A 224,825-nucleotide genomic window follows, 5' to 3' on the forward strand; every position below is an offset into this window, starting at 1 on the left:
TCGCCGGGAACGTCAGCAGCATCGCGGCCACCGCGACCACGCCGACGACGGCCGCCACCACCCGTGTGATGAGCGTCACCTGCGTCCGCACGCGCCGGACCCGGGCCGCATCGCGGTGGACGCGGGCGTAACGGGTGTAGGTCGTCTCGACGATCGCCGCCGCGATCCGGATCACCAGCCACGCCGCCGAACCGATCAGCACCAGCGTCAGCACCTGGCCGATCCCGACCCGGTACTCCTGAAGCACGCGCGCCGAGTCCCAGGACCCTCTCAACAGCGCCGCGCACAGCAGCAGCTGGTAGGGGATGCGACCTCGGCGCAGCAGCCCCCACAGGGGCGTCTCGGGGTGCCGTTGGTCGGCCTTGCACAGCAGCCGGTCGGTGGCCCACCCGATGAGCAGGGTGAGCAGGACCGAGCCGCCGATGACGATCAGTGGGCGGAGTACGTTCTCCATGCCTTCGAACGTAACCGGATCGCCGGGGTGCTGAACATGCGGACCGGTGAGACGCCGCACACGGCACTGTCGTACCCGGCTGGCACCATGGCCTCATGAACATCATGCTCTTTCACTCGACGTTCGGTCCGCGCCCCGCGGTGGGCCGGGCCGCGGACCGGCTGCGCGAGGCCGGGCACGAGGTGTGGACGCCGGACCTCTTCGGGGGCCGTACGTTCGACGCGGTCGAGGAGGCCATGGCGTTCCAGGACGAGATCGGCAAGGACGAACTGCTCAAGCGGGCCGTGCTGGCGGCCGCCCCCTATTCGGAACGGGGCCTGGTCTACGCCGGGTTCTCGCTCGGCGCCTCCATCGCGCAGACCCTCGCCCTCGGCGACGACAAGGCGCGCGGCCTGCTGCTCCTGCACGGCACCTCCGACATCGCGGCGAACGCCTCGGCGGACGACCTGCCGGTGCAGCTGCATGTCGCCGAGCCGGACCCGTTCGAGACCGACGACTGGCTGAGCGCCTGGTACCTCCAGATGGGCAGAGCCGGCGCCGACGTGGAGATCTACCGGTACGCCGGGGCCGGTCACCTCTACACCGACCCCGGCCTGCCGGACTACGACGCCGAGGCCGCCGAGGCCACCTGGCGGGTGGCGCTCGGCTTCCTCGAGGGCCTTCAGCAGGCTCAGCCGGCCGCCCGGTAAGCCGCCCAGTTCTGCTGCATGCGCGTCACCTGGCCCGAGGTGAACTGGTACATGCAGGCGTCGTAGGTGTAGTCCATGAAGTTGTGGACCGGGTCCACGCCCGCCTTGCGGGTGCAGGTGTCCCGGCCGTCGGGGCACTCGTAGGCGGCGCTCTTCTCGGCGGCGGTGTCCTCGACGTAGTCGCCGTTGCCGTTACAGCCGCCCTGGAAGGTGTGGTACAGCCCCATCCAGTGGCCGACCTCGTGGGTGGCCGTGTCGCCCTCGTTGTAGTGGGCGGCCGAGCCGCCGGGCAGTGAGGCGTCCAGGAGGACCACACCGTCCATCGAGGGGCTGGAGTTGTAGGAGCTGGGGAAGGTGGCCCAGCCGAGCAGTCCGTCGCCGAGGTTGGCGGTGTAGACGTTGAGCGCGTTCGCGCCGCCCTCGCGCAGGGCGGACTTCATCGCCTTCTCCTCCGCCGAGCCGTAACCGACGTTGTACCAGGCGGCGTTGTCGGTGTAGTCGGTGCCGGCCAGGGTGAACTGGTAGCCGGAGTCGGTGTTCCCGGTGCCCTGGCCGGCGAACGCGGAGTTGAGCACGTTCATCTGGGCGGTGATGTCGGCGGAGCCGAGCTTGCCGGTGGTGCCGTCGTGGATGACGTGGAAGTACACCGGGATCGTGGTCGAAGCGGCGGCGGCCAGGCTGCGGTGGCCCGAGGCGGGCAGCTTGTCCAGCTTCTTGCGCAGATCCGCGTCCATCGCCTGGGCCTTGGCGGCGCTGATCTCGTTGGGCTCGGCGACGCCTTCGCCGGCGTGCCCGGGGTGGGCCTCGCGGGCCGCGGAGTGGCCGGCCTCCTCCTCGGCGCACTCGGCGGCCGGAGCCTGGGCCGCCGCGACACCCGTGGGCGCGGAGAGAGGGGAGAACATCAGGGTTCCGGCCACTACGGCGGTGCCGATGAGGCGTCTGCGCGTCGAGGGGGCTGTCCGGGCGAGTGCACGCATGCTGACTCCTGGCTGATGCGTCGGGGAGGACGGCACAGGGATCTTCCTGGCCGCCGCCCGGACATTACGTGTACATGCCTAGGTCAGCAGAGAAACGTTTCAGCCAATCGAATCTTGAACAAACAGGATGAACGGCCGTCTCCGGCGAGTGGCATGCCCGGAACTGAAGCACGGATCACACCACCCGCCGTTGGCCGAAAGTGATCGGTGAAACAGGGGTTTTACACGGGGTCGTACGTCCGCTCGACCTTCTGCGTGCCGCTGCGGGTGCGATACGAGCGGGCCCAGGACGCCGTCGCGTCGGCCTTGGTGCGGTCGGACAGGACGTAGTAATCCATCTGCGCGCGGGCGGCCGTGATGTCCAGGACGCCGAAGCCGTGGCGGTCGGTGTCGACCCAGTGGACATGGCGGTTGGCCGCCCGGATGAGCGGCGAGGCGAGTGCGGAGACCGTGCCCTCGGGGACCTTCACGATGTCGTCGAGGTTGTCGGAGGTCACCGAGGTGACCACGAACTCCGTGGCGGCCGAGGCGGACAGCGGGTACGTACCGGCGTTCACCGGCACGTCGTTGGCCCACGCCATGTGGATGTCACCGGTGAGGAACACCGTGTTGCGGATGCTGTGGGAACGCAGATGGGCGAGGAGTTCGCGGCGGTCGTCCGTGTAGCCGTCCCACTGGTCGGTGTTGAGGGCGAGGCCCTCCTTCGGCAGCCCGAGCAGCTCGGCGAGCGGCTTGAGCAGCTCAGCGGAGAGCGAGCCGATGGCGAACGGGGCGACCATCACCGAGTTGCCGACCAGGCGCCAGGTGGTGTCGGAGGACTTCAGGCCCGCCTTCAGCCAGTCGAGCTGGGCGCGTCCGGTGAGGGTGCGCTCCGGGTCGTCGACCGAGCCGTTGCCGAGGGCGGCCTGCTGCGAGCGGAAGGAGCGCAGGTCCAGCAGGGAGAGGTCGGCGAGCTTGCCGAAGCGCAGGCGGCGGTAGGTGGTGCCGGCGACGGCCGGACGGACCGGCATCCACTCGAAGTAGGCCTGCTTGGCGGCCTCCCGGCGCGCGGCATAGGGGCCCTCGGCGCCCTCGGTGTGGTTCTCGGCGCCGCCGGACCAGGCGTCGTTGGCGATCTCGTGGTCGTCCCAGATCGCCACGCACGGCGCGGTCGCGTGCAGGGCCTGCAGGTCGGGGTCGGTCTTGTAACGGCCGTGCCGGGTGCGGTAGTCGGCGAGCGTGAGGATCTCGTGCGCCGGCGCGTGCGGCCGTACGACGGTGTCGCGGGTGCCGTACTCGCCGGTGCCGTACTCGTAGATGTAGTCGCCGAGGTGCAGCCAGGCGTCCAGGTCGCCGCGGGCCGCGAGATGGCGGTACGCCGAGAAGTGGCCGGCCTCCCAGTTGGCGCAGGAGACCACGCCGAAGCGGAGGTTCGCCACGGCCGCCTCCGCCGCCGGCGCGGTGCGGGTGCGCGCCGCCGGGGAGTCGGTGCCGCCCGCGGAGAAGCGGAACCAGTAGTCGGTGGCGGGCGCGAGGCCGCGGATGTCCGCCTTGACCGTGTGGTCGGAGGCCGCCGTGGCGGTGGTGGACCCCTTGGCGACGATCTGCGTGAACGCCTTGTCCGTGGCGACGGTCCAGCTGACCTCGGTGTCCGGGCCGAGCCCGGAACCGGGTATCGCCTCGGGGACGGGGGTCACGCGGGTCCACAGCAGGACACCGTCGGGCAGCGGGTCGCCGGAGGCCACGCCGTGCAGGAAGGCGGGGGCCTCCGTGGCGGCGCGGGCCGGTATCGCGGCGGCCAGCGGGCCGGCCAGGACAGCAGTGGCCGCCGCGGCCTTGACGACCGTACGGCGGCGCGGGGCAAGGGTGTTGAGCGACTCGGGTGATCTGTATCGACTGGTCACGAGCGATCAGGTTACTGACCGGTATGCGCGAGAGCGGGCGAACTCGTAAAAGTTCGCCCGCTCTTCGTCTCGTGGTAGGCAGGTTCAGGCCGAGGGGTTCAGGCCTTGAGCGCCGCGTCCACCAGCGTGGTGAACTCCTCCACCGTCATCGGGGGGTTGCCCTGCTCCGTGGTGAGGCTCTTGCCGTCCATCACGAGGCTCGGGGTGCCGGTGACGTCGTCCTTGTTGGTGTCGAAGGTCTTCGACATGGCGAGCGCCCAGGCGTCGTAGGTGCCGTTCTGCACGGCCTTGCGGAACGCGGTGTTGCCCTTCAGGGCGTCGACACTGTCGGCGATCTCGATCAGGTAGTCGTCGTCCTTGAACTTGTCGTCCGACTCCTCGGGGTGCCACTTCGCCGAGTACAGCGCCGCCTTGTACTGCAGGAACGCCTCGTCGCCGACGTTCAGCGCGGCGCCGAGGGCGCTCATCGCGTTCTTGGAGCCCTCGCCGTTGCTGCCGACCTTGCCGTCGCCGAGCTGGTCGCCGTCGAGGAAGGTGCCGCCGACGAACTGGATCTTGTACTTGCCCTCCTCGACGTCCTTCTCGACGGTCGGGCCGACCGCCTGCTCGAAGGAGGCGCAGACTGGGCAGCGCGGGTCCTCGTAGACCTTGAGGGTCTTCTTGGCGCTGTCCTTGCCTATGACGACGGTCGTGCCGTCGGTGCCCGTGGTGTTGGCCGGGGCGACGACCTTCTCGTCCCGCACGGCCTCCCAGTGGCCGGGCTTGTTGGACTGGACGACCGCGTAGCCGATGCCGCCGGCCACCGCCAGCACACCGACGACCGAACAGGCCACCACGACCTGCCGCTTGACCTTGGCCCGCTTGGCCGCCCGCTCGCGCTCGACGCGCAGCCGCTCGCGCGCCGCCGACTTCTCGGCCTGGCTGTTCCGCTTGCTCATAGGGGTTCTCTCCATGGGAAACGCGCACAACGTGTGTGCGGAAGACATACGGGTGGACTGGTGGTGCTCAGGCGACAGCGGCCGAGCACGGCGGTCCACGCCGTCCCAGGGAGTGCACGAGGATCCGCGCACACGCGGAGGCGGTACGGCGGACGGGGCGCGGGCGGAGGCGGGTCGACCGGGGCGGCCGTACCGCCACGGCGGCGACCGCCAGCAGCAGCGGCCGGAAGGTGGTGGCCGCGACCGCCCGCACCAGCTGGGCCAGGGCGCGCTCGCCGCGGCGCAGCCAGGCGGCGGCCAGCAGGCCGACCGAGAGGTGCGCGCCGAGCAGCAGCCAGGCGGTTCCCGGGTCGGCGTGGGCGAGCAGCGTGGCGAGCCTGTCGGTGCCGGTCTTCTCGCCCACCGCGGTCAGCGCGGTGCCGACCCGGGTGCCGTCACCGCACAGCACGTCCAGGCCGACCGAGCGCAACGGGCCCGCGACGGGCCCGCCCGCGGCGCCGTAGCACACGTGCTGGCCGGTGGTGAAGACGGTGTCGGCGGCCAGCTCCAGGGGGATCAGCAGGGCGGCGATCCGGCCGAAGCCGCGCTCGCGTCCGGCCAGCGCGTAAGCGGCGGCGAACACGGTGGCGGCGACCAGGGCCACCGTGTTCAGCGGCAGCGGGACCCGGGACAGCAGCACGTGCGACGCGGTGCTGAGCGTCACGACGAGTGCCGTGAACAGCGCCGCGCGGAGCGCTCGTAGCGGGGTCCCGGATATGTCCATAGCGCGGAAGAGTCTGGCACGGAGGGCCGTAAGGGATCCCTAAAGGGTTCCTGTGAGGCCTTTCGTCAGAGGTCTTCGGTCACAGGTCTTCCGGCACAGGCCTTTCGTCACAGGCCCGGGATGCGGCCGTTGCGGAAGAGGTCCACGAACGTCTGGTGGTCGGCACGCGCGCGTGCGCCGTACTCGTGCGCGAAGCTCACCAGGAGGTCGCTGAAGCCGTCCTCGTCGGCCGCGATGGCCGCGTCGATGGCCCGCTCGGTGGAGAACGGCACCAGGGACTCGCCGGAGGTGTCGTCCGCCGCCGCGTGCATCGCCGCCGTGGCCCGGCCGAGGTCGGCGACGACCGCCGCGATCTCCTCCGGGTCGTCGATGTCGCCCCAGTCCAGGTCCACGGCGTACGGCGAGACCTCCGCGACCAGCTGGCCCGAGCCGTCCAGCTCGGTCCAGCCCAGCCACGGGTCGGCGTGCGCCTGGAGCGCGCGCTGGGAGATCACCGTGCGGTGGCCCTCGTGCTGGAAGTAGTCACGGATCGCCGGGTCGGTGATGTGCCGGGAGACGGCCGGGGTCTGGGCCTGCTTGATGTAGATCACGACATCGTTCTCCAGGGCGTCGCTGTTGCCCTCCAGGAGGATGTTGTACGACGGCAGACCGGCCGATCCGATGCCGATGCCGCGCCGCCCCACGACGTCCTTCACGCGGTAGGAGTCCGGGCGGGCCAGGGAGGACTCCGGCAGCGTCTCCAGGTAGCCGTCGAAGGCCGCCAGCACCTTGTACCGGGTGGCCGCGTCCAGCTCGACGGAGCCGCCGCCCGCGGCGAAGCGGCGCTCGAAGTCCCGGATCTCGGTCATCGAGTCCAGCAGCCCGAACCGGGTCAGCGCGCGGGCGTCGCGCAGGGCGTCCAGCAGCGGCCCCTCGGCGGTGTCCAGGGTGAACGGCGGCACCTCGTCGCTCTTGGCGCCGGTCGCCAGCGCGTGGATCCGCTCGCGGTACGCGCCCGCGTACACCTCGACCAGGTCGGTGATCTGCTCGTCGCTGAGCGCCTTGGCGTACCCGATGAGCGCCATGGAGGCGGCGAAGCGCTTGAGGTCCCAGGTGAAGGGGCCGACGTAGGCCTCGTCGAAGTCGTTGACGTTGAAGATCAGGCGGCCGGTGGAGTCCATGTACGTGCCGAAGTTCTCCGCGTGCAGGTCGCCGTGGATCCACACGCGCGAGGTGCGCTCGTCCAGGAACGGCCCACTGAGTATCTTCCCCCCGCCCCGCGCGGCGTTCTCCGCGTCGAGATCGTGGTAGAAGAGGCAGGCCGTGCCCCGGTAGAACGCGAACGCGGAGGCCGCCATCTTGCGGAACTTCACGCGGAACGCGGCCGGGTCGGCGGCCAGGAGCTCGCCGAACGCGGTGTCGAAGACGGCGAGGATCTCCTCGCCGCGCTCGTCGCTGAGCTTCGGGACCGACATCGCTGGGTGCCTCCTGGTGCAGTGCATGGACGACAGCGTCTCTGCCGTTTCCAACGCACGACCGTACGTCGGAGTGCCCGCCGCGTGTCAGTGCCGCGGCATAGACTTCGACGCTGACCCCAGAACTGTCCGCCAGCCCGTCGCCGAGTGTTTCCCCTGGAGGGCCCACCGTGTCAAAGCCGCCGTTCACGCACCTGCACGTCCACACCCAGTACTCGCTGCTGGACGGTGCCGCGCGGCTGAAGGACATGTTCAACGCGTGCAATGAGATGGGCATGACCCACATCGCCATGTCCGACCACGGCAACCTCCACGGCGCGTACGACTTCTTTCACTCCGCGAAGAAGGCCGGGGTCACCCCGATCATCGGGATCGAGGCGTACGTCGCCCCCGAGTCCCGGCGCAACAAGCGCAAGATCCAGTGGGGCCAGCCGCACCAGAAGCGGGACGACGTCTCCGGTTCGGGTGGCTACACCCACAAGACGATCTGGGCGGCGAACGCCACCGGCCTGCACAACCTCTTCCGCCTCTCCTCGGACGCGTACGCCGAGGGCTGGCTGCAGAAGTGGCCGCGGATGGACAAGGAGACCATCTCCCAGTGGTCCGAGGGGCTCATCGCCTCCACCGGCTGCCCCTCCGGCGAGCTGCAGACCCGGCTCCGTCTCGGCCAGTTCGACGAGGCCCTGAAGGCCGCCGCCGAGTACCAGGACATCTTCGGCAAGGACCGGTACTTCCTGGAGCTGATGGACCACGGCATCGAGATCGAGCGCCGGGTCCGGGACGGCCTGCTGGAGATCGGCCGGAAGCTCGGCATCCCGCCGCTGGTGACGAACGACTCGCACTACACGTACGCGCACGAGGCGGCCGCGCACGACGCCCTGCTGTGCATCCAGACCGGCAAGAACCTCTCCGACCCCGACCGCTTCCGGTTCGACGGCACCGGCTACTACCTGAAGTCCACGGACGAGATGTACGCCATCGACTCCTCGGACGCCTGGCAGGAGGGCTGCCGCAACACCCTCCTGGTCGCGGAGCAGGTCGACACCACGGGCATGTTCGAGGCCAAGAACCTCATGCCCAAGTTCGACATCCCCGAGGGCTACACCGAGGTCACCTGGTTCAAGGAGGAGGTCCGCCGCGGCATGGAGCGCCGCTTCCCCGGCGGCATCCCCGAGGACCGGCAGAAGCAGGTCGAGTACGAGATGGACGTCATCATCCAGATGGGGTTCCCGGGCTACTTCCTGGTCGTCGCCGACTTCATCATGTGGGCCAAGAGCCAGGGCATCGCGGTCGGCCCGGGCCGGGGCTCCGCGGCCGGTTCGATCGTCGCGTACGCCATGGGCATCACCGACCTCGACCCGATCCCGCACGGACTGATCTTCGAGCGGTTCCTCAACCCCGAGCGCGTCTCCATGCCCGACGTCGACATCGACTTCGACGAGCGCAGGCGCGTCGAGGTGATCAGGTACGTGACCGAGAAGTACGGCGCCGACAAGGTCGCCATGATCGGCACCTACGGCAAGATCAAGGCGAAGAACGCCATCAAGGACTCCGCGCGCGTGCTGGGCTACCCGTACGCCATGGGTGACCGTCTCACCAAGGCGATGCCCGCCGACGTCCTCGGCAAGGGCATCGACCTCGACGGCATCACCAACCCCTCGCACCCGCGCTACAGCGAGGCCGGCGAGATCCGCGCGATGTACGAGAACGAGCCGGACGTCAAGAAGGTCATCGACACCGCCAAGGGCGTCGAGGGCCTGGTCCGGCAGATGGGCGTGCACGCCGCCGGCGTGATCATGTCCAGCGAGCCGATCGTGGACCACGCCCCGATCTGGGTGCGGCACACCGACGGCGTGACCATCACGCAGTGGGACTACCCGCAGTGCGAGTCGCTCGGCCTGCTGAAGATGGACTTCCTCGGCCTGCGCAACCTGACGATCATGGACGACGCCGTCAAGATGGTGAAGTCCAACAAGGGCATCGACCTCGACCTGCTGGCTCTCCCGCTCGACGATCCGACGACCTTCGAGCTGCTGCAGCGCGGTGAGACCCTGGGCGTCTTCCAGTTCGACGGCGGCCCCATGCGCTCGCTGCTGCGCCTGATGAAGCCCGACAACTTCGAGGACATCTCCGCCGTCTCGGCGCTCTACCGTCCCGGCCCGATGGGCATGGACTCGCACACGAACTACGCGCTGCGCAAGAACAAGCTCCAGGAGATCACCCCGATCCACAAGGAGCTGGAGGAGCCCCTGGAAGAGGTCCTGGCCGTCACCTACGGCCTGATCGTCTACCAGGAGCAGGTGCAGAAGGCCGCCCAGATCATCGCCGGGTACTCGCTCGGCGAGGCCGACATCCTGCGCCGCGTCATGGGCAAGAAGAAGCCCGACGAGCTGGCGAAGAACTTCACCATCTTCCAGGCCGGCGCCCGCAAGAACGGCTACAGCGACGAGGCCATCCAGGCCCTGTGGGACGTGCTGGTCCCGTTCGCCGGCTACGCCTTCAACAAGGCCCACTCGGCCGCGTACGGACTGGTCTCGTACTGGACCGCCTACCTGAAGGCCAACCACCCCGCCGAGTACATGGCCGCCCTGCTGACCTCCGTCAAGGACGACAAGGACAAGTCGGCGATCTACCTCAACGAGTGCCGCCGCATGGGCATCAAGGTGCTCCCGCCGAACGTCAACGAGTCGGTGCACAACTTCGCCGCCCAGGGCGACGACGTGATCCTCTTCGGCCTGGAGGCGGTGCGCAACGTCGGCACGAACGTCGTCGACTCGATCATCAGGAGCCGCAAGGCCAAGGGCAAGTACGCCTCCTTCCCCGACTACCTCGACAAGGTCGAGGCGGTCGCCTGCAACAAGCGCACCACCGAGTCGCTGATCAAGGCCGGTGCCTTCGACACCCTGGGCCACACCCGCAAGGGCCTCACGGCGCAGTACGAGCCGATGATCGACAACGTGGTGGCGGTCAAGCGCAAGGAGGCCGAGGGCCAGTTCGACCTCTTCGGCGGCATGGGCGAGGAGGAGAGCAGCGAGCCCGGCTTCGGTCTGGACGTCGAGTTCTCCCCCGACGAGTGGGACAAGACGTACCTGCTCGCCCAGGAGCGGGAGATGCTCGGTCTGTACGTCTCCGACCACCCGCTGTTCGGCCTGGAGCACGTGCTCTCGGACAAGGCCGACGCGGGCATCGCCCAGCTCACCGGAGGCGAGCACGCGGACGGCGCGGTCGTCACCATCGGCGGCATCATCTCGGGCCTGCAGCGCAAGATGACCAAGCAGGGCAACGCCTGGGCCATCGCCACCGTCGAGGACCTGGCCGGTTCCATCGAGTGCATGTTTTTCCCGGCCACCTACCAGCTGGTGTCGACCCAGCTCGTCGAGGACGCGGTGGTGTTCGTCAAGGGCCGCCTCGACAAGCGCGAGGACGTGCCGCGGCTGGTCGCGATGGAGCTCCAGGTCCCCGACCTGTCGAACGCCGGCACCAACGCGCCCGTGGTCCTCACCATCCCGGCCACCCGGGTCACCCCGCCGATGGTCAGCCGCCTCGGCGAGATCCTCAGCCACCACCGGGGCGACAGCGAGGTCCGGATCAAGCTCCAGGGCCCGACCAAGACGACCGTGCTGCGCCTGGACCGGCACCGGGTCAAGCCCGACCCGGCGCTCTTCGGCGACCTGAAGGTGCTGCTCGGACCGTCCTGCCTGGCCGGCTGAGCCGGGACGTGCGAGAGGGGCGCATCCGCGTGTCGGGTGCGCCCCTCGTCTGTGCCTGGGCTTCGACGGCCCGTTATGAAGATGTCAGTTGTGACCGAACCTCTTGTGCTTGTCCTTGCGCGCCACGTCCCCGGGGGTCATCGGGGACATCCGCTGCTCGGCCGTCGCCTCCGTCGAGGAGTGCGGGGCCTGCTGCTGTCCGCGCTCGGTCTGCGGCTGCTTTCGGTCACGGTTCTTGTTCTTGGCCATGGTGATGCCTCCTGTGGGGGATCTAGGGGCCAGGGCCGCGACCAGATTCACATAGCCCGACAAAGAACGCATGTCGGGCAATTACCGGCTGTGACGGCGCTCGTTCGAGCCAGGCACCCCGAAACGCCACGCCGAAGATCGAGTTCCGGCCGTTAACCTTCGCGCGGTCGGGCAGACTCGAAGGAAGCCCGAAGCAAACCTCCCGGAAAGAGGGTGGATCGCGTGGACCGCTGCATCGTCCTGGTGGACGCCGGGTATCTGCTGGGGGCCGCCGCCTCTCTTCTCGCCGGGGAGCCCTCCCGGTCCCGGATCACCGTCGATCACACCGCCCTCATCCAGGGCCTGCGGGAACGGGCGGAATCGGACACCGAACGCCCGCTGCTGCGCATCTACTGGTTCGACGGCGCCCCCGACCGCGTCCCGCAGCCCGAGCACCGCAGACTGCGCGTGATGCCCCGGGTGACCGTCCGGCTCGGCGCACTGACCCGCAGCGACGGACGCTGGGCCCAGAAGGGCGTGGACGCCGCCATGCACGCCGAACTGACCGAACTCGCCCGCAACCGGGCCTGTTCCGACGTGGTGCTGGTGACCGGGGACGGCGATCTGCTGCCGGGCATGATGGCCGCCAAGGAGCACGGCGTGGCCGTCCACCTGTGGGCCGTGCAGGCCGCCGACGGCGACTACAACCAGTCCGAGGACCTGGTCGCCGAGGCCGACGAGCGGCGCGTCCTCGACCGTACGTGGATCACCAAGGCCGTACGCGCCAAGGAGCTCGGCGGGATCTGCGCGCCGCCGCCGGTGCCGCGGCCCGAGATCGCCGCGATCCTCTCCGCGCCGCTGCCCGACTCCGCGCTCGCGCCGGCCGAGCGGCCCGCCGAGGAGCGGGAGCACCCGACCCCGGCCGCGAGGGGAAACGGCGCGCAGGAGCGGGTGCCGGCGCCGAAGGGCGTGCCCACGCCGAAGGACCTCGCCGCCCTGCGCGCCCCGGGCGTGCAGCCCCCCGCCCAGCCCGCGGGGGCGACCCTGCGGTGGTCCTCCGACAAGGGGTGGGTGGACCGGCCCGGCACTGCGGCCGAGCCGCCCGAGATCGCCTCCATGCCGACGCTGGCCCAGGTGACCACGGCGGAGCAGCGGTGGGCCGACCGGGAGGAGGACATCACCACCGTCGGCGGTGACCCCTACGAGGTCGGACAGGTGTTCGCGCGGCGCTGGATGGGGCGGCTGGGCGACTCGAGCCACCTGCAGAAACTCTCCGGGATGTACCCGCGCATCCCGCACCGCATCGACGGGGAGCTGCTGCGCTACGCGGCCCGGTTCGGGCTGCTCGCCCACAAGGACGACCAGATCGACGAGCACGACCGGTACGCGATCCGCGCCGGGTTCTGGCGGGAGATCGATGTGCGGACGGCTGCCGAACACGCGTCCGCGGGGGAGTGAAACGGCACATACGCCGCCCCAAGGACGGGCCCGGCGGCCCGACCCCGTAGTCTCATCCCTTGTGAGTACGCGCGCGGCACAGGCACTTCGGCCCAGTGGTGATGTCGTGTGTGCTGTGCGCGGACTGACCAAGACCTACCCGGCGGTACGGGGCCGGCGGGGCACCCCCGCCACTCCCGAGGTGCGCGCCACCGACGACGTACGGCTGGACATCCGGCGCGGTGAGATCTTCGGCCTGCTCGGGCCGAACGGCGCCGGCAAGACCACCCTCGTACGGCAGCTCACCGGGCTGATGCGGCCCGATCGCGGCAGTGTGGAGATCCTCGGGCACGACATCGTGCGCCACCCCGAGCGGGCCGCACGGATCCTCGCCTACCTCGGCCAGGAGTCGACCGCCCTCGACGAGCTCACCGTCTCCCTCGCCGCCGAGACCACCGGACGGCTGCGCGGCCTGCATGTACGCGTGGCGCGGGCCGAGCGGGACGCCGTCCTGGAGGAGCTGGGCCTGACCGAGCTGGCCGGGCGGCCGCTGAAGAAGCTGTCGGGCGGTCAGCGCAGGCTCGCCTGCTTTGCCGCCGCCCTCGTGGGCGCGCGGCCGCTGCTCGTGCTCGACGAGCCGACCACCGGCATGGATCCGGTGGCCCGGCGGGCGGTCTGGTCCGCCGTCGACCGGCGGCGGGCCGAGCAGGGCACGACGGTCCTGCTGGTCACCCACAACGTCATCGAGGCCGAGACCGTGCTCGACCGGGTCGCCGTGCTCGACCGGGGCCGGGTGATCGCCTGCGACACCCCCACCGGGCTCAAGGAGCAGGTCGCCGGGGAGGTGCGGGTCGACCTGGTGTGGCGGGACGCGGCGCCGCTGCACGTCCCCGAGGTCGCCGCGCTCCAGGACCGGGTCGTGGAGTCGGGCCGCCGCTGGACGCTGCGGCTCGCCCCCGACGAGGCACGCGCGGTCGTCGCCACCGTCACCGGCGGGGCCGCCTTCTCCGCCCTCGACGACTTCACCCTCGCCACGCCCAGCCTGGAGGACGTCTACCTGGCGCTGGGCGGAGCGGCGCGGCAGGGGTTGGTGAAGGCTTGAGCGGGACTGGGGCAGCCGTGAGGACCACGGGTGAGAACCTGAGCAGGACGACCGTCGCATCCGTACGGAACGGGACCACCGCCGGAGCGAAGAGGAGCAGCGCCACGTGAGTGTCGTACCCGCCGAGGTTCTGCCGGCCGGCGCGCCGGCCGCGGACGAGACGCCCGTCACGCACGCGGCCGAGCTCGGGCCGCGGGCCCGGCTGTGGCCGTCGCTGTGCGCCGTGTACCGGGCGCAGCTGTCCCGCGCGCGGGTCGCGCGGATCCCGCTGCTGTTCGTGGCGACCTTCCAGTCCGTCGGGATCATGATCCTGATGCGGGGGGTCGTGGACGGCGGCGAGGAGGCGCGGGCCGTGGTGGCCGGGTCGTCGGTGCTGGTCGTCGCCTTCGTCGCGCTGAACCTGCTCGCCCAGTACTTCGGGCAGCTGCGGGCCAGCGGGGGCCTCGACCACTACGCGACGCTGCCGGTGCCGCCGGCGGCGGTGGTGCTCGGGGCCGCGGGGGCGTACGCCTCCTTCACCGTGCCCGGGACCGTGGTCACCGCCGTCTTCGGGTGTGTGCTGTTCGGCCTGCCGCTCGCCCATCTGTGGGTGCTGATCGCGGTGATCCCGCTGGTCGGTGCCGCGCTCGCGGGCCTCGGGGCCGCGCTGGGACTGCTGGCACCCCGGCCGGAACTGGCGACCGTGCTGGGCCAGCTGGGCATGTCCGCCGCACTGCTGCTGGGGGTGCTGCCCGCCGAGAGGATGCCCGAGGCGGTGCGGTTCGCCCGGGATCTGCTGCCGTCGACCTACGGCGTCGACGCCTTCGCCCGCACCTTCGGGGAGAGCCCCGACTGGGCCTACGTGCTCGGGGACCTCGCGGTGTGCGCGGGGGTGGGTGTGGTGTCCCTGGCCGCGGCTACCTGGGCGTACCGCCGGGCGGCCGTCCGGTGACGCGGTGCCCGGGCGGGCCTGGCACGATGTCAGGGTGACCGCACCGCTGACTCCACCCCCTCCGCCGCGTGACCACTCTGCCCACAGCGCGTGGCAGCAGCCGCCCGCGCCCGGCGCCGGACACGGGGCCTACCCGTACGGGCCGCCTCCCTCGTACGGCGACGACGGGCCCGGCATGCGGACCGAGCTGCGGGAGGCCGCCGTGGTCACGGTGGCCGTGGCGGTGACCGGGGTGCTGCTCGGGCTGCTGTGGTGGTGGCTGGCGCCCCGGGTGCCGCTGGTGGGGGACGTGGTCGACGGGAGCTGGGTCGTCTACCTCAAGGACACCGAGGGGGAGCAGGCGGTGGGCGTCGACGGGACGTTCACGCTGCTGGCGCTCGCCTTCGGCGCGGTCGGCGCGCTCGGGGTGTTCCTGGTGCGGCGGCGCGGGGGCGTGCCGCTGGTGATCGCGCTGGCCCTCGGCGGGCTGCTCGGCTCGCTGCTGGCCTGGCGGCTGGGGGTGTGGCTCGGGCCCGCGCAGGATGTCATCGCCCATGCCGAGGACGTGGGCAAGGGGAAGACCTTCTCGGCGCCGCTGGAGCTCGACGCCAAGGGTGCCCTGCTGGTCTGGTCGATTGCGGGGCTCGTGGTGCATCTGGGGCTGACGGCGTTGTTCGGGCCGCGCGATCCGGATCCCTACGAGCAGCAGCATCAGCCGAAGGACGGGTTCGGGGCGCCGCAGGCGTAGCCTCCCGCCCCCGCCGCCCCTTGAGGCGCGCCCGCTACGCGGGGCGCCTGCCGTGGTTGGCCCGGCCCTTCTTCGTGCGCCATCTGCGTTTCCGCGTCTTCTTCGACATGCCCCCTCTGCTTAACCGAGGAAGGGACGCCCGTCGAGGGGCTAGGCGCGTCCGATGGGGGCCAGGGTCGCTTCCGTCAGGGCGGCCAGGTCGGCGGGGGAGAGTTCGATCTCCAGGCCCCTGCGCCCCGCCGAGACGCAGATCGTCGCGTGGCCGCTCGCCGACGCGTCCAGCACCGTCGGCAGTTTCTTGCGCTGGCCCAGCGGGGAGATGCCGCCCCGGACGTAGCCCGTCGTGCGTTCCGCGAGGGCGGGGTCGGCCATCGCCGCCTTCTTGCCGCCCACCGCCGCGGCCAGGGCCTTCAGGTCCAGCTGGCCCGCCACCGGGACCACCGCCACGGTCAGCCTGCCGTCCACCTCGGCCACCAGGGTCTTGAAGACCCGGTCGGGGGAGACGCCCATGGCCTGCGCCGCCTCCTCGCCGTAGGACGGGTGGGAGGGGTCGTGCTCGTAGGCGTGGGTCGTGAACGCCACGCCCGCCGCCGTCAGGGTCACCGTGGCCGGTGTACCCCCCGACTGTCGCTTCTTCGCCATTCCTCGCCTCAGTTCGGACTCGTCGGCGTGCGCGTCAGGTCCGCCGCCGGCAGTGACGGCAGGCTACGGATGATCGAGGTCTCCGCGCGAAGGAGTTTCAGCTCGTCCCGGAGCCGGGAGGCCGTGTCGGGGGCCTGGAGCAGACGCTGCTTGGTGGGGGTGTCCAGCATCATCGCCGCCGCCACGAGGTAGGACACCACCGACGGTTCGTCCGGCAGGTCCGCCCCCGTCGACAGGGAGCGTTCCCGGGCTCCGGCCAGGCGCTTCTGGTACTGGCGGAAGGCGCGCAGCACCCCTTCCGCCAGGGCGCCCGCCTCCTCGCCCTGATCCTCCGCCAGCTCCTCCAGCTCCGCCGTCAGGAACGGGCCCGAGGCGTCCACCGACAGCAGCCGCACCCGTGTCGTGCCGGTCGCCAGCACCTCGAAGGTGCCGTCCGCCCGCTCCCGGATCGTCGCCGCGTCGGCCACGCAGGCCGTCGAGTGGAAGGACTTCAGCGGCTCGGCGCCGAAGCCCGCGGCGGGCCCGCGCTCGGGCACCGCGGTCGGGTCGGGCATGCCGGGCGCGGTCGGCGCCACCTCATGGCCGTCGCGGATGGCCACGACGGCGAACCGGCGCGGTTCCTCGTCGGGGGTCTTCAGCAGATCGCGCATCATGGCGCGATAGCGCTCCTCGAAGACATTGAGAGGCAGCACCAACCCCGGGAACAGCACGGTGTTCAGGGGGAAGAGCGGGAGCCGGACGGTGGTCACGACGCAAGAGCCTAATGGTCGCCGGAGGGGTTGCGTCCGGGGTGCCCGGTGATCGGACGGCCGGAGGGGGCCCGCAGCTCCTCCCGCACCCGCAGACAGTGGCCCAGCGGATCGTCGCAGAAGCGGTCCCAGGGGAAGGACGTGGCGTACGGGCCGGTCAGCCGCACCTGCTCCAGGGCGTCCCCGAGCCGGTCCAGCCGTACCAGGACGTAGGTCAGCAGATTGCGCGTCTCCGCGGGCCAGGGATCCGCCGCGGGGAGCAGGGCGGAGAGGCCGATCGCCCGGTCCGCCGCCTCGTCCAGCGCGGCCCGCGGCACCTCGGGGCCGCCGCCGTCCGTGAGGTACGCGAAGGCCGCCCGCACCGGCAGCGCCTGCACCAGGGAGTCCGGCGGGGCGTCCTGCGCGGCCCGCTCGGCGAAGTCCAGGCACTCGCGGTGGGAGCCGTGCCAGGAGGAGGCCAGATAGCGCAGGGCCGCCACATGGCAGCCGTAGTGGTGCGGGGCGCGGCGCATCGCCGCTTCCCACAGCTCCTCGACGTAGCGCGGTCCGGCCTGCGCGCCGCGGGCGTGGTCCAGGGCGATCCGCCAGGGCACCGGGTCCCGGTCGTCGCCGTGCGCCGCGGCCGTGACCAGCGGGCTGACCTCGCGCAGCAGCTCGGCCCTGGCCGGTGACTGCCAGGCGCGGTCCACCCTGAGCTGGGCGTCGACGACGAGGCCGTCGGGGTCGTGCGGGGCCGCGGCGCGCCAGGCCCGGAACCAGTCGGGGCGGGCGTGGGCGAAGGCGGCGAGCCGGGCCGTGTACCGGTCGCGGTACTCCCACTCGCCGGCCGCGCAGGTGGCGGCGAGCAGCGCTGCGGCCGGTTCGTGGTCGCCCTGCGCGGCGGCGACGAGCGCCGGGCCCAGCCGGGCGTCGGGCACGTCCAGCAGCACCTCGTCGTCGGCGCGGACACCGGCGACGGGGAGGGGGGTCCTTGTCATCCGCGGCCCGCGGATGAACGGCAGCAGCAGAGCCATGGTGGCTGTCCTTTGCGCCTAAACCGGCGCCGCTCTCGCGGACCGGGTGCTCGCCGTTGTGGCTGCTCAATTGGTGGTTGCGGTGTGATGACTACCGACAGGCAGCGAGGGTTGTACGCGTTTACCGTGGCGGTTCAGCTCCGCCGCAGCGTCCGGGTCGCCCCCGCCGCGACCGTCGTCGCCAGGACCCAGCCGAGCAGGATCATCACCGCCGCCAGCCACTGCCAGCCGCCCTTGAGCTGCCAGAAGCCGACCTGGCCCAGGTCGATGACCGGCAGCAGCAGGTCCAGGGCGAACAGCGTCGGGTTCCACTCCGGATGCTCCCCGCGCTTGATCGGCGGATGACCGGCCCGCGCGAAGGCCACCGAGCCCGCCGCCCACAGCACCGCCATCCACACCGCGGCCCGGCCCGGCCGGTACCCGTAGGCCACCGTCCAGTCCTGCGCGTACCCCCACAGCTTGGCGGCGATCGGCAGGCTCTCGCGGCGCCGGCGCTGTTTGGCGAGGAGCACCTCGCGCGCGTCCTCGTCCTCGCCGCCCGACCGCAGCACCGTGGCAAGCCGCTCGTACGGCTCCGGGTTGTACTCCGCGGTCGCCGCCGCCACCCAGTCGAGCCGCTCGTCGAGCGGGAAGGGCCCGCGCGGCACCAGGTTCTCGTAGAAGAAGCCGCCCATGTGCAGCCGGCCGGGGCCCGGCCAGGCGTCCGCGCGGTCCATCAGGTTGACGATCCGCGCGCCCGACAGCACGACCGTGCCGCGCGCCGGATGCTCCCCCAGGAAGCGCAGTTCCGGGGTCTGTATCCGGCGCAGTGACAGCTCCTGCTCGTCGGTGAAGGTGAACCGGGCCCGCTCCATGTCGACCGCGTCCCCGAACCGCCCGTCGTCCAGCCGCACCCCGCCCTCGCACTCGAACCGCTGGATCCGGGTCCCGCGGGCCGGGGTCATCCCGCTGAGCAGCGGGTTCCCCAGGCCCGCCGGGGTCAGGTACAGGGAACGCTCCACAGTCAGCTGGGGGGCGTTCAGCGCCAGCCGCGTGTAGGGATTGACCAGCCGCGCCCCCCGCAGGCTCAGCGAGACCCCGATCTTCGCGCTGCGCAGGCTCATCTCGCCGTGCGACTCCAGCAGCTCGGCCTGGAGGTCCTGCCCGACGGCCATGCCGTCCCCGGCGATCGAACGGCCGCTGCGGTCGCGGTACACGATGGCCTGGTTGAGCAGCAGGTCGGTCCCTATCTGAGCGTCGGTGAGCCGGATGCCGTTGTGGAAGCGGCAGCGCGGCAGATGCAGATCGCCCTCGGTGTGCACCCGGGCCGCCTCCAGCCGCGGCACCGAGCAGTCCACCAGCCGCATGGTCGTGAACCGGGCCTCCGGCAGCAGCACGTCCCGCTCGAACCGGCAGCCGCGCATCTCGACGTACGGCACCACCGTGCCGCCCGCCAGGTCCAGGCTCCCGTTGATCTGCACACCGACGAGCTTCAGGGACGACACCCGGCCGGCCAGCGCGGGCGGCCCGTCCAGCAGCAGCCAGCACACGATCCGCGCCCGCACGGACCGCTCGGGCCCCCACGGATGCCCGCCGTGCGGATCGTCTACGACGGTGTCGCCGCAGCTCAGGTCGTACACGCTGCCGTTGCGGAAGGCCTGCCACATCCCGGCCTCGGCGGCGGTCAGATCCTCCGGCGGCTCTCCGTCGCGCAGGCCGGCCCCGTCAGTCACAGCTGTTTCCTTCCTCCCCGGCTACTCATGGGTTTCGTACAACCGTTCATGCCCGCTCAGTGACGGACTGAACGCGGAGAGTGAAGAAGATCTCCCCGTGGGCACTTCTGTATCAGCCATTGATACGTGCGGACAGGGCCCGAGCGCGGTCTGAGAGAATTGACGTCGTGATCTCCCGAATCGACCTGCGCGGCGGCGCCCTTCCCGAGGGCCCCGCACTGCGCGACCTGCTGCCCCGAGCCGACTTCGACGTTCAGGCCGCCCTGGAGAAGGTGCGTCCGATCTGCGAGGCCGTGCATCATCGTGGCGACGCGGCGCTGATCGACTTCGCGGAGAAGTTCGACGGGGTCCGGCTCGACCGGGTGCGGGTCCCGGCCGAGGCCCTCGCCAAGGCGCTCGAAGAACTCGACCCGGCCGTCCGCGCGGCCCTGGAGGAGTCCATCCGCCGCGCCCGCCTCGTCCACCGCGCGCAGCGCCGGACGACGCACACGACGCAGGTCGTGCCCGGCGGTTCCGTGACCGAGAAGTGGGTGCCGGTCGACCGCGTCGGGCTGTACGCCCCGGGCGGGCGGTCGGTCTACCCCTCCTCCGTGATCATGAACGCCGTACCGGCGCAGGAGGCCGGCGTCGAGTCGATCGCGCTCGCCTCCCCGGCCCAGGCCGAGTTCGGCGGCCTGCCGCACCCTACGATCCTCGCCGCCTGCGCGCTGCTCGGCGTCGACGAGGTGTACGCCGCCGGCGGCGCCACGGCCGTCGCGATGTTCGCCTACGGCACCGAGTCCTGCCCGCCCGCCCCCATGGTCACCGGCCCCGGCAACATCTGGGTCGCCGCCGCCAAGCGCTACTTCACCGGCCGGATCGGCATCGACGCCGAGGCCGGCCCGACCGAGATCGCGGTCCTCGCCGACGCCACCGCCGACCCGGTGCACGTCGCCGCCGACCTGATCAGCCAGGCCGAGCACGACCCGCTGGCCGCCGCCGTCCTGGTCACCGACTCGGTGGAGCTCGCGGACGCGGTCGAGAAGGAGCTGGAGCCGCAGGTCGCGGCCACCAGGCACATCGACGACCGGATCGTCCCGGCCCTCAAGGGCAAGCAGTCCGCGATCGTCCTGGTCGACGGGATCGAGGAGGGCCTGCGGGTCGTCGACGCGTACGGCGCCGAGCACCTGGAGATCCAGACGGCCGACGCGGCCGCCGTGGCCGACCGGGTGCGCAACGCCGGCGCGATCTTCATCGGCCCCTGGGCACCCGTCTCGCTCGGCGACTACGCCGCCGGGTCCAACCACGTCCTGCCGACCGGCGGCTGCGCCTGCCACTCCTCGGGCCTGTCCGTCCAGTCCTTCCTGCGCGGCATCCACATCGTCGACTACACGAAGGACGCGCTGGCGGAGGTGGCGCATCACGTGGTCACGCTGGCGGAGGCGGAGGATCTGCCGGCGCACGGCGCGGCGATCAAGGCACGGTTCGGTTGGAAGGTTCCTGAGAGCAAGTGACCGGCATCGACGATCTCCCCGTACGGGACGAGCTGCGCGGCAAGTCCCCCTACGGCGCGCCCCAGCTGGACGTGCCGGTACGGCTGAACACCAACGAGAACCCCTACCCGCTGCCCGAGGCGCTGGTCGAGCGGATCGCCGAGCGGGTGCGCGACGCGGCCCGCAACCTCAACCGCTACCCCGACCGGGACGCCGTGGAGCTGCGCACCCGGCTCGCCGCATACCTGACGGACACCTCAGGCCACGAGGTCTCCCTCGCCAACGTCTGGGCCGCCAACGGCTCCAACGAGGTCATCCAGCAGCTGCTGCAGACCTTCGGCGGGCCCGGCCGCAGCGCCCTCGGCTTCGAGCCGTCGTACTCGATGCACGGGCTCATCGCGCGCGGCACCGGCACCGGCTGGATCTCCGGGCCGCGCAACGCCGACTTCACCATCAACCTCGCCGCCGCCGAGCGGGCCGTCGCCGAGCACCGCCCGGACGTCGTCTTCATCACCAGCCCCAACAACCCCACCGGCAACGCGGTCCCCGCCGAGACGGTCCTCGCGCTGTACGAGGCCGCGCAGGCGGCCAGGCCGTCGATCGTGGTGGTCGACGAGGCGTACATCGAGTTCAGCCACGGCGACTCCCTGCTGCCACTGATCGAGGGGCGGCCCCATCTGGTCGTCTCGCGGACCATGTCGAAGGCGTTCGGCGCGGCCGGCCTGCGCCTCGGCTACCTCGCCGCGCACCCGGCCGTCGTCGACGCCGTCCAGCTGGTCCGGCTGCCCTACCACCTGTCGGCGGTCACCCAGGCGACCGCCCTGGCCGCCCTGGAGCACACCGGCACCCTCCTCGGCTATGTCGAGCAGCTGAAGGCCGAGCGGGACCGGCTGGTCTCCGAGCTGCGCGCCCTCGGCTACGAGGTGGTGGAGTCCGACGCGAACTTCGTGCAGTTCGGACTCTTCGAGGACTCCCACACCGTCTGGCAGAAGATCCTCGACCGGGGTGTGCTGGTCCGCGACAACGGCATCCCCGGCTGGCTGCGGGTGTCCGCGGGAACCCCCGCCGAAAACGACGCGTTCCTCGACGCGGTCCGTGAACTGAAGAAGGAGCAGAGCGCATGAACCGCGTGGGACGCGTGGAGCGAGTCACCAAGGAGACCTCGGTGCTCGTCGAGATCGATCTCGACGGCAGCGGCAAGGTCGATGTGTCGACGGGCGTCGGCTTCTACGACCACATGCTCGACCAGCTCGGCCGGCACGGTCTGTTCGACCTGACCGTGAAGACCGAGGGCGATCTGCACATCGACTCGCACCACACCATCGAGGACACCGCCCTCGCCCTGGGCGCCGCCTTCAAGAAGGCCCTCGGCGACAAGGTCGGCATCTACCGCTTCGGCAACTGCACGGTCCCGCTGGACGAGTCCCTCGCCCAGGTCACCGTCGACCTCTCCGGCCGCCCCTACCTCGTGCACACCGAGCCCGAGAAGATGGCGCCGATGATCGGCGAGTACGACACCACGATGACCCGGCACATCCTGGAGTCCTTCGTCGCCCAGGCGCAGATCGCCCTGCACGTGCACGTGCCGTACGGGCGCAACGCGCACCACATCGTGGAGTGCCAGTTCAAGGCGCTGGCCCGGGCCCTGAGGTACGCCTCCGAGCGCGACCCGCGCGCGGCCGGCATCCTCCCCTCCACGAAGGGCGCGCTGTGAACGGCCTGTCCACCGTCCTGATCGTCGTCGGCCTCTTCCTGGTCGGCGGAATCATCTCCTTCGTCAAGCAGGGGATGCCGAAGAACCTGGTCGTGCTGCTCTCCCTCGGCGCCGCGATGTGCCTGGTCGCCGGGGTCATGAGGCTGGAGGTGTGGAGTTGAGCGCTTCTTCGAAGAAGGTCGTCGTCTTCGACTACGGCTTCGGCAACGTCCGTTCCGCCGAGCGCGCCCTCGCCCGGACCGGTGCCGAGGTCGAGATCACGCGCGACTTCGACAAGGCCATGAACGCCGACGGGCTGCTGGTGCCCGGCGTCGGCGCCTTCGCCGCCTGCATGACGGGCCTGAAGGAAGCGCGCGGGGACTGGATCGTCGACCGCCGGCTGTCCGGCGGGCGCCCGGTGCTGGGCATCTGCGTCGGCATGCAGATCCTGTTCGCGCGGGGCATCGAGCACGGCGTGGAGAGCGAGGGGCTCGACGAGTGGCCCGGCTCGGTCGAGCCGCTGCAGGCCGACATCGTGCCCCACATGGGCTGGAACACGGTGGACGCCCCGGCCGACTCCGAGCTGTTCGCCGGCCTGGACGCGGACGCCCGCTTCTACTTCGTGCACTCCTACGCCGTCCACGACTGGACCCTGGAGACGCACAACGCCGCGATGCTGGCCCCCAAGGTCACCTGGTCGACGCACGGCAAGCCCTTCGTGGCCGCCGTGGAGAACGGCACCCTGTGGGCCACGCAGTTCCACCCCGAGAAGTCCGGCGACGCCGGAGCGCAGCTGCTGAACAACTGGATCGGAACCCTCTGATGTCTGCCAAGCCCGCAGGAAAGCTCGAACTCCTCCCGGCCGTCGACGTCCGTGACGGCCAGGCGGTCCGCCTGGTGCACGGCGAGTCCGGCACGGAGACCTCCTACGGCTCCCCGCTGGAGGCCGCCCTCGCCTGGCAGCGCTCCGGCGCCGAGTGGCTGCACCTGGTCGACCTGGACGCCGCCTTCGGCACCGGCGACAACCGCGACCTGATCGCCGAGGTCACCAAGGCGATGGACATCAAGGTCGAGCTGTCCGGCGGCATCCGCGACGAAGACACGCTCGCCGCCGCCCTGGCCACCGGCTGCACCCGCGTGAACCTCGGCACGGCCGCGCTGGAGACCCCGGAGTGGGTCGCCAAGGTCATCGCCGAGTACGGCGACAGGATCGCGGTCGGACTGGACGTACGCGGCACCACGCTGCGCGGACGCGGCTGGACCCGCGACGGCGGCGACCTCTACGAGACGCTGGAGCGCCTCAACAAGGAGGGCTGCGCCCGGTACGTCGTCACCGACATCGCCAAGGACGGCACCCTCCAGGGCCCGAACCTGGAGCTGCTGAAGAACGTCTGCGCGGCGACGGACCGTCCGGTCGTGGCCTCCGGCGGCGTGTCGTCCCTGGACGACCTGCGCGCCATCGCCGAGTTGGTCCCTCTCGGTGTCGAGGGCTCGATCGTCGGGAAGGCGCTGTACGCGAAGGCGTTCACCCTGGAAGAGGCCTTGGAGGCTGTGTCGTCATGACGTCCGATGCCGTACGGCGGGTGCAGAGCGGAAGTCCCTGGGAAGAGTCCTTCGGTTTCGCGCGCGCCGTGGCGGCGGGGGACCTGGTGCTGGTGTCGGGCACGACGTCCTTCAAGGGCGACGTGCTGTACGGCGAGGGCGACCCGTACGAACAGGCCAAGGTGGCCTTCACCGGCGCGATCGAGGCGATCGGCGAGTTCGGGCTCGGGGTGGACTCGGTGATCCGCACGCGGATGTACCTCACCCACGCGCGGGACGTGGACGCCGTGGGCCGGGCCCACCAGGAGCTCTTCGACGCGGTGCGGCCGGTCTCGACGCTGCTCGTGGTGGAGGGCTTCGTGGACTCGCGCATCCTGGTCGAAGTGGAAATAGAAGCATTCAGAGGACACTAGAGGAGCCGGTTTCATGACCCTGGCGGTCCGAGTCATCCCCTGCCTGGACGTGGACAACGGCCGGGTCGTCAAGGGCGTCAACTTCCAGAACCTGCGCGACGCGGGCGACCCCGTCGAGATGGCGAAGGTGTACGACGCCGAGGGCGCCGACGAGCTGACGTTCCTGGACATCACCGCGTCGTCCGGCAACCGCGAGACCACGTACGACGTGGTGCGCCGCACCGCCGAGCAGGTCTTCATCCCGCTGACCGTCGGCGGCGGGGTGCGCACCGCCGAGGACGTCGACAAGCTGCTGCGCGCGGGCGCGGACAAGGTGGGCGTGAACACCGCCGCCATCGCCCGCCCCGACCTGATCCGCGAGATCGCCGAGCGGTTCGGCCGGCAGGTGCTGGTCCTGTCGGTGGACGCCCGCCGCACACCGGCCGGCGGCTTCGAGGTCACCACCCACGGCGGCCGCCAGGGCACCGGCATCGACGCCGTGGAGTGGGCGCACCGGGCCGCGGAGCTGGGCGCGGGGGAGATCCTGCTCAACTCGATGGACGCGGACGGCACGAAGGACGGCTACGACATCCAGATGATCGAAGCCGTCCGCAAGCACGTCACGATCCCGGTGATCGCCTCCGGCGGCGCCGGAAAGCTCGACGACTTCGCCCCGGCGATCGAGGCGGGCGCGGACGCGGTCCTCGCGGCCTCGGTCTTCCACTTCGGCGACCTGCGCATCGGAGAGGTGAAGCAGGCCCTGAAGGAGGCGGGACACCCCGTCAGGTAGGCGCGGGGAGCCCCGGCCGTCGGGACGGCCGGGGCTTTCTCCTGGGCGGACGGGGCCCTTCGAAGCTCAGAGCCCCAGCTGCTTGCTCTCGTGGAGTTTGGTGATGGCTGCCTTCTCGCCCTCCAGTTCCACGTCCGCGGCGTTCTGGCGGCCGTAGAGGAAGAGCAGGAGTTCCGAGGGCTGGCCCGTGGCCGTCACGACGGGGGTGCCACGCTGGGCGACCGCTGTCTGGCCGTCGGGGCGGCGCAGGACCAGGCCGGTGGGGGTGCCGCGGCCCATGAGGCGCGCGGTGCGTTCCAGGCGGGACCAGAGGGCGTCCTGGAAGACCGGGTCGAGCTCGCGGGGCGTCCAGTCGGGGCGGGCCCGGCGGACGTCCTCGGTGTGGACGTAGAACTCCACCGTGCTGGACATCTCCTCGACCTGCTTCAGCGAGAACGGGGAGAAGCGGGGCGGGCCGGTCCGGATCAGGTGGATCAGTTCCTCGTACGGCTTGTCCGTGAACTCCGCCATGACCCTTTCCAGCCGGGCGGCGAGGGGTTTGATGAGGATGCCGCCCGCGGCGTCGGGGCGGCGTTCGCGCACCACGACGTGCGCGGCGAGGTCGCGGGTGGTCCAGCCCTCGCACAGGGTCGGGGCCTCGGGGCCCTCGGCCTCCAGGAGGTCGGCCAGCAGAAGTCGTTCACGCTTGGCGAAAGTCGACATGCCGTCAGCCTACGACCGCCTCCCGGGTCCGCACAGTGGACAGGGCACCGTCACTGTCAGTGCGGCGCGGCACAATGGCACCCATGACCAGCACGCCCCGTCCGCCCAGCCCCCTGGACCCCGAGATCGCCGCGCGCCTCAAGCGCAGCCCCGACGGGCTCCTCCCCGCCATCGCCCAGCAGTACGACACCGGTGAGGTGCTCATGCTCGGCTGGATGGACGACGAGGCGCTGCATCGCACCCTGACCACCGGCCGCTGCACCTACTGGTCGCGCAGCCGCCAGGAGTACTGGGTCAAGGGCGACACCTCGGGCCACTTCCAGTGGGTCAGGTCAGTCGCCCTCGACTGCGACGCCGACACCGTCCTCGTCCGGGTCGACCAGGTCGGCGCCGCCTGCCACACCGGCGCGCGCACCTGCTTCGACACCGACGTCCTGCTCGAGGATTCCGGCGTACCGGCCGGAGATCAGTAAGGTCACCGGCCATGGACCTCGAGACCTTCCGCAAGCTCGCCGCCGACCGGCGCGTCATCCCGGTCACGCGCAAGCTCCTCGCCGACGGCGACACCCCGGTCGCGCTCTACCGCAAGCTCGCCGCCGAGCGCCCCGGCACCTTCCTGCTGGAGTCCGCGGAGAACGGCCGCTCCTGGTCCCGGTACTCCTTCGTGGGCGTCCGCTCGGCCGCCACCCTCACCGAGCGGGACGGCCAGGCGTACTGGCACGGCGTCCCGCCCGTCGGCGTCCCTACCGACGGCGACCCGCTCGCCGCCCTGCGCGCCACCATCGAGGCCCTGCACACCCCGCACCAGGAGGGCATGCCGCCCTTCACCGGCGGCATGGTCGGCTACCTCGGCTACGACATCGTGCGCCGCCTGGAGAAGATCGGCCCCGGCGACCGGGACGACCTGCGGCTGCCCGAGCTGACCATGCTCCTGACCAGCGATCTCGCCGTCATGGACCACTGGGAGGGCTCGGTCCTGCTGATCGCCAACGCGATCAACCACAACGACCTCGACACCGGCGTGGACGAGGCCCACGCGGACGCGGTCGCCCGGCTGGACGCCATGGAGGCGGACCTGTCCCGCGCGGTCGCCCAGCCCCCGGCCGTCCTGCCGCCCTCCGAACTCCCCGAGTACACCGCCCTGTGGGGCGGCGCGGACTTCCAGACGGCCGTCGAGGACATCAAGGAGCGCATCCGCGCCGGCGAGGCCTTCCAGGTCGTCCCCTCCCAGCGCTTCGAGACGCCCTGCACGGCCAGCGCCCTGGACGTCTACCGGGTGCTCAGGGCGACCAATCCGTCGCCGTACATGTACCTGTTCCGCTTCGACGGCTTCGACGTCGTCGGCTCCTCCCCGGAGGCGCTGGTGAAGGTCGAGGACGGGCGGGCCATGGTCCACCCCATCGCCGGCACCCGCTGGCGCGGCGCCACCCCGCAGGAGGACCAGGCCCTCGCCGACGACCTGCTCGCCGACCCCAAGGAGCGCGCCGAGCACCTGATGCTCGTCGACCTCGGCCGCAACGACCTCGGACGGGTCTGCGAGCCGGGTTCGGTGGAGGTCGTCGACTTCATGTCCATCGAGCGCTACTCGCACGTGATGCACATCGTCTCCACCGTCACCGGACGGGTGGCGCCGGGCCGCACGGCCTTCGACGTCCTGACGGCCTGCTTCCCCGCAGGCACCCTCTCCGGCGCCCCCAAGCCCCGCGCGATGCAGATCATCGACGAACTCGAGCCGTCCCGGCGCGGTCTGTACGGCGGCTGCGTCGGCTACCTCGACTTCGCGGGCGACTCCGACACCGCCATCGCCATCCGCACGGCCCTGCTGCGCGACGGCACCGCCTACGTCCAGGCGGGCGCCGGAATCGTCGCCGACTCCGACCCCGTCGCCGAGGACACGGAGTGCCGCAACAAGGCGGCGGCGGTCCTGCGCGCGGTGCACACGGCGAACCGACTCGGGCAATAGGGCGCTTCTCATAGCGCCCCGGGTGACGGTTCGCCCGGGGTTCAGGCGATAGTGGAGTACGTGACTGCCGTTCCTCACCCCCCCGAAGCCCCCGGCCCCGCCAGGGCCGGCCGGCTCAGCCTCGCCGGAGCCCTGCTGGCCGGCGCGCTGGGCGCGGCCGTGGTGCTGCTGTCCACCCGCCAGCGCTGGTCGGAGGGGACCGCCACAGTCGCCGGCGGCGACTTCCCGCTCACCGCCAGCGGCAGCGACGTCACGGGCGTGCCCGCGTCGCTCGCCATAGTGGGCCTCGCCGCGCTGGTCGCCGTCTTCGCCGTCCGCCGGCTCGGCCGCGTCTTCGTCGCGGGGCTGCTCGCGCTGTCCGGCGCGGGGACGATCGCCGCGTCGCTGATCGGCGCGGGCGACAGTTCCGCGCTCGACGAGCAGGCCGCGCAGGCGACCGGCGACACCGCGGCGACCGTGGCCGTGCTCAGCCACACCGCCTGGCCCTACGTGGCGGCCGTCGGCGGCGCGCTGCTGCTGCTCGCCGGACTGCTGGCCCTGCGGTACGCGTCCCTGTGGCCCGCGATGTCGAGCCGCTACGAGCGCTCGGGCGCCCCCCGGCCCCGCAAGGCACCCACCGTCGACCCCGACCGGCCCGAGGACCTGTGGAAGGCACTGGACCGCGGCGAGGACCCGACCGGGGCCTGAGCGCGCCGACTCGCGAGACCGCCGACCCGCCTGGGGCCTGAGCCCGCCGACTCGCGAGAGCGACCCCCGATCACCCGACCCGCGCGCATGCGGGACAATGACGGTGAGCGTCCGGCTCAGAGACTTACACACAGCAACGAGGAGCAAGTCATGGCGGGCAGCAGCCACGGTCACACCCCGGCCGCCTGGACCGGTGTCACAATCGCCTTCATCGGTTTCTGCGTCGCGGGCGCCTTCATGGTGCTGGCCAGCCCGGCGGGCTTCTGGGCCGGCATGGGCATCGTGGTCCTCGGTGGCATCGTCGGCTGGATCATGAAGATCGTCGGTCTCGGCGCGCCGAAGGAAGCGGGCAAGCCGCACTTCGAGAAGCGCGAGACGGCAAGCGTCGAGGGCTGACACGCACGACGTACCCGAGGGGCGGCCCTGGAGCCGCCCCTCACGCGTTCCCGGGGCACAATGCGAGGCGTGAACACCGACAGCCGGAGGGTGCCGCGCCGGGGCGCCGCGGCGCGGCTCGCCGTACCGGGCGGGGTCCTGGCCGCCGTCGTGGGGGCCTTCGCCTACGTCGCCGCCGTGGACCCGCACGAGCCCGGCCACTACCCGGCCTGCCCCCTGCTCCAGCTGACCGGCCTGTACTGCCCCGGCTGCGGCGGACTGCGCAGCGCCCACGCCTTCGCGCACGGCGACCTCGCCGCGGCGCTGCAGAACAACGCGGCGGCGGTACTGGGCTATCTGGCCTTCGCCGCGCTGTGGACCGTCTGGGTGGTCCGCGCGGCCCGCGGACGGCCGCTGCGGCTCGATCCCGGCCCGGCGCACCTGTGGACGGTGGGCGCGTTGCTGCTGGTCTTCACCGTTGTCCGGAACCTGCCCTTCGGTGGCTGGCTGCATCCTTGATCAATTGATGAACGTCCAGGTAGTGGGACCGCCGTCAACCGGATGCGAGGCCTACGCCTTCCTCCGGATACCATCGCAGTGACCACCGGTTTTCGTCATCGCATCGGGAAGGGGGCCGCTCGCGTGAGTGTGCTCGACGAGATCATCGACGGAGTCCGTGCCGACCTCGCGGAGCGGCAGGCGCGCGTCAGCCTCGACGAGCTCAAGGAGCGCGCCGCGAAGGCTCCCGCCGCCAAGGACGGGGTCGCCGCGCTCAAGGGCGACGGCGTGAAGGTGATCTGCGAGGTCAAGCGGTCCAGCCCCTCCAAGGGCGCGCTGGCCGCGATCGCCGACCCGGCCGGACTCGCCGCGGACTACGAGGCGGGCGGCGCGGCCGTCATCTCCGTCCTGACCGAGGAGCGGCGCTTCGGCGGCTCGCTGGCCGATCTGGAGGCCGTCCGCGCCCGCGTCGACATCCCGGTGCTGCGCAAGGACTTCATCGTCACGTCGTACCAGCTGTGGGAGGCCCGGGCCTACGGCGCCGACCTCGCGCTGCTCATCGTCGCAGCCCTCGACCAGTCGGCCCTGGAGTCGCTGATCGAGCGCGCGGTGTCCATCGGCCTGACCCCGCTGGTCGAGGTGCACGACGAGGACGAGGTCGAACGCGCCGTGGACGCGGGCGCCAAGATCATCGGCGTCAACGCCCGCAACCTGAAGACGCTCGAGGTCGACCGCGGCACCTTCGAGCGCCTCGCGCCCGAGATCCCGTCCGCCCTCGTCAAGGTGGCCGAGTCCGGCGTACGCGGCCCGCACGACCTCATCGCCTACGCCAACGCCGGCGCCGACGCTGTCCTGGTCGGCGAGTCCCTGGTCACCGGCCGCGACCCCAAGTCCGCGGTGGCCGACCTGGTGGCGGCGGGGGAGCACCCCGCACTGCGCCACGGGCGCGGCTGATCCTTCGATAGGCTTGGCCGCGATGACGCTCACGACGACGACCACGGACAGGTACGCCCGCCTCGCGCGTGGCTGCCGCCCCCGTGGTTGCCGCGCGCCCGCGCGCAGGGTGCACGGCCGTCGAGTGCGGTACGTCATCGGTGACGAACCCGGGCAGGTGAACGGCCGTCGATGGCAGCGCCCCGTGAGGGGCGCGGGGCAGTTCTGAACATGCGGCTCCGCCGCGCGGGCGCGACCAGCCATTCAGGTCTCGCAGCCGACTGACATTCCCGCCCCCACGGCGACCAGTGCACCCAACACACTCACCGTGAGGTAGACGCATGCCCAGCGAGTTCTTCATTCCCGACCCTCAGGGTCAAGTCCCCAGCGCCGAAGGCTACTTCGGCGCATTCGGCGGCAAGTTCATCCCGGAGGCCCTCGTCGCCGCCGTGGACGAGGTCGCCGTCGAGTACGACAAGGCCAAGCACGACCCCGAGTTCGCCCGCGAACTGGACGACCTGCTCGTCCACTACACGGGCCGCCCTTCGGCGCTCACCGAGGTCCCCCGCTTCGCGGAACACGCGGGCGGCGCCCGGGTCTTCCTCAAGCGCGAGGACCTCAACCACACCGGCTCGCACAAGATCAACAACGTGCTCGGGCAGGCCCTGCTCACCCGGCGCATGGGCAAGACCCGGGTGATCGCCGAAACCGGCGCCGGCCAGCACGGCGTCGCCACCGCGACGGCCTGCGCCCTGTTCGGCCTCGACTGCACCATCTACATGGGCGAGATCGACACCCAGCGCCAGGCCCTCAACGTGGCCCGCATGCGCATGCTCGGCGCCGAGGTCATCGCCGTGAAGTCCGGCAGCCGCACGCTGAAGGACGCGATCAACGAGGCCTTCCGCGACTGGGTCGCCAACGTCGACCACACCCACTACCTCTTCGGCACGGTCGCCGGCCCGCACCCCTTCCCGGCCATGGTCCGCGACTTCCACCGCGTCATCGGCGTGGAGGCCCGCCGCCAGCTCCTGGAGCACGCCGGACGGCTGCCCGACGCGGCCGTCGCCTGCGTCGGCGGCGGCTCCAACGCCATCGGCCTCTTCCACGCCTTCATCCCGGACGAGGACGTCCGCCTGATCGGGTGCGAGCCCGCCGGGCACGGCGTCGAGACCGGCGAGCACGCGGCCACCCTGACCGCGGGCGAGCCCGGCATCCTGCACGGTTCGCGGTCCTACGTCCTCCAGGACGACGAGGGCCAGATCACCGAGCCGTACTCCATCTCGGCCGGTCTGGACTACCCGGGCGTCGGCCCGGAGCACTCCTACCTGCGCGACAGCGGCCGCGGCGAGTACCGCGCGATCACCGACGACGCGGCCATGCAGGCGCTGCGTCTGCTGTCGCGGACCGAGGGCATCATCCCCGCGATCGAGAGCGCCCACGCGCTGGCCGGCGCCCTGGAGGTGGGCCGGGAGCTGGGCAAGGACGGGCTGATCGTGGTCAACCTGTCCGGCCGCGGCGACAAGGACATGGACACGGCCGCGCGCTACTTCGGCCTGTACGACACCGACGCCGAGGTCGCGGCGAACACCGCCGACACCGCCGAGATCGAGGGGGACGCCAAGTGAGCGGGAACATCCAACTGCTGGCCGACACCCTCGCCGCCGCCAAGGCGGAGGGACGCGCGGCGCTCATCGCCTACCTCCCGGCCGGATTCCCGACCGTGGACGGCGGCATCGAGGCGATCAAGGCCGTCTTCGACGGCGGCGCGGACGTCGTCGAGGTCGGTCTGCCGCACAGCGACCCCGTCCTCGACGGTCCGGTCATCCAGACCGCCGACGACATCGCCCTGCGCGGCGGGGTGCGGATCGCCGACGTGATGCGCACGGTCCGCGAGGCCCACGCGGAGACCGGCAAGCCGGTGCTCGTGATGACGTACTGGAACCCGATCGACCGCTACGGCGTCGAGCGGTTCACCGCCGAGCTCGCGGAGGCGGGCGGCGCCGGGTGCATCCTGCCCGACCTGCCGGTGCAGGAGTCGGAGCTGTGGCGGGAGCACGCCGAGAAGCACGGGCTCGCCACGGTCTTCGTGGTCGCGCCCAGCAGCAAGGACGAGCGGCTGGCGCGGATCACCGCGGCGGGCAGCGGCTTCGTCTACGCCGCCTCGCTGATGGGCGTCACCGGTACCCGTGCCTCGGTCGGCGCGCAGGCGCAGGACCTGGTCGAGCGGACCCGGGCCACCGGCACCGCACTGCCGGTCTGCGTCGGGCTCGGCGTCTCCGACGCCGCCCAGGCGGCCGAGGTCGCCGGGTTCGCCGACGGCGTGATCGTCGGCTCGGCCTTCGTGAAGCGGATGCTGGACGCGCCGGACCACGCGACCGGCATCGAGGGCGTCCGCGCGCTCGCCGCTGACCTGGCCAAGGGCGTGCGCGGACAGGTGTGACGACCCGCTGGCGGGCGGGACATTCCGTACAGGTCACTCGAACGGGTGGACCTGGGACCGGGGAGGCGCTGGGCGCCTCCCCGGTTCGTTTCCGGGGTGTGAGCGAGAAGAACCGTGAGGGAAAGCGCACCGCCCGGGAAAAGCTGGCGGTCGAGCGAGAGAAGCAGAAGTCCGCGGAGAAGCGCCGGCGCGCGCTGATCGTCGGCGCGAGCGTCGTCTGCGTGCTGGGGCTCGCGGCGGTGATCGGAGTGGTCGCCGCCAATGCCGGCAAGGACGACGGCAGCGACTCCGCGGGGCCCGTCGTCACGCCCTCGGGCGCGCAGGGCGAGGACGGCCTGGCGCTCCCGGTCGGCAAGGACAGCGCCCCGTCCACCCTCGTCGTCTGGGAGGACTTCCGCTGCCCGGCCTGCAAGTCCTTCGAGGACACCTACCGCTCGACGATCCACGAGCTGACCGACGCGGGCCAGCTCAAGGTGGAGTACCACCTCGCGACGATCATCGACGGCAACATGGGCGGCTCCGGCTCCCGCAACTCCGCCAACGCCGCGGCCTGCGCCCAGGACGTCGGCAAGTTCGCCGAGTACCACGACGTGCTCTACCAGAACCAGCCGCCCGAGCCCGACGACGCCTTCGCGGAGAATGCCAAGCTCTTCGAACTGGCCGCCAAGGTCGACGGACTCGACACCCCCGCCTTCCGCAGCTGCGTGGAGAAGGGCACCCACAACAGCTGGGTCGCGAAGTCGAACGAAGCCTTCCGCAGTGGCGGCTTCACCGGCACGCCGACCGTCCTGCTCAACGACAAGAACATCTACCAGGACCAGACGATGACGCCCCAGAAGCTCAAGCAGCAGGTGCAAGAGGCGGCCAAGGGATGAGGCGCCCGGACCCGCCTGTTATGGAGCCGTAGCCGGGCTGCCCGACGCGGCCGCGGTCCGGCAGGGTAGCGTCGACCCTGCCATGGAACTTGCCTACATTCCCAGCCCGTCGCGCGGTGTGATCCACCTCGGTCCCATTCCGCTGCGAGGCTACGCGTTCTGCATCATCATCGGCGTCTTCGTCGCCGTCTGGCTCGGCAACAAGCGCTGGATCGCCCGCGGCGGCCGGGCCGGCACGGTGGCCGACATCGCGGTGTGGGCCGTCCCCTTCGGCCTGGTCGGCGGGCGCCTCTACCACGTGATCACGGACTACCAGCTGTACTTCAGCGAGGGCCGTGACTGGGTGGACGCCTTCAAGATCTGGGAGGGCGGCCTCGGCATCTGGGGCGCCATCGCCTTCGGCGGTCTGGGCGCCTGGATCGGCTGCCGCCGCCGGGGCATCCCGCTGCCCGCCTACGCCGACGCCGTCGCCCCCGGCATCGCCCTCGCGCAGGCCATCGGCCGCTGGGGCAACTGGTTCAACCAGGAGCTGTACGGCAAGGCCACGGATCTGCCGTGGGCCGTGGAGATCACGTCCTCCTCGGACGGACGGGTGCCCGGGACGTACCACCCGACCTTCCTGTACGAGTCGCTGTGGTGCATCGGTGTCGCGCTGCTCGTCATCTGGGCCGACCGGAAGTTCACGCTGGGCCACGGACGGGCGTTCGCCCTGTACGTCGCGGCGTACTGCGCGGGCCGGTTCTGGATCGAGTACATGCGCGTCGACGAGGCCCACGAGATCCTGGGCCTGCGGCTGAACAACTGGACCGCGCTGGTCGTGTTCCTGCTGGCGGTGCTGTACATCGTGCTGTCGGCCAGGAAGCGCCCCGGCCGGGAAGCCGTGGTGGAGCCGGGAGCGACCGACCCCGACGCCCCGGCCGACAAGGACGCGGACGAGGGCGAGGGTGACGGAGAGAAGGCGGACGCCGACTCCTCCGCGGACGTGCCCGACGAGGCCAACGACGAGGCCGGGTCGGCGAAGAAGAGCTGACCGGCCGGCCGTACGACGGTGAAGGGCGCCCGGAGTGTTCCGGGCGCCCTTCGTCGTGTCAGCCGCGCCGGGCTGCGAGGGCCAGGGTGCGTTGCGCCGCCGCCACTACCGCGGCGTCGACGAAGCCGCCGTCCGGGAGGGCCTGGGCGCCCTGGTGGACCGCGGCGGCCTTGACGACGGCCTCCGCGCGGGCCAGTTCCTCCTCCGTGGGGAGGTAGGCCCGCTCGATCACCGGCAGTTGGCGAGGGTGGATCGCCGCCCGCCCCAGGAAACCGAGGGCGCGGCCGTGGGCGCAGGTGGCCACCAGGCCCGCCAGGTCCCGGGTGTCGGGGTGGACCGACTGGGGCGGCGGGGGCAGGGCCGCCGCCCTGGCCGCGACGACCACTCGGGAGCGGGACCAGTCGAGGCCCGCGTCGGTGCGGACGCCCAGGTCGGCTGCCAGGTCCGTCTCGCCCAGGGCGATGCCGTGCAGGGCGGGGTGGGAGCGGGCGATGGCGTAGGCGTGTTCGACCCCGAGGGCCGATTCCAGGAGGGCGTACAGGGGGTGCGCGGTGGACCGCGCCACGCGGCGGATCTGCTCGGGCGAGGCGACCTTGGGCAGCCGCAGGGCCGCGACGCCGGGGAGGTGGGCCAGGGCCTTGAGATCCGCTGCCGCCATCGGGCTGCCCAGGGCGTTCACCCTGACGTGCACCGGGAGCGGCTGTGGGGCGGTGAGGAACTCGGCCGTGGCGGCTCGGGCGTACTCCTTGCGCTCGGGGGCCACGGCGTCCTCCAGGTCGACGACCACGACGTCCGCGCCGGCCTCCAGGGCCTTGGCCACGATGTCCGGGCGGTCGCCCGGGGCGTACAGCCAGGTCAGGGGTGTGGTCATACGGCGCCCTCGGTACGCAGGGCCGCGACCTCGGCCGCCGTCAGGCCCAGCTCGGTGAGCACCTCGTCCGTGTCGGCGCCGTGCGGGCGGCCGGTCCAGCGGATCGCGCCGGGGGTGTCGGAGAGGCGGAAGAGGACGTTCTGCATGCGCAGCGGGCCGAAGTCGGGGTCGTCGACCGTGGTGACGGTGTCGAGGGCCTGGTACTGCGGGTCGGTCATGACCTCCCGCACGTCCTGGACGGGGGCCACCGCCGCCTCCGCCTTCTCGAAGGCCGCGACGACCTCGTCCCGGGTGCGCTCGGCGATCCAGCCGCCGACCGCCCGGTCCAGGACGTCCGCGTGGCGGGCCCGGTCGGCGCCCGTGGCGAACCACGGCTCGTCGATGAGTTCGGGCCGGCCCACCAGCCGCATCACCCGTTCCGCCACCGACTGCGCCGAGGTGGAGACGGCCACCCAACTGCCGTCCGCGGTGCGGTAGGTGTTGCGCGGGGCGTTGTTCGCGGAGCGGTTGCCGGTGCGCTGCTGGACGTAGCCGAGCTGGTCGTACCAGGTGGGCTGGGGGCCGAGGACCGACAGCATCGGCTCGATCAGGGCGAGGTCGACGACCTGGCCCTCGCCGGTGCGCTCGCGTGCCGCCAGCGCGGTGAGCACGGCGAACGCCGTCGCCAGGCCCGCGATGGAGTCGGCGAGGCCGAACGGCGGGAGCACCGGGGGCGCGTCCGGTTCGCCGGTGAGCGCGGCGAAGCCGCTCATCGCCTCGGCGAGGGTGCCGAAGCCGGGCCGGTGGGCGTACGGGCCGAACTGGCCGAAGCCGGTGACGCGGGTGAGGACCAGACGCGGGTTGACGGCCGACAGCTCGGGCCAGCCCAGGTCCCATTTCTCCAGGGTGCCGGGGCGGAAGTTCTCGATGATCACGTCCGTGGTGGCGGCGAGGCGCAGCAGCGTGGCACGGCCGCCCGGCGTCGACAGGTTGAGGGTGATGGTGCGCTTGTTGCGGCCGAGGTGCTTCCACCACAGGCCGATGCCGTCCTTGGCCGGGCCGTGGCCGCGGGACGGGTCGGGCTTGGTGGGGTGCTCGACCTTGATGACCTCGGCGCCGAAGTCACCGAGCGCGGTGGCGGCGAGCGGTCCGGCGAAGAGGGTGGCGAGGTCGAGGACGCGCAGCCCGTGCAGCGGTGTCCGGCTCATGAGGTGTACTGCGCGTCGATCTCGGGGCGGTGGGGCATCGACTCCGACGCCCCGGGCCGCTGCACGGACAGCGCCGACGCGGCGGCCGCCCACGCCAGCGCGTCCGGCATCGGGCGGCCCTCGGCGAGTGCCACCGCGAGCGTGCCGGCGAAGGTGTCGCCGGCGCCGGTGGTGTCCACGGCGGTGACCTCGGGTGCGGGGACCGTGAGCGGTTCGGCGTCGCGGGCCGCGTACAGGCAGCCCGCCGCGCCCAGGGTGACGACGACCTCGGGGACCTCGTCGAGCAGGGCGAGGGCCGCGGTGCGCGGGTCGGTGCGGCCGGTGAGGGTGGCGACCTCGTGCTCGTTGGGGAGCAGCAGGTCGGTGGCGTTGAGGAGGTCGACGGGGAGCGGCTGGGCGGGGGCGGGGGTGAGGATCGTCCGGACGCCGTGGGCACGGGCCGTGAGCGCGCCGGCGAGGACGGCGCCGAGCGGGATCTCCAGCTGGAGCAGGAGCGCGTCGGCGGAGGCGATGAGTTCCTCGTCGCCGGGGGTGAGGTGGTCCACGGTGCCGTTGGCGGCGGGGATCACCACGATCGCGTTGCCGCCGTCGTCGTCGACGACGACGTGGGCGGTGCCGGAGTCCCCTTCCGTGGTGCGCAGCCGGCCGGTGTCGACGCCGGCTTGCTCCAGGGTGGAGCGCAGCCGGGTGCCGAAGGCGTCGTTGCCGACCGCGCCGATCATCGAGACGGTGGCGCCCGCGCGGGCCGCGGCGACGGCCTGGTTGGCGCCCTTGCCGCCGGGGATCGTACGGAACTCGCGGCCGGTGACCGTCTCTCCGCGCTGGGGTGCCTTCTCGACGAAGGTGACGAGGTCCATGTTCGTACTGCCGAGGACGACGATATGGCTCATGGGCGGAGTGCCTCCCGGTGGGTGAGCTGGGCCAGGGTGTCGAAGCCGGTGCCGTGGAAGTCGCCCACGGAGGTGGACAGCCGGTTCTTGAGCGGGGCCGTCCAGTGGTCGGGGAGGGCGGCGGGGTCTCCTGCCAGCAGCCCGGCGATGCTGCCGGCGGTGGCGCCGTTGGAGTCGGTGTCCCAGCCGCCGGACACGGCGCGGGAGACCGAGCCGGTGAAGTCGCCGTCGGCGTGGGTGAGGGCGGCGGCGATCAGGGCGGTGTTGGGGACGGCGTGGACCCAGTGGGACGCGCCGTGGACGGCGTGGAGTTCGTCCACGACCGTGTCGAAGTCCGGCTGCTGCTCGCCGAGTTGTACGGCGTGCCGGACGGCCCGGGCCAGGCGGGAGGCCGGGGGGACGACGGTGAGGCCGGTGGCGAGGCAGGTGTGGACGGTCGCGGTGCCGGTGGCCGCCCGGGCGATGGCGGCCGCGATGAACATCGCCGCGTAGACGCCGTTGGCGGTGTGGGTGAGGGTGGCGTCCCGGTGGGCCTGTTCCGCGGCCGCCGCGGGGTTGCCCGGGTTGGTCCAGCCGTGCAGGTCCGCGCGGATCAGGGCGCCGATCCATTCGCGGAAGGGGTTGCGGTGGTGGGCGGTGCGTGGGGGTTCCAGGCCGGTGAGGAGGTTGCGGTAGGCGATGCGCTCGGCGGTGAAGGTGCGGCCGGCGGGGAGTTCGTCGAGCCAGAGCCGGGCCACGTCGGTGGTGGTGAAGTCCCTGCCGTGGCGTTGCAGGAGGAGCAGGTTGAGCAGGGGGTAGTTGAGGTCGTCGTCCTCGGGCATCCCGTCGATGTTCTCGGCGAGGGAGGTCGCTGCCGAGCGGCGGTTCCAGGGGTGGGCGGTGAGGAGGTCCTGGGGGACGCCCTTGGCGGTGAAGTAGGTGGTGGGGGGCCAGTTGCCGGTGGGCGCGGCGAGGGCGCGGATGGCGTCGAGGGGAAGCTTCTCGACGGGCTTGCCCAGGAGGCATCCTGCCGCTCTGCCCAGCCAGGCGGCTTCCAGGCCGGCCGGGGTGGGGGCGGGGCCCGGGGCCGCTGAGGCGGTCGGCCAGGAGGGGCAGCTCGCCTTGATCCTCGCGAGGTCCGTGGGCTCCTTGTCCGCCAAGCCGCTCGGCAGGTCGGCCAGTTCGTCCAGCAGGTCCTCCGCCAGGAGGCGCAGGTAGCGGGAGGCCGGGCCGGGGGAGGCGCCTGCGCTGCGGGGCGCGTCCAGGCCGCCCGCCGCCTTCCAGCGGGCCGCGATCCGTGCGGGCTGCCTGCCGTCCTCGGCCGCCTGGCGCAGTTCGTGGCCGATCAGGTCCTCCGGCTGGACCCAGGTCAGGCGGAGCATGTCGGTACTCCCAGCCGGGAGAGCGCCTGTTCGTGGGCGCGGCGGCGGCGTACGTCCCGGGCGAAGACCTCCCGGGTCACCTCGGCCAGGACGCGTGCGGGTTCCCACAGGTCCAGGCGGCTGGCGTCGGCCACCTGCTTCGACCAGTCCTCGGGGACCGGGTGGCCCAGGGCGCCGGACATCGCGCCCGCCATGGTGGCGATGGAGTCGCAGTCCCGGCCGTAGTTCACCGAGCCCAGGACAGCGCGGCGGTAGTCGCCCGAGGAGAGCAGCACCATGCCCAGGGCGATGGGGAGTTCCTCGATCGCGTGCAGGCGGGACGGGCGGCGGGCGCCGAGGGACGGGGAGCGGTAGTCGGCCCCCACCGTGTCGTAGGGAGCGACCGCCTGGCGCAGGGGTGTCAGCGCCGACTCGAACTCGCTGTGCCGCGCGGCGACTTCGCAGACCTTCTCGATGGCTTCGCGGGTGCCGTCCTTGGCCAGGGACAGGCAGGCGGCGACGACCGACTCGGGCGTGGCCCCGGGTGCGCAGGCCGCGGACACCGCCGCCGCGAAGACTCCCGCCGCCTCGCGGCCGTACGACGACTGGTGGGCGCCCGCGATGTCGAGGGCCTCGGCGTAGGCGGCGGCCGGGTCGGCGGCGTTGACCAGGCCGACCGGGGCCATGTACATCGCGGCGCCGCAGTTGACGATGTTGCCGGTGCCGGCCTCCCGGGGGTCGGCGTGGCCGTAGTGGAGGCGGGCGACCAGCCACTTCTCGGCGAGGAAGAGACGCTGGAGGGGCAGTGCCTCGGCCTCCAGTTCCGGGATCCAGCGCGGGTTCGTCATCAGGTCCGGGACCAGGTGGTCGGCGATGGCGTAGGCGTCGAGGTGGTCGCGGACCGTGGCGTAGACCCTGATCAGGGCGTGGGTCATCAAGGTGTCGTCGGTGACGTGGCCGTCGCCCTTGTGGTACGGCGCGATGGGGCGGGCGGTGCGCCAGGCGTCGCCGTTCCAGGGGCCGACGATGCCGTGCACCCGGCCGCCGTGACGTTCGAGGATCTGGTCGGGGGAGTAGCCCTCGACCGGGCCGCCCAGGGCGTCGCCGACGGCGGCTCCGACGAGCGCTCCGGTGATCCGGTCGTCCAGGCTCGCCTCGTGGATGTTTTCTGGTGATTTGGACTTCATGTGCCGCATCATCCTCCTGCCCCGGCCGGATGCGTGGCTTCGAGGAGTTCGGCGAGTTCCACCAGGTCCGTGCCGGTGAGGCGGGGGAGGGCGCAGCCGGAGAGGGTGCGGCAGGCGTCGCGCCAGGACGCGGGGATCGCGGCGCCGCCGCCGAGGGCGCCGGTGAGGGCGCCGACGAGGGCGGGGGCGGAGTCGGCGACCCGGGACAGGCAGGCGGCGGCGGGGACCGCCTCGGCGATCCGGCCCTGGGCGGCGGTGGCCAGGGCGAGGGCCACCGGCACGGTTTCCGCGGCGGCGATGCCGTAGCTGTAGACGTGGTCGACGATCTGGTGTTCCAGCTGGGGGATGAGGGCGAAGGCGCTCTCGGCGTCCTGGGCGAGGGTGAGGGCGTGGCGGGCGTTGCGGCCGATCTCGGTCCCGGCCGGGAGTTCGGCGAGCGCGGCGGTGACGCAGGCGTCCGTGTCGGCGCCGGACAGTGCCAGGGCGAGGGCCGCGGCCATGGCGCGGGCGCCGTGGACCCCGTCGCCGTCCTGGGTGTAGCGGGCGTCGAACTCGGCCAGTTCGGCGGCGAGTCGGGGGTCGCCGGGGTGGGCGACCGCGAGGACGCAGGCGCGGATGCAGGCGGCGTCGTCGAAGAAGTGGGGGTTGTCGTGGCCGGTGGCGGGCGGGCGCAGGCCGGTGGCGAGGTTGCCGAGTCCCGCGCGCACGGAGATCCGGGCGCGCAGGGGCAGGACCGCGGACTCGATCTCGGGGGCGCGGTCGGCCGCCGCGGCCACCTCGCAGGCCACGGCGTTCCAGGTGAGGTCGATGGCCGCGCGCATGCGGCGGTGGCGGCTGAGGTCGCCGAGGGCGGTGTCGTCACCGGCGCGCAGGACGGCCTCCGCGGCGAAGGTCGCCCATTCCGCGTCGTCGGAGGGGCCCAGGCGGAGGGGTTCGGGGGGCTGGTTGAGGGCGATGGGGACGGGGAGGGTGGTGGTCGCGTTCTGTTCGGCGAAGGTGTCGAGTTCCCGGGTGAGGCGGCGGGTCCATTCCGGCATGCGGACGGCTCGGTGGCGGGCGGCGGGCCAGCCGGCGGCGTCGCCCGCGGCCAGGCCGAGCAGGAGGCCTTCGGTGCGGCGCGGGCCCGTCACCTCCGCCGCCACTGCCCGGCCCATGCCCAGGGGCGCTGCCCCTTCGAGCCCGCCGGGGGGCTCTGCCCCCTGCTGCGGCCCTGCGAAGGCCTCGTCCTCGAACGCCGGGCGGGCGGGGTTGAGCATCATCGCGGTACCTCCGAGAGCAGATCCGCCACATCCAGTACGTGGTGGCCGCGCATCGCCGGGAGGCAGCTGCCGCGGGCCGGGCCGATCGCCGCCGCCCACTCGGCCGGGATCGATCCGGCGCCCTGCGTCGCCCCCGCCAGCGCGCCCGCGACCGCCGCCGTGGTGTCCGCGTCGCGGCCCATGTTCACCGCCGTCAGGACCGAGTGGGCGAAGTCGCCGTCCGCCGCCGCGTAGGCGCCGAAGGCCAGCGCCACCGCCTCGGGTGCCAGGTCGGTCCAGGGGTAGCCGCCGATGACCACCGCGGAGCGGACCGCCCGCTCGCCCCGGTGGGCCACCGCCACCGCCCGGCGCAGCGAGCGGGCCGTCCAGGAGTCGTCGGGGATCACCGCGAGCGCCGATGCCACCACCGCGGTCGCGGGGGCGCCCGCCATGGCCGCGGCCACGCCCGCCGCCACCGCCTGGCCGCCGTAGATGCCCTCCCCGTCGTGGCTCACCGAGCCGTCGATCGCCACCAGGCGGGCCGCCTCGGCCGGGCGGCCCGCGGCGAAGACGCCGAAGGGTGCCGCGCGCATCGCCAGACCGTCGCTCCAGGCGTGCCGGTGCTGGGCGGAGATGGGGGCCGCCAGGCCCCGGCGCAGGTTCTCCAGGGTGCCGCGTTCGCTGAAGCCGGCGCCGCGGAACGGGCCCTCCTCCCGGTCCGCGATCAGTTCGTGCCACGCCGCGTCCACATGCGCGGGGGTGAGCGCCGAGCCGTGGCGGGCCAGCAGCAGGCCGGAGAAGATCGCGTACTCCGTGTCGTCGGTGCCCGCGGGGGAGTCGGCGACGTAGCCCGTGATGCGGCCCCAGCGGGCCCGGATCTCCGACGGCTTCATGTTCTCCGCGGGGGCGCCGAGCGCGTCGCCCACGGCCAGGCCCAGGAGCGCGCCGCGCGCCCGGTCGCGGAGTCCGGCGGCGCCCCCCGGCGCCGGGACCGAGGGGATGCAGGCGATCGATGCCATACGCGGCCTCTCCTCCGTGGGCGTCCGCACGGGGCGCGGAGCCACTTGGCGGATGTGTCCCACGGGAGGGGGCCGGGAGAGCCTTCCGGCTCCCAGCGTCACCCGGTCGACATCTGTGCGGGATATCTATCGAATGAGCGCCGGAATGCAAAGCCGCAGGTTAGCGCAGCCTTTCCTTGCTGGCGGCGACGGAATGCACGGCGTAAATTTGGTGTTGTCGAAGAATGGAACTTGTCCAAAGTTAGCCTTTCCTAAGTCCTAGGGGGACCACTCGCATGGCCATCATCGAGACCGAGGCGGCGCTGCACGAGGCGCACCGGGACAACCACACGCACCGGGACGTGAACGGCGGCTGGTTGCGCCCCGCCGTCTTCGGCGCCATGGACGGACTCGTCTCCAACCTCGCTCTGATGACCGGTGTCGCCGGTGGCCAGCTCGGTCATCAGACGGTGGTGCTGACCGGGCTCGCCGGCCTTGCCGCCGGTGCTTTCTCCATGGCCGCCGGCGAGTACACCTCCGTCGCCTCGCAGCGCGAGCTCGTCGAGGCCGAGCTGGACGTCGAGCGGCGCGAGCTGCGCAAGCACCCGCAGGACGAGGAGGCCGAGCTGGCCGCGCTGTACCGGGCCCGTGGGGTCGACGCCGAGCTCGCCCGGGAGGTCGCCCGCCAGCTCTCCCGCGACCCCGAGCAGGCCCTGGAGATACACGCCCGTGAGGAGCTCGGGATCGATCCGGGCGACCTGCCCTCGCCCGCCGTCGCCGCCGTGTCGTCCTTCGGCGCCTTCGCGCTGGGCGCCCTGCTCCCCGTACTGCCCTATCTGCTCGGGGCGACCGCCCTGTGGCCCGCCGTGCTGCTCGCCCTCTTCGGGCTCTTCGCCTGCGGTGCCGTCGTGGCCAAGGTGACGGCGCGGACCTGGTGGTACAGCGGTCTGCGGCAGCTCGCCCTGGGTGGCGCGGCGGCCGGTGTGACGTACGCCCTGGGCAGTCTGTTCGGAACGGCCGTAGGATAGCGCGACTGGAACTTATGCGAGGGACCGCATAAGTACCCGTTACTCGCTGGTTTCGAACGCTTAACCACCGGGCATGAGCCGTAAGCGCTGTGGGCAATGGTGCCTGCCGCGCACCCGTGCGAGGTGGGCGACGACGCCCTCCCCGCCACCGTCCGACGGGCACCGGTCTGATCGATCTTGCCCTTGTCGGTCCCCATCACTTTCGGCCGCTGTTCGCGGCCCCGCCGGCACCCCGCGGCGTCCGCATGCTGGAACGGAGTATCCGGTTCCCGAGAACCGCTCCATCATGTAACCTGCACGAAATTTTGATCTCAGCGCACTTCTCCGCGCAGATCACTCGCAGAGGGCCAACGTCGTCCCTCGGCACCAGCAAAACGCCACTGACGACGACGGGAGAGCCGATGCGTACGCCGCGCCAGCCGTCCCAGCATTCCGCGAATGGCCAGAACTGGTCCTTCATGGATGCTCGCCCTGCTGCGCAGGGTATGTACGACCCCCGCAACGAGCACGACGCCTGTGGCGTCGGCTTCGTGGCCACCCTCACCGGCGAGGCGAGCCACGCGCTGGTCGAGCAGGCGCTCACGGTTCTGCGCAACCTGGAGCACCGCGGTGCCACCGGCTCCGAGCCCGACTCGGGCGACGGCGCGGGCATCCTGTCCCAGGTGTCGGACGCGTTCTTCCGCGAGGTGGCCGGCTTCGAGCTGCCCGCGGCCGGTGCGTACGCCGTCGGTATCGCCTTCCTGCCGGTCGACGGCACCGAGGACGCCGTCTCGAGGATCGAGACGATCGCCGCCGAGGAGGACCTCACCGTCCTCGGCTGGCGTGAGGTTCCCGTCGCGCCCGACCTGCTCGGCGCCACCGCCCGTTCGACGATGCCCGCCTTCCGGCAGATCTTCGTCGGCGACGGCGTCGCGGAGGGCATCGACCTCGACCGCAAGGCCTTCGTGCTGCGCAAGCGCGCCGAGCGCGAGGCCGGCGTCTACTTCCCGTCGCTCTCGGCCCGCACGATCGTCTACAAGGGCATGCTGACCACCGGCCAGCTGGAGCCCTTCTTCCCGGACCTGTCCGACCGCCGCTTCGCCTCCGCGATCGCGCTCGTGCACTCCCGGTTCTCCACGAACACCTTCCCGTCGTGGCCGCTCGCCCACCCGTACCGCTTCGTCGCGCACAACGGCGAGATCAACACCGTCAAGGGCAACCGCAACTGGATGCGGGCCCGCGAGTCGCAGCTCGTCTCCGAACTGTTCGGCGAAGGCACGCTCGACCGCATCTTCCCGGTGTGCACGCCCGACGCCTCCGACTCCGCCTCCTTCGACGAGGTCCTCGAACTCCTGCACCTGGGCGGCCGTTCGCTGCCGCACTCCGTGCTGATGATGATCCCGGAGGCGTGGGAGAACCACGACTCCATGGACCCGGCCCGGCGCGCCTTCTACCAGTTCCACTCCACGATGATGGAGCCCTGGGACGGCCCGGCCTGCGTCACCTTCACCGACGGCAGCCAGGTCGGCGCGGTGCTGGACCGCAACGGCCTGCGCCCCGGCCGCTACTGGGTCACCGACGAGGGCCTGGTCGTCCTCGGCTCCGAGGTCGGCGTCCTGGACATCGACCCCGCGAAGGTCGTCCGCAAGGGCCGCCTGCAGCCCGGCAGGATGTTCCTCGTCGACACCGTCGAGCACCGCATCATCGAGGACGACGAGATCAAGGCCCAGCTCGCCGCGGAGAAGCCGTACGCGGAGTGGCTGGAGGCCGGCGAGATCGAGCTGTCCGACCTGCCCGAGCGCGAGCACATCGTGCACACCCACGCCTCGGTCACCCGCCGCCAGCAGACCTTCGGTTACACCGAGGAGGAGCTGCGGATCATCCTGGCGCCGATGGCCAAGGCCGCCGCCGAGCCGATCGGCTCGATGGGCACCGACTCGCCGATCGCCGCGCTGAGCGACCGCCCGCGGCTGCTCTTCGACTACTTCACCCAGCTGTTCGCGCAGGTCACCAACCCGCCGCTGGACGCCATCCGCGAGGAGCTCGTGACCTCGCTGCGCTCCTCGCTGGGCCCGGCCGGCAACCTGCTGGAGCCGAACGCCGCCTCCTGTCGCAGCGTCACGCTGCCGTTCCCGGTGATCGACAACGACGAGCTGGCCAAGCTCATCCACATCAACGCCGACGGCGACATGCCCGGCTTCAAGGCCGCGACCCTGTCCGGCCTGTACCGGGTGCACGGCGGCGGCGACGCCCTCGCCGCGCGCATCGAGGAGATCTGCGCCGAGGCCGACGCGGCCATCGAGAACGGCGCCCGCCTGATCGTCCTGTCGGACCGCCACTCCGACGCCGAGCACGCGCCGATCCCCTCGCTGCTGCTCACCTCGGCCGTCCACCACCACCTCATCCGCACCAAGCAGCGCACCCAGGTGGGCCTGCTGGTCGAGGCCGGTGACGTCCGCGAGGTCCACCACGTCGCCCTGCTCATCGGCTTCGGCGCCGCCGCGGTCAACCCCTACCTGGCCATGGAGTCGGTGGAGGACCTGGTCCGCGCCGGTACCTTCCTGCCCGGCATGGAGCCCGAGCAGGCCATCCGCAACCTGATCTACGCCCTGGGCAAGGGCGTGCTGAAGGTCATGTCGAAGATGGGCATCTCCACCGTCGCCTCCTACCGCGGCGCCCAGGTCTTCGAGGCCGTCGGTCTCGACCAGGCCTTCGTGGAGAAGTACTTCAACGGCACCGCCACCAAGATCGGCGGCGTCGGCATCGACGTCATCGCCAAGGAGGTCGCGGCCCGCCACGCCAAGGCGTACCCCGCCTCGGGCATCGCGCCGGCGCACCGCGCGCTGGACATCGGCGGCGAGTACCAGTGGCGCCGCGAGGGCGAGCCGCACCTGTTCGACCCGGAGACGGTCTTCCGCCTCCAGCACTCGACCCGCACCGCGCGCTACGACATCTTCAAGAAGTACACCGACCGCGTGAACGAGCAGTCCGAGCGCCTGATGACACTGCGCGGCCTGTTCGGCTTCAAGTCGGACCGCCGGCCGATCCCCGTCGACGAGGTCGAGCCGGTCTCCGAGATCGTCAAGCGGTTCTCGACGGGCGCCATGTCGTACGGCTCCATCTCCAAGGAGGCGCACGAGACCCTCGCCATCGCCATGAACCAGCTGGGCGGCAAGTCCAACACCGGTGAGGGCGGCGAGGACGCGGACCGGCTGTACGACCCGGCGCGGCGGTCGTCCATCAAGCAGGTCGCCTCCGGCCGCTTCGGTGTGACCTCCGAGTACCTGGTCAACGCCGACGACATCCAGATCAAGATGGCCCAGGGCGCCAAGCCCGGCGAGGGCGGTCAGCTCCCGGGGCACAAGGTGTACCCGTGGGTGGCCAAGACCCGTCACTCGACTCCGGGTGTCGGTCTGATCTCGCCGCCGCCGCACCACGACATCTACTCCATCGAGGACCTGGCCCAGCTGATCCACGACCTGAAGAACGCGAACCCGCAGGCGCGGATTCACGTGAAGCTGGTCTCCGAGGTCGGCGTCGGCACGGTCGCCGCGGGTGTGTCCAAGGCGCACGCGGACGTCGTGCTGATCTCCGGCCACGACGGTGGCACCGGCGCCTCGCCGCTGACGTCGCTCAAGCACGCCGGCGGCCCCTGGGAGCTCGGCCTCGCCGAGACCCAGCAGACTCTGCTGCTCAACGGTCTGCGCGACCGCATCGTGGTGCAGACCGACGGCCAGCTCAAGACCGGCCGTGACGTCGTCATCGCCGCGCTGCTGGGCGCCGAGGAGTTCGGTTTCGCGACCGCGCCGCTCGTCGTCTCCGGCTGCGTCATGATGCGCGTGTGCCACCTGGACACCTGCCCGGTCGGCATCGCCACCCAGAACCCGACCCTGCGCGACCGGTTCTCCGGCAAGGCCGAGTACGTCGTGAACTTCTTCCGGTTCATCGCCGAAGAGGTCCGCGAGATCCTCGCCGAGCTGGGCTTCCGCTCCATCGAGGAGGCCGTCGGCCACGCCGAGGCGCTCGACGTCAGCCGCGCCGTCGACCACTGGAAGGCGCAGGGCCTGGACCTGACCCCGCTGTTCTACGTGCCGGAACTGCCCGAGGGCACCCCGCTGCACCAGGTCATCGAGCAGGACCACGGCCTGGAGAAGGCGCTCGACAACGAGCTGATCAAGCTCGCCGCCGACGCCCTCTCCGCGGACTCCGCCACCGACGCCCAGCCGGTGCGCGCCCAGGTCGCCATCCGCAACATCAACCGCACGGTCGGCACCATGCTCGGCCACGAGGTGACGAAGAAGTTCGGTGGCGCGGGCCTGCCCGACGACACCATCGACATCACCTTCACCGGCTCGGCCGGCCAGTCCTTCGGCGCCTTCCTCCCGCGCGGTGTCACGCTGCGCCTGGAGGGCGACGCCAACGACTACGTCGGCAAGGGCCTGTCCGGCGGCCGGGTGATCGTCCGTCCCGACCGGGGCGCCGACCACCTCGCCGAGTTCTCCACCATCGCGGGCAACACCATCGCGTACGGCGCGACCGGCGGCGAGCTGTTCCTGCGCGGCCGGACCGGTGAGCGGTTCTGCGTGCGCAACTCCGGCGCGACCGTCGTCTCCGAGGGCGTGGGCGACCACGGCTGCGAGTACATGACCGGCGGTCACGCGGTCGTGCTCGGCGAGACGGGCCGCAACTTCGCGGCCGGCATGTCGGGCGGCGTCGCCTACGTCATCGACCTCGACCGGGACAACGTCAACGTCGGCAACCTCGACGCGATCGAGGCGCTGTCGGACGACGACCGGCAGTGGCTGCACGACGTGGTGCGCCGCCACGCCGAGGAGACCGCCTCGACGGTCGCCGAGAAGCTGCTCGCCGACTGGGACACGTCCGTGGAGCGCTTCAGCAAGATCATCCCCAGCACGTACAAGGCAGTGCTCGCCGCCAAGGACGCCGCCGAGCGAGCCGGTCTCTCCGAGACCGAGATCACCGAGAAGATGATGGAGGCGGCGACCAATGGCTGATCCCAAGGGCTTTCTCAACCACGGCCGCGAGGTCGCCAGGTCCCGCCCGGTCGAGGAGCGGCTGCGGGACTGGAACGAGGTCTACGTCCCCGGCTCCCTGCTGCCGATCATCAGCAAGCAGGCCAGCCGCTGCATGGACTGCGGCATCCCGTTCTGCCACAACGGCTGTCCGCTCGGCAACCTGATCCCGGAGTGGAACGACTACGCCTACCGCGAGGACTGGTCGGCCGCGCAGGAGCGGCTGCACGCGACCAACAACTTCCCGGAGTTCACCGGCCGCCTCTGCCCGGCGCCCTGCGAGTCGGCGTGTGTGCTCGGCATCAACCAGCCGGCCGTCACGATCAAGAACGTCGAGGTCTCGATCATCGACAAGGCGTGGGAGACCGGTGACGTCGCCGCGCAGGCCCCCGAGCGCCTGTCCGGCAAGACGGTCGCGGTCATCGGCTCGGGCCCGGCGGGCCTGGCCGCCGCCCAGCAGCTCACGCGGGCCGGACACACGGTCGCCGTCTACGAGCGCGCGGACCGGATCGGCGGACTCCTGCGCTACGGCATCCCCGAGTTCAAGATGGAGAAGCGGCACATCAACCGCCGTATCGAGCAGATGCGCGCGGAGGGCACCCGGTTCCGTACCGGCATCGAGATCGGCCGCGACCTCAAGGCGACCGACCTCAAGAAGCGCTACGACGCCGTCGTCATCGCCGCCGGTGCCACCACCGCCCGCGACCTCCCCGTCCCCGGGCGGGAGCTCAAGGGCATCTACCAGGCCATGGAGTACCTGCCGCTGGCCAACAAGGTGCAGGAGGGCGACTACGTCACCACTCCGATCTCGGCCGAGGGCAAGCACGTCGTCGTCATCGGCGGCGGTGACACCGGCGCCGACTGCGTGGGCACCGCCCACCGCCAGGGCGCGGCCTCGGTGACGCAGCTGGAGATCATGCCCCGCCCGAACGACGACCGGGACACCGTCTCCCAGCCGTGGCCGACCTTCCCCATGCTGTACAAGGTCACCTCCGCGCACGAGGAGGGCGGCGAGCGGGTCTACTCCGTCTCCACCACCCACTTCGAGGGCGACGAGGACGGCAATGTGCAGTGGCTGCACCTCACCGAGGTGGAGTTCATCGACGGCAGGCTGACCCCGAAGCCGGGCACCGAGCGGAAGATCCCCGCCCAGCTGGTCACCCTCGCCATGGGCTTCACCGGCACCGACCGGGAGAACGGCCTGGTGGAGCAGTTCGCCCTGGAGCTCGACGAGCGCGGCAACATCGCCCGCGACGCCGACTTCCAGACGAACGTGCCGGGTGTGTTCGTCGCCGGTGACGCGGGCCGCGGCCAGTCGCTGATCGTGTGGGCCATCGCCGAGGGCCGCTCCGCCGCCCGTGGCGTGGACCGCTTCCTGACCGGCGCCAGCGACCTGCCGGCCCCGATCCGCCCGACCGACCGGGCCCTCATGGTCTGACGGTCCGTCGAGGACCGTTCGAGAAACGTCCCGTACAAAGGCGTACGGAACACAGACGGCGCCTGCCCTTTGTCCCCGACCGGACGACTGGGCAGGCGCCGCCGCCTTGCTCAGGACACCTGGTACGGCTCCCCGTACATGCGCCAGGCCAGGGGAGTGCGCAGCTCCATGTTGCCGTCGTAGAGCCACTCCCGTTGGGCCGCGTCGATGCGGCTGGTGTCGGCGGTGGACTTCTTGCGCTGCATCGCCTGCTTGCGGATGTCCAGGAAGATGTCGAGGTAGGCCTTCTCCGAGCCGCCCTTCGACGGCAGCTTCGCCTCGTTCAGGGCGCGCTCGCGCAGGCCGTAGAAGCCGTTGGGGCTCGGGTCGGGGCCGTGCAGGACCATCGCGTCGTAGTAGGCGAACTGCCCCAGCGTGCCCAGGCCGTCGAGCTTGGCGAGGCGGACCGCGGGGTTGAAGTAGACGCGGTCGCGCTCCTTGTCCTGGGCGGTGCGGAAGGCCGGCTTCTTCGACTCCGCCTTCCAGGCCGCCGGGAAGCCCGGGTCCAGGCCCTCGTGCGAGTCCGTGCCGTCCACCGTGCGCAGGGCGGGCAGGTAGCGGGCCAGACCGTTGTCCGGGTACTTCTCGGTGTACCGCTCGACGAGGGCGAGCAGGTCGTGGGTGCCGGTGCAGAAGCCGATGATGCCGGCCGTGTAGCCGCATCCGTCGCCGTTGTCCTCGACACTGCCGTAGCCGAGCCGCCAGTTCAGGCTGGAGAACTCGGCCGTGGCCGTGATCTGCAGCGCCAGCTCCTTCTTCGCCGGGGCGGCGAGGCCCGGCGGCAGGCTCGCGATCATCTTCTCGTCCGCGGCGCGTTCCGTCTCGGCCCGCTCCTTGGCCTCCTCGCGGGCCAGCTGGGCGGCCGAGACGGGCGGCTTCGCCGGGCTCTGCGCGGAGCCGGTGGGCATCAGGAAGTACGCCCCCGCGGTCAGGGCGACCGGCACGGCCACGAACGCGAGGATTCCGGTCCGTCTCACGTCAGTCCTCCCCCTGTGCGCGACGGCGGTAGCGGGTCGTGACGCTGGACTGGGGTTCCAAGCCGGCTCCTCGGAAGGCGATGGGACGGTAGGTGAGCCGGTGGGGACGGCGGCGTACAAAGTAACCAACAGCTGTGGATGCCGGGTGAGGCGGGTCAAGTGTGACGTACTCTCGGCAGCCAGTCGGTCGAGATCAAGGGGGAGGCCGCATGGCGGCGATCAGTCTCAGCAAGGTGGAGGAGACCGCGCCCGCGCTGGTCAGCCTGTACAAGAGCGCCGGGGTGTCGCTCACCAAGCACGGTCTGGAAGGGCTGCGGGCCGCGGTCTATCTGGTGGTCGACTACTCCGGTTCCATGAAGCCGTACTACAAGGACGGCAGTGTGCAGGCGCTCGCCGACCGGGTGCTCGGGCTCTCCGCGCATCTCGACGACGACGGCCGGGTGCCGGTGGTGTTCTTCTCCACCGATGTCGACGCCGAGACCGACATCGCCCTCGCCGATCACCAGGGGCGGATCGAGCGGATCGTGGCCGGGCTCGGGCACATGGGCAAGACCAGCTACCACCTCGCCATGGACGCGGTGATCGACCACTACCTCGACAGCAGCTCCCGGGAGCCCGCCCTGGTGGTCTTCCAGACCGACGGCGGTCCGATCAACAAGCTCGCCGCGGAACGGTATCTGTGCAAGGCGGCCCGGCTCCCGCTGTTCTGGCAGTTCATCGGCTTCGGGGACCCCTCCAGCAGGCAGTTCGAGTATCTGCGCAAGCTCGACGAGCTGTCCGTGCCGGACAAGCGGGTCGTCGACAACGCCGGCTTCTTCCACGCCGGGCAGGACCCGCGCAAGGTCTCCGACGCCGACCTGTACGACCGCCTGGTGGGGGAGTTCCCCAAGTGGCTGGTGGCGGCGCGGGCCCAGGGGATCGTCCCGCCGCGTGCCTGAGCCGGAGCCGGGACGGACGGGCGGCTCGGGACCCGCGTGTCACCAGGGTCGGGCACCACGCCTCAGGACCACGGCCCGGCACTCGTCCGGGCCGCCCCAGGCGGTCCGCAGGGCGCGGGCCTTGGTCAGCCAGAGCGACAGATCGCACTCCGCGGTGTAGCCGATCGCGCCGTGCAGCTGGAGGGCGGTACGGGCGGTGGCGTACGCCGCCTCGCAGGCCGTGACCTTGGCGGCGGCAACGTCCTCGGGGGCGAGGGTGAGGGCGGCGCCCAGGACCAGGGGGCGGGCGAACTCCAGGGCGATCCTCGCGTCCGCGAGCTGATGCTTGACGGCTTGGAACGAGCCGATCGGGGCGCCGAACTGGCTGCGCCGCTTGACGTGGGCGACCGTCCTGGCGAGGAGGGCCAGGCCCACGCCGAGAGCCTGGGCGGCGGTGGTGAGACGGGCGAGGGCCAGGGCGGGTCCGGCGGGCGGGGTGCGGGTGAGGAGTTCGCCCGCCGCCAGGGCGGTGAGGCGGCGGGCGGGGTCCACCGACGGACGGACCGGGCCGTGCCCGGGGCAGCGGAACAGGCCGTCGGGGGTGAGCAGGAGGCGGACGTCGGCCGCGTCCCCGTCCAGGGCGTACGCCCCGCCGCAGGCCACCGTCGCCATGACCGCGCCGGAGACGAGCCGCTCGGGCTCGGTGAGCAGCACGGCGGCCGTGACGGTCTCGACGAGCGGGCCGGGCATCGCGTGCCGGCCCAGCTCCACGAAGGCGAGGGCGAGCTCGACCGGGCGGACGCCGAGGCCGCCCCGCTCCTCCGGCACGGCGAGCCCGAACACCCCGGCCCCGGCGATACGGCCCCACAGCGCCCGCCCGCGCGCGTGCTCGCCCCGGCTCCAGTCCCGTACGACGGCCGGTGTGTCCGCGGCGCCCAGCATCGCGTCCAGGGAGGCGACGAAGGCCCGCTGCTCGGCGTCGGGCCGGAGGTCCATCAGCGGCGTCCCTTCGGCAGGCCCAGCAGCCGCTCGGCGATGATGTCCCGCTGTATCTCGTTCGTCCCGGCGTAGATCGGGCCCGCGAGGGCGAAGACATAGCGCTCGGCCCACTCCGTGTCCGCCAACTCGCCCTCCTCGCCCAGCAGATCGAGTGCCGTCTCGTGCAGGGCGATGTCGTACTCCGACCAGAAGACCTTGTTCAGGCTGGACTCGGGCCCGATCCGCTCGCCGTCGAGGAGGCGGGAGGCGCCGGCGTAGGTGAAGAGCTGGTAGGCGCGGGCGCCGATGAGGGCGTCGGCGACGCTTCGTCGCGTGGTCTCCGGCTCGCCTCGCGCCCGCCACAGCCGGTGGAGCCGCTCCGCGCTCGCCAGGAACCGCCCCGGCGACCGCAGCATCAGCCCCCGCTCGTTGCCCGCCGTGGACATCGCGATCCGCCAGCCCTGCCCCGGCTCACCGATCACGTCCTCGTCCGGCACGAACACCTCGTCCAGGAACAGCTCGGCGAAGGCCGGTTTCCCGTCCAGCCGGCGGATCGGCCGGACCGTGACACCGGGCGCGCGCAGGTCGAACATCAGGTAGGTGAGCCCCTGGTGGGGCTTCGGTGCCCCAAGGTCGCTGCGGAACAGGCCGAACGCGCGGTCCGCGAAGGCCGCCCGGGACGACCACGTCTTCTGCCCGGACAGCAGCCAGCCGCCGGCCACGCGGGTCGCCCTCGCCCGCAGGGACGCCAGATCCGACCCCGCCTCCGGCTCCGACCAGGCCTGCGCCCAGACCACCTCGCCGGACGCCATCGGCGGCAGCACCCGCGCCCGCTGCCGGGCCGTGCCGAAGTCGAAGAGCGTCGGCGCGAGCAGGTGGATGCCGTTCTGGGTCACCCGGCCCGGCGCACCGGCCGCGTAGTACTCCTCCTCGAACACCAGCCACTGGACCAGCGAAGCCGCCCGGCCGCCGTACTGCGCCGGCCAGTCGACGACCGACCAGCGGTCGGCGGCCAGTTCGGCCTCCCACGCGCGATGCGCCGCGAAGCCCTCCTCGGTCTCCAGGGACGGCAGCGGCTCGGCCGGGACATGCGCGCGCAGCCAGGCCCGGGCCGCCGCGCGCAGGGCCGTCTCCTCCTCGGTGAACGCGAGATCCATCGGCCGCCACTCCTTCCCTAACAAGTGTTTGGTAGGTTAGCGTGCCCCTATGACAGGCGTCGAGAGCCCGGCGTACGTCCCCGGGCACGGGCTGCTGGCGGGGCGCACCGCCGTCGTCACGGCGGCCGCGGGCGCGGGCATCGGCGGGGCGACCGCGCGCCGGTTCCTGGAGGAGGGGGCGCGGGTGCTCCTCAGCGACGCGCACGTCCGGCGGCTGAAGGAGTACGAGGCCGAGCTGCGCGGGCAGTTCCCGGGGGCGGTGACGGCCGTCGCCTGTGACGTCACCGACGAGACCCAGGTGACGGCCCTCTTCGACACCGCCGTACAGGAGCACGGGCGGCTGGACGTGGTCGTCAACAACGCCGGGCTCGGCGGGACGTCCGCCCTCGTCGACATGACCGACGAGCAGTGGTCGCGGGTCCTGGACGTGACCCTCGGCGGCACCTTCCGCTGCGTCCGGGCCGCCCTGCGCCGGATGCGGGGGACCGGCGGGGTGATCGTCAACAACGCCTCCGTACTGGGCTGGCGCGCGCAGGCCGGGCAGGCGCACTACGCCGCCGCCAAAGCGGGCGTCATGGCGCTGACCCGGTGCGCCGCCCTGGAGGCCGCCGCCTACGGGGTGCGCGTCAACGCCGTCGCCCCGAGCCTCGCCATGCATCCGCACCTGGCCAAGGTGACCTCGCCCGACCTGCTGGCCGAACTCACCGCGCGGGAGGCCTTCGGACGGTACGCCGAGCCCTGGGAGGTGGCCAACGCGATCGTCTTCCTGGCGTCCGGCTACTCCTCGTACCTGACCGGAGAGGTCGTCTCCGTCAGCAGCCAGCACGCCTAGGACGAGAATGGATCCGTGCCGACCAAGAAGAAGCCCCAGGTGACCGCCGCCGCGCCCGCCCGGCGCCGCGAACTCCTCGACACCGCCGCCGAGGTCTTCGCCGAACAGGGCTACAACGCCACCACCGTACGCAAGATCGCGGACCACGCGGGCATGCTCGCGGGCAGCCTCTACTACCACTTCGACTCCAAGGAGTCGATGCTGGAGGAGATCCTGCGCACCTTCCTCGACGAGCTGTGGGACGGCTACGACACCGTTCTCGGCGCCGCGCTGGGGCCGCGGGAGACCCTCGAAGCACTGGTCACCGAGTCGTTCCGGGAGATCGACCGGCACCGCGCCGCCGTCGCGATCTACCAGAAGGAGAGCAGGCAGCTGGTGGCGCAGGAGCGGTTCGCGTTCCTCGCCGAATCCCAGCGCCGGTTCGAGAAGGCGTGGCTGTCCACGCTGGAGCGCGGGGTCGCGGCCGAGGTGTTCCGCGCGGACCTCGACGTCCGGCTCACCTACCGGTTCGTGCGGGACACGGTGTGGGTCGCCGCGTCCTGGTACCGGCCCGGCGGACACCACAGCCCGGAGGAGATCGCCCGGCAGTACCTGTCGATGGTGCTGGACGGGATCGCCGTACGCACATAACCCGTCGGAAAGTCCGGGGAGCCCGGAGTCTGGGGAGTCGTCATGGCCGAGGCATACATCGTCGAAGCGGTCCGTACGCCCGTGGGGCGGCGCGGGGGAGGGCTCGGCCGGGTGCATCCGGCCGACCTCGGCGCACGGGTGCTGAAGGAACTGGTGGCGCGTACGGGCGTCGATCCGGCGGCCGTCGAGGATGTCGTCTTCGGGTGCCTGGACGCCGTGGGCCCGCAGGCCGGGGACATCGCCCGGACCTGCTGGCTGGCGGCCGGGCTGCCCGAGGAGGTGCCCGGGGTGACCGTCGACCGGCAGTGCGGATCCTCCCAGCAGGCCGTGCACTTCGCCGCCCAGGCCGTGCTCTCCGGCACCCAGGACCTGGTCGTGGCCGGCGGGGTGCAGAACATGTCGATGATCCCGATCGCCTACGCCACCCGGCAGGCCGCCGAGCCGCTCGGGCTGACCCAGGGCCCCTTCGCGGGCAGCGAGGGCTGGCAGGCGCGGTACGGCTCCAAGCCGGTGAACCAGTTCGCCGGCGCCGAGATGATCGCCGCGAAGTGGGGCATCAGCCGGCGCGACCAGGAGGAGTTCGCGCTGCGGTCCCACGAGCGGGCGGTGCGGGCGATCGACGAGGGGCGCTTCGACCGGGAACTGGTCGCCCACGGTGACGTCGTGGCCGACGAGGGGCCGCGCCGGGACACCTCGCTGGAGAAGATGGCCGCGCTGAAGCCGGTCGTGGACGGCGGCACGATCACCGCCGCCTGCTCCTCGCAGGTCTCCGACGGGGCGGCGGCCCTGCTGCTCGCCTCCGAGCGGGCGGTGCGCGAGCACGGGCTCACGCCACGCGCGCGCGTGCACCACCTCTCGGTGCGCGGGGAGGACCCCATCCGGATGCTCACGGCACCCATCCCGGCCACCGCGCACGCCCTGAAGAAGACCGGCATGACCATCGACGCGATCGACCTCGTCGAGATTAACGAGGCGTTCGCGCCGGTCGTCCTGGCCTGGCTGAAGGAGACCGGCGCGGACCCCGACCGGGTCAACGTCAACGGCGGCGCCATCGCCCTCGGCCACCCCCTGGGCGCCACGGGCGCCCGCCTGATGACCACGCTCCTGCACGAACTGGAGCGCACCGGCGGCCGGTTCGGCCTCCAGACGATGTGCGAGGGCGGCGGCCAGGCCAACGTGACGGTCATCGAGCGGCTGTGAGGGTCGTCGGGAGCCTGTGACGGGAGGCGGCGCGCCAGCGCGACCGGTGCACGCGGCGGTGGTTGCCGACCTTGCCCCTATCGGCCGGTGCCGGGCGCGGTGCCCACCGGCAGCGCGCGCAGCGTTCGCGCCGCCTCCGTCATGATCCGGTCCACCAGTTCCGCGCAGGACGGCAGGTCGTCGATCACTCCGGCGACCTGTCCCGCCGCCATCACCCCGAGGTCCGTCCGGCCGTCCACCATCGACGCCCTGAGCAGCATCGGCGTGTTCGCGGCCAGCAGCATCTGGCTCCAGGTCAGGTCCTTGCCCCGCTTCAGGGCGCGCCCGTCCTGGATCATCCGGCGCCAGGACAGCCCCGACAGCCGCCGGAACCCGGCGGCCCGCCGTACGGCCTGGAACAGGGCCCTGGCCCGGCCGGAGCGCTCCAGCGCCGCGACGAGGTCGGTACGGAGCATGCGGTGCGGCAGGCCGTCGACGGCCGTGGTGACGGTGACGTCCCGGACCGTCGCCGCCAGATAGCGCGCCTTCACCGCGTCCGGGACGGTCGAGTCGGAGGTCAGCAGGAAGCGGGTGCCCATGGCGACGCCCGCCGCGCCGTAGGCCAGCGCGGCGACCAGGCCCCGCCCGTCGAAGAAGCCGCCCGCGGCCACCACCGGAATCCGCACCGCGTCCACCACCTGCGGCAACAGCACCGTGGTGGCCACCTCGCCGGTGTGCCCGCCGCCCTCGCCGCCCTGCACGATCACCGCGTCCGCGCCCCAGCCCGCAACCTTCTCGGCATGCCGCCGCGCGCCGACGGTCGGGATCACCACCACCCCCGCCTCCTTCAGTTCGGCGATCAGCCCGGCGGAGGGCGCGAGGGCGAAGGAGGCCACCCGGACGCCCTCGTCGATGATCACCTGGACGCGGTCGCCGGCGTCCGAGGCGTCCGCGCGCAGATTGACGCCGAAGGGCGCGTCCGTACGGGACTTGACCTCGCGGACGGCCTCGCGGAGCCGGTCGACGGTCATCGTGGCGGAGGCCAGGATGCCGAGCGCGCCCGCGTCGGCGGTGGCGGAGACCAGCCGGGGCCCGGCCACCCAACCCATCCCGGTCTGCACGAGCGGATGCCGGACCCCGACGAGCCGGGTGAGCGCGGTCTCCATCAGTGGTCCACCTCCCGCGCGCGGGTGTCGCCCGGGTCGATCACCTCGCGGATCAGACGCAGTTCGCCGGGGGAGGGGTCGCGGGTGCACGGCACCTCGTCCGCGACCGCCAGCGCGAAGCCGGTCGCCTCCCGGACCTCCTCGACGGTGACGCCGGGGTGCAGCGCGGCCAGCCGCATCGAGCGGTCGGGGGTGGCGAAGTCGAAGACGCCGAGGTCGGAGACGACGCGCGGGATGCGGTGGTAGCGGGCGCCGGCGGCACGGTCGTAGCCCACTCCGCAGACCATGTCGACGCGCTCGACGAAGACGCGCCGGGAGTGTCGCGGAACCCAGTAACTGGTCGGGTTGTTCAGCGTGTTGACCGGCGCCCCGCGCACCCCGAGGAGTTGCCGCGCGGGTCTGGCCCAGTCCCCGATGCAGGAGATGTTCTGGTTGCCGAACCGGTCGATCTGGCTCGCGCCCATCATCACGTGCCGCCGCCCCCCGGTGACCAGGGCGAGGTGCCGGCGGTACGGCAGCCAGCCCTCGGCGGTGCCGTCCGGGCGGACGAGCATCGCCTCGCCGTCGGTGAGCAGCAGGTCCGGGGCGAAGGTCAGCCGGGCGAGGCGGGCTCCGACGGAGGGGATCAGGCCCATGGGGCTCGCCAGGATCTCGCCTGCGCCGCGCCAGGCCTCGGCGCAGGCGATGACGCAGTACTCGGCGCGGGTGATGGTCATGCCGTCCTCCCGTCCCCGGCGCGGGTGGCGGTCATGCCGTCCTCCCGTCCCGGAGGTACCGCTCGGCGAACTCCGGCCAGGGCGTGGTCGCGTACTGGCGCTGTACGGCCTCGTCGCGGCCGTAGTCGGGGGCGCAGGAGGTGAAGTGGGCGCCGCCCGGGGCCTCGATCACGCCGGTGACGGTGTGCCGTCCGATCAGCAGGGTCTGGGGCGCGGCCTCCTTCGTCAGCTCGGCGGTGTCGACGATCCGCTCGCAGGAGACGTACGCGGTGTCCGCCGCCTCGCAGAAGAGGTCGTCGAAGTACGGGTCGGGGCCCAGGTACTGGCCGTTTCCCCGCCGGTCGGCGCGGTTGACGTGGACCAGGGCCGCGTCGAGCCGCAGCGCGGGCATGGCGACGAAGGTCTCGCCGTCCTCGTACGGCGAAGTGACCGTGCGCAGAGCGGGGTTGACTCGCATGACGTCCGAGCCGAGTCCGGCGCGCACCGGGAGGAAGGGCAGCCGGTTGGCGGCGGCGCGCAGGCCCCACAGGAACATCGCCTCGTCGATCTCGGTGAGCTGGAGGGTGCCCTGTTCGCGGGCGGCGCGGTAGTGGGGTTCCAGGGGGATGGAGTCGAGGGTGACGAAGGGGGCGACGAGCCTGCGGACGCGTCCGGCGGTGGCGAGCATGCCGACGTCGGGGCCGCCGCACGAGACGATCGTGAGATCGGTGATCCCGGTGCGGAGCAGTGCTCTGACCAGGGCCATCGGTTTGCGGCGGGAGCCCCAGCCGCCGATGCCGAGGGTCATGCCGTCGGACAGCCGGGAGACGGCTTCGTCGGCGGTCATCGTCTTGTCGGTCATGCGGGCGCCTCCCCGAAGGTGTCCCGGACCCGGTCCCCGACGCCGCTCACGCTGGCCTCGTAGGTGAAGCCCTGCTCGAAGCGGTAGCTGCGGCGGACGTCGACGGGGTCGATGCCGTTGAGGGCGGCCTTGGCCAGGCGCAGCAGCTCGCCGTCCTTGGCGGCGATGTCCCGGGCCAGCTCCAGGGCGGCCTGCGCGAGTTCCGCGCGGGGCACCACCCGCCACACCGAGCCGTGCGCGTGCAGCTCGGCCGCGGTGGCCGTGCGGGAGGTGAAGTACAGAGTGCGCATGAGGTGTTGCGGCACGAGCCGGGCCAGATGGGTGGCGGCGCCCAGCGCGCCCCGGTCCAGTTCGGGCAGGCCGAAGGTGGCGTCCTCGCTCGCGACGATCGCGTCGGCGTTGCCGGCCAGCCCGATGCCCCCGCCCAGGCAGAAGCCCTGCACCGCCGCCACCACGGGCACCTCGCACTCGTACACGGCCGAAAACGCTTCGTGGCAGCCGCGGTTGGCGCCGATGAGCGCGGTCCGGCCGTGGGCCTGGATCTCCTTGATGTCCACGCCCGCGTTGAAGCCGCGCCCCGCGGCGGCCAGCACCACGCACCGCACCTCCGGGTCGCGGCCCGCCGTGCGGACGGCGTCGGCGAGGGCGAACCAGCCGGTCGCGGGGAGGGCGTTGACGGGCGGGTGGTCGACCGTGACGACGCGGATCCCCTTTTCCGGGGACGAGGTGGAGACACTCATGGGCGCATCAGCTACCTTCCACCTAACGTTTGTTAGGTGGAAGGTAGCAGCGGATGGAGCTCAGCGGGAAGCTCGCCGTCGTGACCGGCGGCACGCGCGGCGTCGGCGCCGGGATCGCCCGGGCCTTCGTGGCGGCGGGGGCGGAGGTGATCGCGGCCGCGCGCCGGGCACCGGAAGTGCCGTGCGAGGGAGTGGAGTTCAGGCCCCTGGACGTGCGAGACCCGGCGTCGGCGCGGCGGTTCTTCGAAGGGCTGCCCCGACTCGACGTCCTCGTCAACAACGCGGGCGGCACCCCCTACCGGCTGCTGACCGAGGCGGACGCGGAACGGCACGCGCGCGTGCTGGAGCTGAACCTGACGGCCCCGCTGACGGTCTCGCTCGCCGCGTACGAGCTGCTGCGGCGGGCCCGGGGGAGCGTGGTGATGATCGGCAGCGTCAGCGGCGGCCGCCCCTCGCCGGGCTCGGCGGCCTACGGAGCGGCCAAGGCGGGTCTGGAGAGCCTGGCCCGCTCGATGGCGGTGGAGTGGGCGCCGGAGGTACGGGTCAACACGCTGGTGGTCGGGATGGTCCGCACCGAACTGGCGCATCTGCACTACGGCGGTGCGCGGGGCGTCGCGGCGGTGTCGAGGACGGTCCCGCTGGGCCGGCTGGCCGAGCCGGCGGACGTGGGCGCGGCGGCGGTCTTCCTCGCCTCGGACGCGGCCGCGTATGTCACCGGGGCGGCGCTGCAGGTGCATGGCGGCGGGGAGCGGCCGGCCTTTCTGGATGCGGTGACTGCTGGTGAGGCGTGAGGGAGCTGAGATGACCGGACTCTGCGACGGACGGGTCGTCGTCGTCACCGGCGCCGGGCGGGGCCTCGGCCGCGCCCACGCGCTCGCCTTCGCGGCGGAGGGGGCGCGGGTGATCGTCAACGACCTCGGCGTCGGCCTCGACGGCACGCCGGACCCCGAGGGCCCGGCGGGGCGGGTCGTCGAGGAGATCCGCTCGGCGGGCGGCGAGGCGGTGGCCCACGGCGGCGACATCGCGACGACAGCGGGGGCCGCCTCGCTGATCCGGACGGCCCTGGACACGTACGGCCGCCTCGACACCCTGGTCAACAACGCCGGGTTCCTGCGCGACCGGATGCTGGTGAACCTCGACGAGAAGGAGTGGGACGCGGTGGTGCGCGTCCACCTCACGGGCCACTTCCTGCCGTTGAAACACGCGGCGGCGCACTGGCGCGCGGAGGCCAAGGCGGGGCGTACTCCGGTGGCGAGGATCATCAACACCAGCAGTGGGGCCGGGTTGTTGGGGGCCTTGGGGCAGGGCAACTACAGCGCGGCGAAGGCCGGGATCCTGGCACTCACCCTGGTGGCGGCCGCCGAACTCGGGCGCTACGGCGTCCAGGTCAACGCCATCGCCCCGGCGGCCCGCACGAGGATGACGGAACGCACCTTCGCCGACACCATGGCGGTCCCCGCCTCGGGCTTCGACGCCATGGCCCCGGAGAACGTCTCCCCGCTGGTCGTCTGGCTGGGCTCGGCCGCGAGCGCGGGAGTGACAGGGCGCGTCTTCGAGGCGGAGGCCGGCCGCATCACGGTGATGGAGGGCTGGCGAAGGGGGCCGACCGCGGACAAGGGGGCACGGTGGGGTGCACGGGAGGCGGGGGAGACGGTGGTGAAACTCCTGGCGGAGGCGGAGACGCCGGGGCGGGTTTACGGGGGGTAGGGGGCGCGGCGGGAGGCGGGGCCGGGGGGCGCTCCCCGCCCCCCGGCGGAGCCCTACGTGTCGCAGTCCAAAACCGTCCGGCACAACCCGCACCGCGCCCGCACCCGCCCCCGTACCGGCACCCGGATCCGCTGGTGGCATGTCGGGCAGGGGAACGACACCCGCAGCCCTCCGCCGTCCGGGGTGAAGGTGTAGGGCGCACCCGGGGCCGGTCCGCCGCCCCCGTGGCGCCGGTCGCGCGCGTACCGGCGCCGGCCCGCCCAGCCCGCCGCCGTCAGCGGGGGCTGCTGCCCGTCGCGGCGGGCCTCCGCAAGGCCCTTGCCGTATGCCGTGTACGCCTGCGGACTGGTGAACCACACCGAGGGGTCCTCCCCGAAGACCAGCGCCCGCTTGGCGAGGACGTAGCCGAACTCCTCCGGCGTCAGATACCCCAGCTTCTGCGAGGACGCCGCGTCCTCCCGGTACGCGTCCAGCAGCAGCCACCCCGCGCCCAGGTACGTCGTCGCGGTGTCCGTGAGGATCTCGTTGTCCCGGGTGCCGGGGAACGACAGGTCCAGCCGGTGCAGATACACATGCATGATCTCGTGGGCCAGCGCCGCCCCGATGTCCCGCCGATGCGTCCGGAACCGGTCGTTCAGCTCCACGAAGTACTCGGGCCCCGCGGCGAGTTCGACGTTCGCCGCATGCGTCATCTCCCGGAAGCTCACGATGACCCGGGCGTCCGGCAGCCGGTAGTGCCGCACCAGTTCCCGGGCCACCCGCTGGGTGCCCAGATAAAGATCGTCGGTGTCGCAGAACGCCACGTCCGCCGGGACCACACTGCTCGCGAACGTCCGGACGGTGTCGTACGACAACCGCTTGTACAGCGCGGTGATCGCCGCCCGCACCGTCTCCAGGTGTGGATATCCGTGCTCGACCGGTCCGCCGTTCGCCACGTCCGAACCCCCAAGACGCCTGAACCCGATTCCACTCTACGGGGAGGTGAGGGATATTTCCCCGCTCGGGTTCCCTCCCCGGTACGTGAGATCCGTCCTTGTCACGACCCCTCCTCGATCTTCATACTGCGGGCCGCCCAACCCCCCCACGAAAGGACATGCGTTGACCCATAACACGCCCACGAGAAGCGGCGGCCTGACGCTGGTCAAGCGAGCCGTGGCGCTCAGTGCCGTCGCCCTCGCCGTGGCCTCCCTGCAGCCCCTGAGCGCCGCCCACGCCGCGGACACCCGCGTCGTAGGAGGAACGCCCGCGGCGCAGAACGAGTTCCCCTTCATGGTCCACCTCTCGATGGGCTGCGGCGGGGCGCTCTACAAGAAGGACGTCGTCCTGACCGCCGCCCACTGCATGGACGGCTCCGGCAACAACAACGGCATCACCGTCACCGCCGGTGTCAGCGACCTCAACTCCTCCTCGGCGATCAAGGTCAAGTCGACCAAGGTCAAGGTGGCCCCGGGCTACGACGGCACCGGCAAGGACTGGGCGCTGATCAAGCTCGCCAAGCCGATCGACAAGCCCACGCTGAAGATCGCCACCACCGACCGCTACAACCGCGGCATGTTCACGATCGCCGGCTGGGGCGACACCCGGGAAGGCGCGGGCACCGGCACCACCAAGATGCAGAAGGCCACGGTGCCGTTCGTCGCCGACCGCGTGTGCAAGCGCCACTACGGCCCCCGGCTGGTCGCCAAGGAGGAGCTCTGCGCCGGCTGGACGCGCGGCAGCGTCGACACCTGCCAGGGTGACTCCGGCGGCCCGATGTTCCGCAAGGACGACGCCGGCAAGTGGATCCAGGTCGGCATCGTCAGCTGGGGCGACGGCTGCGCCCGCGCGGGAGTGCCCGGCGTCTACACCCAGGTGAACACGTTCGCCGCCGACATAGCCCGGGCCGCGTCGGCCCTGTAGGGACGCGGCCACGAGCACGGCGTGCGCCGCACGCCCTCACCGTCAGGGAGGGCGTGCGGCTCACACGCCCCGCAGGGCGGGCGGCTGCGCCGACGCGCTCTCGAACTCCAGCACCCGCACCTCGTTCTCCCCCTCGCGCAGCACGGGACCCGGCACGAACAGCGCCTGCTGCGGCCCCGCCGACCAGTACCGGCCCAGGCAGAAGCCGTTCACCCACACGAACCCCCGCGTCCACCCCGGCAGTTCCAGCAGCGCGTCCCCGGCACCCCGGACGGTCACCGTGCCCCGGTACAGCCCAGGCGCCCCCGTCCCGTCAGGCTCCCGGAACGGCACGGCCGACACATCGTCCAGGTCGTCGAGCCGCAGCCCACGCGCGCGTACGTCGTGCAGGTACTGCCGCTCGTGCAGGATCCCCCCGGTGATCCCCTTGGCTTCCCCGCACCGCGGCCCGTAGTTGACCCGCCCCAGCGACTCCACCCACAGCTCCACCCGCGCGTGCCCGCCGACCGGCTCCGGGAGCCGCTCGTCCTCCTCGGTGAGGATCCCGGCCCGCTCGCCGTCGACGTACACCACCGCGATGTCCCGCAGCCCGCGCGCGGTCAGCGGATACGGCTGCCGGGGCCCCGGCACGCGCACCTCGTAGCGCACCAGGCCCCGGTCCACGTCCAGTTCCTCGAACGTCGGCGGGACGGGCCCGGACACCTCCGCACCGCCCCGTGCCTCCAGTACGGCCTCCAGGGGCGCCCAGGCGGTCAGGCGGGCCCCGGTGGGGGCGGCCAGCGGGGCGGGCGGGGGAGGGGGCTCGGGGAGCGGGCCCTCGGCGTAGGCGGCGAGGACCTCGCGGAAGGCCCAGAACTTCGCCGTGGGCCGTCCGGCCTCGTCGATCGGGGCGTCGTAGTCGTAGGACGTCACGTCGGGCTCCAGCGGCCCGTCGTGCAAATCGCCGCCGCCCCGGTTGGCGCCCGCCCAGCCCGCGAAGCTGGTGCCGCCGTGCGCCATGTACAGGTTGACCGAGGCCCCGCACTCCAGGATCTCCCGCAGCACCGAGGCGGCCTCCCGCGGATCCCGTACGACGTGCTCGGCCCCCCAGTGGTCGAACCAGCCGCACCAGAACTCCATGCACATCAGCGGCCCGTCCGGCCGGTGCCGGCGCAGCGCCTCGAACGCCTCCCGCGCGTGGGAGCCGAAGTTCACCGTCGCCAGGACGCCCGGGACCGAGCCCCCGCTCAGCATGTGGTCCTCCGGGCCGTCCGAGGTGAACAGCGGGACCGTCACCCCCTCCGCGCGCAGCAGCCCGGCCAGCCAGGACAGGTACGCGGCGTCCGAGCCGTAGCTGCCGTACTCGTTCTCGACCTGCACCATGATCACCGGGCCGCCGCGGTCCACCTGCCGGGCCACGACCTCGGGCAGCAGCCGCCGGAACCAGTCCCGCACGGGACGCAGGAACCGCTCGTCACGCGTGCGTGCGTGACCGGGCACCCAGTGCGGCAGCCCGCCGTTCTCCCACTCGGCGCAGATGTACGGGCCCGGCCGCACGATCGCCCACAGCCCCGCCCGGCGGGCCGCGTCCAGGAAGCGGCCGAGCGCGGCCACGTCCCGGAACTCGCCGGGCCGGGGCTCGTGCAGGTTCCACGGCACGTACGTCTCGACGCAGTTGAGGCCCATCGCGCGCAGCATCGCCAGCCGGTGGTCCCACTGCTCCTCGTGCACCCGGAAGTAGTGCAGCGCGCCGGACAGCAGCCGCACCGGCCGCCCGTCCAGCAGAAAAGCGGTGTCCCCCACCGCGAAGTCGTTCATGCCGCCACCCTCACCCCTGGCGGCGACCGGATCCATGGACAAAGATCGGCGCTGGTTGGACGGAAGAGAACGCGGGAGAGCGCCGATGTACCACACCTGGATGCGCTTTTTCACGCCCGGCCCCGTCCACCACCGCCTCGGCCTGGTCTGCCTCGGCGTCGGCCTGCAGTACGGCGCCCTGCCCGCCGTCGGCCCGCGCACCCTGGACCACCATGTCGCCGTCGTCGTCAGCGCCGGCGGCGGCTGGTACCAGCACCCCGACGGCCGCCGCACCACCGTCACCGCGCCCGCGCTGCTCTGGCTCACGCCCGGCGTCCCGCACCACTACGCCCCCGACCCCGCCACCGGCTGGGACGAGGGGTTCGTCGACTTCACCGGGCCCGCGACCGCCACGTACACCGAACTCGGCTGCATCGAACCGGAGCGCCCCGTGGTGCCCCTCGCGGACGCCGCGACCCCGCGCGGGGTGATCACCCGGATCGCGCGGGCCGCCCGCCGCGACAACCCGCTGCTGGAGGTCGAGACCGCGGCCGCCGTCCATGAGCTCCTCGTCGCCCTGCACCGCGCCCGCGCCGACCTCACCCCCGACGGCGACCAGGTACTCAGGGCGCTCGCCCGGGACGCCTGCACCCCGATGACGGTCGCCGAGCACGCAGCCCGGCACGGCATGACCCTGCCCGAACTGCGCGCCGCCGTCCGCCGCGGCGCCGGATGCAGCCCCAAGGACTATCTGCTCGGCATCCGCCTGGGCCGCGCCAAGGAACTCCTCGCCGCCACCGACCTGCCCGTCGCGGCCGTCGCCCGGCGCGTCGGGTACGACGATCCGGCCTATTTCTCCCGGCTGTTCACCCGCCGCACCGGCATGCCCCCCGTCCGTTTCCGCGCCCAGCAGGGCCGTACCGTCCCCGGCGGCTGGAGCGACCGGGTGCCGGATCCGGACGATCCACCCATGATCGAACCGCCCGGGGCTTTGTAGGGTGGTCGCCCATGACCACCAGCATCACCGGAACCGGTGACGTAGACCCCGCTGTCCGCGCGGAGCTCGCGCGTCTGCGCGACAGCATCGACAACATCGACGCGGCCGTCGTCCACATGCTCGCCGAGCGCTTCAAGTGCACCCAGCAGGTCGGCCACCTCAAGGCCGAGCACCAGCTGCCGCCCGCCGACCCGGCCCGCGAGGCCCGGCAGATCGCCCGGCTGCGCACGCTCGCCGAGAACGCCAAGCTCGACCCGGCCTTCGCCGAGAAATTCCTCAACTTCATCATCGCCGAGGTGATCAGGCACCACGAGAACATCGCCGGGACCACCGAGAACACGGTCAACGACGCTGCGCCCACGGCGAACTGACCGGCTCCCGAAGCGAGGGGGAGGTGACACGGCCGCCCGCACGGGGCATGCTGCGCTGTGCACTCGTTGTCAGTCGGCGGGCACGCCCCGTCAGCGTCATGGACACACGCTGGTGGTCCCATGCGGGAGGGACGTCGGACCATGCCGTCGGATGCCAAGATCCTCATCGTCGACGATCATGAGGACACGCTGTACGCGCTGGAGAGCGCCCTGGCCCCCCTGGGCTACCAGCTCAGCCGCGCCACCTCCGGCGACGACGCGCTCAAACAGGTGCTGCGCGGGCAGGTCGGACTGCTCCTGCTGGATGTGCGCATGCCCGGCGTCAGCGGTCTGGACGTGGTGCGCTACCTGCGGCGCCTCGAACAGACCCAGCACATTCCGGTCATTCTGCTGACCGGCTTCGGCCCGGACCAGGAACTGACGTCGATCGCCTACGGACTGGGCGTCGCCGACCTCCTGATGAAACCCGTCGACCCCTGGACATTACGCACCAAGGTCCGCTACCTCTACGACGCCCACCGCCGCCACCGCGCCCTGGAGCAGGAGGTCCGCGAACTGCGCGCCCTGGTCGAGGACCGCGCGGGCACCGGCGCACCCGTCCTGCCCCACCCCGACGCCCGGGTCCCGCCGCAGCGCGACATCTCCGGCGCCCGACCGGCGCAGGACCGGACATAGCCCCGCGTACCGATCCGCCTCTGTGACTTGCCGGTGCCATCAGGCAGCATGTCCTGCATGTCCGTACTGACGCGCGACGAAGCGCAGACCCGTGCCCAGCTCCTCGACGTCCGCCGCTACACGATCGAACTCGATCTGACCACGGGCGACGAGACCTTCGACTCCGTCACCGTCATCGGCTTCGCCACCCGCGCCGACGCGGACACCTTCGTCGAGGTCAAGCCCGCGGAACTGCGCTCGGTCACCCTGGACGGACAGCCGCTCGACCCCGAGACCCTGGACGGCAACCGGCTGCCCCTGAAGAACCTCACCGCCGGAGAGCACGAACTGCGCGTCGAGGCCGCCATGCGCTACTCGCGCACCGGCGAGGGCATGCACCGCTTCACGGACCCCACCGACGGCGAGACCTACGTCTACACCCAGATGTTCATGGACGACGTGCAGCGCGTCTTCGCCGCCTTCGACCAGCCCGACCTCAAGTCCGTCTTCGCGCTCTCCGTCAAGGCCCCCGAGGGCTGGACCGTCCTCGCCAACGGCATCACCGAGCACACCGACGGCGTCTGGACGGCCGCGCCGACCCCGCCGATCTCCACCTACCTCGTCGCCGTCGCCGCCGGACCCTGGCACTCGGTCACCACCGAGCACCGCGGACTGCCCTTCGGCCTGCACTGCCGCCGCTCGCTCGCCCCCTACCTCGACGCGGACGCCGACGAACTCCTCGCCGTCACCAGGCAGTGCTACGACCGCTACCACGAGAAGTTCACCGAGCCCTACCCCTTCGACTCCTACGACCAGGCGTTCGTCCCCGAGTTCAACGCCGGCGCCATGGAGAACCCGGGCCTGGTCACCTTCCGCGACGACTTCGTCTACCGCTCCGCCGTCACCGACACCGAGCGCCAGACCCGCGCCATGGTCATCGCCCACGAGATGGCCCACATGTGGTTCGGCGATCTCGTCACCCTGCGCTGGTGGGACGACATCTGGCTGAACGAGTCCTTCGCCGAGTACATGGGCTACCAGACCCTCACCGAGGCGACCCGCTTCACCGACACCTGGACCGACTTCGGAGTCGTCCGCAAGGGCTGGGGCTACGACGCCGACCAGCGCCCGTCCACCCACCCCGTCGCCCCCGAGGCCGTCGACGACACCGCCTCCGCGCTCCTCAACTTCGACGGCATCTCCTACGCCAAGGGCGCCTCCGCACTGCGCCAACTGGTCGCCTGGCTCGGCGAGAAGGACTTCCTCGCCGGGATCAACACCCACTTCGAGCGGCACAGGTTCGGCAACGCCACCCTCGCCGACTTCATCGACTCCCTCGCCGCCCACACCGACCGCGACGTGCACGCCTGGGCCGACGCCTGGCTGCGCACCACCGGCGTCGACACCCTCACCCCGCGGGTGACGCCCGCCGCCGACGGCACTTACACCCTCCAGGTCGAGCGCACCGGCAGCCGCCCGCACCACATCGCCGTCGGCCTCTACGACCTCGACGTCGCCGACGAAGGCCGCCACCTGGTGCTGCGCGAACGCCTCGACCTCGACGTCCCGCAGACCGAGCCGCAGTCCATCGGCAAGCGCCCCACCCTCCTCCTGCTCAACGACGGCGACCTCTCCTACGCCAAGGTCCGCTTCGACCCCGAGTCCTTCGAAGGCGTCCGCACGGCCCTGTCCGGGCTGCCCGAGCCGCTGACCCGCGCGGTCGTCTGGAACGCCCTGCGGGACGCCGTCCGCGACGGCGAACTCCCCGCCACCGCCTACCTGGAGACCGCCCGCACCAACCTCCCGCGCGAGACCGATCTCGCCCTCGTCCAGGGCGTCCTCGGCTTTGCCTCCGTCCAGGTCGCCGACCGCTACCTCGCCCCCGGGCAGCGCCCCGCCGCCCTGGCCACCCTCGCCTCCCTGTGCCGCGACCTCATCCGCCGCACCGAGGACGGCGACCACCCCGGCCTGCGCCTGATCGCCGTACGCCACTTCATCGACGTCACCGCGCAACCCGAGCCCATCGCGGCCTGGCTCGCCGACGGCATCGTGCCCGGCGGCCCCGAACTCGACCCCGAACTGCGCTGGCGGATCCTGTCCCGGCTCGCTGTCCTCGGCGCCACCGACGAGACCGCCATCGCCGCCGAACTGGAACGCGACCCGAGCGCCACCGGCCAGGAGGGCGCGGCCCGCTGCCGCGCGGCCCTGCCCGACCCGGAGGCCAAGGCGCGCGCCTGGGACCAGATGTTCGCCACGGACGACCTCTCCAACTACCTCTTCACGGCCACCGCCCAGGGCTTCTGGCAGCCCGAACAGACCGAACTGGTCCGGCAGTACGTGCCGCGCTACTACCGGGACGCGGTCGCCGTCGCCGCCCGCCGCGGCCCGGCCATCGCCGATGTCGTCGGCCGCTGGGCGTTCCCGGTGTACGCCGTGGACGCGGAGACGCTGAGCCTGGGCGAGGCCTGCCTGCGCGAGGCGGACCCGATCCCGGCGCTGCGCCGCAAGCTGGTGGACCAACTCGACGACCTGGGCAGGGCGTTGCGCGTGCGGGAGATCTAGCACCCGCCGGTCGGGCGTCCGGCGGGTTCAGCCTCTGCCGGGCCGGGGTCCGGCGGGTTCAGCCTGTGCCGGGCCGGGGTCCGGCGGGTTCAGCCTGTGCCGGGCCGGGGTCCGGCGGGCTCAGCCTCCGCCGGGCCGGGGTCCGGCGGGTTCAGCCTCTACGCCGGGCGTCCGGCACGTTTTCCCCCGCACGGAAGTACCCCCTTTCGGGTTCCGAACCCCGGGCTTTTCGGACACGTCGCTTCATGGGCGTACAAGCTGGGCCCCATGAGCATGCCGCCCCTCGCCTCGGGACCCGAAGGCCCGCCCGCCCTGGGCCCGTTGCTCGACACCGTCCTCGAGGCGCTGACGGACGGCACCCGCGCCCGCGGCGGCCCGCTGCCCACCGGCGGCCCGGAGGCCGTCGCGGCCCGCGTCCGGGACGCCGTCGGCGACCCGCTGCCGGAGGACGGCGACCCGGGGGCCCTGTACGCCCTGGTGCGGGCGGTGGCGGAAGGCTCGGCCGACCCGGCGCACCCGCTGTGCGCGGCCCACCTGCACTGCCCGCCCCTGGCGGTGGCCACCGCGGCCGACCTGGCCGCCAGTACCCTGAACCCGTCCCTGGACTCCTGGGACCAGGCCCCCGCGGCATCCGCACTGGAAGCCCTGGTCACCCAAGCACTCGCCGCACTGGTCACGGGCACCGCCGACGCCCCGGCAGACGCCCTGGTCACCACCGGCGGCACCGAATCCAACCAGCTCGCCCTCCTCCTCGCCCGCGAAGCGCGCCGCGGGATCCGGCTCATCCACGGCGCCAACGCCCACCACTCCCTCCCCCGGGCCGCCTGGCTGCTCGGCCTCCCCGAACCGGCCTCCGTCCCCGCCCCCACCGGCACCCTCGACCCCGCCGCCCTGGACGAGACCCTCACCCGCCTGCCGGGACCGCACCTCGTGGCCGCCACCGCGGGCACCACCGACGCCGGTCTCATCGACCCCCTCCCCGAGATCGCCGCCCTCTGCGCCCGCCACCGCGCCCGCCTCCACATCGACGCGGCCTACGGCGGCGGACTCCTGTTCAGCGACCGGCACCGGCACAAGCTGCGCGGCCTGGACGCCGCCGACACCGTCACCCTCGACCTGCACAAACTCGGCTGGCAGCCGGTCGCCGCCGGACTCCTCACCGTCCGCACCCCGCACGACCTCACCGCCCTGCACCACCACGCCGACTACCTCAACGCCGACGACGACACCGAAGCCGGCCTCCCCGACCTCCTCACCCGCTCCCCGCGCACCACGCGCCGCCCCGACATCCTCAAGATCGCGGTCACCCTCAAGACCCTCGGCCGCCGCGGACTGGGACAGCTGGTCGACCAAGTCTGCGAGACCGCAACCGAGTTCGCCGACCTCGTCGACCGCCACCCCCGCTTCCAGCTCTACGGCCGCCCCACCCTGAGCACCGTCGTCTTCCGCCCCCGCGCCGCCCCCGACGACACCGTCGCCGCCGTCCGCCGCACCCTCCTCACCGACGGCAGCGCGGTCATCGGCCGGGCCAGGCTCGACGGCCGGCTGTGGCTCAAGGTCACCCTCCTCAACCCCCGCACCGGCCAAGGCGACCTGGCCGCCCTGCTGAACCTCGTGGAAGGAACCACCCCCCGATGAGCCCCACCCCCGACACACCCCGCGACCTGGTCGGCATCGGCATCGGCCCGTTCAACCTCTCCCTCGCCGCCCTCGCCCACCCGCTCACCGAACTCGACACCGTCTTCTACGAACAGCGCCCCGCCTTCACCTGGCACCCCGGCCTGCTCATCGAGGGCGCCACCATCCAGGTCCCCTTCCTCGCCGACCTGGTGACCCTCGTCGACCCCGCCAGCCCCTGGACCTTCCTCAACTACCTCAAGAGCCGCGACCGGCTCTTCCCCTTCTACTTCGCCGAGCGCTTCCACATCCAGCGCGCCGAGTACGACGCCTACTGCCGCTGGGTCTCCCAGAACCTGCCCGCCCTGCACTTCGGCCACCAGGTCGACGCCGTCCGCTTCAACCCCGAACGGGACGTCTTCGAAGTCGACTTCACCCAGCTCGACGACGAAGGAGAGGCCGAGGCACTGGGCCGCACCTACACCCGCAACATCGTCCTCGGCATCGGCACCGAGCCCTACGTCCCCGACCCGCTCAAACCCCTCGTCGAGGCCCCCGGCGTACCCGTCCACCACGCTGCCGACTACCTCGCCCACCGCGCCGAACTGCTGGCCGCCGGCCACGTCACCGTGGTCGGCTCAGGCCAGTCGGGCGCCGAGATCTTCCTCGACCTGCTGCGCGCCCGCCCCGCCGGCCGCGAAGGGCTGCACTGGATCGGCCGCAGCGAGGCCTTCGCCCCCATGGAGTACTCCAAACTCGGCCTGGAGCACTTCACGCCCGACTACACCCGCTACTTCCACGCCCTCGGCGAACCCGTCCGCGACCGGCTCCTCACCACGCAATGGCAGCTCCACAGGGGCATCGACACCGGCACCATCGCCGCCATCCACGACGAGCTCTACCGCCGCACCCTGGACGGCGGCTGGCCCGACACCGTGCTCACCCCCGGCGTGCGGGTACGCACCGCGGGCCGGATCGCCACCACCAAGATCGAACTCCACCTGGAGCACATCGAGCAGAACACCCGCGACCGCCTCACCACCGACGCCGTCGTCCTCGCCACCGGTTACCGCGAACGCCCCCTGGACCGCATCCTCGCCGGACTCGACCCCTACCTGCGCCGCGACAGCCGCGAACGCCCGCGCGTGGACGAGGAGTTCCGCCTCGTGCTCGACCCCTCCGTCACCGGCGCCGGCTGCCACGTCTACGTCCAGAACGCCGAACGCCACACCCACGGCGTCGGCACCCCCGACCTCGGCCTCGCCGCCTGGCGCAGCGCCACCGTCCTCAACTCCCTGACCGGCAAGGAGCCCTACCCCCTGCCCGGCCGCACCGCCTTCACCACCTTCGGCCTGGACACACGACAGCCCCAGATCCCGCCCGCACGCCGGCCGCAGGCACTGACGCCGCTGATGGACGGGATCTGAGGCTTCACCGAGCAAGCACTAGAACACCGGCGTGCCGTCCCGGGTCAGCTTCCAGTCCACCGACGCGAAGTCCTTCGGGTCCAGCACACCCTTCGCGGTGACCCACTCGGCGATCCGGGTGCGGATCTCCGTCGACTCCGCCCACAGCTCCTGCGCCGAGGCGACATGCGGGAACGCACCGCCGCCATTGGCCCGGTAGTTGTTCACCGCGAACACGAACCGCTGCGCGTCGTCCAGCGGGGCGCCGCCGTAGGTCAGGTTCTTGATCCGCGACCCCGCCGGCTGAGCGATGTCGATGTCGTACGACAGACCCGACACGTAGTCGTAGTTGTAGTCCGGGCGGTTGTTCGCGTTGGTCAGCCTGTCGACGTCCACCGCCGCACCCGCCGCCGTCTGCACGAAGTACTCCGCCGAGTACTCCAGATACGCCTTGAGCTGCGCGCCCGTCATCAACTTGGCGACCAGCGTGTTGTCGTACACGTACAGGCTCGACAGGTCCCGGATGGTCACCTCGCCCGCCGGGATCGCCGAGGTGCGGGAGAACGGCGAGGCCTGCGCGAGCACCGGCAGCGAGGCGTGCTCCGTGCCCTTCAGGGCCTCCCGGACCACGTCCTCCTGCACCTTGGTGATCAGGTCGATGATCGGGGCGTCCCGGTAGCGGGCGTCCACCGTCGTCAGCGTCTCGGTGGCGGTGCCGACGACCTGGTTGACGTACGCCACGACCTTGTCGTGCTCGTCGTCGAGCAGCCGGGTGATCTCCGGGTCGTCGGCGACCGTCCGGGAGTCGCGCACGCTCGCCGCGACCGACTCCACCGTCCAGCGGCCCTTGGCGAAGACCAGCTCGATGTCGAACAGCGACAGCCGCTGGGCGTAGCACAGCGGCTCCGACAGGATCACGGTCTTGCCGGTCTGCTCGTTCACCACCTTCAGCTCGACGATCTCCGTGTGCGCGTGGCCCACCAGGATCGCGTCGATGCCCGGCACCTTCTGGGCGACCAGCGCCGCCGAGTTCTCGATGTACGGCAACTGGTCACCGTAGGACGAGGTGCCCGAGGAGCCGGAGTGCGCCGAGACGACCACGACGTCCGCGCCCATCGAGCGCAGCTTCGGCACCCACTTCGCCGCCTGCTCCTCCAGACCGGGGAAGGTCATCCGGCCCTGGACGTAGGCCTTGTCCCAGATCGCGATGCCCGGGTTGGTCAGCCCCAGCACCGCCACCTTGACCGGCGGGGCGCCCTTCACCCGGAACGTCTTCATGAAGTACGGCGGGAAGGCGGGCTTGAGCGTCCTGGCGTCCAGCGCGTTGGCGCCGAGCAGCGGGAAGTCGCACTGCTCCTCGAACTTGCGCAGCGTCTCGATGCCGTAGTTGAACTCGTGGTTGCCCAGCGCCACCGCGTCGTACCCGATGGCGTTCATCGCCTGCGCCATCGGGTGCACCGGACCGCCCTCGGCGGTGATCGGCTCGACCTTGGCGTAGTAGTACGTCAGCGGGGTGCCCTGGATGGTGTCGCCGGCGTCCAGCAGCAGCGTGTTGCGGCGGCCCTTCTCCGCACGGACCTGCTCCACGAGGGTGGCGATCCGGGCCAGGCCCTTCGCGTTGCCCTTGGTGTCGGTGTACTCCGCGTCCTTGAAGTAGTCCCAGTTGAAGATGTTGCCGTGCAGATCGGTCGTGCCCATCACCGTCAGCGAGTACCGCTTGGCGGGCCTGGGCCCCTTCTCCGCCTCGGCGGCCCCGGCCGCGGGCGCCGCCGCGCCGGCCAGCGCGACCCCCGCTCCGGTCACGGCCGACTTCTTCAGGAACTTCCGACGGTTCAGGGGCATGTCTCGGTTCTCCTCGGGACGATTCGTGACGCGCGTAGATCCCGGGCGTGACAGCGGACCGACGCGCGTAGATTCTGTCCCGGACATGGCGACCGGCAACAGGCCCGCGAGATTGCGATCTGGTGACCTGAGCTGTGCAGTTGCTGCCCGCACCCGGCCAAGCGATGACACAGTGGGACGTATGACCACCCCCACCGCCCTGCCCTACGGCACCCCCGACGCCCCCCGCATCGCCGTACGCGGCGAGGCCCACCTCGAAGTCGACCCCGAGATCGGCCGCATCGGCATCACCGTCGCCTCCCGCGGCCGCGACCGCCGCACCGCCCTGGACGACCTCACCCGCCGCAACGCCACCGCCCTGGACCTGGTCAAGTCCTACGGGGACGCCGTGGAACGGCTCGAGAGCGGCGCCTTCTCCGTCCGCCCCGAGCTCACCAAGCACGGCCGCGGCGAGCGCATCCGCACCTACCACGGCACCGTCCATCTCACCGCCGAGCTCACCGACTTCACCGCCCTCGGAGAACTCGCCACCCGCCTCGCCGACCTCGAACTCACCCGCGTCGACGGCCCCTGGTGGGACCTGCGCCGCGACTCGCCCGCCCACCGCCGGGCCCGCGAGCAGGCTGTCCGCGAGGCCGTCCAGCGGGCCCGCGAATACGCCGAGGCGCTCGGCACCTCACTCGCGGCGCTGGTGGAACTCGCCGACATCGGCGCCGAGGACGGCGGACCGCGCCCCATGGCCGCCGGAGGCCGGATGCGCTCCATGGCCTTCGCCGAGGCCGCCGAGGACACCGTGGCCGCCCTCGACCTGGAACCCCAACGCCAGCACGTCTACGCCGAGGTCAACGCCCGATTCACCATGCGACCCCCGACGTTGTGAGCAATTCCCCGGGAATTCGCTCATCAGAGCGCCCCGTCGCACAATTCAACACTTGTCAATAGCCCTTCATGAAAAGGTTGTTGAGTAGTCATGCGGGGCCAATTCGCTACCCGTCGGTAAGCAATAAGCTCGAAACATGCGCCGAGCGAAGATCGTTTGTACTCTGGGGCCCGCCACCGACTCGTACGACCAGATCAAGGAACTGGTCGAGGCCGGAATGGACGTCGCCCGATTCAACCTCAGCCACGGCGGACACGCCGAACACGAGGAGCGCTACCACCGCGTACGCAAGGCCTCCGACGAGCTCGGCCGCAGCGTCGGCCTCCTCGCCGACCTTCAAGGCCCGAAGATCCGCCTCGGCCGCTTCACCGAAGGACCCGTACTCCTTGAACGCGGCGACACCTTTACCATCACCGTCGAACCCGACGCCCACGGCGACCGCGAACACTGCGGCACCACCTACACCGGCCTCGCCGCCGACGTCACCCCGGGCGAACGCATCCTCGTCGACGACGGCAAGGTCTGCCTGGAGGTCACCGCCGTCGACGGACCCCGCGTCCGCACCACCGTCATCGAAGGCGGCATGGTCTCCGACCACAAGGGCCTCAACCTCCCCGGCGTCGCCGTCTCCGTCCCCGCACTCTCCGACAAGGACGAGGCCGACCTCCGCTGGGCCCTGCGCACCGGCTTCGACGTCATCGCCCTCTCCTTCGTCCGCTCCGGCCGCGACATCGAGGACGTCCACCGCATCATGGACGAAGAGGGCCGCCGCCTCCCCGTCATCGCCAAAGTGGAAAAACCCCAGGCGGTCGAGGCCATCGACGACATCGTCGCCGCCTTCGACGGCATCATGGTCGCCCGCGGCGACCTCGGCGTCGAAATGCCCCTCGAACAAGTCCCCATCGTCCAGAAGCGCGCCATCAAACTGGCCAAGCGCAACGCCAAGCCCGTCATCGTCGCCACCCAGATGCTCGACTCGATGATCGACAACTCCCGCCCCACCCGCGCCGAAGCCTCCGACGTCGCCAACGCCGTCATCGACGGCACGGACGCCGTGATGCTCTCCGGCGAGACGAGCGTCGGCAAATACCCCATCGGAACCGTCCGCACCATGGCGAAGATCGTCGAAGCGGCCGAGGAAGACCTCCTCGCCAAGGGCCTGCCCCCACTGACCGACCGCAACAAACCCCGCACCCAAGGCGGAGCGGTCGCCCGGGCAGCAGCCGAAATGGGCGACTTCCTCGGCGCCAAGTACCTCGTCGCCTTCACCCAGTCCGGAGACACCGCCCGCCGCCTCAGCCGCTACCGCTCCCCGATCCCCCTGCTCGCCTTCACCCCCGAGCCGGCGACCCGCTCCCAGCTCAACCTGACCTGGGGCATCGAGACCTTCCTCGGCCCGCACGTGGACTCCACCGACGCGATGGTCGAGCAGGTGGACGAGCTGCTCCTGAAGTACGGTCGCTGCCAGAAGGGCGACACGGTCGTCATCACGGCGGGCTCACCCCCCGGGGTCTCGGGCTCCACGAACCTGGTCCGCGTCCACCACATCGGCGAGGACGACAGCCCGAAGTAGGTCCGCCGCTCAGTGCTTGGGCCCCACGTGAGTGTCCATGAGCGCCACGGAGGCCTTGCGGGCGACGGAGATGTTGTACGGGTTGCCATGACGGGTGCAGTGCGTCCACTCGACGCCGAGGGCGTCCAGGGTGTCCGTGCAGAGCTGACGGATGTCGTCGGACACGTTGGTGAAGAAGTACCGCGGATACTCATAACGCTTGCGCTCGCCGCCCACCATCCGGGTCGTCCAGTTGGTGATACGGCAACCGTCGGAGTGGATGAGCCCACGGACGAATGCCCATGGATGGGCGTCGACGATCTCCTGCTGCCAGGGTTCCAGGACGATCCTGCGCTCGTGTTTTTTGCCGGGGCCGTGCTGGGGGAACAGGCAGTGCAGGTGCTTCGAATAGACCTTCACGTTCGAGCAGCCGGTTCTACGGACTCGGCAGACGGAGTTGTCCGGAAACACCGCACGCATGGCTCGCTCACATTGGTCCATCAGGCCTGCCCATGACTCCGTGCAGGTGATCATGAGATTCGGGACCCGGTGCTCGGAGTACTGGCTGATGTGGCCGTCGCCGAGGTAGAGGCCGAGCAGGTAGCTGTACGCCTCTTCGTCGAGTTCCCGCCCGTCGCAGCGCGGGCACTTCGGGTCGCGTTTTCCGGGACACTCGCCGTGTTTGGCTCGGTCCATGTGCTTCCAGTAGCCCACGGTTCCCAGTGGGACGTTGAAGCGCCGCGCGACGTCTGCGTTCTTCATGCCGGTGCGCAACAGCGTGACTGCCCTGTGTCGCACATCAGTCCCGTGAAAGTTCATGCGGCCACGTTCTGCCACCCAGAGGGACCATGTTCAGCAAAAAGCGGATGTTCACGAGAACGTGAGCATCCGCTTGGAGTCTGAGGTGCCGGGTGCGGGATTCGAACCCGCAAGCCCTCTCAGGCAGAGGTGTTTGAGACCTCCGTGTATACCGTTCCACCAACCCGGCTGGTAGCTGGCTGCCCGGGAAGTGTACCGGGTCATCATGCGCGCTCGCAGCTAGGTAGGCTCTAGGGGCAGCCCCCAGCCTGCCGAAACAAGGAGCGCCCCCGTGACCGCCCCCGAGTCGCCCCAGCCCGTAGACGCGCCCGACGACGACAAGTCGCACGTGCCTCCGCTGACGACCCGTGTCGTCATTGCCGAGGACGAGGCGCTGATTCGGCTCGACCTCAAAGAGATGCTCGAAGAAGAGGGCTATTCCGTCGTCGGTGAGGCGGGTGACGGGGAGCAGGCCGTCGAGCTGGCCCGGGAGCACAAGCCCGATCTGGTGATCCTGGATGTGAAGATGCCCAAGCTGGACGGCATCTCCGCCGCGGAGAAGATCGCCGAGGAGAGCATCGCCCCGGTGCTGATGCTGACGGCGTTCTCGCAGCGCGACCTGGTCGAGCGGGCGCGGGACGCCGGGGCGATGGCGTATCTGGTGAAGCCGTTCAGCAAGAGTGATGTCGTACCGGCGATCGAGATGGCCGTGTCGCGGTTCACGGAGTTGAAGGAGCTGGAGAAGGAGGTCGCCGACCTCTCCCAGCGGCTGGAGACGCGGAAGCTGGTGGACCGGGCGAAGTCGGTTCTGCAGACGGAGTACGGGCTGAGCGAGCCGGCCGCGTTCCGGTGGATCCAGAAGACGTCGATGGACCGGCGGATGTCGATGCAGCAGGTCGCGGAGGCTGTCATTCAGGACGCCGAGGAGAAGAAGGCGGCCAAGGGCTAGTCCGGGAAGCGTGTACGTCGAAGGCCCGCACCCCCCGCCGGGGGTGCGGGCCTTCGACGTAGGGGATCAGTCCTCGCCGAGGTAGGCCTTGCGGACCGACTCGTCGTGGAGGAGGTCCTGGCCGGTGCCGGACAGGACGATGTTGCCGACCTCCATGACGTGACCCTGGTCGGCGAGCGAGAGCGCGGCCTGGGCGTTCTGCTCGACCAGCAGGATGGTCGTGCCGTGGGACTTGAGCTCGGCGATCGTCGCCATGATCTTCTGCATCATGATCGGCGAGAGGCCCATGGAGGGTTCGTCGAGCATGAGCAGCTTGGGCTGGGACATGAGGGCGCGGCCCATGGCCAGCATCTGCTGCTCTCCGCCGGAGAGGGTGCCCGCGGCCTGCTTGCGACGTTCGCCGAGGATCGGGAAGAGGTCGTAGGCGCGCTGGATGTCCTTCTCGATGCCCGGCTTGTCGTTGCGCAGGAAGGCGCCGAGGCGGAGGTTGTCCTCGATGGTCATGCGGGGGAAGATGTGCCGCCCCTCGGGGGAGTGGGCGAGTCCCAGCGAGACGATCTGGTGGGCGGGGTACTTCTTCAGTGATTTGCCGTTGAACTTGATCTGGCCGCCGACCGGCTTGAGGAGGCCGGAGAGGGTGCGCAGGGTGGTGGTCTTGCCGGCGCCGTTGGTGCCGATGAGGGTGACGACCTGGCCTGCTTCGACGGTGAAGGAGATGCCCTTGACGGCTTCGATCTTGCCGTAGGCGACCCGGAGGTCTTCCACTTCGAGGAGTGCGGTCATCGGTCGTTCTCCTTGCCGGGCGCGGCGTCCGTCGTGGCGTCGGCCTGTGTCTCTGCGGCCTCGACTTCGGCGGCTTCGTCGGCGCCGGGGGCGCTTTCGAAGGGTTCGCCGAGGTAGGCGGCGACGACGCGTTCGTCGCCCTGGACGGTGGCGCTGTCGCCTTCGACGAGTTTTTCGCCTTGGACGAGGACGGCGACGCGGTCGCAGAGGTTGAAGATGAACCGCATGTCGTGCTCGATGACGAGGACGGCGATGCCCTTGTCCCGGATGGCGAAGACGAGTTCCTCGGTGGCCCGGGTTTCCTGGGGGTTCATGCCCGCGGTGGGTTCGTCGAGGAGGAGCAGGCTCGGTTCGCTGGCCAGGGCCCGGGCGATTTCGAGCTTGCGCTGTTCGCCGTAGGGGAGGTTGCGGGCGAGGTGCTCGGACTTGGCGGCGAGGCCGACGAAGTCGAGGAGTTCCATGGCGCGTTCGCGGGAGGCGGCTTCGGCCTTGTGGAAGCCGGGGCCGCGCAGGAGGGCGGACCAGAGGCCTTCCTTGGTGCGGGTGTGGCGGCCGACGAGGACGTTTTCCAGGACTGTCATGTTGGCGAAGAGCCGGATGTTCTGGAAGGTCCGGGCGATGCCGGCGGCGGTGACCTTGAAGGACTTGGGCGGCAGGACGGTGCCCTTGTGGCGGACTTCTCCCTCGGTGGGGATGTAGAGGCCGGTGAGGCAGTTGAAGAAGGTGGTCTTGCCGGCGCCGTTGGGGCCGATGAGGCCGACGATCTCGCCGCTGTTGACGGTGAGGTCGACGTTGCGTACGGCGGTGAGGCCGCCGAAGCGCATGGTGACGCCGCGTGCGTCGAGGACGGGGGTGCCGGGGGTGGCGGCGTCCGGGGTGTTCTGGGTGGTGGTGTCGGTAGTCATGGTGGTCAGGCCCCTGCCTTGCTGAGGACTGTGGGCGGTTCCGCGTCTTCGTGGAATTCGAGCTGGCGGCGCCGGTTGGGGATGAGGCCTTCCGGTCGGAAGCGCATCAGCAGCACGAGTGCGACGCCGAAGGCGAAGAGCTGGTAGTCGCCGAGGAACTGGAGCTTGGCGGGGATGAGGTAGAGGAGGGCGGCGCCGACGAGGGGGCCGCTGATGGTGCCCATGCCGCCGAGGACCACGGCCGCCAGGAGGAACGCGCTGTTGGGCGGGACCACGTGGGCGAACTGGTACTGCTCGGGGGTCACGGTGTAGGTGACGTGGGCCTGGACGGTGCCGGCGAGTCCGGCGAGGGTGGCGCCGAGGGCGAAGGCGATGAGCTTGACGCGGAAGCCGTTGATGCCCATGGCTTCGGCGGCGGTCTCGTCCTCGCGGATGGCGACCCATGCGCGGCCGATCCGGGAATCGGCGCTGCGGCGGAAGACCACGACGACGATGAGGGTGATCAGCAGCATCAGCAGGAAGTAGTTGGAGAACCGGCCGATGGTGACGCCGAGCATGCTGTGTTCGGCGCCGAAGTCGAAGCCGAAGATGTTGAGGTTGGGCACCGAGGAGATGCCGTTGGAGCCGTTGGTGATGTCGGGTCCGGAGGTGCCGTCGGTGTTGAGGACGGTGATGCGGAAGATCTCTCCGAAGCCGAGGGTGACGATGGCGAGGTAGTCGCCGCGCAGCCGCAGGGTGGGGGCGCCGATGATGACGCCGAAGACCATGGCGACGGCGGCGCCGAGGATGGCGGAGAGCCAGAACGGCAGGTGGAGGTCGAACGGCGAGGAGGGGGAGCCGGAGACCATGGCCGCGGTGTAGGCGCCGACGCCGAGGAAGGCGACGTATCCGAGGTCGAGGAGGCCGGCGAGGCCGACGACGATGTTCAGGCCCAGGGCGACGGTGGCGAAGATGAGGATGTAGACGCCGATGGTGGCGTACCGGTCGTCGGACTGGGTGAAGGGGAAGGCGGCCGCTGCGACGAAGGCGCCGATCATCGTCACGTTGCGGTGTTTGGCGGTGATCGCGGTGATCCGGCTCATGAGTCCGGCCTTGGCGCCGGCGGCGAAGCCGAAGCCCGCGGTGATCAGGAAGCCGATGAAGAGTTCGTCGTATTCGGTGCCGATGCCGTAGGTGAAGACGGTCAGGCCGATGGCGAGGGCCGCGACGATGACGAGGATCTCGGCGTAGGCGGGCAGGGCACGGGCCGGGGCCTTGACGGGGCCGGTGGCGATGGAGGCCCGCAGGATGCTGAGGTTGTGCCGGGTGTTGTGCCGGAAGTGTTCCCAGGCGGTGTCGTCGGGGTCGATGGGGTCGGGCGCGGGCCGCTCGAAGGGGAGGGCGAAGGCGCCGAGGAGGGCGGTGAGGGTGGCCGCGGCCGCCACGTAGCCGCCGGGTTCGAGGTTGACGACGCCGCCGAGCTTGGTGCTGATGGCGATGACGGTGTACCAGGCGGTGGCGAAGGCGCCGAGCGCGGCGAGCTTGATGGCGCTGTCGGCGCCGGCCGGGGTGAGCCAGCGCAGGCCCTTGATGCCGTAGGAGGCGAGGCCGAAGAGGGCGGTGAGGGCGCCGCCGATGAGGACGAGGACCTGGAGGCCGCCAGGGTAGCCGTAATAGGTGAGGTCGCCGGGGAATTCGGCGGTCCAGGTCCAGGCGAGGAAGGTGGAGATGATGGTGAGGAGGCCGCCGCCGGTGGCGAGGGCGCGTCCGATGTGCGGCGGGATGCCGATCAGGCCGGTGGGGGTGCCGGTGGGGATGGGGGCCCCGGCGCTTTCGGGTGCGGTGGTCTGTGTGGTCATCGGTGTCACGCCCTGTCCGCGACGCGCTCGCCGAGCAGGCCCTGTGGCCTGAACAGCAGTACGAGGATGAGGAGTACGAAGGCCCAGACGTCGGCCCAGGACTGGCTGCCGAACTTGTCCATGCCGGGGATGTCGGCGATGTAGGCGGTGGACAAGGATTCGGCGATGCCGAGGACGAGGCCGCCGAGCATGGCTCCGTAGATGTTGCCGATGCCGCCGAGGACGGCCGCGGTGAAGGCCTTGAGGCCGAGGATGAAGCCCATGCGGAAGTCGATCTGGCCGTACTTGAGGCCGTAGGCGACGCCGCCGACTGCGGCGAAGATGGCGCCGAGGGCGAAGGCGACCACGATGATGCGGTCGGTGTTGACGCCCATGAGCTTGGCCGTGTCGGGGTCCTGGGCGGTGGCCTGCATGCCGCGTCCGGTGCGGGTCTTCATGACGAAGTAGCCGAGGATCGCCATGCTGATGGGGGCGGCGAGGAGCAGGAAGACGTCACCGGTCTGGATGGTGACGTTGCCGATCTCGAAGGGTCCGCCCTCGATCTGCGGGAACTTGAGCGGGGAGTCGGCCTCGGGGTACCAGGCCCAGACCGCCTGCTGCAGGGCGAGGGAGATGCCGATGGCGGTGATGAGGGGGGCGAGGCGGGGGGCGCTCCGCAGGGGGCGGTAGGCGAATCGTTCCGCTCCTACGGCGACGGTGACGGCGACGAGCATGGCGCCGATCAGCATCAGGGGGAGCGCGATGGCCATGGAGGTGCCGTCGGGCAGGATGTAGAGATAGACCGTGATGGCGCCGAAGGCGCCGGTCATGAATATCTCGCCGTGGGCGAAGTTGATGAGCTGGACGATGCCGTAGACCATCGTGTAGCCAATGGCGACCAGCCCGTACATGGATCCCAGTAGCAGGCCGTTGACCAGCTGCTGCGGCAGTTCGTTCACCGCATGTCCTCCGAGACTTCGGATGTCGAGTGGATGGGGGCCGTATGTGAGTCCGCGCGGGGCGCCTGTGGTGCGGCGCCCCGCGCGGCTCAAGGGGTTGGTGCGGTGGGTCAGCCGGTGTAGGTGCCGGACTTGACGGCCTTCCACTCGCCGTTCTCGACGGCGTAGACCGTGAGCTGCTTGTTGGTGGTGTCGCCGAACTCGTCGAAGGAGACCTTGCCGGTGACGCCGTCGAAGCTGACGCCCTGGACGGCGGCGGTGACCTTGGCGCGCGCGTCGTCGGGGAGCTTGCCGTCGTTGTCCTCGACGACCTTCTTCACGGCCTCGATGATCGCCCAGGTGGCGTCGTAGGAGTAGCCGCCGTAGGCCGCGAAGTCCTCCTTGTAGCCGGCCGCCTTGTAGTCGAGGACGAACTTCTTGGCGGAGTCCAGCTCCTCCAGCGGGGCGCCCACGGAGGTGGCGAGGTCACCGGCGCTGTCCTTGCCGGCCAGCTCGATGAAGGTCGGGTCGAAGATGCCGTCGCCGCCGACCAGCGGGACCTTGACGCCCGCGTCCTTGATCTGCTTGCTGAGCGGGCCGGCCTGCGGGTACTCGCCGCCGTAGTAGACGACGTCGGCGCCGGACTTCTTGACCTTGGTGGCGACCGCGGAGAAGTCCTTGGTGTCGGGGTTGATGTGCTCGGTGCCGACGACCTTGCCGCCGAGCTTCTTGAACTCGTCGGTGAAGGTGGCGGCGAGACCGGCGCCGTAGGTCTTCTTGTCGTCGATGACGAAGACCTTGGTCTTCTTGCTGTCGTTGTAGACGTACTGCGCCGCGAACGGGCCCTGGATGGCGTCCGTGGTCGAGGTGCGGAAGTACGACTTGTAGGTGCGGACCTTGTTGGTCTGCCAGTCGGCGCCCTGGGTGAGGCCGGGGCCGGTGTTGGCCGGGGAGACCTGGACCAGCTTGGCGTCGTCGAAGACCTTCTGCATGGACTCGGCGACCGAGGAGTTCAGCGGGCCGACAGCGCCGATGACGTTCTTGTCGGCGACGAACGTGGCGGCGTTCTGCTGTCCGGAGGACGGCTGCGCCTGGTCGTCGAGGGCCTTGATCTCGAAGGTGACGCCGTCGACGAAGTTGTCCTTGTTGGCCGTCTTGGCGGCGAGGTCGGCGGAGTTCTTGATGCCGAGGCCGAGCGCGGAGAGGTCACCGGTCAAAGGGGCGTCGACACCTATGATGACCTTGGTGCCGCCGCCGCCGGAGTCCGAGCCGCCGTCGTCGTCGCGCGAGCCACAGGCGGTGAGGGTGAGTGCTCCTGCCGCCAGCGCGGCGGTGATGGCGATGAGCGAACGTTGACGCACGATCAGTCCTTTCCCTGGCGCGGCCCTTCCCTCTGGAAGCGACCGAGTCGAGCGCTGGGCCGAAGTGACATTCCGACGGCGCGGTGACTGGGCGTGACTCTAGGCGTGTGAGGGGAACGTGGAGGAGTACCTGGCGAAGGCTGTGACGCTCTTGTTATGACACGACGTAATGCAGAGCGGTACTGAGTGGGTAGAACCGCGGGATTCCGTACGGTTCGCCCTGTCCACATTCTGAGAAATCCCAGGCCCGACGGAGATTGTTCAGGCGTCTCAGGGGTTTTGGTAATGACGGCTAAATCGCGCCGCAAGCTGCTCGCAGCGCGTGTGAGAGATCCAGTGCGTAGCGTGAGCCCAGGATGAAACTGTGCGTCTGTATTGCACGTGTATTACGTAGAGTTACGTCCAGAAAAGGCAGTCCGGCGTTCCCGGGTATTTTTCCGCAATCCGTCGCCCGCAGGGTGATCGTGACCTTGCGGGATGATCCCGCCTCGGTCCGGAAGGGCGGTGCCGGGGAGGCGGTCACGAAGAGCCCGGCGTAGGGCTGCGTGATCGCGGTGACGGTGACGGGCGGGCCGGACAGCACGCTCAAGGTGATGTCGAAGCGGAAAGCGGCGGCCTCGGCGGAATCGCGGGAGACCGTTTCGCTCAGGTACCGGATGTCGACGACCTGGGAAGGGTACGGCGGGGCCGCGGCGGGGGGCGGCTGGGGCCGGGTGGCGTACAGGTAGCCGCCGCCCGCGAGGAGGGCGGCGGCCACTCCGGCCGCGACAGCGGCGCGGCGGTGTTCGCCGAGCAGGCGCCCGAGCGGCGCCGGACTGTCGCGCTGCGGGGTGAACTGCGGCGCGGGGGACGGCTGTTGTACGTGGGTCCCCTCGCCCGGTTCGACCGGGCCGACGCCGCTCACTGCCACGGTCCGTTGCTCGGGCCGCCGTTGCGGTACCAGCGCACGCAACCCTCGTACGCCCGGCGGTCGATGAGCGCGTCCGCAGCTTGCCGGCCGCGGCGCGCCTTCTCGGCCCGCGCCGCGTCCACGACCTCCCGCAGGATCTCGTACTGCCCGTTCGACAGCCCCATCGACTGGTAGTCACCGTAGGTGTCGCCGTCCAGGACCTCCCGGGACCAGTGGGCGACGAGCCGGGTGCACAGGTCCTCGGGCGGTGTGGTCCGCGGGGACGGCGATGTGCCCGTGGGGCCGGCTGCCGGCGTCCGCGAGCCCGTGTCCGAGCATCCGGTGATCACGCCGGCGGCCAGGAGTGCCGGCAGCAGCGCGGGCAGGAATGCCGAGCCCGCCCTGCGGTTCCGTCCCATCGTCATGCCCCGACGCTAGGCGCGCCGGGCCCTGTTGGGCCAGAGCAGCGGGGCACGGGACGCCGGGTCAGGCGGTGGTGGTGCCGCCGAAGCGCTCCGCGTCACTGCGGGTCACATCCCGCAGCAGGCAGGTCAGGCGGGCTGTGCACACGCGCTTGCCGTCCTCGTCGGTGATCACGATCTCGTACGTCGCGGTCGAGCGGCCCTTGTGCACCGGCGTGGCGACACCCGTCACCAGGCCCGAGCGCGCCCCGCGGTGATGGGTGCAGTTCAGGTCCACGCCCACGGCGATCTTCGTGGACCCTCCGTGCAGCATCGACCCCACCGACCCCAGGGTCTCCGCCAGCACCGCGGAGGCACCCCCGTGCAGCAGGCCGTACGGCTGGGTGTTGCCCTCCACCGGCATCGTGCCGACCACCCGGTCCGCCGACGCCTCCAGGATCTGCACGCCCATCCGCGTCCCCAGGTGCCCCGCCGAGAACAGCGCCGGCAGATCCACCCCGAGCGCGGCGTACTCGTCGATGACCTCCTGCGGGAACTTCACCTGCTGCTGCTCGCCCATGGGTGGCACTCCGTTCGTCGTCGGTACTGAGCAAACGCTCAGTCGGCGGCCGATTGTTCCAGACGCACCACGACGGACTTGCTGGCCGGGGTGTTGCTGGTGTCCGCGGTGGCATCGAGCGGCACCAGCACATTGGTCTCGGGGTAGTACGCCGCCGCACACCCCCGGGCCGTCGGATAGAACACCACCCGGAACCCGGGAGCGCGCCGCTCGACCCCGTCCCGCCACTCGCCGACGAGATCGACGTACGCCCCGTCCGCCACGCCGAGCGCGCGGGCGTCCTCGGGGTTCACCAGCACCACCCGGCGGCCGTTCCTGATCCCCCGGTAACGGTCGTCGAGCCCGTAGATCGTGGTGTTGTACTGGTCGTGCGAGCGCAGGGTCTGCAACAGCAGCCGCCCCTCGGGCAGCTGCGGGTACTCCACCGGCGCCGCGGTGAAGTTGGCCTTGCCCGTCGCCGTCGGGAACCGCCGCTCGTCGCGCGGGGCGTGCGGCAGGGCGAACCCGCCCGGACGCGCCACGCGCGCGTTGAAGTCCTCGAACCCCGGGATCACCCGGGCGATCCGGTCCCGGACGGTGCCGTAGTCCTTCTCGAACTCCTCCCACGGCACCCGGCTGTCCGGCCCGAGCACCCGCCGCGCCAGCCTGCAGACGATCGCCGGCTCCGACAGCAGCCGCGTGCTCGCCGGCTCCAGCCGCCCGCGCGAGGCGTGCACCATGCCCATGGAGTCCTCGACGGTCACGAACTGCTCGCCGCTGCCCTGCACATCGCGCTCGGTGCGCCCCAGCGTCGGCAGGATCAGCGCCCGCGCACCGGTGACCGCGTGCGAACGGTTCAGCTTGGTCGACACGTGCACCGTCAGCCGCGCCCGCCGCATCGCCGCCTCGGTCACCTGCGTGTCGGGCGAGGCGGAGACGAAGTTGCCGCCCATCGCGAAGAAGACCTTCGCCTTGCCGTCCCGCATCGCGCGGATGGCCTGGACGACGTCATAGCCGTGCTCCCGCGGCGGCGCGAACCCGAACTCCTTCTCCAGCGCGTCCAGGAAGGCCGGCGCGGGCCGCTCGAAGATGCCCATCGTGCGGTCGCCCTGCACGTTGGAGTGCCCGCGCACCGGGCACACGCCCGCGCCCGGGCGCCCGATGTTGCCGCGCAGCAGAAGGAAGTTGACCACCTCGCGGATGGTCGGCACGGCGTGCTTGTGCTGGGTCAGGCCCATCGCCCAGCACACGATCGTCCGCTCGGAGGCGAGCACCATGCCCAGGGCCCGCTCGATCTCCTCCCGGGACAGCCCGGTCGCGGTGAGCGTCCGGTCCCAGTCGGCGTCCCGCGCGGCGGCCGCGAACTCCTCGTAGCCGTGCGTGTGCGCGCGGACGAACTCCTCGTCGACCGCGCCCTCGGTCTGCAGGATCAGCTTGTTCAGCAGCCGGAACAGCGCCTGGTCGCCGCCGATGCGGATCTGCAGGAACAGATCGGTCAGGGCGGCGCCCTTGAGCATGCCCTGCGGGGTCTGCGGGTTCTTGAACCGCTCCAGGCCGGCCTCGGGCAGCGGGTTGACGCTGATCACCTTGGCGCCGTTCGCCTTGGCCTTCTCCAGCGCGGAGAGCATCCGGGGGTGGTTCGTGCCGGGGTTCTGCCCGGCCACGATGATCAGGTCGGCGCGGTGGAGGTCCTCCAGCAGGACGCTGCCCTTGCCGATGCCGATGGTCTCGTTCAGCGCCGAGCCCGACGACTCGTGGCACATGTTCGAGCAGTCCGGCAGATTGTTGGTGCCGAACTCGCGGGCGAAGAGCTGGTAGAGGAACGCCGCCTCGTTGCTGGTCCGCCCGGAGGTGTAGAAGAGGGCCTCGTCCGGGGAGCCGAGCGCCGTCAGTTCCTCGGCGACGATGTCGAAGGCGCGCTCCCAGGTGACCGGCTCGTAGTGGTCGCCGCCCTCGGGGAGGTACATGGGGTGGGTCAGCCGCCCCTGCTGGCCCAGCCAGTAGCCGCTGCGGGTCGCCAGGTCGGCGACGGAGTGCGCGGCGAAGAACTCCGGGGTCACCCGGCGCAGGGTGGCCTCCTCGGCGACCGCCTTCGCGCCGTTCTCGCAGAACTCCGCGGTGTGCCGGTGCTCCGGCTCCGGCCAGGCGCAGCCCGGGCAGTCGAAGCCGTCCTTCTGGTTGACCCGCAGCAGGGTCAGCGCGGTCCGCTTGACGCCCATCTGCTGCCGGGCCATGCGCAGGGTGTGGCCGATGGCGGGCAGCCCCGCCGCGGCGTGCTGCGGCTCGGCGACCTGCGGCGCGTCCTGAACCGGATCGCCCTTGGGCGGCTTCGTCGCCATCGCACGCTCTCCTTATGACTGCGTGTGTGAGGTACGTCTCCGATCCTCGCACGTGTCAGTGACAACGCCCGTGCCCGGGTTCGCCGCCGCCCGGTGAGCCAGGGGTGCGGGAACCGCCCGGCCGCCGCCGCTCCGGCCGTGGGCCCCGACTGTCAGTGCGGCGTGGCAGGATCGGGGACGTGGCAGAGACAGCATCGAAGAAGACCGAGACCGACCCCGGCGGCAGCCGTCCGCGGCTGATGCTCATGGACGGGCATTCCCTGGCCTACCGCGCGTTCTTCGCGCTGCCCGCGGAGAACTTCACGACCGCGACGGGCCAGCCGACGAACGCCATCTACGGCTTCGCGTCGATGCTGGCGAACACGCTGCGCGACGAGGCGCCCACGCACTTCGCGGTCGCCTTCGACGTGTCCCGCAAGACGTGGCGCTCGGAGGAGTTCACCGAGTACAAGGCGAACCGCTCCAAGACCCCGGACGAGTTCAAGGGCCAGGTCGAGCTGATCGGCGAGCTGCTGGACGCGATGCGTGTCTCGCGCTTCGCGGTCGACGGCTTCGAGGCCGACGACGTGATCGCCACGCTCGCCACCCAGGCCGAGGCCGCGGGCTTCGAGGTGCTGATCGTCACCGGCGACCGGGACTCCTTCCAGCTGGTCAGCGAGCACACGACCGTGCTGTACCCGACCAAGGGCGTCTCCGAGCTGACCCGGTTCACCCCGGAGAAGGTCTTCGAGAAGTACGGGTTGACGCCCGCGCAGTACCCCGACTTCGCGGCCCTGCGCGGTGACCCGTCCGACAACCTGCCGGGCATCCCGGGCGTCGGCGAGAAGACCGCCGCGAAGTGGATCAACCAGTTCGGCTCGTTCGCGGAGCTGGTCGAGCGGGTCGACGAGGTCAAGGGCAAGGCGGGCCAGAACCTCCGCGACCACCTGGAGGCGGTCAAGCTCAACCGCCGGCTGACCGAGATGGTGTGCACGGTCGAGCTGCCGAAGACGGTCGCCGAGCTGGAGCGGACCGCGTACGACCGCAAGGCCGTCGCGATGATCCTCGACACCCTGGAGATCCGTAACCCCTCCCTGCGCGAGCGGCTGCTGGCGGTCGACCCGGGCGCCGAGGCGGCCGAGGAGACCCCCGTCATCGCGGACGGCGTGGAGCTGGACGGCAAGGTGCTGGGCACCGGCGAGCTCGCCCCGTGGCTGGCCGAGCACGGCACCGCGCCCCTCGGCGTCGCCACCGTCGACACCTGGGCGCTCGGCGCCGGCTCGGTGGCCGAGGTCGCGCTGGCCACGGCCGGCGGTCCGGCGGCCTGGTTCGACCCGTCCGAGCTGGACGAGGCCGACGAGAGCGCGTTCGTGGCCTGGCTGGCCGACGCCGCCCGCCCCAAGGTCCTGCACAACGCCAAGGGCGTGATGCGCGTCTTCGCCGAGCACGGCTGGAGCGTGGACGGCGTGACCATGGACACCGCCCTCGCCGCCTACCTGGTCAAGCCCGGCCGCCGCTCCTTCGACCTGGACGCGCTGTCGCTGGAGTACCTGCATCGCGAGCTGGCCCCGGCCGCCGCGGCCGACGGGCAGCTCGCCTTCGGCGCGGACGACGGCGCCGAGGCCGAGGCGCTCATGATCCAGGCCCGCGCCGTCCTCGACCTGGGCGGCGCCTTCGAGGGCCGGCTGCAGGAGGTCGGCGCCGCCGATCTGCTGCGCGACATGGAGCTGCCCACCTCCGCGCTGCTGGCCAGGATGGAGCGGCACGGCATCGCCGCGGACCGGGCCCACCTGGAAGCCATGGAACAGATGTTCGCGGGCGCCGTGCAGCAGGCGGTGAAGGAGGCACACGCGGCGGCAGGGCACGAGTTCAACCTCGGCTCGCCCAAGCAGCTCCAGGAGGTCCTCTTCGGCGAGCTGGGCCTGCCGAAGACGAAGAAGACCAAGACCGGCTACACCACCGACGCCGACGCCCTGGCCTGGCTCGCGGCGCAGACGGACAACGAACTCCCGGTGATCATGCTCCGCCACCGTGAGCAGGCGAAGCTGCGGGTCACCGTCGAGGGCCTGATCAAGACGATCGCGGCGGACGGCCGGATCCACACCACCTTCAACCAGACGGTCGCCGCGACCGGCCGGCTCTCCTCCACCGACCCGAACCTGCAGAACATCCCGGTGCGCACCGACGAGGGCCGCGCGATCCGCCGGGGCTTCGTGGTCGGCGAGGGCTTCGAGTCGCTGATGACGGCCGACTACAGCCAGATCGAGCTGCGGGTGATGGCCCACCTGTCCGCCGACGAGGGCCTGATCGAGGCGTTCACCTCGGGCGAGGACCTGCACACCACGGCCGCCTCCCAGGTCTTCGGCGTCGAGCCCGGCGCGGTGGACGCCGAGATGCGCCGCAAGATCAAGGCCATGTCCTACGGCCTGGCGTACGGCCTGTCGGCCTTCGGCCTCTCCCAGCAGCTGAACATCGACGCGGGCGAGGCCCGTGCCCTGATGGACGCCTACTTCGAGCGCTTCGGCGGCGTACGGGACTATCTGCGCCGAGCGGTCGACGAGGCGCGGGCGACGGGCTACACGGCGACCCTCTTCGGCCGCCGCCGCTACCTCCCCGACCTCAACAGCGACAACCGCCAGCGCCGGGAGGCGGCCGAGCGGATGGCCCTCAACGCCCCGATCCAGGGCACGGCGGCCGACATCGTCAAGATCGCCATGCTCAAGGTCGACGAGGCCCTCCTCGAGGCCGGCCTGAAGTCCCGCATGCTGCTCCAGGTCCACGACGAAATCGTCCTGGAGATCGCCCCCGGCGAGCGGGACCAGGCAGAAGCCCTGGTCCGCGAGCAGATGTCCAACGCGGTCCGCCTGGACGTCCCCCTGGGCGTCTCGGTAGGCGCGGGCCAGGACTGGGAATCAGCAGCACATTAGAGCGAGCGCCCCGCAGGGGCGCGGGACTGTGTCGATATGCGGCTCCGCCGCGTGGGCGCGACAAGCCACGGACCACCCGCGCCCCGAACACAACAACAACCAGGCAGACGCGAGGCAGACCCAGGGAGCATCACCCACGTGGCCCCCGCAAAAACGCCGCAGCACAACCCCGCCCGTCAGGATGCGGGCATGGGCATACGCACACCCCTGCTCCACCGCCGGACGGCACACGCGCCGACGGCCAGCACCCCGCGCATCCCCACCGGCCTCACGGCAACGCTGCTCCTGTGGGCGGAGCTCATCGCGCTCGTCCGCCTTCCCCGGTACCGGCCCCGACCGGCACCGGGGCCGGGCGGCGCACCCTGACCGCGACGGCGTACGCCAGCACCCCCACCACCAGTCCCGCGCCCGCCCCGAAGCACAGCGTCGGAATCAGCTCCCAGGGCTTGGCGCGCGACCCCCAGTACGACCACCAGCGCACCGCCCGCTGCACCGCGAACACCACCGTGCAGCCGGCCGGCAGCGCCCCGGCGAGCCAACGGTCCCGCGAGGACAGCACCGGCACCCCGACCGGCAGGACGCCCGCCGGAACCCGACGCAGCGCCACCGTCAGGAACACCGCGACGACGGCCGCCGCCACCGCCGAACCGCCGTACTGGAGATACCAGTACAGAGGGGACCCCGCGAACTCCTCGCCGAGGACGGGGAACAGCCGCATGCCCCAGCGGTCGAGGTGCGTGAACGCGTCCCAGACGACATGGGTGAGCGCGCCGAGGACCGCGGAGACGTACCACCACGCCACCAGTTCGCCCCGCACGCGCGCGCGGGGCGCACCGCAGCGCAACAGTGCGGCCACCCGCCCCTGCCGGGCCGGCGGCAGCAGGGCCACCAGGGGCTCACGGACGAACAGCCACAGCCCCACCAGCGCCCAGGAGATGGCCACATCGACCGTGAGCACGCCCGCGAAGGAGTGCGTGACGTCGCCGAACTCCATGGCGCCCGGCACCGCGCCGCCCGCGTAGTAGGTCAGGTCGGGCCCGAAGGACCCCGCCACCAGGACGGCCGGCACCAGCCGGCCCCGGCCCGTTCCGTCGGTGCGCACGGCGGGCAGCACGGCCGCCGCATGGCTGAGAGTGAACGGCACCGACGCTCCTCGCTCCCGGACATGATCGACCCGCCCAGTATCACGCATGGCCACCTGGTGAACAGCGGCCGCGAACGGGTGCCCGTGACGCGGAAGTTGTCGTAGGGTCACTTGGGCCGGTGCGCGCGCAGCGCGGCCGATACGGACAAAAACGGACGGATGCTCGGGGCGGATCACCGAACGGCTCCACGAGCGCAACCCTCAGGGCGGGTCGTTCGTCACAACAGGGCGACGGGACAGACAGAGACGGGCGCTCGGGCGTCCGCAGGAGGGGTTCACTCTATGTCGGCGCAATTCGGCAGGAGGCTGTACAAAGGTGCGGCCACCGCCGCCGTGGCCGCATTGGCGGTCGCGGCGCTGTCCGGCTCCCAGGCTCCAGGGGTGACGGTCGACGAGCAGGGGAGACGGACCACGTCCGACGCCCAGCCGACCCCCGACGCGGCCGGTGAGAGCGCGACCGGCAACTCGCCGTACTACACGGACCTGCCGCCCCTGGACAGCCCCAAGCCCTCGCCGAGCGCGGGCGGCGGCGGGACGGGATCCACGGACTCCGACTCCGGGATACCGGCGACCGTCCTGGCCGCCTACCAGCAGGCCGCCACCTCGCTGCAGGAGGCCAAGCCGGGCTGCAACCTGCCCTGGGAGCTGCTCGCCGCGATCGGGCACGTCGAGTCGGGCCACGCCCGCGGCGGCCGCGTGAACGCCGACGGCACCACCACCTCCCCGATCCTCGGCCCGCAGCTCAACGGCATCGGCTTCGCGAACATCAGCGACACCGATGGCGGCGCCTACGACGGGGACAGCTCGTACGACCGTGCCGTGGGGCCGATGCAGTTCATCCCCTCGACCTGGGAGTGGGCGGGCCGCGACGGCAACGGCGACGGCAAGAAGGACCCCAACAACATCTACGACGCCGCGCTCGCCGCGGGCCACTACCTGTGCCGCTTCGGCTGGGACCTGTCCGACGGGGCCGACCTCAAGAGCGCGATCCTCAGCTACAACAACTCCACGGACTACCTGAACACGGTCCTGGCGTGGCTGGAGCACTACCGCAAGGGCGTCGACGCGATCCCCGACGGCACCGGCACCGTGCCCGAGGACCGCAGCGACGGCAACGCCGGGGCCCGGGTCCAGCCCTCGCCCCCGGCGTCGCAGCCGCCGAGCACGCCGCCCGCCACGCCTCCGGGGACGACTCCGCCGCCGTCCACGCCGCCGGCGACACCCCCGTCCACCAACCCGCCCACCACGCCTCCCACCACGCCTCCGGGGACCCCCACCGACACGGTGCACCACCTGGAGGACGCCGGTACCGCCGTGCTCACCGCGACGGCGGGCGACGCCTTCGGCGAGCGGATCAGCACCCGTGCCGAGACCTCGGCCGGCAAGGGTGTCGGCAAGGTGCGGATCCGCTTCACCATCGTCGGCGACACCGACGCCGTCTTCACCGGCGGCGAGAAGTACGCCACCGCCCTCACCAACAGCAGCGGCACGGCCGTGGCGCCCGCGCTCCAGGCGGGCGAGGAGACCGGCGAGTTCACCGTCCGGACGACCGTCGTGGGCCGCTCGATCCCGGGCCTCGACTACACGGCCACGGTCACCGAACGCACCGCCGACACCCTGGCCCGTACCGCCGAGACCGCGCTGACCTGCGCCCCGGGCGGGGAGTTCGCGGACCAGGTGGAGGTGAAGGCCACCTACAAGGGTGCCGTCGCGGACGGGGTCGCGGCCACCGCCACCCTGATCACGTCGGCGGACGACCCGACGGCGAACGACAAGGGCCCCTTCTTCAAGGACGCCGACGGCAACCCCGTCCGCACCCTGAGCGGCCTGAAGACGGACGCCGACGGCCTGCTGAAGCTGCCGAAGCTGTACGCCGACGACACCGCCGGCACCTTCCTGCTCCGCGTCAGCACCGCCGGCGGCGCCACGCTGACGGTCGAACTGACCGTGGCGGCGGCCGAGTCGCCGTCGCCCACCGCGTCGGCCACCCCGTCGGCGAGCCCCAGCGCGTAGGGCCGCAGCGCGCAAGGACGGCCCGGACGGCGCCCCTCCACACCGGAGGGGCGCCGTCGTCGTGTGCGACGTGTTCTCATCTCGGCCGCCCGTTGCTACGGTGCCGGACCTGACGATGTATCAGCTCCGGCCCGTCGGGAGGCACCGTGCGCGCCCTGATCGCCGCCGCGACCGGCCTCGCCGTCGCGCTCGCCCTGGTGTTCACGCTCACCGCACTGGGCTCGTCCACCGGCGAGACCTCGCCGAAGCCGCTGCTGACGACGGTGCCCGCACACCCGTAACCGCCCGGGAGGGAGGCCGAGATGCGCCGCAAGGCCGGTCTGGTCCTGCTCGCCTTCGCCGTGTTCTTCACCGCGCTGTCCCCGATGCTGCGCTGGTACGCCTTCCCGCGCCTGGCCAAGGTCCCCGCGAACCAGTACCAGGACATGGTCCTGGAGGCCGAGGACGCCACCCTCCTCGACTACAGCACCCTGAAGGCGAGGAAGGTCTCCAAGGTCACCATCGTGCAGACCCTCAAGGGCAACGTGGAGGCCTCGGAGCGGATCGAGCGGACGGTGGACCGTGACGTGGTCGTCTGGGACGGCCTCTCCTACGTCCAGGGCCCCGACGGCGAGATGGTCTCCCGGATCCCCGAGCGCTACATCTTCGACGCCCACACCCAGGAACCCGTCCACGCCGGCGGCGAGATGGTCGACGGCGACCCCGTGCGCCGCGAGGGCATCGAGTTCAAGTGGCCCTTCCTGACGGAGAAACGGTCCTACGAGTACTTCGACGCCCAGACCCGCACCTCCGCGCCCATCCACTACCGGGGCACCGAGGACTTCCGCGGCGTCGAGGTCTACTACTTCGAGCAGACGATCCCGTGGACGAAGGTGCCCTATCCCAAGCGGATGCCCGTGGACGGCGTCACCCCCGAGACCCTCGCCGGCACCGGCACCACCCGCTGGTACACCACCGTGCGCAAGTTCTGGATCGAACCCCTCACCGGCGCCCCCGTCTACGGCGAGGAGATCCACCGGGAGGAACTGCGCGGCGGCACCCTCCTCGGCGACCGCGACAAGGTCACGGCGTTCGCCGGCCACGTGAAGATGCGCGAGGACTACATCGACCACACGGTCGACCTGGTGAAGTCCCACCGCACCCTGGTCCTGCTGCTGACCTCCTACCTCCCGTGGGGCTTCCTCGCCCTCGGTCTCCTGTTGCTCTCCCTCTCCCTCTGGCTGGAGGCCCGCGGCCGTCACCCCGAGGACCCGGCCCCGGCCGGGGCCACCGAGCCGGAACCCGCCAACGCCTGACGTCAGCTCCCGCCGCCCTGGCGCCGGGCCCGGGCCGCGGTGTGCCGGGTCGGCTCGGCGGCCGCAGGATCCTCCGGCCACGGATGCTTCGGATACCGCCCCCGCAGCTCCGCCCGCACTCCCTTGTACCCGTCCTTCCAGAAGGAGGCGAGGTCGGCCGTGACCGCCGCGGGGCGCCCCGCGGGGGACAGCAGGTGCACCAGCACCGGCACCCCCGCCACCGACGGCGACTCGTGCAGGCCGAACATCTCCTGCAGCTTCACGGCCAGGACGGGCTGCTCGGGGTTCGCGTAGTCGATCCGGATCCTGGACCCACTGGGCACGGCGAGCCGCTCGGGCGCCAGCTCGTCCAGGCGCGCCGCCTCACCCGAGGCCCATGGCAGCAGCCGGCCCAGACCCGCCCCGGCACTGATCCGTCCCAGATCGCTGCGCCGCCTGGCCCGGCTCAGCTCCGGCTCCAGCCACTCCGCCACGCGCGCGTGCAGCGCATCGTCGGAGACGTCGGGCCAGGGGTCGCCCCGGTGCATCCGAAGGAACGCCAGCCGCTGCCGCAGTACGACCGCCTCCGCCGACCAGCGCAGCAGACCCAGCCCTTCCTGCCGCAGGCCGTCCAGGAGGGCCTCGCGTACGAGGGAGGGGGCGGCGTCGCGCAGGGGCCGTACCGTCAGCTCGATCGCGCCCAGGCGTCCCACTCGGCGCGCGACCACGTCCCCGTCGGCCCAGTGGACCTCCTCGCCCTCCCGGTGGAGGGGAGCGGCCGCCGAGCGGGCGGTCTCCTCGTCCAGTACGGCGGCGAGCCGCACGCGCGCGTGCCCCGTGCCGACGGGCCGGTCCGCCGCGGCGACGGCGATCCAGGGGGCGCCGTGCAGGGGCGAGCGGTCGGGGAGGCCGGCCCTGGTCCCGGAGGCCATGAGGTAGGAGCCGCCGTCGAGCCTGGCGACGCGCTCGGGGAAGGCGAGAGCGGCGACGACCCCGGCGAGCCGGTCGTCGGACAGGGGCGTGTCCGGATCGAAGGCGGCGGGCGGCCCGGAACCCTCCGACGGCGACGGGCGGTCCTGGGCGGGCCCGCGGGGAACCTCCCCGACGGCGGCTCGCAGCCGCCGGACCTCGCCGCGCCAGCGCCCCGCGTAGGCGTCATTCCCGCGCCGGGCGGCCCGCCAGGCCGCCGCCAGATCGTCGCCGTACTCCCGCGGCGCCTCCTCCGACAGCAGGGCCACCACCTCGGCACCCGCACCGGCCGTGTCCAGCAGGGCCCGTCCCAGACGCGGGTGCAGCCCCAGCCGGGCCAGCCGCAGCCCCCGCTCGGTGGCCCGGCCCTCGGCATCCACGGCGCCCACCGCCGCCAGGGCGGCCCGCGCCGCCGCCATCGCCCCCGCCGGGGGCGGGTCCAGCAGGGCGAGGCCGGCCGCCGACGGGTCCCCCCAGCACGCCGCCTGCAGCGCGAACGCCGTCAGGTCCGCCACCTTGATCTCGGGGGAGGGGAAGCGCGTCAGCCGCGTGTCCTCCGCCTCGGTCCAGCAGCGGTACACCGCCCCCGGCGCCTCCCGCCCGGCCCGGCCCGCCCGCTGCCGCCCCGCCGCCTGCGAGGCCCGTACCGTCGTCAGCGCGCTCAGCCCGCGCGCGTGGTCGACCCGCGGCTCCCGCGCGAGACCGGAGTCCACCACCACCCGGACCCCGGGAACCGTCAGCGAGGACTCCGCGACCGAGGTCGATAGCACCACCCGGCGCCGGTCGCCGCCCGACAGCACCGCGTCCTGCACCGCCGCCGGGGCACGGCCGTGCACCTGGAGCACCTCCGCCCCGCCCAGGTCGCCCAGCTGTCCCGCCACCCGCGCGATCTCGCCGACGCCGGGCAGGAAGCAGAGCACGTCCCCGTCCCGCTCGGCCAGCGCCCGCCGCACCACCGATGCCACGTGGGTCAGCAGCGCCGGGTCGACGCGCATGCCGTGCGGCGGGCGCACGGGACGCGCCGGCGGCGCCCACACCACCTCAACCGGATACGAGACGCCCTCCGCCTCGATCACCGGGGCGCCGCCCAGCAGCCCGGCCCAGCCCTCGGCGTCCGTCGTCGCCGACGCCGCCACCAGCCGCAGCTCGGGCCGCAGCGCCTGCCGTACGTCCCACAGGAAGGCCGCCGTCGTGTCCGCGTCCAGATGCCGCTCGTGGCACTCGTCCAGGACCACGACGTCCACGCCCGCGAGTTCCGGGTCGCGCTGGATGCGCTGCAGCAGCACACCCGTCGTGACGACCTCCACGCGCGCGTGCCGCCCCACGACCCGCTCCCCGCGCACGGTGTAGCCGACGCTCCCGCCGACCTGCTCGCCCAGCAGCCAAGCCATCCGCCGGGCGGCGGCGCGGGCGGCGATCCGGCGCGGCTCCGCGACCACGACCCGGCGCGCCGCCCCCTCGCCGAGCAGGCCGGCCAGCGCCAGGGGGACCAGGGTCGTCTTGCCGGTGCCGGGCGGGGCCACCAGCACCGCGGTGCCGTGCGTCTCCAGGGCGCCGGTCAGGCCGGGCAGGGCAGTGCGGACGGGAAGGGCGTCCAGCGCGTCGTAACGGATCACCTGCTCAGTCTCTCCCCCGGCCTCCGGCCGGGGGTGCCCCCATCTCGCTTCGCTCGCAGACGAAGATCGCCGTCCCCGGGATCAGGTTGCCGCGCAGCGGGGACCAGCCGCCCCACTCCGCGGAGTTCCAGGCCGGCCACTCCGGCTCGACGAGATCCACCAGGCGGAAGTCGGCGGCCACCACGTCGCGCACCCGGTCGCCGATCGTCCGGTGGTGCTCCACGTACACCGCCCGGCCCTCGTCGTCCTGCTCGACATAGGGCGTGCGGTCGAAGTACGAGGCGGAGACCGACAGGCCCTCGGGGCCCGGCTCGTCCGGGAACGCCCAGCGGAAGGGATGGGTGACCGAGAAGACGAACCGGCCGCCCGGGCGCAGCACCCGGCGCACCTCGCGCAGCACCCGCACCGGGTCGGCGACGAAGGGCAGCGCCCCGTACGCCGAGCACGCCAGGTCGAAGGTGCCGTCGGCGAAGGGGAGCTCGCCCGCGTCGGCGCAGACCAGGGGGAAGGAGCCGCCGATCCGCAGCGCGTGCTGGAGCTGGCGGTGGGAGAGGTCCAGGGCGACCGGGCGGGCGCCCTGCGCAACCAGCCAGCGCGAGCACTGCGCCGCGCCGGCGCCGATCTCCAGGACGTGCTTGCCCTTCAGTTCCTCCGGCGGGCCGAGCAGCTCGGCCTCCACCTCGTCCAGGCCCTCCGGCCCCCAGACGAAGCGGTCGTCGCCGAGGAAGGTGCCGTGCTCGATCTGGTATTCGTCGGCGTTGCGGTCCCACCAGCCCCGGTTGGCCCGGGAGCTCTCCGTGACCCCGGCGGCACGCCGAGTGGCCTCCGGCTCGGCTTCGGATCCGGGCGCGGCTTCGTTGGCTACGGGCTCTTGGATGATCGGCTCCCTCGTCGTACTCTTCCGTCCAAACCCGTCGTGGAGGTCGTCACGCATGGGGCGCCATCAGGCGCGCGTGGCCTCGTGAGACAGGTTTTGTGCCGGGTATGCGGCGATCCGCCCCGGGTGTGCGTCTTCGCGCATTGACCCTGCCCGGCTGCCCCCGTATGCTACAAGTTGCGCTGCGGGCCTGCGCTCCTCAGACGTAGCAGGCTGCGCTCGCATCTGTTGTATGTCCCCTCGGTTGTCGAGGCGCCAACACCAGTTCCCTGGTGAGGCGCTTCCTTGGCTGTCCGGCTTCTTCAGAGCGAAACGGGCTCCCGGCGTAAGCAGTACCTACGACTCACCGTCCGTACCGGAGCCCTTTCCCACATGACGAGCAGCACCGAGACCACCTCTACCACTCCGCAGGTAGCGGTCAACGACATCGGTAACGAGGAAGCTTTCCTCGCCGCGATCGACGAGACGATCAAGTACTTCAACGACGGCGACATCGTCGACGGCGTCATCGTGAAGGTCGACCGGGACGAGGTCCTGCTCGACATCGGTTACAAGACCGAAGGTGTCATCCCGAGCCGAGAGCTCTCGATCAAGCACGACGTCGACCCCAACGAGGTCGTCGCCGTCGGTGACGAGATCGAAGCCCTTGTTCTCCAGAAGGAGGACAAGGAAGGCCGCCTGATCCTCTCGAAGAAGCGCGCCCAGTACGAGCGCGCCTGGGGCACCATCGAGAAGATCAAGGAAGAGGACGGCATCGTCACCGGTACCGTCATCGAGGTTGTCAAGGGTGGTCTCATCCTCGACATCGGCCTCCGTGGCTTCCTGCCGGCTTCCCTCGTCGAGATGCGCCGTGTCCGCGACCTCCAGCCCTACGTGGGCAAGGAGCTCGAGGCCAAGATCATCGAGCTGGACAAGAACCGCAACAACGTGGTCCTGTCCCGCCGTGCCTGGCTGGAGCAGACCCAGTCCGAGGTCCGCCAGACGTTCCTCACGACCCTGCAGAAGGGTCAGGTCCGTTCCGGCGTCGTCTCCTCGATCGTCAACTTCGGTGCCTTCGTGGACCTGGGTGGCGTCGACGGCCTGGTGCACGTCTCGGAGCTCTCCTGGAAGCACATCGACCACCCCTCCGAGGTTGTCGAGGTCGGCCAGGAAGTCACCGTCGAGGTCCTCGACGTGGACATGGACCGCGAGCGTGTCTCCCTGTCGCTGAAGGCGACCCAGGAAGACCCGTGGCAGCAGTTCGCCCGCACCCACCAGATCGGCCAGGTCGTGCCCGGTAAGGTCACGAAGCTGGTTCCGTTCGGTGCGTTCGTCCGCGTGGACGAGGGCATCGAGGGTCTGGTCCACATCTCCGAGCTGGCCGAGCGCCACGTGGAGATCCCGGAGCAGGTCGTCCAGGTCAACGACGAGATCTTCGTCAAGGTCATCGACATCGACCTCGAGCGTCGTCGCATCAGCCTCTCGCTGAAGCAGGCCAACGAGGCCTTCGGTGCCGACCCGGCCTCGGTCGAGTTCGACCCGACGCTGTACGGCATGGCCGCGTCGTACGACGACCAGGGGAACTACATCTACCCCGAGGGCTTCGACCCCGAGACCAACGACTGGCTCGAGGGCTACGAGACCCAGCGCGAGGCCTGGGAGCACCAGTACGCCGAGGCGCAGACCCGCTTCGAGCAGCACCAGCAGCAGGTCATCAAGTCCCGCGAGGCCGACGCCGCTGCCGCGGCCGAGGGCGGCGACACGGCGGGTGCGGCTCCGGCCGCGTCCGGCGGCGGCGGTGGCTCGTACTCCTCCGAGGGCCCGGACAACTCCGGTGCGCTTGCCTCGGACGAGGCGCTGGCCGCACTGCGCGAGAAGCTCGCCGGTGGCCAGAGCTGAGCTGACGCTCACTGAGCACTAGCTCCTGACTGAGGGGCCGCACCTTTCCGGGTGCGGCCCCTCAGTGTTGTGTCCGCGGGCTGTCGTCCGCGGGCCGATGGAGGCCCGCGGCCCGGTGGGGGCTTGTGTTCATGATCGGGGGAATGCCGCCGTGGCCCGCCGCGTTGTTCGGTGTGAACACGAGGAGGAGCGGTCACTGTGCTTGATCCGCAGGGTTTGTACGCATGGGAGCCGAAGGGCCTGGCCGTCGTCGACATGGCGCTGGCACAGGAGTCGGCGGGCCTTGTCATGCTCTACCACTTCGACGGATACATCGACGCGGGCGAGACCGGCGACCAGATCGTCGACCGGCTGCTCGACTCGCTGCCCCACCAACTCGTCGCCCGGTTCGACCACGACCGGCTCGTGGACTACCGCGCCCGCCGCCCGCTGCTGACGTTCAAGCGCGACCGCTGGACCGACTACGAAGTCCCGGCCATCGAGGTACGGCTCGTCCAGGACGCCACCGGAGCGCCCTTCCTGCTGCTGTCGGGCCCGGAGCCGGACGTGGAGTGGGAGCGCTTCGCCGCCGCCGTGCAGCAGATCGTGGAGCGGCTCGGCGTCCGGCTGTCCGTGAACTTCCACGGCATCCCCATGGGCGTCCCGCACACCCGCCCCGTCGGCCTCACCCCGCACGGCAACCGCACCGATCTCGTGCCGGGCCACCGCAGCCCCTTCGACGAGGCGCAGGTGCCGGGCAGCGCGGAGTCGCTGCTGGAGTACCGCCTGATGGAGGCGGGCCACGAGGTCCTCGGCGTCGCCGCGCACGTCCCGCACTACATCGCGCGCTCCCCGTACCCGGACGCGGCCCTGACCGTCCTGGAGTCCATCACGGCCGCGACCGGCCTGGTCCTCCCGGCGATCGCGCACGCCCTGCGCACCGAGGCCCACCGCACCCAGACCGAGATCGACCGCCAGATCCAGGAGGGCGACGAGGAGCTGGTCGCGCTGGTCCAGGGCCTCGAGCACCAGTACGACGCGGTGGCGGGCGCCGAGACGCGCGGCAACATGCTCGCCGAGCCCGTGGACATCCCGTCGGCGGACGAGATCGGGCTGGAGTTCGAGCGGTTCCTGGCGGAGCGCGAAGGCGACGGCTGACCGCGGCACCCCAGGCCCTAAGCTCGGGCCATGCTGAAAGTTGGCCTGACCGGCGGCATCGGTGCCGGCAAGAGCGAGGTGTCACGGCTGCTCGTCGCGCACGGCGCCGTACTGATCGACGCGGACCGCATCGCGCGGGAGGTCGTGGCGCCGGGCACGCCCGGGCTCGCCGCGGTCGTGGCCGCCTTCGGGGAGGACGTGCTGGCCGAGGACGGAAGTCTGGACCGCCCCAAGCTGGGCGCGATCGTCTTCGCCGACCCCGACCGGCTCGCCGTGCTGAACTCGATCGTGCACCCCTTGGTCGGCGCCCGCTCCCGCGAGCTGGAGCAGGCCGCCGCCGGGGACTCGGTCGTCGTCCATGACGTCCCGCTGCTCACGGAGAACGGCCTCGCGCCGCTGTACGACCTCGTGGTCGTCGTCGACGCCGCCCCCGGGACCCAGCTCGACCGGCTCGTCCGGCTGCGCGGGATGACCGAGGAGGACGCCCGCGCCCGGATGGCCGCCCAGGCGACGCGGGAGAAGCGCCGCGAGATCGCGGACATCGTGATCGACAACGACGTACCGCTGGAGGAGCTGCAGCAGCGGGTGCGGGAGGTCTGGGCCGAGCTGGAGCGCCGAGCGCACGCGTCCCGGGCGGCCCAGGAATAGCGGCCCTCCGCCGGGGCGTTGAAGCCCGTGAGTGAGGGAAGGACTCTGCCGTGCCCGAGACCAGCGGTTCGACCGGACGTACTCCGGAGACGCATGTCATCGACTTCCGCGCCGCCGAGCATCTGCTCGCCGCGCGGGACCCGCGGGGCGCGGTGAAGCTGCTCGACGGTGTCATCGCCGCGCACCCCGAGAACACCGCCGCCCGTCTGCTGCGCGCGCGGGCCTTCTTCGCCGCCGCGCAGCTGCGGCCCGCCGAGCTGGAGTTCACCATCGTCCTGGAGCGCGAGCCGGACAACGCGTTCGCGCACTTCGCGCTCGCCCGCACCTATGAGCGGCAGGCCCGGCACGAGCAGGCCAAGCGCCATTTCCGGCTGGCGGCGGCGCTGGACCCCAACCCGCAGTACCTCCGGGCGGCGCGGTTCGAGTCCTGAGCGTCAGCGGCCGCCGGGCGGGTCGTACGGCGGTACGTCCGGGCCCGGCTGGTAGTGCGGGCCCTGGCGGATGTGCCGGACGACGAGGAACAGGTTCACGGCGACGACCAGCGCCAGGATCCCGCAGGCCACCGCCCAGCCGGTGCGGCCGACCAGCGCGAAAGCGACCGTACCGAACACCGCCCAGGCCAGCCCCCACACACTCAGCCAGAACCGCGTGCGCAGGGCACTGCGCGCGGTCGTGGGTTCACTGCCCGTACGCATCGGGATCACCACTCCCTCCTTCGGAACGTACTCTTCGAAACGCCGATCACCAAGAGGGGGCCCTGCCGTGCTGCCTGACGCCGACGATCTGCCCGAGATCCTGCTCGACCTCGCCGTGCCCCACGAGGACATCGGGGTCCTGGTCCGCATGCGCCGCAGAGTCACCGACGACCCCGAGCTCAGGCGGTTCCTGGAGGCGTCGGTCGAGGAACTGGTCCGGGACCTGGGGACGCTCGGGACCAGAGTCGAGCTGCCCGAGCTGGACTGGCCCGCCGGCCCCCTGCAGCGCTGCTTCCCCGTGTACGTCTTCGTCGCGGCGCTGCCCCACACGCGCGCCTACCACCGCGCACGCGGTGTCCCCGCCGAGGTGACCCGGCGCACCCTCGCCGACCTCGGCCGGAACATGGCCGTGCACCGCCGGCGCTACGGCCGGGCGGGCGTCCAGGTGCAGAGGTGGCTCATCCATCACTTCCGCGGGGAGCTGTACCAGCTCGGGCGGCTGCAGTTCGAGCGGTCGCGCACCGGGCGGGCGCTCGCCGGGGCCGGGCCGGACCCGGACGGCCTGTGCCTCAACCTCCACATCCCCGACTTCTGCGGCCCGCTCACCCCGGCCGCCTGCGACCGTTCCCTGGCGCTGGCCCGGGAGTTCTTCGCCCGGCATTTCCCCGAGGAGCGCTTCCCGGCCGCACAGTGCCACTCCTGGCTGCTGGATCCGCAGCTCAAGCGGTATCTGCCCGCCGACTCCAACATCGTGCGCTTCCAGGAGCGGTTCCGGCTCGTGGGCAACGACGCCGAGGAGGCCGACACCGAGCCGGTGCGGTTCGTGTTCGGGGACCCGGACCTGCCCGTCGAGGGGCTGCCGCGGCGGACGGCGGTGGAGCGGGCGGTGGGGGACCATCTGCGGGCGGGCGGCCACTGGTACATCGGGCACGGATGGTTTCCGCTGGAGGGGTCAACTTCCGCCAGGCAGCGATGAGTTTCGCGGCGTCCCGCGGTCTGTCCCTGTGACAGCAACGCCGACGCCGTACCCAGGAGAACCCGATGTCCGAGACCGTCGCCCCCGCCGCCCCCGCCGCCACCGCCCCCGTCATCGCCGAGTCCGCGACCGCCCGCGGGCGCCGGGCCCGGTTCGCCCTGCGGGGACTGCAGATCCTGCTCGCGCTGTTCTTCGCCGTCGCCAGCGCCCTGCCGAAGCTGATCGCGCACTCCACGGCCGTGGACGCCTTCGCCGAGCTGGGCTGGGGCAACGCGGGCATGTACACCATCGGCGCGCTCGAACTCGCCGGAGCCGTCGCCCTGTTGGTCCCGGTGCTCCAGTCGGTGGCGGCAATCGCGCTGAGCGGGCTGATGGTCGGCGCGTTCGTGGTCCAGATGTCCGCCTTCGAGGGGGAGAACGCCGCCACGCCGCTCATCCTGATCATCCCGCTCGCCCTGATCGCCTGGGCGCGGCGCGGCCACAACGCGGAGCTGCTGCGGCGGGTGCGGCGGGCCTGACCCATGGCGTACGTACGGCGACGGCCGTGTCCGACGGGCCCCGGGCCCGGACCGGACGCGGCCGCCGCCGTACGTCCGTTTCCCGTCAGCGCGGGCCGGGGCGGCCGCCCTTCGCCAGGGCGCGCAGGCGTTCCAGCTCCCGCCGGTCCCGCTTGGTGGGGCGGCCGGCGCCGCGGTCGCGGATGCCGGCCGGGGCGACGGCCTCGCGGGGCGGGGGCGGCGGGGAGTTGTCGACATAGCACTGCACCGCCACGGGAGCGCCGACCCGCTTGCGGATCAGGCGCTTGACCACGACGATCCGCTCCCGGCCCTCGTGCCGCAGCCGCACCTCGTCGCCGACGCGCACCGCGTGCGCGGGCTTGACCCGCTCGCCGTTCACCCGGACATGGCCGCCCTTGCAGGCGGTGGCGCCCGCCGAACGCGTCTTGATCAGCCGTACCGCCCAGATCCAGCTGTCGATCCGCACGCTCTCGCCGGCCTGCGGTCCGGCCGCCTCGGCAGCCGCCACGGCGGCGGCGGTGTTCGGATCCGCAGGCGGGGCGGTCTTCGGATCCACAGCCGGGGAGGCCGCCTCGGTCGCCGCCGGGCCGCCCTTGTCCTCGTCACCCTCGGAAGCCATGGCACCGACCTTAGCCGCTGACCCGCGGGGCCGACCTGGCCTTTTCGGCGGGCTTACGGTGGAGCCATGGACGCCCTCGCGGAACTGGACCGACGGATCGCGGGCTGTCGGGCCTGTCCTCGGCTGGTCGCCTGGCGGGAGGAGGTGGCCCGGACCAAGCGGGCCGCCTTCGCCGACCAGACGTACTGGGGACGCCCGGTGCCCGGATTCGGCCCGCCGGACGCCCGGCTGCTGATCATCGGCCTCGCCCCGGCCGCCCACGGCGGGAACCGCACCGGCCGCATGTTCACCGGCGACCGCTCCGGGGACGTGCTGTACCAGGCGCTGTACGACGTGGGCCTCGCCTCGCAGCCCACCGCGGTCGCCGCCGACGACGGACTGGAGCTGTACGGCGCCCGGGTCACCGCACCCGTGCACTGCGCCCCGCCCGCCAACAAGCCCACCCCCGGCGAGCGCGACGCCTGCCGGCCCTGGCTGGTGCGGGAGCTGGGCCTGCTGCGGCCGACGCTGCGGTCGGTGGTGGTGCTCGGCGGGTTCGGCTGGCAGGCGGCGCTGCCCGCGCTGGCGGCGGCGGGCTGGGCGGTCCCGAGGCCCCGGCCGGCTTTCGGGCACGGGGTGCGGGTCCCGCTCGACGGGCTCACCGTCTTCGGCTGCTTCCACGTCAGCCAGCGCAACACCTTCACCGGCCGGCTCACCCCGGAGATGCTGCGCCGGGTGCTGCGGAGCGCGGCTCAGGAGGCGGGGCTCTGAGCGCCGGCGCCGCAGCGCTTCCTTCCGTGCCTTCTTCGGGGCTGGCCCCTCGGCCTGACCTCGCATCGGACGAAGCCCGGCCTAGGGCTTCCAGACGTACCGCACGTCCGGCTCGTGCTCCTCGTTGTCACGGCCGTCGGTGCGCTCGGTGGCGACGAAGCCGTGGCGCTCGTAGAAGCGGTGGGCGGGCTTGTTGATCTGGAAGGTCCAGAGGTTGAGACCGTGCGGGCTGCGCTCCTTGGCGAGTCGGACGAACCGGTCGCCGAGGCCGCGGCCGCGCCAGTCGGGGGCGAGGTAGAGCTGGGAGAGGAGCTCGCCGTGCAGGACCATGACCCCGACGACCGCGCCCTCGGCCTCGGCGACCCACGTCTCCTGTCGCGGGACGACGAACTCCCGGAACCAGGCGCGCACTTCGTCGTCCGAGTGCTGCCGTACGACGGTCGGCAGCGCGGCGTCGAAGGAACGCAGCCAGACGTCGGCCACGGCGGAGGCGTCGTCGGCGGTGGCCCTGCGCAGGGTGATCACCGGGTCTCCTCCGGTACGGCCGCGGTGGCCGTGATCTCCACCAGCTGGCCGGTGTAGCCGAGGCAGGCGACCCCGATGAGGGTGGAGGAGTGCGGCCCGGTGCTGAGCCCCGACGCCTCGACGACCTCCCACACGGAGGACAGCACGGAGGTCTCGCTGCTGACGACGTACACGTCGGTCGACAGCACGTGCGCCAAGTCGCTGCCGATCGCGGCCAGTTGCGCTTCGAGGTTGGCGATCACCTGCTCGGCCTGCCGTACCGGATCCCCCTCGCCGACGATCTTCCCCTCGGCGTCGAGCGGCACGGATCCGGCGAGGAAGGCGATCCTGGTACCGGCCTCGACGACGGAGGCGTGGGAGTAGGTGGGGGGAGGGAAGAGGGCGGGGTTGGTGACGCGCTGGATCATGGCGGCTCCCGGGCGGTGCGGCGGAGGGTGCGGTGTGGTGCGGGGTCCGGTGGGACGGCAACCCATCGGTCTTCGGGTGCGGCGTCCGGTGGGCGGGCAACCCATCGATCTTCGGGTGCGGGGCCCGGCGCCGCATCCGATTTTCCGGCGCTGCGGCGGATAACCGGTCGACGCGGGCCGCCGTCCCCGCCACCCTGTAGCCCAGCCATGTCACGCACCGTCCACCACGTCCCGGGCCGCCACCGCACGGGCCCGCCTTACTGGCCGCAGGGCCTGGCGGGCCCGTGCACCCGTCATTCCCTCGGCGAACTCCGTTATGAGCGGCAGGAATTGTCGAAGGCCGTACGGGAGGGCCGCCGTGCCAGGCCGAGGCCGCTGGTGCGGAGCTTCGCCGCGTACACGTACCCGCGGGGCCTGGGTGAGCGGGGGGTGAGCCCGTACGAGTCGCGGGCGCGGGCGGCGCTCAGATCGTTCCGTGTCACGGCGGTCAAGCAGCTACGAGCGGCGCCCGCCGGAACCCTCGAACGGGTGGCCGAAACCCTGGACCACCCGCCGACCCGCCACCGCCACCGCGACCTCTGGGAGGCCTGAGCGGCCATGTCCGATTTCCTCGAAACGACCGCGGACCGCCTGGCCGCCCTCCCCGCCGTGCGGGCCGTGGCCCTCGGCGGCTCCCGGGCCCAGCAGACCCACCGCCCCGACAGCGACTGGGACCTGGCGATCTACTACCGCGGCGCCTTCGACCCGGCCGACCTGCGCGCGGTGGGCTGGGAGGGCGAGGTGTCGGAGATCGGCGGCTGGGGCGGCGGAATCTTCAACGGCGGGGCCTGGCTGACCATCGACGGTCATCGCGTGGACGTGCACTACCGGGACCTCGACGTCGTGGAACACGAACTCGCCGAAGCGGAACAAGGGCGTTTCCGGGTGGAACCGCTGCTGTTCCACCTGGCCGGGATCCCCAGCTACCTGGTGGTGGCGGAGCTGGCCGTCAACCAGGTGCTGCGCGGCGAACTGCCGCGTCCGGCGGGCTATCCGGAGAAGCTGCGGCACACGGCGAGCGAGCGCTGGCACGGCACCGCCCGCGCGACCCTGGCCTACGCCAGGACCAACCACGCCCCGGCGGGCCGCCTCACCGAGATCGCCGGCGCCCTCGCCACCGCCGCCGTCCAGACGGGACACGGAGTGCTGGCGGCGCAGGGGGAGTGGGTGACCAATGAGAAGCGGTTGCTGGAACGGGCGGGACTGCGACCCATGGACGACGTCCTCGCATCACTCGGCGCCGCACCGCATCCGGAGGCCCTGACGCAGGCCGTCGACCGCGCCCAGGCTCTCTTCGAAGAGGCCGGCCGGGAACGATAGCGTTCATAAAGAACGTGGCAATACCAAGCATTGTCACGCGGGGGTAATACACCCGTTTCACAACCTCCAAGTTCCCGGCCTACCGTCGAGGCACACCAGAAAGCCCGGCCACCGTCGCCCGAAGGCACATCCCGCCCTCGTCCGTACAGGAGCCCCGTGTCACGCCCCCCTGTTGTCCTGCCGCCCTGGCTTGCCCATGCCCTTCGCACGCAGCGGGGTCCCGTTCCCTGGAGTGCCGTGGGGCGCGGCGGGCTGGCGGCCGGGCCGCTGCTGCTCGGGGCTGTACTCGCCGGTCAGCCCTCCCTCGGGGTCGTTGCCGCGATCGCCGCCATGCTCGCCGGGATCAACGACAGGCCCGGGAGCCGCCGGGCCGCCGTCAGGCGGATGGGGGTGCCCGCCGTCGCGGGGGCCGCCGGGCTGCTGGTCGGGACCTACGGCGGCGAGGACCTGGGAGCCGTCGGGCTGACACTGCTGCTCACCCTCGTCGGGCTGCTCGCCGGTGCCGTCAGCGCCGTCGGGCCCGTGGCCTCGGGTGCCGCGACCCAGTTGCTCGTCGCTTCCGCGATCGGCGCCGGGATGCCGTTGCCGGAGACGGGATGGCAGCGGGCGCTCGCCTTTCTGGGCGGGGCCGGGTGGCTGCTGGTGCTGCGGCTCGTGCTGCCCGGTCCCGGGTCGTTCGCCGGCGACTTCCGGTTCGACGGGGAACGGGTCGCCGTCGCGTCCGTCTACGACGCCATCGCCGAGCTGCTCGACGGCGCCGGTACCGACCGGGCCGCCGCTCGGCGCGCCGCGCTCACCGCGGCGCTCGATCACGCACAGGACGCCCTCGCCGGGCCCCGGCTGCGCCGGTACGCCTCCTCCTCCGCCGAGCGGCGCCTCCGTGCGCAGTACGCCGCCGCCCTTCCGCTCGCCGAGGCCGCAACGGCGCTCGCCTGGGCCGGGGAGGCCGTACCGGCGCGGGCCGCGGAAGGACCCCGGCGCCTCGCCTGCGCCGTACGCGCCAACACGGCGACCGGGCCACTGCCCGCGCCCTCCCGGAATGCGCCCGCTCTGCGCGCCCTCGACGACGCCCTGCTGCGTGCCGCCGACGCCTTCGACCGGGCCGAGGGCCATGAGGACCTGCACACCCGGCGGCGGCCCCTGCCCGCCCTCGTCCGGCGCGTCCTCGGTGCCGGGGGGCGGGAGTACGGCCTTCGGGTCGGCCTCTGCTTCGGGGCCGGCGTCGCCGTGGCGCAGGGCCTGCACCACCTCCACTGGTACGGGCAGCACACGCACTGGTACTGGTTGCCCGCCACCGCCGTCTTCCTGGTCAAGCCCGATCTCGGGCCGCTGGTGTCGCGGGTGCTGTGCCGGGCCGCCGGGACCGTGCTGGGGGCGCTGCTCTTCGCCGGGTTCGCCGCCGTGCTGCCCCGGCCGGAGGGGCTCGTGGCGCTGGTCGCGGTGTGCGGTGCGCTCATTCCCGTCGCCACCCGGCACTTCGCCGCGCAGACCGCCGTCGTCACGCTCCTCGTCCTCGCCCTGGTCATGGTCGGAGGCGAACCGCAGGCCTCCGCCGGCCGGATCGGGGAGACCCTGCTGGCCTGCGCGATCGTGCTGGTCGTAGGACATCTGCCGATGCCCGGACAGCGGGGCGGGGGAGTGCAGGCGCGGCTGGGGGCGGCGGAGAACGCGGCGCGGGCGTATGTCGCGCATGTGCTCCGGGAGGCCGGTCGGGGGGATGGTGGGGTCGGTGGGGCGGACGGTGCCATCGAAGGCGGTGCCGTCGCGGGTGGCCGGTTCGGCGGGGAGTCCCGTGGCGCCCTTTGGGGCCCCCGCCACGCCGGTAGCCGGGTCAGCCGCGACCCCCGTGGCGTCCATTGGGGCCCCCGCCACGCCGGCAGCCGGGTCAGCCCCGACCCCCGTGTCACCCGTTGGACCCTCCGGCGCGAGGCGTACCGCACGCTCGCCGAGGCCCGGGCCGCCATCGCCCTAGCCGCCGCCGAGCTTCCGCCGCTCGCCCGCCACACGGAGGGGACAGCGGAGGTGGCTGGTGCTCTCGAACGGCTTGTGGACACCACCACCGCCTGCGCCGTCCACCTCGACGACTCCGGCCGGCTCACCACCCGGTACGCGCGGCAGCTCACCGGGGCGGTGGACGAACTGGCCCTGCTCCGGCGCGCAGGCTGAACCGGGCCCGCCCTCCCCGTACGCGCGCCGACCTCGCCCCCTAACCGAACCGCGCCCACACCGGCGCATGGTCCGAGCCGGGCTCTCCTCGGCGTTCCGCCGGATTCGGGCCGATCGACGGGAGGTGGGGGGCGTTCGCGCCGGGGAGGCCGGTGCCGGCCTCCAGCACCCGGTGGACCAGGCGGTGGCTCAGCAGGACGTGGTCGATCAGCTCGCGGCGGCCGGAGTTGACCCGGGAGAAGCGCTGGGCGGCGGGGATCAGGGGCGCGATGTTCCACAGCCGTACCGCGTCGCCCCGGTCCGGGGCGTCGAAGCCCCCCGTACCGATCTCCGAGCCGGGCGGGCCCAGCAGGATCTGGGTCGTGGCCGCCTGGACCTCGTCGTTCAGGTCGCCGACGACCGCCACGTCCCGCTCCTGGCCCGCGCCCGCCAGCAACTCGTCCGCGAGCGCGCGCAGCGCCGCCGCCTCCGCCGCCCGGCGGTAGAGCGCGTACGCGCCGAAACGCGCCCGCTCACCCTCGTCCCGCGGCTGGAAACGGTCCCCGGGGTAGCTCAGCAGCTTCGACTTCAGGTGGCAGACGGCGGCGCGCAACGGCCCCGCCTCCACCGCCAGGAAGCCCCGCCCCGCCGCCGCGGTCTCCCCGCCCGTGTCGTCCACCTGCACGGGCCGCAGCTTCCGCGGGAACGCCGTCGTGTCGGCCAGCACCCGCAGCGGCACCCTGCTGACGAAGCCGACCCGGATCCCCCGGCCGTCGGGGTGCTCCGAGAGCGCGGTGTGCCAGTCGCCGCCCACCATGTCGAGCAGGTCGCCCAGCGCCGTCGGATCGCCGACCTCCTGCACACCGAGCAGGGTCGGATCGAGCTCCGTGATCACGGCGGCCAGGGCGGCCAGTTTCGCCTCGTAGGCGGCCTTGTCCTTGGGGCCCGACGGGCCGCCGGGCAGGAAGAGGTTCTCCAGGTTCCAGGTGCCGAGGAGCATGCCGGGCCCCTTTCCGGAAGCCGTTGCGGCGGGCTGTGCTAGGCCAGGGTGCTCGCCCGGTGGGGTTCGCGACAGAGCTGCGGCGACATGCGCGGTCCGGGTCACACCGGGCGGGTACGCCGTCGTACGTTGGCGGCATGACGTCGACCGTCGCTGACCTCATCATCACCGGATGCACCGTCCTTCTGCACGACGATCAAGAGCGGATCCGTTTCCAGGAGGACGCGGCGATCCTCGTGCGGGACGGGGTGATCGAGGCCGTCACGGGGGCCGCGGAGGCGGCGGACCGGCCTTCAGTGCAGCGGCTCGACGGCCGGGGTCAGGTCGCCCTGCCGGGTCTCGTCAACTGCCACACCCACGCCCCGATGGTCGCGCTGCGCGGGGTCGCCGAGGACCTGCCCACCGAGGAGTGGTTCAACGACGTCGTCTGGCCCGTCGAGTCCAACCTCACCGAACGGGACGTGGAGTTGGGGGCGCGGCTCGCCTGCGCCGAGATGATCCGCGCGGGGGTGACCTGCTTCGCCGACCACTACTTCGCCATGGACGCGGTCGCCCGGGTCGTCGACGAGTGCGGCATGCGGGCCCATCTCGGGGAGGCCTTCTTCTCCTCCCAGGGCCCGCAAGGGCGGGAGCGCTCACTGGAGTTCGCCCTGCGGCACCGGGGCGGCCGGGTCACCACCGCCCTCGCCCCGCACGCCCCCTACACCGTCACCGACGCCGATCTCACCGCCACCGCTGCACTCGCCCGCGAGCACGGACTCCCCGTCCATCTGCACGCCTCCGAGAACCGCGACCAGACCGAGGCGAGCCTGGCCCGGCACGGTGTCACCCCCATCGGGGTCCTGCGGCGCACCGGGATCCTCGACACCGACGTCCTGATCGCCCACGGCACCGGGATCCTGGACGCCGATCTGCCCCTTCTCGCGGAAGCCGGCGGCCAGGTCTCCGTCGCTACCGCTCCCCGCGGCTACCTCAAGTTCGGCTGGCCCACCACCACCCCGGTGCGCGCCCTGCGCGAGATCGGCATCCTCGTCGGACTCGCCACGGACGGCGCCGCCTCCAACAACTCCCTCGACGTCTGGGAGTCGATGGCCCTCACCGCCCTCGTCCAGAAGTCGACGACCGGTGATCCCCGCTGGCTGACGTCCCGACAGGCCCTGCACCACGCGACCATCCAGAGCGCACGGGCCCTCGGACTCGGCGACCGGATCGGCAGCATCGCCCCCGGCCGCCGGGCGGACATCGTCCTCGTCGACCTGACCGGCCCGCACACCCAGCCCGTCCACGACCTCGCCGCGACCCTCGTGCACAGCGCGCGCTCCTCCGACGTACGCACCACGATCGTCGACGGCCGTGTCCTGATGCGCGATCGCGAGCTGCTCACCCTCGACGTGGCCGAAGTGGTGGGGGAGTTGACGGAGCGTCTGCCCGGCCTCCTCGACCGGGGTCACGGCAGGCGGATCCAGGAGTACGACACGTAATCAAGAGTCCCCGTAAAAAATCTTGGGCACGAGCGATGAGTTCCGCGGCTCCCCCCGGTCACCCCTCGGAACGGACCGTTCGCACAGGAGGGGCCCATGTCGCTTCCGGAGATCGTCTCGCGCGCTCAGTGGCGCGCGGCGCGCGAGGAGTTACTGCTCAAGGAGAAGGCGGCCACGCGCGCGCGTGACGCGCTCAACGCCCAGCGGCGCAGGCTGCCGATGGTCGAGGTCGACACGGAGTACGTCTTCGAGGGCGGCGACGGCAAGGCCACCCTGCTCGACCTCTTCGAAGGGCGGCATCAACTCGTCGTCCACCACTTCATGTTCGCGCCCGAGTGGGAGGCCGGCTGCCGCAGCTGCTCGGCGTTCCTGGACCAGGTCGGCCATCTCGCCCATCTGCGGGCCCGCGGCACCTCGTTCGTGGTCGTCTCCAGAGCGCCGTACACCAGGATCCTGCCGTTCAAGGCGCGGATGGGCTGGACGCTGCCCTGGTTCTCGTCGTACGGAAACGACTTCAACCGCGATTTCGAGGTGACCCTGGAGCGCGACGGGGAACCTGAAGAGCGACCCGGCGTGAGCTGCTTCCTCAGGGTCCGCGACCGGGTCTTCCACACCTACTCGACGTACGAGCGCGGACTGGACGGTCTTGGCTCGACCACCAGCTTCCTGGACCTGACCGCGCTGGGACGGCAGGAGGAGTGGGAGGAACCCGAGGGGCGTGCGTCGTCCCTGGGGGCGCCTGCGGGAAGTGAGCGCGTGCGCTATCACGATGAGTACGAGGACTGAAGCGGAAAGTCACCGAAAACTACACAAAGCTGAGATCCGGTTCACCCGCTGTGGTGAATGGGTGTCAACAATGTCTCAGTCCCGTCACTTCGCGAAGCGTTCACCCCGCTGTTGGCGTTTAACTCTTCGAGTACAGCGCTAGATGGAGGTGCAGGGTGAACAGGCGAACGGTGCTTGAGCGCTTTCCCGCCGGCGGTCCGCGAGGCTCGTGGCCGGCGGAGGAGTTCGCGCAGGCGCGGCGTCGGGAAGGCCTGGACGCCGAGGTCGTGATGGACCTGGCGACGGACACCTTCCTGGTGATCGTGCGCAGTGAGATGACCGTGGACGCGGCCGCCTGAACGGCGGCCCGAAGGGGGCGCGGGGCACTGCGCGACCAGCCACGACGCAGCCGCGGACGGCAGGCCGTCCTGCCGCGCAGCGCTACGCGCTGACCTGCCGGGCCCAGGGCGGATTCGTCCCCGTCAGCCGGCACAGCGCCAGATACAGCGGAATAGGCGGCGTGTAAGGCACCGCGCCCTCCGGCCGGTGGATCAGCCGGACCTCGTCGGGAACCACCGCGCCCGTCGCGTACCGACACGGCTCCGGCCACTCCAGCGCGTAGTCGGAGTCGGACGGGACGATCCACCACCAGTACGCGTCATCGGCGTAGACGCATCCCACCTGGGGCAGCCGGGGCAGGATGAGCGGCCCGAGGCGTGCGGGGACGGCCACCGCGTCGAAACCCAGTGGCGTGCTCATGCCTTCCGGCACCGCCAGCCTCGACGGTTCGAGCCGCGGAGCGAGCCCGCGGCGAAGTCGGACCAATGTGTCCAGGTTCAGTACCTGACCGCCGCCGGACGTCACGCTCACGCAGGCCCCCCGTCCTCGTCGTCGCCGTCGGATCCCCCGGCGGGACCGCCCGGCTTCGGCCGGGCCCCCCAGCCCAGGTCGTTGCGCGGCCCGGTGTCCTCGCGAGGCGTGTCCGCCTTGCGCGGCAGTTCCGCCCAGACGAGCAGGCCGGGCCCGTGCTCATGGGCGCCCCAGGAGTGACAGAGGGCGTCGACGAGGAGCAATCCCCTCCCGTGCTCCTCGTCGCCGCGCTGCGCCGCCGGGTGGGGCTCACCCGGTGCGCATCCCTGATCGCGCACGGCTATTCGCACCAGTTCGTCGCCGTCGTGCAGCTCGCAGACGATGTGCCTGCTCGCCGTGTGCACGATGGCGTTGGTGACGAGTTCGGAGACCACCAGGGCCGCCGTGTCGCAGGTGTCCTCGCAGACCGACCAGCCGGTCAGCCGGGCCCTCGTCAGGCGTCTGGCCTGCGCGGGGGAACCCGGATGTGCGGCCAGCTCGAAACGGAACCGGCGCTCGGCGGGACCCGGCTGAGGGCCTACCGACATGGCGGCGCCGAGGCCGGGCGGGCCTGCGGCGGCGTCTGTTCCTAAGGGCGCGGACGGAATCACGCTTGCCACTATCGCCCCGCCGTGAACACTTGGCAAGTGTCACTCTGAAAAATGCAGAGTGCTGTGTGACGCAGTGGATGGCCGTGGCACACTGCTCGCAACAGCATGTCGAGCGGCGCCAATTGGGATCGCCGGAGGTCTGTCCAGATCTTCGAATAGGTCTTCGAATGGCGCCGCAGGGCTGTCAGGATTCATTGGTGGAGGTGGGAGCGTGAGCGAGCCGCGGTCCGCGCCGACGGTCGGCCAGGTCGTCCTCGGCCGGCGCCTGCTGGACCTGCGGGAACGCGCCGGGCTCAAGCGCGAGGAGGCCGCCCGCGTCCTGCGCGTCGCCCCCGCCACCGTCCGCCGGATGGAGATGGCCGAGGTCGGCCTGAAGATCCCGTACCTCCAGCTGCTTCTGAAGGCGTACGGGGTCGGCGACGAGGAGGCCGCGGCCTTCGTGCAGCTCGCCGAGGACGCCAACAAACCCGGCTGGTGGCAGCGGTTCCACGACATCCTGCCGGGCTGGTTCTCGATGTACGTCAGCCTGGAGGGGGCCGCGAGCCTCATTCGGTCGTACGAGCCGCATTTCGTTCCCGGCCTGATGCAGACCGAGGACTACGCGCGCGGGGTGCTGCGCTCGGGCGCCATCGGCCAGACCGAGCCCGACGACATCGAGCGCCATGTGGCGCTGCGCATGCAACGCCAGGATCTGCTCACCCGGCCCGACGCCCCCCGCATGTGGGCGGTGATGGACGAGACCGTGCTGCGCCGCCAGGTCGGCGGCCCGGAGGTGATGCGTGCCCAGATCGACCGGTTGCTCGAGATGACGGAGCTGCCCAATGTGACGTTGCAGGTCGCCCCGTTCGAGAGCGGGCCGCATCCGGGCACGTACGGGCCGTTCGTGCTGTTCCGATTCGCCATGTCAGAACTGCCGGACATGGTCTACAGCGAGTACCTGACCGGCGCCGTCTACCTGGACGCGCGCTCCGAGGTGGCGACCCACCTGGAGGTCATGGACCGCATGGCGGCGCAGGCCGCTACGGCGCATCGCACGAAGGAGATCCTCCGGGATCTCCGCAAGGAGCTGTGAATGGATCGCATCAAGCCGCGGATACCCGTCTACAACGGCATGCCCGCGCGGGAGTTGGGCAGCGAGGGCTGGCACAAGCCGTGGAGCGGCGGTAACGGCGGCAACTGCCTGGAGGCGATGAAGCTTGCCGACGGCCGGATCGCCGTCCGTCAGTCGACGGACCCGGACGGACCGGCGCTGATCTACACCACCGACGAGATGACGGCCTTCATCGAGGGCGCCAAGGCGGGGGTGGCCGACTTCCTGATCTCCTGAGGCAGTTCCCTCATCGGGTGTGCCGGTTGCCTTGCTAAGACGCTGAGTTGCTGACTGATGAAAAGCGCGGGGAAGCGCGGGGAGGCGCGGGACGCTCAGAACCAGGACATGATCCGGCGCGGGGCGTCGACCACGCGGCTGACGACCACCACCGGCAGCGGCGGCTGCTCCGCCTTGCTGGACCTGAGGTTCAGCCCGTAGTAGATCTGCTCGATCGACGGCGGTCCGACCGCGAGGTTGCGCCGGACCGCGGATCGTCCTCGGCTCCGCTCAGGATCACGAAACCCGGCAGCACCGGCAGCCCGGCACCGGCCGCGCGGGCCAGATTCGCGGCTCCAGGCCGAGGACCACCCCGCGCCGGGGCGCGTCCCCGTCGCGCGCGCCTTCTCCGTGGCGTTCATCGAGCGTCGTCATCGAGCACCCTCCAGGACCGGCCGCCAACAGGGGGGACGCGCGGGGTGGGCCCTGCGCCTGACGGCGGAACGAAGGATGGGACGGACCACGGCCGAGCCGGATCGACACGACAGCGGTACGCCTCCTGCTCCGTGATCCCACCGCTGCTCCCGTCCGTGCAGCCCGGAAGCCGCTTTTCGGACACACCGGAACGGATTCACGGATCCGGAAACGTGGCGCAGAGCGCGTCCAGAGCGGCCGTATAGGCGTGCTCGGAGGGCGTGGCATAGCCGACGACCAGCCCGTCATGGGCCGGTACGGCGGTCTCCGCGGCGCCCGGGTGCCGGAACGCGGCGAGCCCGTCGAGGGCCACGCCGAGCCGCCCGGCCCGCTCGACGGTGGCCGCCTCCGTCCCCGGCGGCAGCCGCAGCACCGCGTGCAGCCCGGCCGCCACCCCGGTGACCTCGACGTGCGGCGCCCGTGCGGCGAGCGCCGCGACGAGCCGGTCCCGGCGGTGGCGGTACCGCTGCCGCATGCGCCGCACATGACGGTCGTAGGACCCGCGCGCGAGCAAGTCGGCAAGGCAGAGCTGGTCGAGCACGCTCGCCCAGGCCTCCCGTTCGCCCTTGGCCGCCAGCACGCCCTCGACGTACTCCCCGGGCAGCACCATCCAGCCCAGGCGGACCGCCGGGGACAGGCTCTTGCTGACGGACCCGACGAAGATCACCCGCTCGGGGTCGAGCCCCTGCACGGCGCCGACGGGCTTGCGGTCGTAACGGAACTCCCCGTCGTAGTCGTCCTCCACGACCACCGCCCCACGCGCGCGTGCCCAGTCGATCACCGCGGCGCGGCGGTCGGCGTGCAGCGGGCCGCCGGTCGGGAACTGGTGCGCGGGCGTGAGCAGGACGCCGCGTTCGCGGGTGAGCCGGTCGACCCGGGCGCCGTCCTCGTCGAGAGGCAGCGGTACGGTCCGCACCCCGGCGCCGGTCAGCAGCTCCCGGTGGAAGGGCAGCCCGTACGCCTCCACGGCCAGCGGACCGCGCAGCACGCGCCCCTCGAAGAGCAGCCGCAGCGCGTGCGCGAAGCCGGAGCAGATCACGATCCGGTCCGGATCGCAGCGGACGCCACGCGCGCGTGCGAGGTACTCCGCCAGCGCCTCCCGCAGCTCGATCCGCCCGGCCGGGTCCCCGGGCCCGAACACCTCGTTGGGGGCCTGCTGCACGGCCCGCCGGTAGGAGGCGAGCCAGTCCGCGCGCGGGAAGCCCGACACGTCCGGGGTGCCCTGCCGCAGGTCGTGGCGCGGGCCACGCGCGCGTGGAGGGGCCTTCACCGGCGTTTTCACGGCGTGTCGCAGCGGCTCGGCCCGTTCGGCGACCTGTGTGCCCGAGCCCTGGCGTGCGGTGAGCCAGCCCTCGGCGACGAGCTCCGCGTACGCGTCGGCCACGGTGTTCCGGGCGACACCCAGGTCGGCGGCGAGCGACCGGTAGGGCGGAAGCCGGGTGCCGGGGGCGAGCCGGCCGCTGCGTACGGCGTCGCGCAGGGCACGGATCAGGGCGGCCCGTCTGCCGCCGGGACCGGACAGCTCCAGATGCAGGTCGGCGCCGATCCGCTCCGCGGAATTGACCCATGATTCGGACACGAAAATGCACCCTACAGGGGGTCTTTCGGAACCGTAGGTTGAAGGCATGACGACGCACACGCCGGTCGGGGCGAAGACGCCCCGCATGAACTTCGCCCAGACGGCCCCGAAGGTCTACCGTGCCCTCATCGGCTTCGACGCCGCGGCCCGCGAGGGCCTGGACCCGACGCTCGTGGAGCTGGTCCAGATCCGCGCCTCGCTCCTCAACAACTGCGCGTACTGCCTGCACATGCACACCAACGACGCCCGCAAGGCCGGTGAGAGCGAGGACCGGCTGCACATGGTGGCGGTCTGGCGGGAGGCCCGGCACTTCTTCACCGAGCGCGAGCAGGCGGCGCTGGCGCTGACGGAGGCGGTGACGCTGGTCGCCGAGGGCGGTGTCCCGGACGCCGTCTACGCCGAGGCCGCGGCCCATTTCGACGAGGAGGAACTGGCCCGGGTGCTGGCCCTCGTCTTCACGATCAACACCTGGAACCGGATGGCGCTGGCCACCGGAAAGGTGGCGGGGACGGACGAGCGGTAGGCCCGGCCCCGGTGCGGGGAGCTGCATGGTCATCGGATGGTCGTGCGGTGAGGTCGGCGCCGGTGCGAGGAGCTGCACGGTCATCGGGCGGTCGTGCGGTGAGGTCGGCGCCGGTGCGGGGACCTACACGGTCATCGGCCGGTCGTACGGCGAGATCGGCGCCGGCAGCCGCGAACTCCCCGTCAGATAGCGGTCCACCGCCGCGGCCGCCGCCCGCCCCTCCGCGATCGCCCACACGATCAGCGACTGGCCCCGGGCGGCGTCCCCGGCGGCGAACACCCCGGGGACGTTGGTGGCGAAGCCCACGTCCCGCGCGATCGTGCCGCGGGGCTCCAGCGCAAGACCCAGCTGCCCGATCAGCCCGTCCTGCCGGTCGGGCCCCGAGAAGCCGAGCGCCAGCAGGATCAGATCGGCCGGAATGGCCCGTCCGGTGCCGGGCAGCGGGCGGCGGCTCGAGTCGACCTCGACCAGGTGCAGGGACCGTACCCGCCCCTCCGCGTCCCCCGTGAAGCGCAGCGTCGACGCCGCGAACAGCCGCGCGTCCGCGTCCGCCGCGGGGGCGGTCCGCAGCGCCCCGGCCTCCTCGTGGGCCGCCGAGAGCCGGTAGATCCTCGGATACGTCGGCCAGGGCTCGGAGTCGTCGTCGCGCTCGGCGCCGGGCTGGGCGTAGATGTCGAGCTGGGTCACCGAGGCGGCGCCCTCCCGCACCGCCGTGCCCAGGCAGTCGGCGCCGGTGTCCCCGCCGCCGACGATGACGACATGCTTCCCGGCGGCGGACATCGGCGATGCCTGGATATCGCCCTCGCACACCCGGTTGGCCAGCGGCAGATACTCCATGGCCTGGTGGATCCCGGCCAACTCGCGCCCGGGTACGTCCAGTTCACGCCACGCGGTCGCGCCGGTGGCGAGCAGCACGGCGTCGTAGCGCGTACGCAGCTCGTCCGCCGCGATGTCCCGCCCGACGACCGTCGAGGTACGGAACCTCGTCCCCTCGGCCCGCATCTGCTCGACCCGCCGCTCCAGCTGGGCCTTCTCCATCTTGAACTCGGGGATGCCGTACCGCATCAGCCCGCCGATCCGGTCGTCCTTCTCGTACACGACGACCGTGTGCCCGGCCCGGGTCAGCTGCTGTGCCGCCGCGAGCCCCGTGGGCCCCGACCCGATCACCGCGACGGTCCGTCCCGACAGCCGGTCCGGCGGCCGAGGCGGGGCGAACCCCAGCTCCCAGGCGCGGTCGGCGATCGCGCACTCGACGTTCTTGATGGTGACCGCGGGCTGATTGATGGCGAGCACACACCCCGCCTCGCAGGGCGCCGGGCACAACCGGCCGGTGAACTCGGGGAAGTTGTTGGTGGCGTGCAGCCGGTCGGCGGCCGCCCGCCAGTCCTCCCTCGACACCAGGTCGTTCCACTCGGGGATCAGATTGCCGAGCGGACAGGCGTCGTGGCAGAACGGGATCCCGCAGTCCATGCACCGGTCGGCCTGCTTGCTGACGATGGGCAGCAGCGCGCCGGGGACGTACACCTCGTCCCAGTCCCTGACCCGCTCCTCGACCGGCCGGCGGGGCCAGTCCTGGCGGGGTGTGGTCATGAATCCCTTGGGATCGGCCATGGCCGTCTCCCTCGCGTGCGGAGCGGGGCCGTACGTCATCGGGCGGCACTCTTCCGGCCACGATACGTCTCATCAGCCCCTTGCGCTCTCGCTCAGGCCAGCGCCAGGACGTAGCAGATCGCGGCGGCGGCCGAAGCGACCGTGCGGACGTGGTTCCAGGCCGTCCACTCCCGCACGTACCCGGTCCAGTACGCGGCGGCCTCGCGGGTGCCCGCCTCCACCTTCACCAGCGCGTCGTTGCGGGGCACGTTGGCGAGCACGGTCACCCCGAACGAGCCGAACAGGTACAACGCGCTGCCCAGCAGCAGCTCCACGGTCCCCTCGTCCGGCCACACCACGAACGTCACCACGGCGAGCACGGCGCACAGCACCGCCGAGCCGATGAACACGGCCATGAAGGCGGGGGTCACCGCGGCCACGTTGATCGCCTGCATCGCGGCGACGCCCTGCGCGGGCGGCAGCGCGGCGAGCCCCTTCATCACGAAGGTGGAGAACGCGCAGAACGCCCCGGCCACCAGCCCCGTCCCCAGCACACCCAGCACGGTCAGCACGAAAAACGGTCCATCGATCATGACGACGTCAACTCCCCGGTTCCGCCGGGATCCTCCCCGGTACCACCTGTCACCACAAGTGAAATAGCCGGCGCCGCCGCTTCCCATGGCCGAGCGCCGCGAGGGCATACGCGAGAGTCCAGACGGGTGAGGGTCGGTTCTCCGGGCGGGTCGTCGGGGGAGCGCTGGGCGCGTGCCGGGCGGGTCTACCGGTGGGCCGTTCAGCTCGCCTCCGCCGCCTGCTCGCGCCAGTTCCTCAGCACGGTCTCCACCGCCGCCGCGATCCGCCGCCGGGCCTCGTGACGCGGCACCCCGCTCATCAGCAACTGGTCGTACGGCGTGTCCGTATGCCGTACGGACGCCACCACCGCCGAGATCACCGCCCCCTCGGACAGCGCCCGCCCCGCCGCGCTCCGGCCCACCCGCCCGCTGCCCCGCACCGAGGCGTGCGCGGCGGTCGCGGCCGCCCGCTCCGGCGGGCACCCCGGGAACAGCCGCCGTATCTCCGCCGCGAACGCCTCCGTGAACCGCCCGTCCTCGGCCGCCCGGCGCCGCGCGTCCCGCAACCGCCGGCGCCGCCTCGCCTCGGCGTCCGCCAGGCACCGCCCCTCGGCCCGGGCGAGACCCGCCTCCTCCACGAGGACGCCCTGCCGCTCGTAGCGGCCCTTGCGCCGGTTGAACCGCACGACCACCGCCGACAGCACGCTCTCCTCCCGCGACCGCCGGGTCAGTGCGGTGTCGCCGCGCGGGAGGAAGACCAGGTGCCCGAGGTCCGCGCAGTCGAGACACCGGGGCGTCCCGTCCTCCAGCACGAGCAGCGACAGCGGCCCGCCCCGGCACTCCGCGCAGTGCCGCCGCCGGAGCGGCTGGATCACGAGAAGTCCGCCGTGACGCGGGGGAGTTGTCAGGTGCTCCATACGCGGTTCATTCCCCCGGACGTGCACCGACACCACCCCCTCCCCTGCCCTGACGCATCATGGGCCCTGTGCGACTCGAAGCGATCACCTGGGAACGGCTCGGCGACCTGCTCGCCGATCGGCTGCTCGACCTGAAGCCCGCCGACGGCTCCCCCTGGCCCCGCATCGCCTTCGACGGCGCCCCCGCGGCCCGCCCGGGAGACCTCGCGGAACGCGTCGCCGAAGCCCTGCGCACCCGCGGCCGTCCCTCGCTGGTCGTCGGCGCCGAGGGGTTCCTGCGCCCCGCCTCCCTCCGTCTGGAACACGGCCGCCAGGACGTGGAGGCCTACTACGACGGCTGGTTGGACACCGGCGCCCTGTGGCGCGAGGTCTTCGGCCCCCTCGAACCGGGTGGCGACGGCCGCGTCCTGCCCGACCTGTGGGACCCGCTCACCGACCGGGCCACCCGCAGCCCTTACGTCCGACTCCCGCCCGGTGGTGTGCTGTTGCTGCACGGCCCGCTGCTGCTGCGGCACTGGTTTCCCTTCGACCTCTCCGTCCATGTACTCCTCTCCCCGGGCGCCCTGCGCCGCCGTACTCCCGAACCCGACCACTGGACCCTCCCCGCCTTCGCGCGCTACGAGGACGAGACCGACCCCGCCGCCACCGCCGACGTCCTGGTTCGCGCCGACGATCCCCGGCACCCTGCCTGGAGCGGCTGATCGAGGGCCTGACAGGTGCCCCGAGCGGCGGCGGACGGGCGGGCCCGGCACGGGGTCTCGAGCGGTTGAAGGGCGGGTCCGGCACGCAGCCCCGAGGGGCTGATCAAGGGCCCCGGCACGCGGTCCCGAGCGGCTGATGGGCGGGCCTTGCACGCCGCCCCGAGCGGCTGGTCAGCCCGGTCAGGGCCCCGCCGCTGAAGGTGCGGGCGCCGGCCGGCGCGGCGAGAATGTAGGGCGCCGGGACCAGCGGTGCGCCCTGCGCCGCGTCGGCCGTCCGGCATGAGGAGGCATTCCATGACCACTGCCGGAGACATCATGCACCGCGGAGCCCAGTGGATCCCGGCGCACGAGACCCTGGACCGCGCCGCCCAGCTGATGCGCGACCTCGGCGTCGGAGCCCTGCCCATCAGCGACGAGAACGAACGCCTCTGCGGCATTCTCACCGACCGCGACATCGTCGTCGGCTGCGTGGCCATGGGACACGACCCGGCCAAGGTCACCGCCGGCGAGATGGCCCAGGGCACCCCGCGCTGGATCGAGGCGGACGCCGACGTCGGCGAGGTGCTCCGGGAGATGAAGGAGCATCAGATCCGCAGGCTCCCCGTCATCGAGAACAAGCGCCTGGTCGGCATGATCAGCGAGGCCGACCTGGCCCGGCATCTGTCGGACGACCAGATCGGCGCCTGGGCCGAGAGCGTCTACGCCCGGACCCCCGCGCACTGAACACCCCGCTCGCACACCCCCGGCCGGGCATCCGCCGCCGGGGGTGACGGCACGCCCTCACAGCCAGCCGTTGCGCCGGAACCCGCGGTACAGCGTCAGACAGGCCACGGCGATCACGCCTATGACCAGCGGGTAGCCGAACTGCCAGTGCAGTTCCGGCATGTGGTCGAAGTTCATGCCGTAGACCCCGCAGACCATCGTCGGCACGGCGACCAGCGCGGCCCAGGCCGTGATCTTCCGCATGTCCTCGTTCTGCGCGACCGTGACCTGCGCGAGGTGCGCCTGGAGGATCGAGTTGAGCAGCTCGTCGAAGGAGGCGATCTGGTCCTTGACCCGCAGCAGGTGATCCGTGACGTCCCGGAAGTACGCCTGTATCTCCGGGTCGACCACCCGTATCGGCCGGGTGGCGAGCTCCTCCAGCGGTCGCGCGAGCGGCGCCACCGCCCGCTTCAGTTCCAGGAGTTCGCGCTTGAGCTGGTAGATCCGGCCGGGGTCGACGCGGGCACCGGCTTCGGCGAACACGTCCGTCTCCACCTGGTCGAGGTCTCCCTGCACCGAGTCGGTGACGCTCAGGTATTCGTCGACCACGTGGTCCGCGAGGGCGTGCAGTACTGCGGCCGGGCCCTTGGAGAGCTGTTCGGGATCCGCCTCCAGTTCCTCGCGCAGCGGACCCAGTGAGCCGTGCCGCCCGTGCCGCACGGTGATCACGAAGTCATGGCCGGTGAAGACCATGATCTCGCCGGTGTTCACCACCTCGCTGGTCGCCGTGAGTTCCTCGTGCTCGACGTAGCAGACCGTCTTGAACACCGCGAACAGCGTCTCGTCGTAGCGCTCCAGCTTCGGACGCTGATGGGCCTCGATCGCGTCCTCGACGGCCAGCGGATGCAGTTCGAAGAGCTCGGCGATGTCCGCGAACTCCAGATCGGTCGGCTCGTGCAGACCGAGCCAGACGAAACCGTCGCCGTGCTTGCGCACCCGCTCCACGGTCTCGACGAGATCGCCGCCCCCGGGGACCCGCCGGCCGTCGCGATAGCTCACGCAGTTCACCACGGAGGAGCCCAGCGGGGAGCGAGCCGGGTGGCTCAGGTCGACGCGGCGGCGCCGCCGGGCCAGCCGCGCCACTCTGCGCAGGCCACCGGCCTTGCCGAGGCTCGTGACCTTCCGCAGATTTCCTGCCATGGACATCTGGATCTCCTTGCGTGCCGTGCGTGGATCTCCTCGCGCCGCTCTTCCGCGCTGGTCGCGCCAGTCTGCCAGTTCGGCGGGAGAGCCGGGCGAGCCTGTGGGAACAGTGCGTTCCGTTTGGTTCCCGGCTGTGGACAACTCCGGTTCGGCCGGGTCGCGAACCGCGTCCGGGCGCGCGTCGACCTCTACGGACAAGAGGGATAACTGGGATGATCCCGGCATGACGCGATCCGACGGGTACCTCCTGGACAACCGGCAGCGTGAGGCGGGCGAGCGCTTCGACGCCTTCGCCGCACTCTTCGATCCCACCACCTTCCGTCACTTCGAGTCCTTCGGCATCGGGTCCGGCTGGCGCTGCTGGGAGATCGGCGCGGGCGGCACCTCCGTGGTGTCGTGGCTGGCCAAGAAGGTCGGGCCGACCGGGCGGGTGGTGGCAACGGACGTCGACACCTCGCGGATCGCCGCGGCAGCCCGGCCGCCCGTCGAGGTGCGGGTCCATGACGTGGGGACCGAGGAGCCGCCCGGAGAGGGCTTCGATCTGGTGCATGCCCGGCTCGTCCTCGTTCATGTCCCCGACCGGGCCAGGGCGTTGCGGTCCATGGTCAGCGCCCTGCGGCCCGGCGGACGGCTGCTGGTCGAGGACGCCGATCCCGCCCTGCAGCCCCTGGTCTGCCCCGACGAGCACGGCCCCGACCAGCAACTGGCCAACCGACTGCGGCAGGGTTTCCGCAAACTCCTCGCCGACCGCGGCGCCGACCTCTCCTACGGGCGCGGACTCCCGCGGCTGCTGCGCGAGGCGGGGCTTCAGCGGGTGCACGCCGACGCCTACTTCCCGCTGAGCTCTCCCGCCTGCGCGGCACTGGAGTCGGCCAGGATCCAGCATGTCCGCGAGCAACTCGTCGCCGCGGGCTTCGCCACGGACGCGGAGGTCGACCGCCATCTGAGCAATGTCGCCTCCGGGGAGATGGACCTGGCCACGGCGCCGATGATTTCGGCGTGGGGGCGCAAGATGTAACGGGGGAGGGCGGGGCGATGGTGATGCCCGGCGCTCGAATGCCGATATTCGTGCGGGTGCGGGTGCGGGTGCGGGTGCGGGTGCGGGTGCGGGCGCGGGCGCTGGGCTCTGGGTGCCCGGCGGTCGGCCCGCGTGCGCGGTGCCCGGAGAGATCGGCCCGCGGCGCGTGCCTGTCCGTGCCGTCCGTGCCGTCCGTGCCGTCCGTGCCGTCAGTCCGTCCCCGGTGGTCTGCCGCCCACCCGCTCCACCGCCAGCGCCCCCGCCCGGCACCCCTCCCGCGCCGCCTCCTCCGGCTCGGCGCCCTGGAGCAGGGCCGCCAGGAACGCGCCGGTGAAGGCGTCGCCCGCCCCCGTGGTGTCGGTCGGCTTCGCCGGTTCGGCAGGCACCTGGGCGCACACCGTGCCGGCCCGCGCCACCAGCGCACCGCCCGCGCCCCGCTTGACGACGACGAGTGGGACATGGCGGCTCAACTTGGCCGCCGCGTCGGCCACGTCGGGCAACCCCGTCAGCAGGCACGCCTCGTCCCGGCTGGGCAGCAACACCTCGACACCCGCCACCAGCGCCAGGAAGCGGTCCACGCCCAGGCCCGCCAGGAACCCGGCCGAGGCAGGGTCCAGGCTCACCGGCACGCCACGCGCGCGTGCCGACTGCAGGGCCGCCGCCACCAGGGCGCGGCTCGGCTCGGAGAACAGCAGATAGCCCGACAGGTGCAGCCGGGCGACCCCGTCGAGCAGCGCGTCCGACCAGTCGCCGGGCTCCAGCCGCAGCGAGGCGCCGCTGTCGGTCAGGAAGGTCCGCTCGGCCGCCGCGCCGGTGTCCACCAGGCAGATCACCGTCCCGGTCGGGGCCTCCGGGTCGACGACCAGACGGGGCAGCACGCCGCAGGCGGCCAGCTCCCGCTCGTGCCAGGCCGCCGCATCCTCGCCCACCCGTCCCAGCAGCCGTACCTCCGCGCCGGTGCGGTACGCGGCCCAGCAGGCCACGTTGGCGCCCGCGCCGCCGGGCACCGTTCGGATCGCGGCGGCCGTGTCCGTGCCCGGGGCGAGCGGTCCCCGGTGACGGGCGATCACGTCCGTGACGACATCGCCGACGACCAGCAGGGCACCGCCGGCCACGGTCGTCATGCCCGGGTCCAGGCCGCCGCGATCCGCGCCGCCAGCCGTACGTTGCCGCGCACCGCCGCCAGATTGGCGCTGAGGGAGGCCCCGTCGGTGTGCCGCACCAGGTGGTCGAGCAGGAACGGGGTGACCGCCTGACCGGTGACTCCCGCCTGCTCACACGCGTGCAGCGCTTCGGCGAGCACACGCGCGTGCAGGTCGGGGTCCAGTTGCTCGGCCTCCGGAACGGGGTTGGCGACGATCAGCGCCGACTCCGGCCCGTCGAGGGCGTCCTGAGCGCGCATCACGTCCGCCGCCTCCTCGGGCGACCGCAGTGTCCAGTCGACGGGGTGGCCGGAGTCCGCCAGGTAGAAGCCGGGGAAGCGGTCCGTGCCGTACCCGGCCACCGCGACACCCAGCGTCTCAAGCCGCTGGAGCGTCGCAGGCACGTCCAGGATCGACTTCACGCCCGCGCAGACCACCGTGATGCGGGTGCGCGCCAGCAGGCCCAGGTCGGCCGACTCGTCCTGCGTCACCGTCCACTCCCGGTGCACCCCGCCGAGCCCGCCCGTCGCGAAGACCCGTACCCCCGCCCGGGCCGCCAGCAGCGCCGTCGCCGAGACCGTGGTCGCCCCGCTCGCCCCGGCCGCCACCGCGAGCGGCAGATCGCGGTGGCCCAGCTTGCGGATCCCGTCCTCGTTGGCGACCCGCTCCACCTGCTCCTTGTCCAGGCCGACATGGGGCCGCCCGTCGAGCACGGCGATCGTCGCGGGCACGGCGCCCTCCCGCCGTACTGCATCCTCCAGCTCCAGGGCCACCTGGAGGTTGCGCGGGCGGGGCAGCCCGTGCGCGATGATCGTGGACTCCAAAGCCACCACGGGTCGCCGCGCGTCGATCGCGTCCCGCACCTCTTCCGCCACCACCAGCACCACGCGCCCGCCTCCTGTCCGTCGGTTCTCCCTCATCCCTGGCGGGTCGGGCGCCCGGTCAAACCACTTGCGGCCGGTGAGGGACGACACCAGCCTGGGACGCATGACCGACCACACCGCACGACTCGACCATGCCGTCCTCTGGGTGAGCGACCCGATCGGCTCGGCCGAGTTCTACGAGAAGACGCTCGGCGCGGAGCCCGTACGGCTCGCTGACTACGCCGCCGGACAGGTGCCCTTCCCCTCGGTGCGGCTCAACGAGGAGACCATCCTCGACCTCATGCCGCTGACCATGGCCGAGCGCATGACGATGCTCCCGGGGGCCGCGGAGAGCGCGGGCCACCCGGTCAACCACCTCTGCGTCGCCCTGGGAGCGGATGCCTTCGACGCACTCCTGGACCGCTTGCAGGAGCGCGCGGTCCCGGTCTCCGACGTCGCCTTCGGCTCCTTCGGCGCCCGCGGGCCGGCCAAGCGCAGCTTCTACTTCCGCGACCCGGACGGGAACGTCTTCGAGGCCCGGCACTACGACTAGCGGCCGGGCGCACCGACGAACGGTCAGAACAGCGGCTCGGGCAGTACGCCTTCCAGGGCGAGCAGCTTCCGCTTGGTCTCCAGGCCGCCGCCGAAACCGCCGATGCCGCCGTCGCTCTCGACGACCCGGTGGCAGGGCACGACCAGGGGCAGCGGATTGGCGCCCATCGCCATGCCGACCGCCTGGGCGGCGCCCGGCTGACCGACCCGCGCGGCCAGGTCGCCGTAACCGACGACCGAGCCGTACGGCACACGGGCTGCCAGCTCGCGCAGCACCTGCCGGTGGAAACCCGAGATCAGCGACCAGTCCAGGGGCAGGTCGAAGGAGTGCCGCTCGCCCGCGAAGTAGGCCTTCAGCTGGCGTATCGCCTCGGCGAGCAGAGGGGAGCCGGGCGCCTCGACCGGCTCGCCGCCCAGCCGGGACGCGAGCCGGTCCAGGGCCTTGTCGCGCACCGCGTCGGTGGCGTGGAAGACGACGCTGACCAGGCCCTCGTGGGTCGCGGCCAGCAGCAGCGGACCGATGTCGGTGCCGACGACGGTCCACCCGACCTGCCGCTCGTACTGCCCATGGCTGTCCATGCGTCCCACCGTACGGTCCGGCACTGACAACGCCGGGCGCCCGCCACCCCCGTCACCTCCCGCGCACCGCGTCCCGCACCACATCCGGCTTGTTGGTGATGATGCCGTCCACGCCGTACCCCGCCACCCGCCGGGCGTTCGCCGGGTCGTCGACGGTCCACGTGAAGACCTCCAGCGGCCTGCCGTGCGGTCCGGTGAAGGCGCGCACGGCGGCGACATAGCCCGTGGAGAGCGAGCGGTGGGAGGGGTTGATCTGGTCGGTGAACTCGGCGTACCGGGGCAGGTCCGCCACGGCCGGTGTGCCGAGCAGCCCGGTCTTCACCGCCGGCTTGAGGTCATGGACGGTCCGCACGCTGTCCGCGCTGAAGCTCTGCACGACGAGCCGGCCCAGGTGCCGCCGGTCGAGCCAGCCCTCGTTGCGGAGCACCTTCAGGGTCTGCCGTTCGATGCCCGGATACAGGCCGGGATTCTTGATCTCCAGGAGCAGCTTCTGGCGGTGCCGTTCGACGCGGTGCAGGTACCGCTCGAGTGTCGGCACGCGCGCGCCCGCGTAGGCGGGGCCGAACCAGCTCCCGGCGTCCAGGCGGGCGATCTCGGCGGCCGTGAAGTTCTTCACCTTCCAGGGGGCCCGGTCCGGGAAAACCTCCTCGGCGTCGGTGGTCCGCCGCAGGTTGTCGTCGTGGAGGACGACCAGCTCGCCGTCCTTGGTGCGCTGGACGTCGTTCTCGACCCACCGGATGCCGAGCCGAGCCGCCGCGTCGACGGCCGCGAGGGTGTTCTCGGGCGCGTAGGCCGAGGCGCCCCGATGAGCGAGGACGGTCGGCCGTGTCCCGGTGATGTCCGCCCGGGCGTCGGAGGCCGGCAGCAGGAAGGCGACGGTTCCCAGGAGCGCGGTGGTGGTGGCGACAACGCGCGCGGGCATGCGTACTCCTTTTGACGAGCGTCACGGACAGCACCACTGTGACAGCAGGGCGTCAACGTCGGAGGGCTGCAGAATGGCCATGGACTGAATGGGTTGCCCGACTCCGTTCACGACTGCCGCACATCTGGGGCAGGGCGGTGTTTCTTTGCCGGAAAGTCGTTCGACCATTCTGGTGGGGGTCATACTCTCTGCCTCGACCCCGGCCGCTCGGGCGGTTCTGGGAGGGGGCGGAGATCAGCACATTCCGGGACGCAAGAGGGCGGAAGGACAGCCGCGCATGCAGGGCACGGTCGACGGATTCAGCTACGGCCTCGTCACACCGCTGGTGGCCTACCTCATGGCCTGCCTCGGCGGTGCGCTCGGCCTGCGCTGCACCACCAGGGCGATGCTCGTCACCCGCTCCTGGCGCGCCGGCTGGCTCGTCCTCGGCTCGGCCGCCATCGGCTCCGGCATCTGGACCATGCACTTCATCGCGATGATGGGGTTCACGGTCCAGGAGACCGAGATCCACTACGACATGCCGATGACGTTCGCGAGCCTCGCCGTCGCCATCCTCATGGTCGGCATCGGGATCTTCATCGTCGGCTACCGGGGGGCGCGCGGCACCGCCCTGTTCACCGGCGGCACCATCACCGGACTCGGCATCGCCTCCATGCACTACCTGGGCATGGCGAGCCTCCAGCTCAACGGCAAGCTGGAGTACAACACCCTCACCGTCGCCGCCTCCGTCGCCATAGCCATGGCCGCGGCCACCGCCGCCCTGTGGGCCGCCGGACAGGTCAAGGGCTTCCTGTGGAGCGTCGGCGCCAGCCTCGTCATGGGGCTCGCCGTCAGCGGCATGCACTACACCGGCATGGCCGCCCTCAGCGTCCACCTGCACACCGGCCAGGACCCCACCACGGGCGACTCACCGGCGTCCCTGCTCGCGCCCATGATGATCGGCCCGCTCGCCTTCCTGCTGCTGGCCGGAGTCGTCGTGATGTTCGACCCCCGGATGGTCATGGGCAGGCCGGACCTGGCCCCCGTGGACGACAAGCCCGGCATCCCCGCCCACACCGCCGCCGCCCACACCGCCCGCCGGCCCCCGCTCCGCCCGCGCCGCACCCTCGGCGAACGCTCCCGCACCCCGCAGAACCGCTGATCGGGACGCGTTGTCAGTGGGTGGCCGTACGGTGGATGCATGCGGCCCGTTTCCAGCATCGAACGCACGGTGGCGCCCTTCGAGGTCGTCAGCCCCTTCCAGCCCAGCGGCGACCAGCCGCAGGCCATCGCCGACCTCGCCCGGCGCATCCGGGCAGGTGAGAAGGACGTCGTCCTGCTCGGCGCGACCGGCACCGGCAAGTCCGCCACCACCGCGTGGATGATCGAACAGCTCCAGCGCCCCACCCTGGTCATGGCGCCGAACAAGACCCTGGCCGCCCAGCTGGCGAACGAGTTCAAGGAACTCCTGCCGAACAACGCCGTCGAGTACTTCGTCTCGTACTACGACTACTACCAGCCCGAGGCCTACGTCCCGCAGTCGGACACCTACATTGAGAAGGACTCCTCGATCAACGAGGAGGTCGAGCGGCTGCGCCACTCCGCCACGAACTCGCTGCTCACCCGCCGCGATGTCGTCGTGGTCGCCTCGGTCTCCTGCATCTACGGCCTCGGTACCCCGCAGGAGTACGTGGACCGGATGGTCCCCCTCAGGATCGGCGAGGAGATCGACCGCGACCAGCTGCTGCGCCGCTTCGTGGACATCCAGTACACCCGCAACGACCTGGCCTTCAGCCGCGGCACCTTCCGCGTGCGCGGCGACACCATCGAGATCTTCCCGGTCTACGAGGAGCTGGCCGTCCGCATCGAGATGTTCGGCGACGAGATCGAGGCGCTGTCCACCCTGCACCCGCTCACCGGCGAGATCATCAGCGACGACCAGCAGCTGTACGTCTTCCCGGCCTCCCACTACGTCGCCGGCCCCGAACGTATGGAGCGGGCCGTCAACGACATCGAGAAGGAGCTGGCGGAGCGCCTCGCCGAGATGGAGAAGCAGGGCAAGCTGCTGGAGGCCCAGCGCCTGCGCATGCGCACCACCTACGACCTGGAGATGCTCCGCCAGATCGGCACCTGCTCCGGTGTCGAGAACTACTCGATGCACTTCGACGGCCGCCTGCCCGGCTCCCCGCCCAACACCCTGCTCGACTACTTCCCGGACGACTTCCTGCTCGTCATCGACGAGTCCCATGTGACGGTGCCGCAGATCGGCGCGATGTACGAGGGCGACGCCTCCCGCAAGCGCACCCTCGTGGACCACGGCTTCCGGCTGCCCTCCGCCCTGGACAACCGCCCGCTGAAGTGGGAGGAGTTCCAGGAGCGCGTCGGACAGACGGTCTATCTGTCGGCCACCCCGGGCCAGTACGAACTCTCGCGCTCCGACGGCGCCGTCGAGCAGATCATCCGCCCCACCGGCCTGATCGACCCCGAGGTCGTGGTCAAGTCCACCGAGGGCCAGATCGACGACCTGGTGCACGAGATCCGCAAGCGCACCGAGAAGGACGAGCGGGTCCTGGTCACCACGCTCACCAAGAAGATGGCCGAGGACCTCACCGACTACTTCCTGGAACTCGGCATCCAGGTGCGCTACCTGCACAGCGACGTCGACACCCTGCGCCGCGTGGAGCTGCTGCGCGAGCTGCGCGCCGGTGAGTACGACGTGCTGGTCGGCATCAACCTCCTGCGCGAGGGCCTGGACCTGCCCGAGGTCTCCCTGGTGGCCATCCTCGACGCGGACAAGGAGGGCTTCCTGCGCTCGGGCACCTCCCTGATCCAGACCATCGGCCGCGCCGCGCGCAATGTCTCCGGCCAGGTCCACATGTACGCCGACAAGATCACCCCGGCGATGGAGAAGGCCATCGACGAGACCAACCGCCGCCGGGAGAAGCAGATCGCCTACAACAAGGCCCGGGGCATCGACCCGCAGCCACTGCGCAAGAAGATCAACGACATCGTCGCGCAGATCGCCCGCGAGGACGTCGACACCGAGCAGCTGCTCGGCTCCGGCTACCGCAAGACCAAGGACGGCAAGGGCGCCAAGGCCCCGGTGCCCGCGCTCGGCGGCAAGGCCGCCAAGGGCGGCGCGAAGGGCAAGGCCAAGGCTTCGGTGCCCACCGACCGGCCCGCCGCCGAGCTCGCCGGGCAGATCGAGGAGATGACCGCGCGGATGCGCGCCGCCGCGGCCGACCTGCAGTTCGAGATCGCGGCCCGGCTGCGCGACGAGGTCTCCGAGATGAAGAAGGAACTGCGGCAGATGAAGGAGGCGGGCCTGGCCTGACGGGACAGGGGGGACCGCGCGGGCGCGCGAGTGTTGCAAGACCGACACAAAGTGCGGCCCTGGGTACGGCACTGTCAGTGCCCCTGCGTAGGGTTCACGTCATCCGCGGACTCCGCGGCAACAGGGGACAGTTCGAGAGGGGAATCAGCGCGTGACCGTCAACATGACCAAGGGTCAGGCCATCAGTCTGCAGAAGAACGACGGCGGCAGCCTGACCGCGGTGCGCATGGGTCTCGGCTGGCAGGCGGCCCCCCGGCGCGGCCTGTTCGGCTCGCGCACCCGGGAGGTCGACCTCGATGCCTCCGCCGTTCTGTTCGCCGACAAGCAGCCGGTCGACGTGGTCTTCTTCCGTCACCTGGTGAGCGACGACGGCTCGGTCCGGCACACCGGTGACAACCTGGTCGGCGGCGTCGGCCAGGGCGGCGACGACGAGGCGATCCTCGTCGACCTGCAGCGGATCCCGGTCCACATCGACCAGATCGTCTTCACCGTGAACTCCTTCACGGGCCAGACGTTCCAGGAGGTGCAGAACGCGTTCTGCCGCATCGTCGACGAGACCAACGGCCAGGAGCTGGCCCGCTACACCCTCGCCGGCGGTGGTGCCTACACCGCCCAGATCATGGCGAAGGTGCACCGCAACGGCCCGGGCTGGACGATGACGGCCATCGGTACGCCGGCCAACGGCCGTACGTTCCAGGACCTGATGCCGGCGATCCTGCCGCACCTGTAGGCCCACCGGGCGAGCAGCACACTCCACCAACGAGACACAGCGACACAGGGGGACTAAGGCGATGACGGCCGAGCTGGTGCGGGGGCAGAACCACCCGCTTCCCCAGTCCCGTCTCGAGATCCGGGTCTCGGCCGGCGCGCCGATCGTGGCCTGCGCCACGCTCAGCGACGAGAACGGCAAGGTCCAGGGCAGTCAGTGGGTGGCCCATCCGGGCACACCCACCCTGCCGGGCCTGGAGGTCTCCCGGCAGGCGGCAGCCGACCATCGCCTCGCGGTGGACCTGGACGCCGTGCCGGAGGCCGTGCACCGGGTCAGCGTGCTGCTCGCCCTGCCCACCGGCGTGGGGGGCCCGGTCCGCTTCGGCGCGGTCGCCGCCCCCTTCGTCGCGGTCACCGGCCTCGACGGCTCCGAGGTGGCCAGCTACACCATCACCGGCCTGGACGCCGAGTCGGCCGTCGTCGCCCTGGAGCTCTACCGCCGCCAGGGCGCCTGGAAGGTGCGCGCCATCGGCCAGGGATACGCGGGCGGCCTCGCCGAACTCCTCGCCGACCAGAACCTGCCCGAGGCGGCGGTGCTGGCGACCGGCATCAACGACGCGGTGGCCCAGGGCGTGGCCCGCTCGGTCCAGGCACCTCTCCAGGGCGACCGCTCCCGGCAGCCGGCGGCCCCGGCCGTCGGCCCCGACCAGGGCGGCACCGCGCCCACCTCGCCGTACGCCACCCCGGGCGGCTCCGGCGCCGTACCGCCGACGCCCGCCACACCGTCGTACGGCGGACAGCCGCCGCAGCCCGCCCCCACCGCCGGCTACCCGTCCGCGCCCGTGGACCCGCCCGCCACCGGCGGCATCAACTACAGCCACCCGGGCCGGCAGAGCACCGCCCCGCCGCCGCCCGCCCCGCCCGCGCCCCCGGCCCGGCCGGGACAGCCCGGGCAGCCCGTCGCGGGCGACGCCACCGGCTGGTCCATGGAGGAGCGGCTCTACAACCAGGTCTGGGGCATGTTCGAGGACCTGGCCCGTTCGACGGCGGCGTACCGCAGCGCCGTCGACTTCGCCGACTCGCGCATGGAGAAGGAGCTCGACCAGGTCCTGTCCGACCCGCGCAGCCGGATCGGCGGCCAGGGCGACGCCGCGCGCGAGGCGGCCCAGGCCAAGCACGCCCAGCTCGTGGACCAGGCCAGGGCCACCCTCGACCGGGACCTCGCGCAGCTCACTGCCGAGTCCGACGTCGTCGAGCCCGCGCTGCCGGCGGCGTTCGCCCGCTGGGACAACCCCGTCTGGCACGCCTACCGCGTGCCGATGGAGACACCCATGGCACTGCGCCTGGGCGATCTGCACCTGCCCGAGAGCGACCCGCTGCGCATACCCATGCTGGTCCGGCTGCCGCTGGAGCGCGGGCTGTGGATCGACAGCGGAGCGCCCGGATCGCTCGACGACGCCTTCCACGACTCCCACGACCTGCGCCGGCTCGCGCTGGAGACGGCCGTGGCCCACGCGGCCCGGCTGCTCGCCGTCTACCCGGCGGGGGACTTCACGGTCCATGTGATCGACCCGGCCGGTTCCGGCGCCCAGGCGCTCGCCCCGCTGGTGCAGACCGGCGTGCTCGCGGCGCCGCCCGCGGTGGGGGCGGCGGGCGTGACGGAGGTCCTCGGCAGGCTCACCCAGCGCGTCGACCTGGTGCAGATGGCGGTGCGCGGCGGCGCGTCCGAGTCGCTGCCGCCCGGCTTCGACACCGGCGAGCAGCTGCTGATCGTCAATGACTTCCCGCACGGCTTCGACGACCGTGCCGTGAACCAGCTGCGCTATCTCGCGGACGAGGGGCCGTCCGTCGGCGTCCACCTGATGATGGTCGCCGACCGCGAGGAGGCCTCCGCCTACGGGCCGCTGCTGGACCCCTTGTGGCGTTCGCTGCTGCGACTGACCCCGGTGGCCGAGGACCATCTCGCCGACCCGTGGGTGGGTCACGCCTGGACGTACGAACCCCCGCTCGTGCCGCCCGGCAGCCAGGTGCTTCAGCAGGTCCTCACCCAGGTGGCGGCAGCGCGCCGCTCTTGGAACCGATGAGCTGATCCTGCCTTTACAAAGCAACCGTAAAGCCAGGTTGACCTGGTCTTTTGGGTGTTCCTTTACTTCCCTCTTTACCAATCCTTGGCGATTGGGTACTGTTGTTCGTGCGGAGGGGAGTACTCCCTTACTTACTGCGGCGTCCCGTCAATACGGATCAGGCCAGATCCCGGGGCGTCGGCCCGTGCGCGGGTGGAAGAGACCTCCGGCAGCGACGACGCTGACATTTGCCGTTACGTACTGCCGGAGGCGCAGTGGATGTTTCCCTGACCCTGTGGGTCCTGACGATCGTGGGCCTTGGCGCCCTCATCGCGGTCGACTTCTTCATCGGCCGCAAGCCGCACGACGTGTCCATCAAGGAAGCCGGGATCTGGACCGTCGTCTGGATCGTGCTGGCCGGCCTTTTCGGCCTCGGCCTGCTGTTCTTCGGCGGCGGCCAGCCCGCCGGTGAGTTCTTCGCCGGCTTCATCACCGAGAAGTCGCTGAGCGTCGACAACCTCTTCGTCTTCGTCCTGATCATGGCGAAGTTCGCCGTGCCCTCGCAGTACCAGCAGCGAGTGCTCCTCGTCGGCGTCCTGATAGCGCTGGTGCTCCGCGCGATCTTCATCGCCGCCGGTGCCGCGATCCTCGCCAGCTTCGCCTGGGTGTTCTACCTCTTCGGCGCCTTCCTGATCTGGACCGCCTGGAAGCTCATCCAGGAGGCCCGGGCCGACGCGGACGACGAGGAGTACGAGGAGAACAAGCTCCTCAAGGCCGCCGAGCGCCGCTTCGGCGTCGCCGACCGCTACCACGGCACCAAGCTGTGGATCCAGGAGAACGGCAAGCGGGTCATGACCCCGATGCTGGTCGTGATGCTCGCGATCGGTACGACGGACGTCCTGTTCGCCCTGGACTCCATCCCCGCGATCTTCGGCCTGACCCAGGACCCGTACATCGTCTTCACCGCCAACGCCTTCGCCCTGATGGGTCTGCGGCAGCTGTACTTCCTGATCGGCGGACTGCTCAAGAAGCTGGTCCACCTCAGCTACGGCCTGTCGATCATCCTCGGCTTCATCGGCGTCAAGCTGGTGCTGCACGCGCTGCACGAGTCCGGGGTGCACGTCCCGGAGATCAGCATTCCGGTCTCGCTGGGCGTGATCTGCTCCGTCCTGATCGTCACCACGATCACCAGCCTCCGTGCCTCCAAGAAGCAGGCGGCGGCCGAGGCGGCGCAGAAGGGGAGCGAAGGCGCTCCGAAGGACAGCATCGAGGCCTGACGGCTTCGGGCGTAGGAACGACCATCACCGGGAGGGATGCGCGGCGATTGCCGTGCATCCCTCCCGGTGCTTGCGTTGGTGCGAGCGCGTTCCCCGGCCCGGGGGGCGCAGTGCCCGGCGGAGGTATCCGTGAAGTTCGCACAGATCATCGACTTCGAGACCGAACGACTCGACGACATCGAACGGCTGCTGGAGGACGTGAAGCAGCGCAGGGCGGGCCAGGAGGGCGGCCCCACCCACCGCATCCTGCTGAAGGACCGTGACACGCCCGGGCGATACCTCTCGGTGATCGAGTTCGACTCGTACGAGGAGGCCATGCGGAACAGCGAGCACCCCGAGACGACCAAGATGGCCGAGCAGCTGGGTGAGCTGTGCACCCGGCCGCCCCGCTTCGTCAACTGCGACCTGCTGGACTCCAGCGACCTCTAGCAGCCCCAGGCCGAGACGCACGGGCCCCGGCCATGCCGACATGCGGGGCCCGTCCGCCTTTGCGACGATCACTGCATGATCGCTCGGCTCACGTCGCTCGCCACCCGGTGGACGGCTGTCGTGCCGGTGCTCGCGGTGGTCCTGCTGGTTTTCACCTGGGGCCGGGACCTGCCGGGCGCGGTCGTCGCGCTGGTGACCCTGGTGCTCGCCGGAGCCGTGCTGGCCGCCGTCCATCACGCCGAGGTCGTCGCCCACCGGGTGGGCGAACCCTTCGGCTCCCTGGTTCTCGCCGTCGCGGTCACGGTCATCGAGGTCGCCCTGATCGTCACCCTGATGGCGGACGGTGGCACCAAGGGCGCGACCCTGGCCCGGGACACGGTCTTCGCCGCCGTGATGATCACCTGCAACGGCATCGTCGGCCTGTGCCTGCTGGTCGCCTCCCTGCGTCACGGCATCGCGGTCTTCAACCCCGAGGGCACCGGCGCGGCCCTGGCGACCGTCGCCACCCTGGCCACCCTCAGCCTGGTCCTGCCGACCTTTACCACCAGCAAGCCGGGCCCGGAGTTCTCCACCCTCCAGCTGACCTTCGCCGCCGTCTCCTCGCTCGTCCTGTACGGCTTGTTCGTGGCGACCCAGACCGTGCGGCACCGCGACTACTTCCTGCCCATCACCCGGCACGGCGAAGTGATCACCGCGGACGACCACGCCGACGCGCCCTCCGCCCGCACCGCGCTGATCAGCCTGGGCCTGCTGGGCCTGGCCCTGATCGGCGTCGTGGGACTGGCCAAGGCGGTGTCGCCCACCATCGAGTCCGGGGTGGAGTCGGCCGGCCTCGGACACGCCGTCGTCGGTGTGATCATCGCCCTGCTGGTGCTGCTGCCCGAGACGATCGCCGCGCTGCGCTCCGCCCGCCGCGACCGGGTGCAGACCAGCCTGAACCTCGCGCTCGGCTCGGCGATGGCCAGCATCGGACTGACCATCCCCGCGGTCGCCCTGGCGACGATCTGGCTCTCCGGCCCGCTCGTCCTCGGCCTGGGCGCCACCCATATGGTGCTGCTCGCCCTGACGGTCGTGGTGAGCTCCCTGACCGTCGTGCCGGGGCGCGCGACACCCCTCCAGGGCGGAGTGCACCTGGTGATCTTCGCCGCCTACCTGGAACTGGCGATCAATCCATGACCGGCGCCGGCGCCACCGCCCGCGCCGGACGCGTCTCCGGCAGCAGCGCGAAGCAGCCCAGGCTGACCAGCGCGATCCCGGTGAGATACGCCCCCACACCCCACGGCACCCGCCCGCCCTGCTCGGCCAGCGCGGTCGCCGCGATCGGGGTGAGCGCGCCGCCCAGGACCCCGCCGAGGTTGTAACCGACCGCGGCGCCGGTGCAGCGCACCCGCGGCTCGTACAGCTCCGGCAGATAGGCGGCGATGACGGCGAACATCGTGATGAACGAGAGCATCGCCCCGAGGAAGCCGAGGAACATCAGCAGCGGCGCCCCGGTGGCGAGCAGCGCGACCATGGGGAACATCCACACCGCGGCCGCCGCGCACCCGGCCAGACACATCGGCCGCCGCCCGTACCGGTCCCCGAGCAGCGCCGCCACCGGCGTGAGCGACCCTTTCACCAGCACCGCGCCCATGATGCAGACCAGCATCACCGTACGGCTGACCCCGAGCCGTTCCGTCCCGTAGGCGAGGGACCAGGTCGTCACCGCGTAGAAGATCGCGTACCCGACCGCCAGGGCGCCGGCGGTCAGCAGGACGAGCCGCCAGTGGTCGCGTACCACCTCGGCGAGCGGCATGCGCGCGTGGTCGTCGATCTTCAGGAACTGCGGGCTCTCGGTGAGCGACGACCTGAGCCACAGCCCCGCCACGGCCAGCACTCCCGCGGCCCAGAACGGTACCCGCCACCCCCACGCGGCGAACTGCGCCTCGGACAGGGTCGCCGCCAGCGCGAGCGTCACCCCGTTCGCGAGCAGAAAGCCGACCGCCGGGCCCACCTGCGGAAAGCTCGACCACAGTCCGCGCCGCTCGGCGGGCGCGTGCTCCGCGGTCAGCAGGACGGCCCCGCCCCACTCCCCGCCGAGCCCGAGCCCCTGGAGGAAGCGCAGCACCAGCAGCAGTACGGGCGCGGCCACCCCGATCGTGTCGTACGTCGGCACACAGCCGACCGCGACCGTGGAGGCGCCGGTCAGCAGCAGCGAGGCGACGAGCACCGGCCGCCGGCCGTGCCGGTCCCCGATGTGCCCGAAGAGCACCGAGCCGAGCGGCCGGGCGACGAACCCCACCCCGAACGTCCCGAACGCGGCCAGGGTCCCCGCCACCGGCGAGAAGGTGGGGAAGAACAGCGGCCCCAGGACCAGCGCGGCGGCGGTCCCGTAGACGAAGAAGTCGTAGAACTCGATGGCTGTCCCGGCGAGCGAGGCTGCCGCGAGCCGGAGCATGGAGGGTGCCCTTACGGTGCGTACATCGTGCATGCCGCGTCAACTACCCACGGTGACGGAGGGTTACGGGGGCGTGCGGCGTGGGCGCCGGGTCTCAGTACGTGACCGTGATGCGCCGGGCCGGTCCGTCGACCCGGACGAGACCGCCGTAGGGAATCACGAGCTGCGGATCGGTGTGTCCGAAATCCACGTCGAAGACGATGGTGGTGGTGGGGGCATACACAGTCATGGCGCGGAGGACGGCCTCACGCTGCTCCTGGGCGTAACGGGCTGCCTCCTGGGGGCTGTTGGGGTGTTCGAAGGACCAGGTCTTCGGGCGGCCCATCAGCAGCGCGGAGAAGCGCCGGAGCAGTCCGCGCTCGCCCATGTTGCGCAGGGTGCGGAAGATCTCGGTGCCGCTCGGCAGTTCCTCCGAGGTCTCCAGGAGCAGGACGCCGCCGTCGAACTCCGTCAGGTCGCGCGGGATCTCACGGTCGGCCATCAGCAGCCAGCCGAGGATCTCCAGACAGCCGCCCCAACTGCGGCCCTCCACCACGCGGTCGGCGTTCACCCAGGTCCAGCCGGCGCCCGGCTGTGTCCCGGGCTCCGCGTCGAAGGTGGCCGGGTCGGCCCAGTCACGGTCGATGTCGTTCCAGCGGTCGGCGGGGCTCAGCTCGTACTCGCCCGACGTGAACAGCGCCGCCCGCAAAGAGTCCGCCGTCAGCCGGCTCATGGCGACCGGGCGGCCCAGCGCGGTCATCACCGTCGCGCCGTGATAGGCGACGATCCCGGTATTGCGCAGGAACGCCAGCAGATTCGTGTTGTCGCTCATCCCGAAGAACGGCTTCGGGTTCGCCCGGATCAACTCCCGGTCCAGGAAGGGCAGCACGGTGATCTGGTCGTCGCCGCCGATGGAGGCGATGACCGCCTTGATGTCCGGATCCGCGAAGGCGGCGTGGATGTCGTCGGCCCGTTCCCGGGGCGTCGAGCCCATCGTGCGGGTCGCCGGGTACTCCACCGGTTCGAGGCCGTATTCCTTGCGCAGCCGCTCCAGACCCAGGTCGAACGGGCGTGGGAAGAGTCCGGGCAGGCCGCTGCCGGGGGAGATGACGGCTATGCGGTCGCCGGGGGAGGGCTTGGGCGGGTACGAGATCGTCGTCATGCCGGGCAGCGTAGGGGCCGTCACCGCGCCCGCGCACCGTGATAAACCGGGTCCGAGCAGCGGTCTTCTCCAGGCCGCTGGACCCCGAACGGACCGGAGGAACCGTGCCCCGCACCCTGGCCAACGCCCCGATCATGATCCTCAACGGCCCCAACCTGAACCTGCTCGGCCAGCGCCAGCCCGAGATCTACGGCTCCGACACCCTCGCCGACGTCGAGGCGATGTGCGCCAAGGCGGCGGCCACGCACGGCGGGACGGTGGACTTCCGCCAGTCCAACCACGAGGGCGAGCTGGTCGACTGGATCCACGAGGCACGGCTGAACCACTGCGGGATCGTCATCAACCCGGCCGCCTACTCGCACACGTCCGTCGCGATCCTGGACGCCCTCAACACCTGCGACGGCATGCCGGTGTTGGAAGTTCACATCTCCAACATCCATCAGCGCGAGGCCTTCCGCCACCACTCCTACGTCTCGGCGCGCGCCGACGGGGTCATCGCCGGATGCGGTGTGCAGGGCTACGTCTTCGGCGTCGAGCGCGTCGCGGCGCTGGTGGGCGCGGCGCAGGCCACCGCGTAACAGGCGCCGCCCAAGGACGCGCGCCCCTTACCGGCGTGCGTCCCCGCCCCGGGGCCGCCGGTCGAGGGCGGGGAAAGAGACCGGCGACCCGTACCGCGCAGGAGCCGTCATCCTGAGCGGGCCGCTTCCAGTGGACCGCGCACGGGGATGCGCCGGGAGCGCGCGCAGGGCGCCGATGCGTGCGAAGGCTTCACACGGGGCGCGCGGGACAGTCCGCGCCCCGCGCGTGGCCGCGGTTCACCACCCCCGCGCGCGCCACTCCGGCAGGTGCGGCCGCTCCGCGCCCAGGCTCGTGTCGTTGCCGTGGCCCGGGTAGACCCACGTCTCGTCCGGCAGCACGTCGAAGAGCTTGGTCTCGACATCGTGCAGCAGACTGGCGAACGCCTCCGGGTCCTTGCGGGTGTTGCCCACACCGCCCGGGAACAGGCAGTCCCCGGTGAAGACATGGGGGTGGCCGTGCGGGTCGTCGTAGACCAGGGCGATCGAGCCCGGGGTGTGCCCGACCAGGTGGCGCGCGGTGAGTTCCACGCGCCCCACCCGGATCACGTCGCCGTCGTCGACCAGGACGTCGGTCGGCACCGGGATGCCCTCGGCGTCCTCGCGCCCCGCGTACGTGCGCGCGCCCGTGGCCGCGACGACCCGCGCGAGCGCCTGCCAGTGGTCGCCGTGCTGGTGGGTGGTGACGACGGACGCGATGCCGTCGTCACCGATCATGCCGATCAGCGTCTCCGCGTCGTTCGCCGCGTCGATCAGCACCTGCTCGTCCGTCGCCCGGCAGCGCAGCAGATAGCAGTTGTTGTCCATCGGACCGACCGCGATCTTGGTGATCATCAGGTCCTTGAGCTCGTGCACGTCCGCCGGGCCCCCGACCGTCACCTCTCCGCTGTACGTCATGGCGGCAGCCTATAGCGGGGGAAGCGCCGGCAGGGGCCCGCCGGACGCCGTGAGCGCCGATCCGTCGCGGCGGCCGCAGAGCCAGCCGAGCACGTCCGCCGGACGCCCGCCGACCGTGACCGCCGCCCCCTCGGCACGGCCGCTGCGCAGCACGGGACCGCCCTCCGCCTCGATCACCAGGGAGGGGACGTCGGGGTGGCCCAGGAACCGCTCGGCGAGGAAGTCGCTCTCGCGCCGGACGAACTCCTGGGGCAGATCCTCCAGCTCGTACCCGATCCCGAGGTCCACGTGGTGCAGCTCCACCTCGGCCCAGCGCCGGAACGGCACCCGGGACGCGGAGTCGGTGACGCCGTTGCGCAGCTCCACGGTCCGGGACCAGTCCGCGGGCGCCTCCCCGGCCCGCGCGAACCGGGCCGCGCTCTCGCGGACGTCCGTGAGCTGGACGTCCAGTGCGCGCGGCGCGTCCCGCTCGATGTCGGCGTCGCGCGCGTCGGCGGAGAGGTACATGGGGCGCCCTTCGAGCACGTTCACGAGGGCGTCCGCGTTGCGGGCGAGGTGGGCGAGGACATGGCCGCGGCTCCAGCCGGGCAGCCGTGACGGCTCGGCGACCGCGGCGTTGTCCAGCTTGGCGGCGGCGGTGAGCAGTCGTTCGGTCGCGTCACGTACACAGGCCAGGTCATGAGCGTGATCAATCATGCTGCTGACCTTAGTCCGGCCACACCTTCGGGTGAAGGTGGTGAAGCGGTGCCGGAATTCGAATGCGCGTGCTATATGGTCGGAAGTGGCGTCGGGCATGCTGGAGAGCCCGGGATTGTTAACGCATCCAGGAATCCGACCGGCGTTGTCAGTGGCTCCCCCTAGTCTGGAAAAGACGGGGGCCCCGCCCCTGTCACTTCTCTCAAGAAAGGTGCGGACCGGCGTGGCCGACCGTCTCATCGTCCGTGGCGCGCGCGAGCACAACCTCAAGAATGTCTCGCTCGACCTGCCGCGCGACTCGCTCATCGTCTTCACGGGCCTGTCGGGGTCGGGCAAGTCCTCGCTGGCTTTCGACACCATCTTCGCGGAGGGCCAGCGGCGCTACGTGGAGTCGCTGTCCTCGTACGCCCGCCAGTTCCTGGGCCAGATGGACAAGCCCGACGTCGACTTCATCGAGGGCCTTTCGCCCGCGGTCTCCATCGACCAGAAGTCGACCTCGCGCAACCCGCGCTCCACGGTCGGCACCATCACCGAGGTCTACGACTATCTGCGCCTGCTCTTCGCGCGCATCGGCAAGCCGCACTGTCCCGAGTGCGGCCGCCCCATCTCGCGGCAGTCGCCGCAGGCCATCGTCGACCGGGTCCTGGAGCTGCCCGAGGGCAGCCGCTTCCAGGTGCTGTCCCCGCTGGTGCGCGAGCGCAAGGGCGAGTTCGTCGACCTCTTCGCCGACCTCCAGACCAAGGGCTACTCCCGCGCGCGGGTGGACGGCGAGACGATCCAGCTCTCCAGCCCGCCCACGCTGAAGAAGCAGGAGAAGCACACCATCGAGGTGGTCGTCGACCGCCTCACGGTGAAGGACTCCGCCAAGCGCCGGCTCACCGACTCCGTGGAGACCGCCCTCGGCCTGTCCGGCGGCATGGTCGTGCTCGACTTCGTCGACCTCCCCGAGGACGACCCCGAGCGCGAGCGCATGTTCTCGGAGCACCTGTACTGCACGTACGACGACCTCTCCTTCGAGGAGCTGGAGCCGCGCTCCTTCTCCTTCAACTCGCCCTTCGGTGCCTGCCCCGAGTGCACCGGCATCGGCACGCGCATGGAGGTCGACCCCGAGCTGATCGTCCCGGACGAGGACAAGAGCCTCGACGAGGGCGCCATCCACCCCTGGTCCCACGGGCACACCAAGGACTACTTCGGCCGGCTCATCGGCGCCCTCGCGGACGCGCTGGGATTCCGGACCGACATCCCCTTCGCGGGGCTCCCGCAGCGCGCCCGGAAGGCGCTGCTGTACGGGCACAAGACGCAGATCGAGGTGCGCTACCGCAACCGGTACGGCCGGGAGCGCGTGTACACCACGCCCTTCGAGGGCGCCGTGCCCTTCGTCAAGCGCCGGCACGGCGAGGCGGAGTCCGACGCCAGCCGGGAGCGCTTCGAGGGCTACATGCGCGAGGTGCCCTGCCCCACCTGTGAGGGCACGCGCCTGAAGCCGATCGTCCTCGCGGTCACCGTCATGGAGAAGTCGATCGCCGAGGTCGCCGCCATGTCGATCAGCGACTGCGCGGACTTCCTGGGCAAGCTGAAGCTCAACGCCCGCGACAAGAAGATCGCCGAGCGCGTGCTGAAGGAGGTCAACGAACGACTCAGGTTCCTGGTCGACGTCGGCCTGGACTACCTCTCGCTGAACCGCGCGGCCGGCACCCTCTCCGGCGGCGAGGCCCAGCGCATCCGCCTGGCCACCCAGATCGGCTCCGGCCTGGTCGGTGTCCTGTACGTCCTGGACGAGCCGTCCATCGGTCTGCACCAGCGCGACAACCACCGGCTGATCGAGACCCTGGTCCGGCTGCGTGACATGGGCAACACGCTCATCGTCGTGGAGCACGACGAGGACACCATCAAGGTCGCCGACTGGGTCGTCGACATCGGCCCCGGCGCGGGCGAGCACGGCGGCCACGTCGTGCACAGCGGCTCCCTGAAGGGACTGCTCGCCAACACCGAGTCGCAGACCGGCCAGTACCTCTCGGGCAGGAAGGCCATCCCGCTGCCCGACATCCGGCGGCCGCAGGACCCGACCCGCCGGCTCACGGTGCACGGCGCCCGGGAGAACAACCTCCAGGACATCGACGTCTCCTTCCCGCTGGGCGTCTTCACCGCGGTCACCGGCGTCTCCGGCTCCGGCAAGTCGACGCTGGTCAACGACATCCTGTACACGCACCTGGCCCGCGAGCTCAACGGCGCCCGCAGCGTCCCGGGGCGCCACACGCGCGTGGACGGCGACGACCTCGTCGACAAGGTCGTGCACGTCGACCAGTCGCCCATCGGCCGCACCCCGCGGTCCAACCCGGCGACGTACACCGGCGTCTTCGACCACGTCCGCAAGCTCTTCGCCGAGACCACCGAGGCGAAGGTCCGCGGCTACATGCCGGGCCGGTTCTCCTTCAACGTCAAGGGCGGCCGCTGCGAGAACTGCGCGGGCGACGGCACCATCAAGATCGAGATGAACTTCCTCCCGGACGTCTACGTCCCGTGCGAGGTCTGCCACGGCGCCCGATACAACCGGGAGACCCTGGAGGTCCACTACAAGGGCAAGAACATCGCCGAGGTCCTGAACATGCCGATCGAGGAAGCCATGGACTTCTTCGAGGCCGTCCCGGCGATCAACCGCCACCTCAAGACGCTCAACGACGTCGGTCTCGGCTACGTCCGCCTCGGCCAGTCCGCGACCACCCTGTCCGGCGGTGAGGCCCAGCGCGTGAAGCTCGCCAGCGAGCTCCAGAAGCGCTCCACCGGACGCACGGTCTACGTCCTCGACGAGCCGACCACCGGTCTGCACTTCGAGGACATCAGCAAGCTGCTGAAGGTCCTGTCCGGCCTGGTCGAGAAGGGCAACACGGTCATCGTCATCGAGCACAACCTCGATGTGATCAAGACCGCCGACTGGGTCGTCGACATGGGTCCCGAGGGCGGCGCCGGCGGCGGTCTGGTCGTCGCCGAGGGCACGCCCGAGGAGGTCGCCGCGGTCCCGGCCAGCCACACCGGCAAGTTCCTGCGGGAGATCCTCGGCGCCGACCGGATCAGCGACGCGTCCTCCGTGCGGGCCCCGCGCAGGGCGGCGGCGAAGAAGACGGTCGCCGCCAAGTCGACCGCGAAGAAGACCGTCGCGGCCAAGTCGGCCGCGAAGAAGACGGCCACCGCCCGCACCACCAAGGCCGCCGACGGCACGGCCGCCAAGAAGGCCGCCGGAGCCACCAAGAAGGCGGCACCGGCGAAGAAGACGACCCGGGCCCGCAAGGCCTGAGCCCGTCCGGCCCCACCCCGTGACGCGCCCCCGCGGAGACTCCCGCGGGGGCGCGTGGCATCTCGGCTCGCGCCGAGCCTCAGCCCCGTCGGCCCCGGAAACGTGCCGAGTCTCAGTCGGCGTCCAGCACCCCGGCCAGTTCCGAGGCGTACGGCGGTTCCGCGCCCGCGCGGGAGCAGGTGATCGCCGCCGCGCGTGCCGCGAACCGCAGCAGGGCCGTCCAGTCGTCCGCGCCGAGCCGCGCGACCGCGTGAGGGGACAGCGCATCCCGGACGGCCAGACCGTGCAGCAGCGCCGCGTTCACCGTGTCCCCGGCCCCGATCGTGTCCACGACGTCGATCTTCTCGCCCGGTACCGAGTGCTCGCCGTCCCGGGTGAAGACGGTGAGGCCGTCACCGCCGTGGGTGATCACGACGGCCGCGGGGCCCTCGGCCAGCCACTCGCGCGGGGTGCCGCCGAGCCACTCGGCGTCCTCCGCGGACAGCTTGAGCAGCGACACCGACGGCAGCCAGCGGCGGAAGCGCGCCCGGTAGGCGTCCGGGTCGGGAATCAGCCCCGGACGGATGTTCGGATCGAGGGCGGTGAACACGCCCTGCGCGGCCGCCGCCCGCATCAGCTCCTCGTAGGCGGTGGCGCCCGGCTCCAGCACGAGCGAGCAGGTCCCGAAGGACACTGCGCGCGTGCCCTCCGGCAGGGCGGCGGGCGCGGTGAAGAGCCGGTCGGCGGTGCCGTCGACGTAGAAGGAGTAGGCGGCCGAACCGCCCGCGTCGACCGTGGCGACCGCGAGCGTCGTCGGCTCGGGTCCGCGCTGCACCGCCGAGACGTCGACCCCGTCCCGCCGCAGCCCGTCCAGCAGTGCCTCGCCGAAGGCGTCGGAGGACGTGCGGGAGCAGAAGGCGGTGGGGGAGCCGAGGCGACCGAGGGCCACGGCCGTGTTGAAGGGGCCGCCGCCGAGCGCCGGCCGCAGGCTCGCGAGGGCGCCCGTGCCCTGCGGCACGAGGTCGATCAGGGCCTCACCGGCGACGACGATCACGAGGTGGTTCCTTTCGGGAGGTTCGGCAGCTGCTCGGGGCAGCCGCACGAGGTGCGGTGGACGAAGGCGCAGTCGAGGCGCACGGTGCGGGCGGGCCGGCCCGGCTCGGCGAGCCGGTCCAGCAGGACACGTACGGCCTGGGCGCCGAGCTCCTTGCTGGGCTGGGCGATCGCGGTGAGCCGGGGGGTGAACAGGTCGGCCCAGGCGAAGTCGTCGAAGCAGCACAGGGCGAGGTCGTCGGGCACGGACAGGCCGCGCTCGCGCAGGGCGCGCAGGGCGCCGATGGTCATCGCGTTGTTGGCGGTCACCAGGGCCGTGGGCGGCGCGGCGAGGTCCAGCAGGGCGGCGGTCGCGCGTTCGGCGCCGGGGGACTCGGAGTCGCCGTGCGCGATCAGCCGCTCGTCGTGGGCGAGACCGGCGTACGCGAGACCGTGCCGGTAGCCGGTGATCCGCTCGGTGGTGGTGCTGAGCCCGGGGCGCCCCGCGACCAGGCCGATCCGCCGGTGTCCCAGCTCCGCGAGATGGGTGACCAGCCGGGTCGTGGGCGCGGCGCCGTCCGCACACACCTGGTCGAAATGCGGGGCGGCCCCGTCGTCCACCAGCCGGTCGAGGAACACCGTCGGGACGTCGTGCCGCCGCAGGTAGGCGAGCAGCTCGCGCGGGTCGGCGGAGGGTGCGACGATCATGCCGTCCACGCGCCGCTCGTGCAGCAGCTGCACGACCTTGCGCTCGTGGGCGGGGTCGTCGTGCGGGTCGGCGATGAGCAGGCTGTAACCGTGCTCCAGGGCGCCGGCCTCGACGCCCTGGAGGATCTCCGTGAAGTAGGGGTTGCTGATCGCCGACACCGCGAGGCCGATGGACCGGGTGCGCGCGGTCACCAGCGAGCGGGCCAGGGAGTTCGGGGTGTAACCGAGCCGGTCGATGGCGTCCAGGACGGCCTGCCGGGTGTGCGGGAGCACCGGGCGGGTGTCGTTGAGCACATGGGAGACGGTCGCCACGGAGACACCCGCGGCACGGGCCACGTCGGCCATGGTGGGCATCGGGTTCCTCTCCCTCCGGGTGGTGCCGTTCGCTGCTTCTGGCCGGGAAGGTATCCCATTCGGCGGCACACGTAAACGCTTGCGCAAGCGTTTACGTCCACGGCTTCGCCGCCGCTCGCGTCCGCTCGCCCCGGCGCCGGTCCCGTCCGCCCCGGCCGGTATCGTCGCCCTGCCCGCCCTCTGACCAGTGGAGCCTCGTATGCCCGGCCGCCCGACCCCGACCCGTCGTACCGTCCTGCGCGGAGCGGCCCTCACCCCCGTCGCCGGGCTGGGCCTGGCCGCCTGCTCGCCGGGCGGCGGGACGGCGGAGGCCGAGCCCAGCGCGCCCGTCGACCTCGGCGCGGAGAGCGAGGTCGCCCAGGGGAGCGCGAAGCTGTACCGCGAGCACAACGTGGTCGTCAGCCGGGACGCGAACGGCACGCTGAAGGCGTACAGCACGATCTGCACGCACGCGCTGTGCCCCATCAACAAGCTGGAGGGGACGAAGCTCGTCTGTCCCTGCCACGGCAGTGAGTTCGACGCCACGAACGGCGAGGTGCTGCACGAGCCGGCGAGCGCGCCGCTGAAGGAGCTGCCGGTGCGGGCCGAGGGCGGCCGGATCGTGGCAGGACCGGCCCCCACCGTCTGAGGCGGCGTCCGGCGAGGTCTCGCTCGGCCGCGCCGCCTCACGTGACGCCCCGCGCAGGTTCACCCCCGCCCGCTCACTCCTCCCAGTCCCAGCCGATCCCCACGATGCCCGTCCGCAGCCGCGGCTCGACGAGGTGGACCGAGTGGTGCCGCGGGCTGAGCGGGAGCTCCTGACGGCCGCTGCGCGGGGCCGCCGCCGAGTGCTGGGCGAACCGGTGGCAGCGCACCGGCGGACGGTGCTCGTCGAAGCGGATCTGGAGCGCGTACTGGCCGCCCGCGGCGCCGAACCCGCGCGCGTACTCACGGGACACCCCGGCGGTGCCGTCCTCGATGCCGTACCGGAAGAGGAAGGTGTCGCCGGAGCGCAGCCGGGTGTCGAAGAGCAGCTCGGCGACGAGGACGCCGGTGTCGTGGTGGTACCGGATCCGGCCCGTGCGGCAGTTCTCCAGGGCCTGCACGCGCATGAGGTCGGGCGTGCAGCCGGGGTCGCCGTGGTACACGGCCGCGAAGCGGTCGACGCCGTCCCGGTGGGCGCGCACGATGTGGTGCGCCTCGCGGCCCGCCAGCTCCCGCCGTGCGCCGATCCGCACCCGCTCGTGCAGCCCCAGGGTGTGCAGCCCGCCGTCGACCGGGGCGTCCAGCTCGGCCAGCAGCCCCGCCAGGACGCCGTCGGCCTCGACGAGGGAGCGGTAGGAACGGACCGCGGGCCGCCCCGCACCCTGCTCGTCGCCCTCCGCCAGCAGCCTGATCAGCGACTCCTCGGGCAGCTGGAGGATCTCCTCCAGCGCCCGCACCGCGCGCAGCGACTCCGGGCGCTGCGGCCGGCGGGCACCCTGCTGCCAGTAACTCAGGCTGGTGACGCCGACCTTCACCCCGTAGCGCGAGAGATGGTGCTGCACGCGCTGGAGGGGCAGCCCGCGCGCGGCGATGGCGGCGCGCAGCGCGACGTGGAAGGGGCCGCCGCTGAGCGCCGCGTCCAGGGCCGGGTCCGCTGGTGTGACCCCGGCCACGTCCGGCACCGCGATGACGGCGGCGACGTCCGCCTGCTGAGTGGCGTGCGGCATGCGGGGGCCTTTCTGGGCAGCGTTCACGACGGCTGGTCGGACCGTCGCGCGGGCGGCAGAGGCCGGGCCCGAGTTCCCCCGCATTGAAGCGTGTTGACCAAGCCCCGACAACACTTGATGCCCAACCGTGCCCATGGCGGCCCGCCGGCGTTGTCCACAGCCTCGTCGCGCTGTCACCCCTCGCCAGTAGGGTGTGAAACATGGCCGACCCCTCCAGCTACCGCCCCCGGCCGGGACAGATCCCGGACTCCCCCGGGGTCTACCGGTTCCGTGACGAGCACCGCAGGGTGATCTACGTCGGAAAGGCGAAGAGCCTGCGCCAGCGCCTGGCGAACTACTTCCAGGACCTGGCGGGCCTGCACCCCCGCACCCGCAGCATGGTCACCACGGCGGCGTCCGTGGAGTGGACGGTGGTGTCCACGGAGGTGGAGGCGCTCCAGCTGGAATACTCCTGGATCAAGGAGTACGACCCCCGGTTCAACGTCAAGTACCGCGACGACAAGAGCTACCCCTACCTCGCGGTGACCATGAGCGAGCAGTTCCCGCGGGTGCAGGTGATGCGCGGTCACAAGAAGAAGGGCGTGCGCTATTTCGGGCCGTACGCCCACGCGTGGGCGATCCGCGACACCGTGGACCTGCTGCTGCGCGTCTTCCCGGTGCGCACCTGCTCGGCCGGGGTCTTCAAGAACGCCGCCCGCACCGACCGTCCCTGTCTGCTCGGCTACATCGGCAAGTGCGCCGCGCCCTGCGTCGGCCGGGTCTCGCCCGAGGAGCACCGGGAACTGGCCGACGAGTTCTGCGACTTCATGGCCGGCCGCACGGGCACCTATCTGCGCCGGCTGGAGAAGCAGATGGTCCAGGCGGCCGACGACATGGAGTACGAGCGGGCCGCGCGCCTGCGCGACGACATCGGGGCCCTGAAGAAGGCCATGGAGAAGAACGCGGTCGTGCTCGCCGACGCGACCGACGCCGACCTGATCGCCGTCGCCGAGGACGAGCTGGAAGCCGCCGTGCAGATCTTCCACGTCCGTGGCGGACGCGTGCGCGGCCAGCGCGGCTGGGTCACCGACAAGGTCGAGGAGATCACCACCGGCGCCCTCGTCGAGCACGCCCTCCAGCAGCTCTACGGCGAGGAGAGCGGGGACTCCGTGCCCAAGGAGGTCCTCGTCCCGGCCCTGCCCGACCCGGTGGAGCCGGTCCAGCAATGGCTCACCGAGCGCCGAGGATCGAACGTCTCGCTGCGCATCCCGCAGCGCGGCGACAAGAAGGCGCTGATGGAGACCGTCGCGCGCAACGCTCTGCAGGCCCTCGGCCTGCACAAGACCAAGCGCGCCTCCGACCTGACCACGCGCTCGCGCGCCCTGGAGGAGATCGCCGACGCCCTCGGCCTGGACAGCGCGCCGTTGCGCATCGAGTGCTACGACATCTCCCACCTCCAGGGCGAGGACGTCGTGGCCTCCATGGTCGTCTTCGAGGACGGTCTCCAGCGCAAGGGCGAGTACCGCCGCTTCCAGATCAAGGGCTTCGCGGGCCAGGACGACGTCCGGTCCATGCACGAGGTGATCTCCCGCCGCTTCAAGCGGTACATCGCCGAGAAGGAGCGGACGGGGGAGTGGGCCGAGGGCGAGGACGCGCTCACCGAGGACGACGGCCGCCCCAAGAAGTTCGCCTACCCGCCCCAGCTCGTCGTCGTCGACGGCGGGCAGCCCCAGGTCGCCGCCGCGAAGCGGGCCCTGGACGAGCTCGGTATCGACGACATCGCCGTGTGCGGCCTGGCCAAGCGCCTGGAGGAGGTCTGGCTGCCCGGGGAGGACGACCCGGTGGTCATGCCGCGCACCAGCGAGGGCCTGTACCTGCTCCAGCGCATCCGTGACGAGGCCCACCGCTTCGCCATCACCTACCAGCGCGTCAAGCGCGCCAAGCGCTTCCGGTCGAGCCCCCTGGACGACGTACCGGGCCTCGGCGAGACCCGCAAGCAGGCGCTGATCAAGCACTTCGGTTCGGTGAAAAGGCTGCGATCGGCGACAATCGACCAGATCTGCGAAGTTCCGGGCATAGGTCGTAAAACGGCCGAGACCATTGCCGCGGCCTTCGCCCAGGCGGCCCCGGCCGCGCCCGCCGTGAACACGGCGACTGGAGAGATCATGGAAGACACGGAGGACGGGGCGCCCGAAACGACCGCGGACGCCCCGGGGGAGCCCGTGACCGCGGGCACCCCGGACGAACGACGGGGGCAGGAGACATGACCGAGCAGGACAAGCAGCCCACGGCGGAGCGAGATCGGGCCCATCTGGACCTGGGCGATGATCGGACCCCGCAGCAGCCACCCCAGGAGAACGGAGCACAGGTGAGTACGCCCGGCGACACCGCCGCGGTCCCCGAGGCCACCATCCCCGAGCTGGTGATCATCTCCGGCATGTCCGGAGCCGGCCGCTCGACCGCCGCGAAGTGTCTGGAGGACCTCGGCTGGTTCGTCGTCGACAACCTGCCGCCGGCGCTGATCCCCACCATGGTGGAGCTCGGCGCCCGCTCCCAGGGCAACGTCGCCCGGATCGCCGTCGTCGTCGACGTGCGCGGCCGCCGCTTCTTCGACAACCTGCGCGAGTCGCTCGCCGACCTCGACAGCCGGGGCGTCACCCGGCGGATCGTTTTCCTGGAGTCCTCCGACGAGGCCCTGGTGCGCCGCTTCGAGTCGGTGCGCCGCCCGCACCCGCTCCAGGGCGACGGCCGGATCGTCGACGGCATCGCCGCCGAGCGGGAGCTGCTTCGCGAGCTGCGCGGCGACGCCGACCTGGTGATCGACACCTCCAGCCTGAACGTGCACGAGCTGCGCGCCAAGATGGACGCCCAGTTCGCGGGCGAGGAGGAGCCCGAGCTGCGGGCCACCGTGATGTCGTTCGGCTTCAAGTACGGCCTGCCCGTAGACGCCGACCTGGTCGTCGACATGCGGTTCCTGCCGAACCCGCACTGGGTCCCGGAGCTGCGGCCGTACACCGGTCTGAACGAGGAGGTGTCGGCGTACGTCTTCAACCAGCCCGGCGCCAAGGAGTTCCTCGACCGGTACACCGAGCTGCTGCAGCTGATTGCCGCAGGCTACCGTCGTGAGGGCAAGCGCTATGTGACCATCGCGGTCGGCTGCACCGGGGGCAAGCACCGTTCGGTGGCCACCTCGGAGAAGCTCGCCGCACGGCTCGCCGCGCAGGGTGTGGAGACAGTGGTCGTCCACCGGGACATGGGACGCGAATGACAGGACGTACTCCGCGGCTGATCAGGGTCGGCCGGGTGGTGCCGGACGGACGGATCGGCCGGCCCGGCGAGGCTCGTGGCGGCCGACCGCGCCGCCGGGGCACCCAGCCCAAGGTCGTCGCCCTCGGCGGCGGCATGGGCCTTTCCGCCTCGCTCGCCGCGCTGCGCCGGATCACCGGTGACCTGACCGCCGTCGTCACCGTCGCCGACGACGGCGGCTCCAGCGGGCGGCTGCGCGACGAGCTGGGCGTGCTGCCACCCGGCGACCTGCGCAAGGCGCTGGCCGCGCTGTGCGGCGACGACGACTGGGGCCAGACCTGGTCGCGGGTGATCCAGCACCGCTTCACCTCCCAGGGCGACCTGCACGACCACGCGGTCGGCAATCTGCTGATCGTCGCCCTGTGGGAACAGCTCGGCGACCATGTCCAGGCCCTGGACCTGGTCGGCAAGCTGCTCGGCGCGCACGGGCGCGTGCTGCCCATGTCCGCCGTACCCCTGGAGCTGCAGGCCCTGGTCAAGGGGCACGACCCGGCGCGGCCCGAGGACGTGGACACCGTGCTCGGCCAGGCCACCGTCGCCCTCACCCCCGGTGAGGTGCAGTCCGTGCACCTGGTGCCGCACGACCCGCCCGCCGTCCCCGAGGCCGTCGAGGCCGTGCGGGACGCGGACTGGGTGGTGCTCGGCCCGGGGTCCTGGTTCTCCTCGGTCATCCCGCATCTGCTGGTGCCCCAGCTGCTGGACGCGCTCACCGAGACGAAGGCCCGCCGGGTGCTCTCGCTGAACCTCGTCCCCCAGCCCGGAGAAACCGAAGGCTTCTCCCCGCAGCGTCATTTGGAGGTTTTGGGACGACACGCCCCTAAACTCGCCCTGGACGTGGTGCTGGCCGACGAGGCAGCCGTGCCCGACCGCGAGGTGCTGACCGAGGCCGCCAAGCGGCTCGGGGCCGCGGTCGAGCTGGCTCCGGTCGCACGGGGGGACGGATCTCCACGGCACGACCCGGAGCTGCTGGCCGCCGCGTACGACCGTATTTTTCGGATGCATGGAAGGATCGGCCCATGGCGATGACGGCAGCGGTGAAGGACGAGATCTCCCGGCTCCCCGTCACCCGGACCTGCTGCAGGAAGGCGGAGGTCTCCGCCATTCTGCGGTTCGCCGGCGGCCTTCACCTGGTCAGCGGGCGCATTGTGATCGAGGCGGAGCTGGACACCGCGATGGCGGCCCGCCGGCTCAAGCGGGACATCCTGGAGATCTTCGGCCACAGCTCCGAACTGATCGTGATGGCACCGGGCGGACTGCGCCGCGGCTCGCGCTACGTGGTGCGCGTGGTCGCCGGCGGGGACCAGCTGGCCCGGCAGACCGGCCTGGTCGACGGCCGGGGCCGCCCGATCCGGGGCCTGCCCCCGCAGGTCGTCTCCGGGGCCACCTGTGACGCCGAGGCCGCCTGGCGCGGTGCCTTCCTGGCGCACGGCTCGCTCACCGAGCCCGGACGCTCCTCCTCCCTGGAGGTGACCTGCCCGGGCCCCGAGGCCGCACTCGCGCTGGTCGGCGCCGCCCGCCGGCTGTCCATCGCCGCCAAGGCCCGTGAGGTGCGCGGGGTGGACCGGGTCGTCGTCCGCGACGGCGACGCCATCGGCGCCCTGCTCACCCGGCTCGGCGCCCATGAGTCGGTGCTGGCCTGGGAGGAGCGGCGGATGCGCCGCGAGGTCCGCGCCACGGCGAACCGCCTCGCCAACTTCGACGACGCCAACCTGCGCCGCTCCGCGCGCGCGGCCGTCGCCGCCGGTGCCCGCGTCCAGCGCGCCCTGGAGATCCTCGGCGAGGAGGTCCCCGAGCACCTCGCCGCCGCCGGCCGGCTGCGCATGGAGCACAAGCAGGCCTCCCTGGAGGAGCTCGGCGCGCTCGCCGACCCGCCGCTGACCAAGGACGCCGTCGCCGGCCGCATCCGCCGGCTGCTGGCGATGGCCGACAAGCGCGCCCAGGACCTCGGCATCCCGGGCACGGAGTCCAGCATCACCGAGGAGATGGCCGACAACCTCGTGGGCTGACGCCCCCTCAGAACGCCGGTGACCGCACCCCTTCGGGTGACGGTCACCGGCGTTTTCGGGTTCGGAAGGCACCCTTGACTCGATCATGAAGTGTCATGAGCCTGGCATCTGTTCGCTGACGTGGCGAACCCACGCTAGGGGGGTTCATGAGACACAGAGCGAGATCGATCCTCGCTGTCGGCGCGCTCCTGATCGGCGGAGCGAGCATCGCACCCATCGCCCAGGCACAGAACGGCAGTTCGGACGCACCGGACGCCGACGAGGTCAAGGTCTTCCGCGCCGAGGTCACCAAGAAGCAGATCCCGCTGCTGCTGGCCGCCGGACAGGACGGCCACGAACTCAGTGAGCAGGCGCCCGAGAAGGGCACCGCCACCATCGAGGTCTACCTCACCGACCAGCAGGCCGAGAAGCTGGAGAAGCAGGGCGTCGAACTCACCGAGCACACCCTGTCCGCCAAGGCCGAGCGGCGCGTCGAGGCGGCGGCGGAGGGCGTCTACCGGCCCTACAGCGGCAGCGGCGGCCTGCAGGAGGAGATCCTCCGGACCGGCCAGGAGAACCCCGGCCTCACCAAGGTCGTCTCCCTCGGCAAGACCGTCCGGGGCCAGGACATCCTGGCGCTGAAGCTCACCAAGAACGCCAAGAAGTCCAAGGACGGCGCCAAGCCCTCCGTGCTCTACATGTCCAACCAGCACGCGCGGGAGTGGATCACCCCGGAGATGACCCGGCGGCTGATGCACCACTACCTGGACAACTACCGGACCGACAAGCGGATCAAGAAGATCGTCGACACCACCGAGCTGTGGTTCGTGATCTCGGCCAACCCCGACGGCTACGACTACACCTTCCAGGACACGGGCGACCGCCTGTGGCGCAAGAACCTGCGGGACAACAACGCCGACGGCGCCATCAGCACCGGCGACGGCGTCGACCTCAACCGCAACTTCGCCTACAAGTGGGGCTACGACGACGAGGGTTCCTCCCCCCACCCCACCAGCCAGACCTACCGCGGTGACGCCCCGGGCTCGGAACCCGAGACCAAGGCGATCGACGCCTTCCAGAAGCGCATCGGCTTCGAACTCGGCATCAACTACCACTCGGCCGCCGAGCTCATCCTCTACGGCGTCGGCTGGCAGGTGGCCACGCACACCCCCGACGACGTGATGTACAAGGCGCTCGCGGGCACCCCCGAGAACCCCGCCGTCCCGGGCTACCACCCGCAGGTCTCCTCCGAGCTGTACACCACCAACGGCGAGGCGGACGGACACGCCGCCAACGTCAACGGCCTGGCGATGTTCACGCCCGAGATGTCGACCTGCCAGACCGCCTCGAACGTCGACCCGAACGACGCCTGGCTGCCCGGCGACTGCCAGTCCATCTTCAACTTCCCCGACGACGAGAAGCTGATCCAGCAGGAGTTCGCCAAGAACGTCCCGTTCGCGCTGTCCGTCGCCGAGTCCGCCGCCCACCCGGACCGGCCGTCCTCCTCGGTCGGCCTGAAGGCCGCCGACTTCACCCCGGCGCCGTTCACCACGTCCTACTCCCGCGGCGCCGACCAGGAGGTCTCCGTCGTCGCCCGCAAGTCCGTGCGCGACAAGGAGCTCAAGTACCGCGTCAACGGCGGCCGTACGCACGACATGGCGCTGCGGCCCTGGAAGGGCGGCGAGACCTACGGCGGTGAGGACAACCTCTACTTCGACGAGTACCGCGCCAAGGTCGCCGACGGCGACATCGGGGACAAGGTCGAGGTGTGGTTCACCGGCGAGACCAGGAGCGGAAAGCCGGTCGCCGGCGAGCACTTCACCTACACGGTGGCCGAACGCCCGCGTGCGGACGTCCTGGTCGTAGCCGAGGAGGGCGCGGCCGCCACCCAGACGCAGCTCTACGTCGACGCGCTCAAGGCCAACGGCCACAAGGCCGCCGTCTGGGACGTGGCCACCCAGGGCGCGCCCGACGCGCTCGGCGTGCTCGGCCACTTCGAGACCGTCGTCCACTACACCGGCGCCGGCGTCCCGGGCAACGCCACCCAGCTCCAGCTGCGCGCCTTCCTCAACGAGGGCGGCAGGCTGATCGAGGCCGGCGAACAGGCCGGCGGCAGCGTCGACCTCGGCGGCGGCAACCCGTCCAACGACTTCAGCCAGTACTTTCTGGGCGCCTACAGCCGTACGTCACTTCCCGGGGCCACCGCCTTCGAGGGCGCCGGTGAGCTCGCGGGCATCAAGGGCGCGCTGGCCGGGGCGCCGGGCAACCCGCTGAACGCGGCCGGGTCCTACAGCGTGACCTCCGAGACCCTGCCCGTGGACAGGTTCCCGCAGTTCGCGAGCGCCGGCGCGGGCCGCTACCCGGGCACCGTCAACCCGTACGGCCCCTTCGAGGGCAGCTCCATGGCGGCCGTCACGCACAGCGACTACGCCTGGAACCGCCTCACCCGCACCATCGACCTGACCTCGGTGACCGCCGCCCAGGCACCCACCCTGCGCACCCGCATGCTTTGGAGCACCGAGCCGGGCTACGACCACGCGGTCCTGGAGGCCCGTACGGCGGGCGGCGACGACTGGACGACGCTGCCGGAGCAGGGCGGCGCGACCAGCACCGCGGTGCCCGAGGAGTGCTCGGCCGGGTACTTCATCCAGGCCCACCCCGCGCTCAAGCGGTATCTGACGCTCGCCGACGGGACCTGCGCCCCGTCCGGCACCAGCGGCTCCTGGAACAGCTTCACCGGGGCGTCGGCCGGCTGGCAGGAGGTCTCCTTCGACCTGTCCGCCTACGCGGGCCGGACCGTGGAGGTCTCGCTCGGCTACATCAGCGACCCCGGCTCGGGCGGCCGTGGGGTCCTCGTCGACAACGCCTCGGTCGTGATCGGCGGCACCGCCGTCGAGACCGAGGGCTTCGAGACGTCGCTGGGCGCCTGGAGCGTCCCGGGCCCGCCCGCGGGCAGCCCCGCGGTCGTCAAGGACTGGGCGCGGGCCGGCCTGCTCTTCCAGACGTACGGCGCGGTCACCACGGACGACACCGTGCTGCTCGGCTTCGGCCTGGAGCACCTCGTCGCCCCGGCCGACCGTGCGGCGCTGATCGGCAAGGCCCTCACCTCTCTCGACACTCCGTGATCGCGGGATGACGCCGGGCTAGGGCGCGAGGGCGGTCCGTACCCCTACTGGCGGGTACGGACCGCCTGCCCGTGTATGGGGCATCTCGATGTCACCTCGGGGGCCGCAGAGAGGTAGGGTCGTAGGCGGTCGGGGACATCCCAAATACAGCTCGCCGGCACCGCATGGCCGGCGTACCAACGAGGAGATCGGTTCGTGACGATCCGCGTAGGAATCAACGGCTTCGGTCGTATCGGTCGCAACTACTTCCGCGCACTGCTGGAGCAGGGCGCTGACATCGAGATCGTGGCTGTCAACGACCTGGGTGACACCGCAACCACCGCGCATCTGCTGAAGTACGACACGATTCTGGGCCGCCTCAAGCAGGAGGTCACCCACACCGCCGACACGATCACGGTCGACGGCCGCACCATCAAGGTCCTGTCCGAGCGCAACCCCGCGGACATCCCGTGGGGCGAGCTGGGCGTCGACATCGTCATCGAGTCGACGGGCATCTTCACGAAGAAGGCCGACGCCGAGAAGCACATCGCCGGTGGCGCCAAGAAGGTCCTCATCTCGGCTCCGGCCTCGGACGAGGACATCACCATCGTGATGGGCGTCAACCAGGACAAGTACGACGCGGCGAACCACCACGTCATCTCCAACGCCTCCTGCACCACCAACTGTGTGGCGCCGATGGCCAAGGTCCTCGACGAGAACTTCGGCATCGTCAAGGGTCTGATGACGACGGTGCACGCGTACACGAACGACCAGCGCATCCTGGACTTCCCGCACAAGGACCTGCGCCGCGCCCGTGCCGCCGCCGAGAACATCATCCCGACCACGACGGGTGCCGCCAAGGCCACCGCCCTGGTCCTGCCCAAGCTGAAGGGCAAGCTCGACGGCATCGCGATGCGCGTCCCGGTCCCGACCGGTTCGGCCACCGACCTGGTGGTGGAGCTGGAGCGCGAGGTCACCAAGGACGAGGTCAACGCCGCGTTCAAGAAGGCCGCCGAGGGCGAACTGCAGGGCTACCTGTCCTACACGGAGGACCCGATCGTCTCCTCCGACATCGTCAGCGACCCGGCCTCCTGCACCTTCGACTCCTCCCTGACCATGGTCCAGGAGGGCAAGTCGGTGAAGATCCTCGGCTGGTACGACAACGAGTGGGGCTACTCCAACCGCCTCGTCGACCTCACGGTCTTCGTCGGCAACCAGCTCTGATCCCCGGAGCAGGCACTTCGATGTGACAGCAGGGCTCGGGCGGCGCAGGGACGCGCCGCCCGGGCCCTGTGTCACGTACCGGCCGGCCCTCTTAGGATCACGAGCATCACGCACACTTCTCGGGAGCCCTCTCAATGAAGACGATCGACGAACTCCTCGCCGAAGGCGTCACCGGCAAGCGGGTCTTCGTCCGCGCCGACCTCAACGTGCCGCTGGACGGCACCACGATCACCGACGACGGCCGCATCCGCGCCGTCCTGCCCACCGTCAAGGCGCTCGCCGAGGCGGGCGCCCGCGTGGTCGTGGCCTCCCACCTGGGCCGCCCCAAGGGTGCCCCGGACCCCGCCTTCTCCCTCGGCCCGGCCGCCGCCCGGCTCGGTGAACTCCTCGGCGCGGAGGTGGCGTTCGCGACCGACACCGTCGGCGAGTCCGCCCAGGCCGTCGTCGCGGGCCTCGCCGACGGCCGGGTCGCCGTCATCGAGAACCTGCGCTTCAACGCCGGCGAGACCGCCAAGGACGACGCCGAGCGCGCCGCCTTCGCCGACCGGCTGGCCGACCTCGCGGACGTCTACGTCGGCGACGGCTTCGGCGCCGTGCACCGCAAGCACGCCTCCGTGTTCGACCTCCCGGGCAAGCTGCCGCACTACGCCGGCCACCTCATCGCCACCGAGGTCGGCGTCCTGAAGAAGCTCACCGACGACGTCCAGCGGCCCTACGCCGTGGCTCTCGGCGGCTCCAAGGTCTCCGACAAGCTGGCCGTCATCGACCAGCTGCTCGGCAAGGCCGACCGCATCCTCATCGGCGGCGGCATGGCCTTCACCTTCCTCAAGGCCAAGGGCTACGAGGTCGGCAGCTCGCTGCTCCAGGAGGACCAGATCCCGGCCGTCACCGAGTACCTGGAGCGCGCCGAGAAGCTGGGCGTCGAGCTCGTGCTCCCGGTCGACGTCGTGGTCTCCCCGGCCTTCCCGGACCTGAAGGCGAAGGCGGCCTCCGAGCACACGGCCGTCGACGCGGACCGGATGCCCGAGGGCCAGATGGGCCTGGACATCGGCCCGAAGACCGGTGAGCTCTACGCCGGCAAGCTCGCCGACGCGGCGACCGTCTTCTGGAACGGTCCCATGGGCGTCTTCGAGCACCCCGACTACGCCGAGGGCACCAAGGCGGTCGCCCAGGCCCTCGTCGACTCGGACGGCTTCACCGTCGTCGGCGGCGGAGACTCCGCCGCGGCCGTGCGTACGCTCGGCTTCGACGAGACCGCATTCGGCCACATCTCGACCGGCGGCGGCGCCTCCCTCGAATACCTCGAGGGCAAGACGCTCCCCGGCCTCGCCGCACTGGAGGACTGACCCTCAATGACCACCCGTACGCCGCTGATGGCGGGCAACTGGAAGATGAACCTCAACCACCTCGAGGCCATCGCCCACGTCCAGAAGCTCGCCTTCGCCCTGGCCGACAAGGACTACGAGGCCGTAGAGGTCGCCGTCCTGCCGCCCTTCACCGACCTGCGCTCCGTGCAGACCCTGGTCGACGGCGACAAGCTGAAGATCAAGTACGGCGCCCAGGACATCTCCGCCCAGGACTCCGGCGCCTACACCGGCGAGATCTCCGGCGCGATGCTGGCGAAGCTGAAGTGCACGTTCGTGGCCGTCGGCCACTCCGAGCGCCGCCAGTACCACGACGAGACCGACGAGATCGTCAACGCCAAGGTCAAGGCCGCCTACAAGCACGGCCTGACCCCGATCCTGTGCGTCGGCGAGGAGCTGGACGTCCGCGAGGCGGGCAACCACGTCGGCCACACCCTCGCCCAGGTCGAGGGCGGTCTGAAGGACCTCCCGGCCGAGCAGGCCGAGACCGTGGTGATCGCCTACGAGCCCGTCTGGGCCATCGGCACCGGCAAGGTCTGTGGCGCCGAGGACGCCCAGGAGGTCTGCGCCGCCATCCGCGCCAAGCTCGCCGAGCTGTACACCCAGGAGCTGGCCGACAAGGTCCGCATCCAGTACGGCGGCTCGGTCAAGTCCGGCAACGTCGCCGAGATCATGGCGCAGGCCGACATCGACGGCGCGCTGGTCGGCGGCGCCTCGCTCGACGCCGACGAGTTCGTCAAGATCGTGCGCTTCCGCGACCAGTAAGTATGCGGTAGCGGCGATCCGTCGTACCCTTGCGGGGGCACAGCCCGGTGGCTGTGCCCCTGTCGTCCATCCAGATCCGAGGAAGTTGGTCCAGCCGTGGTTATGGGGTTCTCGATCGCCCTGATCGTCTTCAGCGGTCTGCTGATGCTGCTGGTGCTGATGCACAAGGGCAAGGGCGGCGGCCTCTCCGACATGTTCGGTGGCGGCATGCAGTCGTCCGTCGGCGGCTCCTCGGTCGCCGAGCGCAACCTCGACCGGATCACCGTGGTGGTCGGTCTGCTCTGGTTCGCGTGCATTGTCGTGCTCGCCCTCCTGATGAAGGTGAACAACTGACCGGCACGCACATTCCGTACGTAAGGCCCCATGTTCGGTACGCGCAGCTGAGCGCCGCCTATCATGGGGCTTGCGTCTAGGTGTGGGGGCTGTAACTCCAAGCACTGGACGCGCGTTGGGCCTTACGTAGACTGAGGCGCTCGCAACGAAGCGAAACGCCGACTCGCTTCGCGGCACCATCACGCAGGGAGTTACGACCGTGGCAAGTGGCAACGCGATCCGAGGAAGCCGGGTCGGGGCGGGGCCGATGGGCGAGGCCGAGCGTGGCGAGTCCGCGCCCCGGCTGCGCATCTCCTTCTGGTGCTCCAACGGGCACGAGACCCAGCCCAGCTTCGCCAGCGACGCGCAGGTCCCCGACACCTGGGACTGCCCGCGCTGCGGCTTCCCCGCAGGGCAGGACCGGGACAACCCGCCGGACCCGCCGCGTACCGAGCCCTACAAGACGCACCTGGCGTACGTCCGGGAGCGGCGCAGCGACGCGGACGGCGAGGCGATTCTCGCCGAGGCGCTCGCCAAACTGCGCGGCGAGATCTAGGACTTCAGGAACGGCCAGGCACCGGACGGTGCCTGGCCGAAGCTGTTTCGCGGCCCGCGCCTTCGCGCCCCGGCCGATTGTCAGTGGTGCCCTTTACGGTTTGTGCATCGATCGGTGCTTCAGCGGTCGTGATGCAGCTGGTGAATCGTGAGGGGGAGCCGTGGCGGCGGTCGAGTCGGGGGACGAGAGCGCGCCGGCCTGGCGCGGGGGTTTCGGGCGGCTGTGGAGTGCCGCCGTGCTCTCCAGCTTCGGCGACGCCCTGCGCACGGCCGCGCTGCCGTTGCTCGCCGCCACGCTGACGGACCGCCCGCTGCTCATCGCCGCGGTCACCGCCTGCGGCTATCTGCCCTGGCTCGTCTTCGGCCTGCTGGGCGGCGCCGTCGCCGACCGGGTGGACCAGCGGCGCGCGATGTGGATCGTCGACGCGGTACGCGGGCTGCTGGTCGCCGGATTCGCGGTGGCCGTCGCCTCGGGACATGCCTCGATCGCCCTGCTGATCGGACTGGCCTTCGCCCTGACCACGCTGCAGACCCTCTTCGACAACGCCTCGACCGCCCTGTTGCCGGCCCTGGTCGACCGCGCCGAACTGGGCGGCGCCAACGCCCGTCTGATGATCGGGCAGCGCCTGGCCGGCGGCCTGCTGGGTGCCCCGGTCGTACCGGTGCTGATCGCGGCCGGAGCGGCGGCGCCCTTCGTGGCCGACGCGGTCACCTTCCTGCTGGCGGCCGCGCTGGTCGCCTCGCTGCGGACCGAACCGCCCGCGCGAGCGCCCGGACCGGCGGGCAGCACCCTGCGCCGGGACATCGCCGAAGGACTGCGCACCTTGTGGCAGGACCGGGCCCTGCGCGGTCTGTGCGCCGCCACCGCCCTGTGCAACATCGGCATGGGCGCTCTCATCGCCACGCTGGTGCTGCTGGTGACGGGCTGGCTGGAGGCGGGCGCCACCGGATACGCGGTGGCCATGACGGCGTACACGGCCGGCAGCCTGCTCGGCGGGCCGGCGGGTGGCGCGCTGGTCGCCCGGGTGGGGCGACTGCGGGCGGTGCTGCTCGCGGGCATCGTGCAGACCGGCGCGCTGGTGGTGATGGGCACGATCCGCCATCCGGCCGCCCTGGCCCTCGCGCTGGCCGTGTTCGGGCTCATGGGCATGGTGTGGAACGTCAACACCACGACGCTGATGCAGCAGCGCAGTCCGGCCCCCCTGCTGGGCCGGGTGTCTTCGGCGTTCCGGACCCTCGCCGTCGCGGGGGCGCCGCTCGGCGCACTGCTCGGCGGGGTCGTCGCCACCGCCTGGGGACTCAACAGCCCGGCGCTGCTGGCGGCCGCGTTCTTCGTCCTGTCGGTCATCGCGCTGATACCTGTACGCAAGGTGGACGTATGTGGTGTTGCCCCGCACGACGACAGCACGACAGCTCATGTCTCCCGCTGATCAATTAGGTTGGGAACAGCGGGGACAGGTACGAAAGAAGGCTGAAGTCCGAGATGAACCAAGACGGCCGTACCAGGCTCAACCAGACACCCGAATGGACCGCTCTGGCCAAGCATCGCGAGGAACTCGGCGAGGTCGCACTGCGCGAGCTGTTCGCCGCCGATCCCGGCCGCGGCACCGGCTACGCACTCCAGGTCGGCGACCTGTACATCGACTACTCCAAGCACCTCGTCACCGCCGAGACGCTGCGCCTGCTGCGTGAGCTGGCCGCCGCCACCGATGTGTTCGGGCTGCGCGACGCCATGTTCCGCGGTGAGAAGATCAACGTCACCGAGGACCGGGCGGTGCTGCACACCGCGCTGCGCGCCCCCCGGGACGCGGTGATCGAGGTCGACGGGGAGAACGTCGTCCCGGGCGTGCACGCCGTCCTGGACCGGATGAGCGACTTCGCCGACCGGGTCCGCTCCGGCGCCTGGACCGGACACACCGGCAAGCGCATCCGCAATGTCGTCAACATCGGCATCGGCGGCTCCGACCTCGGCCCGGCGATGGCGTACGAGGTGCTGCGCGCGTTCACCGACCGCGAGCTGACGGTCCGGTTCGTGTCCAATGTCGACGGCGCCGACCTGCACGAGGCCACCCGCGACCTGGACGCCGCGGAGACGCTGTTCGTCATCGCCTCCAAGACCTTCACCACCATCGAGACGATCACCAACGCCACCTCGGCGCGCAACTGGCTGCTGGGCGAGCTGAACGCCGGCCAGGAAGCGGTCGCCCAGCACTTCGTGGCGCTGTCGACGAACACCGAGAAGGTCGCGGAGTTCGGCATCGACACGGCGAACATGTTCGGGTTCTGGGACTGGGTCGGCGGGCGCTACTCGTTCGACTCCGCAATCGGCCTGTCCCTGATGATCGCCATCGGCCCCGACAACTTCCGGGAGCTGCTCGACGGCTTCCGGCTGGTCGACGACCACTTCAGGAGCGCCCCCGCCGAGGCCAACGCCCCGCTGCTGCTGGGCCTGCTGGGCATCTGGTACGGCAACTTTTTCGGCGCCCAGTCGCACGCCGTGCTGCCCTACAGCCACTACCTGTCCCGGTTCACCGCCTACCTCCAGCAGCTCGACATGGAGTCCAACGGCAAGTCGGTGGACCGCGACGGAAACCCCGTGGACTGGCAGACCGGGCCCGTGGTGTGGGGCACGCCCGGCACCAACGGACAGCACGCCTACTACCAGCTGATCCACCAGGGCACCAAGCTCATCCCGGCAGACTTCATCGGCTTCGCCGAGCCGGTCGCCGAGCTGAGCGAGGAACTGAAGGCGCAGCATGACCTGCTGATGGCGAACTTCTTCGCCCAGACCCAGGCGCTGGCCTTCGGCAAGACTCCCGAGGAGGTGCGTGCCGAGGGGGTGCCCGAGGAGCTGGTCAGCCACAAGACCTTCCAGGGCAACCACCCGACGACCACGATCCTCGCCCGTGAGCTGACCCCGTCGGCGCTCGGCCAGCTGATCGCCCTCTACGAGCACAAGGTGTTCGTCCAGGGCGCCGTGTGGAACATCGACTCCTTCGACCAGTGGGGCGTCGAACTCGGCAAGGTCCTCGCCAAGCGCGTGGAACCCGCCCTCACCGAGGGCGCCGAGGTCCCCGGTCTGGACGCGTCCTCGAAGGCGCTGGTCGCCAAGTACCGGGAGCTGCGCGGCCGGTGAGCCGGAAAGCGGGCGGCGGAGCGTCGCCCGCTTCGACTAGACTCCCCCGACGATCAAGGAAACGATCACTCGGGGGAGTGCAACGTGACCATCCCACACGGGAGTTGGACCGACGGTACGCTGACCGCGCGGGACTTTCTCAAGCCGCAGCGGGTGGCGCGGGCGATGTTCCATCCGCGCTGGATACCGGCCTCGCTCGATGCGTCCGTCGAGGCCCTGAAAAAGATCAGGATCATCGCCGGGGCGGTCGCGGCGGTGGGCGTCTACACCTTCGTCGAGGGCGGGTTCGCCTTCGACGAGGTCCTGGAGAACGCGCTGACCGCGTCCGCGGTACTGCTGCTGATCACCCCGCTCACGGTCGGTGTGATGCTCTACCGCTGGCGGCGCGCGGGCAACTGGCGGCTGGTGCGGCGGCCGCTGATGAACTCGCTGAAGCTGCTGCTGCTGTTCATCGGCTCGGTCGTCACGACGGTGCTGCTGTTCCAGCTGTCGGCGGCGATCGGGGGCATCCTGATGCTGCCGTTCGGCCTCGCGGCGCTCTGGATGACCGGCTTCGTCGCCGCGGGCGCCTTCCGGGTCTCCGGGAACTTCTTCGGCACGGCCGCCGTGCACCGCTGCCTGCCGCCGCTGCTCGCCACGGTCACGACCTGGCTGATGGCCGTCCCGGATCTCCTCACGGGCGATCTGCACGGCCTCGGCCTGGCGATGGGCATCCTGTTCATCCTGGGCGCGCCGGTGACCGTCACGAGCATCGCGCTGCTGGAGATGGGGCGGCTGAAGCGGTACTACGGCATCCGGCTGGACGCGCATCCGGCGACAGTGCCGCCGGTGATCCCACCGATGCCGCCGACTCCGCCGCCGTACGTTCCTCCGCACGGGCATCCCCCGTACCGGCCCTACGGGGGATGACGCCCCGCGGGTGACGTCAGGCCACGGCGCTCAACGTGTCCGTCAGCCGGCGCCGGGCGGCCCGGGCCGCCGGAAGCGCGGCAAGCGCAGCCGACCCCGCCACCGCCGCCGTGCCGAACGCCAGCAGCAGAGCGGCGGACGGGCCGTCCGCTATGCCGGCCCCGATGCCGCTCGAGCTGCCCTGGGCGTCGATCAGCCACCGCCCGAGGGGCGCCCCCAGGGCCGTGGCGACGAGCACCGCGGCCAGGGCCGTGCACGCCGTCGCCATCACCGTGATCCCCGTGATCTGCCGGGGCGAGAGCCCGATCGCCTTCAGCGCCAGCAGATCCCGTTCGCTCTCCCGGACCATGCCGCCGATGGCCGTCAGCAGCTCGATCAGCCCGATCAGCGCCAGCACGGTGATCAGGCCGACCACGACCGCGCGCAGGGGGGAGAGGCCGTCGGCGGGGTTGGGCACGGTGTGCACGTCCAGGTGCCCGCGCCCGGCCGCGGTCAGCCGGTCCGCGACCTCGGCCGGGTCCGCGCCCGGCCGCAGCCGGAGTTCCCAGCGGGTCGGGGTGAGGCCGGGGTCGTTCTCCCGCAGGGTGTCCAGCGAGGTCGAAATGACCCGTCCGGCGTTCTCCGGTTCGATGCTGCGGCCGACGATGTGCAGGATCTGCGGCTGGTCGCCGACGGTCATCCGGACCCAGTCCCCGACCCGCGCGTCCAGCAGGTTCAGCAGCCCCTGCCCGGCCACCGCCTCGTCCCGGCCGCTCGGCGGGCGGCCCTCGGCGAGGGCATGGGGGTAGGGGTCCTCCCGGGTGCCGAGGCCGCGCAGCGCGATCGTGGAGGTCTGGCCCGGGACCAGCGCCGCGACCTCGACGCCCGGGTGGACCGCGGCGACCTGCGGCTCCTGGTCCAGCAGCGCGCGGGCGTCGCGGGCGCCGATGCCGGAGTCCGTGTGGACGGTGAGCGCGGTGGGCAGGCCGATCTGCTCCGGGCGGTGCTGGAAGCGGTCGATGGTGCTCCACGCGCTGAGCGCCACGACGATCAGCAGCAGCGGCAGCGCGAGCCGGGCGACGGTGGCGAGGGTGCGCGGCCGGCGGGCGAACGCGGTGTGCCAGCCCAGCACCAGCGCGGGGGACAGCCGTAGCCCCAGCATGCGCCGGACCGGTGCCGACAGACCGCCGCCGGCCGGAGCCGCCGGCCGCGGGACCGGCACCGGAGGCACCCGGCCCGCCCGCCAGGCCGCGAGGCCGGTGGTCGCGGCGATCAGCAGGACCGCGCAGGCCGGCACCGCGAACAGGGCCACCGCGTGTCCCGGCAGGCCCTGCCACACGCCGACCGCGTCGCCGAGGCGGCCGGGAAGGCGGTTGCCCAGGGCCTCGGTGAGCGCGACCGCGAAGACGGCGCCGAGCAGGGCGTAGGCGAGGTGCTGGAGGAGGTAGACGCGGACGACCTGGCCCGGGGTGAAGCCGATGGCCTTCAGGATCGAGATGTCCCGCAGATGGCCGCGGATGCGGGTGCCGATCGCGCCGTGCACGGCGAGTCCGGCGGCGAGCAGGGCACCGAGGCCGAACAGGCCCAGCACCTGGCCGAGCAGCCGGTTGTCGCCCTGCTCCTCGGCGCGGGCCTGCTGCCAGGTGGTGACCTCGCCGACCGCGCCCGCGCCCAGCTCGGTGACGGCGCGCTGGACGGCGTAGTCGGTGTCCTCGGGGTCGGTCAGGCGCAGGCCGGTGACCTGGCCGCTCGGATCGGGCACGGCGGACGGCAGGGCCCAGACCAGTCCGGGCCGTTCACCGGGCCGGTAGCGGGGCTCCGCGCTGTCGGCGACGCCGAGGACGGTGAGGGTCCGCGCGGTGCCGGGCAGGGTGAGGGTGTCCCCGGGGGCGGCGAGCAGGGTGCGGGCGAGGCGGGATTCCAGCACGACACCGTCGGGGGTGGCCGGGTCCAGCCAGTGCCCGGAGGTGAGCAGCGGACGGCCGACGGCGGGCTGTTCGGGGGTGCCGCGCAGCTCGACCGAGGCGCGGGCGCCGCGGGAGGCGAGGGTGGCCGGGGCGGTGGGGTAGGGGCCGGCGACGGAGGCGACACCGTCGAGGGCGGTCAGCCGGCCCGCGTCGGCGGAGGGTTCCGTGTGCAGCCAGACGTGGGCGCCGCGGGACTGGGTGAAGACGCGCTGCCAGGGGTTGGTGGCGTAGCCGAACAGGGCCGTGGCCAGCAGCAGGGAGGCGACGACGCCCGCGGTGGCGAGGACCAGGAACAGGGCCTCGCCGCGGTGCGTGCGCAGATCGGACTGCGCCCAGCGCAGGGTGGCTCGCATGCGGCTCAGACCCCTTGAGGACGGTCGTGGGCCTGCATGCCGGTCCCCGGGCTCCGGCGTACGGAAGTGCCACGACCGGCGTGCGTCCGGCTCAGGCCCCGGGGATCGTCGTACGCCCGCATGTCAGTCCCTGAGTTCCAGCACGCCGGATATGCCGGCGCGGCGCGGCGGGGTGTCGTCGGCGAGCGTCGCGTCGTCGGCTATGCGCCCGTCGAAGAAGCTGATCACCCGGTCCGCGGCGCTCGCGAGCCGGGCGTCGTGCGTGACCAGCAGGATCGTCTGGCCGCGCTGGTGGAAGCGGGACAGCAGCCGCATCACCTCGCGGGTGCCCTTGCTGTCGAGGCTGCCCGCGGGCTCGTCGGCGAGCAGCAGCGGGGGATGGTTGACCAGGGCGCGGGCGAGCGCGACCCGCTGCTGCTCGCCGCCGGACAGCTCGCCCGGCATGCTGCGCTCCTTGCCCGCGAGACCCAGCTCGGCCAGCAGCTCCTCGCGCTCGGCGCGGGCCTTCTTCGGCGGGACGCCGGCGAGCAGGGCGGGCAGTTCGACATTGTCGGCGACGGACAGGTTCGAGACCAGGTTGAAGAACTGGAAGACGATCCCGATGCGCTTCCTGCGCTCGACGGCCCAGCGGGCCTCGCTCCAGGTGTCCGTGGCCACGCCGTCCAGGCGGATGCTGCCGCTGTCCGGCCGTTGCAGACCGCCCAGCAGGTGCAGCAGCGTCGACTTCCCGGCCCCGGACGGGCCGGTGATCGCGGTGAACTCGCCGCGTGCCACGGACAGGTCGACGCCGCGCACAGCATGCGCCGGGGCGCCCTCGCCGTAGTGCGTCTTGGCCAGGCCCTCGGCGCGCAGCACGGGGGCGGGGCCGTCGGCGTGCGGCACGGAACCGGGACCGTCGGCGTGCGGCGCAGGAGCGGGACCGTCGCTCATTCCAGCTCCTCCAGTTCTTCCTGGCAGCGCTCCAGCCAGTCGAGATCGGCCTGGAGATGCAGCATCGCGCCCTCGATCAGCAGATGGGCGATGCGGTTGTCGCGGTCTTCGGCGGCAGCCAGCTTGGAGAGGTTGCGCATGGTGGTGAGGTACTGGCGCCGCTGTTTGTTGATGAGGGCGATCGGGTCGGCGAGGTGGGTCCGGGGGGCGAGGGCCAGCTTCATGAAGAACTCGTCCCGCACCCGCGGCTCGTCCTCGGTCTCCTCGAACCAGGCGCTCAGCGCCTCCCGCCCGGCGTCGGTGAGGTGGTAGACCTTCTTGTTGGGCCGGCTGGACTGTTCGACGTCCTCGCCCTCGATCAGTCCCGACTTCTCGAGGCGGCCGAGGGTGACATAGATCTGGCCGACGTTCGGCTGAGGGTACGCCGAGCCCAGCAGTTGCTCAAGGTCCTGCTTGAGCTCGTAGCCGTGGGCGGGGCCGCGCGCGAGGAGTGCCAGGAGGGGCAGGCGCACTCGTGCTGTCCTCCTCGGGCCTCGGTAATGTGCGACAGGCCCTAGTATCGCGCATACCTAACAGGTATACATGGCCCTTGTCCCGGGCGACGATGCCCGTGCCGGTTGTACAGGGAGGAACCTATGCGGTGGATCCACGCCGCCGGTAGGGGCCTCCTCGTTCTGCTCGTGGTGATGACCGGTTACGCGGCCTCCGGCGTCGGCGGCGGCGACGCGGACGGTACCGGCCGCGGACCGCTCACCCTGGCCACCGCCGGTGATCTCACCGGCTATCTCGGCCCCCTGCTGGAGGGCTGGAACCGCACGCACCCCGGGGAACGGGTCACCCTCGTCGAGCTGCCCGACTCCGCCGACGAGACCCACGCCCAGATGGCCACCGATCTCCGGGACGGCGGCCGGGGCCGGTTCGACGTGCTGAACATCGACGTGAACTGGACCTCCGAGTTCGCGGCGGCGGGCTGGATCAGGCCGCTGCCCCGCGACCGCTTCCCGCTGGGGACCTTCCTGCGCCCGGTCGTCGACACGGCCACCTACGACGGCCGGCTCTACGCCGTCCCCTACGTGACCAACGCCGGCCTGCTCCTGTACCGCAAGGACGTCCTCGCCGAGGAAGGCGTCGAGCCGCCGCGCACCTGGGCCGAGCTGGAGCGGCTCGCGAAGACCGTCGCCCCCGAGCACGGGCTCGACGGGTACGCCGGCCAGTTCCTGCCCTACGAAGGGCTCACCGTCAACGCGGCCGAGGCCGTCTACTCGGCGGGCGGTTCCATCCTCGGCGGTGAGGGCGAGCGCGTCACCGTGGACTCGGCCGCCGCGCGCGAGGGCATCGGCTTCCTGGCGCGCGGGGTGCGCGAGGGCTGGATCCCCCGGCGGGCGCTGGCCTACAAGGAGGAGGAGTCCAAGCAGGCCTTCCAGGACGGGCGTCTGCTGTTCCTCCGCAACTGGCCCTACGCCTATGTCGTCGCCTCGGCCGAGGGCTCGCCGGTCGCCGGGAAGGTCGGCGCGGTGCCGTTGCCGGGCCCCGACGGGCCGGGGACCAGTGTGCTCGGCGGCTCCAATCTGGCCGTGAGCACCCATGCCCGGCACCCCGACTCCGCCGCGCGTCTGATGGCGTACCTGACCAGTGAGCGCGTCCAGCGCCAGGTGCTCACGCGCGGCGCGCTGCCGCCGGTGCGGGCGGAGCTGTACGAGGATCCCGCGCTGATCCGGGAGTTCCCCTACCTCCCGACCCTGCGCGAGAGCGTGCTCACGGCCGCCCCGCGCCCCAAGAGCCCGCGCTACGACCAGGTCAGCCTTGTGGTGCAGGCGGTGGTGCGGGACGCGATGACCGGGCGCAGCACGCCCGAGGCGGCGGTGCGGAGACTGGCGCGCGAGCTGGCCGCCGTCTCCGGTCGGTAGTTCCGTAGCTCTGCTAGTTACTTGTTAGGTAACGCGAGCATCTCATCTGGGTTCAGCATGGACCGGTAAGTCCCTATTTCGCACCCCAACCCAACGGTAACTCCTGTTCTTTTCATTGACACCGCTCGGACACGCCTACCTAACATGCATACATGTTGAGTAAGTACCGCTGGTGGCGTGACGCGGTGATCTATCAGGTGTACGTCCGCAGCTTCCTGGACAGCACCGGCGACGGCGTCGGCGATCTCGCCGGGGTCCGGGCCGGACTGCCGTATCTGAAGAAGCTCGGCGTCGACGGGATCTGGCTGAGCCCCTTCTATCCCTCGCCGCAGCACGACCACGGCTACGACGTCGCCGACTACCGGGACGTCGACCCCCTCTTCGGCGACCTCGCCGAGTTCGACCTGCTGATGGCGGCCGCCCGGCGGCTCGGCGTCAAGGTGCTGCTGGACATCGTCCCGAACCACTGCTCCAGCGAGCACCCGTGGTTCCGTGAGGCCCTCGCCGCCGAGCCCGGGAGCGCGGCCCGCGCCCGCTTCCACTTCGCCGACGGCCGCGGCCCGGACGGCGCCGAGCCGCCCAACAACTGGCACTCGATGTTCGGCGGCCCGGCCTGGACCCGGGTCGAGGACGGCCAGTGGTACCTGCACATGTTCGCGCCCGAGCAGCCCGACTGGAACTGGCGCAACCCCGAGATCGGCGCCGAGTTCGACCAGGTGCTGCGCTTCTGGCTCGACCGGGGCGTCGACGGCTTCCGCATCGACGTCGCCGCCGGACTCTTCAAGCACCCGGACCTGCCCGACTCGGACGACCCCGAGGCCGACGCCCGCACCCGCGACTCGGTCAACCCGCTCGCCTGGAACCAGCCCGAGGTGCACGAGGTGTGGCGCCGGTGGCGGGCCGTGTGCGAGGAGTACGCCGCCCGCGACGGCCACGACCGGCTCCTGGTCGGCGAGGTCTCCGTGCCGACCGCCCGCGAACACGCCCTGTACGTCCGCCCGGACGAACTCCACCAGGCCTTCTTCTTCGACCTGCTCGGCGCCCCCTGGGACGCGGACGCCTTCCGCAAGGTCATCTCCGAGGCCATGCAGGACATCGCCGGCACCGGCTCGACGGTCACCTGGGTCCTCAACAACCACGACCAGGTCCGCACCGTCACCCGCTACGGCGAACCCGCCACCGAGGGCAGCGGCCTCGGCGCCGCCCGCGCCCGCGCCGCCGCGCTGCTGATGCTGGCGCTGCCCGGGGCCGCGTACATCTACCAGGGCGAGGAGCTGGGGCTTCCCGAGGTCGTCGATCTGCCCGACGACGTGCTCACCGACCCGATCTTCCGGCGCACCGGGAACCGCGCCCGGATCAGGGACGGCTGCCGGGTGCCGCTGCCCTGGTCGGGACAGGCCTCGCCGTTCGGCTTCACCTCGGGCGTCGAGGGCGCCAAGCCCTGGCTGCCGCAGCCGTCGTACTTCGCCGAGTACGCCACCGACCGGGCCCTCGCCGACACCCGCTCCTTCTGGCACCTGTACCGCGACGGCCTCCAACTGCGGTCCTCACTGCCCCAGTTGGGCGAGGGCGAGCTGCACTGGCTGGACAGCGCGCCCGGCGTTCTCGCCTTCACCCGCGGCGACGGGGTGGTCTGCGCCGTCAACTTCGGCACCGCCCCCGCCCCCCCGCCGGTCTCCGGCACCCCGCTGCTGTCCAGCGGCCCCTGCCCGGCCGGCGTACTGCCCGGCGCCACCGCCGCCTGGTGGATCGGCGACCTCTGAGTTCTCCGTCAACTCCCCATCCCCCGAAGGGACATCAACGATGATGCGACGACGCTCCACCCTGCTCATGAGCTGCACCGCCCTCACCCTCGCGCTCGGCGCCACCGCCTGCGGCGGCGGACCCGTCACGGCCGGCGGCGGCGACCAGGCGCTCAGCGGCCAGACGGCCACCGTGGCCGGGGTCTGGTCCGGCAGCGAACAGAAGAATTTCCAGAAGGTGCTCGACGCCTTCACCGAGAAGACCGGCGCCAAGACCCAGTTCATGTCCACCGGCGACAACGTCTCCACGGTCGTCGGCAGCAAGATCGAGGGCGGCAACGCCCCCGACGTCGTGATGGTCCCGCAGGTCGGCGTCCTGAAGCAGTTCGCCGAGCAGGGCTGGCTCGAGCCGCTGTCGAAGAAGACCGAGAGCGCCGTCGACTCCGGCTTCGCGAAGGTCTGGAAGACGTACGGCAGCGTCGACGGCACCTTCTACGGCCTGTACTTCAAGGCCGCCCACAAGTCGACCGTCTGGTACAGCCCCGACGCCCTCGACCAGGCCGGCGTCGAGCCGCCGCGCACCTTCGACGCGATGCTCGAGGCCGGGCGGACGGTCTCCGACTCCGGGCTCGCCGCCTTCTCCGTCGCCGGGCAGGACGGCTGGACGCTCACCGACTGGTTCGAGAACGTCTACCTCTCCCAGGCGGGCCCCGAGAAGTACGACGCGCTCGCCGCGCACGAGCTGAAGTGGACCGACGCCAGCGTGGTGAAGGCCCTCACCACTCTCGGCACGCTCTTCAAGGACGAGCAGCTGATAGCCGGCGGCCGGGACGGCGCCCTGAACACCGACTTCCCCGGCTCGGTCGAGCAGGTCTTCGGGCCGAAGGCGGAGGCCGGCATGGTCTACGAGGGCGACTTCGTGGCCGGTGTCGCCAAGGACCAGTTCGGCAAATCCATCGGCGACGACGCCAACTTCTTCCCGTTCCCGGCGGTCGGCGGCGGTGAGGCGCCGGTCGTCAGCGGCGGGGACGCGGCCGTCGTCCTGAAGGACGGCAAGAACCGGAAGGCGGCCCAGGCGCTTGTCGAGTTCCTGGCGACCCCCGAAGCCGCGGCGGTGTGGGCGGAGGCGGGCGGCTTCCTGTCGCCGAACAAGAAGCTCGACCCGGCCGCGTACAGCGACGGGGTCACCCGGGCGACCGCCAAGTCCCTGGTCGCCGCCGGGGACTCGGTCCGCTTCGACATGTCCGACCAGGCGCCTGCCGCCTTCGGCGGCACCAAGGGCGCCGGCGAGTGGAAGATCCTCCAGGACTTCCTGCGCGACCCCTCGGACCCGAAGGCGACCGCGGCGAAGCTGGAGGCCGCGGCGGCCAAGGCGTACAAGGGCTGACGCGCCATGACCGCCACCCTCGTCAAGGAGACGAGCTCCCCGCCGCCCGCCACGCTCCCGCCACGGGCCCGGAGCCTGCGGCGGCGCGGGCGGATCATCGCCCTCCTCTTCGTCCTCCCCGCGCTGCTGCTGCTCGGCGCGCTCGTCGTCTACCCCGTGCTGTTCTCCGTCGGACGCAGCTTCTTCGACGCCTCCGGCGCCGAGTTCGTCGGCGGCGAGAACTACTCCGAGATGTTCCGCGACCCGGCCACCCTGAAGGCCGTCCGCAACTCCGCGATCTGGGTGGTGGTGGCCCCGGCCCTGCTGACCGGGCTCGGCCTGATCCTGGCCGTGCTGGTGGAGAAGGTCCGCTGGGCCACCGCGTTCAAGCTGCTGCTCTTCATGCCGATGGCGGTGTCCTTCCTCGCCGCCGGCATCATCTTCCGGCTCGCCTACGACGAGGACCCCGACAAGGGCGTCCTCAACGCCGCCGCGGTCTCCGTGCACGACGCCTTCACCGGCACCTCCGCCTACCCGACGGCCCGCGCCCGCGACGGGCAGGGCCTGACCAAGGAAGCGGACGGCTCGTACCGCACGAGCGCCTCCACCGGCGAGGCGGTGACGCTCGGCCTGGTCGGCGTCCCGCCCAAGGAACTGCCCGCGGGCGCCGAACCCGCCCATCCGGCCGCCGCCCGCCAGGCCGCCCCCGGCGACCTGAGCGGAGTCGTCTGGCTGGACTTCACCCCCGGCGGGGGAGGGGAGGAGGGCAAGGTCGACCGGCGGGAGAGCGGGCTGCCGGAGATCACCGTCGAGGCGGTGCGCGACGGACGCACGGCCGCCACGACCACCACCGCATCCGACGGCTCCTTCCGGTTCACCGGCCTGGACCGGGGCGCCTATGAACTGAGGCTGCCCGCCTCGAACTTCGCCGCGCCCTACGAAGGGATCTCCTGGCTCGGTCCGGTGCTCGTGACCCCCGCGATCATCGGGGCCTACCTGTGGATCTGGACCGGGTTCGCGATGGTGCTGATCGGCGCCGGGCTCGCCACGCTGCCGCGGGACGCGCTGGAGGCGGCACGGATGGACGGCGCCAACGAGTGGCAGATCTTCCGGCGGATCACCGTGCCGCTGCTCGCACCGGTGCTGACCGTGGTCTTCGTGACCCTGGTGATCAACGTGATGAAGGTGTTCGACCTCGTCTACATCATCGCGCCGGGGCCGGTGCAGGAGGACGCCACCGTGCTCGCCACCCAGATGTGGCTGGTGTCGTTCGGCGGCGGCAACAACCAGGGCCTCGGCAGCGCCCTCGGCGTACTCCTGCTGCTGCTCGTGGTGCCCGCCATGGTCTTCAACCTCCGCCGCTTCCGAAGGAGTCAGCGATGAACGCCGTCCGCCGGATGCTCGGCAACGGCCTGGTGCAGGCCTTCCTGGTCCTGGTCGGCCTGGTCTGGGTCACCCCGCTCGCCGGGCTGCTGCTGTCCTCGCTGAGATCGGCCGAGGACACCGCGACGGGCGGCTGGTGGACGGTGTTCACCAGCCCCGGCCAGCTGTCCTTCGACAACTACTCGGCGCTGCTGGAGAACGCGGGCATCACCCAGGCGTTCTGGAACACCGTGCTGATCTCGGTGCCGACGACCGTGCTGGTCGTGGTGCTCGCGGCGCTCGCCGGATACGCGTTCGCCTGGCTGGACTTCCCGGGCCGGGAGGCGATCTTCCTCGTCGTGGTGGCGCTGCTGGTGGTGCCGGTGCAGATCGGACTGCTGCCGGTCGCCAAACTCTTCGGCCAGCTGGGGCTGTTCGGCACGATCCCCGGCGTGGTGCTCTTCCACGTCGCCTACGGGCTGCCGTTCGCGGTGTTCCTGCTGCGGAACTACTTCGCGGAGATGCCCAAGGAGATGCTGGAGGCCGCGCGGATGGACGGCGGCGGGGAGTGGCGGATCTTCACCCGGCTCGTCCTGCCGGTCGGCCGGCCCGCGATCGCCAGCCTCGCCATCTTCCAGTTCCTGTGGGTGTGGAACGACATGCTGGTCGCCCTGCTCTTCGCGGACAGCTCGTCCCAGCCGCTCACCGTGGAACTCCAGTCCCAGATACGGCAGTTCGGCAGCAACATCGATGTGCTGGCACCGGGCGCGTTCGTCTCGCTGATCGTGCCGGTGGTCGTCTTCTTCGCCTTCCAGCGGCACTTCGTGCAGGGGGTCATGGCCGGATCGGTGAAGTAGGAGGAGCGGTGGGGGACGTGCGTCCCCCACCGCTCATCGGCCTACGCGGATGCCGGCGGGTACAGCGACCGCGGCAGCTGCCCGGCCGCCGCCGTGTCCAGCAGCCACAGGGTGCGCTGCCGGCCGTACGCGCCCGCCGCCGGGGCCTGGATCTCACCCGCGCCCGACAGGGCGATGGCCGCGGCCTGGGCCTTGTCCTCGCCGGCCGCCAGCAGCCACACCTCACGGGCCGCCCGGATCGCCGGGAGGGTGAGGGTGATCCGGGTGGGTGGGGGCTTGGGCGCGCCGTGCACGCCGACCACCGTCCGCTCGGTCTCGCGGACCGCGGGGAGTTCCGGGAACAGCGACGCCACATGCGTGTCCGGCCCGACGCCCAGCATCAGGACGTCGAACGTGGGGACCGGGCCATGGTTCTCGGGACCTGCCGCGCGGGCCAGTTCGGCGGCGTAGGCAGCCGCCGCGGCGTCCGGGTCGGCGCCGTACGGGCCGTCCGAGGCGGGCATGGCGTGCACCCGCTCGGGGGCCAGGGGCACCGAGTCCAGCAGGGCCTTGCGGGCCTGCGTGACATTGCGCTCCGGGTCCCCCTCGGGGAGGAACCGCTCGTCGCCCCACCACAGGTCCAGGCGCCCCCAGTCGATCGCGTCCCGGGCCGGGGCCGCCGCCAGTGCGGCCAGCACGCCGTTGCCGTTGCGGCCACCGGTGAGGACCACCGACGCGGAGCCCCGGGAGGTCTGGGCGTCCACGATCTTCGTGATCAGCCGGGCCGCCGCGGCCTGCGCCATCAGCTCCTTGTCGTGGTGCACGACCAGCTGCGGGGTGCTCACTTCGCCGCCGCCTTCTTGGTCGGAGCCTTCTTGGCCGGAGCCTGCTTCGCCGGTGCCTTCTTCGCGGCCTTCTTGGCGGGGGCTTTCGCGGCCTCCTCCACGGGAGTCTCCACCGCGACCGGCCCCTCCTCGGCCACCGGCTCCGCGGCGGACGCGTTCAGCCGCTCCACCCCGAACTTCAGCGCCGAGGCGTAGGTGTCGTCCGGGTCGAGCCGCCGCAGCTCCTCCGCGATCAGCTCGGCCGTGTCCCGCCGCTTCAGCGCCACGGCACGGTCCGGCTGGCCCTCGATGGAGAGCGTCGCCAGCGAGCCGTCCGCCCGGTCCAGCACGATCGGACCGCAGTCGGTGACCATCCGTACCGCCGTCAGACCGGGGCCCGCCGACAGCGACCGCTTCACGGGGACATCGAGCCGGTCCGCGAGCCACATCGCCAGCAGCTCGCAGCTCGGGTTGAACTCCTCGCCCTCCACCTCGACGCCCTTGACCTCGCACACGACCTGGTCCAGGGCCGCGGCCAGCATCGAGCGCCAGGGCGTGATGCGGGTCCACGACAGGTCCGTGTCGCCGGGGGTGTAGGCGCCGGCCCGGGCCTCCAGGTCCCGTACCGGCTGCTCGGAGGCGTAGGTGTCGGTCACCCGGCGCTGGGCCAGGGCGCCCAGCGGGTCGCTGGCCGGGTCCAGCGGCGCGTTCACCGGCCACCAGACCACCACCGGCGCGTCCGGCAGCAGCAGCGGCAGGACCACCGACTGGGCGTGGGCGACGACATCGCCGTACAGCCGCAGCACGATCGTCTCGCCGGTGCCCGCGTCCGCGCCCACCCGCACCTCGGCGTCCAGCCGGGACTTCGTGCGGTCCCGGGGCGAACGCGAGACGCGCTTGATGACCACGAGCGTGCGCGAGGGATGCTCGCGCGAGGCGTCGTTGGCGGCCTTGAGCGCGTCGTACGCGTTCTCCTCGTCCGTCACGATGACCAGCGTCAGCACCATGCCCACGGCAGGCGTGCCGATGGCCCGGCGGCTCTGGACGAGGGCCTTGTTTATCTTGCTGGAGGTGGTGTCCGTGAGATCTGTCTTCATGGCCGGCGCCAGCTCCGTCCGTCTCGCTCGAGCATCTCGTCCGCCTCGACGGGCCCCCAGGTACCGGCCGCGTACTGGGCCGGGGTGCCGTTCTTGTCCCAGTACTGCTCGATCGGGTCGAGGATCTTCCAGGACAGCTCGACCTCCTCCGTGCGCGGGAAGAGGTTGGAGTCGCCGAGCAGGACGTCCAGGATGAGGCGCTCGTACGCCTCCGGGCTGGACTCCGTGAAGGACTCGCCGTAGGCGAAGTCCATGGACACGTCCCGGATCTCCATGGAGGTGCCGGGCACCTTGGAGCCAAAGCGGACCGTGACGCCCTCGTCGGGCTGGACCCGGATCACGATCGCGTTCTTGCCGAGCTCCTCCGTCGCCGTGTGGTCGAAGGGGGAGTGCGGCGCCCGCTGGAAGACCACCGCGATCTCGGTGACCCGGCGGCCGAGGCGCTTTCCGGTGCGCAGGTAGAAGGGGACGCCCGCCCAGCGGCGGTTGTCGACCTCCAGCTTGATCGCGGCGTAGGTGTCGGTCTTCGACTTGGCGTCGATGCCCTCCTCCTGGAGGTAGCCGACCGCCTTGGCGCCGCCCTGCCAGCCGGCCGCGTACTGCGCGAACACGGTGTCCCGGCCCAGGTCCTTCGGCAGCCGTACGGCACCGAGCACCTTGGTCTTCTCGGCGGCCAGCGCGTCCGCGTCGAAGGAGGCGGGCTCCTCCATGGCCGTCAGGGCCATCAGCTGGAGCAGGTGGTTCTGGATGACGTCACGGGCGGCGCCGATGCCGTCGTAGTAGCCCGCCCGGCCGCCGATGCCGATGTCCTCGGCCATCGTGATCTGCACATGGTCCACGAAGGACCGGTTCCAGATCGGCTCGAACATCGTGTTGGCGAAGCGCAGCGCCAGGATGTTCTGGACGGTCTCCTTGCCCAGGTAGTGGTCGATGCGGAAGACCTGGTCCGGGGCGAAGACCTCGTGCACGACCTTGTTGAGCTCCTCGGCCGACTTCAGGTCGTGGCCGAAGGGCTTCTCGATGACCGCGCGGCGCCAGGAGCCGCCCGTCTGGTCGGCGAGACCGTGCTTCTTCAGCTGCTGGATGACCACAGGGAAGGAGCGCGGCGGCACCGACAGGTAGAAGGCGAAGTTGCCGCCCGTGCCCTGCTGCTTGTCCAGCTCCTGGATGGTGTCGCGCAGCCGCTCGAAGGCGTCGTCGTCGTCGAAGGTGCCCTGGACGAACCGCATGCCCTGGATGAGCTGGTGCCAGACCTCCTCCCGGAAGGGGGTCCGGGCGTGCTCCTTGACCGCGTCGTGGACCTCCTGGGCGAAGTCCTCGTTCTGCCACTCGCGCCGGGCGAAGCCGACCAGCGAGAACCCCGGCGGCAGCAGACCCCGGTTCGCGAGGTCGTACACGGCGGGCATGAGCTTCTTTCGTGACAAATCGCCCGTGACGCCGAAGATGACCAGGCCCGACGGCCCCGCGATACGCGGGAGCCGTCGGTCTGCGGGGTCACGCAGCGGGTTGCTGCTCGACAAGATGTCAGCCCTCCGAGGGGGCGAGGCGCTGAAGCTCCGCCTCGGTCGACTTCAGCAGGTCGTTCCAGGACGCCTCGAACTTCTCGACGCCCTCGTCCTCCAGCAGCTGCACCACCTCGTCGTACGAGATCCCGAGCTTCTCGACGGCGTCGAGTTCGGCGCGGGCCTGCTCGTAGGTGCCGGCGACGGCGTTGCCGCGGATCTGGCCGCCCTCCTCGGTGGCCTGCAGCGTGGCCTCCGGCATGGTGTTCACCGTGTTCGGCGCGACCAGCTCGTCGACGTACAGGGTCGCCTTGTAGGCCGGGTCCTTCACACCGGTGGAGGCCCACAGCGGACGCTGCTTGTTGGCGCCCGCCTTCTCCAGCGCCAGCCAGCGGTCCGAGGAGAAGACCTCCTCGTACGCCTGGTAGGCAAGCCGGGCGTTGGCGACGCCGGCCTTGCCGCGGGCGGCCTTGGCCTCGTCGGTGCCGAGCGCGTCCAGCCGCTTGTCGATCTCGGTGTCCACGCGGGACACGAAGAAGGACGCCACCGAGTGGATCTTGGAGAGGTCGAGACCCTTCTCCTTGGCCTGCTCCAGGCCCGACAGGTAGGCGTCCATGACCTGGCGGTAACGCTCCAGCGAGAAGATCAGCGTGACGTTGACGCTGATGCCGAGGCCGATGACCTCGGTGATGGCCGGCAGGCCGCCCATCGTGGCCGGAATCTTGATCAGCGTGTTGGGCCGGTCCACCAGCCAGGCCAGCTGCTTGGCCTCGGCGACCGTCGGCTTGGTGTGGTGGGCCAGCCGCGGGTCGACCTCGATCGACACACGGCCGTCCTGGCCGTCGGTGGCGTCGAAGACCGGGCGCAGGATGTCGGCGGCGTCGCGGACGTCCGCCGTGGTGATCATGCGGACGGCCTCTTCGACGGTCACCTTGCGGGCGGCGAGGTCCGACAGCTGCTGGTCGTAGCCGTCGCCCTGCGAGATGGCCTTCTGGAAGATGGACGGGTTGGTGGTGACGCCCACGACGTGCTGCTGGTCGATCAGCTCGGCGAGGTTGCCGGACGTGATCCGCTTGCGCGACAGGTCGTCCAGCCAGATCGCGACGCCCTCCTCGGAGAGGCGCTTGAGTGCGTCTGTCATGGAATTACATCTCCTACGTGTCGTATGTGAGCGTCAGCGCTGGGCGGCGGCGAGGGATTCCCGCGCCTTCGCGGCCACGTTCTCCGCAGTGAAGCCGTACTCCTCGAAAAGGACCTTGCCGTCGGCCGAAGCACCGAAGTGCTCCAGGGAAACGATCCGACCGGCGTCCCCGACGTACTTGTGCCAGGTGAGCCCGATGCCGGCCTCGACCGCGACACGCGCCCTGACCGCGGGGGGCAGAACGCTGTCCCGGTACCCCTGGTCCTGCTCCTCGAACCACTCCACGGACGGCATCGACACGACCCGCGTCGGCACCCCGTCGGCCTCCAGCCGCTCGCGCGCCCCGACGGCCACGTGCACCTCGGAACCGGTGGCGATCAGGATCACCTCGGGCGTCCCCGTCGAGGCCTCGAACAGGACGTAACCGCCCTTGGCGGCGTCCTCGTTGGGCTCGTACGTCGGCACGCCCTGGCGGGTCAGCGCCAGTCCGTGCGGGGCACCCTTGCCGAAGACCTTCGTGTAGCGCTTGAGGATCTCCCGCCAGGCGATGGCGGTCTCGTTGGCGTCGGCCGGGCGGACCACGTTCAGGCCCGGGATGGCGCGCAGCGAGGCCAGGTGCTCGACCGGCTGGTGGGTGGGGCCGTCCTCGCCGAGGCCGATCGAGTCGTGCGTCCACACGTACGTCACCGGCAGGTGCATCAGGGCCGACAGACGCACGGCGTTGCGCATGTAGTCGGAGAACACCAGGAAGGTGCCGCCGTAGACGCGCGTGTTGCCGTGCAGCGTGATGCCGTTCATCTCCGCGGCCATGGAGTGCTCGCGGATGCCGAAGTGGATCGTGCGCCCGTACGGGTTCGCCTCCGGCAGCGGGTTGTCCGCCGGGAGGAACGACGACGTCTTGTCGATCGTCGTGTTGTTGGAGCCGGCCAGGTCGGCCGAGCCGCCCCACAGCTCCGGGAGCACCGGGCCGAGCGCCTGGAGGATCTTGCCGGACGCGGCGCGGGTGGCGACGCCCTTGCCGGGCTCGAACACCGGGATCGCCGACTCCCAGCCCTCGGGCAGCTCGCCCTTGCTGATGCGGTCGAACTGCGCCGCGCGCTCCGGGTTGTTGTTGCGCCACTCCTGGAAGGACTTCTCCCACTCCGCCTTGGCCTGACGGCCGCGCTCCAGCGCCTGGCGGGTGTGGTCGATCACCTCGTCGGCGACCTCGAAGCTCTGCTCGGGGTCGAAGCCGAGGACGCGCTTGGTGGCCGCGACCTCGTCGTCGCCGAGCGCCGAGCCGTGCGCGGCCTCGGTGTTCTGGGCGTTCGGGGCCGGCCAGGCGATGATCGAGCGCATCGCGATGAACGACGGCCGGTCGGTGACGGCCTTCGCCTCCTGGAGGGCGGCGTAGAGCGCGGCCGGGTCGAGGTCGCCGTTGGCCTGCGGCTCGACGCGCTGCACATGCCAGCCGTAGGCCTCGTAGCGCTTGACGGTGTCCTCGGAGACGGCCGTCTCGGTGTCGCCCTCGATCGAGATGTGGTTGTCGTCCCACAGCAGGATCAGGTTGCCGAGCCGCTGGTGGCCGGCGAGGGAGGACGCCTCGGCGGAGATGCCCTCCTGGAGGCAGCCGTCACCGGCGATGCAGTAGATGTAGTGGTCGAACGGCGACTCGCCCGCGGGAGCCTCCGGGTCGAACAGACCGCGCTCGTAGCGGGCGGCCATCGCCATGCCCACCGCGTTGGCGACACCCTGGCCGAGCGGGCCGGTCGTGGTCTCCACGCCCGTGGTGTGGCCGTACTCCGGGTGACCGGGGGTCTTCGAGCCCCACGTCCTGAAGGACTTCAGATCGTCCAGCTCCAGGCCGAAGCCGGCCAGGTACAGCTGGGTGTAGAGGGTCAGGGACGAATGGCCCGCGGACAGCACGAAGCGGTCCCGGGCGACCCAGTCGGCGTCCGCCGGGTCATGCCGCATCACCTTCTGGAAGAGGGTGTACGCGGCGGGCGCAAGGCTCATCGCCGTACCGGGATGGCCGTTGCCGACCTTCTGTACGGCGTCGGCGGCCAGGACGCGGGCGGTGTCCACGGCCCGCTGGTCCAGTTCGGTCCACTCGAGGTCTGTGGTGGTCGGCTTGGTGCTCACCCTGGGTCAGGGCTCCTCTCCACATGTCACGCATGTCGAATTGCCGGTGCACGGGGCGCCCCGGCCGTTGTCGAGCCTACCCCCGTATGTACGTGCGTTTTTTCGAGTCATTACAGACTGCCGGGACTCGTCGGTATCCGCCTCCCGACTGGTCCGTACCGCGTTCGGCAAGTGAATACGAAGCCGCTCGAACGAGTGCTCAATGGAGTGCCGACCGGCTCTTCCGGCGGAGCGTGCCAACACGAGGCCACCCCCGCGAATGCCGGGGTCTGGGCAACGTCTACAGTGGCGTGGTACGCGCGAGCCTTTACCGGGACTTCACACCGGGAGGCTTGCTGGGATGTCTCTGTCAGGGGTGTGCGTGACGGCCGTTGAATCCCGTCCAGCGGGGATTATCGGGACGAGCCAGAGCCCGAGCCGGCGGCCGATCGGGGCCCGGGTCAAGGCGTTCGTGGCGCTGACCAAGCCGCGGATCATCGAGCTGCTGCTGATCACCACCGTTCCGGTGATGTTCCTGGCGGAGCAGGGCGTGCCCGATCTCGGCCTCGTCCTGCTCACCTGCCTCGGCGGCTATCTCTCCGCGGGCGGCGCGAACGCGCTCAACATGTACATCGACCGCGACATCGACGCGCTGATGGACCGCACCTCGCAGCGCCCCCTGGTCACCGGCATGGTCAGCCCGCGCGAGTGCCTGGCCTTCGGCATCACCCTGGCGGTCGTCTCCACGCTGCTGTTCGGCCTGACCGTCAACTGGCTGAGCGCCTGGCTCGCCCTCGGCGCGCTCCTCTTCTACGTCGTCGTCTACACGATGATCCTCAAGCGCCGCACCTCGCAGAACATCGTGTGGGGCGGCATCGCGGGCTGCATGCCGGTGCTGATCGGCTGGTCCGCGGTCACCAACACCCTGTCCTGGGCGCCGGTCATCCTGTTCCTCGTCATGTTCTTCTGGACGCCGCCGCACTACTGGCCGCTGTCGATGAAGGTGCGCGAGGACTACGCGCGCGTGGGCGTACCGATGCTCCCGGTCGTCGCCTCCAACAAGACCGTCGCCAAGCAGATCGTGCTCTACAGCTGGGTCATGGTCGCCGTCTCGCTGCTGCTGACCCCGCTCGGCTACACGGGCTGGTTCTACACGCTGGTCGCCCTGGTGGCGGGCGGCTGGTGGCTGTGGGAGGCGCACGCCCTGCAGAACCGGGCGAAGGCCGAGGTGACGGGCGCGAAGCTGAAGGAGATGCGGCTGTTCCACTGGTCCATCACCTATGTCTCGCTGCTGTTCGTGGCCGTCGCGGTGGACCCCTTCCTGAGGTAAGGGTCACTCCGCCCCGGGATCGCCCTTTGATTTACCCGTCGGTAGCATCCTGGCCATGGCAGACACGCAAGCGGTTGACGCGAAGGCCGAGCGCCGGGCGGCCAAGCTGGCCCGGCAGATCGGCGCCTTCTCCAAGGCACACGGCGGCGCCGAGGGCCAGGTGGCCTATCTCGGCGAGCGCGGTGCCCGGATCGTCCTCGTCGGCGAGGACGGCTCCTGGGGCGACCTGGTGGCCCCGACGTATGCCATCGCCGAACAGGCGGTGCGGCAGGCGGGCATCACTGTTCACGAGGAATTCGACGGCGAGTTCGCAGCGAAGGTGAAGACGGGGCCGTACGAATGGTCCCGGATGGCCGGAATCCAGGTCGGCGGCCCGAAGAACGGCTGAGGCATTCCGGCCGGCTGAGGAATCCCGGCCGCACCCCCGGCACCGGTTCACCCGTTAAGCCCCGTAAAGGCGAGCACGGGGAGTCCGGGATGATCGAAACGCCGTCCCTGGTGGACCAGTACTGCCACGGAGTGCTCCGCACCGAGCTGGGCCTCGGCACCTTCGAGGCCCGACTCGCCCGTACCGAGGGCCCGCCCGCCCCCGGCACGACCCTCTTCGACACGCAGACCGGTTTCGCCGTACGGCGCTGGTGCCCCCCGCTGCTCGGCCTGGAACCGCACTGCCCGCCCGCCCGCTACCTCGCCCGGCGCCGTGAACTCGGCGTCCTGGAGGCGGGCCGGCGACTGCTGCGCGGCAGCGGCATCACCACGTACCTGGTCGACACCGGAGTCCCCGGCGACCTCACCGGACCCGACGAACTGGCCAGCACCGGGGATGCGCGGGCGCACGAGATCGTGCGCCTGGAACTCCTCGCGGAGCAGGTCGCCGACACCTCGGGAACCGTCGAGTCCTTCCTGGCCAACCTCGCCGAATCGGTGCACGGCGCCGCCGCGCACGCGGTCGCGTTCACCTCGGTCGCGGGCGTACGGCACGGACTCGCGCTGGCGCCGGAGCCGCCGGGGCCCGGCGAGGTGCGCGGCGCGGCGGGCCGCTGGCTGGCCGGGCGCCGGGTGGGCGGCGAGGTGACCGACCCGGTGCTGCTGCGGCACCTGCTGTGGAGCGCGGTGGCCTCGGGGCTGCCGCTCCAGCTGCACGCGGGACTGGGCGAGCCGGGCGTGCGCATCGACCGGACGGATCCGGTGCTGCTCACGGACTTCGTGCGCGCCACGGCGGGCCTCGGCACGGACCTGGTCCTGCTGCACGGCTACCCCTACCACCGCCACGCCGCCCACCTGGCCGGCGTCTTCCCCCATGTCTACGCCGACTCGGGCGCCGCCCTGGTCCGCACCGGCGCCCGCGCGGCGACGGTCCTCGCGGAGATCCTGGAACTCGCCCCCTTCGGCAAGATCCTCTTCTCCAGCGGCGGCCAGGAACTCCCGGAACTCCATGTCGTGGGCGCCCGCCTCTTCCGCGAGGCCCTGGCGCGGGTCCTCGGCACGTGGGTCGCGGACGACGCCTGGTCCCTGGCGGACGCCCAGCGCGTGGCGGGCCTGATCGCGGCGGGGAACGCCCGGCGGGTGTACGGGCTGGACTGAGCTGTCCAGACTGGGCGGATGCAGACCGAGAAGCTCAGCCGGGCGTGCAGGAGCGCGATCCCCCACAGGACGCTCGGCGATACAGAGGCGGGCAATACCGCGATCAGGTCCAGATCACTGCAGTCCTGCTGTTAGTCGCCCACGGCGGGGGAGCCGTGGGCCCAGACGGCCACGGGGTCCACAGCCGCCAGGGCACGGACGAACCGGTCGAGCAGCGGACGACCCGGGACCGCGCCCACCTGACCTGGGCGCACCAGGAGCTCTTCAAGCGGCCGGTCACCCCGGTGACCCGGCGGGAACTGCACGCCTTCGGGCGGGTGCTGCACGGGCGCGCGCCCGAGGCACCGCTCACGCCGGTGCCGTACCGCGAGCTCGGTGACACTTCATGCTGCGCGAGAGGCGGGAGTACTGGCGGTCCAGGGTCGGCAGGGCGTCGGCTGATCTCCAAGCGCGACGCCCTGGCGCTGCTGCCGGGGCTCGGGGCGCCCGTCGAGGTCGTCGAGGACATCCGCGGGCGCCGCTACGACAACCCCGCACCGCCCACCGAGGAGTGGACGGCGCGCAGGGCCGCGCTGACGCGGGACTACCTCGGTCCGGCCATCGACGCGCTGACCGCGTCGGGCTGCTGAGCGGGCAGTTCGGGCAGTGCCGTCTCCGGGCGCTCCCGCAGCGACAGCAGGACCCGGAGGGTCGCGATCCACACCAGGCAGGAGCCGAACATGTGGAGGCCGACCAGGACCTCGGGCAGGTCCGTGAAGTACTGGACGTAGCCGACGGCACCCTGGGCCAGCAGGATCAGGAACAGGTCCCGGGTGCGGGCCAACGGGCCCTTGGGCGCGTCGACCGCCTTGAGAACGAACCACAGGGCGAAGGTCAGGGTCACCACGATCCAGGCCAGGACCGCGTGCAGCTTGCTCACGCTCTCCCAGTCCAGCGGCATCCGCTCGACCTCGCTGGAGTCGCCCGCGTGCGGCCCCGCACCGGTCACGACCGTGCCGACCGCGATCAGCAGCACGCTCGCCGCGACCAGGACCCAGACCAGCTGCTGCACCGCCTTGCCCACCAGCGGACGCGGTTCGGTGTCGCCCTCCCGGGTGCGCTGCCACATCACCGTGGCGACCGCGATCAGCGCCGAGGACAGCAGGAAGTGCGCGGCGACCGTGTACGGGTTCAGGCCGACGAGCACGACGATCCCGCCGAGGATGGCGTTGCCCATCACCACCCAGAACTGCGTCCAGCCCAGCCGGGTCAGGCCGCGCCGGTACGGCTTCGCGGAGCGGGCGGCGATGATCGCCCAGCCGACGGCGGCGCACAGCACGTACGTCAGCAGGCGGTTGCCGAACTCGATGTAGCCGTGGATGCCCATCTCGGCGGTGTTGTTGATCGAGTCCTCGGTGCACTTCGGCCAGGTGGGGCAGCCGAGCCCGGATCCGGTCAGCCGCACCGCACCGCCGGTGACCACGATGACCACCGACATGACGAGTGCGGCCAGCGCCGCCCGCTGAACCGTCCTCGGCTCGGGGGTCCAGCGTGCGGCGATGAAGGCGAGCGGGTTGCGCACGGCCGCGAGGGCGTCGGCGCGGGTCAGATTCGGCACGCGACCTATCGTAGGCCCGGGCTTGTGCACGCTTTCACGAGGGTCCCGGGACCGGCTCACTCCCAGCGGAAGAACTTCCCCGCCGCGGCCAGCCCGGCCACCGCCCACACCGCGAGGATCCCCAGGTCGGCCCAGGGCATCCCGGACCCGTGCCGCAGCACGTCCCGCAGCCCGTCCGACAGCGCAGCGATCGGCAGCAGCCCGAGCACGTCCTGCGCCGCCTCCGGGAACCTGTCCAGCGGCACGACGACCCCGCCGCACATGAGCAGCAGCAGGAAGACCAGGTTGGCGGCGGCGAGCGTGGCCTCCGCTTTGAGCGTGCCCGCCATCAGCAGGCCCAGGCCGGAGAAGGCGGCCGTGCCCAGGATCAGCAGGAGCACCACGGCCACCGGACTGCCCTGCGGGTCCCAGCCGAGCGCGAAGGCGATCACCGTCACCAGGAGCACCTGGAGGACCTCGGTGACCAGCACCGACAGCGTCTTCGCCGTCATCAGGCCCCAACGCGGGAGCGGGGAGGCGGCCAGCCGCTTCAGGACGCCGTAGCGCCGCTCGAAGCCGGTGGCGATGGCCTGGCCGGTGAACGCGGTCGACATCACCGCGAGCGCGAGGATGCCGGGGGCGAGGAAGCCCACGGCCTCGCCCTCGCCGGTGTCGACGATGTCGACCGTGGAGAACAGCACCAGCAGCAGGGTCGGGATGATCACGGTGAGCAGCAGCTGCTCGCCGTTGCGCAGGAGCATCCTCGTCTCCAGCGCGGCCTGCGCCATGATCATGCGGGGGAGCGGGGCGGCTCCGGGCCTCGGCGTGTACGTACCGGCGGTCATGAGCGCAGTTCCTTGCCTGTGAGCTCCAGGAAGACGTCTTCCAGGGTGTGCCGCTCCACCGAGATCCGGTCCGGCATCACCCCGTGCTGGGCGCACCAGGAGGTGACCGTCGCGAGCAGTTGCGGGTCGACCTTCCCGGCCACCCGGTACGAGCCCGGGGTCAGCTCGGCGGCCGTGCAGTCGGCGGGGAGCGCCTTGAGCAGGGAGTGGACGTCCAGGCCTGGGCGGCCGGAGAAGCGGAGGGTGTTCTCGGCGCCGCCGCGGCACAGCTGCTCGGGGGAGCCCTGGGCGATGACCCGGCCGGCGTCGATGATGGCCACGTCGTCGGCGAGCTGCTCGGCCTCGTCCATGTAGTGGGTGGTGAGGATGACGGAGACGCCGTCGGCGCGCAGATCGCGCACCAGGTCCCAGGCCGAGCGGCGGGCCTGCGGATCGAGCCCCGCGGTCGGCTCGTCCAGGAACACCAGCTCGGGGCGGCCCACGACGGCCATGGCGAGCGCGAGCCGCTGCTGCTGGCCGCCGGAGAGCCGCCGGTAGGTGGTCCGGCCGCAGCTGCCGAGGCCGAGCCGCTCGATGAGGGTGTCCACGTCGAGGGGGTGTGCGTGCAGCCTGGCCACGTGGCGGAGCATCTCGTCGGCCCGGGCGCCCGAGTACACGCCTCCGGACTGGAGCATGACGCCGATCCGCGGGCGGAGTCCGGCGGACTCCCGTACCGGGTCGAGGCCCAGCACCCGCACCGTCCCGGAGTCCGGTTCGCGGTACCCCTCGCAGGTCTCGACCGTGGTCGTCTTGCCCGCGCCGTTGGGCCCCAGTACGGCGGTCACGCCCGCCCGGGCCACCAGGTCGAGGCCGTCCACCGCGGTCTTCTTGCCGTACCGCTTCACCAGGGCCCGGACCTGGACCACGGGGTCAGTTCGCATGGCTCAAGAGTCTAGGTAGCCGCCCGGCCGCCCGGGCCGCCGGGTGCGGATCCGCCGGGGCGGAAAGATCGTTTTCCCAGGTCACCTTAGGTATACCTAAGTGACGCAGGGCACCGTCCACGGGTTCGAGCGCCGCTTGCCGGAGTCTGAGGAATTACGCAACAATGGCGTTGTGAAAAACGTCGGCGAGGCCCACGAGGAGCTCGCGACCGGTGAGCGGTCCACCCGCAACCGGGTCGCGCGGTCCATCCTGGATCACGGCCCGTCGACCGTCGCCGAGCTGGCCGCCCGGCTGGGGCTCACCCAGGCAGCCGTACGACGGCATCTGGACGCCCTGGTCGTCGACGACGTCGTCGAAGCGCGCGAGCAGCGGGTGTACGGCGCCCGGACCCGGGGCCGCCCCGCCAAGGTCTTCGCGCTCACCGACTGCGGACGCGACGCCTTCGACCAGTCCTACGACAAGCTCGCCGCGGACGCCCTGCGCTTCATGCAGGAGCGGTTCGGCGGGGACGAGGTCGTCGTCGCCTTCGCCCGCGCGAGGATCGCCGAGCAGGCGGCCGCGTACCGCGAGGCCATCGAGGCCGCCGCCCCCGAGGAGCGGACCGAAGCCCTGGCCAGGGCCCTGAGCGCGGACGGGTACGCTGCTACCGCGCGTAGCGCCCCGGTCGGCGAACAGCTGTGCCAGCACCACTGCCCCGTCGCCCATGTCGCGGAAAAGTTCCCGCAGCTCTGCGAGGCGGAGACCGAGATCTTCTCCCAGCTGCTCGGCACCCACGTCCAGCGACTGGCGACCATCGCGCACGGCGACGGCGTCTGCACGACGTTCATCCCCAAGATTTCCAACGCATCTGCAAGCACGGCCGGGAGGAACCCCGCATGACTCTCCCCACGGAGACTGCCCACCCTGAGCTCGAGGGCCTGGGCACCTACGAATACGGCTGGGCCGACTCCGACGTGGCCGGCGCCTCTGCGAAGCGCGGTCTGAGCGAGGACGTGGTCAAGGACATCTCCGCGAAGAAGTCCGAGCCGGAGTGGATGACCAAGCTCCGTCTCAAGGGTCTGCGTCTGTTCGACAAGAAGCCCATGCCGAACTGGGGCTCGGACCTGTCGGGGATCGACTTCGACAACATCAAGTACTTCGTGCGCTCCACGGAGAAGCAGGCGGAGTCCTGGGAGGACCTGCCCGAGGACATCAAGAACACCTACGACAAGCTGGGCATCCCGGAGGCCGAGAAGCAGCGCCTCGTCGCCGGTGTCGCCGCCCAGTACGAGTCCGAGGTCGTCTACCACCAGATCCGCGAGGACCTGGAGGAGCAGGGCGTCATCTTCCTCGACACCGACACGGCCCTGAAGCAGCACCCGGAGCTCTTCAAGGAGTACTTCGGGACCGTCATCCCGGTCGGTGACAACAAGTTCGCCTCCCTGAACACGGCCGTGTGGTCGGGCGGCTCCTTCATCTACGTGCCGCCGGGCGTGCACGTCGAGATCCCGCTCCAGGCCTACTTCCGCATCAACACGGAGAACATGGGCCAGTTCGAGCGGACCCTGATCATCGTCGACGAGGGTGCCTACGTGCACTACGTCGAGGGCTGCACCGCCCCGATCTACAAGTCGGACTCGCTGCACTCCGCGGTCGTCGAGATCATCGTCAAGAAGAACGCCCGCTGCCGGTACACGACCATCCAGAACTGGTCGAACAACGTCTACAACCTGGTCACCAAGCGCGCCGTGGCGTACGAGGGCGCGACCATGGAGTGGATCGACGGCAACATCGGCTCCAAGGTGACGATGAAGTACCCGGCCGTCTACCTGATGGGCGAGCACGCCAAGGGCGAGACCCTGTCCATCGCCTTCGCCGGCGAGGGCCAGCACCAGGACGCCGGCTCCAAGATGGTCCACATGGCGCCGAACACCTCCTCCAACATCGTCTCCAAGTCGGTGGCGCGCGGCGGCGGCCGTACCTCCTACCGCGGTCTGGTGGAGATCGGCGAGGGCGCCCACGGCTCCAAGTCGAACGTGCTGTGCGACGCGCTGCTCGTCGACACCATCTCCCGCTCGGACACGTACCCCTACGTGGACGTCCGCGAGGACGACGTGTCCATGGGCCACGAGGCGACCGTCTCCAAGGTCTCCGAGGACCAGCTCTTCTACCTGATGAGCCGCGGTCTGAGCGAGTTCGAGGCGATGGCGATGATCGTGCGCGGCTTCGTCGAGCCGATCGCCAAGGAGCTGCCCATGGAGTACGCCCTCGAGCTCAACCGGCTGATCGAGCTGCAGATGGAAGGCGCGGTCGGTTAAGACCCGCCCCCGATCAGCAGTTAGCGAATTCTGACGTAGGAAGAGAGCAGACCGACAGCCATGGCTGAGGCTCAGAACATCCCCGTGGGGTCCACCACCGCGGGCCAGATCGCGGTGGCCGCCGAGTCGACCGTCGCCACGCGCATGAGCGCGCCCCCGTCCTTCGACGTGGCGGACTTCCCGGTGCCCCACGGCCGTGAGGAGGAGTGGCGGTTCACCCCGCTGGAGCGCCTGCGCGGCCTGCACGACGGCACCGCCACCGCCACCGGCGACGGCGTGAAGGTCACCGTCGAGGCGCCCGAGGGTGTCGTCGTCGAGACCGTCGGCCGCGACGACGCGCGGCTCGGCCGGGCGGGCACCCCCGTGGACCGCATCGCGGCCCAGGCGTACTCCGCCTTCGAGAAGGCCTCGGTCGTGACCGTGCCGAAGGAGACCGTGCTCACCGAGCCGATCCGCATCGCGGTGCACGGCGAGGGCGGCACCGCCTTCGCCCACCAGGTCATCGAGCTGGGCGCCTTCGCCGAGGCCGTGGTGGTCATCGACCACACCGGTGACGCGGTGCTCGCCGCCAACGTCGACTACCTCCTGGGCGACGGCGCCAAGCTCACCGTCGTCTGCGTCCAGGACTGGGACGACAAGGCCGTGCACGTCGCTCAGCACAACGCCCTGATCGGGCGGGACGCGAGCTTCAAGTCGGTCGTGGTGACCTTCGGCGGCGACCTCGTACGGCTGCACCCGCGCGTCACCTACGCGGGCCCCGGCGGCGAGGCCGAGCTGCTCGGGCTGTACTTCACCGACGCCGGCCAGCACCAGGAGCACCGCCTGCTGGTCGACCACAACACCCCGCACTGCAAGTCGAACGTCGTCTACAAGGGCGCGCTCCAGGGCGAGGCGGCGCACGCGGTCTGGATCGGTGACGTGCTCATCGAGGCCAAGGCCGAGGGCACCGACACCTACGAGATGAACCGGAACCTGGTCCTCACCGACGGCGCCCGCGTCGACTCGGTGCCGAACCTGGAGATCGAGACCGGCGAGATCGTCGGCGCCGGACACGCCTCCGCCACCGGCCGCTTCGACGACGAGCAGCTCTTCTACCTGATGGCCCGCGGCATCCCGGAGCACGACGCCCGCCGCCTCGTGGTCCGCGGCTTCTTCGCCGAGCTGGTCCAGCAGATCGGTGTCGACGACATCGAGGAGCGGCTCCTCGTGAAGATCGACGAGGAGCTGGAGGCCACGGTCTGATGGCTTTCGTACGCGCCTGTGGGCTGAGCGAGCTGGAGGAGGACACCCCGAAGCGGGTGGAACTCGACGGCACGCCGGTCTCGGTCGTCCGTACCGAGGGGGAGGTGTTCGCCATCCACGACATCTGCTCCCACGCGAACGTCTCGCTCTCCGAGGGCGAGGTGGAGGACTGCCAGATCGAGTGCTGGCTGCACGGCTCCGCGTTCGACCTCCGCACCGGCAAGCCGTCCGGCCTTCCCGCGACGCGCCCCGTCCCCGTATACCCCGTAAAGATCGAAGGGGACGACGTGCTCGTCTCCCTCACCCAGGAGTCCTGAGGCACCCATGGCTACGCTTGAAATCCGAGACCTGCACGTCACCGTCGAGGTCGAGAACGGCACGAAGGAAATCCTCAAGGGTGTCGACCTCACCGTGAAGCAGGGCGAGACGCACGCCATCATGGGCCCCAACGGCTCGGGCAAGTCGACCCTCGCCTACTCGCTCGCCGGTCACCCCAAGTACACGATCACCGGCGGCACCGTCACCCTCGACGGCGAGGACGTCCTGGAGATGTCCGTCGACGAGCGCGCCCGCGCCGGCCTGTTCCTCGCCATGCAGTACCCGGTCGAGGTTCCCGGTGTGTCCGTGTCGAACTTCCTCCGCACCTCCGCCACCGCCATCCGCGGCGAGGCCCCCAAGCTGCGCACCTGGGTGAAGGAGGTCAAGGAGGCCATGGAGCGCCTCAACATGGACCCCGCCTTCGCCGAGCGCAACGTCAACGAGGGCTTCTCCGGCGGTGAGAAGAAGCGCCACGAGATTCTCCAGCTGGAGCTGCTCAGGCCGAAGGTCGCCATCCTCGACGAGACCGACTCCGGCCTCGACGTCGACGCCCTGCGCGTCGTCTCCGAGGGCGTCAACCGGGTCCGCGAGACCGGCGAGGTCGGCACCCTGCTGATCACGCACTACACGCGCATCCTGCGCTACATCAAGCCCGACTACGTCCACGTCTTCTCCGCGGGCCGCATCGTCGAGTCCGGCGGCGCCGAGCTCGCCGACAAGCTGGAGAACGAGGGCTACGAGGTATACACGAAGGGCGGGGCATCAGCGTGACGCAGCTGCCGGGCCTCCTCGACACCGAGGCGATCCGCAAGGACTTCCCGATCCTGGACCGCATGGTCCACGACGACCGGAAGCTCGTGTACCTGGACAACGCGGCGACCTCGCAGAAGCCGCGCCAGGTGCTGGACGCCCTGAGCGAGTACTACGAGCGCTACAACGCCAACGTCCACCGCGGTGTGCATGTGCTCGCCGAGGAGGCCACGGCGCTGTACGAGGGCGCGCGCGACAAGGTCGCCGAGTTCATCAACGCGCCCAGCCGCAACGAGGTGATCTTCACCAAGAACGCCTCGGAGTCGCTGAACCTCGTGGCGAACATGCTGGGCTGGGCCGACGAGCCCTACCGCGTGGACGCCGAGACCGAGATCGTCATCACGGAGATGGAGCACCACTCCAACATCGTGCCGTGGCAGCTGCTCGCGCAGCGCACGGGCGCGAAGCTGAAGTGGTTCGGCCTGACCGACGACGGCCGGCTCGACCTGTCCAACATCGACGAGATCATCACCGAGAAGACGAAGATCGTCTCCTTCGTGCTGGTCTCCAACATCCTGGGCACGGTCAACCCGGTCGAGACGATCATCCGGCGCGCCCAGGAGGTCGGTGCCCTCGTCTGCATCGACGCCTCCCAGGCCGCCCCGCACATGCCGCTGGACGTGCAGGCCCTCCAGGCCGACTTCGTGGCCTTCACCGGCCACAAGATGTGCGGCCCGACCGGCATCGGTGTCCTGTGGGGCCGCCAGGAGCTGCTGGAGGACCTGCCTCCGTTCCTCGGCGGCGGCGAGATGATCGAGACGGTGTCGATGCACTCGTCGACGTACGCTCCCGCCCCGCACAAGTTCGAGGCGGGCACCCCGCCGATCGCGCAGGCGGTCGGCATGGGCGCGGCCATCGACTACCTGAACTCGATCGGCATGGACAAGATCCTCGCCCACGAGCACGCGCTCACCGAGTACGCGGTGCGGCGCCTTCAGGAGGTCCCCGACCTCAGGATCATCGGCCCCACCACGGCCGAGGACCGGGGCGCGGCGATCTCCTTCACGCTCGGGGACATCCACCCGCACGACGTGGGCCAGGTGCTGGACGAGCAGGGCATCGCGGTCCGGGTGGGCCACCACTGCGCCCGTCCGGTCTGCCTGCGGTACGGAATTCCTGCGACCACGCGAGCGTCGTTCTATCTGTACTCCTCGCCGGCCGAGATCGACGCTCTGGTGGACGGCCTGGAGCACGTGCGGAACTTCTTCGGCTGAGGGACGGGACGAGCGATCGCATGAAGCTGGACTCGATGTACCAGGAAGTCATCCTGGACCACTACAAGAACCCGCACGGGCGTGGTCTGAGGGATGGCGATGCCGAGGTGCACCACGTCAACCCGACGTGCGGCGACGAGATCACCCTGCGCGTGAAGTACGACGGCACGAGGGTCGAGGACGTCTCGTACGAGGGTCAGGGCTGCTCGATCAGCCAGGCCTCGGCCTCGGTGCTGAACGACCTGCTGGTCGGCAAGGACCTCTCCGACGCGCAGAAGATCCAGGAGACCTTCCTGGAGCTGATGCAGTCGAAGGGGAAGATCGAGCCCGATGACGCGATGGAGGAGGTCCTGGAGGACGCGGTCGCGTTCGCGGGCGTCTCCAAGTACCCGGCGCGGGTCAAGTGCGCTCTCCTGAGCTGGATGGCGTGGAAGGACGCAACGGCCCAGGCCCTGGGCGGAGCCGACGCGGAAAGGAAGACGGCATGAGCGAGACCGTTGAGATGAAGCCGGCCTCGGAGGAAGAAGTCCGCGAGGCGCTGTACGACGTCGTCGACCCCGAGCTGGGGATCGACGTGGTCAACCTCGGCCTGATCTACGGCATCCACATCGACGACGCGAACATCGCGACGATCGACATGACCCTGACCTCGGCGGCCTGTCCGCTGACGGATGTCATCGAGGACCAGGCCAAGTCCGCCACGGACGGCCTCGTCAACGAGCTGCGCATCAACTGGGTCTGGATGCCGCCGTGGGGCCCGGACAAGATCACGGACGACGGCCGCGAGCAGCTTCGGGCGCTCGGGTTCAACGTCTGAGACCGGTTGGACGAACCTGCGAAGGGGCCCGGCAGTGCGCCGGGCCCCTTCGTGTTGTCAGCGGCGGCGCTTCACCGCGTTGGTGAAGATCCGAAAGGCGGCCACGCGCTGACTTCCTCGCAAGCCCCGGAGCGTGGCCAGGTGACCGACGAGAAGTGCGAGTGTCATGGCCAGCGGCACGCTGACGATGAGCAGGAATTCGTGGAGGAAGAACATGTGACTGAGCCTCTCTGCGGGTGGCGGGCTGGTTGCGATCGCGTGCTGCCCACGGAACCCGAACGGGCGGTAGATAACCACCTTCCATATGCCGTAGAAGAGCGTTTACCCAGGTCATACCCGGCGCGCGGGTTTTCCCGGCGGGATGGCGCTCAAGGTCGGAACGCCCGGTCAGGGTCGCGTGCACGGTCCTCGTAGAAGGGCTCGAACCAGTACGCGGCTTCGAGGTTCGCCATGCCCATCATCTGGTTGAGGTGATGGTCGGAGTCCTCGATGCCCTGTGACCAGGGTTCGTAGAGGAATAACACGTCGGTGTCCTCGAGCAGCAGGCTGAGACAGAGGTTCCAATCCCAGTCCTTGTGATGCGGCGGGATGCCCTCCACGAACGAGGTGACCAGCTCGACATCGTCCACCACCATGCTGGACGCGTGGTCGATGCCTATGTGCAGTGCCATCTCCTCGCCCGTGCACCTGGGACGTGGCCATCGACCGGCTCTGATGTCGTCGGCCAAGTCCTCGAAACAGCGCACCATTTCGCGACGCCATTGGGCGTCCTGGCGCCACGTGAGGACCGGTAGGTCGCTGAATATAAGCGCGTAGTTATCACCTAGATCGACCGGGCGGTCGTCGATCTCCTCAAGTGACTGCCTCGCCATGTCGGACACGATGTCGAGTGCGGCCTCCAGCACGGTCAGGGTACGAGCCGTCGGGCCGTACTCCTCGTCGTCGTCCCAGTCTTCTCTGTCCGCATTGCTCTCGGGTGCCGCGGGCGGGGCAAGCTCTTCGGGTATCGGTCGTCTGTCCACACCCGGGTAGTTGTAGTACGACTGTGTCACCTCGTCGCCGGCCTCTGCAGCCCGCCGATACCACAGGCTCGCAGTCCTCCTGTCCCGTTTGCGGAAGTGGAGATTACCCATGAGACGGAGAGACAGGACGTCTCCCCCATCGACGGCGAGCTGGAACCAATGCACCGCCTCTGTCGTGTCGCTCCTCTCGTAGAGAAGTCCCAGAGTGCGGAACGTGGCCACGTCCTCCGCTTCCACCAGCGGCTGAAGGGCGCGTCGGCCAATGTCCATCCGGTCGTTGGCATACGCGGACAGGGCAATGTCGAAGCGCTGGTGCCTCTCGGAACCGTGGTTGAGAACGATCTCCCAGATCTCTTCGGGAATCAGGTTCGGTGAGGGCTCCCGATCTCTGAGGTGCGCGTCGAGCAGGTAATCGAACGGCTTCAGCCCGCCGCCCTCGGGGACCAGCATGCGTGTCACCGCGTCACGAGGCGTCGTCGCCCAGGCAAGGGCGGCATCGAAGGGCTCGGGAGCGATGAGCTGTTTGTTGCGGCCTGGCAGGTAGCGCTCGTGCAGTTCGGCCAATAGGTCGGTGGGCAGTGGTTCCGTGAGGCCTGCCAGTGCGAGGTCGATAGCGGCTCGTACCAAAGCGGCGCCACGAGGGTTGCCGTGCACGACGGAGGCGCTGCTCAGTTCTCGCCACAACTGGGGACCCGTGGCCAGCGTCTCGGCGATGCCGAAGTCCTCCGCCTGCTGGAGGGCCAGGCGCAGCCGAGGGTCGGGACGGGACCGTAGATGTTCCCGAGCACGCGCGACTTCCGATGGGGACCATAGCCGCTTCACTTCGAACTCCTCGGCGAGCCGCACCAACTCGTGGGAGGGAAGCTCTTTACGGAGCCGGGAGCGCATGGTGCCGAGAATGACCGTGCGCGCCGTGCGCAGGGTTCGTAGGTCCCGGAGTGTCAACCCTTCAGGCCCGAGGTACTGCTCCATGTCATTGAGCCAGAGGACGCCGGGAGTGCCGGATCGGGCAGTGCTGACGGCTTCGGTGACGGCGTCCGCAAGGTCCGTGACATGTGGCGGCACGATGAGTAGATGGTCCGGCAGCACCGCAGACATGGCTTCGTAGGCGCAGCGTGTCTTGCCTGCTGTGGAGTCCCCGACGAGGAGCACGACACCGCCGGCGTCGGCGATCCGGTGCAGGGACCGCTGTATTGCGGAGTCGACGTCCCGAGGGATGTAAGCGGGTAGCGCATTGCCATCGTCCAAGGTGCGCGCTCGGTGCACCTTGAGTTCGAGCGGATCGGCACCTCGGACGGGAAACACGGCCACTCGCGAGCTCCGACTGACAGCGGGTTCGCACTGCGCGCGTCGGTACAGCCGCTCCCAAGCGAGCCGATCGAACTTCCCTCGCGGCAGCGAAGCCGCCTGCTCTAACGCTCCGAGGAAGGAATCCAGAACAGACCAGGACGAGGGGAGCCGCTCGCCTTTCCTCCAGGCGCTGATTGCCGACGTGCTCACAGCGGAACGGCCCCTTACCCGCGACGCCTTGGCGATACTCGCCAGTGTGGGCTTGGTGCCACTCTCCTGCGCGACTTCCGCCATAACTGCCTCAAGGGCCCGGAAAAACTCCGCCCGGGCCGCCGTTTCCTCCGTTGACTGAGTCATGGAGCGATGGTGCCGGACCGCTGTGAAATTTTGAGGGCATTGCCTTTTGCAGGCAGCTCACACTCGTAAGTGATCTCATTGTGTACGCTCGTACACATGGGATACCTCACGCTCGCCGGCGCCATCGCCGCCGAGGTGGCCGCGACCACCGCCATGAAGTACAGCGCCGGTTTCAGCAAGCTCTGGCCCTCGCTCGGGACGGCGCTCGGCTACGTGGTCTCCTTCGCGCTGCTCGCCCAGACCCTGAAGACCGTGGGGATCGGCGCCGCGTACGCGATCTGGGCCGGTGTCGGCACCGCGAGCATCGCCGTCATCGGCCTCGTGGCCTTCGGTGAGGCGCTGACCGTCACCAAGGTCGCGGGGATCCTGCTGATCGTCGCGGGGGTCGTGGTGCTGAACCTGGGCGGCGCGCACTGATGGCCCGGCGCCACGACCCCGAGCGGCGGCAGCGGATCATCGACGCGGCGATCCGGGTCGTGGGCGAGAAGGGCCTCGCGGGGCTCACCCACCGCTCGGTCGCGGCGCGGGCCGATGTCCCGCTCGGCTCGACGACGTACCACTTCGCGACCCTCGACGAACTGATGGTCGCGGCCCTGCGCCAGGCGAACGAGGGGTTCGCCAAGGTCATCGCCTCCCGCGGCGGTCTCGACGACCCGGACGCCGATCTCGCCCGCGAACTCGCCGGGTGGATGGGCGAATGGCTGGCGGGCGACCGCACCGGCGTCGAGCTGGAGTACGAGCTGTATCTGGCCGCCCTGCGCCGCCCCGCCCTGCGCCCCGTCGCCGCCGAATGGGCGGCCGACCTCGCCGGACTGCTGGCCCGGCGCACGGACCCGGTCACGGCGCGCGCCCTGGTCGCGCTGATGGACGGGATCTGCCTCCAGGTCCTGCTCACCGGAACCCCGTACGACGAGGAGTACGCGCGGGAGGTGCTGGGGCGGGTCATCGGCACCTGAAACAAGAAGGGGGATGCCGTCAGCAGCGGCGCCCCAATCGCGACGGTGAGCGGGGCGCGCGGCCCTGAGCTGGCCCGCGGCGCGCCCGGCACGTGAGATGGCGGGCGCACCGGTTCGCCCCCGTGGGCCCCGCCAAGTTAGGTTGCCCTCATGACCGACACGACTGCACCCAGCACCACCGGCGCCGTTGCCGCCGGCCTCGCCACGATCGCCGCCGACGGCACCGTCCTCGACACCTGGTTCCCCGCGCCCGAGCTCGCCGCCGAGCCCGGCCCGTCCGGCACGGAGCGGCTGTCCGCCGAGACGGCCGTGGAACTGCTCGGCGAGGGCGCCGCCAAGGCGATCGGCCCGGACGCCCGCCGGGGCGTCGAGGTCGTCGCGGTCCGTACGGTCATTTCCTCGCTCGACGCGAAGCCGATCGACGCGCACGACGTGTACCTGCGGCTGCACCTGCTCTCCCACCGCCTGGTCAAGCCGCACGGCCAGAGCCTGGAGGGCATGTTCGGCTTCCTCGCGAACGTCGCCTGGACCTCGCTCGGGCCGGTCGCCGTCGACGACATCGAGAAGGTCCGGCTGAACGCCCGCGCCGAGGGACTGCACCTCCAGGTGACGTCCGTCGACAAGTTCCCGCGCATGACGGACTACGTCGCACCCAAGGGCGTCCGCATCGCCGACGCCGACCGGGTCCGCCTGGGCGCGCACCTCGCCGAGGGCACGACGGTCATGCACGAGGGCTTCGTGAACTTCAACGCGGGCACGCTCGGTACCTCGATGGTCGAGGGCCGCATCTCCGCCGGCGTCGTCGTCGGGGACGGCTCGGACATCGGTGGCGGCGCCTCCACGATGGGCACGCTGTCGGGCGGCGGCAATGTGATCATCTCCATCGGCGAGCGGTGCCTGATCGGCGCCGAGGCGGGCGTCGGCATCGCGCTGGGCGACGAGTGCGTGGTGGAGGCGGGGCTGTACGTCACCGCCGGCACGCGCGTCACCATGCCCGACGGCCAGATCGTGAAGGCCCGCGAGCTGTCCGGGGCGTCGAACATCCTGTTCCGCCGGAACTCGGTCACGGGAACGGTCGAGGCCCGCCCGAACAACGCGGTGTGGGGCGGCCTGAACGAGATCCTGCACAGCCACAACTAGCTGGTGCCGGGGGCGTGGGCAATCCGCGAGCCGATGGGAGCCCGCGCCCCTACACAGTCGCCCTGAACTCCCTCAGCGCCGTGAGGTCCGGCTCCCGCAGGCCGATCCGCGGGTTCACGTGGTGCAGGAGGGCCGGGCCGGGGTGATGGTCCGCCACGTACGTGTCGTCCGCCCCGCTCTGTTCGTCGTCCACCCAGGCGAACGGGCGGCCCGCCGCGTACTCGACGATCGCCGCCGTCTTCCAGTGCACCCCGTCCGGGCGTTCAACGAACAGGCCGTCGCCGAAGTCGACGTACGGCAGCTCGGGCAGGCCGATCACCGGGGCGATCCAGCGGTTGGCGGCGTCCATCCAGGTCGTGGCCCAGCACAGGTCGTAGCCGAGGGCCAGCAGGGACGGGCCGTGGGCGGGGTTCAGCCAGACGCGCAGCGGGCGGCCGGGGCGGACGGTCGCACGGATCGTGGTGTAACCCTCCGGGCGGCGCTCGGGCTGGGCGGCCCAGGGGTTCAAGGGGCCGTCGACGTCCAGGAAGAGCAGGGGGCGGCTCACCTCGTCACCGTACGGGAGCGGTGCCGGCGCCGGCAGAAAATTTTCTCGGGGCACCTGGCATAGCGGGGCGCCGCCGTGCGCGTCATCCCCGGTGGAGGTGCGGGCAGCGGGCCCGGCCGGGGGAGTGAAGGTGGCGATGGAGGGCGAGGCACAGGCCGGGTTCCGGGAGTTCGTGGAGAACCGTTCGTCCGCGCTGCTGAGGACCGCGGTGCTGCTCAGCGGAGGGGACCGGCACGCCGGTGAGGACCTGCTGCAGAACGCGCTGATCAAGGCGGCCGGACGCTGGCACCGGATCGAGGAACCCGAGGCGTACGTCCGGCAGATCCTGTACCGGCAGCAGATCAGCCGCTGGCGGCTGAAGTGGCGGCGGCGCGAGCTGAGTGTCGCCGAACCGCCCGACGCGGGCGCCCGGACCGACGACTCCGCCGCCGCCGACCTGCGGCTGGTGATGCGCGGCGCGCTCGCCCGGCTCACCCCCCGGCAGCGCACCGTGCTGGTCCTGCGCTACTTCGAGGACCTGCCCGAGGCCGAGGTGGCCGCCCTCCTCGGCTGCTCGGTCGGCACCGTGCGGTCCACCACCCACCGCTCCCTCGCCCGGCTGCGCGCCCTCGCACCCGAGCTGGCCGCCCTCACGGCGGCGGATCGCCTGCCCGGCTTCTCTCCCGCGGAGGTACGTCCGTGAACGTCGAGGAACTCGTCCGTGACGCCCTGCGCGAGACCGCCGCGGAGCAGCCCCCGGCCGGCCCGGGATGGGCGGAGCGGGTGCTGGCCGTACGGCGGCGCCGGCGCACCCGGAGGATCACCGCCGCCGCCGCGGCCACCGTGACCGTCGTCGCCCTCGCGGTCGCCGTCCCGCAACTGGACTCCCGAAGGGAGGACGTGCGGCCCGCGGGCCTTCTGGACGGCGGCCACACGACCAGCGCGCACCCCGACCAGTCGCCGCCCCGCGACCTGATCGCGGCGGGCCAGGCGGTGCTGGCCGCCTACTACACGACGGAGATCGAGAAGCGGACCACCGAGACCGGCATCGCCCGGCGGACCTACTGGCTGCTCGACCCCGGGACCGGCCGGTACGAGAAGGACACCCGGTGGTCGTTCGTCGCCGTCGCCCCCGGCCTGCGCACCGCCGCCGTGCTGGAGCGCACGCTGCCCGCCCGCCGGATCGGGCTGCTCGACCTTGCGACGGGGGAGGTCGAGCGGTGGATCCCGGTCCGGCAGGGCGTCGGCGGGCTCGCCTACTCCTACGACGGCACGAAGCTCCTGGCGACGACCTACGACGGGCATCCCGATGCCCGCGAGAAGTCGTACAGCACGGAGGGCGACGTGGCCTGGCGCGAGCCCTTCGGGGAGACGCCCCGGACCGGCTTCGTCGTCCTGGATCCCGCGCAGGGGACCGCGGGCCCCTGGCGCCGCCTTTCCACCGAGGGGCAGGACGTCAACGTCCGCTCGGACCTCCAGTTCAGCCGCAGCGGGCGACTGGTGCAGGCGAGGATCATCGGCGGCCGGGACGGGATGCAGACGTTCTACGACCTCACGGGGGCCGCGGTCGCCGCTCCCGCCGACGAGCGGCACCTGAGGTCGGACGTCCCCGCCCGGCTCTCCCCGGACGGCACGCTCGCCGCGCTCGGCCTGACCAAGGAGGTGCCGGACCGGTCGTACTCCTCGATCCGCGACCCCCGCACAGGCAAGGAGATCGCCAAGGTGCGCGGCGCCGAACTCCTCGCCTGGGTGGACGAGCGGCGGCTCATCGCCTGGGAGCGGTCCGCGGGCACGGAGGCGTACGAGCCCAGGCTCGCGCTGGTCACCATCGGCAGTGACGAGGTGCGCTGGCTCAGCGGGCCGCGCACCCAGGGGGACACCTTCCAGTGGTCCTGGGAGCCGGTCTTCGCCCGGCCCTGATCAGGCGTCCACCAGGCTCCGGTACGCCCGCAGCAGCCCGTCGGTCGCCTCGCGGCCGGCGGGACGCAAGGGGGAGCGGACCGGGCCCGCGGGCAGGCCCAGCTCGTTCAGCAGGGCCTTGGCCGTGACCGAACCGGGCAGGCCCGCCGCCATCATCGCCTCCACGAGCGGGGTGGCCCGCTGCTGGAGCCGGGCCGCCTGCGCCGTCTCGCCCGCGTCGAACGCGTCCAGCACGGCCCGGAGTTGGGCGGGCGCCGCATTGGACACGGTACTGATGTACCCCGTGCCGCCCACCGCGTACAGCGCGAGGTTGTGCTCGTCGCAGCCCGCGTAGTACGCCAACTCCGTGCGCGCCATGACCTTCTGGGCGGCGAGGAAGTCGTAGGAGCAGTCCTTCACCGCGACGATCCTCGGGTGCTCGGCGAGCCGGAGCAGGGTGTCCGGCTCGACGCGGGCGCCGGTGCGGCCGGGGATGTCGTAGACCGCGACCGGCAGCCCCGAGGCGTCGGCGACCTCCCGGAAGTGCGCCTCCAGTGCGTCCTGCGGGGGCTTGCTGTAGTACGGCGCCACCACCAACAGCCCGTCCGCGCCCGCCTTTTCGGCGGCCTGTGCCAGCTCGACGGTGTGCCGGGTGTCGGAGGTGCCGACCCCGGCCAGCACCGGGGCCCGCCCGCCCACCGCCTCCCGCACCGCGCGGACGAGCAGGGCCTTCTCCTCGTCCGACGTGGTCGGTGACTCGCCGGTGGTGCCCGACAGCACCAGACCGTCGCAGCCCTCGGCCACCAGCCGGTCGGCGAGCCGCTGCGCCCCGGCGAGATCGAGCGCCCCCTCCTCGGTGAAGGGCGTGATCATGGCGCAGAGGGTCCGGCCGAAGGGGGAGTTCGTGGTCGTCATGGGAGTAGTGTCGGCGGCACGACAGTGAAGCTCCACTTAAATTTCGTACGAGGTATCGCTAAGCATTGCTGTCGGGTGAGGTGTCGAGGCCCTCTGTCGGAACCGGGGTGCCATGGGTGACCATGGCCTGGACGGTCAACGACCCCTGGTCCTGGAGGCGTCATGAAGCTCGGCAAGGCACTCGCCACCGGAGTCGCTGAAGAGCGGCCGCTGATCCACGCCGAAGAGCCCGAACTCCCCGAGTGCGTCGAGGAGATGAAGGAAGCGAAGGCCGCCGAAGAGGTACCGGCGGCGCGATGAGGCTCCGGCTTCCGGAGGAACGCCCGACGGAGCCGCCGACCGGCTACAAGATCGCCCACCCGGTGCTGTCCCACGACGGCACCCGGGCGGGCTTCACCGGTGTGTCGCTCGGCGGCGCGCTGCCGTACGGGGTCCTGGCCGACGCGTCCTGCGTCTACGGCCTCGGGCACCGGGCGCCGCACCGGCGCTGCGACTGCGGCTTCCACTGCGTGCACGACCGTACGGCCGCCGAGGCGCTGCTGTGCACGGCCGAGCACCGGGCGGCCGTGCTGCTGGAGATCACGGTGCTGGGCCGCTACCTCCGCTACGAGCTCGGCTTCCGCTACGCCCGGCAGCGGGTGCGCGCCGCCACCGTCGGCCCCTGCGGATGCGGCGCGGTCGCCGTCGCGCTGGCCGACGCGGGCTGGGGCCGGCCCGGCTGGCTGGGCCTCGCCCCCTCCTGCGCGGGCTGTCTGCGAGGCCGTACGTCCGTCTCGCTCGCCGGGTTCGCGCGGCTGGCCGGCGAGGGGCTGCGGGTGGTGGCGGGGAAGGGCGCCGCCGTCGCCTCCGCCGAGGCGCTCGGGGTGCCCGAACTCGCCGCCGAGGCAGCGCTGTTGCAGGCGCGTCTGGACTGGTTCCAGAGTCAGCTGGCGCGGCTCGGGGAGCGGGGGCCGGGCGGCGAACGGCAAGGGTAGCGGGGGCCGGTGCGGGTACCCGGGTGTTCCGAACCGAGAGGAGGCGGACACCGTGAGCGGGACCACGGCCACTGGGCCGGAACACGACGAGCGCCATTCGGTGGGCGAACTCGTCGGACGAGCGACCGAACAGCTCTCCCAGCTCGTACGACAGGAAATGGCCCTCGCCAAGGAGGAACTGGCGGAGAAGGGCCGGCGTGCCGGCCGCGGCGGCGGGCTGCTCGGCGCGGCGGGTGCCGTCGCCTACGCCGGGCTGCTCTTCCTGGCGGGCACCGCGGTGGCCGCCCTCTCGCTGGTGCTGCCCGTCTGGGCGGCGGCGCTGATCGTGACGGCGGTGCTGTTCGTCGTCGCGGGCGTGCTGGGCGCGACCGGTCGCGCCGAGCTGAGGCGGGCCGCGCCTCCCACACCCGAGGAGACCCTCGGCAGTGTCAAGGCGGATGTCGAGGAGATCAGGGAAAGGGCGCACCGATGACGGACAAGGCAGGGGGCATGGGCGGGGCCAAGGGCCCCGACGAACTGCGCCGGCAGATCCAGCGGACGAGGAAGGAACTCGGCGTCACCGTCGAGGAGCTGGCGGCCAAGGCGGATGTGAAGGGGCGGGCCATGGCGCGCGCCGCCGACCTGCGGGACCGGGCGGGCGCGCTGACCGTACAACTGCGCAGCACCGCGGCCCAGGCCGGCCACACCGCGCAGGACCGGGCCTCCCGGGCCGGTCATACGGTCCAGGACCGGGCGACGCGGGCGGGTCACACGGTCCAGATCCGGGCTACCCGGGCCGGTCACACGGTTCAGCACCGGGCCGGCCGGGCGGGCCAGACCGTGGAGTACAAGGCGCCGCGTCCTGTCCGCACCGTCGTACAGGCCGGGCTGCGGCATCCGCGGCCGGTGCTGATGGCCGGAGCGGCCGCCGTGGGCGCGATGCTCGTCGTCCAGGCGGTACGGCGGCGCAGCGGCCGTCGCTGAGCGCGAAGCGGGCGGCGCGGGACCGGGCGACCGGACCCGCGCCGCCCTTCGTCCGCGGGCTGTTCCGTGGTCGCACTCGGCCGTGAGCAGCCCGGCCCAACACCCCTCCCGCAAGCCGCACTTGACCTCAAGCAAGGTTGAGGTCGGAGGCTGGTCCCCGTACCGATCACCGACGTACTGGAGGCCGGCCATGACCCGCCGTACCGACGCCCATCCCGACCCGACCCGCCCCGGGATCGGGGCGCCCTTCTTCAGCACCTGGCGAGTGGGCACCCCCGAGCGCCAGGCGCAGACCGTCGAGGCCGTCGCCCGCACCTGGGAGACTCGCGCCTGGGGCAGCGACCGGCTCCTCGGCTACCACCTCTACGCGGGCCACGACGGCACCACCCTGCTGCACTACTCGCAGTGGCGCGACGAACAGGGCTACGAGGCCTTCTTCAAGACCCTCCGCCAGGAACGCAACGACGAGATCGACACCGCCGTGCCCGGCATCGAACGGGTCCGCCTGGACCGCTACCGGCTCCACCGCAGCCATGCCCGCGCCGTCGGCGACACCCGGGTGCCGGGGCTGATCGTGACGGTCCGCGTCGACTTCGAGCCGGACGCGGCGGACAAGCGGGCCGACTGGGTGGACCTGGTCCTGTCCGCGCTCGCCGGACCGGACGCCGACCGCGGTCTGATCTCCGCCCACTTCCACCTCAGCACCGACGGCACGCATGTCCTCAACTACGCCGAGTGGGAGAGCGACGAGGCCTACGACGCGGCCCTCGCCGGGCCCGGCTCACCCCAGTGGGAGCGGGTGCGGACGCATCCAGGTCTGCGGGGGACGACCGGCAGCCGGTACCGGCACGCCCTCGGGCTCGTGCCCTGAGCCGGACCCCGCCGACGATTCCACTCGTCTGGACAAAAAAAGTGTTCGGTGAGACCGTGGACTCATGTTGGACGTGACCGTGATCGAGGACCCCGAGGCGGCGGCCGTCTCCCTGGACCCCACAAGGGCCCGGCTGCTCGCCGAGCTGGCGGCCGGACCCGCGTCGGCCGCCATGCTGGCCGGAAAGGTCGGGCTGCCCCGGCAGAAGGTGAACTACCACCTGAAGGCGCTGGAGCGGCACGGCCTGGTCGAGCTGGCCGGGGAGCGCCGCAAGGGCAATGTCACCGAGCGGCTGATGCGGGCGACCGCCGCGTCGTACGTCATCTCGCCGCTCGCCCTCGCCGCCGTGCAGCCGGACCCGGAGCGGTTCCGGGACCAGCTGTCCGCGCGCTGGCTGCTGGCGCTCGGCGCCCGGCTGGTGCGGGACGTCGGCTCGCTGATCACCGGCGCGGCCAAGGCCCGCAAGGGACTGGCGACCTACGCCCTGGACGGCGAGGTGCGGTTCGCCTCGGCGGCCGAACGGGCCGCGTTCATCCAGGAGTTGACGGCGGGTGTCACCGGTCTGATCCGCAAGTACGACACCCCGGACGCCGAGGGCGGCCGTGACCACCGGATCGTCGTGGCCGTCCATCCCACGCTCAAGAAGACCGAGTCGGAATAGTTCAGGAGCCCACCATGCCGAAGGAATTCGAGATCGCCCGGGAGTTCGAGGTCGACGCCGGCCCGGAGCAGGTCTGGGAGGCGGTCACCGCCCAGACCGGTGGGTACCTGTGGCCCATGGAGCCGCCGGAGCCCCGGGTCGGCGGCAAGGGGCCCTTCGGGTCCACGGTCACCGCCTGGGACCCGCCCCACCGCTACACCAACCGCGTCGAGGACGTCGAGGGCATCGCCGAGCAGACCGCCAACCAGCTCGACTACACCATCGAGCCGCGCGACGACGGCAAGCGGGCCTGGGTCCGGTACGTGCACAGCGGGATCTTCGTCGACGACTGGGACAACCAGTACGACGGCGCCGCCAAGCACACCGACTTCTATCTGCACACCCTGCGCGAGTACCTCACCCACTTCGCGCCCCGCCCGGCCGCCTTCGCCACCTTCGACGGACCCGAGGCGTCCAAGGCCGCCGACGCCCTCGAAACCGTCGGGCGGGCGCTCGGCGTCGGCCCCGGCGTGGCCGCGGGCACCCGGCTGCGGGTACAGGGGCCCGACGCGTTCGACGCCGTGGTCGACTTCCGCGACCCGTACTTCATCGGCCTGCGCACCGACCGGGGCCTCACCCGGATCTTCGGGCGCAACCACTGGGGCCACCCCGTCGGCATCTCCCTGCACGACTTCGCCCCGGACGCCGCGATCGAGGAGTGCGAGACCGAATGGCAGGGCTGGCTGAACACGGTGTTCAGCCAGCCCTGATCTACCCGGGAATCAACGGGAGTTACGGCTTGAAGCGCAGGACCTGCGGGTCGTGGTCGCTGATCTGGTCGTGGAACTCCGCGTTGATGTGCACGCTGTCGTACTCGAAGTCGCAACCGCGCCGGATCGACGGGCTGACCAGGATCTGGTCCAGGACCTGGCTGTTGCCCTGGTAGACGTACGAGTAACGCTCGCTCCTCGGCAGCGACTTGACCGCCGACCACAGCGCCCCGTCGCTCTCCAGGATCTTGGTGGTGTCGGAGAACTCGAAGTCGTTGATGTCGCCGAGCGTGACGACGTCCGCGTTCTTCTGGGTGTCGAGGATGTCCTTGACGAAGGAGTTCACCAGGGTCGCCTGCTGGTGCCGCTGCGTCTCCGAGCTGCGCGGGACCGGCTGGTACTGCGAGGTCAGACCCTGGTCGCCGCCCTTGGAGTTGAAGTGGTTGGCGATCACGAAGACCGTGCGGCCCCGGAAGGCGAACTCGCCGACCAGCGGCTTGCGGCTGGAGTTCCAGGCCGCGTTCGCCGGGTCGATACGGCCCGGGGAGACCGTCAGCGCGGCCTTGCCCCGCTCCTCGGTGACCCCGACGGCCGTCGTGGCGTCGCCGCCCGCGCGGTCGGTGAACGAGACCCGCTCCGGGTTGAACAGGAACGCCTGCCGGATGTTGCCGCCCGGCTCGCCGCCGTCGGTGTTGTTCGCCGGGTCGATGGAACGCCAGTCGTAGCGCGGGCCGCCGGCGGCGACGATCGCGTCGATCAGCTTCTGCATCGTCTGGTCCGCGGCGACCGTGCCGTCGTTCTTCGCGCCCGTGTTGTCCTGGATCTCCTCCAGGGACACGATGTCGGGCGACCGGAGGTGGTCCACGATCGCGGCGGCGTGCTCCTCGAAGGTGGCGTCGGACGGGTCGAGGTTCTCGACGTTGTACGTCGCGACCGCCAGCTCGCCGTTCTTCTGCTTCTCGGTGGTCTCCCGCTCCAGACCGCCGCTCCTCGGCGTGCCGAGCTGGTTCGCGATCAGGGTGTAGCCGCCGAACTGGTTGTAGTCCAGCGGACCCGCGGTGGTGCCGGTGAGGGTGTCACCGACGTTCGCCTTCGGGAAGTCGGCGGTCGCGCCGAGCGACTGGATCTGGATGCGGCCGGTGTTCTGCGAGGCGTAGGAGCCGTACACCGTGCCGCCGCGGCGGTTGCGGTTCTCCCACGGCTTCACCGTGACCCACAGCTCCGTGTACGGGTCGGTGGCGCCGACCACCCGGGTGTCGGAGACCTGGACGTTCATGCCCTCCAGGGACTCGTACAGGTCCAGGGCGTACGCCGACGGCTTCAGCGGCAGGCCGTTGACCGAGTTGTTCGCGGCGCTGTCGCCCGCCGGGACATAGGCGCTCGGCACCGAGTCCGCGTCGATGACCGTCGCGGCCGGGACGGCGTTGCCGCTGGAGACGACGGTGGTCGTCGGGCGGGTGATCTCGGTCAGCGCCTGGTTGCCGGAGGAGGTGCCGCCGGGGACGTACTCCGTGACCGTGCCGGAGACCTTCACCAGGTCGCCGACGGCCACGCCCTTGGGGGTCGAGCTGGTGAAGACGAAGACGCCCTCGCTGGTGGCCGGATCGGCGTCCGCGTCCGGGTCCTGGATCCAGAAGCCGCGGGACGAGCCGTAGGTGCGCACCCCGGTGACGATGCCGGTCACGTCCGTGACCTGCCGTCCGGCGTACGGGGATATGCGGGTGTTGCCCTGGATGTCATGGATGCGCACCGAGTCGGCGTGCGCGGGCGAGGTGAGGACAACGGTGGACGCCGCGGAACAGACAGCGGCGACGGTGAGCGCGGCGAGGCGCGCGGACGACTTGCTCGGCAACGGGATCCCTCCGGGGACGTGCGTGGGCGCCGGGACGAGGGTGGAGCGTGAACGGCGGGAGCCGCGACCGGCGGGGCCGGTGCGACGCGCGTAGAGATTCGGTGAACACGTGTCCTGCGAATGTCTACGCGCGTAATCTCCTGCCTGGTCAGGCCACTTGTCAAGGTTTCGGCCATGTACACAGGCCAACGGGTAGATGAACCGGGCGGCATGGGTCCAAATCCGTCTAGGCTGAGCGGCTGAGTAGTACGACGCGTCCTAGGAGAATCAGCCGATGTCAGACAGCTCCCCCCTGCCGCCGGTGCGGCTGCATCCCGAAACGGAGCTGGCGCGGGACGCGCTGTCCACGCCCCTGCTCTCCCGGGCCGCCCGGCTCGCCCGCTGGGCCGGCCCCGACACCCGCGTCGACGCCGGCGGCGGGCTCGCCGAGGAGCAGCTCCCCGCCGCCGCCGAGGTCCTCGGTCTGACCGGGGACGACGCCGCCGCCTGCGCCAGTGAGGCCTGGCGCGTCGCCCTCGACACCGGGCTCGTCGAGATCGCCGACGAGGAGGAGGGCACCGTCACCGCGGGCGAGGACCTGGCGCTGCTCACCGGTGGCTCCCCGCAGGACGTGCTCGCGGTGTGGCAGGCGGCGTTGGAGACGGTCCTCGCGGACGCCGGGGTGCCGGACCTCGACGACCTGGTCGACGCCATGGGAGAGGGCGGCGAACTGGACCTCTCCCAGCTGGGCTGGGACCCCGACGCCGAGGCGGAGTTCCTCGACGGGGTCCTCGGCAACCTCTACCTGCTGACCGTCAGCGAGGACGGGCCCGGCCGGTCACCGGTGCCGCTGCCGGCCCTCGCCGCGTCGATGATCGTGCCCAACGACATGGGGGAGCCGACCAACGACGTCCTGGAGCAGGTCTCCGACGCGATGATGCGCCTCGACGACCAGTTCCGGCTGCTGGAGCCGGTCGGGCTCGTGGAGTACCAGCCGGTCGACGAGGCGCTGATGGCGGACGCCGACGAGGAGCCCGCCGCGCCCGTCGACGAGACGGACGTCTCCCGCTACGGCCTGGTGCGGCTGACCCCGCTCGGTCTGTACGGCCTGCGCGCCCGGCTGCTGGAGGCCGGCTTCACGGCGCCGGCCGTCGGGGACCTCGTCGACAAGGGCGCCGACGCGCTGCTCGACGGCACCGCCGCCTTCCCGCCGGGGGCCGCCCAGGCGGAGACCGAGCAGTGGCTGACCCGACGTCAGGCGCTGCCCGCCGCACGTGAGTTGCTGGCGGCGGCCCGGGGGTCCGACGCCGGGGCGCCGTTGCGCCGGCTGCGGTGCCAGCAGGCGCTGTCGCTGGTGGGCGCCGAGGCGGAGCCGGCCCTGCGGGAGGTTCTGGACGACCCCGAACTGGGCGGCCTGGCTCGGGTCTGGCTGACCGAACGGGGCGCCCCGGACGTGCCGGCGCCCTCCGAGGCGATGGTGTTCTGGCTGACCATCGACACGGTCGCCGCGCAGCTCGCGGCCGAGGGGAACTCCGACGAGCTGCGGGCCCTGGTGTCCGGGCTCGCCGAGCAGCACAGCGGGTTCTTCACGGCGGTGTGGCGGGTCAACCACCCCGCCACCGCGGAGGTGCTGGAGGCGATGGGACGGCTGCACCCGGACAAGCGGATCGCGAAGGAAGCGCGGAAGGCCGCGTTCAAGGCCCGGTCACAGGGCTGACGGACAGGAGCGGGCGGAACGGTGGCGCCGAGGCCGGTGAATAATTCACTCGCCCGCCCGAAGTTGCGCCTCCTACAGTGAGATCAGAACGCAGCGCACCTCCCGGTGCGATGACAGCGGCTACTTCTCTTTCAAAGAATCCACGCCGCAGTCGACTTGATCTCGGGAGGCGCAGCTCTTGGTGGGTGCCCGGTGCGCAGGCAACGGTTACTTCATGGGATCAGAAGGTTGCGGGTTCGAATCCCGTCATCGACTTCGGGTCGGTGTAGCGCAATCGGGTAGCGCATCTGACTAAGTCCGTCGCCGACTCCTGATCTCGGGCACCCACCTTTTGCTGTGCCTCCTTCCGAAAAGGCCATGAATTCGGGGGAATTCAGCATGTCCCGCTTCAACATCCGCACGGCCAGGGCACAGCCGGTCTCCCGGGTCACCTCGACCGGCCGGGTGCTGCGCACCTATGAGGGCGGCCGGGGCCGGCAGCGCGAGGCGCGCTCCGAACTTTTTCTCCTCGCCGTCGCCAACTTCGTGGCACAGAAGAGCTTCTACGAGTCCGGCGCCGACCGCGACGACCGGTTCCGGACCCTGGTGCGTGAGCTCGCCGTCACCGACCCGGAGTGGACGGCCGGACTGCTCGGCTGGCTGCGCGGCGAGGGCAACCTCCGTACCGCCGCCGTCGTCGGCGCCGCCGAGTACGTCAAGGCGCGGCTGGAGGCGGGCGCGACAGAGGGTCCGTCGAACCGGCGGGTCGTGGACTCCGTGCTCCAGCGGCCCGACGAGCCCGGCGAGCTGCTCGCGTACTGGACGGCGTGCTACGGCCGGAGCATCCCCAAGCCCGTCAAGCGGGGCATCGCCGACGCCGTACGCCGGCTCTACAGCGGCAGGTCCCTGCTGAAGTACGACACCGGGTCCAAGGGCTACCGGTTCGGCGACATCCTCAACCTCGTGCACGCGACGCCGGACCCGGAGAAGGCGTGGCAGGGCGACCTGTTCCGGTACGCCCTCGACCGCCGGCACCACCCGGACACCGCCGTGCCGCCCGTGTCGAGCCGCACGCTCGTCGCTCACCGCGAGCTGATGGCGCTGCCCGTCGAGGAGCGCCGTGCGGTCGTCACGTCCGACGGCGGCGCGGAGCGGCTCGCGGCGGCGGGGATGACCTGGGAGGCGCTGGCGGGCTGGCTCCAGGGGCCGATGAACAGGGCGGCCTGGGAGGCCGTGATCCCGTCCATGGGTCCGATGGCACTCGTGCGGAACCTGCGGAACTTCGACGAGGCCGGCGTCTCGGACGAGGTCGCCGCGCAGGTCGCCGCCCGGATCAGTGATCCGTCCGAGGTCGTACGGTCGCGGCAGTTCCCGTTCCGGTACCTCGCCGCGTACCGGAACGCGCCGTCGCTGCGCTGGTCGTACCCGCTGGAGCAGGCGCTCGGCCACTCGCTGGCCCAGGTGCCCGCGCTGCCGGGACGGACGCTGGTGCTCGTCGACCGGTCGGGCTCGATGTTCTACTCGCGTCTGTCGGACCGCTCGGAGCTCAACCGCGCCGACGCGGCGGCGATCTTCGGTACGGCGCTCGCGCTGCGGGCGGCGCACGCGGACCTCGTCGAGTTCGGCACCACGAGCGGCCTGGTGAAGTACCGCAAGGGGGAGTCGGTGCTGAAGGTCCTGGAGCGCTTCGGTGATCTGGGCGGCACCGACACCACGGGCGCGGTGCGCCGGCACTACCGCAAGCACGACCGGGTGCTGATCGTCACGGACGAGCAGTACGCGTACAACCGCCACGGCGGCCCGACCGAGCAGGTGCCGGCCGACGTCCCGGTCTACACCTGGAACCTCGCCGGTTACCGCGCGGGCCACGGTCCGTCGGGCGAGGGGAACCGGCACACCTTCGGCGGCCTGTCGGACGCGGCGTTCCGGATGGTGCCGCTGCTCGAGGCCGCCCGGGACGCCGACTGGCCCTGGGCTGCCTGAGCCCCGAGCGTGGCCCGCACCGCACGGGGGTGCGGGCCACACCCTCGTTTACAGGGCCTGGGCCGCGGGCTTGACCATGCCGCGGACCGTGCGGGACTTCACGAAGTCGCCCATGGCCGTCATCTCCCACTCGCCGGAGAACTGGCGGATGAGCTTGGCCATCAGCACGCCGGTCTGCGGTTCGGCGGAGGTCAGGTCGAAGCGGACGAGCTCCTCGCCGGTGGTGCCGTCGAGGAGCCGGCAGTAGGCCTTGGCGACCTCGGTGAACTTCTGGCCGGTGAAGGAGTTCACCGTGAAGACCAGACCGGTGACGTCCTGCGGCAGCCGGCCGAGGTCGACGCTGATGACCTCGTCGTCGCCCCCGCCCTCGCCGGTGAGGTTGTCGCCGGAGTGGCGGATCGCGCCGTTGACGATCTGGAGCTTGCCGAAGTAGCAGCTGTCGACGTGGTTGCGCTGCGGGCCGTAGGCGATGACCGAGGCGTCCAGGTCGATGTCCTTGCCGCGGTACGCCGGCTCCCAGCCGAGGCCCATCTTGACCTGCGAGAGCAGCGGGCGGCCGCCCTTCATCAGGGAGACGGTCTGGTTCTTCTGGAGGCTGACGCGGCCCTTGTCGAGGTTGATCTTCCCGGCGCCGGGGGCCGGGGGCGCGGGCGGGGCGGGGGGCGCTGCCGGGGCCGGGGGCGTCGCCATCGGCGCGGCGGGCGGGGCGGCCGGGGCCTGCGCGGCCGGCTGGGGCGGCGCCACGGGGGCCGGCGCGGCTGCCGGTTCCTCCACGGTGACGCCGAAGTCGGTGGCGATGCCGGCGAGGCCGTTGGAGTAGCCCTGGCCCACCGCTCGGGCCTTCCAGGCGCCGTTGCGCAGGTAGATCTCCACGATGACCAGCGCGGTCTCGTTGCCGAGCTGCGGGGGAGTGAAGGAGGCCAGGACGCTGTTGTCGTCGGCGTTGCGGATCGTCGCCGTCGGCTCGATGCCCTGGAAGGTCTGGCCGGCGGCGTCCGGGCTGGCGGTGACGACGATCTTCTCGATCCCCGGGGGGACGGCGGAGGTGTCGACCGTGATCGCGTCCGGGGCCGTGCCGCCGCCCGAGCGGTAGGTCACGCCCGGGCCGGCGGGCTGGTTGTAGAAGATGAAGTCGTCGTCGGAGCGCACCTTGCCGTCGGCGGTGAGCAGCAGGCCCGATACGTCGAGCCGCACCGGAGCGGCGACGTCCACCGTCACACGCGCGACGGGGAGTGGGATGTTCGAGCCGGGGGTCATAGCTGTCATGCCCGGTGAACGAGCGAGCCTGCTTTACCGTTCCCTTACCAGAGGGCCGATCGGGCGGCGCGACGTCTAGGGAACGACCACGATTTTCCGGCCCACCCCGGCCGCGAACTGCTCCAGGGCCTGCGGGTAGCGGTCCAGGGGGATGCGGTCGCTGATGAAGACGTCGGGGTCCAGGACGCCGCCCGCGAAGAGTTCCGCCGCTCGTTCGAAGCTGTGCAGGACGGCCATGGAGCCGGTGATGGTGATCTCCTGGTTGTAGATGCGGTACGGGTCGATCGTCACGCGCGTGGCGTAGTCCGCCACACCGAACTGGAGGAAGGTGCCCGCCTTCGCCACCCTCTCCAGGCCGTCCTGGATCGCCGCCGCGTTGCCGGTGGCGTCGACCACCAGGTCCCAGCCCTGCGGGCGGTCCAGTTCGTCCGCGCTCGCGGCCGACGCCGACACCCCGAGGCGCCGGGCCGTCTCCAGGCGCGCCGGGTTCACGTCCACCACGTCGACGCTTGCCGCCCCCGTGCGTTTCGCCAGCTCCAGCATCATCAGGCCCATGGTTCCCGAGCCGTAGATCAGGACGTGCGCCCCGAGGCGGGACTGCAGGACGTCGTAGCCGCGGACGGCGCACGAGAGCGGTTCCACCAGCGCCGCGTCCTGGGTGCGGACGTGCTCGGGCAGCCGTACGCAGTTCGCGACCGGGGCCACCGCGTACTGCGCGGCCCCTCCGGCCGTCGTCACGCCGATCGCGGCCCAGCGTTCGCAGAGGTTGTTGTGGCCGGTACGGCAGTAGCGGCACTCGTGGCAGTACAGGGAAGGGTCCACGGCCACCCGGTCGCCCTCGGACAGCTCGGTGACCTGGGTGCCCACGCCGACCACCGTGCCCGCGAACTCGTGCCCGGGCACGATCGGCAGTTTCGGCGCGAACTCGCCCTGGAGGATGTGCAGGTCCGTCCCGCACAGGCCGCACGCGGCGACCTCCACGACGACGTCGCGCGGGCCCGGCGTCGGATCCGGGACCTCGGCGACCACGGCCCGGCCCATGGACTCGATGACGGCGGCCTTCATTTCACGGCTCCCAACGACAGGCCCTGGACCAGTTTGTCCTGGGCGGCGAACCCCGCGGCGAGCACCGGCAGGGAGATCACGAGCGACGCGGCGCACACCTTCGCCAGGAACAGGCCCTGGCTGGTGATGAAGCCGGTCAGGAAGACGGGGGCCGTCTCGGCCACCACGCCGGTCAGCACCCGGGCGAAGAGCAGTTCGTTCCAGCTGAAGATGAAGCAGATCAGGGCGGTCGCGGCGATGCCGGGGAGGGCTATCGGGGCGATCACGCGGGCCAGGATCGTGGGCAGCTTCGCGCCGTCCACCCGGGCCGCCTCGATCACCGCCACCGGTACCTCGGACAGGAACGAGTGCATCATCCAGACCGCGATCGGCAGGTTCATCGAGGTGTAGAGGACGACCAGCAGCCAGATGTTGTCGAGCAGGTCCGTGTTCTTCGCGAACAGGTAGATGGGCAGCAGGCCGGCCACGACCGGCAGCATCTTCGTGGACAGGAAGAAGAACAGGACGTCCGTCCACTTCTTCACCGGGCGGATGGACAGGGCGTACGCCGCCGGGAGCGCCAGCAGCAGCACCAGCAGGGTCGAACTCACCGAGGCCACGGTCGAGTTGATCAGCGACGGCCAGGGGCTCGCCCCGCCGTCCGTGCCGAAGAACTCCCGGTAGCCGTCCAGGGTCAGGGCTGCCCCGAACGAGGGCGGGTTCGTCGCCGCGTCCTGTTCGGAGTGGAAGGACGTCAGGGCCATCCAGGCGATGGGCAGGAAGAACAGGATCCCGAGGAACCAGGCCAGCAGGCCGAGACCGTTTCTGCGTACGGCGTTCATGCGCGGGACGCCTCCTCGCGGAACAGGGACGAGACGACCCGCAGGGCGAAGGTCGCGATGATGATGGAGCCGATGACGACCAGGACGCCGGCCGCCGAGGCGAGGCCGTTCTCATGGGCCTGGTAGAAGCTCTGGTAGACGGTGTAGGGCAGGTTCGCCGTGCCCAGGCCGCCCGAGGTGATGGTGAAGACCGCGTCGAAGTTCTGGACGATGTAGATCGAGCCCAGGAGGGCACCGAGTTCGAGGTAGCGGCGCAGGTGCGGGAGCGTGAGATGGCGGAAGATCTGCCAGTCGCTCGCGCCGTCCACCCGGGCCGCCTCGATCTGCTGCTGGTCCCGGCTCTGCAGTCCCGCCAGCAGGATGAGCATCATGAACGGCGTCCACTGCCAGACCAGGGCCGCTTCGACGGCGAGCAGCGGGGTGTCGGAGATCCAGTCCGGCTGGGGGCCGCCCACGTAGTGCAACAGGCCGTTGAACAGGCCGTATTCGGGGTTGTAGAGGACGTGCTTCCACAGCAGTGCCGCTGCCACCGGGACCACCAGGAACGGGGCGATCAGCAGGGTGCGGACCACTCCCCGGCCCTTGAACCTGCGGTCCAGCAGCAGGGCGAGGGCCAGGCCCAGGATGAGGCTCGCCAGGACCACGGCCACCGTGAGCAGGATCGTCGTCCACACCGAGCGGCGCAGGTCGGCGTCGGTGAGGACGTCCGCGTAGTTCGTGAAGCCGGTGAAGCTGCGGGCGTCGGGGTACAGCGAGTTCCAGTCGAAGAACGAGATCACCAGCGTGGCCACGAACGGCAGCTGGGTCACCGCGATCATGAAGATCAGCGCGGGCAGGAGCGGGGCGCGGGTCGCCCAGGTGCGCAGCCGGTCCGAGGGGGGTTTCCCGGTGCGGACGGCGGGTGTCGCGGTCGGGGCTGTGGTGGTGGCGGTCATCGTCCCTCGTACTCCTCGGAGATCTTCTCGGCGAGGTCCTGTGCCTTCTTCAGGGCCGACTCGACGGACTGGCGTCCGGCGATGGCCGCGCTGATCTTCTCGGCGAGGTCCTGTGCCTTCTTCAGGGCCGACTCGACGGACTGGCGTCCGGCGATGGCCGCGCTGATCTCCTGGGAGACTTTGGTGCCGAGATCGGTGAACTCGGGGATGCCGACGAACTGGATGCCGGGTGCCGGGCGGGGCTGCACCCCCGGGTCGTTCGGGCGGGCGCCCTCGATGGCCTTCTTCGTCATCTCCTGGAAGGCGGCGGCCTCTTCACGGTACGCCGGGTTCTGGTACGTGGAGGCGCGCTTGCCCGCCGGGACGGCGGACCAGCCGATCTCGTCGCCGACCAGTTGCTCGTACTGCTTGCTCGACGCCCAGGAGACGAACCGCCAGGCCTTGTCGGGGTTGCGGGAGGCGTCCTGGATGCCCCAGGCCCAGGTGTAGAGCCAGCCGGAGGAGTCGGTCCGCTCGACCGGCGCGGGCGCGTAGCCGACCTTGTCCTTGACGGGTGAGTCATCGGACTCCAGGGAACCGGCCGCGGAGGTGGCGTCGTACCACATGGCGACCTTGCCCTGGGTCATGTTGTTCAGGCATTCGGCGAAGCCGGACTGGGCGGCGCCGGACTGGCCGTGCTCCCGGACGAGGCCGACGTAGAACTTCGTCGCCTTCGCCCACTCCGGGGAGTCCAGCCGGGCCTGCCAGTCCTCGTCGAACCAGGTGCCGCCGAAGGTGTTGACGACCGTGGTGAGGGGCGCCATGACCTCGCCCCAACCGGGCAGGCCGCGCAGGCAGATGCCCTTCATGCCCGGCTCGGCGCCGTCCAGCCGGGCGGCGAGATCGGCGACCTGCTGCCAGGTGGGGCGGGCGGGCATCGTCAGGCCCTCCTTCTCGAAGACGTCCTTGCGGTACATCAGGAAGGACGACTCGCCGTAGAAGGGCTGGCCGTAGAGCCTGCCGTCGTCGCCGGTCAGGGACTGGCGCATCGGCTCGAGGATGTCCTCCTCGTCGTAGGCCGGGTCGTTCGCGACGTAGGAGTCCAGCTCCTTCAGCCAGTCGTTGCGGGCGTAGATCGGTATCTCGTAGTTGGAGAGGGTGGCGACGTCGTACTGGCCGGCCTGGTTGGCGAAGTCCTGGCTGATCTTGTCGCGGACGTCGTTCTCGGGCAGCACGGTGAAGTTGACCTCGATGCCGGTCTCTTCGGTGAAGTGGGGCGCGAGTTTCTGCAGCTCCACCATCTGCGGGTTGTTGACCATGAGGACGTTGATCGAGTCGCCGCCCGATCCGGCCCCGCCCGCTCCGACCCAGCAGCCGGAGAGCAGCGGGGCGAGCAGCGTCCCTACGGCGGCCGTGGCGAGTGCGGCTCGCGGCCTCCGTCGGCTCTGGGTTCGCATGGATCGCTCCTGGACCTCGGAAAATGACATAGGGGGACATAAGGGGCGCCGCTGGGGGTGGCGGTCCCTCGGGGGTGTCGGTTCGGCCGTCAGGCCCGGATGACCTGCGGGCCCAGCAGGGAGTAGCGGTGCGCCTCCGCCGAGGGCAGCAGGGTGCTCGTCACGATCGCCTCCAGGACGCCGACCTCGGCGAACCGGCAGAAGCTGACCGCCCCGAACTTGGTGTGCACACCGACGAACACGATTCGCCGCGAGGCGCGTACGGCCTGGGCCTTGACCTCGCTGACCGCGGGGTCGGGGGTGGTCAGGCCGTGTTCCCGGGAGATGCCGTTGGCGCCGATGAACGCCAGGTCGATGACGAAGCCGGCCAGCATCTTCGTCGTCCAGTGGTCCACGGTGGCCAGCGTGCCGGCCCGGACCCGGCCGCCGAGCAGCAGCACGGAGGCGTTCTCGGCCTCCGCGAGTGCGCCCGCGACCGGCAGAGAGGCGGTGACCACGGTCAGCGGCCGGTCCCGGGGGAGCGCCTCGGCGATGAGCTGGGGGGTGAAGCCCTCGTCGACGAAGACGGTCTCCGCGTCCCCGAGCAGTTCGGCGGCGGCGGTCGCGATCCGGCGTTTCTCGGGGACGTGGCTGGTGGCGCGGAAGGCGAGGGTCGTCTCGAAGCCGGCGCTCTCCACGGGGTAGGCGCCGCCGTGGGTGCGGCGGATCAGGCCGTGGTCCTCCAGGGCGCGCAGGTCCCGGCGTACGGTCTCCCGGGCCACGCCCAGTTCGGCGGCGAGGGCGTTGACGTCGACGGAGCCGTTCGCGCGGGCGGCGCGGATGATCTCGCGCTGGCGTTCTTCCGCGGTTCTGGTCACCTGTCGTCACTCGCCTTCTCGCATGTGCTGCCCGTTCGGGCTCATGCAGGAAGTTCTACAGCGACGGTTCTCCGGTGACCAGGTCTGTTGCGCGCCCGTTGCTGCCCGGGTGTGCCCGTTCGGTCTCGGGGCGGCCACGGGCTCGGCGGGCACTCCTGTCACTCGTCCGCGGGTTCGTCCTGGCTGGTCGCGCAGTTCCCCGCGCCCCTGAACCGGTGCTGTCCCGCCGTACGCCGGAAGGCTCGGTCCGTTGTTCTCCCGCGCCCGAATGGGTGGGCGGAGCGGTCCGTTCTGTGCCCGTCCGCCCTTGCCACGCGTCCCTTTCGGTCAGTACGGCCAGATCGGCGGGTCGTTCACGAAGTGGCCGCCCAGGCGGGCGTGGGCCTCGTTGGCGGGGTCCAGGTCGCCCTGTTCCGCGATCAGCTTCTCGGCGTAGGGCTCCGAGTCGTCCTCGGGGGTGTAGCCGAGGGAGCGTGCCGTGGTGAGGTCCCACCACAGGCGGGTGTTGGCGGAGGAGCCGTAGACGACCGTGTGGCCGACGCCCTCGGCGGTCAGGGCCGCGTGGAAGAGGCGGGCGCCGTCGGCGGGGCTCATCCAGACCGACAGCATGCGGACGCTGGTGGGCTCCGGGAAGCAGGAGCCGATGCGCACCGAGACGGTCTCCAGGCCGTGCTTGTCCCAGTAGAACTGGGCGAGGTCCTCGCCGAAGGACTTGGACAGGCCGTAGAAGGTGTCCGGGCGGCGCGGGGTGTCGACCGGGATCAGCACGCCTGGATCAAGAGGTGTGTCGCCCTCGGGGCGCGGGGTGAAGCCGACCGCGTGGTTGGAGGAGGCGAAGACGATGCGTCCGACGCCTTCCTCGCGCGCGGCCTCGTAGAGGTGGTAGGTGCCCTCGATGTTCGCCCGGAGGATCTTCTCGAAGGGGGCTTCCAGGGAGATGCCCGCGAGGTGGATGATCGCGTCGACGCCCCGGACGGCCTCGCGCAGCGCCTCCCGGTCGGCGAGGTCCGCGACGATCGCGTCCGGCTCGCCCTCGATCGGGCGCAGGTCGAGCAGGCGCAACTCGTAGCCGTACGCGGGCAGCAGGTCCCGCATCAGGGTGCCGAGTCCCCCGGCGGCGCCGGTGAGCAGAACGGTGCGGGGCGCGGGCATCCTCGGTCTCCTTGGGTGGGCAGCCGGAGCGGAACGGCCGTATGAGTGCACGGTATTCACATTCGTGGACAAGCTATGGATCATCCCCCCGTCTCGTCAAGAGTGGCGGAGCGGGTGTTCATAAACATAAACTCTGATCAGAAACCTGCACATTGTCGTGACCGACCCGTTCTAGGGAGAGCCTGTGACGCCAGCCGACCTCGCCGCTCGACTCGGCCTCCCCAGCGGGCCGCTGTTCTTCCCCGTCACCGCCTACGGCCCCCAGGGTGCCGTCGGCCTCGACGCGTACCGCGAGCACGTGCGCCGGGGAGTGGAGGCGGGGGCCGCCGCCGTCTTCGCCTGCTGCGGGACCGGGGAGTTCCACGCGCTGACGCCCGAGGAGTACCAGGAGTGCGTGCGGGCGGCCGTGGAGGTGACGGCGGGGCGGGTGCCGGTCGTCGCGGGCACCGGCTACGGCACCGCGCTCGCCGTGCGGTACGCGCGGCTCGCCGAGGCGGCCGGCGCCGACGGGCTGCTCGCCATGCCGCCGTACCTCGTGCTCGCCGCGCAGGAGGGGCTGCTGCGGCACTACCGGGAGGTCGCCGCGGCCACCGCGCTGCCCGTGATCGTCTACCAGCGCGACAACGCCGTGTTCACCCCGCAGACGGTCGTCGAACTTGCCCGCACCGACGGGATCATCGGGTTCAAGGACGGCCTCGGCGACCTGGACCTCATGCAGCGGATCGTCAGTGCCCTGCGCACCGACGTCCCCGGCGACTTCCTCTGCTTCAACGGCCTGCCCACCGCCGAACTGACCCAGCTCGCCTACCGCTCCCTCGGCGTCACCCTCTACTCGTCGGCCGTGTTCTGCTTCGCCCCCGAGATCGCCCTCACCTTCCACCAGGCGCTGCGCCACGGCGACGAGGCCACCGCCCGCCGCCTGCTGGACGGCTTCTACCGGCCGTTTGTCGAACTGCGCGCCCAGGGCCGCGGGTACGCCGTCGCGCTCGTCAAGGCGGGGGTCCGGCTGCGCGGCCTCGACGTGGGGGAGGTCCGGCCGCCGCTGCACGAGCCGGGCGAGGATCATGTCAAGCAGCTCGCACTGCTGATCGAGCGCGGGTACGCGCTGCTCGACGACGAGGAGGACGGCAAGTGAAGGCGTCGGCGTTCGTCTACCCCTGGGACGTCAACGGGGACCCGCAGGCGGCCGGGCGGATCGCCGCCCTCGGA

At 71.5% G+C, this 224,825-nt stretch carries 211 protein-coding genes, 1 tRNA gene and 2 pseudogenes (2 of these 214 running past the window's edge); 124 read left to right on the forward strand and 90 right to left on the reverse strand.

Annotated elements, in window-relative coordinates; all coding sequences use genetic code 11:
* Positions 1 to 454 carry the beginning of a mechanosensitive ion channel family protein gene (locus tag M8H82_RS01275; RefSeq protein WP_250070388.1) on the reverse strand. The gene continues 659 nt to the left of window position 1, outside the view, so 454 of the gene's 1,113 nt are visible here — the first part of the coding sequence; the start codon lies at positions 452 to 454; its stop codon lies off the left edge, out of view.
* Positions 455 to 549: 95 nt separating this feature from the next.
* Here M8H82_RS01275 and M8H82_RS01280 point away from each other — a divergent pair, with 95 nt between their 5' ends.
* Positions 550 to 1,143: a dienelactone hydrolase family protein gene (locus M8H82_RS01280; protein ID WP_250070389.1), complete on the forward strand. Its 594-nt coding sequence runs from the start codon at positions 550 to 552 to the stop codon at positions 1,141 to 1,143.
* Here M8H82_RS01280 and M8H82_RS01285 read toward each other — a convergent pair.
* The 5 genes from M8H82_RS01285 to M8H82_RS01305 form a co-directional block, all read right to left on the reverse strand.
* Entirely contained in the window at positions 1,125 to 2,120 is a 996-nt protein-coding gene (locus M8H82_RS01285) for a zinc metalloprotease (RefSeq protein ID WP_250070390.1), read from the reverse strand. The two genes, M8H82_RS01280 and M8H82_RS01285, sit on opposite strands and share 19 nt — an antisense overlap.
* Positions 2,121 to 2,341: 221 nt before the next feature.
* The gene (locus tag M8H82_RS01290; protein WP_250070391.1) at positions 2,342 to 4,003 is read right to left on the reverse strand and encodes an alkaline phosphatase D family protein; all 1,662 of its coding nucleotides are present in this window, start codon (positions 4,001 to 4,003) and stop codon (positions 2,342 to 2,344) included.
* Positions 4,004 to 4,101: 98 nt separating this feature from the next.
* Positions 4,102 to 4,941, reverse strand: a complete 840-nt coding sequence (locus M8H82_RS01295) for a thioredoxin domain-containing protein (protein WP_250070392.1) — start codon at positions 4,939 to 4,941, stop codon at positions 4,102 to 4,104.
* Positions 4,942 to 5,008: 67 nt separating this feature from the next.
* Positions 5,009 to 5,704, reverse strand: coding sequence for a hypothetical protein (locus M8H82_RS01300; protein ID WP_250070393.1), 696 nt, complete (start codon positions 5,702 to 5,704; stop codon positions 5,009 to 5,011).
* A gap of 107 nt (positions 5,705 to 5,811) precedes the next feature.
* Positions 5,812 to 7,158, reverse strand: a complete 1,347-nt coding sequence (locus tag M8H82_RS01305) for a DUF2252 domain-containing protein (protein ID WP_250070394.1) — start codon at positions 7,156 to 7,158, stop codon at positions 5,812 to 5,814.
* 170 nt (positions 7,159 to 7,328) lie between these two features.
* Between M8H82_RS01305 and dnaE the strand changes: the two genes are divergently transcribed.
* Positions 7,329 to 10,868, forward strand: coding sequence for a DNA polymerase III subunit alpha (gene dnaE, locus M8H82_RS01310; RefSeq protein ID WP_250070395.1), 3,540 nt, complete (start codon positions 7,329 to 7,331; stop codon positions 10,866 to 10,868).
* 84 nt (positions 10,869 to 10,952) lie between these two features.
* On the opposite strand, the gene M8H82_RS01315 is transcribed toward dnaE, so the two are convergent.
* The gene (locus tag M8H82_RS01315) at positions 10,953 to 11,117 is read right to left on the reverse strand and encodes a hypothetical protein (RefSeq protein ID WP_250070396.1); all 165 of its coding nucleotides are present in this window, start codon (positions 11,115 to 11,117) and stop codon (positions 10,953 to 10,955) included.
* Positions 11,118 to 11,339: 222 nt separating this feature from the next.
* On the opposite strand from M8H82_RS01315, the gene M8H82_RS01320 reads away from it, so the two are divergent.
* The 4 genes from M8H82_RS01320 (at position 11,340) to M8H82_RS01335 (ending at position 15,293) form a co-directional block, all read left to right on the forward strand.
* Positions 11,340 to 12,554 carry an NYN domain-containing protein gene (locus M8H82_RS01320; RefSeq protein WP_250070397.1) on the forward strand — a complete coding sequence of 405 codons (1,215 nt, stop codon included), beginning with the start codon at positions 11,340 to 11,342 and terminating at the stop codon, positions 12,552 to 12,554.
* Positions 12,555 to 12,660: 106 nt separating this feature from the next.
* Positions 12,661 to 13,635, forward strand: coding sequence for an ABC transporter ATP-binding protein (locus M8H82_RS01325; RefSeq protein WP_250070398.1), 975 nt, complete (start codon positions 12,661 to 12,663; stop codon positions 13,633 to 13,635).
* Between the two features lie 106 nt (positions 13,636 to 13,741).
* Entirely contained in the window at positions 13,742 to 14,566 is an 825-nt protein-coding gene (locus M8H82_RS01330) for an ABC transporter permease (RefSeq protein WP_250070399.1), read from the forward strand.
* A gap of 34 nt (positions 14,567 to 14,600) precedes the next feature.
* Positions 14,601 to 15,293 (forward strand): hypothetical protein, encoded by a 693-nt coding sequence (locus tag M8H82_RS01335; RefSeq protein ID WP_250070400.1) that lies wholly within the window; start codon positions 14,601 to 14,603, stop codon positions 15,291 to 15,293.
* 150 nt (positions 15,294 to 15,443) lie between these two features.
* Here M8H82_RS01335 and ybaK read toward each other — a convergent pair whose 3' ends face one another.
* From ybaK to M8H82_RS01355, 4 genes are all read right to left on the reverse strand, one after another.
* Positions 15,444 to 15,935 carry a Cys-tRNA(Pro) deacylase gene (gene ybaK / locus M8H82_RS01340; protein ID WP_250070401.1) on the reverse strand — a complete coding sequence of 164 codons (492 nt, stop codon included), beginning with the start codon at positions 15,933 to 15,935 and terminating at the stop codon, positions 15,444 to 15,446.
* 8 nt (positions 15,936 to 15,943) lie between these two features.
* A complete protein-coding gene (locus M8H82_RS01345; RefSeq protein WP_250070402.1) occupies positions 15,944 to 16,684 on the reverse strand; it encodes an LON peptidase substrate-binding domain-containing protein in 741 nt (246 codons plus the stop codon).
* A gap of 11 nt (positions 16,685 to 16,695) precedes the next feature.
* Positions 16,696 to 17,697 (reverse strand): hypothetical protein, encoded by a 1,002-nt coding sequence (locus M8H82_RS01350; RefSeq protein WP_308293228.1) that lies wholly within the window; start codon positions 17,695 to 17,697, stop codon positions 16,696 to 16,698.
* Positions 17,698 to 17,831: 134 nt separating this feature from the next.
* The gene (locus tag M8H82_RS01355) at positions 17,832 to 19,409 is read right to left on the reverse strand and encodes an oxidoreductase (protein ID WP_250070403.1); all 1,578 of its coding nucleotides are present in this window, start codon (positions 19,407 to 19,409) and stop codon (positions 17,832 to 17,834) included.
* A 167-nt stretch (positions 19,410 to 19,576) separates the two neighbouring features.
* On the opposite strand from M8H82_RS01355, the gene hisD reads away from it, so the two are divergent.
* Genes hisD through hisF form a run of 8 tightly spaced genes read left to right on the forward strand, consistent with a single transcriptional unit; the run spans position 19,577 to position 25,298 of the window.
* Complete coding sequence (gene hisD, locus M8H82_RS01360; RefSeq protein WP_250070404.1) at positions 19,577 to 20,902, forward strand: histidinol dehydrogenase; 1,326 nt, start codon at positions 19,577 to 19,579, stop codon at positions 20,900 to 20,902.
* Complete coding sequence (locus M8H82_RS01365) at positions 20,899 to 22,005, forward strand: histidinol-phosphate transaminase (protein ID WP_250070405.1); 1,107 nt, start codon at positions 20,899 to 20,901, stop codon at positions 22,003 to 22,005. The genes hisD and M8H82_RS01365 overlap by 4 nt, the downstream gene beginning before the upstream one ends.
* A complete protein-coding gene (gene hisB / locus M8H82_RS01370; RefSeq protein ID WP_250070406.1) occupies positions 22,002 to 22,595 on the forward strand; it encodes an imidazoleglycerol-phosphate dehydratase HisB in 594 nt (197 codons plus the stop codon). Before M8H82_RS01365 ends, hisB begins: the two co-directional genes overlap by 4 nt.
* Positions 22,592 to 22,756 (forward strand): hypothetical protein, encoded by a 165-nt coding sequence (locus tag M8H82_RS01375; RefSeq protein WP_250070407.1) that lies wholly within the window; start codon positions 22,592 to 22,594, stop codon positions 22,754 to 22,756. Before hisB ends, M8H82_RS01375 begins: the two co-directional genes overlap by 4 nt.
* Entirely contained in the window at positions 22,753 to 23,397 is a 645-nt protein-coding gene (gene hisH, locus M8H82_RS01380; protein ID WP_250070408.1) for an imidazole glycerol phosphate synthase subunit HisH, read from the forward strand. Before M8H82_RS01375 ends, hisH begins: the two co-directional genes overlap by 4 nt.
* The gene (gene priA, locus M8H82_RS01385) at positions 23,397 to 24,137 is read left to right on the forward strand and encodes a bifunctional 1-(5-phosphoribosyl)-5-((5-phosphoribosylamino)methylideneamino)imidazole-4-carboxamide isomerase/phosphoribosylanthranilate isomerase PriA (protein WP_250070409.1); all 741 of its coding nucleotides are present in this window, start codon (positions 23,397 to 23,399) and stop codon (positions 24,135 to 24,137) included. The genes hisH and priA overlap by 1 nt, the downstream gene beginning before the upstream one ends.
* Positions 24,134 to 24,529: a RidA family protein gene (locus M8H82_RS01390; protein WP_250070410.1), complete on the forward strand. Its 396-nt coding sequence runs from the start codon at positions 24,134 to 24,136 to the stop codon at positions 24,527 to 24,529. The genes priA and M8H82_RS01390 overlap by 4 nt, the downstream gene beginning before the upstream one ends.
* 13 nt (positions 24,530 to 24,542) lie before the next feature.
* Positions 24,543 to 25,298, forward strand: a complete 756-nt coding sequence (gene hisF, locus M8H82_RS01395) for an imidazole glycerol phosphate synthase subunit HisF (protein WP_250070411.1) — start codon at positions 24,543 to 24,545, stop codon at positions 25,296 to 25,298.
* A 66-nt stretch (positions 25,299 to 25,364) separates the two neighbouring features.
* Here the strand turns inward: hisF and M8H82_RS01400 are convergent, their stop codons facing one another.
* Positions 25,365 to 26,000 carry a TIGR03085 family metal-binding protein gene (locus M8H82_RS01400; RefSeq protein ID WP_250070412.1) on the reverse strand — a complete coding sequence of 212 codons (636 nt, stop codon included), beginning with the start codon at positions 25,998 to 26,000 and terminating at the stop codon, positions 25,365 to 25,367.
* An 83-nt stretch (positions 26,001 to 26,083) separates the two neighbouring features.
* On the opposite strand from M8H82_RS01400, the gene hisI reads away from it, so the two are divergent.
* The 11 genes from hisI to lgt all read left to right on the forward strand — a co-directional run bounded on the left by hisI (position 26,084) and on the right by lgt (position 34,801).
* On the forward strand, positions 26,084 to 26,473 hold the full coding sequence (gene hisI, locus M8H82_RS01405) for a phosphoribosyl-AMP cyclohydrolase (RefSeq protein WP_250070413.1): 390 nt from the start codon (positions 26,084 to 26,086) through the stop codon (positions 26,471 to 26,473).
* An 11-nt stretch (positions 26,474 to 26,484) separates the two neighbouring features.
* Complete coding sequence (locus M8H82_RS01410; protein ID WP_250070414.1) at positions 26,485 to 27,963, forward strand: anthranilate synthase component I; 1,479 nt, start codon at positions 26,485 to 26,487, stop codon at positions 27,961 to 27,963.
* Between the two features lie 51 nt (positions 27,964 to 28,014).
* A complete protein-coding gene (locus M8H82_RS01415) occupies positions 28,015 to 28,650 on the forward strand; it encodes a TIGR02234 family membrane protein (RefSeq protein WP_250070415.1) in 636 nt (211 codons plus the stop codon).
* A gap of 150 nt (positions 28,651 to 28,800) precedes the next feature.
* A complete protein-coding gene (locus M8H82_RS01420; RefSeq protein WP_250070416.1) occupies positions 28,801 to 29,046 on the forward strand; it encodes an HGxxPAAW family protein in 246 nt (81 codons plus the stop codon).
* A 60-nt stretch (positions 29,047 to 29,106) separates the two neighbouring features.
* Positions 29,107 to 29,544 carry a DUF2752 domain-containing protein gene (locus tag M8H82_RS01425; protein WP_250070417.1) on the forward strand — a complete coding sequence of 146 codons (438 nt, stop codon included), beginning with the start codon at positions 29,107 to 29,109 and terminating at the stop codon, positions 29,542 to 29,544.
* Between the two features lie 123 nt (positions 29,545 to 29,667).
* On the forward strand, positions 29,668 to 30,477 hold the full coding sequence (gene trpC, locus M8H82_RS01430) for an indole-3-glycerol phosphate synthase TrpC (RefSeq protein WP_250070418.1): 810 nt from the start codon (positions 29,668 to 29,670) through the stop codon (positions 30,475 to 30,477).
* Positions 30,478 to 30,499: 22 nt separating this feature from the next.
* On the forward strand, positions 30,500 to 30,685 hold the full coding sequence (trpM, locus tag M8H82_RS36720; protein WP_374211612.1) for a tryptophan biosynthesis modulator TrpM: 186 nt from the start codon (positions 30,500 to 30,502) through the stop codon (positions 30,683 to 30,685).
* Positions 30,686 to 30,797: 112 nt separating this feature from the next.
* Positions 30,798 to 32,081: a tryptophan synthase subunit beta gene (gene trpB, locus M8H82_RS01435; protein WP_250070419.1), complete on the forward strand. Its 1,284-nt coding sequence runs from the start codon at positions 30,798 to 30,800 to the stop codon at positions 32,079 to 32,081.
* Entirely contained in the window at positions 32,078 to 32,896 is an 819-nt protein-coding gene (gene trpA / locus M8H82_RS01440; protein ID WP_250070420.1) for a tryptophan synthase subunit alpha, read from the forward strand. The genes trpB and trpA overlap by 4 nt, the downstream gene beginning before the upstream one ends.
* A gap of 98 nt (positions 32,897 to 32,994) precedes the next feature.
* Positions 32,995 to 33,771, forward strand: coding sequence for a thioredoxin domain-containing protein (locus tag M8H82_RS01445; protein WP_250070421.1), 777 nt, complete (start codon positions 32,995 to 32,997; stop codon positions 33,769 to 33,771).
* 82 nt (positions 33,772 to 33,853) lie between these two features.
* Entirely contained in the window at positions 33,854 to 34,801 is a 948-nt protein-coding gene (lgt, locus tag M8H82_RS01450) for a prolipoprotein diacylglyceryl transferase (protein WP_250070422.1), read from the forward strand.
* A gap of 58 nt (positions 34,802 to 34,859) precedes the next feature.
* Here the strand turns inward: lgt and M8H82_RS01455 are convergent, their stop codons facing one another.
* The 7 genes from M8H82_RS01455 to M8H82_RS01485 all read right to left on the reverse strand — a co-directional run bounded on the left by M8H82_RS01455 (position 34,860) and on the right by M8H82_RS01485 (position 42,533).
* On the reverse strand, positions 34,860 to 35,672 hold the full coding sequence (locus tag M8H82_RS01455) for a CoA ester lyase (RefSeq protein ID WP_250070423.1): 813 nt from the start codon (positions 35,670 to 35,672) through the stop codon (positions 34,860 to 34,862).
* On the reverse strand, positions 35,669 to 36,859 hold the full coding sequence (locus tag M8H82_RS01460; protein ID WP_250070424.1) for a CaiB/BaiF CoA-transferase family protein: 1,191 nt from the start codon (positions 36,857 to 36,859) through the stop codon (positions 35,669 to 35,671). The genes M8H82_RS01455 and M8H82_RS01460 overlap by 4 nt, the downstream gene beginning before the upstream one ends.
* Positions 36,856 to 37,749, reverse strand: coding sequence for a ribokinase (gene rbsK / locus M8H82_RS01465; protein WP_250070425.1), 894 nt, complete (start codon positions 37,747 to 37,749; stop codon positions 36,856 to 36,858). The genes M8H82_RS01460 and rbsK overlap by 4 nt, the downstream gene beginning before the upstream one ends.
* Positions 37,746 to 39,110, reverse strand: coding sequence for an ADP-ribosylglycohydrolase family protein (locus tag M8H82_RS01470; RefSeq protein WP_250070426.1), 1,365 nt, complete (start codon positions 39,108 to 39,110; stop codon positions 37,746 to 37,748). The genes rbsK and M8H82_RS01470 overlap by 4 nt, the downstream gene beginning before the upstream one ends.
* Positions 39,098 to 40,276: an ADP-ribosylglycohydrolase family protein gene (locus tag M8H82_RS01475; protein WP_250070427.1), complete on the reverse strand. Its 1,179-nt coding sequence runs from the start codon at positions 40,274 to 40,276 to the stop codon at positions 39,098 to 39,100. The genes M8H82_RS01470 and M8H82_RS01475 overlap by 13 nt, the downstream gene beginning before the upstream one ends.
* An 8-nt stretch (positions 40,277 to 40,284) precedes the next feature.
* Entirely contained in the window at positions 40,285 to 41,430 is a 1,146-nt protein-coding gene (locus M8H82_RS01480; RefSeq protein WP_250070750.1) for an ADP-ribosylglycohydrolase family protein, read from the reverse strand.
* A gap of 101 nt (positions 41,431 to 41,531) precedes the next feature.
* A complete protein-coding gene (locus M8H82_RS01485; RefSeq protein ID WP_250070428.1) occupies positions 41,532 to 42,533 on the reverse strand; it encodes an ADP-ribosylglycohydrolase family protein in 1,002 nt (333 codons plus the stop codon).
* Between the two features lie 275 nt (positions 42,534 to 42,808).
* Here M8H82_RS01485 and M8H82_RS01490 point away from each other — a divergent pair, with 275 nt between their 5' ends.
* The 3 genes from M8H82_RS01490 to M8H82_RS01500 all read left to right on the forward strand — a co-directional run bounded on the left by M8H82_RS01490 (position 42,809) and on the right by M8H82_RS01500 (position 49,990).
* Positions 42,809 to 43,540, forward strand: coding sequence for a VIT1/CCC1 transporter family protein (locus M8H82_RS01490; protein WP_250070429.1), 732 nt, complete (start codon positions 42,809 to 42,811; stop codon positions 43,538 to 43,540).
* A 401-nt stretch (positions 43,541 to 43,941) separates the two neighbouring features.
* On the forward strand, positions 43,942 to 48,534 hold the full coding sequence (gene gltB, locus M8H82_RS01495; RefSeq protein ID WP_250070430.1) for a glutamate synthase large subunit: 4,593 nt from the start codon (positions 43,942 to 43,944) through the stop codon (positions 48,532 to 48,534).
* Complete coding sequence (locus M8H82_RS01500; protein ID WP_250070431.1) at positions 48,527 to 49,990, forward strand: glutamate synthase subunit beta; 1,464 nt, start codon at positions 48,527 to 48,529, stop codon at positions 49,988 to 49,990. Before gltB ends, M8H82_RS01500 begins: the two co-directional genes overlap by 8 nt.
* A gap of 110 nt (positions 49,991 to 50,100) precedes the next feature.
* Here M8H82_RS01500 and M8H82_RS01505 read toward each other — a convergent pair whose 3' ends face one another.
* Complete coding sequence (locus tag M8H82_RS01505) at positions 50,101 to 51,006, reverse strand: chitosanase (RefSeq protein WP_250070432.1); 906 nt, start codon at positions 51,004 to 51,006, stop codon at positions 50,101 to 50,103.
* A gap of 209 nt (positions 51,007 to 51,215) precedes the next feature.
* On the opposite strand from M8H82_RS01505, the gene M8H82_RS01510 reads away from it, so the two are divergent.
* Positions 51,216 to 51,944 (forward strand): VWA domain-containing protein, encoded by a 729-nt coding sequence (locus M8H82_RS01510; protein ID WP_250070433.1) that lies wholly within the window; start codon positions 51,216 to 51,218, stop codon positions 51,942 to 51,944.
* 39 nt (positions 51,945 to 51,983) lie between these two features.
* Here the strand turns inward: M8H82_RS01510 and M8H82_RS01515 are convergent, their stop codons facing one another.
* The gene (locus M8H82_RS01515) at positions 51,984 to 52,919 is read right to left on the reverse strand and encodes an acyl-CoA dehydrogenase family protein (protein ID WP_250070434.1); all 936 of its coding nucleotides are present in this window, start codon (positions 52,917 to 52,919) and stop codon (positions 51,984 to 51,986) included.
* The gene (locus M8H82_RS01520) at positions 52,919 to 54,058 is read right to left on the reverse strand and encodes an acyl-CoA dehydrogenase family protein (RefSeq protein ID WP_250070435.1); all 1,140 of its coding nucleotides are present in this window, start codon (positions 54,056 to 54,058) and stop codon (positions 52,919 to 52,921) included. The genes M8H82_RS01515 and M8H82_RS01520 overlap by 1 nt, the downstream gene beginning before the upstream one ends.
* Positions 54,059 to 54,107: 49 nt before the next feature.
* Between M8H82_RS01520 and M8H82_RS01525 the strand changes: the two genes are divergently transcribed.
* From M8H82_RS01525 to M8H82_RS01535, 3 genes are read left to right on the forward strand one after another with little or no spacing between them, the layout of a single operon-like run.
* Entirely contained in the window at positions 54,108 to 54,890 is a 783-nt protein-coding gene (locus M8H82_RS01525) for an SDR family oxidoreductase (RefSeq protein WP_250070436.1), read from the forward strand.
* 15 nt (positions 54,891 to 54,905) lie between these two features.
* Positions 54,906 to 55,520, forward strand: a complete 615-nt coding sequence (locus M8H82_RS01530) for a TetR/AcrR family transcriptional regulator (RefSeq protein ID WP_250070437.1) — start codon at positions 54,906 to 54,908, stop codon at positions 55,518 to 55,520.
* A 42-nt stretch (positions 55,521 to 55,562) separates the two neighbouring features.
* The gene (locus M8H82_RS01535) at positions 55,563 to 56,720 is read left to right on the forward strand and encodes an acetyl-CoA C-acetyltransferase (RefSeq protein WP_250070438.1); all 1,158 of its coding nucleotides are present in this window, start codon (positions 55,563 to 55,565) and stop codon (positions 56,718 to 56,720) included.
* Between the two features lie 77 nt (positions 56,721 to 56,797).
* Here M8H82_RS01535 and M8H82_RS01540 read toward each other — a convergent pair whose 3' ends face one another.
* Genes M8H82_RS01540 through M8H82_RS01555 form a run of 4 tightly spaced genes read right to left on the reverse strand, consistent with a single transcriptional unit; the run spans position 56,798 to position 60,162 of the window.
* Complete coding sequence (locus M8H82_RS01540; protein WP_250070439.1) at positions 56,798 to 57,865, reverse strand: nitronate monooxygenase family protein; 1,068 nt, start codon at positions 57,863 to 57,865, stop codon at positions 56,798 to 56,800.
* Positions 57,865 to 58,581, reverse strand: a complete 717-nt coding sequence (locus M8H82_RS01545; RefSeq protein ID WP_250070440.1) for a CoA-transferase subunit beta — start codon at positions 58,579 to 58,581, stop codon at positions 57,865 to 57,867. The genes M8H82_RS01540 and M8H82_RS01545 overlap by 1 nt, the downstream gene beginning before the upstream one ends.
* A gap of 31 nt (positions 58,582 to 58,612) precedes the next feature.
* The gene (locus M8H82_RS01550; protein ID WP_250070441.1) at positions 58,613 to 59,422 is read right to left on the reverse strand and encodes a CoA transferase subunit A; all 810 of its coding nucleotides are present in this window, start codon (positions 59,420 to 59,422) and stop codon (positions 58,613 to 58,615) included.
* On the reverse strand, positions 59,419 to 60,162 hold the full coding sequence (locus M8H82_RS01555; protein ID WP_250070442.1) for an enoyl-CoA hydratase family protein: 744 nt from the start codon (positions 60,160 to 60,162) through the stop codon (positions 59,419 to 59,421). The genes M8H82_RS01550 and M8H82_RS01555 overlap by 4 nt, the downstream gene beginning before the upstream one ends.
* 53 nt (positions 60,163 to 60,215) lie before the next feature.
* On the opposite strand from M8H82_RS01555, the gene M8H82_RS01560 reads away from it, so the two are divergent.
* Both M8H82_RS01560 and M8H82_RS01565 read left to right on the forward strand, forming a co-directional pair.
* The gene (locus M8H82_RS01560; RefSeq protein WP_250070443.1) at positions 60,216 to 60,953 is read left to right on the forward strand and encodes an SDR family oxidoreductase; all 738 of its coding nucleotides are present in this window, start codon (positions 60,216 to 60,218) and stop codon (positions 60,951 to 60,953) included.
* 10 nt (positions 60,954 to 60,963) lie between these two features.
* A complete protein-coding gene (locus M8H82_RS01565) occupies positions 60,964 to 61,869 on the forward strand; it encodes an SDR family oxidoreductase (RefSeq protein ID WP_250070444.1) in 906 nt (301 codons plus the stop codon).
* A 53-nt stretch (positions 61,870 to 61,922) separates the two neighbouring features.
* On the opposite strand, the gene M8H82_RS01570 is transcribed toward M8H82_RS01565, so the two are convergent.
* Positions 61,923 to 62,804: a hypothetical protein gene (locus M8H82_RS01570; protein WP_250070445.1), complete on the reverse strand. Its 882-nt coding sequence runs from the start codon at positions 62,802 to 62,804 to the stop codon at positions 61,923 to 61,925.
* A 163-nt stretch (positions 62,805 to 62,967) separates the two neighbouring features.
* Here M8H82_RS01570 and M8H82_RS01575 point away from each other — a divergent pair, with 163 nt between their 5' ends.
* Positions 62,968 to 63,768 (forward strand): trypsin-like serine protease, encoded by an 801-nt coding sequence (locus M8H82_RS01575; RefSeq protein ID WP_250070446.1) that lies wholly within the window; start codon positions 62,968 to 62,970, stop codon positions 63,766 to 63,768.
* A gap of 60 nt (positions 63,769 to 63,828) precedes the next feature.
* Here M8H82_RS01575 and M8H82_RS01580 read toward each other — a convergent pair whose 3' ends face one another.
* Positions 63,829 to 65,565 carry a beta-galactosidase family protein gene (locus M8H82_RS01580; protein WP_250070447.1) on the reverse strand — a complete coding sequence of 579 codons (1,737 nt, stop codon included), beginning with the start codon at positions 65,563 to 65,565 and terminating at the stop codon, positions 63,829 to 63,831.
* An 85-nt stretch (positions 65,566 to 65,650) separates the two neighbouring features.
* Here M8H82_RS01580 and M8H82_RS01585 point away from each other — a divergent pair, with 85 nt between their 5' ends.
* The 6 genes from M8H82_RS01585 to M8H82_RS01610 all read left to right on the forward strand — a co-directional run bounded on the left by M8H82_RS01585 (position 65,651) and on the right by M8H82_RS01610 (position 73,172).
* A complete protein-coding gene (locus M8H82_RS01585; RefSeq protein ID WP_250070448.1) occupies positions 65,651 to 66,541 on the forward strand; it encodes an AraC family transcriptional regulator in 891 nt (296 codons plus the stop codon).
* An 11-nt stretch (positions 66,542 to 66,552) separates the two neighbouring features.
* Positions 66,553 to 66,912 (forward strand): chorismate mutase, encoded by a 360-nt coding sequence (locus M8H82_RS01590; protein WP_250070449.1) that lies wholly within the window; start codon positions 66,553 to 66,555, stop codon positions 66,910 to 66,912.
* 141 nt (positions 66,913 to 67,053) lie between these two features.
* A complete protein-coding gene (locus M8H82_RS01595) occupies positions 67,054 to 67,587 on the forward strand; it encodes a two-component system response regulator (protein ID WP_250070450.1) in 534 nt (177 codons plus the stop codon).
* Between the two features lie 57 nt (positions 67,588 to 67,644).
* Positions 67,645 to 70,128 carry an aminopeptidase N gene (pepN, locus tag M8H82_RS01600; protein WP_250070451.1) on the forward strand — a complete coding sequence of 828 codons (2,484 nt, stop codon included), beginning with the start codon at positions 67,645 to 67,647 and terminating at the stop codon, positions 70,126 to 70,128.
* A 267-nt stretch (positions 70,129 to 70,395) separates the two neighbouring features.
* A complete protein-coding gene (locus M8H82_RS01605; RefSeq protein ID WP_250070452.1) occupies positions 70,396 to 71,766 on the forward strand; it encodes an aminotransferase class V-fold PLP-dependent enzyme in 1,371 nt (456 codons plus the stop codon).
* On the forward strand, positions 71,763 to 73,172 hold the full coding sequence (locus tag M8H82_RS01610; RefSeq protein ID WP_250070453.1) for a lysine N(6)-hydroxylase/L-ornithine N(5)-oxygenase family protein: 1,410 nt from the start codon (positions 71,763 to 71,765) through the stop codon (positions 73,170 to 73,172). Before M8H82_RS01605 ends, M8H82_RS01610 begins: the two co-directional genes overlap by 4 nt.
* A gap of 18 nt (positions 73,173 to 73,190) precedes the next feature.
* On the opposite strand, the gene M8H82_RS01615 is transcribed toward M8H82_RS01610, so the two are convergent.
* Positions 73,191 to 74,993, reverse strand: a complete 1,803-nt coding sequence (locus M8H82_RS01615) for a bifunctional UDP-sugar hydrolase/5'-nucleotidase (protein WP_250070454.1) — start codon at positions 74,991 to 74,993, stop codon at positions 73,191 to 73,193.
* Positions 74,994 to 75,174: 181 nt separating this feature from the next.
* On the opposite strand from M8H82_RS01615, the gene M8H82_RS01620 reads away from it, so the two are divergent.
* Together M8H82_RS01620 and pyk are read left to right on the forward strand one after the other, a co-directional pair.
* Entirely contained in the window at positions 75,175 to 75,873 is a 699-nt protein-coding gene (locus M8H82_RS01620) for an SIMPL domain-containing protein (protein WP_250070455.1), read from the forward strand.
* 136 nt (positions 75,874 to 76,009) lie between these two features.
* Entirely contained in the window at positions 76,010 to 77,446 is a 1,437-nt protein-coding gene (gene pyk / locus M8H82_RS01625) for a pyruvate kinase (RefSeq protein ID WP_250070456.1), read from the forward strand.
* A gap of 9 nt (positions 77,447 to 77,455) precedes the next feature.
* Here the strand turns inward: pyk and M8H82_RS01630 are convergent, their stop codons facing one another.
* Positions 77,456 to 78,244: a helix-turn-helix domain-containing protein gene (locus M8H82_RS01630; protein WP_250070751.1), complete on the reverse strand. Its 789-nt coding sequence runs from the start codon at positions 78,242 to 78,244 to the stop codon at positions 77,456 to 77,458.
* Between the two features lie 86 nt (positions 78,245 to 78,330).
* Positions 78,331 to 78,413, reverse strand: a tRNA-Leu gene (locus tag M8H82_RS01635).
* Between the two features lie 102 nt (positions 78,414 to 78,515).
* On the opposite strand from M8H82_RS01635, the gene M8H82_RS01640 reads away from it, so the two are divergent.
* Complete coding sequence (locus M8H82_RS01640) at positions 78,516 to 79,172, forward strand: ANTAR domain-containing response regulator (protein ID WP_250070457.1); 657 nt, start codon at positions 78,516 to 78,518, stop codon at positions 79,170 to 79,172.
* 66 nt (positions 79,173 to 79,238) lie between these two features.
* Here M8H82_RS01640 and M8H82_RS01645 read toward each other — a convergent pair whose 3' ends face one another.
* The 9 genes from M8H82_RS01645 to M8H82_RS01685 form a co-directional block, all read right to left on the reverse strand.
* Positions 79,239 to 79,955 carry an ABC transporter ATP-binding protein gene (locus M8H82_RS01645; RefSeq protein ID WP_250070458.1) on the reverse strand — a complete coding sequence of 239 codons (717 nt, stop codon included), beginning with the start codon at positions 79,953 to 79,955 and terminating at the stop codon, positions 79,239 to 79,241.
* Positions 79,952 to 80,860 carry an ABC transporter ATP-binding protein gene (locus M8H82_RS01650; protein WP_250070459.1) on the reverse strand — a complete coding sequence of 303 codons (909 nt, stop codon included), beginning with the start codon at positions 80,858 to 80,860 and terminating at the stop codon, positions 79,952 to 79,954. Before M8H82_RS01650 ends, M8H82_RS01645 begins: the two co-directional genes overlap by 4 nt.
* A gap of 5 nt (positions 80,861 to 80,865) precedes the next feature.
* Positions 80,866 to 82,698: a branched-chain amino acid ABC transporter permease gene (locus tag M8H82_RS01655; protein WP_250070460.1), complete on the reverse strand. Its 1,833-nt coding sequence runs from the start codon at positions 82,696 to 82,698 to the stop codon at positions 80,866 to 80,868.
* Positions 82,699 to 82,703: 5 nt separating this feature from the next.
* Positions 82,704 to 83,636 carry a branched-chain amino acid ABC transporter permease gene (locus M8H82_RS01660; protein WP_250070461.1) on the reverse strand — a complete coding sequence of 311 codons (933 nt, stop codon included), beginning with the start codon at positions 83,634 to 83,636 and terminating at the stop codon, positions 82,704 to 82,706.
* A 110-nt stretch (positions 83,637 to 83,746) separates the two neighbouring features.
* Complete coding sequence (locus tag M8H82_RS01665) at positions 83,747 to 84,976, reverse strand: branched-chain amino acid ABC transporter substrate-binding protein (protein WP_250070462.1); 1,230 nt, start codon at positions 84,974 to 84,976, stop codon at positions 83,747 to 83,749.
* A 292-nt stretch (positions 84,977 to 85,268) separates the two neighbouring features.
* A complete protein-coding gene (locus M8H82_RS01670) occupies positions 85,269 to 85,880 on the reverse strand; it encodes a Tat pathway signal sequence domain protein (RefSeq protein ID WP_250070463.1) in 612 nt (203 codons plus the stop codon).
* On the reverse strand, positions 85,877 to 86,290 hold the full coding sequence (locus M8H82_RS01675) for a hypothetical protein (protein ID WP_250070464.1): 414 nt from the start codon (positions 86,288 to 86,290) through the stop codon (positions 85,877 to 85,879). Before M8H82_RS01675 ends, M8H82_RS01670 begins: the two co-directional genes overlap by 4 nt.
* Positions 86,291 to 86,351: 61 nt before the next feature.
* Entirely contained in the window at positions 86,352 to 86,846 is a 495-nt protein-coding gene (locus tag M8H82_RS01680) for a PaaI family thioesterase (RefSeq protein WP_250070465.1), read from the reverse strand.
* Positions 86,847 to 86,884: 38 nt separating this feature from the next.
* Entirely contained in the window at positions 86,885 to 89,164 is a 2,280-nt protein-coding gene (locus tag M8H82_RS01685) for an FdhF/YdeP family oxidoreductase (RefSeq protein WP_250070466.1), read from the reverse strand.
* A gap of 179 nt (positions 89,165 to 89,343) precedes the next feature.
* Between M8H82_RS01685 and polA the strand changes: the two genes are divergently transcribed.
* Positions 89,344 to 92,070, forward strand: coding sequence for a DNA polymerase I (polA, locus tag M8H82_RS01690; RefSeq protein WP_250070467.1), 2,727 nt, complete (start codon positions 89,344 to 89,346; stop codon positions 92,068 to 92,070).
* Positions 92,071 to 92,368: 298 nt separating this feature from the next.
* On the opposite strand, the gene M8H82_RS01695 is transcribed toward polA, so the two are convergent.
* Positions 92,369 to 93,214, reverse strand: coding sequence for a DUF4184 family protein (locus M8H82_RS01695; protein WP_250070468.1), 846 nt, complete (start codon positions 93,212 to 93,214; stop codon positions 92,369 to 92,371).
* 282 nt (positions 93,215 to 93,496) lie between these two features.
* Here M8H82_RS01695 and M8H82_RS01700 point away from each other — a divergent pair, with 282 nt between their 5' ends.
* From M8H82_RS01700 to M8H82_RS01710, 3 genes are all read left to right on the forward strand, one after another.
* Entirely contained in the window at positions 93,497 to 95,227 is a 1,731-nt protein-coding gene (locus M8H82_RS01700) for a lytic transglycosylase domain-containing protein (RefSeq protein WP_250070469.1), read from the forward strand.
* A gap of 146 nt (positions 95,228 to 95,373) precedes the next feature.
* Complete coding sequence (locus tag M8H82_RS01705; protein WP_250070470.1) at positions 95,374 to 95,508, forward strand: SPW_0924 family protein; 135 nt, start codon at positions 95,374 to 95,376, stop codon at positions 95,506 to 95,508.
* A gap of 21 nt (positions 95,509 to 95,529) precedes the next feature.
* Complete coding sequence (locus tag M8H82_RS01710; RefSeq protein WP_250070471.1) at positions 95,530 to 96,522, forward strand: DUF3068 domain-containing protein; 993 nt, start codon at positions 95,530 to 95,532, stop codon at positions 96,520 to 96,522.
* Positions 96,523 to 96,524: 2 nt separating this feature from the next.
* Here the strand turns inward: M8H82_RS01710 and hrpB are convergent, their stop codons facing one another.
* Together hrpB and M8H82_RS01720 are read right to left on the reverse strand one after the other, a co-directional pair.
* On the reverse strand, positions 96,525 to 99,086 hold the full coding sequence (gene hrpB, locus M8H82_RS01715) for an ATP-dependent helicase HrpB (RefSeq protein ID WP_250070472.1): 2,562 nt from the start codon (positions 99,084 to 99,086) through the stop codon (positions 96,525 to 96,527).
* Positions 99,087 to 99,090: 4 nt separating this feature from the next.
* Positions 99,091 to 100,020 carry a class I SAM-dependent methyltransferase gene (locus M8H82_RS01720; protein WP_250070473.1) on the reverse strand — a complete coding sequence of 310 codons (930 nt, stop codon included), beginning with the start codon at positions 100,018 to 100,020 and terminating at the stop codon, positions 99,091 to 99,093.
* Between the two features lie 315 nt (positions 100,021 to 100,335).
* On the opposite strand from M8H82_RS01720, the gene rpsA reads away from it, so the two are divergent.
* From rpsA to M8H82_RS01740, 4 genes are all read left to right on the forward strand, one after another.
* On the forward strand, positions 100,336 to 101,841 hold the full coding sequence (gene rpsA, locus M8H82_RS01725; protein WP_250070474.1) for a 30S ribosomal protein S1: 1,506 nt from the start codon (positions 100,336 to 100,338) through the stop codon (positions 101,839 to 101,841).
* A gap of 198 nt (positions 101,842 to 102,039) precedes the next feature.
* Positions 102,040 to 102,978, forward strand: a complete 939-nt coding sequence (locus M8H82_RS01730; RefSeq protein ID WP_250070475.1) for a PAC2 family protein — start codon at positions 102,040 to 102,042, stop codon at positions 102,976 to 102,978.
* Between the two features lie 30 nt (positions 102,979 to 103,008).
* Positions 103,009 to 103,626: a dephospho-CoA kinase gene (gene coaE, locus M8H82_RS01735; RefSeq protein ID WP_250070476.1), complete on the forward strand. Its 618-nt coding sequence runs from the start codon at positions 103,009 to 103,011 to the stop codon at positions 103,624 to 103,626.
* A 50-nt stretch (positions 103,627 to 103,676) separates the two neighbouring features.
* Complete coding sequence (locus M8H82_RS01740) at positions 103,677 to 104,057, forward strand: tetratricopeptide repeat protein (protein WP_250070477.1); 381 nt, start codon at positions 103,677 to 103,679, stop codon at positions 104,055 to 104,057.
* A 3-nt stretch (positions 104,058 to 104,060) separates the two neighbouring features.
* Here the strand turns inward: M8H82_RS01740 and M8H82_RS01745 are convergent, their stop codons facing one another.
* Complete coding sequence (locus tag M8H82_RS01745) at positions 104,061 to 104,321, reverse strand: DUF6343 family protein (RefSeq protein WP_250070752.1); 261 nt, start codon at positions 104,319 to 104,321, stop codon at positions 104,061 to 104,063.
* Positions 104,322 to 104,388: 67 nt separating this feature from the next.
* On the opposite strand from M8H82_RS01745, the gene M8H82_RS01750 reads away from it, so the two are divergent.
* Positions 104,389 to 105,297 carry an acyltransferase domain-containing protein gene (locus M8H82_RS01750; protein WP_250070478.1) on the forward strand — a complete coding sequence of 303 codons (909 nt, stop codon included), beginning with the start codon at positions 104,389 to 104,391 and terminating at the stop codon, positions 105,295 to 105,297.
* Between the two features lie 65 nt (positions 105,298 to 105,362).
* Positions 105,363 to 105,815 carry a DoxX family protein gene (locus M8H82_RS01755; protein ID WP_250070479.1) on the forward strand — a complete coding sequence of 151 codons (453 nt, stop codon included), beginning with the start codon at positions 105,363 to 105,365 and terminating at the stop codon, positions 105,813 to 105,815.
* Positions 105,816 to 105,900: 85 nt separating this feature from the next.
* Here M8H82_RS01755 and M8H82_RS01760 read toward each other — a convergent pair whose 3' ends face one another.
* Positions 105,901 to 106,434 (reverse strand): RNA-binding S4 domain-containing protein, encoded by a 534-nt coding sequence (locus tag M8H82_RS01760; protein ID WP_250070480.1) that lies wholly within the window; start codon positions 106,432 to 106,434, stop codon positions 105,901 to 105,903.
* 66 nt (positions 106,435 to 106,500) lie between these two features.
* On the opposite strand from M8H82_RS01760, the gene M8H82_RS01765 reads away from it, so the two are divergent.
* Positions 106,501 to 107,184 carry a uracil-DNA glycosylase gene (locus M8H82_RS01765; RefSeq protein WP_250070481.1) on the forward strand — a complete coding sequence of 228 codons (684 nt, stop codon included), beginning with the start codon at positions 106,501 to 106,503 and terminating at the stop codon, positions 107,182 to 107,184.
* Positions 107,185 to 107,265: 81 nt separating this feature from the next.
* Here M8H82_RS01765 and M8H82_RS01770 read toward each other — a convergent pair whose 3' ends face one another.
* Both M8H82_RS01770 and M8H82_RS01775 read right to left on the reverse strand, forming a co-directional pair.
* Entirely contained in the window at positions 107,266 to 107,709 is a 444-nt protein-coding gene (locus tag M8H82_RS01770; protein ID WP_250070482.1) for a GNAT family N-acetyltransferase, read from the reverse strand.
* Entirely contained in the window at positions 107,706 to 108,116 is a 411-nt protein-coding gene (locus M8H82_RS01775) for a RidA family protein (protein WP_250070483.1), read from the reverse strand. Before M8H82_RS01775 ends, M8H82_RS01770 begins: the two co-directional genes overlap by 4 nt.
* Before the next feature lie 207 nt (positions 108,117 to 108,323).
* Here M8H82_RS01775 and M8H82_RS01780 point away from each other — a divergent pair, with 207 nt between their 5' ends.
* The 3 genes from M8H82_RS01780 (at position 108,324) to M8H82_RS01790 (ending at position 111,641) form a co-directional block, all read left to right on the forward strand.
* On the forward strand, positions 108,324 to 108,707 hold the full coding sequence (locus tag M8H82_RS01780; RefSeq protein WP_250070484.1) for a hypothetical protein: 384 nt from the start codon (positions 108,324 to 108,326) through the stop codon (positions 108,705 to 108,707).
* A gap of 6 nt (positions 108,708 to 108,713) precedes the next feature.
* Complete coding sequence (locus M8H82_RS01785; RefSeq protein ID WP_250070485.1) at positions 108,714 to 109,475, forward strand: nucleotidyltransferase domain-containing protein; 762 nt, start codon at positions 108,714 to 108,716, stop codon at positions 109,473 to 109,475.
* Between the two features lie 156 nt (positions 109,476 to 109,631).
* Positions 109,632 to 111,641, forward strand: a complete 2,010-nt coding sequence (locus tag M8H82_RS01790) for an FUSC family protein (protein ID WP_250070486.1) — start codon at positions 109,632 to 109,634, stop codon at positions 111,639 to 111,641.
* A gap of 40 nt (positions 111,642 to 111,681) precedes the next feature.
* On the opposite strand, the gene M8H82_RS01795 is transcribed toward M8H82_RS01790, so the two are convergent.
* Positions 111,682 to 112,620 carry an endonuclease/exonuclease/phosphatase family protein gene (locus M8H82_RS01795; protein ID WP_250070487.1) on the reverse strand — a complete coding sequence of 313 codons (939 nt, stop codon included), beginning with the start codon at positions 112,618 to 112,620 and terminating at the stop codon, positions 111,682 to 111,684.
* A gap of 137 nt (positions 112,621 to 112,757) precedes the next feature.
* Here M8H82_RS01795 and M8H82_RS01800 point away from each other — a divergent pair, with 137 nt between their 5' ends.
* The 3 genes from M8H82_RS01800 to M8H82_RS01810 all read left to right on the forward strand — a co-directional run bounded on the left by M8H82_RS01800 (position 112,758) and on the right by M8H82_RS01810 (position 115,225).
* Positions 112,758 to 114,101 carry an amidohydrolase gene (locus M8H82_RS01800; RefSeq protein ID WP_250070488.1) on the forward strand — a complete coding sequence of 448 codons (1,344 nt, stop codon included), beginning with the start codon at positions 112,758 to 112,760 and terminating at the stop codon, positions 114,099 to 114,101.
* 96 nt (positions 114,102 to 114,197) lie between these two features.
* Positions 114,198 to 114,887, forward strand: a complete 690-nt coding sequence (locus M8H82_RS01805) for a DUF899 domain-containing protein (protein ID WP_250070489.1) — start codon at positions 114,198 to 114,200, stop codon at positions 114,885 to 114,887.
* Between the two features lie 155 nt (positions 114,888 to 115,042).
* Entirely contained in the window at positions 115,043 to 115,225 is a 183-nt protein-coding gene (locus M8H82_RS01810; protein WP_250070490.1) for a hypothetical protein, read from the forward strand.
* An 82-nt stretch (positions 115,226 to 115,307) separates the two neighbouring features.
* Here M8H82_RS01810 and M8H82_RS01815 read toward each other — a convergent pair whose 3' ends face one another.
* Positions 115,308 to 115,736, reverse strand: coding sequence for a hypothetical protein (locus M8H82_RS01815; RefSeq protein ID WP_374211614.1), 429 nt, complete (start codon positions 115,734 to 115,736; stop codon positions 115,308 to 115,310).
* Positions 115,733 to 116,335: an ATP-binding protein gene (locus M8H82_RS01820; RefSeq protein WP_250070491.1), complete on the reverse strand. Its 603-nt coding sequence runs from the start codon at positions 116,333 to 116,335 to the stop codon at positions 115,733 to 115,735. The genes M8H82_RS01815 and M8H82_RS01820 overlap by 4 nt, the downstream gene beginning before the upstream one ends.
* 202 nt (positions 116,336 to 116,537) lie before the next feature.
* On the opposite strand from M8H82_RS01820, the gene M8H82_RS01825 reads away from it, so the two are divergent.
* Together M8H82_RS01825 and M8H82_RS01830 are read left to right on the forward strand one after the other, a co-directional pair.
* The gene (locus tag M8H82_RS01825) at positions 116,538 to 117,398 is read left to right on the forward strand and encodes a helix-turn-helix transcriptional regulator (protein ID WP_250070492.1); all 861 of its coding nucleotides are present in this window, start codon (positions 116,538 to 116,540) and stop codon (positions 117,396 to 117,398) included.
* The gene (locus M8H82_RS01830) at positions 117,399 to 117,653 is read left to right on the forward strand and encodes a DUF397 domain-containing protein (RefSeq protein WP_250070493.1); all 255 of its coding nucleotides are present in this window, start codon (positions 117,399 to 117,401) and stop codon (positions 117,651 to 117,653) included.
* Between the two features lie 95 nt (positions 117,654 to 117,748).
* On the opposite strand, the gene M8H82_RS01835 is transcribed toward M8H82_RS01830, so the two are convergent.
* Entirely contained in the window at positions 117,749 to 118,054 is a 306-nt protein-coding gene (locus M8H82_RS01835; RefSeq protein WP_250070494.1) for a hypothetical protein, read from the reverse strand.
* 209 nt (positions 118,055 to 118,263) lie between these two features.
* A complete protein-coding gene (locus M8H82_RS01840) occupies positions 118,264 to 119,685 on the reverse strand; it encodes a PLP-dependent aminotransferase family protein (RefSeq protein WP_250070495.1) in 1,422 nt (473 codons plus the stop codon).
* Positions 119,686 to 119,731: 46 nt separating this feature from the next.
* Here M8H82_RS01840 and M8H82_RS01845 point away from each other — a divergent pair, with 46 nt between their 5' ends.
* Positions 119,732 to 120,208, forward strand: coding sequence for a carboxymuconolactone decarboxylase family protein (locus tag M8H82_RS01845; RefSeq protein WP_250070496.1), 477 nt, complete (start codon positions 119,732 to 119,734; stop codon positions 120,206 to 120,208).
* Positions 120,209 to 120,331: 123 nt separating this feature from the next.
* On the opposite strand, the gene M8H82_RS01850 is transcribed toward M8H82_RS01845, so the two are convergent.
* From M8H82_RS01850 to M8H82_RS01860, 3 genes are all read right to left on the reverse strand, one after another.
* On the reverse strand, positions 120,332 to 121,819 hold the full coding sequence (locus tag M8H82_RS01850) for a glutamate synthase subunit beta (protein ID WP_250070497.1): 1,488 nt from the start codon (positions 121,817 to 121,819) through the stop codon (positions 120,332 to 120,334).
* Positions 121,820 to 121,911: 92 nt separating this feature from the next.
* Positions 121,912 to 122,391, reverse strand: a complete 480-nt coding sequence (locus M8H82_RS01855; RefSeq protein ID WP_250070498.1) for a DUF1772 domain-containing protein — start codon at positions 122,389 to 122,391, stop codon at positions 121,912 to 121,914.
* 200 nt (positions 122,392 to 122,591) lie between these two features.
* On the reverse strand, positions 122,592 to 123,287 hold the full coding sequence (locus tag M8H82_RS01860; RefSeq protein ID WP_250070499.1) for a DUF2293 domain-containing protein: 696 nt from the start codon (positions 123,285 to 123,287) through the stop codon (positions 122,592 to 122,594).
* Positions 123,288 to 123,346: 59 nt separating this feature from the next.
* Between M8H82_RS01860 and M8H82_RS01865 the strand changes: the two genes are divergently transcribed.
* Positions 123,347 to 123,988, forward strand: a complete 642-nt coding sequence (locus M8H82_RS01865; RefSeq protein WP_250070500.1) for a uridine kinase — start codon at positions 123,347 to 123,349, stop codon at positions 123,986 to 123,988.
* A 294-nt stretch (positions 123,989 to 124,282) separates the two neighbouring features.
* On the forward strand, positions 124,283 to 124,711 hold the full coding sequence (locus M8H82_RS01870) for a CBS domain-containing protein (protein WP_250070501.1): 429 nt from the start codon (positions 124,283 to 124,285) through the stop codon (positions 124,709 to 124,711).
* A 57-nt stretch (positions 124,712 to 124,768) separates the two neighbouring features.
* Here M8H82_RS01870 and M8H82_RS01875 read toward each other — a convergent pair whose 3' ends face one another.
* Entirely contained in the window at positions 124,769 to 125,896 is a 1,128-nt protein-coding gene (locus tag M8H82_RS01875; protein ID WP_250070502.1) for a magnesium and cobalt transport protein CorA, read from the reverse strand.
* Between the two features lie 220 nt (positions 125,897 to 126,116).
* On the opposite strand from M8H82_RS01875, the gene M8H82_RS01880 reads away from it, so the two are divergent.
* A complete protein-coding gene (locus tag M8H82_RS01880) occupies positions 126,117 to 126,911 on the forward strand; it encodes a methyltransferase (protein WP_250070503.1) in 795 nt (264 codons plus the stop codon).
* A gap of 209 nt (positions 126,912 to 127,120) precedes the next feature.
* On the opposite strand, the gene M8H82_RS01885 is transcribed toward M8H82_RS01880, so the two are convergent.
* Together M8H82_RS01885 and M8H82_RS01890 are read right to left on the reverse strand one after the other, a co-directional pair.
* Positions 127,121 to 128,035 (reverse strand): carbohydrate kinase family protein, encoded by a 915-nt coding sequence (locus M8H82_RS01885; RefSeq protein ID WP_250070504.1) that lies wholly within the window; start codon positions 128,033 to 128,035, stop codon positions 127,121 to 127,123.
* A complete protein-coding gene (locus M8H82_RS01890) occupies positions 128,032 to 128,940 on the reverse strand; it encodes a pseudouridine-5'-phosphate glycosidase (RefSeq protein ID WP_250070505.1) in 909 nt (302 codons plus the stop codon). Before M8H82_RS01890 ends, M8H82_RS01885 begins: the two co-directional genes overlap by 4 nt.
* 100 nt (positions 128,941 to 129,040) lie before the next feature.
* Between M8H82_RS01890 and M8H82_RS01895 the strand changes: the two genes are divergently transcribed.
* Positions 129,041 to 129,469 carry a VOC family protein gene (locus tag M8H82_RS01895; RefSeq protein WP_250070506.1) on the forward strand — a complete coding sequence of 143 codons (429 nt, stop codon included), beginning with the start codon at positions 129,041 to 129,043 and terminating at the stop codon, positions 129,467 to 129,469.
* A 23-nt stretch (positions 129,470 to 129,492) separates the two neighbouring features.
* Here the strand turns inward: M8H82_RS01895 and M8H82_RS01900 are convergent, their stop codons facing one another.
* Positions 129,493 to 130,047, reverse strand: a complete 555-nt coding sequence (locus M8H82_RS01900; protein WP_250070507.1) for a methylated-DNA--[protein]-cysteine S-methyltransferase — start codon at positions 130,045 to 130,047, stop codon at positions 129,493 to 129,495.
* Positions 130,048 to 130,099: 52 nt separating this feature from the next.
* The gene (locus M8H82_RS01905) at positions 130,100 to 130,969 is read right to left on the reverse strand and encodes a glycerophosphodiester phosphodiesterase family protein (protein WP_250070508.1); all 870 of its coding nucleotides are present in this window, start codon (positions 130,967 to 130,969) and stop codon (positions 130,100 to 130,102) included.
* Between the two features lie 277 nt (positions 130,970 to 131,246).
* Here M8H82_RS01905 and M8H82_RS01910 point away from each other — a divergent pair, with 277 nt between their 5' ends.
* From M8H82_RS01910 to M8H82_RS01940, 7 genes are all read left to right on the forward strand, one after another.
* Positions 131,247 to 132,110, forward strand: coding sequence for an MHYT domain-containing protein (locus tag M8H82_RS01910; RefSeq protein ID WP_250070509.1), 864 nt, complete (start codon positions 131,247 to 131,249; stop codon positions 132,108 to 132,110).
* A 39-nt stretch (positions 132,111 to 132,149) separates the two neighbouring features.
* On the forward strand, positions 132,150 to 134,282 hold the full coding sequence (gene uvrB / locus M8H82_RS01915; RefSeq protein ID WP_250070510.1) for an excinuclease ABC subunit UvrB: 2,133 nt from the start codon (positions 132,150 to 132,152) through the stop codon (positions 134,280 to 134,282).
* A gap of 151 nt (positions 134,283 to 134,433) precedes the next feature.
* Entirely contained in the window at positions 134,434 to 135,012 is a 579-nt protein-coding gene (locus M8H82_RS01920; protein ID WP_250070511.1) for a TerD family protein, read from the forward strand.
* A gap of 61 nt (positions 135,013 to 135,073) precedes the next feature.
* Positions 135,074 to 137,074, forward strand: coding sequence for a TerD family protein (locus M8H82_RS01925; protein ID WP_250070512.1), 2,001 nt, complete (start codon positions 135,074 to 135,076; stop codon positions 137,072 to 137,074).
* Positions 137,075 to 137,328: 254 nt separating this feature from the next.
* Positions 137,329 to 138,330 (forward strand): TerC family protein, encoded by a 1,002-nt coding sequence (locus M8H82_RS01930; protein ID WP_250070513.1) that lies wholly within the window; start codon positions 137,329 to 137,331, stop codon positions 138,328 to 138,330.
* A 129-nt stretch (positions 138,331 to 138,459) separates the two neighbouring features.
* On the forward strand, positions 138,460 to 138,759 hold the full coding sequence (locus M8H82_RS01935; RefSeq protein ID WP_250070514.1) for a hypothetical protein: 300 nt from the start codon (positions 138,460 to 138,462) through the stop codon (positions 138,757 to 138,759).
* A gap of 75 nt (positions 138,760 to 138,834) precedes the next feature.
* Positions 138,835 to 139,935, forward strand: a complete 1,101-nt coding sequence (locus M8H82_RS01940) for a calcium:proton antiporter (protein WP_250070515.1) — start codon at positions 138,835 to 138,837, stop codon at positions 139,933 to 139,935.
* On the opposite strand, the gene M8H82_RS01945 is transcribed toward M8H82_RS01940, so the two are convergent.
* Together M8H82_RS01945 and M8H82_RS01950 are read right to left on the reverse strand one after the other, a co-directional pair.
* On the reverse strand, positions 139,925 to 141,196 hold the full coding sequence (locus tag M8H82_RS01945) for an MFS transporter (protein WP_250070516.1): 1,272 nt from the start codon (positions 141,194 to 141,196) through the stop codon (positions 139,925 to 139,927). The two genes, M8H82_RS01940 and M8H82_RS01945, sit on opposite strands and share 11 nt — an antisense overlap.
* A gap of 94 nt (positions 141,197 to 141,290) precedes the next feature.
* Positions 141,291 to 142,337 carry a S66 peptidase family protein gene (locus M8H82_RS01950; protein WP_250070517.1) on the reverse strand — a complete coding sequence of 349 codons (1,047 nt, stop codon included), beginning with the start codon at positions 142,335 to 142,337 and terminating at the stop codon, positions 141,291 to 141,293.
* Positions 142,338 to 142,441: 104 nt separating this feature from the next.
* Between M8H82_RS01950 and aroQ the strand changes: the two genes are divergently transcribed.
* A complete protein-coding gene (gene aroQ, locus M8H82_RS01955; RefSeq protein ID WP_250070518.1) occupies positions 142,442 to 142,915 on the forward strand; it encodes a type II 3-dehydroquinate dehydratase in 474 nt (157 codons plus the stop codon).
* 237 nt (positions 142,916 to 143,152) lie between these two features.
* Here aroQ and M8H82_RS01960 read toward each other — a convergent pair whose 3' ends face one another.
* Positions 143,153 to 143,809 carry an MBL fold metallo-hydrolase gene (locus tag M8H82_RS01960; protein ID WP_250070519.1) on the reverse strand — a complete coding sequence of 219 codons (657 nt, stop codon included), beginning with the start codon at positions 143,807 to 143,809 and terminating at the stop codon, positions 143,153 to 143,155.
* Positions 143,810 to 143,818: 9 nt separating this feature from the next.
* Positions 143,819 to 144,505 (reverse strand): maleylpyruvate isomerase family mycothiol-dependent enzyme, encoded by a 687-nt coding sequence (locus M8H82_RS01965; protein WP_250070520.1) that lies wholly within the window; start codon positions 144,503 to 144,505, stop codon positions 143,819 to 143,821.
* A 223-nt stretch (positions 144,506 to 144,728) separates the two neighbouring features.
* Between M8H82_RS01965 and uvrA the strand changes: the two genes are divergently transcribed.
* Positions 144,729 to 147,797 (forward strand): excinuclease ABC subunit UvrA, encoded by a 3,069-nt coding sequence (gene uvrA / locus M8H82_RS01970; protein ID WP_250070521.1) that lies wholly within the window; start codon positions 144,729 to 144,731, stop codon positions 147,795 to 147,797.
* 112 nt (positions 147,798 to 147,909) lie between these two features.
* Here the strand turns inward: uvrA and M8H82_RS01975 are convergent, their stop codons facing one another.
* Positions 147,910 to 148,830, reverse strand: coding sequence for a carbohydrate kinase (locus M8H82_RS01975; RefSeq protein ID WP_250070522.1), 921 nt, complete (start codon positions 148,828 to 148,830; stop codon positions 147,910 to 147,912).
* Positions 148,827 to 149,870, reverse strand: coding sequence for a LacI family DNA-binding transcriptional regulator (locus M8H82_RS01980; protein WP_250070523.1), 1,044 nt, complete (start codon positions 149,868 to 149,870; stop codon positions 148,827 to 148,829). The genes M8H82_RS01975 and M8H82_RS01980 overlap by 4 nt, the downstream gene beginning before the upstream one ends.
* A 199-nt stretch (positions 149,871 to 150,069) precedes the next feature.
* On the opposite strand from M8H82_RS01980, the gene M8H82_RS01985 reads away from it, so the two are divergent.
* Positions 150,070 to 150,498 (forward strand): Rieske (2Fe-2S) protein, encoded by a 429-nt coding sequence (locus M8H82_RS01985; RefSeq protein ID WP_250070524.1) that lies wholly within the window; start codon positions 150,070 to 150,072, stop codon positions 150,496 to 150,498.
* A 73-nt stretch (positions 150,499 to 150,571) separates the two neighbouring features.
* On the opposite strand, the gene M8H82_RS01990 is transcribed toward M8H82_RS01985, so the two are convergent.
* The gene (locus M8H82_RS01990; protein ID WP_250070525.1) at positions 150,572 to 151,561 is read right to left on the reverse strand and encodes a hypothetical protein; all 990 of its coding nucleotides are present in this window, start codon (positions 151,559 to 151,561) and stop codon (positions 150,572 to 150,574) included.
* Positions 151,562 to 151,761: 200 nt separating this feature from the next.
* On the opposite strand from M8H82_RS01990, the gene uvrC reads away from it, so the two are divergent.
* The 13 genes from uvrC to M8H82_RS02055 all read left to right on the forward strand — a co-directional run bounded on the left by uvrC (position 151,762) and on the right by M8H82_RS02055 (position 168,200).
* Positions 151,762 to 153,807, forward strand: a complete 2,046-nt coding sequence (gene uvrC / locus M8H82_RS01995) for an excinuclease ABC subunit UvrC (protein WP_250070526.1) — start codon at positions 151,762 to 151,764, stop codon at positions 153,805 to 153,807.
* On the forward strand, positions 153,804 to 154,808 hold the full coding sequence (gene rapZ, locus M8H82_RS02000; RefSeq protein WP_250070527.1) for an RNase adapter RapZ: 1,005 nt from the start codon (positions 153,804 to 153,806) through the stop codon (positions 154,806 to 154,808). The genes uvrC and rapZ overlap by 4 nt, the downstream gene beginning before the upstream one ends.
* On the forward strand, positions 154,805 to 155,872 hold the full coding sequence (gene yvcK / locus M8H82_RS02005; protein WP_250070528.1) for a uridine diphosphate-N-acetylglucosamine-binding protein YvcK: 1,068 nt from the start codon (positions 154,805 to 154,807) through the stop codon (positions 155,870 to 155,872). Before rapZ ends, yvcK begins: the two co-directional genes overlap by 4 nt.
* Entirely contained in the window at positions 155,863 to 156,852 is a 990-nt protein-coding gene (whiA, locus tag M8H82_RS02010; protein WP_250070529.1) for a DNA-binding protein WhiA, read from the forward strand. The genes yvcK and whiA overlap by 10 nt, the downstream gene beginning before the upstream one ends.
* 146 nt (positions 156,853 to 156,998) lie before the next feature.
* Positions 156,999 to 159,956 carry a M14 family metallopeptidase gene (locus M8H82_RS02015; protein WP_250070530.1) on the forward strand — a complete coding sequence of 986 codons (2,958 nt, stop codon included), beginning with the start codon at positions 156,999 to 157,001 and terminating at the stop codon, positions 159,954 to 159,956.
* A gap of 195 nt (positions 159,957 to 160,151) precedes the next feature.
* On the forward strand, positions 160,152 to 161,159 hold the full coding sequence (gene gap, locus M8H82_RS02020; protein WP_250070531.1) for a type I glyceraldehyde-3-phosphate dehydrogenase: 1,008 nt from the start codon (positions 160,152 to 160,154) through the stop codon (positions 161,157 to 161,159).
* Between the two features lie 134 nt (positions 161,160 to 161,293).
* Complete coding sequence (gene pgk / locus M8H82_RS02025; protein ID WP_250070532.1) at positions 161,294 to 162,505, forward strand: phosphoglycerate kinase; 1,212 nt, start codon at positions 161,294 to 161,296, stop codon at positions 162,503 to 162,505.
* A gap of 6 nt (positions 162,506 to 162,511) precedes the next feature.
* The gene (tpiA, locus tag M8H82_RS02030) at positions 162,512 to 163,288 is read left to right on the forward strand and encodes a triose-phosphate isomerase (protein WP_250070533.1); all 777 of its coding nucleotides are present in this window, start codon (positions 162,512 to 162,514) and stop codon (positions 163,286 to 163,288) included.
* Positions 163,289 to 163,390: 102 nt separating this feature from the next.
* Positions 163,391 to 163,621, forward strand: coding sequence for a preprotein translocase subunit SecG (gene secG / locus M8H82_RS02035; protein WP_105869397.1), 231 nt, complete (start codon positions 163,391 to 163,393; stop codon positions 163,619 to 163,621).
* A gap of 199 nt (positions 163,622 to 163,820) precedes the next feature.
* A complete protein-coding gene (locus M8H82_RS02040; protein ID WP_003957010.1) occupies positions 163,821 to 164,156 on the forward strand; it encodes an RNA polymerase-binding protein RbpA in 336 nt (111 codons plus the stop codon).
* 160 nt (positions 164,157 to 164,316) lie between these two features.
* Complete coding sequence (locus M8H82_RS02045; RefSeq protein ID WP_250070534.1) at positions 164,317 to 165,585, forward strand: MFS transporter; 1,269 nt, start codon at positions 164,317 to 164,319, stop codon at positions 165,583 to 165,585.
* A 53-nt stretch (positions 165,586 to 165,638) separates the two neighbouring features.
* Entirely contained in the window at positions 165,639 to 167,291 is a 1,653-nt protein-coding gene (gene pgi / locus M8H82_RS02050; RefSeq protein WP_250070535.1) for a glucose-6-phosphate isomerase, read from the forward strand.
* An 84-nt stretch (positions 167,292 to 167,375) separates the two neighbouring features.
* Entirely contained in the window at positions 167,376 to 168,200 is an 825-nt protein-coding gene (locus tag M8H82_RS02055) for a hypothetical protein (protein ID WP_374211615.1), read from the forward strand.
* A 16-nt stretch (positions 168,201 to 168,216) separates the two neighbouring features.
* Here the strand turns inward: M8H82_RS02055 and M8H82_RS02060 are convergent, their stop codons facing one another.
* From M8H82_RS02060 to M8H82_RS02070, 3 genes are all read right to left on the reverse strand, one after another.
* Positions 168,217 to 170,499, reverse strand: a complete 2,283-nt coding sequence (locus M8H82_RS02060) for an FtsX-like permease family protein (RefSeq protein ID WP_250070536.1) — start codon at positions 170,497 to 170,499, stop codon at positions 168,217 to 168,219.
* Positions 170,500 to 170,622: 123 nt separating this feature from the next.
* Positions 170,623 to 171,429: an ABC transporter ATP-binding protein gene (locus tag M8H82_RS02065; protein WP_250070537.1), complete on the reverse strand. Its 807-nt coding sequence runs from the start codon at positions 171,427 to 171,429 to the stop codon at positions 170,623 to 170,625.
* Positions 171,426 to 171,941 carry a PadR family transcriptional regulator gene (locus M8H82_RS02070; protein WP_250070538.1) on the reverse strand — a complete coding sequence of 172 codons (516 nt, stop codon included), beginning with the start codon at positions 171,939 to 171,941 and terminating at the stop codon, positions 171,426 to 171,428. The genes M8H82_RS02065 and M8H82_RS02070 overlap by 4 nt, the downstream gene beginning before the upstream one ends.
* A gap of 123 nt (positions 171,942 to 172,064) precedes the next feature.
* Between M8H82_RS02070 and M8H82_RS02075 the strand changes: the two genes are divergently transcribed.
* The 5 genes from M8H82_RS02075 to M8H82_RS02095 all read left to right on the forward strand — a co-directional run bounded on the left by M8H82_RS02075 (position 172,065) and on the right by M8H82_RS02095 (position 178,663).
* Positions 172,065 to 173,336, forward strand: coding sequence for an ABC transporter substrate-binding protein (locus tag M8H82_RS02075; RefSeq protein ID WP_250070539.1), 1,272 nt, complete (start codon positions 172,065 to 172,067; stop codon positions 173,334 to 173,336).
* A 152-nt stretch (positions 173,337 to 173,488) separates the two neighbouring features.
* Positions 173,489 to 175,099, forward strand: coding sequence for a glycoside hydrolase family 13 protein (locus M8H82_RS02080; RefSeq protein WP_250070540.1), 1,611 nt, complete (start codon positions 173,489 to 173,491; stop codon positions 175,097 to 175,099).
* Positions 175,100 to 175,139: 40 nt separating this feature from the next.
* A complete protein-coding gene (locus tag M8H82_RS02085) occupies positions 175,140 to 176,465 on the forward strand; it encodes an ABC transporter substrate-binding protein (RefSeq protein WP_250070541.1) in 1,326 nt (441 codons plus the stop codon).
* 6 nt (positions 176,466 to 176,471) lie between these two features.
* The gene (locus M8H82_RS02090) at positions 176,472 to 177,827 is read left to right on the forward strand and encodes a carbohydrate ABC transporter permease (protein ID WP_250070542.1); all 1,356 of its coding nucleotides are present in this window, start codon (positions 176,472 to 176,474) and stop codon (positions 177,825 to 177,827) included.
* A complete protein-coding gene (locus tag M8H82_RS02095; protein ID WP_250070543.1) occupies positions 177,824 to 178,663 on the forward strand; it encodes a carbohydrate ABC transporter permease in 840 nt (279 codons plus the stop codon). The genes M8H82_RS02090 and M8H82_RS02095 overlap by 4 nt, the downstream gene beginning before the upstream one ends.
* 41 nt (positions 178,664 to 178,704) lie before the next feature.
* On the opposite strand, the gene pgl is transcribed toward M8H82_RS02095, so the two are convergent.
* The 5 genes from pgl to tkt are packed head-to-tail and all read right to left on the reverse strand — an operon-like array spanning position 178,705 to position 185,327.
* Positions 178,705 to 179,487 carry a 6-phosphogluconolactonase gene (pgl, locus tag M8H82_RS02100; RefSeq protein ID WP_250070544.1) on the reverse strand — a complete coding sequence of 261 codons (783 nt, stop codon included), beginning with the start codon at positions 179,485 to 179,487 and terminating at the stop codon, positions 178,705 to 178,707.
* A complete protein-coding gene (opcA, locus tag M8H82_RS02105; RefSeq protein WP_250070545.1) occupies positions 179,484 to 180,563 on the reverse strand; it encodes a glucose-6-phosphate dehydrogenase assembly protein OpcA in 1,080 nt (359 codons plus the stop codon). The genes pgl and opcA overlap by 4 nt, the downstream gene beginning before the upstream one ends.
* Complete coding sequence (gene zwf, locus M8H82_RS02110; RefSeq protein ID WP_250070546.1) at positions 180,560 to 182,083, reverse strand: glucose-6-phosphate dehydrogenase; 1,524 nt, start codon at positions 182,081 to 182,083, stop codon at positions 180,560 to 180,562. Before zwf ends, opcA begins: the two co-directional genes overlap by 4 nt.
* A gap of 4 nt (positions 182,084 to 182,087) precedes the next feature.
* Entirely contained in the window at positions 182,088 to 183,206 is a 1,119-nt protein-coding gene (gene tal / locus M8H82_RS02115) for a transaldolase (protein WP_250070547.1), read from the reverse strand.
* A 33-nt stretch (positions 183,207 to 183,239) separates the two neighbouring features.
* Positions 183,240 to 185,327: a transketolase gene (gene tkt, locus M8H82_RS02120; RefSeq protein ID WP_250070549.1), complete on the reverse strand. Its 2,088-nt coding sequence runs from the start codon at positions 185,325 to 185,327 to the stop codon at positions 183,240 to 183,242.
* A gap of 340 nt (positions 185,328 to 185,667) precedes the next feature.
* Between tkt and M8H82_RS02125 the strand changes: the two genes are divergently transcribed.
* From M8H82_RS02125 to M8H82_RS02145, 4 genes and pseudogenes are all read left to right on the forward strand, one after another.
* Positions 185,668 to 186,636, forward strand: coding sequence for a heme o synthase (locus tag M8H82_RS02125; RefSeq protein ID WP_284048354.1), 969 nt, complete (start codon positions 185,668 to 185,670; stop codon positions 186,634 to 186,636).
* Positions 186,637 to 186,691: 55 nt separating this feature from the next.
* Positions 186,692 to 187,024, forward strand: coding sequence for a hypothetical protein (locus M8H82_RS02130; RefSeq protein ID WP_250070550.1), 333 nt, complete (start codon positions 186,692 to 186,694; stop codon positions 187,022 to 187,024).
* A gap of 89 nt (positions 187,025 to 187,113) precedes the next feature.
* Positions 187,114 to 188,220: an amidohydrolase family protein gene (locus tag M8H82_RS02135; protein WP_250070551.1), complete on the forward strand. Its 1,107-nt coding sequence runs from the start codon at positions 187,114 to 187,116 to the stop codon at positions 188,218 to 188,220.
* A gap of 227 nt (positions 188,221 to 188,447) precedes the next feature.
* A pseudogene (locus M8H82_RS02145) lies at positions 188,448 to 188,849 on the forward strand (nucleotidyltransferase); the annotation flags it as partial.
* Here the strand turns inward: M8H82_RS02145 and M8H82_RS02150 are convergent.
* The 3 genes from M8H82_RS02150 to M8H82_RS02160 all read right to left on the reverse strand — a co-directional run bounded on the left by M8H82_RS02150 (position 188,804) and on the right by M8H82_RS02160 (position 191,561).
* The gene (locus M8H82_RS02150; RefSeq protein WP_250070756.1) at positions 188,804 to 189,808 is read right to left on the reverse strand and encodes a heme A synthase; all 1,005 of its coding nucleotides are present in this window, start codon (positions 189,806 to 189,808) and stop codon (positions 188,804 to 188,806) included. The pseudogene M8H82_RS02145 and the gene M8H82_RS02150 overlap by 46 nt on opposite strands.
* Positions 189,809 to 189,873: 65 nt before the next feature.
* Positions 189,874 to 190,641, reverse strand: a complete 768-nt coding sequence (locus M8H82_RS02155) for an ABC transporter permease (protein ID WP_250070552.1) — start codon at positions 190,639 to 190,641, stop codon at positions 189,874 to 189,876.
* Entirely contained in the window at positions 190,638 to 191,561 is a 924-nt protein-coding gene (locus M8H82_RS02160; protein ID WP_250070553.1) for an ABC transporter ATP-binding protein, read from the reverse strand. Before M8H82_RS02160 ends, M8H82_RS02155 begins: the two co-directional genes overlap by 4 nt.
* A 172-nt stretch (positions 191,562 to 191,733) precedes the next feature.
* Between M8H82_RS02160 and M8H82_RS02165 the strand changes: the two genes are divergently transcribed.
* The 8 genes from M8H82_RS02165 to M8H82_RS02200 are packed head-to-tail and all read left to right on the forward strand — an operon-like array spanning position 191,734 to position 198,260.
* The gene (locus M8H82_RS02165; protein ID WP_250070554.1) at positions 191,734 to 192,441 is read left to right on the forward strand and encodes a metalloregulator ArsR/SmtB family transcription factor; all 708 of its coding nucleotides are present in this window, start codon (positions 191,734 to 191,736) and stop codon (positions 192,439 to 192,441) included.
* Positions 192,438 to 193,859: a Fe-S cluster assembly protein SufB gene (gene sufB / locus M8H82_RS02170; protein WP_250070555.1), complete on the forward strand. Its 1,422-nt coding sequence runs from the start codon at positions 192,438 to 192,440 to the stop codon at positions 193,857 to 193,859. Before M8H82_RS02165 ends, sufB begins: the two co-directional genes overlap by 4 nt.
* A gap of 60 nt (positions 193,860 to 193,919) precedes the next feature.
* Positions 193,920 to 195,101, forward strand: coding sequence for a Fe-S cluster assembly protein SufD (sufD, locus tag M8H82_RS02175; protein ID WP_250070557.1), 1,182 nt, complete (start codon positions 193,920 to 193,922; stop codon positions 195,099 to 195,101).
* Positions 195,101 to 195,418, forward strand: a complete 318-nt coding sequence (locus tag M8H82_RS02180) for a non-heme iron oxygenase ferredoxin subunit (RefSeq protein WP_067258562.1) — start codon at positions 195,101 to 195,103, stop codon at positions 195,416 to 195,418. Before sufD ends, M8H82_RS02180 begins: the two co-directional genes overlap by 1 nt.
* Positions 195,419 to 195,425: 7 nt before the next feature.
* Complete coding sequence (sufC, locus tag M8H82_RS02185) at positions 195,426 to 196,190, forward strand: Fe-S cluster assembly ATPase SufC (protein ID WP_250070558.1); 765 nt, start codon at positions 195,426 to 195,428, stop codon at positions 196,188 to 196,190.
* A complete protein-coding gene (locus M8H82_RS02190) occupies positions 196,187 to 197,443 on the forward strand; it encodes a cysteine desulfurase (protein WP_250070560.1) in 1,257 nt (418 codons plus the stop codon). Before sufC ends, M8H82_RS02190 begins: the two co-directional genes overlap by 4 nt.
* Positions 197,444 to 197,463: 20 nt before the next feature.
* Complete coding sequence (sufU, locus tag M8H82_RS02195; protein WP_250070561.1) at positions 197,464 to 197,931, forward strand: Fe-S cluster assembly sulfur transfer protein SufU; 468 nt, start codon at positions 197,464 to 197,466, stop codon at positions 197,929 to 197,931.
* Positions 197,928 to 198,260 (forward strand): metal-sulfur cluster assembly factor, encoded by a 333-nt coding sequence (locus tag M8H82_RS02200; RefSeq protein ID WP_073494514.1) that lies wholly within the window; start codon positions 197,928 to 197,930, stop codon positions 198,258 to 198,260. Before sufU ends, M8H82_RS02200 begins: the two co-directional genes overlap by 4 nt.
* A gap of 57 nt (positions 198,261 to 198,317) precedes the next feature.
* On the opposite strand, the gene M8H82_RS02205 is transcribed toward M8H82_RS02200, so the two are convergent.
* Together M8H82_RS02205 and M8H82_RS02210 are read right to left on the reverse strand one after the other, a co-directional pair.
* A complete protein-coding gene (locus M8H82_RS02205) occupies positions 198,318 to 198,476 on the reverse strand; it encodes a hypothetical protein (RefSeq protein WP_250070562.1) in 159 nt (52 codons plus the stop codon).
* Positions 198,477 to 198,628: 152 nt separating this feature from the next.
* Positions 198,629 to 200,929 carry a hypothetical protein gene (locus M8H82_RS02210; RefSeq protein ID WP_250070563.1) on the reverse strand — a complete coding sequence of 767 codons (2,301 nt, stop codon included), beginning with the start codon at positions 200,927 to 200,929 and terminating at the stop codon, positions 198,629 to 198,631.
* Between the two features lie 96 nt (positions 200,930 to 201,025).
* Between M8H82_RS02210 and M8H82_RS02215 the strand changes: the two genes are divergently transcribed.
* The 3 genes from M8H82_RS02215 to dapD all read left to right on the forward strand — a co-directional run bounded on the left by M8H82_RS02215 (position 201,026) and on the right by dapD (position 203,025).
* On the forward strand, positions 201,026 to 201,346 hold the full coding sequence (locus tag M8H82_RS02215; protein WP_250070564.1) for a multidrug efflux SMR transporter: 321 nt from the start codon (positions 201,026 to 201,028) through the stop codon (positions 201,344 to 201,346).
* Positions 201,346 to 201,885, forward strand: coding sequence for a TetR/AcrR family transcriptional regulator (locus M8H82_RS02220; RefSeq protein ID WP_250070565.1), 540 nt, complete (start codon positions 201,346 to 201,348; stop codon positions 201,883 to 201,885). Before M8H82_RS02215 ends, M8H82_RS02220 begins: the two co-directional genes overlap by 1 nt.
* Before the next feature lie 150 nt (positions 201,886 to 202,035).
* A complete protein-coding gene (dapD, locus tag M8H82_RS02225) occupies positions 202,036 to 203,025 on the forward strand; it encodes a 2,3,4,5-tetrahydropyridine-2,6-dicarboxylate N-succinyltransferase (RefSeq protein ID WP_250070566.1) in 990 nt (329 codons plus the stop codon).
* A gap of 49 nt (positions 203,026 to 203,074) precedes the next feature.
* Here dapD and M8H82_RS02230 read toward each other — a convergent pair whose 3' ends face one another.
* On the reverse strand, positions 203,075 to 203,572 hold the full coding sequence (locus M8H82_RS02230; RefSeq protein WP_250070567.1) for a hypothetical protein: 498 nt from the start codon (positions 203,570 to 203,572) through the stop codon (positions 203,075 to 203,077).
* Positions 203,573 to 203,708: 136 nt separating this feature from the next.
* Between M8H82_RS02230 and M8H82_RS02235 the strand changes: the two genes are divergently transcribed.
* Both M8H82_RS02235 and M8H82_RS02240 read left to right on the forward strand, forming a co-directional pair.
* Positions 203,709 to 204,254, forward strand: a complete 546-nt coding sequence (locus M8H82_RS02235) for a SigE family RNA polymerase sigma factor (RefSeq protein ID WP_250070757.1) — start codon at positions 203,709 to 203,711, stop codon at positions 204,252 to 204,254.
* Positions 204,251 to 205,471, forward strand: a complete 1,221-nt coding sequence (locus tag M8H82_RS02240; protein ID WP_250070568.1) for a WD40 repeat domain-containing protein — start codon at positions 204,251 to 204,253, stop codon at positions 205,469 to 205,471. Before M8H82_RS02235 ends, M8H82_RS02240 begins: the two co-directional genes overlap by 4 nt.
* Here the strand turns inward: M8H82_RS02240 and dapA are convergent, their stop codons facing one another.
* On the reverse strand, positions 205,472 to 206,365 hold the full coding sequence (gene dapA / locus M8H82_RS02245) for a 4-hydroxy-tetrahydrodipicolinate synthase (RefSeq protein WP_250070569.1): 894 nt from the start codon (positions 206,363 to 206,365) through the stop codon (positions 205,472 to 205,474).
* 162 nt (positions 206,366 to 206,527) lie between these two features.
* On the opposite strand from dapA, the gene M8H82_RS02250 reads away from it, so the two are divergent.
* The 7 genes from M8H82_RS02250 (at position 206,528) to M8H82_RS02280 (ending at position 210,583) form a co-directional block, all read left to right on the forward strand.
* On the forward strand, positions 206,528 to 206,665 hold the full coding sequence (locus tag M8H82_RS02250) for a hypothetical protein (protein ID WP_250070570.1): 138 nt from the start codon (positions 206,528 to 206,530) through the stop codon (positions 206,663 to 206,665).
* Positions 206,662 to 207,339, forward strand: coding sequence for a hypothetical protein (locus M8H82_RS02255; RefSeq protein ID WP_250070571.1), 678 nt, complete (start codon positions 206,662 to 206,664; stop codon positions 207,337 to 207,339). The genes M8H82_RS02250 and M8H82_RS02255 overlap by 4 nt, the downstream gene beginning before the upstream one ends.
* Before the next feature lie 52 nt (positions 207,340 to 207,391).
* Positions 207,392 to 207,811: a phage holin family protein gene (locus M8H82_RS02260; RefSeq protein WP_250070573.1), complete on the forward strand. Its 420-nt coding sequence runs from the start codon at positions 207,392 to 207,394 to the stop codon at positions 207,809 to 207,811.
* On the forward strand, positions 207,808 to 208,302 hold the full coding sequence (locus M8H82_RS02265) for a DUF3618 domain-containing protein (protein WP_250070574.1): 495 nt from the start codon (positions 207,808 to 207,810) through the stop codon (positions 208,300 to 208,302). The genes M8H82_RS02260 and M8H82_RS02265 overlap by 4 nt, the downstream gene beginning before the upstream one ends.
* A 190-nt stretch (positions 208,303 to 208,492) precedes the next feature.
* Positions 208,493 to 209,173: an antibiotic biosynthesis monooxygenase gene (locus tag M8H82_RS02270; protein ID WP_250070575.1), complete on the forward strand. Its 681-nt coding sequence runs from the start codon at positions 208,493 to 208,495 to the stop codon at positions 209,171 to 209,173.
* 64 nt (positions 209,174 to 209,237) lie between these two features.
* Positions 209,238 to 209,834: a helix-turn-helix domain-containing protein gene (locus M8H82_RS02275; protein WP_250070576.1), complete on the forward strand. Its 597-nt coding sequence runs from the start codon at positions 209,238 to 209,240 to the stop codon at positions 209,832 to 209,834.
* A gap of 14 nt (positions 209,835 to 209,848) precedes the next feature.
* Complete coding sequence (locus tag M8H82_RS02280) at positions 209,849 to 210,583, forward strand: SRPBCC domain-containing protein (RefSeq protein ID WP_250070577.1); 735 nt, start codon at positions 209,849 to 209,851, stop codon at positions 210,581 to 210,583.
* Between the two features lie 22 nt (positions 210,584 to 210,605).
* Here M8H82_RS02280 and M8H82_RS02285 read toward each other — a convergent pair whose 3' ends face one another.
* Entirely contained in the window at positions 210,606 to 212,435 is a 1,830-nt protein-coding gene (locus M8H82_RS02285; RefSeq protein ID WP_250070578.1) for an endonuclease/exonuclease/phosphatase family protein, read from the reverse strand.
* Between the two features lie 274 nt (positions 212,436 to 212,709).
* Between M8H82_RS02285 and M8H82_RS02290 the strand changes: the two genes are divergently transcribed.
* On the forward strand, positions 212,710 to 214,131 hold the full coding sequence (locus M8H82_RS02290) for a hypothetical protein (protein WP_250070579.1): 1,422 nt from the start codon (positions 212,710 to 212,712) through the stop codon (positions 214,129 to 214,131).
* 378 nt (positions 214,132 to 214,509) lie between these two features.
* Positions 214,510 to 216,093, forward strand: coding sequence for a TROVE domain-containing protein (locus M8H82_RS02295; protein WP_250070580.1), 1,584 nt, complete (start codon positions 214,510 to 214,512; stop codon positions 216,091 to 216,093).
* Positions 216,094 to 216,141: 48 nt separating this feature from the next.
* Here M8H82_RS02295 and M8H82_RS02300 read toward each other — a convergent pair whose 3' ends face one another.
* The 7 genes and pseudogenes from M8H82_RS02300 to M8H82_RS02330 form a co-directional block, all read right to left on the reverse strand.
* Positions 216,142 to 217,350: a TerD family protein gene (locus M8H82_RS02300; protein WP_250070758.1), complete on the reverse strand. Its 1,209-nt coding sequence runs from the start codon at positions 217,348 to 217,350 to the stop codon at positions 216,142 to 216,144.
* 75 nt (positions 217,351 to 217,425) lie between these two features.
* Positions 217,426 to 218,415: a zinc-dependent alcohol dehydrogenase family protein gene (locus tag M8H82_RS02305; protein WP_250070582.1), complete on the reverse strand. Its 990-nt coding sequence runs from the start codon at positions 218,413 to 218,415 to the stop codon at positions 217,426 to 217,428.
* Entirely contained in the window at positions 218,412 to 219,236 is an 825-nt protein-coding gene (locus tag M8H82_RS02310; protein WP_250070583.1) for a carbohydrate ABC transporter permease, read from the reverse strand. The genes M8H82_RS02305 and M8H82_RS02310 overlap by 4 nt, the downstream gene beginning before the upstream one ends.
* Complete coding sequence (locus tag M8H82_RS02315; RefSeq protein WP_250070584.1) at positions 219,233 to 220,171, reverse strand: carbohydrate ABC transporter permease; 939 nt, start codon at positions 220,169 to 220,171, stop codon at positions 219,233 to 219,235. Before M8H82_RS02315 ends, M8H82_RS02310 begins: the two co-directional genes overlap by 4 nt.
* A 71-nt stretch (positions 220,172 to 220,242) precedes the next feature.
* Positions 220,243 to 221,607 (reverse strand): annotated as a pseudogene (locus M8H82_RS02320) (sugar ABC transporter substrate-binding protein); the annotation flags it as partial.
* 89 nt (positions 221,608 to 221,696) lie between these two features.
* A complete protein-coding gene (locus M8H82_RS02325) occupies positions 221,697 to 222,464 on the reverse strand; it encodes a DeoR/GlpR family DNA-binding transcription regulator (protein WP_250070586.1) in 768 nt (255 codons plus the stop codon).
* A 327-nt stretch (positions 222,465 to 222,791) separates the two neighbouring features.
* On the reverse strand, positions 222,792 to 223,616 hold the full coding sequence (locus M8H82_RS02330) for an NAD(P)-dependent oxidoreductase (protein ID WP_250070587.1): 825 nt from the start codon (positions 223,614 to 223,616) through the stop codon (positions 222,792 to 222,794).
* Between the two features lie 184 nt (positions 223,617 to 223,800).
* Here M8H82_RS02330 and M8H82_RS02335 point away from each other — a divergent pair, with 184 nt between their 5' ends.
* Together M8H82_RS02335 and M8H82_RS02340 are read left to right on the forward strand one after the other, a co-directional pair.
* On the forward strand, positions 223,801 to 224,751 hold the full coding sequence (locus tag M8H82_RS02335; RefSeq protein ID WP_250070588.1) for a 5-dehydro-4-deoxyglucarate dehydratase: 951 nt from the start codon (positions 223,801 to 223,803) through the stop codon (positions 224,749 to 224,751).
* Positions 224,748 to 224,825: the start of a hypothetical protein gene (locus M8H82_RS02340; RefSeq protein ID WP_250070589.1), read on the forward strand. Its footprint extends 1,080 nt past the window's final position; the window shows 78 of its 1,158 coding nt (coding positions 1–78); the start codon lies at positions 224,748 to 224,750; the stop codon falls past the right edge of the window. The genes M8H82_RS02335 and M8H82_RS02340 overlap by 4 nt, the downstream gene beginning before the upstream one ends.

The organism is Streptomyces sp. YS415 (assembly GCF_023544665.1).
Taxonomy (GTDB): domain Bacteria; phylum Actinomycetota; class Actinomycetes; order Streptomycetales; family Streptomycetaceae; genus Streptomyces.

What these genes read in the sequence shown, in the direction of transcription:
- M8H82_RS01280 (WP_250070389.1), top strand. Translation starts at nt 550, where the DNA reads ATGAACATCATGCTCTTTCACTCGACGTTCGGTCCGCGCCCCGCGGTG.
- M8H82_RS01285 (WP_250070390.1), bottom strand. Translation starts at nt 2,120, where the DNA reads ATGCGTGCACTCGCCCGGACAGCCCCCTCGACGCGCAGACGCCTCATC.
- M8H82_RS01295 (WP_250070392.1), bottom strand. Translation starts at nt 4,941, where the DNA reads ATGAGCAAGCGGAACAGCCAGGCCGAGAAGTCGGCGGCGCGCGAGCGG.
- M8H82_RS01300 (WP_250070393.1), bottom strand. Translation starts at nt 5,704, where the DNA reads ATGGACATATCCGGGACCCCGCTACGAGCGCTCCGCGCGGCGCTGTTC.
- M8H82_RS01305 (WP_250070394.1), bottom strand. Translation starts at nt 7,158, where the DNA reads ATGTCGGTCCCGAAGCTCAGCGACGAGCGCGGCGAGGAGATCCTCGCC.
- M8H82_RS01315 (WP_250070396.1), bottom strand. Translation starts at nt 11,117, where the DNA reads ATGGCCAAGAACAAGAACCGTGACCGAAAGCAGCCGCAGACCGAGCGC.
- ybaK (WP_250070401.1), bottom strand. Translation starts at nt 15,935, where the DNA reads ATGGCGAAGAAGCGACAGTCGGGGGGTACACCGGCCACGGTGACCCTG.
- M8H82_RS01350 (WP_308293228.1), bottom strand. Translation starts at nt 17,697, where the DNA reads ATGGCTCTGCTGCTGCCGTTCATCCGCGGGCCGCGGATGACAAGGACC.
- hisB (WP_250070406.1), top strand. Translation starts at nt 22,002, where the DNA reads ATGAACCGCGTGGGACGCGTGGAGCGAGTCACCAAGGAGACCTCGGTG.
- priA (WP_250070409.1), top strand. Translation starts at nt 23,397, where the DNA reads ATGTCTGCCAAGCCCGCAGGAAAGCTCGAACTCCTCCCGGCCGTCGAC.
- M8H82_RS01390 (WP_250070410.1), top strand. Translation starts at nt 24,134, where the DNA reads ATGACGTCCGATGCCGTACGGCGGGTGCAGAGCGGAAGTCCCTGGGAA.
- hisF (WP_250070411.1), top strand. Translation starts at nt 24,543, where the DNA reads ATGACCCTGGCGGTCCGAGTCATCCCCTGCCTGGACGTGGACAACGGC.
- M8H82_RS01400 (WP_250070412.1), bottom strand. Translation starts at nt 26,000, where the DNA reads ATGTCGACTTTCGCCAAGCGTGAACGACTTCTGCTGGCCGACCTCCTG.
- hisI (WP_250070413.1), top strand. Translation starts at nt 26,084, where the DNA reads ATGACCAGCACGCCCCGTCCGCCCAGCCCCCTGGACCCCGAGATCGCC.
- M8H82_RS01410 (WP_250070414.1), top strand. Translation starts at nt 26,485, where the DNA reads ATGGACCTCGAGACCTTCCGCAAGCTCGCCGCCGACCGGCGCGTCATC.
- M8H82_RS01420 (WP_250070416.1), top strand. Translation starts at nt 28,801, where the DNA reads ATGGCGGGCAGCAGCCACGGTCACACCCCGGCCGCCTGGACCGGTGTC.
- M8H82_RS01425 (WP_250070417.1), top strand. Translation starts at nt 29,107, where the DNA reads ATGCGAGGCGTGAACACCGACAGCCGGAGGGTGCCGCGCCGGGGCGCC.
- trpM (WP_374211612.1), top strand. Translation starts at nt 30,500, where the DNA reads ATGACGCTCACGACGACGACCACGGACAGGTACGCCCGCCTCGCGCGT.
- trpB (WP_250070419.1), top strand. Translation starts at nt 30,798, where the DNA reads ATGCCCAGCGAGTTCTTCATTCCCGACCCTCAGGGTCAAGTCCCCAGC.
- lgt (WP_250070422.1), top strand. Translation starts at nt 33,854, where the DNA reads ATGGAACTTGCCTACATTCCCAGCCCGTCGCGCGGTGTGATCCACCTC.
- M8H82_RS01455 (WP_250070423.1), bottom strand. Translation starts at nt 35,672, where the DNA reads ATGACCACACCCCTGACCTGGCTGTACGCCCCGGGCGACCGCCCGGAC.
- M8H82_RS01460 (WP_250070424.1), bottom strand. Translation starts at nt 36,859, where the DNA reads ATGAGCCGGACACCGCTGCACGGGCTGCGCGTCCTCGACCTCGCCACC.
- rbsK (WP_250070425.1), bottom strand. Translation starts at nt 37,749, where the DNA reads ATGAGCCATATCGTCGTCCTCGGCAGTACGAACATGGACCTCGTCACC.
- M8H82_RS01470 (WP_250070426.1), bottom strand. Translation starts at nt 39,110, where the DNA reads ATGCTCCGCCTGACCTGGGTCCAGCCGGAGGACCTGATCGGCCACGAA.
- M8H82_RS01475 (WP_250070427.1), bottom strand. Translation starts at nt 40,276, where the DNA reads ATGAAGTCCAAATCACCAGAAAACATCCACGAGGCGAGCCTGGACGAC.
- M8H82_RS01480 (WP_250070750.1), bottom strand. Translation starts at nt 41,430, where the DNA reads ATGGGCCGGGCAGTGGCGGCGGAGGTGACGGGCCCGCGCCGCACCGAA.
- M8H82_RS01485 (WP_250070428.1), bottom strand. Translation starts at nt 42,533, where the DNA reads ATGGCATCGATCGCCTGCATCCCCTCGGTCCCGGCGCCGGGGGGCGCC.
- M8H82_RS01490 (WP_250070429.1), top strand. Translation starts at nt 42,809, where the DNA reads ATGGCCATCATCGAGACCGAGGCGGCGCTGCACGAGGCGCACCGGGAC.
- gltB (WP_250070430.1), top strand. Translation starts at nt 43,942, where the DNA reads ATGCGTACGCCGCGCCAGCCGTCCCAGCATTCCGCGAATGGCCAGAAC.
- M8H82_RS01500 (WP_250070431.1), top strand. Translation starts at nt 48,527, where the DNA reads ATGGCTGATCCCAAGGGCTTTCTCAACCACGGCCGCGAGGTCGCCAGG.
- M8H82_RS01510 (WP_250070433.1), top strand. Translation starts at nt 51,216, where the DNA reads ATGGCGGCGATCAGTCTCAGCAAGGTGGAGGAGACCGCGCCCGCGCTG.
- M8H82_RS01515 (WP_250070434.1), bottom strand. Translation starts at nt 52,919, where the DNA reads ATGGACCTCCGGCCCGACGCCGAGCAGCGGGCCTTCGTCGCCTCCCTG.
- M8H82_RS01520 (WP_250070435.1), bottom strand. Translation starts at nt 54,058, where the DNA reads ATGGATCTCGCGTTCACCGAGGAGGAGACGGCCCTGCGCGCGGCGGCC.
- M8H82_RS01525 (WP_250070436.1), top strand. Translation starts at nt 54,108, where the DNA reads ATGACAGGCGTCGAGAGCCCGGCGTACGTCCCCGGGCACGGGCTGCTG.
- M8H82_RS01535 (WP_250070438.1), top strand. Translation starts at nt 55,563, where the DNA reads ATGGCCGAGGCATACATCGTCGAAGCGGTCCGTACGCCCGTGGGGCGG.
- M8H82_RS01540 (WP_250070439.1), bottom strand. Translation starts at nt 57,865, where the DNA reads ATGGAGACCGCGCTCACCCGGCTCGTCGGGGTCCGGCATCCGCTCGTG.
- M8H82_RS01545 (WP_250070440.1), bottom strand. Translation starts at nt 58,581, where the DNA reads ATGACCATCACCCGCGCCGAGTACTGCGTCATCGCCTGCGCCGAGGCC.
- M8H82_RS01550 (WP_250070441.1), bottom strand. Translation starts at nt 59,422, where the DNA reads ATGACCGACAAGACGATGACCGCCGACGAAGCCGTCTCCCGGCTGTCC.
- M8H82_RS01555 (WP_250070442.1), bottom strand. Translation starts at nt 60,162, where the DNA reads ATGAGTGTCTCCACCTCGTCCCCGGAAAAGGGGATCCGCGTCGTCACG.
- M8H82_RS01560 (WP_250070443.1), top strand. Translation starts at nt 60,216, where the DNA reads ATGGAGCTCAGCGGGAAGCTCGCCGTCGTGACCGGCGGCACGCGCGGC.
- M8H82_RS01565 (WP_250070444.1), top strand. Translation starts at nt 60,964, where the DNA reads ATGACCGGACTCTGCGACGGACGGGTCGTCGTCGTCACCGGCGCCGGG.
- M8H82_RS01580 (WP_250070447.1), bottom strand. Translation starts at nt 65,565, where the DNA reads ATGAACGACTTCGCGGTGGGGGACACCGCTTTTCTGCTGGACGGGCGG.
- M8H82_RS01585 (WP_250070448.1), top strand. Translation starts at nt 65,651, where the DNA reads ATGTACCACACCTGGATGCGCTTTTTCACGCCCGGCCCCGTCCACCAC.
- M8H82_RS01590 (WP_250070449.1), top strand. Translation starts at nt 66,553, where the DNA reads ATGACCACCAGCATCACCGGAACCGGTGACGTAGACCCCGCTGTCCGC.
- M8H82_RS01595 (WP_250070450.1), top strand. Translation starts at nt 67,054, where the DNA reads ATGCCGTCGGATGCCAAGATCCTCATCGTCGACGATCATGAGGACACG.
- pepN (WP_250070451.1), top strand. Translation starts at nt 67,645, where the DNA reads ATGTCCGTACTGACGCGCGACGAAGCGCAGACCCGTGCCCAGCTCCTC.
- M8H82_RS01605 (WP_250070452.1), top strand. Translation starts at nt 70,396, where the DNA reads ATGAGCATGCCGCCCCTCGCCTCGGGACCCGAAGGCCCGCCCGCCCTG.
- M8H82_RS01610 (WP_250070453.1), top strand. Translation starts at nt 71,763, where the DNA reads ATGAGCCCCACCCCCGACACACCCCGCGACCTGGTCGGCATCGGCATC.
- M8H82_RS01615 (WP_250070454.1), bottom strand. Translation starts at nt 74,993, where the DNA reads ATGCCCCTGAACCGTCGGAAGTTCCTGAAGAAGTCGGCCGTGACCGGA.
- M8H82_RS01620 (WP_250070455.1), top strand. Translation starts at nt 75,175, where the DNA reads ATGACCACCCCCACCGCCCTGCCCTACGGCACCCCCGACGCCCCCCGC.
- pyk (WP_250070456.1), top strand. Translation starts at nt 76,010, where the DNA reads ATGCGCCGAGCGAAGATCGTTTGTACTCTGGGGCCCGCCACCGACTCG.
- M8H82_RS01630 (WP_250070751.1), bottom strand. Translation starts at nt 78,244, where the DNA reads ATGAACTTTCACGGGACTGATGTGCGACACAGGGCAGTCACGCTGTTG.
- M8H82_RS01645 (WP_250070458.1), bottom strand. Translation starts at nt 79,955, where the DNA reads ATGACCGCACTCCTCGAAGTGGAAGACCTCCGGGTCGCCTACGGCAAG.
- M8H82_RS01650 (WP_250070459.1), bottom strand. Translation starts at nt 80,860, where the DNA reads ATGACTACCGACACCACCACCCAGAACACCCCGGACGCCGCCACCCCC.
- M8H82_RS01655 (WP_250070460.1), bottom strand. Translation starts at nt 82,698, where the DNA reads ATGACCACACAGACCACCGCACCCGAAAGCGCCGGGGCCCCCATCCCC.
- M8H82_RS01675 (WP_250070464.1), bottom strand. Translation starts at nt 86,290, where the DNA reads ATGACGATGGGACGGAACCGCAGGGCGGGCTCGGCATTCCTGCCCGCG.
- M8H82_RS01680 (WP_250070465.1), bottom strand. Translation starts at nt 86,846, where the DNA reads ATGGGCGAGCAGCAGCAGGTGAAGTTCCCGCAGGAGGTCATCGACGAG.
- M8H82_RS01685 (WP_250070466.1), bottom strand. Translation starts at nt 89,164, where the DNA reads ATGGCGACGAAGCCGCCCAAGGGCGATCCGGTTCAGGACGCGCCGCAG.
- M8H82_RS01700 (WP_250070469.1), top strand. Translation starts at nt 93,497, where the DNA reads ATGTCGGCGCAATTCGGCAGGAGGCTGTACAAAGGTGCGGCCACCGCC.
- M8H82_RS01710 (WP_250070471.1), top strand. Translation starts at nt 95,530, where the DNA reads ATGCGCCGCAAGGCCGGTCTGGTCCTGCTCGCCTTCGCCGTGTTCTTC.
- M8H82_RS01720 (WP_250070473.1), bottom strand. Translation starts at nt 100,020, where the DNA reads ATGCGTGACGACCTCCACGACGGGTTTGGACGGAAGAGTACGACGAGG.
- rpsA (WP_250070474.1), top strand. Translation starts at nt 100,336, where the DNA reads ATGACGAGCAGCACCGAGACCACCTCTACCACTCCGCAGGTAGCGGTC.
- coaE (WP_250070476.1), top strand. Translation starts at nt 103,009, where the DNA reads ATGCTGAAAGTTGGCCTGACCGGCGGCATCGGTGCCGGCAAGAGCGAG.
- M8H82_RS01745 (WP_250070752.1), bottom strand. Translation starts at nt 104,321, where the DNA reads ATGCGTACGGGCAGTGAACCCACGACCGCGCGCAGTGCCCTGCGCACG.
- M8H82_RS01755 (WP_250070479.1), top strand. Translation starts at nt 105,363, where the DNA reads ATGTCCGAGACCGTCGCCCCCGCCGCCCCCGCCGCCACCGCCCCCGTC.
- M8H82_RS01760 (WP_250070480.1), bottom strand. Translation starts at nt 106,434, where the DNA reads ATGGCTTCCGAGGGTGACGAGGACAAGGGCGGCCCGGCGGCGACCGAG.
- M8H82_RS01765 (WP_250070481.1), top strand. Translation starts at nt 106,501, where the DNA reads ATGGACGCCCTCGCGGAACTGGACCGACGGATCGCGGGCTGTCGGGCC.
- M8H82_RS01775 (WP_250070483.1), bottom strand. Translation starts at nt 108,116, where the DNA reads ATGATCCAGCGCGTCACCAACCCCGCCCTCTTCCCTCCCCCCACCTAC.
- M8H82_RS01780 (WP_250070484.1), top strand. Translation starts at nt 108,324, where the DNA reads ATGTCACGCACCGTCCACCACGTCCCGGGCCGCCACCGCACGGGCCCG.
- M8H82_RS01785 (WP_250070485.1), top strand. Translation starts at nt 108,714, where the DNA reads ATGTCCGATTTCCTCGAAACGACCGCGGACCGCCTGGCCGCCCTCCCC.
- M8H82_RS01795 (WP_250070487.1), bottom strand. Translation starts at nt 112,620, where the DNA reads ATGCTCCTCGGCACCTGGAACCTGGAGAACCTCTTCCTGCCCGGCGGC.
- M8H82_RS01800 (WP_250070488.1), top strand. Translation starts at nt 112,758, where the DNA reads ATGACGTCGACCGTCGCTGACCTCATCATCACCGGATGCACCGTCCTT.
- M8H82_RS01805 (WP_250070489.1), top strand. Translation starts at nt 114,198, where the DNA reads ATGTCGCTTCCGGAGATCGTCTCGCGCGCTCAGTGGCGCGCGGCGCGC.
- M8H82_RS01830 (WP_250070493.1), top strand. Translation starts at nt 117,399, where the DNA reads ATGGATCGCATCAAGCCGCGGATACCCGTCTACAACGGCATGCCCGCG.
- M8H82_RS01835 (WP_250070494.1), bottom strand. Translation starts at nt 118,054, where the DNA reads ATGAACGCCACGGAGAAGGCGCGCGCGACGGGGACGCGCCCCGGCGCG.
- M8H82_RS01845 (WP_250070496.1), top strand. Translation starts at nt 119,732, where the DNA reads ATGACGACGCACACGCCGGTCGGGGCGAAGACGCCCCGCATGAACTTC.
- M8H82_RS01850 (WP_250070497.1), bottom strand. Translation starts at nt 121,819, where the DNA reads ATGGCCGATCCCAAGGGATTCATGACCACACCCCGCCAGGACTGGCCC.
- M8H82_RS01855 (WP_250070498.1), bottom strand. Translation starts at nt 122,391, where the DNA reads ATGATCGATGGACCGTTTTTCGTGCTGACCGTGCTGGGTGTGCTGGGG.
- M8H82_RS01860 (WP_250070499.1), bottom strand. Translation starts at nt 123,287, where the DNA reads ATGGAGCACCTGACAACTCCCCCGCGTCACGGCGGACTTCTCGTGATC.
- M8H82_RS01865 (WP_250070500.1), top strand. Translation starts at nt 123,347, where the DNA reads ATGGGCCCTGTGCGACTCGAAGCGATCACCTGGGAACGGCTCGGCGAC.
- M8H82_RS01870 (WP_250070501.1), top strand. Translation starts at nt 124,283, where the DNA reads ATGACCACTGCCGGAGACATCATGCACCGCGGAGCCCAGTGGATCCCG.
- M8H82_RS01875 (WP_250070502.1), bottom strand. Translation starts at nt 125,896, where the DNA reads ATGTCCATGGCAGGAAATCTGCGGAAGGTCACGAGCCTCGGCAAGGCC.
- M8H82_RS01880 (WP_250070503.1), top strand. Translation starts at nt 126,117, where the DNA reads ATGACGCGATCCGACGGGTACCTCCTGGACAACCGGCAGCGTGAGGCG.
- M8H82_RS01885 (WP_250070504.1), bottom strand. Translation starts at nt 128,035, where the DNA reads ATGACGACCGTGGCCGGCGGTGCCCTGCTGGTCGTCGGCGATGTCGTC.
- M8H82_RS01895 (WP_250070506.1), top strand. Translation starts at nt 129,041, where the DNA reads ATGACCGACCACACCGCACGACTCGACCATGCCGTCCTCTGGGTGAGC.
- M8H82_RS01900 (WP_250070507.1), bottom strand. Translation starts at nt 130,047, where the DNA reads ATGGACAGCCATGGGCAGTACGAGCGGCAGGTCGGGTGGACCGTCGTC.
- M8H82_RS01905 (WP_250070508.1), bottom strand. Translation starts at nt 130,969, where the DNA reads ATGCCCGCGCGCGTTGTCGCCACCACCACCGCGCTCCTGGGAACCGTC.
- M8H82_RS01910 (WP_250070509.1), top strand. Translation starts at nt 131,247, where the DNA reads ATGCAGGGCACGGTCGACGGATTCAGCTACGGCCTCGTCACACCGCTG.
- uvrB (WP_250070510.1), top strand. Translation starts at nt 132,150, where the DNA reads ATGCGGCCCGTTTCCAGCATCGAACGCACGGTGGCGCCCTTCGAGGTC.
- M8H82_RS01925 (WP_250070512.1), top strand. Translation starts at nt 135,074, where the DNA reads ATGACGGCCGAGCTGGTGCGGGGGCAGAACCACCCGCTTCCCCAGTCC.
- M8H82_RS01940 (WP_250070515.1), top strand. Translation starts at nt 138,835, where the DNA reads ATGATCGCTCGGCTCACGTCGCTCGCCACCCGGTGGACGGCTGTCGTG.
- M8H82_RS01945 (WP_250070516.1), bottom strand. Translation starts at nt 141,196, where the DNA reads ATGCTCCGGCTCGCGGCAGCCTCGCTCGCCGGGACAGCCATCGAGTTC.
- M8H82_RS01950 (WP_250070517.1), bottom strand. Translation starts at nt 142,337, where the DNA reads ATGACGACGATCTCGTACCCGCCCAAGCCCTCCCCCGGCGACCGCATA.
- M8H82_RS01960 (WP_250070519.1), bottom strand. Translation starts at nt 143,809, where the DNA reads ATGACGTACAGCGGAGAGGTGACGGTCGGGGGCCCGGCGGACGTGCAC.
- M8H82_RS01965 (WP_250070520.1), bottom strand. Translation starts at nt 144,505, where the DNA reads ATGATTGATCACGCTCATGACCTGGCCTGTGTACGTGACGCGACCGAA.
- M8H82_RS01980 (WP_250070523.1), bottom strand. Translation starts at nt 149,870, where the DNA reads ATGCCCACCATGGCCGACGTGGCCCGTGCCGCGGGTGTCTCCGTGGCG.
- M8H82_RS01985 (WP_250070524.1), top strand. Translation starts at nt 150,070, where the DNA reads ATGCCCGGCCGCCCGACCCCGACCCGTCGTACCGTCCTGCGCGGAGCG.
- M8H82_RS01990 (WP_250070525.1), bottom strand. Translation starts at nt 151,561, where the DNA reads ATGCCGCACGCCACTCAGCAGGCGGACGTCGCCGCCGTCATCGCGGTG.
- uvrC (WP_250070526.1), top strand. Translation starts at nt 151,762, where the DNA reads ATGGCCGACCCCTCCAGCTACCGCCCCCGGCCGGGACAGATCCCGGAC.
- rapZ (WP_250070527.1), top strand. Translation starts at nt 153,804, where the DNA reads ATGACCGAGCAGGACAAGCAGCCCACGGCGGAGCGAGATCGGGCCCAT.
- yvcK (WP_250070528.1), top strand. Translation starts at nt 154,805, where the DNA reads ATGACAGGACGTACTCCGCGGCTGATCAGGGTCGGCCGGGTGGTGCCG.
- whiA (WP_250070529.1), top strand. Translation starts at nt 155,863, where the DNA reads ATGGCGATGACGGCAGCGGTGAAGGACGAGATCTCCCGGCTCCCCGTC.
- M8H82_RS02015 (WP_250070530.1), top strand. Translation starts at nt 156,999, where the DNA reads ATGAGACACAGAGCGAGATCGATCCTCGCTGTCGGCGCGCTCCTGATC.
- pgk (WP_250070532.1), top strand. Translation starts at nt 161,294, where the DNA reads ATGAAGACGATCGACGAACTCCTCGCCGAAGGCGTCACCGGCAAGCGG.
- tpiA (WP_250070533.1), top strand. Translation starts at nt 162,512, where the DNA reads ATGACCACCCGTACGCCGCTGATGGCGGGCAACTGGAAGATGAACCTC.
- secG (WP_105869397.1), top strand. Translation starts at nt 163,391, where the DNA reads ATGGGGTTCTCGATCGCCCTGATCGTCTTCAGCGGTCTGCTGATGCTG.
- pgi (WP_250070535.1), top strand. Translation starts at nt 165,639, where the DNA reads ATGAACCAAGACGGCCGTACCAGGCTCAACCAGACACCCGAATGGACC.
- M8H82_RS02060 (WP_250070536.1), bottom strand. Translation starts at nt 170,499, where the DNA reads ATGCGAGCCACCCTGCGCTGGGCGCAGTCCGATCTGCGCACGCACCGC.
- M8H82_RS02065 (WP_250070537.1), bottom strand. Translation starts at nt 171,429, where the DNA reads ATGAGCGACGGTCCCGCTCCTGCGCCGCACGCCGACGGTCCCGGTTCC.
- M8H82_RS02075 (WP_250070539.1), top strand. Translation starts at nt 172,065, where the DNA reads ATGCGGTGGATCCACGCCGCCGGTAGGGGCCTCCTCGTTCTGCTCGTG.
- M8H82_RS02080 (WP_250070540.1), top strand. Translation starts at nt 173,489, where the DNA reads ATGTTGAGTAAGTACCGCTGGTGGCGTGACGCGGTGATCTATCAGGTG.
- M8H82_RS02085 (WP_250070541.1), top strand. Translation starts at nt 175,140, where the DNA reads ATGATGCGACGACGCTCCACCCTGCTCATGAGCTGCACCGCCCTCACC.
- M8H82_RS02090 (WP_250070542.1), top strand. Translation starts at nt 176,472, where the DNA reads ATGACCGCCACCCTCGTCAAGGAGACGAGCTCCCCGCCGCCCGCCACG.
- M8H82_RS02095 (WP_250070543.1), top strand. Translation starts at nt 177,824, where the DNA reads ATGAACGCCGTCCGCCGGATGCTCGGCAACGGCCTGGTGCAGGCCTTC.
- opcA (WP_250070545.1), bottom strand. Translation starts at nt 180,563, where the DNA reads ATGAAGACAGATCTCACGGACACCACCTCCAGCAAGATAAACAAGGCC.
- tal (WP_250070547.1), bottom strand. Translation starts at nt 183,206, where the DNA reads ATGACAGACGCACTCAAGCGCCTCTCCGAGGAGGGCGTCGCGATCTGG.
- M8H82_RS02125 (WP_284048354.1), top strand. Translation starts at nt 185,668, where the DNA reads ATGTCTCTGTCAGGGGTGTGCGTGACGGCCGTTGAATCCCGTCCAGCG.
- M8H82_RS02130 (WP_250070550.1), top strand. Translation starts at nt 186,692, where the DNA reads ATGGCAGACACGCAAGCGGTTGACGCGAAGGCCGAGCGCCGGGCGGCC.
- M8H82_RS02135 (WP_250070551.1), top strand. Translation starts at nt 187,114, where the DNA reads ATGATCGAAACGCCGTCCCTGGTGGACCAGTACTGCCACGGAGTGCTC.
- M8H82_RS02155 (WP_250070552.1), bottom strand. Translation starts at nt 190,641, where the DNA reads ATGACCGCCGGTACGTACACGCCGAGGCCCGGAGCCGCCCCGCTCCCC.
- M8H82_RS02160 (WP_250070553.1), bottom strand. Translation starts at nt 191,561, where the DNA reads ATGCGAACTGACCCCGTGGTCCAGGTCCGGGCCCTGGTGAAGCGGTAC.
- sufB (WP_250070555.1), top strand. Translation starts at nt 192,438, where the DNA reads ATGACTCTCCCCACGGAGACTGCCCACCCTGAGCTCGAGGGCCTGGGC.
- sufD (WP_250070557.1), top strand. Translation starts at nt 193,920, where the DNA reads ATGGCTGAGGCTCAGAACATCCCCGTGGGGTCCACCACCGCGGGCCAG.
- M8H82_RS02180 (WP_067258562.1), top strand. Translation starts at nt 195,101, where the DNA reads ATGGCTTTCGTACGCGCCTGTGGGCTGAGCGAGCTGGAGGAGGACACC.
- sufC (WP_250070558.1), top strand. Translation starts at nt 195,426, where the DNA reads ATGGCTACGCTTGAAATCCGAGACCTGCACGTCACCGTCGAGGTCGAG.
- sufU (WP_250070561.1), top strand. Translation starts at nt 197,464, where the DNA reads ATGAAGCTGGACTCGATGTACCAGGAAGTCATCCTGGACCACTACAAG.
- M8H82_RS02200 (WP_073494514.1), top strand. Translation starts at nt 197,928, where the DNA reads ATGAGCGAGACCGTTGAGATGAAGCCGGCCTCGGAGGAAGAAGTCCGC.
- M8H82_RS02205 (WP_250070562.1), bottom strand. Translation starts at nt 198,476, where the DNA reads ATGTTCTTCCTCCACGAATTCCTGCTCATCGTCAGCGTGCCGCTGGCC.
- M8H82_RS02210 (WP_250070563.1), bottom strand. Translation starts at nt 200,929, where the DNA reads ATGACTCAGTCAACGGAGGAAACGGCGGCCCGGGCGGAGTTTTTCCGG.
- M8H82_RS02215 (WP_250070564.1), top strand. Translation starts at nt 201,026, where the DNA reads ATGGGATACCTCACGCTCGCCGGCGCCATCGCCGCCGAGGTGGCCGCG.
- M8H82_RS02220 (WP_250070565.1), top strand. Translation starts at nt 201,346, where the DNA reads ATGGCCCGGCGCCACGACCCCGAGCGGCGGCAGCGGATCATCGACGCG.
- dapD (WP_250070566.1), top strand. Translation starts at nt 202,036, where the DNA reads ATGACCGACACGACTGCACCCAGCACCACCGGCGCCGTTGCCGCCGGC.
- M8H82_RS02235 (WP_250070757.1), top strand. Translation starts at nt 203,709, where the DNA reads ATGGAGGGCGAGGCACAGGCCGGGTTCCGGGAGTTCGTGGAGAACCGT.
- dapA (WP_250070569.1), bottom strand. Translation starts at nt 206,365, where the DNA reads ATGACGACCACGAACTCCCCCTTCGGCCGGACCCTCTGCGCCATGATC.
- M8H82_RS02250 (WP_250070570.1), top strand. Translation starts at nt 206,528, where the DNA reads ATGAAGCTCGGCAAGGCACTCGCCACCGGAGTCGCTGAAGAGCGGCCG.
- M8H82_RS02255 (WP_250070571.1), top strand. Translation starts at nt 206,662, where the DNA reads ATGAGGCTCCGGCTTCCGGAGGAACGCCCGACGGAGCCGCCGACCGGC.
- M8H82_RS02265 (WP_250070574.1), top strand. Translation starts at nt 207,808, where the DNA reads ATGACGGACAAGGCAGGGGGCATGGGCGGGGCCAAGGGCCCCGACGAA.
- M8H82_RS02270 (WP_250070575.1), top strand. Translation starts at nt 208,493, where the DNA reads ATGACCCGCCGTACCGACGCCCATCCCGACCCGACCCGCCCCGGGATC.
- M8H82_RS02275 (WP_250070576.1), top strand. Translation starts at nt 209,238, where the DNA reads ATGTTGGACGTGACCGTGATCGAGGACCCCGAGGCGGCGGCCGTCTCC.
- M8H82_RS02280 (WP_250070577.1), top strand. Translation starts at nt 209,849, where the DNA reads ATGCCGAAGGAATTCGAGATCGCCCGGGAGTTCGAGGTCGACGCCGGC.
- M8H82_RS02290 (WP_250070579.1), top strand. Translation starts at nt 212,710, where the DNA reads ATGTCAGACAGCTCCCCCCTGCCGCCGGTGCGGCTGCATCCCGAAACG.
- M8H82_RS02295 (WP_250070580.1), top strand. Translation starts at nt 214,510, where the DNA reads ATGTCCCGCTTCAACATCCGCACGGCCAGGGCACAGCCGGTCTCCCGG.
- M8H82_RS02300 (WP_250070758.1), bottom strand. Translation starts at nt 217,350, where the DNA reads ATGACCCCCGGCTCGAACATCCCACTCCCCGTCGCGCGTGTGACGGTG.
- M8H82_RS02305 (WP_250070582.1), bottom strand. Translation starts at nt 218,415, where the DNA reads ATGAAGGCCGCCGTCATCGAGTCCATGGGCCGGGCCGTGGTCGCCGAG.
- M8H82_RS02310 (WP_250070583.1), bottom strand. Translation starts at nt 219,236, where the DNA reads ATGAACGCCGTACGCAGAAACGGTCTCGGCCTGCTGGCCTGGTTCCTC.
- M8H82_RS02315 (WP_250070584.1), bottom strand. Translation starts at nt 220,171, where the DNA reads ATGACCGCCACCACCACAGCCCCGACCGCGACACCCGCCGTCCGCACC.
- M8H82_RS02330 (WP_250070587.1), bottom strand. Translation starts at nt 223,616, where the DNA reads ATGCCCGCGCCCCGCACCGTTCTGCTCACCGGCGCCGCCGGGGGACTC.